General features: G+C 69.6%; 200 protein-coding genes, 19 pseudogenes and 1 riboswitch (2 of these 220 cut by a window edge). Of the genes and pseudogenes, 131 read left to right on the top strand and 88 right to left on the bottom strand.

Going from position 1 to position 225,322, the window contains the following annotated elements; genetic code table 11:
* Positions 1 to 370: the 5' portion of an ATP-binding protein gene (locus NRF20_RS05470; RefSeq protein ID WP_398633674.1), read on the bottom strand. Its footprint begins 1,256 nt before the window's first position; only the first 370 of its 1,626 coding nucleotides appear in the window; the start codon lies at positions 368 to 370; the stop codon falls past the left edge of the window.
* On the bottom strand, positions 367 to 1,596 hold the full coding sequence (locus NRF20_RS05465) for a PP2C family protein-serine/threonine phosphatase (protein ID WP_398633698.1): 1,230 nt from the start codon (positions 1,594 to 1,596) through the stop codon (positions 367 to 369). The genes NRF20_RS05470 and NRF20_RS05465 overlap by 4 nt, the downstream gene beginning before the upstream one ends.
* 297 nt (positions 1,597 to 1,893) lie before the next feature.
* Here NRF20_RS05465 and NRF20_RS05460 point away from each other — a divergent pair, with 297 nt between their 5' ends.
* The 3 genes from NRF20_RS05460 (at position 1,894) to NRF20_RS05450 (ending at position 4,418) form a co-directional block, all read left to right on the top strand.
* Complete coding sequence (locus tag NRF20_RS05460) at positions 1,894 to 3,378, top strand: SDR family NAD(P)-dependent oxidoreductase (RefSeq protein WP_398633673.1); 1,485 nt, start codon at positions 1,894 to 1,896, stop codon at positions 3,376 to 3,378.
* A gap of 348 nt (positions 3,379 to 3,726) precedes the next feature.
* Entirely contained in the window at positions 3,727 to 3,903 is a 177-nt protein-coding gene (locus NRF20_RS05455) for a hypothetical protein (RefSeq protein WP_266355410.1), read from the top strand.
* Positions 3,904 to 4,160: 257 nt separating this feature from the next.
* Positions 4,161 to 4,418: an alpha-L-fucosidase C-terminal domain-containing protein gene (locus NRF20_RS05450; protein ID WP_398633672.1), complete on the top strand. Its 258-nt coding sequence runs from the start codon at positions 4,161 to 4,163 to the stop codon at positions 4,416 to 4,418.
* Here NRF20_RS05450 and NRF20_RS05445 read toward each other — a convergent pair.
* The 9 genes and pseudogenes from NRF20_RS05445 to NRF20_RS05405 all read right to left on the bottom strand — a co-directional run.
* Complete coding sequence (locus NRF20_RS05445) at positions 4,396 to 5,832, bottom strand: lipase maturation factor family protein (RefSeq protein WP_398633671.1); 1,437 nt, start codon at positions 5,830 to 5,832, stop codon at positions 4,396 to 4,398. The genes NRF20_RS05450 and NRF20_RS05445 overlap by 23 nt on opposite strands.
* Positions 5,833 to 5,881: 49 nt before the next feature.
* Positions 5,882 to 6,394: a DUF1990 family protein gene (locus NRF20_RS05440; RefSeq protein ID WP_398633670.1), complete on the bottom strand. Its 513-nt coding sequence runs from the start codon at positions 6,392 to 6,394 to the stop codon at positions 5,882 to 5,884.
* Positions 6,391 to 7,245, bottom strand: coding sequence for a YndJ family protein (locus NRF20_RS05435; protein WP_413752111.1), 855 nt, complete (start codon positions 7,243 to 7,245; stop codon positions 6,391 to 6,393). Before NRF20_RS05435 ends, NRF20_RS05440 begins: the two co-directional genes overlap by 4 nt.
* Positions 7,246 to 7,539: 294 nt before the next feature.
* On the bottom strand, positions 7,540 to 8,604 hold the full coding sequence (locus NRF20_RS05430) for a FecCD family ABC transporter permease (RefSeq protein WP_413752110.1): 1,065 nt from the start codon (positions 8,602 to 8,604) through the stop codon (positions 7,540 to 7,542).
* On the bottom strand, positions 8,601 to 9,638 hold the full coding sequence (locus NRF20_RS05425) for a FecCD family ABC transporter permease (protein ID WP_413752109.1): 1,038 nt from the start codon (positions 9,636 to 9,638) through the stop codon (positions 8,601 to 8,603). Before NRF20_RS05425 ends, NRF20_RS05430 begins: the two co-directional genes overlap by 4 nt.
* Positions 9,639 to 9,655: 17 nt before the next feature.
* A complete protein-coding gene (locus tag NRF20_RS05420) occupies positions 9,656 to 10,705 on the bottom strand; it encodes an iron-siderophore ABC transporter substrate-binding protein (RefSeq protein WP_398633666.1) in 1,050 nt (349 codons plus the stop codon).
* 606 nt (positions 10,706 to 11,311) lie between these two features.
* A complete protein-coding gene (locus NRF20_RS05415) occupies positions 11,312 to 12,679 on the bottom strand; it encodes an FAD-dependent oxidoreductase (RefSeq protein ID WP_398633665.1) in 1,368 nt (455 codons plus the stop codon).
* 288 nt (positions 12,680 to 12,967) lie between these two features.
* Positions 12,968 to 14,434 carry a group II intron reverse transcriptase/maturase gene (gene ltrA / locus NRF20_RS05410; protein ID WP_413752108.1) on the bottom strand — a complete coding sequence of 489 codons (1,467 nt, stop codon included), beginning with the start codon at positions 14,432 to 14,434 and terminating at the stop codon, positions 12,968 to 12,970.
* Positions 14,435 to 15,082: 648 nt separating this feature from the next.
* Positions 15,083 to 15,206: pseudogene (locus NRF20_RS05405) on the bottom strand (transposase); the annotation flags it as partial.
* Between the two features lie 445 nt (positions 15,207 to 15,651).
* Between NRF20_RS05405 and NRF20_RS05400 the strand changes: the two are divergent.
* From NRF20_RS05400 to NRF20_RS05390, 3 genes and pseudogenes are all read left to right on the top strand, one after another.
* Positions 15,652 to 17,973: a helix-turn-helix domain-containing protein gene (locus NRF20_RS05400; RefSeq protein WP_398633664.1), complete on the top strand. Its 2,322-nt coding sequence runs from the start codon at positions 15,652 to 15,654 to the stop codon at positions 17,971 to 17,973.
* Between the two features lie 852 nt (positions 17,974 to 18,825).
* A pseudogene (locus tag NRF20_RS05395) lies at positions 18,826 to 19,020 on the top strand (LysR family transcriptional regulator); the annotation flags it as partial.
* A gap of 456 nt (positions 19,021 to 19,476) precedes the next feature.
* Positions 19,477 to 20,469 carry a helix-turn-helix domain-containing protein gene (locus NRF20_RS05390; RefSeq protein ID WP_413752107.1) on the top strand — a complete coding sequence of 331 codons (993 nt, stop codon included), beginning with the start codon at positions 19,477 to 19,479 and terminating at the stop codon, positions 20,467 to 20,469.
* A 41-nt stretch (positions 20,470 to 20,510) separates the two neighbouring features.
* Here NRF20_RS05390 and NRF20_RS05385 read toward each other — a convergent pair whose 3' ends face one another.
* Positions 20,511 to 21,245 carry an alpha/beta fold hydrolase gene (locus tag NRF20_RS05385; protein WP_398633662.1) on the bottom strand — a complete coding sequence of 245 codons (735 nt, stop codon included), beginning with the start codon at positions 21,243 to 21,245 and terminating at the stop codon, positions 20,511 to 20,513.
* 741 nt (positions 21,246 to 21,986) lie between these two features.
* Positions 21,987 to 22,728 (bottom strand): annotated as a pseudogene (locus NRF20_RS05380) (IS110 family transposase); the annotation flags it as partial.
* 355 nt (positions 22,729 to 23,083) lie between these two features.
* Between NRF20_RS05380 and NRF20_RS05375 the strand changes: the two are divergent.
* From NRF20_RS05375 to NRF20_RS05330, 10 genes are all read left to right on the top strand, one after another.
* On the top strand, positions 23,084 to 25,150 hold the full coding sequence (locus tag NRF20_RS05375) for a SpoIIE family protein phosphatase (protein WP_398633661.1): 2,067 nt from the start codon (positions 23,084 to 23,086) through the stop codon (positions 25,148 to 25,150).
* Between the two features lie 121 nt (positions 25,151 to 25,271).
* Positions 25,272 to 26,663, top strand: coding sequence for a wax ester/triacylglycerol synthase family O-acyltransferase (locus NRF20_RS05370; protein ID WP_413752106.1), 1,392 nt, complete (start codon positions 25,272 to 25,274; stop codon positions 26,661 to 26,663).
* Positions 26,664 to 26,809: 146 nt separating this feature from the next.
* Positions 26,810 to 27,805 (top strand): aldo/keto reductase, encoded by a 996-nt coding sequence (locus NRF20_RS05365; protein ID WP_413752105.1) that lies wholly within the window; start codon positions 26,810 to 26,812, stop codon positions 27,803 to 27,805.
* 1 nt (position 27,806) lies between these two features.
* The gene (locus NRF20_RS05360; protein WP_189279986.1) at positions 27,807 to 28,118 is read left to right on the top strand and encodes an L-rhamnose mutarotase; all 312 of its coding nucleotides are present in this window, start codon (positions 27,807 to 27,809) and stop codon (positions 28,116 to 28,118) included.
* Between the two features lies 1 nt (position 28,119).
* Entirely contained in the window at positions 28,120 to 28,974 is an 855-nt protein-coding gene (locus tag NRF20_RS05355; RefSeq protein WP_413752104.1) for an amidohydrolase family protein, read from the top strand.
* Between the two features lie 36 nt (positions 28,975 to 29,010).
* Positions 29,011 to 29,229: a hypothetical protein gene (locus NRF20_RS05350; protein ID WP_413752103.1), complete on the top strand. Its 219-nt coding sequence runs from the start codon at positions 29,011 to 29,013 to the stop codon at positions 29,227 to 29,229.
* A 44-nt stretch (positions 29,230 to 29,273) separates the two neighbouring features.
* The gene (locus NRF20_RS05345; RefSeq protein ID WP_413752102.1) at positions 29,274 to 30,026 is read left to right on the top strand and encodes a LytR/AlgR family response regulator transcription factor; all 753 of its coding nucleotides are present in this window, start codon (positions 29,274 to 29,276) and stop codon (positions 30,024 to 30,026) included.
* Positions 30,027 to 30,090: 64 nt separating this feature from the next.
* Positions 30,091 to 30,453 carry a hypothetical protein gene (locus NRF20_RS05340; protein WP_266355390.1) on the top strand — a complete coding sequence of 121 codons (363 nt, stop codon included), beginning with the start codon at positions 30,091 to 30,093 and terminating at the stop codon, positions 30,451 to 30,453.
* On the top strand, positions 30,450 to 31,913 hold the full coding sequence (locus NRF20_RS05335) for a cation acetate symporter (protein WP_413752101.1): 1,464 nt from the start codon (positions 30,450 to 30,452) through the stop codon (positions 31,911 to 31,913). Before NRF20_RS05340 ends, NRF20_RS05335 begins: the two co-directional genes overlap by 4 nt.
* Before the next feature lie 217 nt (positions 31,914 to 32,130).
* Entirely contained in the window at positions 32,131 to 33,351 is a 1,221-nt protein-coding gene (locus NRF20_RS05330; RefSeq protein ID WP_398633654.1) for a sensor histidine kinase, read from the top strand.
* Between the two features lie 19 nt (positions 33,352 to 33,370).
* Here NRF20_RS05330 and NRF20_RS05325 read toward each other — a convergent pair whose 3' ends face one another.
* On the bottom strand, positions 33,371 to 33,889 hold the full coding sequence (locus tag NRF20_RS05325) for a hypothetical protein (RefSeq protein ID WP_398633653.1): 519 nt from the start codon (positions 33,887 to 33,889) through the stop codon (positions 33,371 to 33,373).
* Between the two features lie 125 nt (positions 33,890 to 34,014).
* On the opposite strand from NRF20_RS05325, the gene NRF20_RS05320 reads away from it, so the two are divergent.
* The gene (locus tag NRF20_RS05320; protein WP_398633652.1) at positions 34,015 to 34,212 is read left to right on the top strand and encodes a zf-HC2 domain-containing protein; all 198 of its coding nucleotides are present in this window, start codon (positions 34,015 to 34,017) and stop codon (positions 34,210 to 34,212) included.
* On the opposite strand, the gene NRF20_RS05315 is transcribed toward NRF20_RS05320, so the two are convergent.
* The 7 genes from NRF20_RS05315 to NRF20_RS05285 form a co-directional block, all read right to left on the bottom strand.
* On the bottom strand, positions 34,146 to 34,715 hold the full coding sequence (locus NRF20_RS05315; RefSeq protein WP_398633651.1) for a sigma-70 family RNA polymerase sigma factor: 570 nt from the start codon (positions 34,713 to 34,715) through the stop codon (positions 34,146 to 34,148). The genes NRF20_RS05320 and NRF20_RS05315 overlap by 67 nt on opposite strands.
* Before the next feature lie 182 nt (positions 34,716 to 34,897).
* Entirely contained in the window at positions 34,898 to 36,352 is a 1,455-nt protein-coding gene (locus NRF20_RS05310; RefSeq protein WP_398633650.1) for an amino acid permease, read from the bottom strand.
* Positions 36,353 to 36,462: 110 nt separating this feature from the next.
* Positions 36,463 to 36,924, bottom strand: a complete 462-nt coding sequence (locus tag NRF20_RS05305) for a universal stress protein (RefSeq protein WP_266355378.1) — start codon at positions 36,922 to 36,924, stop codon at positions 36,463 to 36,465.
* 10 nt (positions 36,925 to 36,934) lie between these two features.
* Positions 36,935 to 37,174 carry a hypothetical protein gene (locus tag NRF20_RS05300; protein WP_398633649.1) on the bottom strand — a complete coding sequence of 80 codons (240 nt, stop codon included), beginning with the start codon at positions 37,172 to 37,174 and terminating at the stop codon, positions 36,935 to 36,937.
* Between the two features lie 159 nt (positions 37,175 to 37,333).
* Positions 37,334 to 37,867 (bottom strand): hypothetical protein, encoded by a 534-nt coding sequence (locus NRF20_RS05295; protein ID WP_398633648.1) that lies wholly within the window; start codon positions 37,865 to 37,867, stop codon positions 37,334 to 37,336.
* A 175-nt stretch (positions 37,868 to 38,042) separates the two neighbouring features.
* The gene (locus NRF20_RS05290) at positions 38,043 to 38,810 is read right to left on the bottom strand and encodes a hypothetical protein (RefSeq protein ID WP_413752100.1); all 768 of its coding nucleotides are present in this window, start codon (positions 38,808 to 38,810) and stop codon (positions 38,043 to 38,045) included.
* 15 nt (positions 38,811 to 38,825) lie between these two features.
* The gene (locus NRF20_RS05285; protein WP_266355373.1) at positions 38,826 to 39,017 is read right to left on the bottom strand and encodes a hypothetical protein; all 192 of its coding nucleotides are present in this window, start codon (positions 39,015 to 39,017) and stop codon (positions 38,826 to 38,828) included.
* Between the two features lie 498 nt (positions 39,018 to 39,515).
* Here NRF20_RS05285 and NRF20_RS05280 point away from each other — a divergent pair.
* The 3 genes and pseudogenes from NRF20_RS05280 (at position 39,516) to NRF20_RS05270 (ending at position 43,679) form a co-directional block, all read left to right on the top strand.
* A pseudogene (locus NRF20_RS05280) lies at positions 39,516 to 40,491 on the top strand (SCO0930 family lipoprotein).
* Positions 40,492 to 40,693: 202 nt separating this feature from the next.
* Positions 40,694 to 41,512 carry an SAM-dependent methyltransferase gene (locus NRF20_RS05275; protein WP_398633646.1) on the top strand — a complete coding sequence of 273 codons (819 nt, stop codon included), beginning with the start codon at positions 40,694 to 40,696 and terminating at the stop codon, positions 41,510 to 41,512.
* Positions 41,509 to 43,679: pseudogene (locus NRF20_RS05270) on the top strand (putative bifunctional diguanylate cyclase/phosphodiesterase). Before NRF20_RS05275 ends, NRF20_RS05270 begins: the two are co-directional and overlap by 4 nt.
* Before the next feature lie 129 nt (positions 43,680 to 43,808).
* On the opposite strand, the gene NRF20_RS05265 reads toward NRF20_RS05270, so the two are convergent.
* A complete protein-coding gene (locus tag NRF20_RS05265) occupies positions 43,809 to 44,699 on the bottom strand; it encodes a LysR family transcriptional regulator (RefSeq protein ID WP_266355367.1) in 891 nt (296 codons plus the stop codon).
* Between the two features lie 95 nt (positions 44,700 to 44,794).
* Here NRF20_RS05265 and NRF20_RS05260 point away from each other — a divergent pair, with 95 nt between their 5' ends.
* From NRF20_RS05260 to NRF20_RS05250, 3 genes are read left to right on the top strand one after another with little or no spacing between them, the layout of a single operon-like run.
* Positions 44,795 to 45,502 carry a succinate dehydrogenase gene (locus tag NRF20_RS05260; protein WP_114248013.1) on the top strand — a complete coding sequence of 236 codons (708 nt, stop codon included), beginning with the start codon at positions 44,795 to 44,797 and terminating at the stop codon, positions 45,500 to 45,502.
* Between the two features lies 1 nt (position 45,503).
* Positions 45,504 to 47,453: a fumarate reductase/succinate dehydrogenase flavoprotein subunit gene (locus NRF20_RS05255; protein WP_398633644.1), complete on the top strand. Its 1,950-nt coding sequence runs from the start codon at positions 45,504 to 45,506 to the stop codon at positions 47,451 to 47,453.
* Positions 47,450 to 48,196, top strand: coding sequence for a succinate dehydrogenase/fumarate reductase iron-sulfur subunit (locus NRF20_RS05250; RefSeq protein ID WP_398633643.1), 747 nt, complete (start codon positions 47,450 to 47,452; stop codon positions 48,194 to 48,196). The genes NRF20_RS05255 and NRF20_RS05250 overlap by 4 nt, the downstream gene beginning before the upstream one ends.
* A gap of 132 nt (positions 48,197 to 48,328) precedes the next feature.
* On the opposite strand, the gene NRF20_RS05245 is transcribed toward NRF20_RS05250, so the two are convergent.
* From NRF20_RS05245 to NRF20_RS05235, 3 genes are all read right to left on the bottom strand, one after another.
* Positions 48,329 to 48,637, bottom strand: a complete 309-nt coding sequence (locus tag NRF20_RS05245) for a hypothetical protein (protein ID WP_398634277.1) — start codon at positions 48,635 to 48,637, stop codon at positions 48,329 to 48,331.
* Positions 48,638 to 48,702: 65 nt separating this feature from the next.
* On the bottom strand, positions 48,703 to 51,126 hold the full coding sequence (locus tag NRF20_RS05240; protein ID WP_413752099.1) for an ABC transporter: 2,424 nt from the start codon (positions 51,124 to 51,126) through the stop codon (positions 48,703 to 48,705).
* A gap of 202 nt (positions 51,127 to 51,328) precedes the next feature.
* Complete coding sequence (locus tag NRF20_RS05235) at positions 51,329 to 52,699, bottom strand: polysaccharide pyruvyl transferase family protein (protein ID WP_398634279.1); 1,371 nt, start codon at positions 52,697 to 52,699, stop codon at positions 51,329 to 51,331.
* A gap of 315 nt (positions 52,700 to 53,014) precedes the next feature.
* Between NRF20_RS05235 and NRF20_RS05230 the strand changes: the two genes are divergently transcribed.
* From NRF20_RS05230 to NRF20_RS05220, 3 genes are read left to right on the top strand one after another with little or no spacing between them, the layout of a single operon-like run.
* Positions 53,015 to 53,143 carry a hypothetical protein gene (locus NRF20_RS05230; RefSeq protein WP_413752098.1) on the top strand — a complete coding sequence of 43 codons (129 nt, stop codon included), beginning with the start codon at positions 53,015 to 53,017 and terminating at the stop codon, positions 53,141 to 53,143.
* A gap of 12 nt (positions 53,144 to 53,155) precedes the next feature.
* Positions 53,156 to 53,611, top strand: coding sequence for a hypothetical protein (locus NRF20_RS05225; protein ID WP_413752097.1), 456 nt, complete (start codon positions 53,156 to 53,158; stop codon positions 53,609 to 53,611).
* Between the two features lie 12 nt (positions 53,612 to 53,623).
* Positions 53,624 to 54,112 carry a hypothetical protein gene (locus tag NRF20_RS05220; RefSeq protein WP_398634281.1) on the top strand — a complete coding sequence of 163 codons (489 nt, stop codon included), beginning with the start codon at positions 53,624 to 53,626 and terminating at the stop codon, positions 54,110 to 54,112.
* Between the two features lie 51 nt (positions 54,113 to 54,163).
* On the opposite strand, the gene NRF20_RS05215 is transcribed toward NRF20_RS05220, so the two are convergent.
* Positions 54,164 to 54,379: a dodecin gene (locus NRF20_RS05215; protein ID WP_266355349.1), complete on the bottom strand. Its 216-nt coding sequence runs from the start codon at positions 54,377 to 54,379 to the stop codon at positions 54,164 to 54,166.
* A gap of 201 nt (positions 54,380 to 54,580) precedes the next feature.
* Here NRF20_RS05215 and NRF20_RS05210 point away from each other — a divergent pair, with 201 nt between their 5' ends.
* The 3 genes from NRF20_RS05210 (at position 54,581) to NRF20_RS05200 (ending at position 57,659) form a co-directional block, all read left to right on the top strand.
* Entirely contained in the window at positions 54,581 to 55,837 is a 1,257-nt protein-coding gene (locus tag NRF20_RS05210) for an extracellular solute-binding protein (protein WP_398634282.1), read from the top strand.
* 173 nt (positions 55,838 to 56,010) lie between these two features.
* The gene (locus tag NRF20_RS05205; protein WP_398634283.1) at positions 56,011 to 56,826 is read left to right on the top strand and encodes a GNAT family N-acetyltransferase; all 816 of its coding nucleotides are present in this window, start codon (positions 56,011 to 56,013) and stop codon (positions 56,824 to 56,826) included.
* Positions 56,823 to 57,659, top strand: a complete 837-nt coding sequence (locus tag NRF20_RS05200; RefSeq protein WP_398634284.1) for a lysophospholipid acyltransferase family protein — start codon at positions 56,823 to 56,825, stop codon at positions 57,657 to 57,659. Before NRF20_RS05205 ends, NRF20_RS05200 begins: the two co-directional genes overlap by 4 nt.
* Here NRF20_RS05200 and egtD read toward each other — a convergent pair.
* Genes egtD through egtA form a run of 4 tightly spaced genes read right to left on the bottom strand, consistent with a single transcriptional unit; the run spans position 57,602 to position 61,996 of the window.
* Positions 57,602 to 58,564, bottom strand: a complete 963-nt coding sequence (gene egtD / locus NRF20_RS05195) for an L-histidine N(alpha)-methyltransferase (protein ID WP_398634285.1) — start codon at positions 58,562 to 58,564, stop codon at positions 57,602 to 57,604. The two genes, NRF20_RS05200 and egtD, sit on opposite strands and share 58 nt — an antisense overlap.
* Positions 58,561 to 59,316 (bottom strand): ergothioneine biosynthesis protein EgtC, encoded by a 756-nt coding sequence (gene egtC, locus NRF20_RS05190; RefSeq protein WP_413752096.1) that lies wholly within the window; start codon positions 59,314 to 59,316, stop codon positions 58,561 to 58,563. The genes egtD and egtC overlap by 4 nt, the downstream gene beginning before the upstream one ends.
* The gene (egtB, locus tag NRF20_RS05185) at positions 59,316 to 60,680 is read right to left on the bottom strand and encodes an ergothioneine biosynthesis protein EgtB (RefSeq protein ID WP_413752095.1); all 1,365 of its coding nucleotides are present in this window, start codon (positions 60,678 to 60,680) and stop codon (positions 59,316 to 59,318) included. Before egtB ends, egtC begins: the two co-directional genes overlap by 1 nt.
* Positions 60,680 to 61,996 (bottom strand): ergothioneine biosynthesis glutamate--cysteine ligase EgtA, encoded by a 1,317-nt coding sequence (egtA, locus tag NRF20_RS05180; RefSeq protein ID WP_398634288.1) that lies wholly within the window; start codon positions 61,994 to 61,996, stop codon positions 60,680 to 60,682. The genes egtB and egtA overlap by 1 nt, the downstream gene beginning before the upstream one ends.
* A gap of 150 nt (positions 61,997 to 62,146) precedes the next feature.
* Between egtA and NRF20_RS05175 the strand changes: the two genes are divergently transcribed.
* Positions 62,147 to 62,983 carry a TIGR02452 family protein gene (locus NRF20_RS05175; protein WP_398634289.1) on the top strand — a complete coding sequence of 279 codons (837 nt, stop codon included), beginning with the start codon at positions 62,147 to 62,149 and terminating at the stop codon, positions 62,981 to 62,983.
* Here NRF20_RS05175 and NRF20_RS05170 read toward each other — a convergent pair.
* The 3 genes and pseudogenes from NRF20_RS05170 to NRF20_RS05160 form a co-directional block, all read right to left on the bottom strand.
* A pseudogene (locus NRF20_RS05170) lies at positions 62,968 to 63,195 on the bottom strand (type II toxin-antitoxin system PemK/MazF family toxin); the annotation flags it as partial. The gene NRF20_RS05175 and the pseudogene NRF20_RS05170 sit on opposite strands and share 16 nt — an antisense overlap.
* A gap of 108 nt (positions 63,196 to 63,303) precedes the next feature.
* Entirely contained in the window at positions 63,304 to 64,818 is a 1,515-nt protein-coding gene (locus NRF20_RS05165; protein WP_398634290.1) for a flotillin family protein, read from the bottom strand.
* A gap of 138 nt (positions 64,819 to 64,956) precedes the next feature.
* Positions 64,957 to 65,175 (bottom strand): hypothetical protein, encoded by a 219-nt coding sequence (locus NRF20_RS05160; protein ID WP_093897988.1) that lies wholly within the window; start codon positions 65,173 to 65,175, stop codon positions 64,957 to 64,959.
* Between the two features lie 49 nt (positions 65,176 to 65,224).
* Between NRF20_RS05160 and NRF20_RS05155 the strand changes: the two genes are divergently transcribed.
* Together NRF20_RS05155 and NRF20_RS05150 are read left to right on the top strand one after the other, a co-directional pair.
* Positions 65,225 to 66,247 carry a LacI family DNA-binding transcriptional regulator gene (locus NRF20_RS05155; protein WP_413752094.1) on the top strand — a complete coding sequence of 341 codons (1,023 nt, stop codon included), beginning with the start codon at positions 65,225 to 65,227 and terminating at the stop codon, positions 66,245 to 66,247.
* Between the two features lie 71 nt (positions 66,248 to 66,318).
* The gene (locus tag NRF20_RS05150) at positions 66,319 to 66,600 is read left to right on the top strand and encodes a hypothetical protein (protein WP_398634292.1); all 282 of its coding nucleotides are present in this window, start codon (positions 66,319 to 66,321) and stop codon (positions 66,598 to 66,600) included.
* A 103-nt stretch (positions 66,601 to 66,703) separates the two neighbouring features.
* Here NRF20_RS05150 and trxA read toward each other — a convergent pair whose 3' ends face one another.
* Complete coding sequence (gene trxA / locus NRF20_RS05145) at positions 66,704 to 67,075, bottom strand: thioredoxin (protein ID WP_266355331.1); 372 nt, start codon at positions 67,073 to 67,075, stop codon at positions 66,704 to 66,706.
* Positions 67,076 to 67,190: 115 nt separating this feature from the next.
* Here trxA and NRF20_RS05140 point away from each other — a divergent pair, with 115 nt between their 5' ends.
* A complete protein-coding gene (locus NRF20_RS05140) occupies positions 67,191 to 68,633 on the top strand; it encodes a dihydrolipoyl dehydrogenase family protein (RefSeq protein ID WP_398634293.1) in 1,443 nt (480 codons plus the stop codon).
* Here the strand turns inward: NRF20_RS05140 and NRF20_RS05135 are convergent.
* The 5 genes and pseudogenes from NRF20_RS05135 to NRF20_RS05115 form a co-directional block, all read right to left on the bottom strand.
* Positions 68,587 to 68,940 carry a hypothetical protein gene (locus tag NRF20_RS05135; RefSeq protein ID WP_398634304.1) on the bottom strand — a complete coding sequence of 118 codons (354 nt, stop codon included), beginning with the start codon at positions 68,938 to 68,940 and terminating at the stop codon, positions 68,587 to 68,589. The genes NRF20_RS05140 and NRF20_RS05135 overlap by 47 nt on opposite strands.
* Before the next feature lie 68 nt (positions 68,941 to 69,008).
* A pseudogene (locus tag NRF20_RS05130) lies at positions 69,009 to 69,056 on the bottom strand (hypothetical protein); the annotation flags it as partial.
* Positions 69,053 to 69,259 carry a hypothetical protein gene (locus NRF20_RS05125; protein ID WP_413752093.1) on the bottom strand — a complete coding sequence of 69 codons (207 nt, stop codon included), beginning with the start codon at positions 69,257 to 69,259 and terminating at the stop codon, positions 69,053 to 69,055. The pseudogene NRF20_RS05130 and the gene NRF20_RS05125, both read right to left, overlap by 4 nt.
* A 110-nt stretch (positions 69,260 to 69,369) precedes the next feature.
* Positions 69,370 to 70,230 (bottom strand): annotated as a pseudogene (locus NRF20_RS05120) (family 16 glycosylhydrolase); the annotation flags it as partial.
* Positions 70,231 to 70,462: 232 nt separating this feature from the next.
* Positions 70,463 to 71,056 (bottom strand): histidine phosphatase family protein, encoded by a 594-nt coding sequence (locus NRF20_RS05115; protein ID WP_413752092.1) that lies wholly within the window; start codon positions 71,054 to 71,056, stop codon positions 70,463 to 70,465.
* 122 nt (positions 71,057 to 71,178) lie between these two features.
* Positions 71,179 to 71,271: riboswitch (adenosylcobalamin (AdoCbl) riboswitch) on the top strand.
* A 45-nt stretch (positions 71,272 to 71,316) separates the two neighbouring features.
* Here NRF20_RS05115 and NRF20_RS05110 point away from each other — a divergent pair.
* Positions 71,317 to 71,532 (top strand): CbtB domain-containing protein, encoded by a 216-nt coding sequence (locus tag NRF20_RS05110; RefSeq protein ID WP_124720415.1) that lies wholly within the window; start codon positions 71,317 to 71,319, stop codon positions 71,530 to 71,532.
* 28 nt (positions 71,533 to 71,560) lie between these two features.
* Entirely contained in the window at positions 71,561 to 72,334 is a 774-nt protein-coding gene (locus NRF20_RS05105) for a CbtA family protein (protein ID WP_413752091.1), read from the top strand.
* Between the two features lie 128 nt (positions 72,335 to 72,462).
* On the opposite strand, the gene NRF20_RS05100 is transcribed toward NRF20_RS05105, so the two are convergent.
* The gene (locus tag NRF20_RS05100; RefSeq protein ID WP_413752090.1) at positions 72,463 to 72,969 is read right to left on the bottom strand and encodes a GNAT family N-acetyltransferase; all 507 of its coding nucleotides are present in this window, start codon (positions 72,967 to 72,969) and stop codon (positions 72,463 to 72,465) included.
* Between the two features lie 182 nt (positions 72,970 to 73,151).
* Here NRF20_RS05100 and NRF20_RS05095 point away from each other — a divergent pair, with 182 nt between their 5' ends.
* Entirely contained in the window at positions 73,152 to 73,436 is a 285-nt protein-coding gene (locus NRF20_RS05095; RefSeq protein ID WP_413752089.1) for a hypothetical protein, read from the top strand.
* On the opposite strand, the gene NRF20_RS05090 is transcribed toward NRF20_RS05095, so the two are convergent.
* Positions 73,433 to 73,792 carry a tetratricopeptide repeat protein gene (locus NRF20_RS05090; protein ID WP_398634298.1) on the bottom strand — a complete coding sequence of 120 codons (360 nt, stop codon included), beginning with the start codon at positions 73,790 to 73,792 and terminating at the stop codon, positions 73,433 to 73,435. The two genes, NRF20_RS05095 and NRF20_RS05090, sit on opposite strands and share 4 nt — an antisense overlap.
* A 178-nt stretch (positions 73,793 to 73,970) precedes the next feature.
* On the opposite strand from NRF20_RS05090, the gene NRF20_RS05085 reads away from it, so the two are divergent.
* On the top strand, positions 73,971 to 74,936 hold the full coding sequence (locus NRF20_RS05085) for a pirin family protein (protein ID WP_398634299.1): 966 nt from the start codon (positions 73,971 to 73,973) through the stop codon (positions 74,934 to 74,936).
* A gap of 1,166 nt (positions 74,937 to 76,102) precedes the next feature.
* On the opposite strand, the gene NRF20_RS05080 is transcribed toward NRF20_RS05085, so the two are convergent.
* Positions 76,103 to 76,630 carry a MarR family winged helix-turn-helix transcriptional regulator gene (locus tag NRF20_RS05080; RefSeq protein ID WP_413752088.1) on the bottom strand — a complete coding sequence of 176 codons (528 nt, stop codon included), beginning with the start codon at positions 76,628 to 76,630 and terminating at the stop codon, positions 76,103 to 76,105.
* 112 nt (positions 76,631 to 76,742) lie between these two features.
* Between NRF20_RS05080 and NRF20_RS05075 the strand changes: the two genes are divergently transcribed.
* From NRF20_RS05075 to NRF20_RS05060, 4 genes and pseudogenes are all read left to right on the top strand, one after another.
* Positions 76,743 to 77,759: an alpha/beta hydrolase gene (locus tag NRF20_RS05075; protein WP_266355314.1), complete on the top strand. Its 1,017-nt coding sequence runs from the start codon at positions 76,743 to 76,745 to the stop codon at positions 77,757 to 77,759.
* Positions 77,760 to 77,966: 207 nt separating this feature from the next.
* Positions 77,967 to 78,011: pseudogene (locus NRF20_RS05070) on the top strand (hypothetical protein); the annotation flags it as partial.
* Between the two features lie 137 nt (positions 78,012 to 78,148).
* Positions 78,149 to 78,514: a LysR substrate-binding domain-containing protein gene (locus NRF20_RS05065; RefSeq protein WP_398634305.1), complete on the top strand. Its 366-nt coding sequence runs from the start codon at positions 78,149 to 78,151 to the stop codon at positions 78,512 to 78,514.
* Positions 78,483 to 78,677: pseudogene (locus tag NRF20_RS05060) on the top strand (hypothetical protein); the annotation flags it as partial. The gene NRF20_RS05065 and the pseudogene NRF20_RS05060, both read left to right, overlap by 32 nt.
* Positions 78,678 to 78,842: 165 nt before the next feature.
* Here the strand turns inward: NRF20_RS05060 and NRF20_RS05055 are convergent.
* From NRF20_RS05055 to NRF20_RS05045, 3 genes and pseudogenes are all read right to left on the bottom strand, one after another.
* Positions 78,843 to 78,986: pseudogene (locus NRF20_RS05055) on the bottom strand (beta-galactosidase); the annotation flags it as partial.
* Between the two features lie 43 nt (positions 78,987 to 79,029).
* Positions 79,030 to 80,241, bottom strand: a complete 1,212-nt coding sequence (locus NRF20_RS05050; RefSeq protein WP_398634301.1) for an MFS transporter — start codon at positions 80,239 to 80,241, stop codon at positions 79,030 to 79,032.
* A complete protein-coding gene (locus NRF20_RS05045; protein ID WP_398634302.1) occupies positions 80,238 to 80,843 on the bottom strand; it encodes a GMC oxidoreductase in 606 nt (201 codons plus the stop codon). Before NRF20_RS05045 ends, NRF20_RS05050 begins: the two co-directional genes overlap by 4 nt.
* 142 nt (positions 80,844 to 80,985) lie before the next feature.
* Here NRF20_RS05045 and NRF20_RS05040 point away from each other — a divergent pair, with 142 nt between their 5' ends.
* Complete coding sequence (locus NRF20_RS05040; RefSeq protein ID WP_413752087.1) at positions 80,986 to 81,090, top strand: 1-deoxy-D-xylulose-5-phosphate synthase N-terminal domain-containing protein; 105 nt, start codon at positions 80,986 to 80,988, stop codon at positions 81,088 to 81,090.
* 33 nt (positions 81,091 to 81,123) lie between these two features.
* Here the strand turns inward: NRF20_RS05040 and NRF20_RS05035 are convergent, their stop codons facing one another.
* The gene (locus tag NRF20_RS05035) at positions 81,124 to 81,480 is read right to left on the bottom strand and encodes an ArsR/SmtB family transcription factor (protein WP_266355305.1); all 357 of its coding nucleotides are present in this window, start codon (positions 81,478 to 81,480) and stop codon (positions 81,124 to 81,126) included.
* Between the two features lie 363 nt (positions 81,481 to 81,843).
* Between NRF20_RS05035 and ggt the strand changes: the two genes are divergently transcribed.
* From ggt to NRF20_RS05015, 4 genes are all read left to right on the top strand, one after another.
* Entirely contained in the window at positions 81,844 to 83,703 is a 1,860-nt protein-coding gene (gene ggt / locus NRF20_RS05030) for a gamma-glutamyltransferase (RefSeq protein ID WP_413752086.1), read from the top strand.
* Between the two features lie 469 nt (positions 83,704 to 84,172).
* Positions 84,173 to 84,700: a transglycosylase SLT domain-containing protein gene (locus NRF20_RS05025; protein WP_413752085.1), complete on the top strand. Its 528-nt coding sequence runs from the start codon at positions 84,173 to 84,175 to the stop codon at positions 84,698 to 84,700.
* Between the two features lie 244 nt (positions 84,701 to 84,944).
* Positions 84,945 to 85,646: a hypothetical protein gene (locus tag NRF20_RS05020; RefSeq protein WP_413752084.1), complete on the top strand. Its 702-nt coding sequence runs from the start codon at positions 84,945 to 84,947 to the stop codon at positions 85,644 to 85,646.
* Positions 85,647 to 86,078: 432 nt separating this feature from the next.
* Positions 86,079 to 86,483 (top strand): CBS domain-containing protein, encoded by a 405-nt coding sequence (locus NRF20_RS05015; RefSeq protein ID WP_398631519.1) that lies wholly within the window; start codon positions 86,079 to 86,081, stop codon positions 86,481 to 86,483.
* A gap of 159 nt (positions 86,484 to 86,642) precedes the next feature.
* Here the strand turns inward: NRF20_RS05015 and NRF20_RS05010 are convergent, their stop codons facing one another.
* Positions 86,643 to 87,596, bottom strand: a complete 954-nt coding sequence (locus tag NRF20_RS05010) for an NADP-dependent oxidoreductase (protein ID WP_413754527.1) — start codon at positions 87,594 to 87,596, stop codon at positions 86,643 to 86,645.
* A gap of 117 nt (positions 87,597 to 87,713) precedes the next feature.
* Between NRF20_RS05010 and NRF20_RS05005 the strand changes: the two genes are divergently transcribed.
* Positions 87,714 to 88,673, top strand: a complete 960-nt coding sequence (locus NRF20_RS05005) for a GlxA family transcriptional regulator (RefSeq protein ID WP_413752083.1) — start codon at positions 87,714 to 87,716, stop codon at positions 88,671 to 88,673.
* A gap of 170 nt (positions 88,674 to 88,843) precedes the next feature.
* Positions 88,844 to 90,109, top strand: a pseudogene (locus NRF20_RS05000) (MFS transporter); the annotation flags it as partial.
* Positions 90,110 to 90,216: 107 nt separating this feature from the next.
* On the opposite strand, the gene NRF20_RS04995 reads toward NRF20_RS05000, so the two are convergent.
* Complete coding sequence (locus NRF20_RS04995) at positions 90,217 to 90,723, bottom strand: pyridoxamine 5'-phosphate oxidase family protein (RefSeq protein WP_266355292.1); 507 nt, start codon at positions 90,721 to 90,723, stop codon at positions 90,217 to 90,219.
* A 241-nt stretch (positions 90,724 to 90,964) separates the two neighbouring features.
* Between NRF20_RS04995 and NRF20_RS04990 the strand changes: the two genes are divergently transcribed.
* Both NRF20_RS04990 and NRF20_RS04985 read left to right on the top strand, forming a co-directional pair.
* Positions 90,965 to 91,444, top strand: coding sequence for a hypothetical protein (locus NRF20_RS04990; protein WP_266355290.1), 480 nt, complete (start codon positions 90,965 to 90,967; stop codon positions 91,442 to 91,444).
* Between the two features lie 23 nt (positions 91,445 to 91,467).
* A complete protein-coding gene (locus tag NRF20_RS04985) occupies positions 91,468 to 92,145 on the top strand; it encodes a vitamin K epoxide reductase family protein (protein WP_413754526.1) in 678 nt (225 codons plus the stop codon).
* Here the strand turns inward: NRF20_RS04985 and NRF20_RS04980 are convergent.
* A complete protein-coding gene (locus tag NRF20_RS04980; protein WP_398631521.1) occupies positions 92,096 to 93,403 on the bottom strand; it encodes a globin domain-containing protein in 1,308 nt (435 codons plus the stop codon). The genes NRF20_RS04985 and NRF20_RS04980 overlap by 50 nt on opposite strands.
* Before the next feature lie 236 nt (positions 93,404 to 93,639).
* On the opposite strand from NRF20_RS04980, the gene NRF20_RS04975 reads away from it, so the two are divergent.
* Positions 93,640 to 94,386, top strand: coding sequence for a response regulator transcription factor (locus NRF20_RS04975; protein WP_266355285.1), 747 nt, complete (start codon positions 93,640 to 93,642; stop codon positions 94,384 to 94,386).
* Between the two features lie 14 nt (positions 94,387 to 94,400).
* Here the strand turns inward: NRF20_RS04975 and NRF20_RS04970 are convergent, their stop codons facing one another.
* Positions 94,401 to 96,140 (bottom strand): GAF domain-containing protein, encoded by a 1,740-nt coding sequence (locus NRF20_RS04970; RefSeq protein ID WP_398631648.1) that lies wholly within the window; start codon positions 96,138 to 96,140, stop codon positions 94,401 to 94,403.
* Between the two features lie 516 nt (positions 96,141 to 96,656).
* Here NRF20_RS04970 and ctaD point away from each other — a divergent pair.
* The 3 genes and pseudogenes from ctaD to NRF20_RS04955 form a co-directional block, all read left to right on the top strand.
* On the top strand, positions 96,657 to 98,438 hold the full coding sequence (gene ctaD, locus NRF20_RS04965) for a cytochrome c oxidase subunit I (protein ID WP_413752082.1): 1,782 nt from the start codon (positions 96,657 to 96,659) through the stop codon (positions 98,436 to 98,438).
* Positions 98,439 to 98,484: 46 nt separating this feature from the next.
* A complete protein-coding gene (locus NRF20_RS04960; protein WP_398631523.1) occupies positions 98,485 to 98,805 on the top strand; it encodes a hypothetical protein in 321 nt (106 codons plus the stop codon).
* Positions 98,806 to 98,994: 189 nt separating this feature from the next.
* Positions 98,995 to 99,729: pseudogene (locus tag NRF20_RS04955) on the top strand (IS200/IS605 family accessory protein TnpB-related protein); the annotation flags it as partial.
* A gap of 199 nt (positions 99,730 to 99,928) precedes the next feature.
* On the opposite strand, the gene NRF20_RS04950 reads toward NRF20_RS04955, so the two are convergent.
* Positions 99,929 to 101,350 carry an amidase gene (locus tag NRF20_RS04950; RefSeq protein ID WP_413752081.1) on the bottom strand — a complete coding sequence of 474 codons (1,422 nt, stop codon included), beginning with the start codon at positions 101,348 to 101,350 and terminating at the stop codon, positions 99,929 to 99,931.
* A gap of 129 nt (positions 101,351 to 101,479) precedes the next feature.
* Between NRF20_RS04950 and NRF20_RS04945 the strand changes: the two genes are divergently transcribed.
* Both NRF20_RS04945 and NRF20_RS04940 read left to right on the top strand, forming a co-directional pair.
* A complete protein-coding gene (locus tag NRF20_RS04945) occupies positions 101,480 to 102,100 on the top strand; it encodes a TetR/AcrR family transcriptional regulator (protein WP_398631525.1) in 621 nt (206 codons plus the stop codon).
* 279 nt (positions 102,101 to 102,379) lie between these two features.
* On the top strand, positions 102,380 to 103,921 hold the full coding sequence (locus tag NRF20_RS04940; protein ID WP_413752080.1) for a tetratricopeptide repeat protein: 1,542 nt from the start codon (positions 102,380 to 102,382) through the stop codon (positions 103,919 to 103,921).
* Between the two features lie 14 nt (positions 103,922 to 103,935).
* Here NRF20_RS04940 and NRF20_RS04935 read toward each other — a convergent pair whose 3' ends face one another.
* The 5 genes from NRF20_RS04935 to NRF20_RS04915 form a co-directional block, all read right to left on the bottom strand.
* A complete protein-coding gene (locus tag NRF20_RS04935; RefSeq protein WP_266355272.1) occupies positions 103,936 to 104,556 on the bottom strand; it encodes an L-threonylcarbamoyladenylate synthase in 621 nt (206 codons plus the stop codon).
* Positions 104,557 to 104,658: 102 nt separating this feature from the next.
* Positions 104,659 to 105,597 carry a carbohydrate ABC transporter permease gene (locus NRF20_RS04930; RefSeq protein WP_413752079.1) on the bottom strand — a complete coding sequence of 313 codons (939 nt, stop codon included), beginning with the start codon at positions 105,595 to 105,597 and terminating at the stop codon, positions 104,659 to 104,661.
* Positions 105,594 to 106,739 carry a carbohydrate ABC transporter permease gene (locus NRF20_RS04925; RefSeq protein WP_413752077.1) on the bottom strand — a complete coding sequence of 382 codons (1,146 nt, stop codon included), beginning with the start codon at positions 106,737 to 106,739 and terminating at the stop codon, positions 105,594 to 105,596. The genes NRF20_RS04930 and NRF20_RS04925 overlap by 4 nt, the downstream gene beginning before the upstream one ends.
* A 5-nt stretch (positions 106,740 to 106,744) precedes the next feature.
* On the bottom strand, positions 106,745 to 107,989 hold the full coding sequence (locus NRF20_RS04920) for an extracellular solute-binding protein (protein ID WP_413752076.1): 1,245 nt from the start codon (positions 107,987 to 107,989) through the stop codon (positions 106,745 to 106,747).
* Between the two features lie 89 nt (positions 107,990 to 108,078).
* Positions 108,079 to 109,128, bottom strand: a complete 1,050-nt coding sequence (locus NRF20_RS04915; protein WP_413752075.1) for a LacI family DNA-binding transcriptional regulator — start codon at positions 109,126 to 109,128, stop codon at positions 108,079 to 108,081.
* Positions 109,129 to 109,281: 153 nt separating this feature from the next.
* Here NRF20_RS04915 and NRF20_RS04910 point away from each other — a divergent pair, with 153 nt between their 5' ends.
* Positions 109,282 to 111,378: a glycogen debranching N-terminal domain-containing protein gene (locus NRF20_RS04910; protein ID WP_413752074.1), complete on the top strand. Its 2,097-nt coding sequence runs from the start codon at positions 109,282 to 109,284 to the stop codon at positions 111,376 to 111,378.
* Positions 111,379 to 111,584: 206 nt separating this feature from the next.
* Here the strand turns inward: NRF20_RS04910 and NRF20_RS04905 are convergent, their stop codons facing one another.
* From NRF20_RS04905 to NRF20_RS04895, 3 genes and pseudogenes are all read right to left on the bottom strand, one after another.
* Entirely contained in the window at positions 111,585 to 112,805 is a 1,221-nt protein-coding gene (locus tag NRF20_RS04905) for an AI-2E family transporter (RefSeq protein ID WP_413752073.1), read from the bottom strand.
* 204 nt (positions 112,806 to 113,009) lie between these two features.
* Positions 113,010 to 114,096, bottom strand: a pseudogene (locus tag NRF20_RS04900) (glutamate--cysteine ligase).
* Positions 114,077 to 114,232: a hypothetical protein gene (locus NRF20_RS04895; RefSeq protein WP_398631533.1), complete on the bottom strand. Its 156-nt coding sequence runs from the start codon at positions 114,230 to 114,232 to the stop codon at positions 114,077 to 114,079. Before NRF20_RS04895 ends, NRF20_RS04900 begins: the two are co-directional and overlap by 20 nt.
* 240 nt (positions 114,233 to 114,472) lie before the next feature.
* On the opposite strand from NRF20_RS04895, the gene NRF20_RS04890 reads away from it, so the two are divergent.
* Positions 114,473 to 114,628, top strand: coding sequence for a DUF6131 family protein (locus NRF20_RS04890; protein WP_383855881.1), 156 nt, complete (start codon positions 114,473 to 114,475; stop codon positions 114,626 to 114,628).
* A gap of 518 nt (positions 114,629 to 115,146) precedes the next feature.
* Complete coding sequence (locus NRF20_RS04885; protein ID WP_413752072.1) at positions 115,147 to 115,341, top strand: hypothetical protein; 195 nt, start codon at positions 115,147 to 115,149, stop codon at positions 115,339 to 115,341.
* 236 nt (positions 115,342 to 115,577) lie between these two features.
* On the opposite strand, the gene NRF20_RS04880 is transcribed toward NRF20_RS04885, so the two are convergent.
* The 5 genes from NRF20_RS04880 to NRF20_RS04860 all read right to left on the bottom strand — a co-directional run bounded on the left by NRF20_RS04880 (position 115,578) and on the right by NRF20_RS04860 (position 123,593).
* Entirely contained in the window at positions 115,578 to 116,954 is a 1,377-nt protein-coding gene (locus tag NRF20_RS04880) for an ATP-binding protein (protein WP_413752071.1), read from the bottom strand.
* Positions 116,955 to 116,966: 12 nt separating this feature from the next.
* Positions 116,967 to 117,635, bottom strand: coding sequence for a winged helix-turn-helix domain-containing protein (locus tag NRF20_RS04875; protein WP_413752070.1), 669 nt, complete (start codon positions 117,633 to 117,635; stop codon positions 116,967 to 116,969).
* 451 nt (positions 117,636 to 118,086) lie between these two features.
* Positions 118,087 to 118,755, bottom strand: coding sequence for a 4'-phosphopantetheinyl transferase family protein (locus tag NRF20_RS04870; RefSeq protein ID WP_413752069.1), 669 nt, complete (start codon positions 118,753 to 118,755; stop codon positions 118,087 to 118,089).
* Positions 118,752 to 119,432: a BPL-N domain-containing protein gene (locus NRF20_RS04865; RefSeq protein WP_398631537.1), complete on the bottom strand. Its 681-nt coding sequence runs from the start codon at positions 119,430 to 119,432 to the stop codon at positions 118,752 to 118,754. Before NRF20_RS04865 ends, NRF20_RS04870 begins: the two co-directional genes overlap by 4 nt.
* A 27-nt stretch (positions 119,433 to 119,459) precedes the next feature.
* On the bottom strand, positions 119,460 to 123,593 hold the full coding sequence (locus NRF20_RS04860) for a Pls/PosA family non-ribosomal peptide synthetase (protein ID WP_413752068.1): 4,134 nt from the start codon (positions 123,591 to 123,593) through the stop codon (positions 119,460 to 119,462).
* 552 nt (positions 123,594 to 124,145) lie between these two features.
* Between NRF20_RS04860 and NRF20_RS04855 the strand changes: the two genes are divergently transcribed.
* From NRF20_RS04855 to NRF20_RS04840, 4 genes are all read left to right on the top strand, one after another.
* The gene (locus NRF20_RS04855; RefSeq protein WP_413752067.1) at positions 124,146 to 124,925 is read left to right on the top strand and encodes a 2OG-Fe(II) oxygenase; all 780 of its coding nucleotides are present in this window, start codon (positions 124,146 to 124,148) and stop codon (positions 124,923 to 124,925) included.
* A gap of 163 nt (positions 124,926 to 125,088) precedes the next feature.
* Positions 125,089 to 125,820, top strand: coding sequence for a 2OG-Fe(II) oxygenase (locus NRF20_RS04850; protein WP_413752066.1), 732 nt, complete (start codon positions 125,089 to 125,091; stop codon positions 125,818 to 125,820).
* Complete coding sequence (locus tag NRF20_RS04845) at positions 125,817 to 126,164, top strand: Ada metal-binding domain-containing protein (protein WP_413752065.1); 348 nt, start codon at positions 125,817 to 125,819, stop codon at positions 126,162 to 126,164. Before NRF20_RS04850 ends, NRF20_RS04845 begins: the two co-directional genes overlap by 4 nt.
* On the top strand, positions 126,161 to 126,715 hold the full coding sequence (locus NRF20_RS04840) for a hypothetical protein (protein WP_398631542.1): 555 nt from the start codon (positions 126,161 to 126,163) through the stop codon (positions 126,713 to 126,715). Before NRF20_RS04845 ends, NRF20_RS04840 begins: the two co-directional genes overlap by 4 nt.
* Positions 126,716 to 126,899: 184 nt before the next feature.
* Here the strand turns inward: NRF20_RS04840 and NRF20_RS04835 are convergent, their stop codons facing one another.
* A complete protein-coding gene (locus NRF20_RS04835) occupies positions 126,900 to 127,613 on the bottom strand; it encodes a glutamine amidotransferase-related protein (RefSeq protein ID WP_413752064.1) in 714 nt (237 codons plus the stop codon).
* Positions 127,614 to 127,689: 76 nt separating this feature from the next.
* Here NRF20_RS04835 and NRF20_RS04830 point away from each other — a divergent pair, with 76 nt between their 5' ends.
* Together NRF20_RS04830 and NRF20_RS04825 are read left to right on the top strand one after the other, a co-directional pair.
* On the top strand, positions 127,690 to 128,571 hold the full coding sequence (locus NRF20_RS04830) for a LysR family transcriptional regulator (protein WP_398631544.1): 882 nt from the start codon (positions 127,690 to 127,692) through the stop codon (positions 128,569 to 128,571).
* A 110-nt stretch (positions 128,572 to 128,681) separates the two neighbouring features.
* Complete coding sequence (locus NRF20_RS04825; RefSeq protein ID WP_398631545.1) at positions 128,682 to 129,374, top strand: RraA family protein; 693 nt, start codon at positions 128,682 to 128,684, stop codon at positions 129,372 to 129,374.
* 134 nt (positions 129,375 to 129,508) lie between these two features.
* Here NRF20_RS04825 and NRF20_RS04820 read toward each other — a convergent pair whose 3' ends face one another.
* Both NRF20_RS04820 and NRF20_RS04815 read right to left on the bottom strand, forming a co-directional pair.
* Positions 129,509 to 130,561: a polyprenyl synthetase family protein gene (locus NRF20_RS04820; protein WP_398631546.1), complete on the bottom strand. Its 1,053-nt coding sequence runs from the start codon at positions 130,559 to 130,561 to the stop codon at positions 129,509 to 129,511.
* Positions 130,558 to 131,622, bottom strand: a complete 1,065-nt coding sequence (locus NRF20_RS04815; protein WP_413752063.1) for a tetratricopeptide repeat protein — start codon at positions 131,620 to 131,622, stop codon at positions 130,558 to 130,560. The genes NRF20_RS04820 and NRF20_RS04815 overlap by 4 nt, the downstream gene beginning before the upstream one ends.
* 419 nt (positions 131,623 to 132,041) lie before the next feature.
* On the opposite strand from NRF20_RS04815, the gene NRF20_RS04810 reads away from it, so the two are divergent.
* The 4 genes from NRF20_RS04810 (at position 132,042) to NRF20_RS04795 (ending at position 135,907) form a co-directional block, all read left to right on the top strand.
* Positions 132,042 to 132,503, top strand: a complete 462-nt coding sequence (locus NRF20_RS04810) for a hypothetical protein (protein WP_398631548.1) — start codon at positions 132,042 to 132,044, stop codon at positions 132,501 to 132,503.
* 250 nt (positions 132,504 to 132,753) lie between these two features.
* Positions 132,754 to 132,945 carry a DUF6381 family protein gene (locus tag NRF20_RS04805; protein WP_398631549.1) on the top strand — a complete coding sequence of 64 codons (192 nt, stop codon included), beginning with the start codon at positions 132,754 to 132,756 and terminating at the stop codon, positions 132,943 to 132,945.
* Between the two features lie 160 nt (positions 132,946 to 133,105).
* Positions 133,106 to 134,116 carry an MsnO8 family LLM class oxidoreductase gene (locus tag NRF20_RS04800; RefSeq protein ID WP_413752062.1) on the top strand — a complete coding sequence of 337 codons (1,011 nt, stop codon included), beginning with the start codon at positions 133,106 to 133,108 and terminating at the stop codon, positions 134,114 to 134,116.
* 171 nt (positions 134,117 to 134,287) lie between these two features.
* Complete coding sequence (locus NRF20_RS04795; protein WP_398631551.1) at positions 134,288 to 135,907, top strand: APC family permease; 1,620 nt, start codon at positions 134,288 to 134,290, stop codon at positions 135,905 to 135,907.
* 35 nt (positions 135,908 to 135,942) lie between these two features.
* Here NRF20_RS04795 and NRF20_RS04790 read toward each other — a convergent pair whose 3' ends face one another.
* Positions 135,943 to 136,866, bottom strand: coding sequence for an aminoglycoside phosphotransferase family protein (locus NRF20_RS04790; RefSeq protein ID WP_398631552.1), 924 nt, complete (start codon positions 136,864 to 136,866; stop codon positions 135,943 to 135,945).
* Positions 136,867 to 137,077: 211 nt separating this feature from the next.
* Here NRF20_RS04790 and NRF20_RS04785 point away from each other — a divergent pair, with 211 nt between their 5' ends.
* On the top strand, positions 137,078 to 137,587 hold the full coding sequence (locus tag NRF20_RS04785; RefSeq protein WP_398631553.1) for a mycothiol transferase: 510 nt from the start codon (positions 137,078 to 137,080) through the stop codon (positions 137,585 to 137,587).
* Between the two features lie 130 nt (positions 137,588 to 137,717).
* Here NRF20_RS04785 and NRF20_RS04780 read toward each other — a convergent pair whose 3' ends face one another.
* Positions 137,718 to 138,524: an SAM-dependent methyltransferase gene (locus NRF20_RS04780; RefSeq protein ID WP_398631554.1), complete on the bottom strand. Its 807-nt coding sequence runs from the start codon at positions 138,522 to 138,524 to the stop codon at positions 137,718 to 137,720.
* Between the two features lie 213 nt (positions 138,525 to 138,737).
* Between NRF20_RS04780 and NRF20_RS04775 the strand changes: the two genes are divergently transcribed.
* The gene (locus NRF20_RS04775; protein ID WP_398631555.1) at positions 138,738 to 138,980 is read left to right on the top strand and encodes a hypothetical protein; all 243 of its coding nucleotides are present in this window, start codon (positions 138,738 to 138,740) and stop codon (positions 138,978 to 138,980) included.
* Positions 138,981 to 139,028: 48 nt separating this feature from the next.
* Here the strand turns inward: NRF20_RS04775 and NRF20_RS04770 are convergent, their stop codons facing one another.
* A complete protein-coding gene (locus tag NRF20_RS04770; protein ID WP_398631556.1) occupies positions 139,029 to 139,595 on the bottom strand; it encodes a DUF4291 domain-containing protein in 567 nt (188 codons plus the stop codon).
* 212 nt (positions 139,596 to 139,807) lie between these two features.
* Between NRF20_RS04770 and NRF20_RS04765 the strand changes: the two genes are divergently transcribed.
* The 12 genes from NRF20_RS04765 (at position 139,808) to NRF20_RS04710 (ending at position 154,675) form a co-directional block, all read left to right on the top strand.
* Positions 139,808 to 141,418 carry an ABC transporter substrate-binding protein gene (locus NRF20_RS04765; protein WP_413752061.1) on the top strand — a complete coding sequence of 537 codons (1,611 nt, stop codon included), beginning with the start codon at positions 139,808 to 139,810 and terminating at the stop codon, positions 141,416 to 141,418.
* Positions 141,418 to 142,404: an ABC transporter permease gene (locus NRF20_RS04760; protein ID WP_398631558.1), complete on the top strand. Its 987-nt coding sequence runs from the start codon at positions 141,418 to 141,420 to the stop codon at positions 142,402 to 142,404. Before NRF20_RS04765 ends, NRF20_RS04760 begins: the two co-directional genes overlap by 1 nt.
* Positions 142,405 to 142,406: 2 nt before the next feature.
* Positions 142,407 to 144,323 carry a dipeptide/oligopeptide/nickel ABC transporter permease/ATP-binding protein gene (locus NRF20_RS04755; RefSeq protein ID WP_413752060.1) on the top strand — a complete coding sequence of 639 codons (1,917 nt, stop codon included), beginning with the start codon at positions 142,407 to 142,409 and terminating at the stop codon, positions 144,321 to 144,323.
* Positions 144,320 to 145,108: an ABC transporter ATP-binding protein gene (locus tag NRF20_RS04750; RefSeq protein WP_398631560.1), complete on the top strand. Its 789-nt coding sequence runs from the start codon at positions 144,320 to 144,322 to the stop codon at positions 145,106 to 145,108. Before NRF20_RS04755 ends, NRF20_RS04750 begins: the two co-directional genes overlap by 4 nt.
* On the top strand, positions 145,105 to 147,045 hold the full coding sequence (locus tag NRF20_RS04745) for a prolyl oligopeptidase family serine peptidase (protein ID WP_413752059.1): 1,941 nt from the start codon (positions 145,105 to 145,107) through the stop codon (positions 147,043 to 147,045). Before NRF20_RS04750 ends, NRF20_RS04745 begins: the two co-directional genes overlap by 4 nt.
* Positions 147,018 to 148,466: a serine hydrolase domain-containing protein gene (locus tag NRF20_RS04740; RefSeq protein ID WP_398631562.1), complete on the top strand. Its 1,449-nt coding sequence runs from the start codon at positions 147,018 to 147,020 to the stop codon at positions 148,464 to 148,466. The genes NRF20_RS04745 and NRF20_RS04740 overlap by 28 nt, the downstream gene beginning before the upstream one ends.
* A gap of 1 nt (position 148,467) precedes the next feature.
* On the top strand, positions 148,468 to 149,613 hold the full coding sequence (locus tag NRF20_RS04735; protein WP_398631563.1) for a M20 family metallopeptidase: 1,146 nt from the start codon (positions 148,468 to 148,470) through the stop codon (positions 149,611 to 149,613).
* Positions 149,610 to 150,467 carry a GNAT family N-acetyltransferase gene (locus NRF20_RS04730; protein ID WP_398631564.1) on the top strand — a complete coding sequence of 286 codons (858 nt, stop codon included), beginning with the start codon at positions 149,610 to 149,612 and terminating at the stop codon, positions 150,465 to 150,467. The genes NRF20_RS04735 and NRF20_RS04730 overlap by 4 nt, the downstream gene beginning before the upstream one ends.
* Complete coding sequence (menC, locus tag NRF20_RS04725) at positions 150,464 to 151,570, top strand: o-succinylbenzoate synthase (RefSeq protein WP_398631565.1); 1,107 nt, start codon at positions 150,464 to 150,466, stop codon at positions 151,568 to 151,570. The genes NRF20_RS04730 and menC overlap by 4 nt, the downstream gene beginning before the upstream one ends.
* The gene (locus tag NRF20_RS04720; protein WP_398631566.1) at positions 151,567 to 152,481 is read left to right on the top strand and encodes a serine hydrolase; all 915 of its coding nucleotides are present in this window, start codon (positions 151,567 to 151,569) and stop codon (positions 152,479 to 152,481) included. The genes menC and NRF20_RS04720 overlap by 4 nt, the downstream gene beginning before the upstream one ends.
* A 2-nt stretch (positions 152,482 to 152,483) precedes the next feature.
* Entirely contained in the window at positions 152,484 to 154,082 is a 1,599-nt protein-coding gene (locus tag NRF20_RS04715) for a PucR family transcriptional regulator (protein WP_413752058.1), read from the top strand.
* Positions 154,083 to 154,228: 146 nt separating this feature from the next.
* A complete protein-coding gene (locus NRF20_RS04710) occupies positions 154,229 to 154,675 on the top strand; it encodes a nitroreductase family deazaflavin-dependent oxidoreductase (RefSeq protein WP_398631568.1) in 447 nt (148 codons plus the stop codon).
* 75 nt (positions 154,676 to 154,750) lie between these two features.
* On the opposite strand, the gene NRF20_RS04705 is transcribed toward NRF20_RS04710, so the two are convergent.
* Positions 154,751 to 155,482, bottom strand: coding sequence for a flavodoxin family protein (locus NRF20_RS04705; protein ID WP_266355217.1), 732 nt, complete (start codon positions 155,480 to 155,482; stop codon positions 154,751 to 154,753).
* A gap of 123 nt (positions 155,483 to 155,605) precedes the next feature.
* A complete protein-coding gene (locus NRF20_RS04700) occupies positions 155,606 to 156,841 on the bottom strand; it encodes an MFS transporter (protein ID WP_413752057.1) in 1,236 nt (411 codons plus the stop codon).
* Between the two features lie 118 nt (positions 156,842 to 156,959).
* Here NRF20_RS04700 and NRF20_RS04695 point away from each other — a divergent pair, with 118 nt between their 5' ends.
* The 4 genes from NRF20_RS04695 (at position 156,960) to NRF20_RS04680 (ending at position 159,925) form a co-directional block, all read left to right on the top strand.
* On the top strand, positions 156,960 to 157,436 hold the full coding sequence (locus tag NRF20_RS04695; RefSeq protein ID WP_413752056.1) for a winged helix-turn-helix transcriptional regulator: 477 nt from the start codon (positions 156,960 to 156,962) through the stop codon (positions 157,434 to 157,436).
* A 133-nt stretch (positions 157,437 to 157,569) separates the two neighbouring features.
* Positions 157,570 to 158,247 (top strand): ABC transporter permease, encoded by a 678-nt coding sequence (locus NRF20_RS04690; protein ID WP_413752055.1) that lies wholly within the window; start codon positions 157,570 to 157,572, stop codon positions 158,245 to 158,247.
* Complete coding sequence (locus NRF20_RS04685) at positions 158,244 to 158,921, top strand: ABC transporter permease (RefSeq protein WP_266365011.1); 678 nt, start codon at positions 158,244 to 158,246, stop codon at positions 158,919 to 158,921. Before NRF20_RS04690 ends, NRF20_RS04685 begins: the two co-directional genes overlap by 4 nt.
* On the top strand, positions 158,918 to 159,925 hold the full coding sequence (locus NRF20_RS04680; protein WP_413752054.1) for an ABC transporter substrate-binding protein: 1,008 nt from the start codon (positions 158,918 to 158,920) through the stop codon (positions 159,923 to 159,925). The genes NRF20_RS04685 and NRF20_RS04680 overlap by 4 nt, the downstream gene beginning before the upstream one ends.
* Positions 159,926 to 160,230: 305 nt before the next feature.
* On the opposite strand, the pseudogene NRF20_RS04675 reads toward NRF20_RS04680, so the two are convergent.
* Positions 160,231 to 160,698 (bottom strand): annotated as a pseudogene (locus NRF20_RS04675) (TROVE domain-containing protein); the annotation flags it as partial.
* Positions 160,699 to 161,084: 386 nt separating this feature from the next.
* Between NRF20_RS04675 and NRF20_RS04670 the strand changes: the two are divergent.
* Entirely contained in the window at positions 161,085 to 161,237 is a 153-nt protein-coding gene (locus NRF20_RS04670; RefSeq protein ID WP_398631573.1) for a transposase, read from the top strand.
* A 398-nt stretch (positions 161,238 to 161,635) separates the two neighbouring features.
* Here NRF20_RS04670 and NRF20_RS04665 read toward each other — a convergent pair whose 3' ends face one another.
* Positions 161,636 to 162,610, bottom strand: a complete 975-nt coding sequence (locus NRF20_RS04665; protein ID WP_413752053.1) for an acetylxylan esterase — start codon at positions 162,608 to 162,610, stop codon at positions 161,636 to 161,638.
* Positions 162,611 to 162,696: 86 nt separating this feature from the next.
* Here NRF20_RS04665 and NRF20_RS04660 point away from each other — a divergent pair, with 86 nt between their 5' ends.
* The 4 genes and pseudogenes from NRF20_RS04660 (at position 162,697) to NRF20_RS04645 (ending at position 165,696) form a co-directional block, all read left to right on the top strand.
* Positions 162,697 to 163,722, top strand: a complete 1,026-nt coding sequence (locus tag NRF20_RS04660; protein WP_413752052.1) for a LacI family DNA-binding transcriptional regulator — start codon at positions 162,697 to 162,699, stop codon at positions 163,720 to 163,722.
* Positions 163,719 to 164,986: pseudogene (locus NRF20_RS04655) on the top strand (FAD-dependent oxidoreductase). Before NRF20_RS04660 ends, NRF20_RS04655 begins: the two are co-directional and overlap by 4 nt.
* 28 nt (positions 164,987 to 165,014) lie before the next feature.
* Positions 165,015 to 165,194, top strand: a pseudogene (locus tag NRF20_RS04650) (hydantoinase/oxoprolinase family protein); the annotation flags it as partial.
* Positions 165,195 to 165,420: 226 nt separating this feature from the next.
* Positions 165,421 to 165,696 (top strand): DUF2087 domain-containing protein, encoded by a 276-nt coding sequence (locus NRF20_RS04645; protein WP_398631576.1) that lies wholly within the window; start codon positions 165,421 to 165,423, stop codon positions 165,694 to 165,696.
* A gap of 47 nt (positions 165,697 to 165,743) precedes the next feature.
* Here NRF20_RS04645 and NRF20_RS04640 read toward each other — a convergent pair whose 3' ends face one another.
* Complete coding sequence (locus tag NRF20_RS04640) at positions 165,744 to 166,907, bottom strand: ABC transporter ATP-binding protein (protein ID WP_413752051.1); 1,164 nt, start codon at positions 166,905 to 166,907, stop codon at positions 165,744 to 165,746.
* Positions 166,908 to 167,013: 106 nt separating this feature from the next.
* On the opposite strand from NRF20_RS04640, the gene NRF20_RS04635 reads away from it, so the two are divergent.
* Positions 167,014 to 168,309, top strand: coding sequence for an alpha/beta fold hydrolase (locus NRF20_RS04635; RefSeq protein WP_398631578.1), 1,296 nt, complete (start codon positions 167,014 to 167,016; stop codon positions 168,307 to 168,309).
* 98 nt (positions 168,310 to 168,407) lie between these two features.
* On the opposite strand, the gene NRF20_RS04630 is transcribed toward NRF20_RS04635, so the two are convergent.
* The gene (locus NRF20_RS04630) at positions 168,408 to 168,980 is read right to left on the bottom strand and encodes a rhodanese-like domain-containing protein (protein ID WP_266355202.1); all 573 of its coding nucleotides are present in this window, start codon (positions 168,978 to 168,980) and stop codon (positions 168,408 to 168,410) included.
* Between the two features lie 100 nt (positions 168,981 to 169,080).
* Here NRF20_RS04630 and NRF20_RS04625 point away from each other — a divergent pair, with 100 nt between their 5' ends.
* Positions 169,081 to 169,359 (top strand): metal-sensitive transcriptional regulator, encoded by a 279-nt coding sequence (locus NRF20_RS04625; protein WP_093896672.1) that lies wholly within the window; start codon positions 169,081 to 169,083, stop codon positions 169,357 to 169,359.
* A gap of 40 nt (positions 169,360 to 169,399) precedes the next feature.
* Here the strand turns inward: NRF20_RS04625 and NRF20_RS04620 are convergent, their stop codons facing one another.
* Genes NRF20_RS04620 through NRF20_RS04610 form a run of 3 tightly spaced genes read right to left on the bottom strand, consistent with a single transcriptional unit; the run spans position 169,400 to position 171,953 of the window.
* Entirely contained in the window at positions 169,400 to 170,161 is a 762-nt protein-coding gene (locus NRF20_RS04620) for a sulfite exporter TauE/SafE family protein (RefSeq protein WP_398631579.1), read from the bottom strand.
* Complete coding sequence (locus NRF20_RS04615) at positions 170,158 to 170,517, bottom strand: rhodanese-like domain-containing protein (protein ID WP_413754525.1); 360 nt, start codon at positions 170,515 to 170,517, stop codon at positions 170,158 to 170,160. The genes NRF20_RS04620 and NRF20_RS04615 overlap by 4 nt, the downstream gene beginning before the upstream one ends.
* Positions 170,518 to 170,576: 59 nt before the next feature.
* Positions 170,577 to 171,953: an MBL fold metallo-hydrolase gene (locus tag NRF20_RS04610; protein WP_413752050.1), complete on the bottom strand. Its 1,377-nt coding sequence runs from the start codon at positions 171,951 to 171,953 to the stop codon at positions 170,577 to 170,579.
* A gap of 227 nt (positions 171,954 to 172,180) precedes the next feature.
* On the opposite strand from NRF20_RS04610, the gene NRF20_RS04605 reads away from it, so the two are divergent.
* The 10 genes from NRF20_RS04605 to NRF20_RS04560 all read left to right on the top strand — a co-directional run bounded on the left by NRF20_RS04605 (position 172,181) and on the right by NRF20_RS04560 (position 184,263).
* Complete coding sequence (locus NRF20_RS04605; protein WP_413752049.1) at positions 172,181 to 174,865, top strand: beta-N-acetylglucosaminidase domain-containing protein; 2,685 nt, start codon at positions 172,181 to 172,183, stop codon at positions 174,863 to 174,865.
* Positions 174,866 to 175,092: 227 nt separating this feature from the next.
* Positions 175,093 to 176,061, top strand: coding sequence for an NADPH:quinone oxidoreductase family protein (locus NRF20_RS04600; RefSeq protein WP_398631582.1), 969 nt, complete (start codon positions 175,093 to 175,095; stop codon positions 176,059 to 176,061).
* The gene (locus NRF20_RS04595) at positions 176,058 to 177,245 is read left to right on the top strand and encodes an acyl-CoA dehydrogenase family protein (RefSeq protein ID WP_413752048.1); all 1,188 of its coding nucleotides are present in this window, start codon (positions 176,058 to 176,060) and stop codon (positions 177,243 to 177,245) included. The genes NRF20_RS04600 and NRF20_RS04595 overlap by 4 nt, the downstream gene beginning before the upstream one ends.
* Positions 177,242 to 178,372, top strand: a complete 1,131-nt coding sequence (locus NRF20_RS04590; protein ID WP_413752047.1) for an acyl-CoA dehydrogenase family protein — start codon at positions 177,242 to 177,244, stop codon at positions 178,370 to 178,372. The genes NRF20_RS04595 and NRF20_RS04590 overlap by 4 nt, the downstream gene beginning before the upstream one ends.
* A 174-nt stretch (positions 178,373 to 178,546) precedes the next feature.
* On the top strand, positions 178,547 to 180,151 hold the full coding sequence (locus NRF20_RS04585) for an ABC transporter substrate-binding protein (protein ID WP_413752046.1): 1,605 nt from the start codon (positions 178,547 to 178,549) through the stop codon (positions 180,149 to 180,151).
* A 23-nt stretch (positions 180,152 to 180,174) separates the two neighbouring features.
* Complete coding sequence (locus NRF20_RS04580) at positions 180,175 to 181,140, top strand: ABC transporter permease (protein WP_266365007.1); 966 nt, start codon at positions 180,175 to 180,177, stop codon at positions 181,138 to 181,140.
* Complete coding sequence (locus NRF20_RS04575; RefSeq protein ID WP_266355190.1) at positions 181,133 to 181,990, top strand: ABC transporter permease; 858 nt, start codon at positions 181,133 to 181,135, stop codon at positions 181,988 to 181,990. The genes NRF20_RS04580 and NRF20_RS04575 overlap by 8 nt, the downstream gene beginning before the upstream one ends.
* Before the next feature lie 77 nt (positions 181,991 to 182,067).
* Positions 182,068 to 182,985 (top strand): ABC transporter ATP-binding protein, encoded by a 918-nt coding sequence (locus NRF20_RS04570; RefSeq protein ID WP_398631650.1) that lies wholly within the window; start codon positions 182,068 to 182,070, stop codon positions 182,983 to 182,985.
* On the top strand, positions 182,978 to 183,670 hold the full coding sequence (locus tag NRF20_RS04565; RefSeq protein WP_398631586.1) for an ABC transporter ATP-binding protein: 693 nt from the start codon (positions 182,978 to 182,980) through the stop codon (positions 183,668 to 183,670). Before NRF20_RS04570 ends, NRF20_RS04565 begins: the two co-directional genes overlap by 8 nt.
* An 80-nt stretch (positions 183,671 to 183,750) precedes the next feature.
* On the top strand, positions 183,751 to 184,263 hold the full coding sequence (locus NRF20_RS04560) for a GNAT family N-acetyltransferase (protein WP_398631587.1): 513 nt from the start codon (positions 183,751 to 183,753) through the stop codon (positions 184,261 to 184,263).
* Between the two features lie 289 nt (positions 184,264 to 184,552).
* Here NRF20_RS04560 and NRF20_RS04555 read toward each other — a convergent pair.
* From NRF20_RS04555 to NRF20_RS04545, 3 genes and pseudogenes are all read right to left on the bottom strand, one after another.
* Positions 184,553 to 184,708: pseudogene (locus NRF20_RS04555) on the bottom strand (glycosyltransferase); the annotation flags it as partial.
* 6 nt (positions 184,709 to 184,714) lie between these two features.
* The gene (helR, locus tag NRF20_RS04550; RefSeq protein WP_398631588.1) at positions 184,715 to 186,862 is read right to left on the bottom strand and encodes an RNA polymerase recycling motor ATPase HelR; all 2,148 of its coding nucleotides are present in this window, start codon (positions 186,860 to 186,862) and stop codon (positions 184,715 to 184,717) included.
* A 193-nt stretch (positions 186,863 to 187,055) separates the two neighbouring features.
* On the bottom strand, positions 187,056 to 188,285 hold the full coding sequence (locus tag NRF20_RS04545) for a glycosyltransferase (RefSeq protein WP_398631651.1): 1,230 nt from the start codon (positions 188,283 to 188,285) through the stop codon (positions 187,056 to 187,058).
* An 885-nt stretch (positions 188,286 to 189,170) separates the two neighbouring features.
* Between NRF20_RS04545 and NRF20_RS04540 the strand changes: the two genes are divergently transcribed.
* The 3 genes and pseudogenes from NRF20_RS04540 to NRF20_RS04530 all read left to right on the top strand — a co-directional run.
* Positions 189,171 to 190,079, top strand: coding sequence for a phosphatidylinositol-specific phospholipase C/glycerophosphodiester phosphodiesterase family protein (locus NRF20_RS04540; protein WP_413752045.1), 909 nt, complete (start codon positions 189,171 to 189,173; stop codon positions 190,077 to 190,079).
* Between the two features lie 139 nt (positions 190,080 to 190,218).
* The gene (locus NRF20_RS04535) at positions 190,219 to 190,413 is read left to right on the top strand and encodes a hypothetical protein (RefSeq protein ID WP_093897859.1); all 195 of its coding nucleotides are present in this window, start codon (positions 190,219 to 190,221) and stop codon (positions 190,411 to 190,413) included.
* A gap of 10 nt (positions 190,414 to 190,423) precedes the next feature.
* A pseudogene (locus NRF20_RS04530) lies at positions 190,424 to 190,621 on the top strand (hypothetical protein); the annotation flags it as partial.
* Here the strand turns inward: NRF20_RS04530 and NRF20_RS04525 are convergent.
* The 4 genes from NRF20_RS04525 to NRF20_RS04510 form a co-directional block, all read right to left on the bottom strand.
* Positions 190,578 to 191,588 (bottom strand): alpha/beta fold hydrolase, encoded by a 1,011-nt coding sequence (locus tag NRF20_RS04525; protein WP_398631590.1) that lies wholly within the window; start codon positions 191,586 to 191,588, stop codon positions 190,578 to 190,580. The pseudogene NRF20_RS04530 and the gene NRF20_RS04525 sit on opposite strands and share 44 nt — an antisense overlap.
* Before the next feature lie 171 nt (positions 191,589 to 191,759).
* Positions 191,760 to 192,122 carry a DUF779 domain-containing protein gene (locus NRF20_RS04520; protein WP_398631591.1) on the bottom strand — a complete coding sequence of 121 codons (363 nt, stop codon included), beginning with the start codon at positions 192,120 to 192,122 and terminating at the stop codon, positions 191,760 to 191,762.
* Between the two features lie 131 nt (positions 192,123 to 192,253).
* A complete protein-coding gene (locus NRF20_RS04515; protein WP_398631592.1) occupies positions 192,254 to 192,970 on the bottom strand; it encodes a response regulator in 717 nt (238 codons plus the stop codon).
* Entirely contained in the window at positions 192,967 to 194,565 is a 1,599-nt protein-coding gene (locus NRF20_RS04510) for an ATP-binding protein (protein ID WP_413752044.1), read from the bottom strand. Before NRF20_RS04510 ends, NRF20_RS04515 begins: the two co-directional genes overlap by 4 nt.
* A 218-nt stretch (positions 194,566 to 194,783) precedes the next feature.
* On the opposite strand from NRF20_RS04510, the gene NRF20_RS04505 reads away from it, so the two are divergent.
* Genes NRF20_RS04505 through NRF20_RS04495 form a run of 3 tightly spaced genes read left to right on the top strand, consistent with a single transcriptional unit; the run spans position 194,784 to position 197,533 of the window.
* The gene (locus NRF20_RS04505) at positions 194,784 to 195,599 is read left to right on the top strand and encodes an ABC transporter ATP-binding protein (protein WP_266355177.1); all 816 of its coding nucleotides are present in this window, start codon (positions 194,784 to 194,786) and stop codon (positions 195,597 to 195,599) included.
* Positions 195,589 to 196,452, top strand: coding sequence for an ABC transporter permease (locus NRF20_RS04500; protein ID WP_266355175.1), 864 nt, complete (start codon positions 195,589 to 195,591; stop codon positions 196,450 to 196,452). Before NRF20_RS04505 ends, NRF20_RS04500 begins: the two co-directional genes overlap by 11 nt.
* Positions 196,453 to 196,504: 52 nt before the next feature.
* Positions 196,505 to 197,533: an ABC transporter substrate-binding protein gene (locus tag NRF20_RS04495; RefSeq protein ID WP_413752043.1), complete on the top strand. Its 1,029-nt coding sequence runs from the start codon at positions 196,505 to 196,507 to the stop codon at positions 197,531 to 197,533.
* Between the two features lie 111 nt (positions 197,534 to 197,644).
* Here NRF20_RS04495 and NRF20_RS04490 read toward each other — a convergent pair whose 3' ends face one another.
* Both NRF20_RS04490 and NRF20_RS04485 read right to left on the bottom strand, forming a co-directional pair.
* Positions 197,645 to 198,901, bottom strand: a complete 1,257-nt coding sequence (locus NRF20_RS04490; RefSeq protein WP_398631595.1) for a hypothetical protein — start codon at positions 198,899 to 198,901, stop codon at positions 197,645 to 197,647.
* Positions 198,902 to 198,945: 44 nt separating this feature from the next.
* A complete protein-coding gene (locus NRF20_RS04485) occupies positions 198,946 to 200,979 on the bottom strand; it encodes a transglycosylase domain-containing protein (RefSeq protein WP_398631596.1) in 2,034 nt (677 codons plus the stop codon).
* A gap of 593 nt (positions 200,980 to 201,572) precedes the next feature.
* Between NRF20_RS04485 and NRF20_RS04480 the strand changes: the two genes are divergently transcribed.
* From NRF20_RS04480 to NRF20_RS04380, 21 genes are all read left to right on the top strand, one after another.
* Positions 201,573 to 203,387, top strand: a complete 1,815-nt coding sequence (locus NRF20_RS04480) for a hydrogenase maturation protein (RefSeq protein ID WP_413752042.1) — start codon at positions 201,573 to 201,575, stop codon at positions 203,385 to 203,387.
* 48 nt (positions 203,388 to 203,435) lie between these two features.
* Entirely contained in the window at positions 203,436 to 204,515 is a 1,080-nt protein-coding gene (locus NRF20_RS04475; RefSeq protein WP_398631598.1) for a hydrogenase expression protein HypE, read from the top strand.
* Positions 204,516 to 204,598: 83 nt separating this feature from the next.
* Entirely contained in the window at positions 204,599 to 206,383 is a 1,785-nt protein-coding gene (locus tag NRF20_RS04470; RefSeq protein WP_266355169.1) for a nickel-dependent hydrogenase large subunit, read from the top strand.
* A complete protein-coding gene (locus tag NRF20_RS04465) occupies positions 206,380 to 206,970 on the top strand; it encodes a hypothetical protein (protein ID WP_266355168.1) in 591 nt (196 codons plus the stop codon). Before NRF20_RS04470 ends, NRF20_RS04465 begins: the two co-directional genes overlap by 4 nt.
* Positions 206,967 to 207,635 (top strand): DUF5947 family protein, encoded by a 669-nt coding sequence (locus NRF20_RS04460; protein ID WP_413752041.1) that lies wholly within the window; start codon positions 206,967 to 206,969, stop codon positions 207,633 to 207,635. The genes NRF20_RS04465 and NRF20_RS04460 overlap by 4 nt, the downstream gene beginning before the upstream one ends.
* Positions 207,632 to 208,342, top strand: a complete 711-nt coding sequence (locus NRF20_RS04455) for a DUF6084 family protein (RefSeq protein WP_413752040.1) — start codon at positions 207,632 to 207,634, stop codon at positions 208,340 to 208,342. The genes NRF20_RS04460 and NRF20_RS04455 overlap by 4 nt, the downstream gene beginning before the upstream one ends.
* On the top strand, positions 208,339 to 209,787 hold the full coding sequence (locus tag NRF20_RS04450) for a hypothetical protein (protein WP_398631601.1): 1,449 nt from the start codon (positions 208,339 to 208,341) through the stop codon (positions 209,785 to 209,787). Before NRF20_RS04455 ends, NRF20_RS04450 begins: the two co-directional genes overlap by 4 nt.
* A complete protein-coding gene (locus tag NRF20_RS04445; protein ID WP_398631602.1) occupies positions 209,784 to 210,332 on the top strand; it encodes a hydrogenase maturation protease in 549 nt (182 codons plus the stop codon). Before NRF20_RS04450 ends, NRF20_RS04445 begins: the two co-directional genes overlap by 4 nt.
* A gap of 16 nt (positions 210,333 to 210,348) precedes the next feature.
* A complete protein-coding gene (locus NRF20_RS04440) occupies positions 210,349 to 210,453 on the top strand; it encodes a DUF6893 family small protein (RefSeq protein ID WP_382942810.1) in 105 nt (34 codons plus the stop codon).
* A 123-nt stretch (positions 210,454 to 210,576) separates the two neighbouring features.
* Positions 210,577 to 210,969 (top strand): hydrogenase maturation nickel metallochaperone HypA, encoded by a 393-nt coding sequence (gene hypA / locus NRF20_RS04435; protein ID WP_398631603.1) that lies wholly within the window; start codon positions 210,577 to 210,579, stop codon positions 210,967 to 210,969.
* 3 nt (positions 210,970 to 210,972) lie between these two features.
* Complete coding sequence (gene hypB, locus NRF20_RS04430; RefSeq protein WP_398631604.1) at positions 210,973 to 211,794, top strand: hydrogenase nickel incorporation protein HypB; 822 nt, start codon at positions 210,973 to 210,975, stop codon at positions 211,792 to 211,794.
* A 23-nt stretch (positions 211,795 to 211,817) separates the two neighbouring features.
* Entirely contained in the window at positions 211,818 to 214,229 is a 2,412-nt protein-coding gene (gene hypF, locus NRF20_RS04425; RefSeq protein WP_398631652.1) for a carbamoyltransferase HypF, read from the top strand.
* A gap of 53 nt (positions 214,230 to 214,282) precedes the next feature.
* Positions 214,283 to 214,603, top strand: a complete 321-nt coding sequence (locus NRF20_RS04420) for a HypC/HybG/HupF family hydrogenase formation chaperone (protein ID WP_266355156.1) — start codon at positions 214,283 to 214,285, stop codon at positions 214,601 to 214,603.
* Positions 214,600 to 215,727: a hydrogenase formation protein HypD gene (gene hypD / locus NRF20_RS04415; protein WP_398631605.1), complete on the top strand. Its 1,128-nt coding sequence runs from the start codon at positions 214,600 to 214,602 to the stop codon at positions 215,725 to 215,727. Before NRF20_RS04420 ends, hypD begins: the two co-directional genes overlap by 4 nt.
* Before the next feature lie 58 nt (positions 215,728 to 215,785).
* A complete protein-coding gene (gene hypE / locus NRF20_RS04410) occupies positions 215,786 to 216,841 on the top strand; it encodes a hydrogenase expression/formation protein HypE (RefSeq protein ID WP_266365001.1) in 1,056 nt (351 codons plus the stop codon).
* 487 nt (positions 216,842 to 217,328) lie between these two features.
* Entirely contained in the window at positions 217,329 to 218,363 is a 1,035-nt protein-coding gene (locus NRF20_RS04405) for a pyridoxal-phosphate dependent enzyme (protein WP_398631606.1), read from the top strand.
* 2 nt (positions 218,364 to 218,365) lie between these two features.
* A complete protein-coding gene (locus NRF20_RS04400) occupies positions 218,366 to 219,592 on the top strand; it encodes an MFS transporter (protein WP_398631607.1) in 1,227 nt (408 codons plus the stop codon).
* Positions 219,593 to 219,647: 55 nt separating this feature from the next.
* Positions 219,648 to 220,721, top strand: coding sequence for an ornithine cyclodeaminase family protein (locus NRF20_RS04395; RefSeq protein ID WP_398631608.1), 1,074 nt, complete (start codon positions 219,648 to 219,650; stop codon positions 220,719 to 220,721).
* 11 nt (positions 220,722 to 220,732) lie between these two features.
* On the top strand, positions 220,733 to 221,545 hold the full coding sequence (locus tag NRF20_RS04390) for a class I SAM-dependent methyltransferase (protein ID WP_413752039.1): 813 nt from the start codon (positions 220,733 to 220,735) through the stop codon (positions 221,543 to 221,545).
* A complete protein-coding gene (locus tag NRF20_RS04385) occupies positions 221,545 to 224,841 on the top strand; it encodes an amino acid adenylation domain-containing protein (protein ID WP_413752038.1) in 3,297 nt (1,098 codons plus the stop codon). Before NRF20_RS04390 ends, NRF20_RS04385 begins: the two co-directional genes overlap by 1 nt.
* A protein-coding gene (locus NRF20_RS04380; protein WP_398631611.1) for an AMP-binding protein crosses the window boundary here: on the top strand, positions 224,838 to 225,322 show its 5' end (the start). The gene runs 1,270 nt beyond the window's last position; only the first 485 of its 1,755 coding nucleotides appear in the window; the start codon lies at positions 224,838 to 224,840; its stop codon lies beyond the right edge, outside the window. The genes NRF20_RS04385 and NRF20_RS04380 overlap by 4 nt, the downstream gene beginning before the upstream one ends.

The raw sequence follows: 225,322 nt of genomic DNA, 5'->3' as shown, positions 1-225,322 counted from the left end.
GATCGCGGGCGAAGGGCTGCTCGTCCCCGACGAGGGCACGCACCTTGGCCAGCCGCAGCTTCTCGTCCCGCATCCCCGCCTCGTACGGCCGCAGGAAGGTCGAGTCACCGGTGAGCGCGTATCCCCGGACCCCGGTCTCCTGGTCCAGCAGGGCGTTCTGCAACTGGAAGGACGATGAGCGGGCGGGCTGGATGCGGTCCACCAGCTCGGTGGTGCGGTCGGATATCCGGGACAGCACCAGGCCACCGACGGTCAGCCCGGCGCAGACGACCAGTACGAAGACAGCGAGAATCAGATGGACCCAGTTCTGGACCGACAGGCGAGAGGCGAGGCCGCGCCGACGGACCGGCGATGCGTCCCGGCCGCTCATCGCGGCTCCCCCCGTCCCCAGCCCAGATGGAGCACGGCCACGTCGTCGGCGAGACCGCCGTACGGGGACGCGGCCCCGGCGGCCTCGTCGACCAGGGTGTCCACAAAGGCACGGGCCGCCAGCGACCCGTGCCTGCGGGCCATGGCGAGCAGCCCGTCCTCGCCCAGCCGGGAACCAGGCCCCGTGCGCCCCTCGAAGAGGCCGTCCGTGAAGAGGACGATCCGGCCGTCCCCGGGCAGGGACAGCTCCGAGGCGCTCCACCGTCCCGCCCCCGGGAGCAGCCCCAGGGCCATCCCGGGCTCGGGCTCGACCCAGCTCACCAGGGCGCCGCTGCGCAGCAGCAGCCCGGGGTGACCGGCCCGCACCACCCGCACCCGACTGCGGTCCGGCGCGAAGGACAGCGAGGTGAGGGTGGCGAAGACATGCGGGTCGGAGCGTTCGGCGACCAGGATCTCCTCCAGCAACCTGACGCGTTCGAGCTGGCCGGTGGCGCACAACACCGCGGTGCGCCAGGCCACCCGCAGACAGACACCCAGCGCCGCCTCCGCCGCCCCGTGCCCCGACACATCGCCGATCACCGCGTGCACCGTGCCGTCGGACGTCTGCACCACGTCGTAGAAGTCACCGCTGAGCAGGGCGTGGGCCCGGCCCGGTGCGTATCGTGCCACGGCTTCGAAGGAGTCGTCGCGCAGCAGGGGCACGGGCAGCAGCCCGCGTTCGAGGCGGGCGTTCTCCTGCGCCATCAGCCGGTTGGCACGCAGCGCCGCGGCGGCGCGCTCGACCTGCTTGCGCTGGAGGGCGTACCGGACCGAGCGGCCCAGCGCCTCCGGATCCAGCCGCCCCTTGACGAGATAGTCCTGGGCGCCGGTCGCCACGGCCGACAGGCCCGTATCGGCCTCGGCCCTGCCGGTCAGCACCACAATGGCCGCGTCGGGCGCCGACTCGACGATCTGGGTGACGGCGTCCAGGCCGTACACATCGGACAGGTGCAGATCGAGCAGTACGCAGCACGGGGTCCGGCAGCCGGCCAGGAACCGGCGCGCCTCCGAGAGCGTCCTGCACCAGGTCAGTGCGGAGTCCAGCTCGCTGTCTGCGAGCATCTCCTCGACGAGGAGCGCATCACCGGCGTCGTCCTCGACCAGCAGGATCATGGCATCGACGTCCCACACCGAACTGTTGCCGACCGGCACAAGTCTGTTCTGTACAGGGATGGCGGCCGGGCGCACATGCTGCGCCGGAGAGCCGCCCGAAGGGAGTTCAGCCACTCTCCACCCCCCTGTAAGGACGGCACAGCTCAACCCTGGCCGTATCGCAGGGAAGCATATGTGACCGATCCGTGGAGGAGCCGTCGGGGCGGAGGGGCGCAGCCATGCACACGCGCGCCCGCGAACTGCGGCAAAGCCCTGTGAAGTCACGCGAACGGAGCAGCATCCGGTGCATGGCAGACTTGATCGGGGCGTTCGGCCCGGCAGGAGCATGTATGGCGGTCGGCGCCACGAGTGACAAGCGACAGAGGAACGGCAATGACGGTGACAGAGGACAGCCCGGAGCTCGCTCCCGGTACTGAGGAGTTCGGTCCCGGTATTGACCCGGAGAGGCTGGCCGTCTGCCTGAGCGTGCTCGACGAACTCGACAACATCGAGGTCGACCACCCCGACGCCATCACCGTGCGCCGCGCCACGGCCGGGATCTACCGGACCGTGAAGCAGCGCCGTCGTCAGGAGCGCCGCGCCGCCAAGACCGCGCACGACAAGGCCGTCACCGAGGCCACCGCGACCGGCTCGGCCGACCGCATCGACGACGAGACCCAGGGGGTCCTGCCGTCGTCCTCGGCCCGTGCCGAGATCGCGGGAGTGCTCCAGCGGCCCCGGTCCTGCTACATCTGCAAGACCAGGTACGTCGAGGTGGACGCGTTCTACCACCAGCTCTGCCAGCAGTGCGCCAAGGAGAACCGCTCGCGCCGCGACGCACGGACGGACCTCACCGGCCGGCGCGCGCTCCTCACCGGCGGCCGCGCGAAGATCGGCATGTACATCGCGCTGCGGCTGCTGCGCGACGGCGCGCACACCACCATCACCACCCGTTTCCCCAACGACGCGATCCGCCGTTTCAAGGCCATGCCGGACAGCGACGAGTGGATCCACCGGCTGAAGATCGTCGGCATCGATCTGCGCGACCCCGCCCAGGTCGTCGCGCTCGCCGACTCGGTCGCGGCAGAGGGCCCGCTGGACATTCTGATCAACAACGCGGCGCAGACCGTGCGACGGTCCGCGAACGCGTACAGCGAACTGGTCAACGCCGAGTCCGCCCCGCTCCCGGCGGGCGAGCTGCCCGCCGCCGAGGTCATCGGCACCTTCGGCAGCGGCACCGTCGACCGTGTCGCGGCCCTCCCGGCCGCCCGCAAGGAAGGCCTGAGCGCGCAGGACGTCACCGAGCTCGCCCTGGTCACCGGGTCCGCCTCCCTGGAGCGGATCGCCGCCGGAACGGCGATCGACGCGGGCGGTCTCGTACCCGACCTGCATGACACCAACAGCTGGATCCAGACCGTCGAAGAGGTCGAACCGATCGAGCTGTTGGAAGTCCAGCTCTGCAACTCCACCGCGCCGTTCATCCTGATCAGCCGGCTCCGCCCGGCGATGGCGGCGACCGCTGCCAAGCGCGCCTATGTGGTCAACGTCTCCGCGATGGAGGGCGTGTTCAGCCGTGGCTACAAGGGCGCGGGCCACCCGCACACCAACATGGCCAAGGCCGCGCTGAACATGCTCACCCGCACCAGCGCCCAGGAGATGTTCGAGAAGGACGGCATCCTGATGACCGCCGTCGACACCGGCTGGATCACCGACGAGCGCCCGCACCCCGACAAGATCCGCCTTGCCGAAGAGGGCTTCCACGCCCCGCTCGACCTGGTCGACGGCGCCGCCCGCGTCTACGACCCGATCGTGCGCGGCGAGGAGGGCGAGGACCTGTACGGCTGCTTCCTCAAGGACTACGCGCCCGCCAACTGGTAGTCAACCGGTGGCGCTGCGTTCGTGCGGCGCCGTGGACCCGGCCCGGGACTGGTTCCCGGCCGGGTCTTTTCCGTACTCGATGGCCGAAAGTGACCCAGTGCACACATTCCATCGAGCGGGATCGCGCTCATTTGGTTACTCTGATGCGAACGGACGTCATCGAGGAGTCCACAAAACCTCCTCGACCGTCCTGGGACAGACTTGTCAACCAAGTCGCCGTCCCGCCCCGTACCCGGCGCCACCGCGACCGAACCGTTCTTGCCCCTGCCCCTCGCGGGTGGTCGACTCCCGGTATTGAGGCCGGGGCGTCGGCGACGCCCGGGGTTACGCGACACTAAGGAGTGCGCGGTGACGACACCAGAACTGACGAAGCGCGAGAAGCGACCCGCCGAACGGCACGGAGAGCGGGCCCGCGGGCCCGAGAAGCTCCGGAACATCGAGGTCTGGGCCAGGTCCGCACCGATCCGGCTGGCCGGCTACGAGGACGACCTCGCCGAGCCGCACATCCTGCCCAGCGTCGACTGACCGCTTCACACCTTCACAACCCGAGCTCCGGCCGCACCCCGCGAGGGGTGGGCCGGAGCTCGAGTGTTTGGGGGCGTCCACTGTTCGGGGACTGCCCGCCACAGACATCAACTCCATTCAGTCATCCGATGGTTGCGGGAACAGAGTTTCCTTCTGTCGGGAAGATTGCATTGACAGGTTCGCGTCATGCTCCAATCGTCGGACGTCATGACCGAACTTCCTGCTCGACATCGGGCCGAAGGCCGACGGCGGCACGGATGCCGCAGCTCGGCGAGGATCTGCGGTTCACCGCACGGCCGGACAAGGCGTTCTACATCCACTCCCTGGCACAGCCGGGCGCGAGCCTCACCGTGGAGGCCCCCGTGCCGATCCGCAGCGGTGACCGGGTCACCCTGCTCGGCCACGACCGGCCGCTCAGCTGGCGCACCACGGGTGGCTCGCTGGTGATCGACGTACCGGCGGCCCGCAGGATCGGGAAGCACGCCTGGGTGTTCAAGATCGCCTGGTCGGGCTGAGCCAGGAGGGACCGAGCGAGACGGGGGGCATGTAGTCCCGCACGTAAGTGCGGTGCCACCAGCGTCCCGTGGCCCGCAGTTCGCGCCAGGTCGTATACCGGTAGTGGTACAGCCTGGCGCGGACATGCGTGGGCGGGGTCTCGGGGAACGGGTTGTGACGCAGCAGCCGCAGCGTGTCCCGGTCGTTCTCCAGCAGTCGCTCCACGAACTGGCCGAACCAGGGGCCCGCGTACGCGGGGGAGAGCGCCGCGAACCACATCAGCCAGTCGAGCCGCAGATGGTACGGGGCGAACTGGCGGGGCAGCCGGCGCGGATCGCCCGGCTTGCCGCGGAAGCCGTACTCCCGCCAGACCGTGCCGTCGTGGAGCACCTGCTCGTCGGTGCCCTCTACCACCACCTCCAGCCGGACCCGGCTGATGCTGCCGAACGCGCCGTAGGTATTGACCAGATGCAGTGGGTCGAACGAGCGGTTCATCACCTGGCGGCGGGAGACCAGATTGCGCGCCGGGCGGTAGCTGAGGAACGCGACCAGCGCGGTGACCGCGATGACGACGATCTCGTACCAGAGCGGCGGCGCGGACTGCGCGGGCGGCGCGGCGAACAGGGACCAGTCGACGGCGGACAGGGCGAGAGTGATCGTCACCCAGTTCAGCCAGGCGAAGTTCCCCGAGACGACCAGCCACAGCTGGGTGACGATCATCAGTCCCGCGGCCGCGCTCGCCACCGGCTGCGGAGTGAAGAGGAGCACCGGCACCAGGAGTTGAGTGACATGGTTGGCCGCCACCTCGGCCCGGTGGACGGGCCTGGGCAGCCGGTGGAAGAACCAGCTCAGCGGTCCCGGCATCGGCTGGGTCTCGTGGTGGAAGTACAGACACGTCAGCTTGCGCCAGCACTCGTCGCCGCGGATCTTGATCAGCCCGGCGCCGAACTCCACCCGGAACAGCACCCAGCGCAGCAGCCACAGCACCAGCACGGGCGGCGCCGTGTCCGCGTTGCCGAGAAAGACGGCGAGGAAGCCGGTCTCCAGCAGCAGGGACTCCCAGCCGAAGCCGTACCACGTCTGGCCTACCTGGACGATCGACAGATAGAGCGCCCACGGCAGTGCCCAGAGCACCATCGCCGCCCAGAGCGGAACATACGCGTCCACGCCCGCAATCAGTGCGACGGCGAGCGCGCAGCCGGTCCAGCAGACGAGGGCGAAGAAGCGGTCGGAGTAGTGGAGCCGGAAGAGGCCGGGCGCGCTGCGCCAGTCCGTACGCCGCAGGAAATCCGGTACGGGCAGCATGCCGCGTTCGCCGATCAGCGCCCGGAACTGGAGCGCGGCGGTGAGAAACGCGACCAGATAGATACCGGCCAGAGCCCGCTGGAAGATCAGCCGGCTGAGCCAGTACCCGTCTGCGGTGAACCACTCCATCATCTTCAGTATCGGTCCGGTGACGCGGCTCGGCCCTTCAGACCCGCGCTCACCGGCCTTCGGTGACGATCCGGCGCAGCGTGGTGCCGAGCCGGCGGGCGTACCACCGCTGGATCACCGGTACGACGGGCCCCGAGAGCCGGGTGTGCCAGGCGGCCGGGCGGCTGAACGCCATGACGGTGAACCACACCGCCCCGTCGTCCGCGAGCTCCACCACGAATGACTCCTCGCCGCACTCGGGGTGCCGGACCAGCGTCCCGTAGGCGAATCCGATGCGGTCCTTCTCGTACGTGGCCCAGACGACCCGGCAGGGTGCGGTGAACCGGAACGGGCCGATGCCCAGCGACACCCGAACCGAGACCCCGGCCTCGGCGCGGGCCGCCGACGCACGGACCCCGGCTCCGCTGGTGCGATGCATACGCCATTCGGTGACCGCCGCGCCCGCTGTCTCGAAGTCGGCCCGGCCGCGCCCGACCCGGGTCCGGTGGTGGAGGTGGTGGTAGCCGTCGGGGAGCGGGCCGAGGCGAGTGGCTCCGACCTCGGGGTAGGTGAAGGTGCTCATGCGGTCCTGCCTTCGTGATCGGTGTGGTTCCGGAGCCTGCGCCAGGCAAGCATGGAGCAGAGTGCGAAGCCGAGTGCGTTGCCGAGACCGTGGGTGGCGGCCATCCACGTCAGCGTGGGGTGAGGGAGCCCGGTGGCTTCTCCCAGTGCCCAGCTCAGCGCGAGCACCATGGTGACCACGAGCACGGCGGACGAGGCGGCGAGCAGCAGCCGGGTGATCCGGTCCCGTTGCCCGCCGCGGATCGATCGCCAGGTGAGCAGGGCGACGGTCCACATGCCCGCTGTCAGAGCGACGGCCCCGGCCAGCTCGGCCCAGTCCCCGATGAAATAGCCGATCAGGACGAGCAGGGTGCCCAGCGGCACGCTCAGCGCAGCGAACCTTCCTGCGGCGCTGTCGACGACCCGGCAGACGAGTCCCGAGACCAGCGCGGCGGCGAATCCGGCGAAGTGGAAGTGCGGCACGGTCAGTGCCAGGATGCCGAGCCCGAAGCCGAAGAGTGTGTGCCCCGAGCGTTCTGCGACCAGCGCGATGGCAGCGATCGACGGGGTGATCAGGGCGGTGAGCAGGGCGATCTCGGTGGGTGTCACGGCGGAGGTTTCGGACGCTGCGAGGTTACGGAGCAGCCGTGGCGGGGCGTGCAGGGCGAGGAGCACGGCACCGAGCGCGTAGCAGGCCGCCAGGATGGTGGCGGGCCCGCCTCGTGGCAGCCAGAGTGCGACGGCGCCTGGCACGGCGAAGAGCGGCCACAGACGGCGCACCCGGTCCAGCTCGTGCGCACCGGTCAGCCGCAGCCCCATCGGAACCACCACCAGCATGCCCAGCATCACGATCAGACCGACCAGTACTGACATGACCACCCCCCGACTTGAACATGTTCAAGTGTGCTCGGTGACGACTCTACGGCCTCTCTTGAACGCGTTCAAGAGAGGCCGTGGGGTGGGGGCTGGGGAGGCCGGTCCGGTCACGGTGACAGGACGCCCGGTACGGAGATCATCCCTGGACGCGGCGTCGGCCTCGTCACGATCGGCTGTGGGCGGGTGACCTGGACCCGGCGTCCGGAGAGGACGACGAACGGGCCGTCTGCGAGGGCGTGTCCGTGGCGCCGAACACCTGATTCAGCGGCAAGTGGCAGCTCCCGAAGGGCCTCACAGCACTCCCCGGCGCCACTCCCGTACCAGCAGCCAGCCGAGGTACACCCCCCCGATGGCCATCGTGTAGATACCCACGGGCAGGTTCTCGAAAAGCGGCAGTTGCTGGGCACAGAGATCCGCGATCACCAGCAGCAGCGCGCCGGTCAGCGCCGACAGCAACAGGTGCGGGCCGGAGACCCGGGTGATCCGCTTGGCGATCTGCGGAGCCGTCAGCGAGACGAACGCGATGGGCCCGGCGACACTGACGGCGCCCGCCGAGAGCACGATCGCCAGCACGACGGCGATCGTCTTCGTGCTGCGGGGCTCGGATCCGAGTGCGACCGCGATGTCGTCGCCCATCTCCCCGATGTCCAGCCGCCGTGCGATCAGGGCGGTGAGCGGGGCCACGATCAGCAGCACGAGCCAGATCGTGGTGGCGTCGTCCCAGGACCGCGCCGACAGGCTGCCGTTGACGTAGGCGGTGAGGACGGCGGCCCGGTCCCGCTCCATGGCGTAGACGACGTACTGGGTGACCGCCGTGCCGATCGCGGCGACACCGATCCCGGCGATGACGAGCCGTGCGGGGTTACGGAACCCGGTGCCGGTCGACACGTAGACCAGCACCATGGCGAGGATGGCACCGAGCAGTGCGCCGAGGGCCACCGGCACGGTGCCCGGGAACATCAGCGCGGTGATCGCGGCGCCCGCGCCGGCGCCGGACGCCAGCCCGATCACATCCGGGCTGCCGAGCGGATTGCGGGTGACGGACTGGAACAGTGCCCCGGAAAGACCGAGGGCTGCGCCGGTGCCCATGGCGACCACCAGACGCGGGCCGCGCAGGCGTTCCAGGACGAACGCGTGTCTGCCCTCGGCCCCGCCCGTCACCGCCCCGGCGAGATCGGCGAGCGGAATGCCCAGCCGCCCGAGCGACAGCGTGGCGACGGCGGCCACCAAGAGCAGCACGAACAGCACGAGTGCAGTCAGCGCGGACACTCGCCGGAACGGCAAGGCCACCGTCCTGCCGATCGTCAGGAACACCCTGGGCGAGACGGTACGGAATCCGGCCTGATGCGACGTCATGCGTTGCCCCTCATCCTGCGTACGGCAATGAGCAGTGCGGGCGCTCCGATGAACGCCGTCACGACACCGACCATCAGTTCCTGCGGGCGCATGACCACCCGCCCCACGACATCCGCGAGGAGCAGCAGCGCGGGACCGGCCAGCGCCGAGAAAAGGATCTGCATACGGAAGTCGACACCGACCAGGGCCCGCACCACATGCGGAACGGCCAGGCCGACGAAGGCGATCGGGCCGACCGCCGCAGTTGCCGCGGCGCTCAGCAGCGTGGCCGAGAGCAGCCCGCCCGCCCGGACCAGGGCCGGATTCGCCCCGAGGGACGCCGCGGTCGAGTCACCGAGTGCGAGCGTGTTGAGGCCGGGCCCCAGCACCGCGGCTATTACCAGTCCGACCACAGCGAACGGCAGAACCGACAGGAAGACGTCGAAGTCCCTGCCGCCGAGCGCGCCGACGACCCAGTACCGGTAGCTGTCGAACACCTGCGGCCGGCTCAGGGTCACTGCCTGGATGAACGCCATCAGCACGGCGGAGAGCACCGCCCCGGTGAGCACGAGCCGCACCAGTCCGCTGCCCGAACCCGCTGATCCGATCGCATGGACGAGCAGACCGGCGATCAGCGCACCGGGCAGCGCCCACCACATGGTGTCCGTACTGCCCGACGCCCCCAGGAAGGCCGTCGCGGCGACGATGCTCGCCGAGGCGCCCGCGTTGATCCCGAGGAGACCGGGATCGGCCAGCGGATTACGGGTCACGCCCTGCATGAGCGTGCCCGCGACGGCCAGACAGAGACCGGCGAGTACACCGAGCGCGGTCCTCGGATAGCGGCTCTCGACGATGGTGGTGACATTCGGATCGGCGGTGCCGGACAGGACGTGCAGCACATCGCTGAACGAGGTGGTCCGGCTGCCGAACATGACGCTCGCGAACACGGCGAGAACGAGGACGACGACTGCGATGACGAGGGAATACACCCGCCGAGCGGTGCCGGCCCGTGAGGTTCCGGCACCGCTCGGCGGTGCGTGTGTGGTGGTGGCCATGTGTGTGGTGGTCAGCCTCAGTTGTTGTCGGCGGACTTGATGGCCTTGTCGATCAGCGGCAGGTAGCGGTCGATCACCCACGGCACGGTGAGCGGGTTGATGATCGAGGAGGCCGTGACGAAGGAGTTGTCCTTGCTGGAGACCACGGCGCCGCTCTTGACCGCGGGGATCGCCGCGTACAGCGGCTGAGCCTCGATCTCCTTGCGGGACTTGTCATCCATGTAGAAGGTGAAGACCAGGTCGCTGTCCTTCAGCTTCTCGGCGTTCTCCAGACCGATGAGCGCCGAGTCGGTGCCCTTGGTCTCCTTGAAGGTGTTCACCACCGGGTCGACGGTGAGGCCGAGGGAGGACACCATCTTGACGCGCTGCTCGTTGGGCTTGAACACGCCGAGGGTGCCGGGGCCGGTGTTGTAGATGTACGAGAACTTGTAGTTCTTGTAGTTCGGCCGGGTCGCTGCCGCGTCGGACAACTGCTTCTCGATCTTCGAGACGAGGGTCTTCGCCTGGTCCGGCTGTCCCAGTGCCTTGGCGATGATGTCTATCTGCTGGTCCCAGTCCGTGCTCCACGCCAGATCGGGGTAGGCGACGGTGGGGGCGATGTCCTTGAGGATGTCGTAATCCTTCTGCGTGATCCCGGACCACGGCGCCAGGATGACATCCGGCTCCAGCTCGGTGATGGCCTCGAAATCGATGTCCTCACCGCCCGTGAACTGGGTCGGCAGCTTGTCGCCGGACTTCTTCACCGCCTCGTGGATCCAGGGCAGATAGCCCGTCTTGTCGCTGCCCCACTCGTACTTCTCCATGCCCACCGGGGTGTGGCCGAGCGCTATGGCGGTCTCGGCCGAGCCCTGGCCGAGGGTGACGATCCGTTCGGGCTGTTCCTTGATCTCGGCCGTGCCGAGCGCGCTCTTGATCGAGACGGGGAACGCTCCGTCGCTCTTCCCGGATGCGCCGGAGGTCTCCTTGCCGTCGTCGCTCGACGAACAACCACCGAGGACGAGAACGAACGCTGCGGCGGTGGCAGTTGCGGCGAGCGTCCGGCGACGCACGCGGGTGAACCGGGACATGGATGTTCCTCATGGGTTGGTGGACGGAGCAGTTGGATCCCGCGCGGACTGCGAGGATTTAGGTAAGCCTAAGCTAAGTCAACTTCCGTCTACAACCGGCCTCCGGTTATCGGCATCCGCCCTCGACTCGGAGCCATTGATGAAAGGTCTGAACCAACCTGCGTTGGGCGCGTCGTGGTGCGCGGAGCTTCGCAGTGAATGCCTGTCAGGGTTCTTGTCGGGAGCATGACAATCATCCCCGGGTGTGGCGTCAGCAGTCGGAGCCCCCGTATCACCAGCGTGATGGTGCGGGGCCTCCCCGTCGCCTCTGGCCACACCCGCATGGCCAGGTCGTAGGGATTCCGCCCACCCGGGACGGATCGCATACGCGATATGTGTCGCCGACCAGGGCGAGAAAGCGGAGGACCAGCGCGCCCAACACCGTTCGGGGCGCGCCGGTGAGACAGGACTTGCTCCTGCTCACTGCCCAGGAACGGTGGACGTTCGGGGACAATGTCCGGGCGCTGCAGGGCCGTTGAGTGAAATCGCGGGCCGGGCAGCTCCGCCAAGGTGGGCGGAGCTGCCCTTCCGCCCGTACGGACCGTACGGTCAGAAACGTCCGTACCGTCAGCGGCGGGGCTCGGAAGCGTCCAGCATGGCGTCGCGCTCCACGACCTTGATCCTCTCGCGTCCCTGCTCCGCGCCCAGGGCCTGCTCGTGCGCGTCCAGGCGGTACCAGCCCTCGCGGGTGGTGTAGCGGACGCCGCGCTCCTCCAGGAAGGCGGTGACGGCCTCCGGCTCGGGCTGCGCCGGGGCGGCCAGCCGGCCGGTGGCGTGGTCGTCCAGGAGGCAGGCGACCGTCTCGTTGGCATCGCCCTTGGTGTGGCCGATCAGACCGATCGGGCCGCGCTTGATCCACCCCGTGACGTACACCGACGGCATGGGCTCCTCGCCGTCGATGACACGCCCCGCGGCGTGCGGGACGGTGCCGGAGGCCACATCGAACGGGAGCTTCGGGAGCTCCTGCGAGTAGTAGCCGACCGCGCGGTAGACGCTCTGTACGTCCCAGTCGGTGAAGCGTCCGGTGCCCTTGACGTTCCCGGTGCCGTCCAACTCGGTCCGCTCGGTGCGCAGACCGACGACCCGGCCGTCCTCGCCGAGGATCTCGGCCGGGGACTCGAAGAAGTGCAGGAACAGCTTGTGCGGCCGGTCGCCCACGTCGCGGATGGCCCAGTTCTCCAGCGTGGAGGCGACCATGTTGGCCTGCTTGTTGCCGCGCCGGGTCTCGATCGAGCCCGCGTCGTACTCGATGTCCTCGGGGTTGACGATGACTTCGATGTTCGGTGAGTGGTCCAGCTCCCGCAGCTCCATCGGGCTGAACTTGGCCTGCGCGGGACCGCGACGCCCGAAGACATGCACTTCCAGGGCCTTGTTGGCCTTGAGGCCCTCGTAGACGTTCGCGGGTATCTCGGTCGGCAGCAGTTCGTCCGCCGTCTTGGCGAGCATGCGTGCCACGTCCAGCGCCACATTGCCCACCCCGAGCACGGCGACCTTCTCCGCATCCAGGGGCCAGGTGCGAGCCACATCAGGGTGTCCGTCGTACCAGGAGACGAAGTCGGCCGCGCCGTGGGAACCGTCCAGGGAGCCGCCGGGGATGTCGAGCGCGCGGTCCGCGTCGGCGCCGGTGGAGAAGATCACCGCGTCGTAGAAGGACCGCAGATCGTCCAGGTCGATGTCGGCGGGGTAGTCGACGTTGCCGAACAGTCGCAGCTGTGGCTTGTCGAGCACCTGGTGCAGTGCCTGGACGATGCCCTTGATCCGCGGGTGGTCAGGGGCCACTCCGTAGCGGATCAGGCCGAAGGGGGCGGGCATCCGCTCGAACAGGTCGATCGAAACACCCGGGTCCTGAGCGGCCTCGGATTTCAGCAGCGCGTCCGCTGCGTAGATTCCGGCGGGGCCGGCTCCGACTATGGCGACGCGGACGGGGCGGGTCATGGAGTGCAGGTCCTTAGAACGGGCTGACGCGGGCAGTACGGCGCAGGGTAGAAGTAAGGATGGGCTTACCGTGCTCCATGGGACACGGTATCCGCTGCTGACCTGTGGCCTCTGGGCGGGCGGCCCTCCGGACGGTCCAAGGCGCTGAAGCCCGGTGCCGGGTGGGGGGTGCCTGTTGAGTCGGCACGGAGCGCGGTGCCGATGTTGCCGCCAGTCCGTTTCTCCGTGCCGCTCGCCGAACCCGGCGTACCCGTCTCCGAGTACCGGGCTCTCCACGGACTCTGCCGTTCAGGCGTGGTTGAGACGTGTCCAGGGGTTGGGGATCCTGTTGCCTCTGTAGCGGTAGCGGGTGACCGTCACCGCCTGGAGGTCGAACAGTTCGATCCCATCTGCCGAGGGCCTTTGCCACCGCCCGTTGTGGTCGGTGAGGCGTCGGCGAATGTCCTTCCACTTCCAGCGGTGCAGTGCCATCCACCAGCTGATCACCCGGTGCCATGTGAACTTGGCCAGGGAGCTCAGGGTGGCTTTGCAGACTGCGTGCTTGAAGTAGTTGGCCCAGCCGCGCATGATCTGGTTGAGCCTGATCAGCACGTCCCTGGGGTTCTGCTGCGACGTTCTGTTCGTCAGGGCACGGATCTTGTCCTTCAGCTGCCGGATGGGCCGGTCAGCGATGAAGGTGTAGACGTACCACTTGTCCGTTCCTCGCTTGCGGCGCCACTGGATGCGGAACCCCAGGAAGTCGAACCCAGCCGACATGTGCACCACCTGTGTTTTTGCCTCGGAGAGACGAAGACCGAGAGGTTGCAGCACGTCGGAGATGTCCTCGCGCAACGCCTCGACGTCGTAGCGCTCGCCGTCGACCAGAACCACGAAATCGTCCGCGTAGCGGACGATGCGCCAGTTCGGATGTCCGGCAACACGGCGACGCCTGCGCAGGTTGCCGGTGGCCATCTCCCCGCCCGACTCCCACGGCCTGGTCAGGTGCTCGTCGAGCGCCGACAGGGCGATGTTCGCCAGGAGCGGGGAGAGGATGCCGCCTTGCGGGGTGCCGGTGAGCGTGTCCTCGCGGCTGTTGTCCTCAGTAAGGACGCCGGCCTTGAGAAACGCCTTGACCAGCCGCAGCACGCGCTTGTCCTTGACTCGCGCTCGCACCCGGTCCATCAGGGCCGTGTGGTCGATCGAGTCAAAGCACGCCGCGATGTCCGCGTCCAGGACCCAGCGGTAGCCGCGGGTGCCATAGAAGTGGATCTCGGCGATCGCGTCGTGTGCCCGCCGCAGGGGCCGGAAGCCGTAGGAGATCGGCTTGAAGTCGGCCTCGAAGATCGGCTCCAGCACCAGCTTGAGGGCTGCCTGGACCACGCGGTCGGTGATGGTCGGAATGCCTAGGCTTCTGACCTTGCCCGAGCCGCCCTGTTTGGGGATCTTGCGCTCGCGTACCGGCAGCGGGCGGAACTCACCCGTTTTCAGTACGTGGCGAAGGTCCTCCAGGAACCCGTAGGAGCCAATATCGCGCTCGACGTTGACGGCGGTGACGCCGTCAACCCCGGGCGTTTTAGCCCCTTTGTTTCCCGCGACCCGTTCGAACGCCACCAGTAGCGTCGCCGGGTCGCACACGAGGTTGAACAGATCGTCGAACCTGCGGCCGTCGTCGGCCGCCGCCCAACGGTGAAGTTTGGCCTGCATCCCCGATACCCGCTGGTGAGACCCCATCGGGGCCTCTGGTGCACCGCTGTTCAGCGGCGCGTCTTTCGGCATTGCAGCCTCCTTCCCTTCTCGATTCCGCTGCCGCCCTTCCCCATGTGCCGGGCTCTCCCCGGCTCGGAGTACTACGGCGGCTCCGCCCTGTCCCGGCCCGATCGGCCGACGGTGGGCCCAGCCTGCGACCGCACTGGAGGCGTTGCCCCAGGTCAGGACCGGAACAGTTCCCGTGTTCACGTGTCGTTCGATCGACGGAGTAGGAGCCCGGCTATACCCCCGCGGCATCGCCACGACTACCCCGCAGCACTTCGTCGTGGCCTCCCCGGACGACACATAGCAACCACCCGGGAAGTTCCCCGCCCTCAAAGCAAGACAGGGACTCACCGCATCCAGCCCAGATCCACCAGGTTCGAGCTGGTGACGAGTAAGGAGGCGTCAACGCCGGTTCCTCGCGTACTCCTTTCCGTCTCGCTTGCCGGACCCGCACCATCTGGCAGTGCTGATACGTCCCGGCTTTTTCAGGGCCGCTTGCCACCCTTCCCGGCACCTCCCGGGTCGGGCTGCCCTCGGCTTCAACCGCCCTGCTGCGACAGGGCGGCGGTGGCGTCCTTTCACCGCCACTCGAACAACTCGCGCTTCACGGCGCACCTATGTCTTTCGTCAAGCGAGGCGTGGGGTTCGGGGTTCGTAGAAGGTGCCGTCGCGGAGCATCGCGAACAGCACGCACTTCAGGGCGGCCTGCTCGTTCGGGAAATGTCCGCGGGCTTTGACCGCCCGGTGGGTGCGCGGCGTTGACCGACTCGATCGCGTTCGTCGTGCAGAGCCGTCTCGGATCTTCACGTGGCCCTTGCGTGGAATGGGGGCGTGACACAAGGCAGGTGCTGCGTCACCTGGAGGGGACGATAGGGCTGCGGCAGACAGAGTTCCTGGTGGCTGTGGCAAACGGCGGGCGGTCACGTCCGCGACCGCGTTGTAAGAGTCTCGGATGGAGGTGCTGTCCATCCGGCCAGTATGCGAAACGCCCACAAACCCTCGGCCAGCTGGCACTGCAGGGACCCGCAGCAGCTTGTCGCCGATTCCGCGTCGTGGCAGCCCAGTGAGTGAGCCGGATCGAACCATCACAGAGCGTCGCAACTCCATGATCACGGAACCTGTTGCCTGCCCCGTCCGTCAGCCAGCCCCCGCTCACCACCTATCCGCGCGATCTCTACCTCGTGGGGCAGCCCCTTCCCTTCGATAGGGTGATTTCCAGACACGAAGGAGGATGCGCTGTTGTGGGCGATTCACTGCTGGAGACGCTGGGTCCGTTGCTGCGGGGGTTCAGGCATGCTGCGAGGTTGACCCTGGAGGAGCTGGCCGAGGCGTCCGGCGTCAGTGATCGGGCGATCGGTGACATGGAGCGCGGCCGCAGCCGGGGGCCGCAGGCGCGTACGGTTCGCGCTCTCGCTGACGCCCTGGGGCTGTCGTCCGAAGACTCCGACTGCCTGCTGGCGGCGGCGCGGGAGGGCCGGCGGCGGGTGTACCAGGAGAGTGACCGTGGCAAGGCGCTGTATGATCTGCCGCCGTTGATCCGGGACTTTTCCGGCCGGTCAGTTGAGCTTGCGTGGCTGGCGCAGGGCGGGAACGGGGACGCCGGGGCCCAGGCGGGGATTGTGTCCGGTGGTCCGGGGCTGGGCAAGACGAGCCTGGTGGTGCAGGCCGGGCACCAGCAGGCGGAACGTTTCCCCGATGGCCGGTTCTATGTCAATCTGCGCGGTCTGGATCCCAAGCCGCTGGATCCGCAGGATGTGCTGGGGCGCCTGCTGCGGGCCTTGAGGGTCATGGAGCGCGATCTGCCTGCGGACCGGGACGAGCGGACCATGCTGCTGCGGCGGTTGGTGCGCGACCGAAACGTGCTGGTGATCCTGGACAACGCAGCCGACGAGGCGCAGATACGGCCGCTGCTGCCGGGTGAAGGGCGGTCTACGTTCTGGGTGACCAGCCGGCGCGCGCTGACCGGGATCGAGCATGCACGGCGCCTGCCGCTGGCGCCGCTGCCGATGGAAGCCGCCACCACCCTGCTGGCGGCGATCACCGCGGACCGGACCGCCCTCACCCCCACTGCGAGGCAGACCGAGGGGGCTGCGGCGGCGGATGCTGCGGCCTATGCGCGGATTGTTCAGTTGTGCGATGGGCTGCCGCTGGCGTTGCGCATCGCGGGCAACCGCCTGGTCAGCCGTCTCGCCTGGAGCCCGGCGAACCTCGCCGACCGTCTTGCCGCTGAGGACCTGCGTCTGGACCGGCTCACCGCCGGCGACCTGCGGGTGAAATCCGCTTTCACACTGTCCTACGAGCAGCTCACCCGTCCGGCCCGTCTGCTGTTCCGCCGACTGTCCCTGGTCCCCGGCCCCGACTTCGACGTCTCCCTGGGCGCGGTGCTTACCTCACTCGCGCTGGGTGAGGTCGAGCAGATGCTGGACGAACTGATCGAACTCGGCCTGCTCAACCCCGCGACCGACGGTCGCGCCTCCTTCCATGACCTCGTCCGCCTCTACGCCCACCAGCGCCTGACCCAGGACGAGCCCGTCGAGGCGCGAGAGGCGGCCCGTTCGGCGATGAACACTTGGCTGCTGGCCACCGCCCAGGCCGCCGGGCAGTGGTTCGAACCGGGCGTCACTCCGCCTCCCGCTCCCGGCGGTCTGGTCGAGTTCACCGACCAGCACACCGCTCAGGTCTGGCTGGAGACCGAGAGTGCCAACTGGTTCGCTGCCCTGCAGGACGCGGCCGCCACCGGACAGCACCGCACCGTGACCAACGTGGCGCAGTCCATGCACTACTTCTCTGACCGCTGGCGCCACTGGGGCAACTGGCACACCGCCTTCGAACTTTCCCGTAACGCCGCCCACGCTCTCGGCGATCCCGTGCTCGAAGCCACCCACACGAACTACCTCTCCTGGGCGTACGCCGCCTGCCTTCGTCGGCCGGAAGCCGCCTTGAAGCTGGCATTCGAGGCAGGAGAGCTGGCGCAAGCGGCAGGAGATACGGTTCAGGAGGCATGGTCCCTCACATACGCTGCGTGCGCATGGCGGAATCTGGAGATGCACGAGGAGATCATCACCGAGGTCGAGCGAGCAGCTGAGATCTTTGCCGCGGCTGGAGACAGAGAAGGCCATTCACACGCGCTGTACATCGTCGCAGTGGCTTTGCGTGCCCTGGGACGCCTCCAGGAGGCCCTCGACACGTTCAACCGCGTCGTGGACCTGGTCACCGACCCGCGTACCGCTCCGGCCATGCACATCGCGAACTGCACGGCCATGAATGCTTTGAATGGGGGCGCCCGGACCCTGGTGGGCCTCGGACGCTGGCAGGAGGCGAAGGAGGCCGCCGACCGCGCACTCGCCCTGGACTCCCGCGTAGGTGTTCCCGCACTGCACGGTGCGGCAAGCCTGTACAGGGCACGTGCTCTGTGGGGCCTTGGAGAAAAGACGGAAGCCCGCCACGTGGTGCAGGACGCCATTCACTCCTTTACAGCAGCCGGTGACACGCACTGCAGCGAAGAAGCCAAGGCCCAGCAGGAGCAGTGGTCGACTGCCATGGAACAGGGTGTCTCGGGGTGAAGGTCCTCGTCCGCCTGCACCACGGTCACCGTGACCGCGACGTTGGCTGTCCTGCCGTAACGGTCTGGGCCACACGCGCGGTCTGGCCGCCCGTTTCCGATTCCTGAATGGCCGATCATCGGCATCCCGCCCGGATGCGGGACCGTCCGCGTCGTCGGCAACCGGTCCAGATGGCAGGCATCGACCTGCGCGCGCTCCCGCGGTGTGCATGGGAGATGAGCTGTAACCGCTGTACCGCCGGTCGATGAGCTTCCCGCCACTGCCTTTCTGTGCCGCTGCTCAGGGCAATGCATGACCCAGGCGCGACGGAGGTGACGTAGGCGCTGTCACTGAAGGGGCTGCCGTTGGGCACGGGGGAGCCACCGCGTTCAGTCCTCTTGGAGCAGCAGTGGGATCACCGCTGGGTAACTGAGGGCGCCGCGTGTCTGGACGACTCTCGGGGTGGGGGGACATGACATGGCGGATCTCCTTGTGCGGCAGGTCGACCAGATGCCGGCGATCACGGCGAAAGCCGTCGGATCTGCCGCGCAGGCGCGACGGCGGATCCAAGGCGCATGGCGCCTTGGAGAAGGGGTCACACGGATACCAACCGACGATATGGCGGTGACTGGAGTGACGTTGACCCACAGTGCACCCCTTCATGTCCTGGGGTGCACTACCGCACCCGTTCCGGGAGCACGGACAGACGCCTTGATCAGCCTTGCCCGGTACAAAAACCGTGCCTGCCCGGAGAGGAGTCACACCCTGCGCACGGACCCGGTCCAGGACCCGCGCCCGTCCGACGACTCGACTCCGGCTGTGGCCCGGAGCCGGCTTCGGACACGGGCCGATCTCCAGTCCTGACTCCGGACTCGCCTCTTCCATCGTGCGTATCCCGAGACCGATCTTGATGTCGTGACCCTGTCCGAATCCGACACGGCCATCGCCGCCGTCCGGTCCGGGACGATCGACCCGACCTTCCGCGCCGTGACCCGGCCGGGCCGGTAGCTCCCCGACGGCATAGAGGCCACTCCGGCCTTTGACGAACCGCTGCACCTGTTCACCGGGCATTGATTGTCCGCTTGGGCGCCACGAACCGCAGCCCGTCAACCGACGCCAGCAACGCAGCCATCCGCTCCGGCGGCTCGGTGCTGTGGTCCGCCAGAACAGCCAAGTGACAGGTCGTCTGTGATCGCATGTTCCGCCTGCTGACCCCGAGGACGGAAGGGACCGCCGCGCCGTCCCGTCCCCCCGCCCATGGGGACGGCACGGCTGGCGGGCGCGGGACGGGAGCCTGGTGGTACGTGTCGGAAGACCGAAGGAAGAGCAGTTCTTCCTGTTGTCCTTCCTGGTGCGTGATACCGGGAAGCGGTGGGATGAGGGCGGCAGGCCGAGCCATGTGACGCGGCGATCGACGGGTCGGCGGCACGGTGCGTGCACCGTGCGTCCGGATGGCTGTGTGGGATCCAGTGATCCACCCCGTCGGTGCGCCACTTCGTTGCCACGAGTGAATAAGGAGTTGCAGTGCCCTCCGTTCTGTCGACCTCGTCTATCGCCGTATCGGAGCGCGCCGAGTTCTGGCGCAACGCCGTCGTCACAACGTTCGTCCCGCTCGTCGTCGATCTGCACGAGGAGGAGCCCTCCACCGCCACGATCAGCAGCCGCCAGCTCGGGACGCTGCAGGTTTCCCAGGTCACAGCCGGCCCCCAGACGGTCGTACGCAGCCGACGAATGATCGCCAGAGGCAGCGCGGAGTACCTGACCCTGACGATGCAGCACCGGGGTACCGCCCGGCTCGAACAGGACGGACATACCGCGCTCGTGCGTCCCGGAGAGTTCTCGCTGCGCGACTCCAGGCGCCCCTACACCAAGGAGCTGACGGAGGCGTTCGGTTTCACGGCGTTCCAGCTGCCGCGGGCCGCGCTGGACGTGGCGGACAACGACCTGCAGACGCTCACGGCGACGGTGCTGTCCGACGGCTCGCCCAGCGCCGCGCTCATTGCGACCTACCTGCGGGGCCTGGCGCGAAGCGCGGGTGACCTCGCCCCGGTCCTGGGCAGCGGGCTCGCCGCCACGACGTGCGATCTCCTGGCCGTCCTCATCCAGGAAAGGACGGGACAGTCGGCTCCTGAGGCCCCGGAGACGGCCCGAGCCATGCTCGCACGGATTAAGGACTACCTGATCAGGCACCTCTCCGATCCTGACCTCTCGCCGGAGGCCATCGCCGCCGCCCACCACATCTCGGTGCGCTACTTGCATAAACTGTTCGAGCACGAAGAGACGACCATATCCCGCTGGATTCAGCGACGGCGGCTGGACATGTGCCGACGCGAACTCGAACGGACACCGGTCGTATCGAGCGTGTCGGCCGTCGCCCACCGATGGGGATTCGTAAGTCCCGCACACTTCAGCCGGGTGTTCCGTACCGCCTACGGGATGTCCCCTCGGGAGTGGCAGGCTGCCGCGCGTGCCCAAGGAGTGATTCGGCGAACGCTGCAGGTGGAAGCAGCAGCCTGAGGCGTGGTCATCCGGCCCCGCCCGGGACCGGGCCAAATGGGTCACGTTGCCCGTCCCTGCGTCGCCTCGATGGCGTCACGGATCAGCCGGAACACCTTGCCGGGACGGGCGAGCATGACGAGGTGCGAGGAGTCGATCTCATACCGGGTCATGCCTGCCCGCTGGTAGCCGTAGCGTTCCAGGTCGGGGTCGATGGCGCGGTCCTGCGTGGCGACCAGACCCCAGGAAGGCTTGGTCTGCCAGGCCGCGGCCGGGGCGTCTTCGGTGAGGGCCCGGGCGGCCAGCGGGCGTTGGGACACCGCGAGGACCCGGGCCACGGTCGTGTTGATGTCGGCCGCGAGCAGTGCGGGGAAGCGCGCGACGTCCACCGACATTTCCGTCTCCGTTCCGCCCGGCCTGCGGCCGGAGACCTGGGTATGGACAAGGGCTCCGGACAGCGGGGAATCGGGGAACTTGCCCTGTAACTCATTCAGACACTCGCCCTCGTCCGGGGCGTAGCCAGCCAGGTAGACCAGGGCTGTCACGTTGTCCTCCACGCCAGCCAAGGAGATGACCGCGCCGCCGTACGCGTGCCCGACCAGGACGACGGGGCCATGTATCGCGCGGACGACGGAGGCGACGTAGGCGCTGTCGCCGACAAGGCTGCGGTTGGGCACTGCTGGAGCCACTACGTTCAGTCCCTGCTGCAGCAGTAGTGGAATTATCGCTGCGTACCCGGAGGCGTCGGTGAAGGCGCCGTGTACCAGGACGACCGTCGGGTCGGCGGGACATGACATGGGGTCTCCCTCTGCGGCAGGTCGATCACGGTGCCCGGCGGTCATGGCGAATTCCGTCGGATCTGCCGCGCAGAGCGACGGCGGATCCGAAGGCGTATGGAGCCTTGGAGCCTTGGAGAAGGGGACACACGCAGACCAGCCGACCGTATGGCGGTGAGTGGAGCGACGTTGCCCCACAGTGCATCCCTTCATGCCGTCGGGTGCACTATTGCACCGTTCCGGGCAGCGGCAGACAACCCTCCCTGGGATCTGCGGCGGGAGTAGACGGACGTTGTTGACGTTGTTGGGCGCGATCTCGACGTCCATTGCCTCGCACACCGCCCGCGCCCGTAACGGGGCGTCGGCTGTGGCGAGCACCGCCATGATCTGCTGGTAGGCAGGATGATCCGGCAGCTTCGGGGCCGCGGCGTGGGTGGCCGCGGATCGGGCAGCTCCAACAGCGTCTTGCGAGTGATCCGGGTCTCCTCGGCGGCCGTGTCGAACCCGTCCAGCAGCGCGGTCAGCTCCGCGATCTTCTCCCGGGCCGCCTCGGCCTGTGCGACGATCTCCCGCTCTTCCAGCCGCGCCAGCGCCGCCCCCAAGGCCAGCTCTCCACCGGTCATGCGCCGCGCCAGGTGGGAGCGGAGGTCCCGGTCAGCATCCTCGACATGCGGTCGCTTATGGCCCAGTACACCCTCGACTCGGCCGAGGCGGGCCGATGCTCGTAGTCGCGCACCAGCCTGCGGTGCAGCATCACGACCCGGAGCGGGCCAGGGGCGGCACCACGACATCCAGGGTGCCGGTGCCGGGCACCACGACGGTCTGTTCGTCGAGCGCGTCGAAGACCTCGTCGGTCAACCGGGCGGCCATGCGCGGGGCCTTGGGCCGGATCACTTCGACGAGCCTGTGGCGACCGGCTTTCCGCAGTGCGGCCGGAGAGCCGTGTCGCTCGAGGAGCCAGGTGACCGCCTGGTGGTCGAGGCGGGGGCCGAGGACACGTTCGAGGCTGGGGTGGAACTGGGTGAGCAGGCCGCGTATGCGATTGCTGGTGCGGGTGGCCTCGGCCGCGAGGTCCTGGTCGAAGCCGACGAGGACCGTGAGCTCGGCGGTGATCTCGTCGGTCAGCTCCAGCGAGCGCGGGTGTGTGGCATGGTGCGGGCGGCGTCCGCGATCATTGCCGCATCCTTGGCGTCGGTCTTGGCCTCGCCCGGGTAGAGGTCGGCGATGCGCCGCATCGCCAGGCCGGGCAGTTAGGCGACCTTGCAGCCGGTGTCCCGGGCGACCGTCAGGGGCAAGGCTCCGATCGAGGCGGGCTGGTCCACGATCACCAGCACGGTGCCGAACTTTGTGCGAGCTTGTCGAGCACGTCCCGCAGTTTCGGCTCGCTGTTGGGCAGTTGCTTGTCGAAGACCTTCTTGCCGGCCGGGGTCAGCCCGTGGCCGTGGTGGGCGCTTTTACCGACGTCCAGGCCGAGGAAAACGCCCACGTCACCGATGTCGTACAACCCATCCTCCCGAGCGGGGTTCGTGCGGTGCTGGCCAAGGCGTTGGCGCCGTACGCGCGCAGCCACGTTATGCAGACCTGCCGCCCGCGAACGGCCGGGCATTGCACCTGGCCAGGCGGTAGTCGGACCTCTCATCAGCGTCTCCAACGGCGCCTCTCGGCCCGGTGACACCACCCCCAGGTCATCGCTCGACAGGGGGACACAGTCATGCCGGGCCCGGAGGCCAGCGGCCCTCTTGCAGGACCGCGAAGAAGATAACGGGGGGCGGGGAGGTGCTCCGACCGCGCGACACCGGATTCCCCACCGGTGCGGGGTTCGCTCGAAGAATCGGACAAATAATGGCAGAGTGACCCACATGGATGATCGGGTAGCGGGTGCCCCGTCACTCCCGGACGACTGGCCCGCCCACCCGGATCTCAGTCTCGCCCTGAACCGCATGGGCAGCTTCGACTGGGACCTCGACAGTGGCCTCATGCACATGGACCGGCCCGCACTCGATGTGTTCGACCTGCGGGCCGAGGAATACGACGACCGGCCGGAGTCGCTCGCGCCGCGGGTGCCGCCGGACGAGGGCGTCCGGCTCGACGCGATGGTCGCGCAGGCCCTCAAGGGCGGGCAGAGAAATTACGGCGCGTATTTCAGGATCCTGAGGCGTGACGGCACTCTGCGCTGGACCCATACCCAGGGCTTCATCCAGCGCGACGGGGTCGGCCGGCCCCGTCGCATCATCGGCATCGTCCGCGACGCCACCCAGGAGCTGGCCGACTCCACCGCCCGCCGCGAACTGGACATGGAGCGGCAGCGCCGCACCAGCCTGGTGGAGGGCACCACGGCCGCGCTGGCACACGCCCGGACGGTCCGGGACGTCATCGACGTGCTGAAGAACTCGCAGGGCCTGGCGCATCTCGGTGCGACCAGCCTGGTCGTGGGCCTGATCGAGGCGGGACGCATCCATCTGGTGGCGGACGGCCCGGAGGGCTCCTTCGTACCCGGTACCCGTTACACCCGGACGGACGAGCCGTACCCGATGAGCGAAGTGGTGACCACGCTCTCGCCCCGCTTCATCGAGTCCGCCACGGATTTCGCCACCTCGTACCCGATTCTGTGGCCCCACATCAGCCATCTCGGCATCACGTCCGCCGCCTATCTGCCGCTGATCGCCCAGGCCCGGCCCATCGGCGCACTCGGACTGCTCTACAGCGAGAAGGACGGCTTCACCGGCGACGAACGCAACCTGCTCGTCGCGCTCGGCAGCTCCATCGCCCAGAGTCTGCAGCGGGCCATGCTGTACGAGCAGGAGCACGATCTCGCCGAGGGCCTCCAGCAGGCCATGCTGCCGCGCCGGATCCCGGACGTGCCGGGCGCGCAGGTCGCCGTGCGGTACCGGTCGGCCCGGCTGGGCCGGGACATCGGGGGCGACTGGTACGACGTCATCCCGCTGCCCGGCGGCCGGGTCGGGGCCGTCATCGGGGACGTACAGGGCCATGACACGCATGCCGCGGCTGTCATGGGGCAGCTGCGCATCGTGCTGCGCGCCTACGCGGCGGAGGGGCACAGCCCCGCCACGGTGATGGCCCGGGCCTCCGTGTTCCTCCATGAGCTGGACACCGACCGCTTCGCGACCTGCTCCTACGCCGAGGCCGACCTGACGACGGGGGTGGTGCAGCTGGTCCGGGCCGGCCATGTCGATCCGCTGGTGCGCGACACCGACGGCAGCTGCCGCAGGCTGCCCGCGGAGGGCGGGCTGCCGCTGGGCCTGTCGGCCGAGTTCGGGCGGCTCGAATACCCGGTGAGTACGGTCGAGCTGGACCCCGGTCAGACACTGGTGCTGTTCACCGACGGTCTGGTGGAGCTGCCCGGAGCCGATCTCGATGAGGGCATGCAGCTGCTGACGTCCATGGTGCGCAACGGTCCGCAGGACCTCCAGCGGCTGGCCGACCAGCTCTGCGAGGAGGTCGACGAGCGTGGCGGCGAGGACGATGTGGCGGTCCTTCTGCTGCGCCGACAGGCCGCTCACGCACCCCGGCCGGGCGGCCGGCTCCAGCAGCATGTCGCGCAGGGCGACCCGGAGGCGCTGAGCTCCGCGCGGCACATGATCCGTGCGGCGGTGCGGGCCTGGGGCGCCAGGACGCGGGCCGACGAGGTCGAGCTGGCCGCCGACGAGCTGGTCACCAACGCGCTGATGCACACCGACGGCGGGGCGATCGTCACGATCCGGGTGCTCACCGGGCCCGAGCGGCGGCTGCGGGTCGACGTCGAGGACCGTTCCAGCGCGCTGCCCCGGCGCCGGGACGCGGGGCAGGCCGGGGTGTCCGGTCGAGGGTTGATGCTGGTGGACCGGCTGGCGGACCTGTGGGGTGTGGAGTCGCGGGGCTGCGGCAAGTCCGTGTGGTGCGAATTCGTCATTCCGGAACGCGAATGACGGCAATGTTGAGTACTACCCGACAGTAACAGAACGTAATATGTATGTGCTTGACCGTAACCGACTGCGAACGATTGACTGCGACTCCGTCAGTCGTTGTCTCCGATGACATGAGGACCCGTTGGGCACTGAGCTACTGGCACCTCTCGATCTGGCCTTCTGGCATCTCGAATCCGATGCCCACCCCATGCACCTCGGCGCGCTCGCCGTCTTCTCGCCTCCGCCCGACGCGGCGCAGGGCGCCGGGCCGGAGACCGTGCTGGAGCTGCTGGGCATCCGCGCCGCCGCGATTCCCCGGCTGCGGATGCGGGTCAGGGACGTACTGCTGCCGGTCGGCGGTGCGGCCTGGTTCGTGGACAAGGACTTCGATGTGCACCGGCACATCGAGTGGGTGCGGCTGACCGAGGCTGAGTCGCGGGGCGAGGACGGCGGATTCATGGCGGGCGCCACCCGGCTCGCCGGTGAACTGATGGAGCGGCCGCTCGAACGGGGTCTGCCGCCCTGGCAGATGTATGTGATCGGCGGCGCCGAGGGTGGCCCCTTCGCGGTGCTCGTCAAGCTCCACCACGCGCTCGCCGACGGAATGCGCGCGGTCGCCATCGGAGCCGGGATCTTCGACGAGATCGCCTCCGTCGCCGGTCGTGCCCGCAGCGGCATGCCCGCCCGCCGCGCTCGCGCGGTCCCGCCCCGCTCCTGGATGCCGGGTCCGCGCCAGGTCGCCGGTCTCGCGCTGGGCCGGATCGAGGATCTCGGACGGGCGTTCGGGGTCGGTGCCTCCATGGTGCGGGCCAGTCGCCTCGATCTGCGTGGCGCGCCCGCGCTCACCGCGAGCTCCAGCGGCACCCGGCGGCTGGTCACTGCGGATCTGGACCTCGACGCCGTCCAGCGGATCCGGCGGGCCGCCGGAGGCACGACCAACGATGTCCTGCTCGCAGTCGTCGCCGGGGCGTTGCGCCGCTGGATGCTGGAGCGCGGCGAACCGCTGCCCGCCGAGGACCCGCGCGCCCTGGTGCCGGTCTCCCGCCGCAGACCGGGCCAGGCCGCCGCGAGCGGGAACAAGCTGTCCGCCTATCTGCTCGGGCTCCCCGTCTCCGAGCCCGACCCGTGGAAGCGGCTCCGTACCGTCCGCGCGGCCATGGACCGCAACAAGGCTGCGGGACCCTTCCGCGGCGCCGGCGCGGTTGCCGTACTCGCCGATCAACTGCCCTCGCTGGCCCATCGCTTCGGCGCACCGATCGCCGGGAACGCGGCCAGGATGCTCTTCGACGTCCTGGTCACCAGCGTGCCCCTGCCGCGTTCGGCGCTCTCGCTCGGCGGCTGCCCGCTGCGCGCCGTCTACCCCATGGCGCCGCTGGCCCGCGGGCAGTCCCTGGCCATCGCCCTGTCCACATACGGTGGCCGGGTGCAGGTCGGGCTGGTGGCCGACGGCAAGGCGCTGCCCGATCTGGAGCGGCTGGCGGGCTGCGCCGACGACGAGGTGGCGCAGCTGCTCGCCCTGCTGCCCGCTCAGTGAACGGCCTGCGCCCCGATCGGCCATAGATCGGACAGATTTCTGGGAATGTGCCGCGGCTCATGGTGCCTGAGGTGTTGACGTGCCCAAGTGATCCGATGAATATTCGCTGTGTGCAGGAAGCGATCAACGGGGAGGGCGGCGGAAGCATGCGGCGCAACAGGCTGGGAAGCAGCGCGGTCGAGATCACCGAGCTGTCCTTCGGAGCGGCTGCCATCGGCAATCTCTTCACCGCCGTCGACCCCGCGCAGGCGGCGGCCGCCGTCGACGCCGCATGGGACGAGGGCGTCCGCTACTTCGACACCGCGCCGCACTACGGGCTCGGCCTCTCCGAACGACGGCTCGGCGAGGCCCTGCGCGCCAGACCCCGCGACTCGTATGTGCTGTCCACCAAGGTGGGACGGGTGCTCGACCCGCTGCCCGCCGACACCGGTACGGCCTGCGAGAACATGTCCGACGGTCTCTCCGAGGGCTTCGCCGTACGGGCCACGCACCGCCGCCGCTGGGACTTCAGTGCCGAAGGCGTGCGCCGCAGCATCGAGGACAGCCTGGAACGGCTCGGCCTCGACCGCCTCGACATCGCGTATTTGCACGACCCGGACGACCACGCGGAGGCCGCGTTCGACGAGGCATACCCCGAACTGGAGAAGCTGCGCGCACAGGGCGTCATCGGCGCGATCGGCGCGGGCATGAACCAGACCGCGATGCTCACCCGCTTCGTGCGCGACACCGATGTCGACGTCGTGCTCTGCGCGGGCCGATACACCCTCCTCAACCAGTCCGCCCTGACCGAACTGCTGCCCGAGGCGGCCGCCCGCGGCCGCAGCGTCGTCGTCGGCGGGGTCTTCAACTCCGGGCTGCTCGCCGACCCGCGCCCCGGTGCCCCATACGACTACACGGCCGCACCCCTGGCCCTCCTGGACCGGGCGCTGCGCATCAAGGCCGTCACCGAGGGCCACGGCGTCCCGCTGCGGGCCGCGGCCCTCCACTACCCGCTCGCGCACCCGGCCGTCGCCGGAGTGCTCGTCGGCACCCGCTCCCCGGACGAGGTGCGCGACGCCGCCGCCCTGCTCCGCCGCGAGATCCCGGACGCCCTCTGGGACGACCTGCGCGCCGAGGGCCTGCTGACCGAGGACGGACACTGACATGAGAATCGCCCTGCACACCAAGGTCCGCGCCGACCGCATCGAGGAGTACGAGGCCGCGCACCGCGAAGTCCCCGCGGAGCTGACCACCGCGATCCGCGCAGCGGGCGCCACGTCCTGGACGATCTGGCGCAGCGGCACCGATCTCTTCCACGTCATCGACTGCGAGGACTACGCCGCACTCCTCGCCGAACTGGAGAAACTCCCCGTCAATGTCGCCTGGCAGGCGAGGATGGACGAGCTCCTCGACGTCGCGCACGACTACTCGGCGGACGGCGCCGAAGCCGGTCTCCCGGTCGCCTGGGAGCTGTGACATGACCGGTCAGCAACGGATCGTCGACGCCCACCACCATGTGTGGGATCTGTCGGTGCGCGACCAGGAATGGATGACCGGCGACGGACTCGCCCCGCTCCGGCGTACGTTCACCCTCGCCGACCTGGAGCCCGAGGCGCGCGCCGTCGGGGTGTGCGCCACCGTCCTCGTCCAGACCGTCACCGTCCCCGAGGAGACGCCCGAGTTCCTGGCCCTCGCCCACGACAACGCCCTCGTCGCGGGCGTCGTCGGCTGGTGCGACCTCACGGCGCCGGACGTCGCCGACACCCTTGCCGCGCTGCGTGAACTCCCCGGCGGCGACCGGCTCGTCGGTATTCGCCACCAGGTCCAGGGCGAACCCGACCCCGAGTGGCTGCTGCGCCCCGACGTCCGGCGCGGACTGCGTGCCGTCGCCGACGCAGGGCTCGTCTACGACCTCGTCGTCCACGCCCACCAGCTGCCCGCCACGGTCGAGGCCGCAGCCCTGCTGCCCGGGCTGACCTTCGTACTCGATCACGCCGGCAAGCCGCCCGTCGCCACCGGTGAACTGCAACCCTGGGCCGACGACCTCCGGGCCCTCGCCGCCCGCCCCAACACTGTGTGCAAACTCTCCGGCCTGGTCACCGAGGCCGATGTGCACTCCTGGACCGTGAGCGATCTGCGCCCGTACGCCGACACCGTCCTGGACGCCTTCGGCCCCGGCCGGATGATGTTCGGCTCGGACTGGCCGGTGTGCCGGCTCGCCGCGACGTACGAGGAGGTCGTCGAAGCGGCACACACCCTGACCGACGCCCTCACCGAGGACGAGCGGGCTCGCGTCCTCGCCACCACGGCCGAGCGCGTGTACGGCCTCTGACAGGCATCCGGGCGACGGCTTCGGCAGCCTGGAACCATGCCCGAACTGCCGGAAGCCGAAGCCCTGCGCGTCTTCCTCGACCACGGCCGCCACCCCGGCGAACTCCGCCGCCATGAGCCGGGACCGGGCACACTCCGCCAGATGCTTCTCGAACCGGAAGGCATCGGCGGCGCCGAGTACACCCAGTGCATGGGCGCCGACATCACGACGAGGTTCCAGGGTGCGCATGCTGTCCGGTACGGAAAGAAGCGGTGAATGACTCAGCGCGGAACCCCCGTGTACGCCCTAAACTCCGCCCCATGCTGCGCGTACTCGCCGTCGACGACGAAGAACCCGCCCTGGAGGAACTCCTCTACCTCCTGCGCGCCGACCCCCGCATCCGCAGCGCCGAGGGCGCCACCGGGGCAACCGAGGCGCTGCGCCGCATCGGCAGCGCCGTCGAGGCGGGCCCCGACGACCCGTCCGCCATCGACGTCGTCTTCCTCGACATCCACATGGCGGGCCTCACCGGTCTCGACGTCGCCCAGCTGCTGGCCGGATTCGCCGCGCCCCCGCTCATCGTCTTCGTCACCGCACACGAGGGCTTCGCCGTCCATGCCTTTGACCTGAAAGCCGTCGACTACGTCCTCAAGCCGGTACGCCGCGAACGCCTCGCCGAAGCGGTACGGCGCGTGGCCGAACAGGTCGGCGACCGCTCCGCACCCGCACTCGACACCGCGAACGACCAGATACCGGTGGAGCTCGGCGGAGTGATCCGGTTCATCCCGATCGACGACATCGCCTACGCCGAGGCCCAGGGCGACTACGCCAGGCTGCATACCGACAACGGCAGCCACCTCGTCCGCGTCCCCCTCACCACCCTGGAGGAACGCTGGCGCTCGCGCGGCTTCGTACGCATCCACCGCCGCCATCTCGTCGCGCTGGGGCGGATCGACGAACTCCGCCTCGATGCGGGCAGCATGAGCGTGCGCATCGGCGCTGCGGAGCTCGCCGTGAGCCGTCGCCACGCCCGTGCGCTGCGCGATCTCCTGATGCGCCAGACCGGCCGCTGACCAGGCCCTGCCCGGGCTGGAACCCCTTCCCACGACCGTCCGGTGCTGCGTACACTCCGGGCCCATGTCCGCAGATCCAACGCCCCGGCGTGAAGTGGTGACGGGGGAGCCCCGGCGGGTGCGCCCGCTGCCGCGCTACCGCACCCAGTCGGAGATCGACGAGCAGACCGCACTCGGCGGCGCCTACGTCCGTTCGCTGATGCGCAGCCAACTGCGGGCCGGACTCACCGCGTTCACCGTCCTCGCCGTGGTCGTCGGCACGCTGCCGCTGGTCTTCGAAGCGCTGCACAGCGCCGCGCTCGTCTGGGCGGTCCTGGGGTTCGCCGCCTATCCGCCACTGACCCTGGCCGCCTGGTGGTACGTGCGACGGGCCGAGCGCAACGAACGCGACTTCGCCCGGCTCGTGGAAGGCCGCCCCGCACAGTGAGCCGTACGTACGCGGTGGCGGCCGTCGCGGCCGTCGTCGTCGCGACCGTCCTCGTCGGCGGTTTCGGACTGCGCATCTCCCGTACCACCTCCGACTTCTACGTCGCCTCACGCACCGTACGGCCCCGGCTCAACGCCGCAGCGATCAGCGGCGAATACCTCTCCGCCGCCTCCTTCCTCGGGATCGCCGGCCTGGTGCTCGTGCACGGCCCGGACATGCTCTGGTACCCGGTCGGATACACCGCGGGATATCTGGTGCTGCTGGTGTTCGTCGCCGCACCGCTGCGCCGCTCGGGGGCGTACACCCTGCCCGACTTCGCCGAGGGGCGGCTGGAATCGCGGCAGGTGCGCCGGCTGGTGAGCGTCTTCGTCGTCGCGGCGGGCTGGCTCTATCTCGTACCGCAGCTCCAGGGTGCGGGACTGACGCTCAAGATCCTGACCGGGGCGCCCGGCTGGTTCGGCGATGTGCTCGTGGCCTCCGTCGTCGTCATCGCCGTCGCCGCGGGTGGCATGCGGTCCATCACCTTCGTACAGGTCTTCCAGTACTGGCTGAAGCTGACCGCACTCCTCGTTCCCGCGATCTTCCTGGTGCTCGCCTGGCAGGGCGACGGGCAGCCCCGCGTCCACTTCGACGAGCAGCTCTCCGTGTTCCGCGCCGACCATCCGCTGTACGCCACCTACGGGCTGATCGTCGCGACGTTCCTCGGCACCATGGGCCTCCCGCACGTCGTCGTCCGCTTCTACACCAGCCCCAACGGCCGCGACGCCCGGCGCACGACGGTCGCTGTTCTCGCCCTCATCGGCCTGTTCTATCTGCTGCCGCCGGTCTACGGTGCACTGGGCAGGCTGTACGCCCCCGAGCTGATCCACGGCGGGGACGCGGACGCCGCCGTGCTGCTGCTGCCCGAACGCGTCATCGGCGGGCTCGGCGGGGACGTGCTCGGCGCGCTCATTGCGGGCGGCGCCTTCGCCGCGTTCCTGTCGACCGCCTCCGGCCTCACGATGGCCGTCGCCGGCGTCATCACCCAGGACGTGCTCCCGTCGCGCGGGGTACGGCACTTCCGGCTGGCCACCGTCCTCGCCATGTGCGTACCGCTGGCCGGTTCGCTGATGGTGAGCCGGGTGCCGGTGGCCGACTCGGTGGGGATGGCGTTCGCCGTCTCCGCGTCCTCCTTCTGCCCGCTGCTGGTCCTCGGCATCTGGTGGCGGCGGCTCACCCCGCCCGGCGCGATCGCCGGTCTGCTGCTCGGCGGCGGCTCCGCGTTCCTCTCCGTCGCCATCACCGTCAGCGGCGCCGTACGCCCGCCCGGCTGGCCGCACGCCCTGCTCGCCTGGCCCGCCCTCTGGTCGGTGCCGGTCGGCTTCCTCGCCATGGTCCTGGTGTCCCTCGCCACGCCCGGCCGCACACCTCCTGGTACGAATGCCGCCATGACCCGCTTCCACCTGCCGGAAGCGCTGTGAGGGCCGGGCAGCGGGCTTCGCGGCGTCGCGGGGCCGGGGCACACACCTCGCGGCATTGCCGTCAATCACCAACGCTCCTTCCCCAAGCTCTCGGCTGCGTTCGAGCAGGGGAGACCCCATCTGCCCCAATCCTCCGCCTTGCGATGCACCCACCCGAGCCCCGTTCCTTCACCCGCGCTGCCCACTGCCGGGCCCTCCTGACCTCGTGGAGACACCGATGACCGGGGCCGGATACGCCGTACTCGTCCTCCTGCTGCTCGGCGCAGGCTTCCTGCTCGGCCGCCGCACCGCCCGCCCGGTCCGTACCAGCGACGTCGGAACCCCCGTCGAGCACGCCACCTTCGAGACCCTGCACACCGCCTCGCTCGCCGCGCCCCCACTGCGCGCCGGACTCACCGAGGAGAGCGCCCGAAAATCCGCCCGCAGGCTCCGCTCCCTGCTCGGCACCGACGCCCTCTGCCTCACCGACCGCGACCGGGTGCTCGTCTGGGACGGCGAGGGCGAACACCACGGCCTGCACGTGATGGACCAGGTGCGAGACCTCCTCGCCAGCGGCAGGGACACCGCCTTCCACAGCGACTGCGACGACCTCGACTGCCCGTTGCGCTGGGCCGTCGCCGTGCCGCTCACCGTCGACCACCGGGTCCTGGGTACCCTCATCGCCTACGCCCCGCGTGAATCCGCGGTGCTGGCGAGAGCGGCCGGAGAGGTGGCCCGCTGGGTCTGCGTACAGCTGGAACTCGCGGAGCTCGACCGCTCCCGCACCCAGCTCATCGAGGCCGAGATCAGGGCGCTGCGGGCCCAGATCTCCCCGCACTTCATCTTCAACTCACTGGCCGCCATCGCCTCGTTCGTCCGCACCGACCCCGAGCAGGCCCGTGAGCTCCTGCTGGAATTCGCCGACTTCACCCGCTACTCGTTCCGCAGCCACGGCGACTTCACCACCCTCGCCGACGAACTCCACTCCATCGACCAGTACCTGGCACTGGTACGGGCCCGCTTCGGAGAACGGCTCACGGTCACCCTCCAGGTCGCCCCCGAAGTGCTGCCCGTCGCCCTGCCGTTCCTCTGCCTCCAGCCCCTGGTCGAGAACGCCGTCAAGCATGGCCTCGAAGGAGCCGTCACCGTTCCCCGAGTTCCCGACTCCGTTCGAGCGGAGGAGACCCCGACCCGCATCACCATCCGCGCACTCGACGCCGGTTCGGAGGCCGAGGTCGTCATCGAGGACGACGGCACCGGCATGGATCCGGAACGCCTGCGTCACATCCTGCGCGGTGAGGGCGGCAAGTCGACCGGAATCGGGCTGCTCAACGTCGACGAGCGGCTGCGCCAGGTGTACGGGGACGACTACGGGCTCGTCATCGAGACGGGCATCGGCGCCGGGATGAAGGTCACGGTACGGCTGCCGAAGTACCGTGCGGGGGTGCACGGTTCCTGACCACCCGGTGGGGCGGCGATCAGTGCAGATGGATCGCCAGATGCCCCAGCGGCAGCCCCAGCTGCCAGGCCGGCGTCCACACCTGGGCCGCCTCCTCCGCATCCGCCCCGTCGCTCATCGGTTCCCAGGGCGGCGGACCGATCGTATCGAGGTCGGCCGCGAGCAGTTCGGTCTCCTCCAGCCACCGCCAGGCCGCGCGGGCCAGCGCCAGATCTGGATCCGCGTCGCCGGGCGCGAGCCGCGGGGCCGCCTCAAGTGCGTCGAGCCGCTCACAGACCCAGCCGCGCCAGGCCGCCCCGTACGCCGTCAACAGCCGCAGCTCGTCCATCCGGGCCGCGGGCAGGGCATCGGGCACCCCACCGTCGGAGAGGAAGACGGTGAGCGCGAGCGCGTCCCGCCCCGCTCGGTACTCCAGGGTGGACGGCTCCATCAGATCGCCGGTCCGCAGCAGCTCGTCGGCGATGTACTCCGCGTACAACCAGGCCATCGGGACCAGCAGCCCGCCCCCACTGGTTCCATCCTGACGTTCCGGGCGCATCCCGTCTCGCCTCTTTCTCTTCTCGGCACCGGGCTTCACGGAGCATTGAACCGGGGGAGCGCGCCCTACGTGGCCAGAAAGACAGGATCCGTCATGACAGGATCCGTCCACGACACGAGGATGCGATGACCGTCGATCACGGAGAGGGCGCGCATGTGCGGCAGTCGCTCGGCGCCTATGTTCTCGATGCGCTCACGGCCGGGGAGACCCGAACGGTCTCCCGCCATCTGCAGTCCTGCGACCGCTGCGCCGCCGACTACATGGAGGTCGCGGAGGCCGTGTCGCTGCTCGCACTGATCACCACGGAGGACCTGCTGGAGTAGCCCGGCAGGTTACGGGAGAGCTGACGCAGCGCATAGTGGGACCGGGACTTGACCGTGCCCGCCGGAATACCGAGAGTCCGGGCCGTCTCGCCCACGCTCAGCCCGCGGAAATATATCTGGACGAGGACCGCGCGGTGTTCCGGGCTGAGGGTGCGTACCGCATCGCGTACGTCGAGGGCCGAGACCGTGGACTCGGCGGTGTCCTCCGCGCCCGCGGCGGCCTCCAGCACGATGTCGCTGACCTCGGTCGGCCGGGCCTGCCTGGAGCGGCGCGCATCGATCGCGAGGCGCCGGGCCACGGTGAAGAGCCAGGGCCGCATCGAGGCGTACGGAGCGTCGAAGGCCTCCGGGTTCTGCCAGGCCCGCACCAGCGTCTCCTGGAGCAGATCCTCGGCCCGCTGCCGGTCGCCGAAGGTCAGCCCGAGCAGGAAAGTGAGAACGGCGGGGCCGTGGTCCCGCTGGAGATCCGCCAGGGCCCGCTCATCGGTCGTCGTGGTGGTCATCGTGAACGCCCTTCCCCGCAGTGGCCACTTGCCGCTTCGCTGCCGACTGGCGTATACGAACGCATCGGGGCGCCGAGGAACAGGCGACGGGCGGCTCCGTGCGACGAGCGGTCGCACAGTGCGGCGAATGGTGCGGTGAACGGTCGGGCGGCGGTCGGCCGGGTGTTCTCACAGGCGATGGATCAACCCGTACCTGTACTCGCCCCCGTACCCGTCTCCGGTGTCTTCGCCATCTCCGACTTCCGGTACGAGTAACCGAAATAGATCACCAGACCGATCAGGAACCACACCGCGAACCGTACCCACGTCTGCCACTGCAGAAAGGTGATCAGCCAGATCGAGAACACCACACCCAGGGCAGGCACGAACGGCATGCCGGGGGTGCGGAACGTACGCGGCAGATCAGGCTGCTTGTAACGCAGAACGATCACCGCGACGCACACCACCACGAACGCGAGCAGAATGCCGATGTTCGTCAGCTCGGCAGCCTCGCCGATCGGCAGGAACCCGGCGATCACCGCCGAGGCCGCGCCGACGATCCAGGTCACCCGGGTCGGTACGTGCCGGGTCGGGTGGGTCTTGGCGAACCACTTCGGCAGCAGCCCGTCGCGGCTCATCGAGAACCACACCCGGGTCACGCCGAGCATGAAGGTGAACATCACCGTGAGGATGCCGATGATCGCGCCCACCGCGATCACATCGGCGAGTCCGCTGAGCCCCACCGACTTGAAGGCCGTGGAGAATCCGGACTCCGGGTCGATGTCCTTGTAGCTCTGCATCCCGGTCAGCACCAGACAAGCAGCCACATAGAGGACCATGGAGATCCCGAGGGAGTACAGGATCGCCTTCGGCATGTGCTGCTGGGCGTCCTTGGACTCCTCGGCCGCCGTCGACATGGCGTCGTACCCGAACACCGCGAAGAACACCGTGGCCGCACCGGTGAAGGCACCGCTCACCCCGAACGGGAAGAACGGGTTGTAGTTGGCGGTGTTGATGTGGAACACGCCGACGCCGATGACCAGCAGGACGACCAGGACCTTCAGGACCACCACGACCGTTTCGAAGCGGGCCGCGTTCTTGATGCCGAGGGTCAGAAGGTACGCCACGAGCAGGCAGAGCAGCGCGGCGAACAGGTCCACGCGATGGCCCGACCCGGTGCCGGGCGCGCCCAGCATCCACTTCGGCAGTTCGAGCCCCATCTCCCCGAGCAGAAAGCTGAAGTAGCCGGAGATGCCGATCGCGACCACGGCCACGATCGCCGTGTACTCCAGCAACAGGTCCCAGCCGATGAACCAGCCCACCAGCTCGCCGAGTACCGCGTATCCGTAGGTGTAGGCGGAGCCGGCCTTCGGGATCAGGCCGGCGAACTCCGCGTAGCTGAAGGCGGCCGCCGCGCTCGCCACACCCGCGATCAGGAAGGAGATCAGGACCGCGGGCCCGGCGGTGCCGTTCGCCACCGTGCCGGCGAGGGTGAAGATACCCGCGCCGATGATGCCGCCCACGCCGATCGCCGTGAGCTGCCACAACCCGAGCGTTCTGGTGAGCTGAGTGGTGGCGTCCCCCGCCGGCCCCTTCTCGTCGATCTGCTCGATCGGCTTGCGGCGCAGTACACCCTCGCCCACTCGGAGCCTTGCCATGAGTCACCCTCTCCGCTGACGGCTGTCCCTGACGGGCGCTCATGATGGCCCAGGTGGGTCCGGTGCGAAAGACGGCGTGCCGTCCGATCGAGGTGAGGATTCCGCGACGGTTACGGCACCACTGTGACGGGCCAACGGCCCGCCTTCACCAGCCGGATCGCCACCGATCCGATGAACCGGTGCCCGGCCGACTCCGACGCTCCCACCACGACGGCATCGGCCTTCAGTTCGTCCGCCGCGGTGACGAGTCCGTTGTAGGGATCACCGCGGAAGGTGTGGAACTCCCAGCGCACATCCCATATGTCCTTCATCCGCTCCGTCGCCTCCCGGATCTCGTTCACCAGCCCCTCCGCGACCTCTCCGGTCGTATCGGCGACCGGTGCACCGAGCGCGGCCCCCGCGGGCAGCACGGGCTGGACATAGACGAGGGCGAGCATGGCCCCCTGACGACGGGCGAGCCCCGCCGCGTACGCCGCGGCATGCATGGAGGAATCGGACCCGTCCAGGCCTGCGACGATCACTCTCGGGCCGTCTGTGCCACGTTCGAACTGGTGGGGCTGTTGGTCTGTCACGGCAGTGAGGCTATCCGGTCCCGGCACCGACCCCGGCCCGGGCCGTGGCAACGTCCCGGACAGGGCCGTCGCCGGGTACTCCGGGGGCTGCCCGATGGACGTCGACCGAAGTGGCGGCGGCCGGCCGGGGAGGGCCCAGGGAGAAGTCCGCGCCGTTCTGCATCAATGCCAGGCCGGTGAGCAGCACCAGGGCGAGGGCGCCCCACGGCGAGTGCCTGGTCCGTTCGACGCGCCAGTTGTCCCGGCCCATGATTCTCCCTTCGTCGCGACGCTTGGAACGCTAAGCGCGGGACGGCCGGGCGGCGATCAGTGAAGGGCGAACGGGTGGTGCCGGCCCGATACGCCCGTCGCCCCGAGTCCTCTTACAGGACTCGGGGCGACGGGCGTATCGGGCCGCACTGCCCTGCTCTCAGTGCGGGCGGCTCCCCTTGCGCTCACGTACGACATAGATGGTGCCGGTGGCCGTGACCACCGCCAGCGCCGTTCCGGCGGCGATCTCCGCGGCGTTCATCCTGTCGATGCTGCCGCCGAGTCCGCCCTGTACACCGGCCGGCGAGACCGGGGCACTCTTGGCGGGTGCGTCGGAGGCCGCGCGGACCGTGAGTGCGGTCCGCGCCGTGGAGCCGGGCGACGTATTACAGATAAATGTCACTTCGTAGGCGGCGCCAGGTATTGCGTCCCGGTCGACCGTGGCCGCGACGGCCGCGCCCCTGGGAATGGTGACCGTGTCGAAAACTCCGGAGCCGGCTGTGGCGGTTGTGGAGCACCCCCGGGCGGCCAGGACGACCTGGCTCCCCGGCGCGATCACCGACGGAGTGACGGTGTATCCGGTCGCGGAGGACGCGCCTCCCGACGTCGCGGCGTATGCGGTTGCAGCCGGAGCGGTCAGGGCGAGAGCGGCGACGCCGAGCAGGGCGACGGGTGCGGCACCTATTGCACGCATGGGTGAATCCTCCGGGTCCCCGAGGAGCAGTTGCGGAACGGATTTCCACATGGCGTCAGAAATGCACCTCGACGCACCAAACGCTATAAGTTGCGCATTTTGCCCGCGATCGGAGTGCGCCGCCCGGGGCACCCGTTTCCCCCGAGCGGCGCACCGCCGGCATGTCGGCGGACCGCTATCCGCCCGCCGCGCCCGGGAACAGATCGAGGAACGGCGCCGCGGTGGCCGAGATTCCCCGGCCGAAGGGGGAGTCGAAGTCCCAGATCAGGAAGAGGAGAAAGGCGATCAGGACGCTGAAGAGGCCGGCCAGCAGCAGTTCACGGAAGGTTCTGCGGATCTGCAGCGTGAAGATCAGCCCGACGGTCACGAGCGCCCCGGTGATCAGGCCGAACCAGACCACGCCAGGCATGGTCGCACCGGCACTCTGTCCGCGTGCGTTGCGTGCGTCGTCGGCCGCGGCGACCTGATCGACCAGTGGCTGATATGCCTGGCCCTCGTGATCGTTCCTCGGCCGGTAGTCGGTGACATCGGTGCGCACCTTGCCGAGGAGCCGGGCCCCCTCGTCGGTGAGAGAGCCGTGCTCGGTCATCGACCGCCACTCGTCGTGGACGACGTGGCGGACGTAGGCGTCGACATCGGCGCGGATGCGCGTACGCGCCTCGGCCGGGTAGACGGCGGAGCGGACGTTCACCTCGTGCAGTGCCTGGGCCTCCTGGCGTACGTACTCCTGGGCGGCGCCGCGGCCCTCCCAGACGCCCGCGATGGCGAGGCCCAGCACGATCGCGTAGACCACGCCGATCATCATCGTCATGTACTCGATGACGTCAGGGGTCTCGGACGGGTCGTCATCGTCTCCGATCCGGCGGTTGTTGAGTACGGCGATGGTCAGGACGACAGCGCTCGCCGCGACCATGGCGAGGGTGAGAACAAGCCATTCCGACATGGGTTCCTCCGGAGGTCATCGGGAGCGGGGACGCAGCACGGCGACGGCGAACACCGCGGGGGCCGTGATCAGCAGGGTGAGGGTGACCAGGGAGGTGCCGCGCCGCGGGACCTTGCGCGGTGGCTTGCGGTAGGCGGGGAGCGCCACGGGCCGGGGTGCCAGATGCGTGGGGCGTACGGAGGGCGAGGGTGAAGGCGGCGGTGGCACGGGCTCCGGTTCCGGTTCCGGTCGTGGTGGTGCGGGGGGCGGTGGTGCGGGAAGGGGCGGCGGGGGTGGGGGTGGGGGTGGAGGAGGCGGGGGTGGAGGTGCGGGCGGTGGAGTCGGCTTGGGTGCCGGGCCCGCGTGACAGTGACCGTTGCCCGACACGGCGACCGCCGAACTCCCGCCGCCCTCCCCGATGGAGGCGTACGCGCAGTTGTCCGCCACCGCGGGTGCCGGGGCGGTCAGCAGCCAGAGAAGTGCGACGGCTGCCGTGAGCCGCCCTATGAGTGATCCGTACACGACGGGGAGCATGTTCCGGCCGGTCGCAGCGCACGCCGGGTGCGGACCGGATTCCCCTGAAGGTGGGGACATGGGGCGCCGGGTGTTTGCGGCTCAGGGCAATTCTGTGAACGCGTTGAACAAAGAGGGGGCCGCCGCCCGTACCCAAGGCCATGGATGACGCGAAGACGCGTCACAACTCACTTGGCATGAACGGGAGGTGACATGAGCACCTGGCGGAACGCCTCGCTCGCTGTGACGGTGGGCGGCCCTGTAGGCGCTGACGACGGCGTGCGGTCAGGAGAAGGGAACCGAGACCCCCAAGGGGCAGATCGTGGGCAACGCCGACCCGGCCGGACAGGAGACGGGAAGCGGCTACGGATCGGACAACGGTTACGGCCCCGGCAGCGGCTCCGACGGCGCGGAGCAGGGCGGCACGGGCAAGCAGGCCGGCCGGCTCGGGGTGTGGAACAGCAAGAAGCTCGGCAAGGTCCTCACGGACAGTGAGGGTTTCACGCTCTACCGCTTCGACAAGGACACCGCGAGGCCGCCCAAGTCGCATTGCGAAGGCGAGTGCGCGAAGATCTGGCCGGTGGTGCCCGCGGGCAATGTCACGGCGGCGGCCGGTGCCGATCCCGCACTGATCGGCAAGGTCACCCGCTCCGACGGCAGTCGGCAACTCACCATTGCGGGCTGGCCGATGGACCGCTATGTCAAGGACACCGCGCCCGGCGACGCCCATGGGCAGGGCGTGGGCGGCACCTGGTTCGCGTCCGCACCGGACGGCAGGAAGGCCGGGGTGAACGCCGACAGCCCGGCCGGCGCCGAACCGGCCGAACTCGCGGGGCTTTTGGTCCGCAAGGATCCGAAACTCGGGGACATCGTCGTGGACAAGCGCGGCATGACGGCCCATCGGTTCAAGAGGAACGTCGCATGGCCGATGAAGTCGGCCTGCACAGGTGCCTGTCTCTCGAAGTGGCCGGTCGTTGCTCCATTGGCAAAGAAAGCCGCCAAAGGCGTCACGACCAAGGGTTTTGTCACCTTCAATCGGCCTGACGGAATCAAGCAGCAGGCCATCGACTGTTGGCCGGTCCATACCTTCTCCGGCGATGTGAAGCCCGGAGACACCAACGGCCAAGGCGTCGGGGGTACATGGTACGCGGTGTCCCCCGACGCCAAACTGGTGGGCGCCCCCAAGTAGCCCGGTAGTGCCTCTCCGGGGCCGGTCCGTCGTCGAATGTCACACGCAGCGACGGACCGGTTGCACATGCCACTGGTGTGTGACCAATAACGGACGGGTAATTTCCGTTTCCGCTCGCTCTCCTGGCGGTCGATCAGTAGCCTCTGGTCAACACTGACCATGAACATGGCCGGATCGCCGTGGCGACTTGTTGGAGACATCGATGGAGCGTCCCGCCTGGGCACCGCAAGGCATAGACATTTTGGTGCCGAGCGTGTCCCGCATGTACGACTTCTATCTGGGCGGATCGCACAATTTCGAGGTGGACCGGGAAGCGGCTCGCAAGGCCATGGAGTTCATGCCGGGACTCCCCAAGATCATGCAGGCGAATCGCGCCTTTATGCGCAGGGCCGTGCGTTATGCGGTGAGCGAGGGCATCACCCAGTTTCTGGACATCGGTTCCGGAATACCGACTTTCGGGAATGTGCACGAAGTCGCCCAGGCTGCCGACCCCGAGGCCCGGGTGGCGTATGTCGATCACGACCCCGTTGCGGTCGCGCACAGCCGGGCCGTACTCGAAGGAAACGACCGGGCGGTGATCGCCGCCGCGGATCTGCGCCGCCCGCAGGAGATCGTGAAAAGCCCGGCGATCTCCCAACTGCTCGATCTGGACCGACCGGTGGCTCTGCTGCTCGTCGCCGTACTCCACTTCATCGAGGACTCCGACGACCCGCACGCCGCGGTCGCCGAACTGCGCGAGGGACTCGCCCCCGGCAGCCTCATCGTCATCACCCACGCCTCGTACGAGGGGATTCCGCTCACCCGGGAGGAGGCGGGTGGCGCGGTCGGCGTCTACAACAACATCCGCAACCCCCTGGTCATGCGGTCGCGCGAAGAGATCGCCCGCTTCTTCGAGGGACACGAGATGGTCGAGCCCGGACTCGTGTCGATGCCGAACTGGCGCCCCGACACGCCCCATGCGGTGGAGCACGAGGACCCATTTGCCTTCTCGGGCTTCGCAGGGGTGGGACGCAAGGCGTGAGCATTCCCGCCCAGTCGTCCGGGACGCCCGACACGGAGCCCGGCGGGCCCGAGGACCGGCTCCGGAGATTCGCCACGATCTGGAGCCGGGCCGTCTTCCCGTCGACGGCCACCTCCATGACGCGCACGGAGTTCGAACAGCATCTGCTGCCGCTGGCCCGCGGGCTCAGCGACATCCTGCACGCGCGGCCCTTCGAGGCGACGCCCGCGAGCGAGGTGGGCGTCGCCCTCGTGGCCGCGCACTGCACGGATCCGGACGCACTCAGCAGCACGCTCGGCGTCATCGACTCGTACCTCGTCCTCTACTGCGGAAGCAACGGCGCGACGGCGCTGTCGACCGAGGACAGCAGAGCCCGCTGCGCCCGGATACAGCATGCCCTCGCCGGCGGCTTCACCCAGGCGCTGCGCGAGCGGACCCTCGCCGAACAGGAGGCCATCGCCCGCTCGGCGCTCACCGCCCGCTCGGACGCCGAGCAGGCTCTGCACGCCACCGAGGCACGCTTCCGCGCCGTCTTCAAGGACGCGGCCATCGGCATCGGGATCGCCGATCTGGACGGCAATGTGCTGGAGGTCAACGACACGCTCACCCGGATGTTCGGCGGGCTCGAACATCATGTGCGCAGCCACAAGATCAACGAGTGGGTCCACCCCGAGGACTCACCCCAGGTATGGAAGTACTACAACGAGCTGGTACGTGGCGAACGCGAGCACTACCGGGTCGAAAAGCCGTACTACCGCAACGACGGCACCGTGCTGTGGACCAATCTGACGGTGTCGCTGCTGCGCGACTCCGAGGGCAGGCCGGAGTATCAGCTGGCGCTGTTGGAGGACACCACGGAGCGCCGGCTGCTCAACCTGCGCCTGCGGTACGAGGCCACGCATGACGCGCTCACCGGTCTGCCCAACCGGACGCTGTTCTTCGAACGGCTGGAGAAGGCGCTCTCCGCCCACGACGGCAGCCGCTTCGGCCTGTGCTACCTGGACCTCGACGGCTTCAAGGCGATCAACGACAGTCTCGGCCACGCGTCGGGGGACCGGCTGCTGGTCGAGGTGGCCGACCGGCTGCAGAGCTGTGCGACCGCGCCCGGCGAGATGGTGGCTCGGCTCGGCGGCGACGAGTTCGTGGCCCTGACCACCGGCCCCGACACCCGGACGGAGGTCGACGAGCTGGCCTGCCGCATCCTCGGCGTGCTCGGAACCCCGATCCGGCTGGAGGGTCGTGAGCTGACCGTACGCGGATCCATCGGGGTCGTCGAAGGGCCGGCGAACGCACCGCCGCCGAGGTACTGCGCAGCGCCGACATCACGATGTACCGGGCCAAGTCGGCGGGTGGCAACCGCTTCGAGCTCGCCGACGCCGAGGCGGATGCCCGTGCCATCACCCGGCACGGGCTGACCACCGCGCTGCCCGCCGCACTGGAGCGCGGTGAGTTCTTCATCGAGTACCAGCCCCTCGTACACCTCGGCGACGGCACGGTGCACGGTGCGGAGGCACTGGTGCGCTGGTGCCACCCGCAGCACGGGGTGCTCGGTCCCGACCGGTTCATCCCGCTCGCCGAGCACACCGGGCTGATCGTGCCGCTCGGCCGCTGGGTGCTGGAGGAGTCCGTGCGGCAGGCCCACTTCTGGCAGGAGCGGCACAGCGACGGCGGTCCGCTGCGGATAAATGTCAACCTCTCGCCGACCCAGTTGCACCATCCGCGGCTGGTCGCCGAGACGGTGGACGTGCTGGAGCGGTCGGGGCTCGAACCCGGGGCCCTGTGCCTGGAGGTCACCGAGTCCGCGCTCATCGGCGCGGACGACGATCTGCTGAAGCCGCTGCGGCAACTGGCGGAAATGGGCGTCGACATAGCACTCGACGACTTCGGCACCGGGTACTCGAACCTGGCGAACCTGCGCAGGCTTCCGGTGAGCGTCCTCAAGCTGGACCGTTCCTTCACGCAGGGCATGCAGCAGCATCCGGCGGATCCGGTCGATCTGAAGATCGTCGAGGGAATCGTCTCGCTGGCCCACAGCCTGGACCTCGCGGTCACGGTGGAGGGCGTGGAGACCGGGGCCCAGGCGGAGCAGCTGCGGGAGCTGGGGTGCGACACGGCCCAGGGCTGGTACTACGCCCGCCCCGGTGCGCCCGACCGCATCCACTCACTGGTGCTGGCCGACGCGGTGTGAGGGGGCGGGGAGTGAAGGCGCCGAGGCCGTCCGGTCGACGTCTCGTCCTCAATCGCGAAAATCAAGCCCGTCCGGCGATTGAGAACGAAGCGCGGCCGGAGGCCGCGTAACCGGCGGCCCGGCGCCGGCTCAGGCCCGTCCGGCGGCGAGTACCACCTTCTGCAGCTCGCGCGCCGCGCGCGGTGGTGCCACATCGCTGCGGTGCGCGAGCGCGATCGTGCGCCGCAGGCCCGGGCGGGCCAGCGGTGTGGTCCGCAGGTCGTGGCCGGCCCGGACGGCGACCATGCTGGGCACCACAGCGATCCCGAGTCCTGCCCGGACGAAGCCGAGGACTGCGTCCATCTCCCCGCCCTCCACCGTGAACGACGGCTCGAAGCCCTCCGCCCGGCAGGCGGCGACCGTCAGTTCGCGCAGGTCGTAGCCGTGCCGGAACATCACCAGGGATTCCCCCTGCAGGTCGGCGATCCTCACGCTCCCGCCCCGGCCGGGGCGCGGCGCCTGTGCCGATGACACCACGACCAGGTCCTCCTGGAGCAGCTCGACCGTGGTGAGCGCGGGGGACGCCGCGGGCAGCGGCAGCACGATCAGGGCCAGATCGAGGGCTCCGCGCGCCAGCTCCCGTACGAGGTCGAGCGAGCCGCCCTCCTCCAGCAGCAGTTGGATTCCCGGATGCCGGTCGTGGAAGGCGCGCAGTACGTCGGGGAGCAGGCCCGTGCAGAGGCTGGGCGTGGCGCCGAGCCGGACCCGGCCCCGGCGCAGCTGAGCCAGCTCCTGCACCTCGTGGCGTGCGGTGTCGGCATCCGCGAGGATGCGCCGGGCGAGCGGCAGCAGGGCCTCGCCCGCATCGGTCAGGGTGATGTTGCCGCGGGCCCGGCTGAACAGCTCCGCCCCCAGCTCGTTCTCCAGCGCTCTGATCTGCTGGGAGAGCGAGGGCTGTGAAACATGCACCTCCTCAGCGGCACGGGTGAAGTGACGGGTCTCGGCCACGGCCACGAAGTACGTCAGCTGCTGGAATTGCATACACTCAGCATAGCGGCCACGATAGTCCATGCCTATGAAGATGAGCTGCTCCATGTCTTGGACTGATGGGGCCTTTCGGCCCTAGCGTCGTGTCCATGGCATTGGCAACGCGGACGGACCGACGGCCGTCCATGACGCGTACGCTCTGGGACTCGTCCGTCGGCAAGAAGACGATCATGGCCGTGAGTGGCCTGATCATGCTGCTCTACTTGGTTGTTCATATGATCGGCAACCTGAAGATCTTCTTCGGGTCCGGCGAGTTCAACCATTACGCGCACTGGCTGCGGACCATGGGCGAGCCCTTCCTGCACTACGAGTGGGCCCTGTGGATCGTCCGCGTCGTGCTCGTCGCCGCCGTGGTGCTGCACGCCACCTCCGCGTACCAGCTGAGCCGCCGCGACATCAAGGCACGGCCCAGCAAGTACGTCCACAAGAAGCCCCGGGCGAGCTATGCCACGCGGACCATGCGCTGGGGCGGGATCATCCTCGCCCTTTTCATCGTCTGGCACATCCTCGACCTGACGACGGGCACCGTGCACTCCGGCGGATTCCAGTCCGGGCACCCGTACCAGAACGTCATCGACACCTTCTCCACCTGGTACGGCAACACCATCTACATCGTCGCCATGCTCGCCCTCGGACTCCACGTCCAGCACGGCTTCTGGAGCGCCGCCCAGACCCTCGGCGCGGGTAACGCGACCCGTGACCGTGCCCTCAAGACCATCGCCAACGTCCTCGCACTGGTGCTGACGGTGGGCTTCATCTCCGTACCCGTCGCCGTCATGACCGGAGTCGTGAGCTGACATGACCGATTACTCGCACTACGAGACGGGCGCGCCCGTCGTCGACACCAAGGCCCCCGAAGGCCCCGTCGCCGAACGCTGGGACACCCGCCGTTTCCAGGCGAAGCTGGTCAACCCGGCCAACCGCCGCAAGCACACCGTCATCGTCGTCGGCACCGGTCTCGCCGGCGGTTCGGCCGGGGCGACGTTGGCCGAACAGGGCTACCACGTTGTCCAGTTCTGCTTCCAGGACTCGCCCCGCCGCGCCCACTCCGTCGCCGCCCAGGGCGGCATCAACGCCGCGAAGAACTACCGCAACGACGGCGACTCGATCCACCGGCTCTTCTACGACACGGTCAAGGGCGGCGACTTCCGGGCCCGTGAGTCCAATGTCCACCGGCTCGCCCAGATCTCCGTGGAGATCATCGACCAGTGCGTCGCCCAGGGCGTCCCGTTCGCCCGCGAGTACGGCGGCCTTCTCGACAACCGCTCCTTCGGCGGCGTCCAGGTCTCCCGCACCTTCTACGCCCGCGGCCAGACCGGGCAGCAACTCCTCCTCGGCGCCTACCAGGCACTGTCCCGGCAGATCGCCGCCGGCAACGTCGAACTGCACGCCCGCACCGAGATGCTCGACCTGATCGTCGTCGACGGCAAGGCCCGTGGCATCGTCGCCCGCGACCTCGTCACCGGGAAGATCGACACCTATTTCGCCGACGCGGTCGTGCTGGCCAGCGGTGGCTACGGCAACGTCTTCTACCTGTCGACGAACGCCATGAACTCCAACGCCACCGCCATCTGGCGCGCCCACCGCCGCGGCGCGTACTTCGCCAACCCGTGCTTCACCCAGATCCACCCCACCTGCATCCCGCGCACCGGCGACCACCAGTCCAAGCTGACGCTGATGAGCGAGTCGCTGCGCAACGACGGCCGGATCTGGGTGCCGAAGGCCAAGGGCGACAACCGCCCCGCGAACGAGATCCCCGAGGACGAGCGCGACTACTACCTGGAGCGCATCTACCCGGCCTTCGGCAACCTCGTGCCGCGTGACATCGCCTCGCGCGCCGCGAAGAACGTCTGCGACGAGGGCCGCGGCGTCGGCCCCGGCGGACAGGGCGTCTACCTGGACTTCGCCGAAGCCATCCAGCGGATGGGCAGGGCCGAGGTCGAGGAGAAGTACGGCAACCTCTTCGACATGTACGCGCGGATCACCGCGGAGAACCCGTACGAGACCCCGATGCGCATCTACCCGGCCGTGCACTACACGATGGGCGGACTCTGGGTCGACTACGACCTCCAGACCACCATCCCCGGCCTCTTCGCCATCGGCGAGGCCAACTTCTCCGACCACGGGGCCAACCGGCTCGGCGCCTCGGCGCTGATGCAGGGCCTCGCCGACGGCTACTTCGTCCTGCCGTCGACCATCAACGACTACCTGGCCCGCAACCCGCACCACGACGAGGTCGACGCCTCGCACCCGGCCGTCGAAGAGGTCGTCGCGGACACCGAGGACCGGCTGAACCTGCTGCTCTCCATCGACGGCGACCGCACCCCCGACTCCTTCCACCGCGAGATCGGTGAACTCATGTGGGAGTACTGCGGCATGGCCCGCACCGAGGAGGGGCTACGCAAGGCGCTCGACCGGATCCCGCGGATCCGCGACGAGTTCTGGCGCCGCATCAAGGTGCCCGGCACCGGCGAAGAGTTCAACCAGTCGCTGGAGAAGGCCAACCGCATCGTCGACTACCTGGAGCTCGCCGAGCTCATGTGCCTCGACGCCCTGCACCGTGCCGAGTCCTGCGGAGGCCACTTCCGCGAGGAGTCACAGACCCCGGACGGCGAAGCCGCCCGCCGGGACGAGGAGTTCTCCTACGCCGCCGCCTGGGAGTTCTCCGGCACCGGCGAGGCACCCGTCCTGCACAAGGAAGACCTCGTCTTCGAGTATGTCCACCCCACTCAGCGGAGCTACGCATGAAGCTCACTCTGCGCGTCTGGCGCCAGAAGAACGCCGACGCCCCCGGCGCCATGTCCACCTACGAGGTGGACGGCATCTCGCAGGACATGTCGTTCCTGGAAATGCTCGACACTCTCAATGAGGAACTCATCCTCGCCGGCGACGACCCCGTCGCCTTCGACCACGACTGCCGCGAAGGCATCTGCGGCGCCTGCAGCCTCGTCATCAACGGCGATGCCCACGGCCCCGAGCGCACCACCACCTGCCAGCTCCACATGCGGTCCTTCCAGGACGGCGACACGATCGACATCGAACCGTGGCGCGCCTCCGCCTTCCCGGTCGTCAAGGACCTGGTGGTGGACCGATCGGCCTTCGACCGGATCATCCAGGCGGGCGGCTACATCTCCGCCCCGACCGGCACCGCCCCCGAGGCGCACGCCACACCGGTGCCCAAGCCGGACGCCGACTTCGCCTTCGAACACGCCGAGTGCATCGGCTGCGGCGCCTGCGTCGCGGCCTGCCCCAACGGCTCGGCGATGCTCTTCACGTCGGCGAAGATCAACCACCTCAATGTCCTGCCGCAGGGCGCCCCCGAGCGCGAGACCCGGGTGCTCGACATGGTCGGGCAGATGGACAGCGAGGGCTTCGGCGGCTGCACACTCACCGGCGAGTGCGCCACGGCCTGCCCGAAGGGCATCCCGCTGCCGTCGATCTCGGCCATGAACAAGGAGTGGCTGCGGGCGACCCGGAGGGTGCACCGCTGAGACCACGGCCGAGTTCCTGGCCCCGGAGGCCGCCCACCTCAGGGGCCAGGACGTCTCAGATGCTCAGGCAGGTCACGACGTCACCGAGATGTCGTCGCCGTAGACCGTGCCCTGCCCGTACCAGCCGTGCAGCTAGACGGTCACCGTGCCGGTCGAGCCGGTGGTGAACGCCACCGACTGCTTGGCATAGCCGCTCGACGAACCCCAGGTGCTCGCTGAGGCGTCGCCCCGCACACCGAGGTAGCCGTAGTTGCCCTGCACCCAACCGCTCAGTGTGTACTTGGTGTTGGGGGACAGGGTGAGCTGCGTGCACTCGCCCGTCAGGGACGAGCCGGCCGCCGCGGCGAGCGCGTGCGAACCGCCGTGCACAGGAGTGGAGACGACCGCGCCGCCGGTCTCACAGGTCCAGGGGCTCAGCGAACCCGTTCTTTGCCTTTTCATTTCCCATTGCTTGCCTGATGCGGCAACTCGCGGTGGGAGCGGGCGAGTTGAACTCGATCGAATCCTCAGGCCAGACGGAGGGACGCCCTGAGGTACGCCGCCGTACGGCTGCCCTCCGCACACGCGACCTCGGCGGGTGGTCCCGCCGCCACGATCCGGCCGCCCCGGTCGCCGCCGCCGGGACCGAGATCGATCACCCGGTCGGCGCCCGCCACCACCGCCATGTCGTGCTCCACGACCACAATCGTGTTGCCCGCGTCGACCAGACCGTGCAACTGCCGCATCAGCACCTCTACATCGGCAGGGTGCAGCCCGGTCGTCGGCTCGTCGAGCAGATACATGGTGTGGCCCCGGCGGGTGCGCTGGAGCTCGGCGGCGAGCTTGATCCGCTGGGCCTCACCGCCCGACAGCTCCGTGGCGGGCTGACCGAGCCGCAGATAGCCGAGCCCGACGTCGAGCAGTGTCCGCAGACTGCGCTCGGCCGCGGGCGTACCGGCGAAGAAGCCGGCCGCCGACTCCACCGTCAGGTCCAGCACCTGCGCGATGTCGAGACCGCGCAGGGTGACCTCCAGGGTCTGAGGGTTGTACCGCGCACCGTGACAGTCGGGGCAGGGTGCGTACGTACTGGGCAGGAAGAGCAGTTCGACGGAGATGAACCCCTCGCCCTGGCAGGTCTCGCACCGCCCGCCCGCCACGTTGAACGAGAACCGTCCGGCCTTGTAGCCGCGCTCGCGCGCCGTGTCCGTCTCGCTGAACAGCTTCCGTACGACATCGAAGAGCCCGGTGTACGTGGCCAGATTGGACCGAGGGGTACGGCCGATGGGCCTCTGGTCGACCTGCACCAGACGGTCCACCGCCTCCAGTCCCTCCGCCGACGCGCACCCGGGTGTGGGACGCTCGGCGGGAAGGCCGGCGGTGGCGGAGGCCTGTCGGTCGGCGAGGACACCGGCCAGCACCTGACCGACCAGGGTCGACTTCCCCGACCCCGAGACACCGGTGACGGCCGTGAACACCCCGAGCGGAAACTCCGCGTCCACCCCTCGCACATTGTGGCGGTCGACGCCGTTCAGCTTCAGCCACCCCGACGGCGTACGCACCTCCCGCACCGGAGCGGGCCCGTCGTCGAAGAGGAAGCGCCGGGTCGCCGACTCCGTCACCTCCGCAAGTCCGGCCGGGGGACCGCTGTGCAGCACCCGGCCCCCGTGCTCACCGGCCAGCGGCCCCACATCGACCAGCCAGTCCGCCCGGCGCACCACATCCATCTGGTGCTCCACGACGAAGACGGAGTTCCCGGCCTCCTTCAGCCGGCCGAGCACCCCCAGCAGCGACTCGGTGTCCGCCGGGTGCAGACCGGCCGACGGCTCGTCCAGCACATAGACGACACCGAACAGGCCGGAGCGCAACTGGGTGGCGAGCCGCAGCCGTTGCAGCTCGCCGGAGGACAGTGTCGGAGCCGTACGGTCGAGGCTGAGATAGCCGAGTCCGAGCTCGGTGACCGTCTCGATCCGGGCGAGCAGATCTGCCGTCAGCACCCGCGCCGTGTCATCGCCGCCCGCCTCGCGCAGCACCTCGGCGAGCGAGGTGAGCGCAAGCCCGGCGAGTTCGGCGATCGAACGGCCGGCGAAGGTGACGGCCATCGCCTCCGGACGCAGCCGGCTGCCGCCGCAGACCGGGCAGGGGGCACTGGTCAGGAAGCGCTCGGCCTTCGCCCGCAGAGTGCGGCTCTTGGAGTCCGCGAAGGTGTGCATCACATAGCGGCGGGCGCTCATGTACGTACCCTGGTAAGGGCGTTGGATGCGCCCCGCGTCACGCACCGGATGGACCGTCACCACCGGCTGATCATCGGTGAACAGGATCCACTCCCGGTCCCCGGCGTCGAGCTCGCGCCACGGACGGTCGATGTCGTAGCCCAGTGCGTCCAGCACATCGCGCAGGTTCTTGCCCTGCCACGCCCCCGGCCAGGCGGCGATCGCACCGTCCCGGATCGACAGCGAGGGGTCGGGGACGAGCAGTTCCTCGGTGGTGCGGTGGACAAGGCCGAGACCGTGGCATTCGGGACACGCCCCGGCGGCGGTGTTCGGTGAGAAGGAGTCGGAGTCCAGCCGTCCGGCACCCGCCGGGTAGTCCCCGGCGCGCGAGAACAGCATGCGCAGGGAGTTCGAGAGCGTGGTGACCGTCCCGACGGACGATCGGGCACCGGGCGCCGAGCGGCGCTGCTCCAGCGAGACGGCGGGCGGCAGCCCGGTGACCTCGCCGACCGCGGGCGCACCGACCTGATGGATCAGCCTGCGGGCGTACGGGGCGACGGACTCGAAGTAGCGGCGCTGGGCCTCGGCGTAGATCGTCCCGAACGCGAGGGAGGACTTTCCGGAGCCCGAGACGCCGGTGAACACGGTGAGTGTGTCGCGCGGGATGTCGACCGAGACGTCCTGGAGATTGTGTTCACGGGCGCCGCGCACCCGGACGTACGGATCGTGGGGGGTGGACATGTGCGCGGGGACTCCGTACGGATCGGGGCAGGGCGGCGGCCTGGGTACAAACACTCCGATTCTAGGCGTCAGGAGTGGCTCAGGAGCGGCGAGGCCCGTAGGTACGGGATCGGTCGGCGCAGGGTTGTCGGACCATTTCCCGGCCCGGGACGACCGGAGGCCGGTCCTGCCGGACCGGCCTCGGATCAGGTGTGGACGGGTCCTAGCGCGACGGACGCAGGGCGCGCTTTATGGGCCTTCCCACGACACTGCGGGCCCGCTGGTACGTGGAGCGCTGGACGGGCAGCGCGGTGCTCTTCGCGAGCTTCCGCTTGAGCTGGGTGTTCTGGGCGGTGAGATCCGTCAGCTGGGACTGGAGCCAGTTGAGTCGCGCACCCATCGTGGAGGCGTCGGCTCCGACCCAGGGGCGGATGCCCGGAGGGAAGGCCAGCGTGCTCATCCGTGCCTCGAAGGCCGCACCGCCGTCGCCGTGGGTGAAGGTGTTCTCCAGGCCGTTCTTGTCGAGGAAGTTCATGAACCGGTCGAACCGCTCCCGGTGACCGCGCAACAGCGGCCCGAAGTCCGCCTCGGCGCGGAGGTCGGCGGGGTCGAGGTCGAAGGGGACCTCGGTGAGCATCCGGTGCGGGATCTCGAAGTAGCGGCACAGCTCCAGCGTCCGGGAGTCGCCGCAGAGCACGGTGGCCGGCGTTCCGGCCAGCAGCGCCGCGATGTTGCCGTGGATCCGGGAACCGAAGGAGAAGTCGAAGCCCCGCAGGTCGTCCATCCAGGTGACCGGGTCGATGTAGACCCGGACCTTGTCCTCCCCGTACATGGGGTGGTCGGGGTGGGTGGGGATGTCGGTCAGCGAGGCGTTCTGATGTGACAGGTCGCGCCAGTGCAGCTGACGTGCGTCGGAGAGGTTCTGGCCGATGAACCGGAGGTGGGGGTAGCGCGCGTGGGTGCGGTTGATGATCTGCCCGAGCTTGTGCTTCCGCACGGCGTCGTGCGATCCGTTGATGGCGATCCGCGACTCGGGCCCGAGTGCCCGGCCGGTCTCCCGGATGTCGAGCCTGCTGCCGTTGAGGAACATCGAGGGACAGCCGATGACGTCCACGTCACGGAAACCCATGTCCCGCAGATACCGCTCGGTGAACTCCCCGCGCACGCCGATGGAGGCGCTGTGGTCGAGCACGGCCGAGACGAACGCGTGGACCGTCGGCTGCATGGGCTTCAGTCGGTCCGCGGAGTAGTTGACGCCGGTCTGGGCACCCACACCTGGGACCACGACCGGGATCTTCAGTTTCGAGATCAGCTGCGTCAGGCGCTCCAGCTGGCGCTCGAAGGACGGCCGGAAGGCGTTGGCGAGCGGGATGACGAAGACGTCGTACTCGCTGTTGATCCGGTCGGCGTCGGCGACCCTGGTGGCGATGCCGTTCGACACCACCTTTGAACGTGGCGTCTCCAGGATCTTGTGAGCGGCGTCGCTGAAGATCAGGTTGCCTGAGTTGGTGGCGAACACGTCCTCATGGAGAGCTCGCTCGACAGGGACGACGTCGTAGGGGCTCTTCCCTGAACGCAGGAGTATTCGCTTCACATGGTTAACGTTGGATGCCACAAACCTGAATATAGCTTTACAAGCGCTTTTGGTTCCATGCGCATCCTGTACAACCTTTTGCAATCTGCGTGGAACGTAGAGGCATGATCACACATCCGCGTGCGTGCGTGCGTGCGTGCGTGCGTGCGTGCGTGCGTGCGTGCGTGCGTGCGTGCGGGCGCGGGCGTTGTGTAACGGACGTCTCGGGGCGGTCCTCGTGGGGTCCTCGCGACGCACTTTTGAGTGCCGGACGGCCCCGCCCGTACGTTGCGTCCTGCGCACGGGCGCGCCTACCGGGGAGGTGGAAGCGCCGTCATGGCCGACTCGCTGTCCGAGGACGACATCCTCGAAGCGATCGCCCGGCACACCGGCGGGCCCGGACAGGGGCCGCAGCTGCGGCGGACCGGCGCCGACATCGCTCAACTCCCGATGCTCGACCTGTGAATCGTCCGGTGCGTGGAGACCCGTACCACGCGGCCGGAGACCAGGCCCGGCACCTACGACACGTCGGGGCTGCCCACGTACGAAGGTGATCTGCGCGACCATCCGGTCGAGCCGCCGAAGGACCCGGCGGTTTCGCGGACGGTGGAGTTCGTGCTCCGTGGCTCGGTGGGAACGGTGCCCTGCGACTGTGACGAGGGGCGGCAGCCGTGCTCGCGGTGCCGGGCCAAGGGAAAGCTGCGCTGTGACACCGGCCCGATGTGCCCGGCCTGCAAGGGTGTCGCGCCGTGCACCTGGTGCGACGGCACGGGTGAACGCCGCAAGGACCGCATCACGGCCGAGTTGGCGCGGGAGAAGCCCGCTGCCGGGCGGGCCACCTGTGTGAAGTGCCGCAAACCCCGCACTGCTTGTCCGAAATGTGGTGTGGTCGTGCTGGTGCTCCTGGTGCTCCTGGTGGTTGCGCTGGTCTGATTTGCTGGGGGTGTGAGAAGCAACCACCGGCCCCTGGCCGTATTCGACTTGGACGGCACACTCGCGCACACCGGCCACCGGCAGCACTATCTGGAGGGGCGACGGCGCGACTGGAACAGCTTCTTCTCCGCGGCCGTCGACGACCCGCCGCTTCCCGAAGGGGTACGGCTGGTACTGAGCAGCGCCGAGGAATGCGAGGTCAGGTATCTCACCGGGCGGCCCGAGCGCTGCCGCCGGGACACCGTGGCCTGGCTGGCGGAACAGGGACTGCCCGAGGGGCGGTTGTACATGCGTCGCAACGACGACCGCAGGCCGGCCCGGCACACCAAGCTGGAGATCCTGAAGCGGCTGGGCCGGGAACATGAGGTGCGGATGCTGGTCGATGACGACGAACTCGTCTGCGATGCGGCGGAGCAGGCCGGCTTCGCCGTGGTGCGGGCCCGCTGGGCGAAGGTGTCGCCCGCGCTCAAGGACGCGCAGGAGTGTGAGGGCCGTACGTGATTCCGGCGTGGCGGAACCGGCCGGACGCGGCCCTGATCCGGTCGCGCGGGATCAGCTCGTCTCGTCGAGTCGGAAGCCCACTTTCAGGCCCACCTGATAGTGCTCGATCCGGCCGTCCGTGATCTCTCCGCGAACCTGCGTGATCTCGAACCAATCGAGATTGTGCAACGTTTCCGAAGCTCTTGCGATGCCTCTGCGGATGGCGTCGTCGACGCCTTCGTGAGAGGTTCCCACGATTTCCGTGACCCGATAGGTGTGATTCGACATCTTATGTCTCCTCTCGTCCCTACCACGGTGCCCCACCCGGCCCGGGTGCGCGAGAGGTCGGTGTGCAGAATGCGTGATGAACGGGACTTGACCAGAGCAATGGTCCATACCAAAATCCAGCCACGCCCGTGCGAGCGCCGCCCGCAGTCCCCCACACCGGGTTCTGAATTTCGTCGTGCCGTTTCGCAGAGGGTGAACCTGGTGAAGAACCGCATACTCGTCGGAGCCGTTGCGCTCGTTTCCACCTTTGCGCTGGGCGGATGCGGCTTTGTCCCGGGCTCGGAGGCTTCCAGCAGCAAAAAGGTCACGATCTGGCTGATGAAGGACAGCGTCTCCGCCGATTTCCTGAAGCGCTTCACGAAGGCGTACGAGGACGAACACCCCTCCATCGAACTCGAGTTCAAGATCCAGAGCTGGAGCGGCATCGGCCCGAAGGTCACCGGCGCGCTCAAGGGCAAGGACACCCCGGACGTCATCGAGGTCGGAAACACCCAGGTCCCCCAGTACGCGGAGAGCGGCGGGCTGCGCGACCTCACCCTGGAGTCCGTGCGCGACCTCGGCAGCGAGGACTGGCTGCCCGGTCTCGCCGACCCGGGCAGCATCGGCGGCGTCCAGTACGGCATCCCCTGGTACGCGGCCAATCGAGTGGTGATCTACAACAAGGACCTCTTCGAGCAGGCCGGTATCAAGACCCCGCCGAAGACTCGGGACGAGTGGATCGCGGACAGCGAACAGCTGAACCGGAACGGCAATCAGGGCATCTATCTCGCGGGCCAGAACTGGTATGTCCTCGCCGGATTCATCTGGGACGAGGGCGGCGAACTGGCCGAGGAGAGGGGCGGCGACTGGGAAGGCGCCCTGGACAGCCCCGGCGCAATCAGGGGCATGAGCTTCTACAAGGAACTCCAGGCGCTCGGTGACGGCCCCAAGGACGCGGACGAGGAAAGGCCCCCGCAGGCCAAGGTCTTCGCCAAGGGCGATGTCGCGCAGATCATCTCGGTGCCCGGCGCCGCCGCGCAGATCGAGCAGCTGAACCCCGAACTCAAGGGAAAGCTGGGCTACTTCCCGATCCCGGGCAAGACCGCGAAGGCTCCCGGTTCCGTTTTCACCGGTGGGTCCGATCTGATCGTTCCGGAGAAGGCGAGTCAGCGCACGGCGGGGATAGATGTGATCAAGGCGCTGGCGGGCCGGAAGTGGCAGGAGGAACTCGCCAGGACCATGAGCTACGTGCCCAACAAGCCCGGTCTCGCGCGTGTCATCGTGGGACAGGAGGGCACCGCGGCGATGGCCCAGGGCGCCACGAAGGGGCGTGCGACGCCCAACTCGCCGCAGTGGGCGAATGTCGAGGCCGTCAACCCGATCAAGCCGTACATGACGGCCGTTCTCCAGGGCGGCGACCCGCAGGAAGAGGCGAGGGCCGCCTCGGAGAAGATCACCGACCAGCTCTCGGACGGCTGACACACTCAGCACCGATCCTTTTCGTCACACCCGGGATTCAGCCTTCGCACATCCCGGCTCTCCCATGCGGTCATGTCAAATCCAGCCGGTCACGGAAGAAGTAAGGGGCCGGGCCTTCACAGCAGTGCGAAGGCCCGGCGGCCGCCCTTGCCGATCCGTCCCCGGAGACCGTCATGAACGCGCTGCCCGTCACCTCTCTCCCCGCCGCCCCCGTCGTTCCCGCGCAGCCCGCCCCTCCCGCCCCGTCGCGCTACCGGGTGTCCCTCGCCGTCGACCAGGAAGACGTGCGTGCCGCCCAGCGCCTGCGCCATCAGGTTTTCGCCGGTGAGCTCGGTGCCAGGCTGGAGGGAGCCGAACCCGGTCTGGACAGCGACGCGTTCGATGCCTACTGCGACCATCTGCTGGTACGGGAGGAGACCACCGGCGATGTCGTCGCCACCTACCGCCTGCTGCCGCCCGACCGGGCGCGGATGGCCGGGCGCCTCTACGCGGAGAGCGAGTTCGACCTCGGGCGGCTCGGACCGATCCGCGACGACCTGGTCGAGGTCGGCCGGTCCTGTGTCCACCCGGCCCACCGGGACGGCGCCGTCATCGCGCTGATCTGGGCCGGACTTGCCCGCTACATGGAACGCACCGGGCACAACTGGCTGGCCGGCTGCTGCTCGATACCCCTCGCCGACGGCGGCGTCGCCGCGGCCGGGGCCTGGGAAACCGTACGGACGAAGCACCTGGCGCCCGAGGACCACTGGGTCACCCCCCACCGCCTCTGGCAGCCCGCCGCCGGATCCGCAGGCCGCGGAGACGTGCCCACCGGACTCTCCACGCTCCCTCCCCTTCTCCGCGGCTATCTGCGACTGGGCGCCCGGGTCTGCGGGGCGCCCGCGTACGACCCCGACTTCAACGTCGCCGACCTGTACGTACTGCTGTCGCTGCGCCGCACCGACCCGCGCTATCTGCGGCACTTCCTCGCACTCGCCCCACTGCGGTGAACCCCTGGCTGCCCACCTCACCCTGCACCCCGCTCACCTGCGCAGGTCACGACGGACGCACGCGGGGCCGCACGGCGGCCGTGGTCCTGCTGCTCGCCGGGTGCGCGTTCATCCTGGCCGGGGTGCTGGGTGCCCCGTTCGTGCTGCTGCTCGGCGCGGTACGCCGGGAGCGGTTGATCCGGCTCTGGGCGTACGGGGTTGTGCGGGCCTTCGGGGTACGTGTGCGGGTCGTCGGCCCACCCGGGGCAGGCGCACCGGGCACGCTCGTCGTCGCGAACCACATCTCATGGCTGGACATCCCGCTCGTCGCGGCCGTGTTCCCCGGCCGGATGCTGGCCAAGAGCGAGATACGGAACTGGCCGCTGCTCGGCCGGCTCGCCGCCGTCGGCGGCACGCTCTTCGTCGAACGTGAACGGTTTCGCGCACTGCCCACGACCGTGCGCGACATCGCGGCGGCACTGCGCGATGGTTCACGGGTGGTCGCCTTTCCGGAGGGCACCACCTGGTGCGGGCGCGGCGGCGGGCGGTTCGGGCCTGCCGTGTTCCAGGCCGCGATCGACGCGAACTCCGCCATTCAACCGGTACGCATCACCTACCGCGCCGCTCCGGCGGAGCACACGGCCCCGGCCGGTGCGGCCGCGTTCGTCGGAGACGATCCGCTCATCGCGTCACTGTGGCGGGTGGTGACGGCGGCCGGGCTGACCGCGGAGATCCGCGTCCTGCCGCAGATTCCGGCGGGCGACTGCCCGGACCGCCGTGCCCTGGCCCGTCTTGCTCAGACCGCCGTCGCCAACGACAGCGCGAACCGGTCCCCGGAGTCCGTCCACCACTGATCCATGCTCAGACCGGCCGCGGCGAGTTCGGCCCGGATGCCCTCCTTTCGGAATTTGGCCGACACTTCGGTACGCAACTCCTCGCCGGCCCCGAAGGCCACCACTAGATCCAGGTCCGGGACCTTCACCGTGAGTGCCTCGCGGGCCCGCAGCCGCATCTCGATCCACTCCCGCTCCGGGTCCCAGAGCGCCACGTGATCGAAGTCGGCCGGGTCGAAGTCCGCGCCCAGCGCCCGGTTCACGACCCTGAGGACGTTCTTGTTGAACTCCGCCGTCACCCCGGCCGCATCGTCGTAAGCGGCGACCAGCACCTTCTCGTCCTTCACCAGGTCCGTGCCGAGCAGCAGCGCGTCGCCGGGGGAGAGCAGCGACCGAACCGACTTCAGGAACACCGACCGCTCGTCGGGCAGCAGATTGCCGATCGTGCCGCCCAGGAACGCGATCAGCCGCGGCCCCGGGGTGCCGGGCAGCGCGAGACCGCCCGTGAAGTCGGCGATCAGGGCGTGCACGGAGAGGTCGGGCCGCTGCGCGAGCAGGGCCTCGGCGGCGCCGCGCAGCGCGCTCTCGCTCACATCGACCGGCACATAGCTGTGCAGCGCGGGCAGCGCGTCCAGCAGGTGCCGGGTCTTCTCCGACGACCCCGATCCCAGCTCGATCAGGGTCTGCGCCCCGGACGCCGCGGCGATCTCCTCGGCGCGGTCGATCAGGATCTCGCGCTCGGCGCGGGTCGGGTAGTACTCGGGAAGCCGGGTGATCTCCTCGAACAGGTCACTGCCGTGCGCGTCGTAGAACCACTTGGGCGGCAGTGTCTTCGGGTGCCGGGTCAGGCCGTGCAGCACATCGGCGCGCAGCGCCGCGTCCGTCGCGTCCGCCGGCAGGGTGCGGGTCAGCAGAAAGGGACTCACTCAGTGGGCTCCTTGAACGGGGTCAGCAGAACTTCGGCGCGGGTCGCAGTCAGCAACGTCCGGTCGGGGACCGTGCGCCAGTGCGGATCGTCGTCGTACGGCTCCGAGGCCACGACCGTGCGCAGGCCGGGCTCGGCGAGATACCACAGGGTGTCTCCCCAGGCCGTCGCCACGATCGTGGTGCCGTCGGTGAGCAGCAGATTCAGCCTCGATTTTGGCGCCGCAGCCGCCACGTCGAGCACGGTGTCGGCGACGGCTTGTGGCAGTTCGTCGCCGTCGGCGAGGCGGTGCCGTACGAGGGCCCAGACCAGGGCCGAGTCGCAGCGGGCGGCGAGGGTCAGCAGTTCGGCCGGGGGCAGCGCGGTGGCGAGCGGTGCCAGGGACTCGGGCCAGCCCTTCACCGCGCCGTTGTGGCTGAACAGCAGCCGTCCGGCGGCGAACGGTGCGGCCGCAGCCTCGCCGTCGGCGCCCGCCTCGGTGGCGTCACGTACCGCGGCGAGCAGCGCCGGACTGCGCACCACTCTGGCCAGATCGGCGAACGTCTGATCGCCCCAGACCGGTCCCTGGCGCCGGTAGCGGCCGGGCACCGGATCGCCGTCCGCGTACCAGCCGACGCCGAAACCGTCGGCGTTGACGGTCCCATGCCGCTGGTGTCTCGGAGCCCAGGACTGGTGCACAAGGCTGTGGGGCGGTCGTGTCAGCACCTCGCCGAGAGCCACCGGCGGGCCCAGATATGCGATATGACGACACATCAGAAATCCCTCGCGGTACGGAATCCGGAGAAGATCTGGCGCCGCACCGGCAGGTCCCAGTTGCGGAACGTCCCCCGGCACGCCACCGGGTCCACGGCGAAGGAACCGCCGCGCAGCACCTTGTGTGCCGGTCCGAAGAACACCTCGGAGTACTCGCGATACGGGAACGCCGCGAAGCCGGGATAGGGGAGGAAGTCGCTCGACGTCCACTCCCATACGTCACCGATCAGCTGCCGCACGCCGAGCGGCGACCTGCCCGCGGCGTACGCCCCCGCAGGCGCCGGCCGCAGATGGCGCTGACCCAGGTTGGCCCGCTCGGGAGTCGGGTCCTCGTCGCCCCACGGATAGCGCAGTGAACGGCCCGACGCCGGGTCATGGCGTGCCGCCTTCTCCCATTCCGCTTCCGAGGGCAGCCGGCGACCGGCCCAGCGGGCGTATGCGTCCGCCTCGTACCAGCTGACATGGAGCACCGGCTCGGTCGCGGGGACTGTCTCGGTCACTCCGAAGCGGCGGCGCAGCCACTGACCGGCGTCCCGGTGCCAGAACAGCGGAGCGGCCAGTTCGTGCTCGCGGACCATGGCCCAGCCCTCGGGGGCCCACCAGCACCGCTCGGTGTAGCCGCCGTCCTCGATGAACCCCTGGTACGCGCCGCAGGTGACCGGGGTCGTGTCGATGAAGAAGTCCGGCACGTCGCGCACACGGGCGGGGCGTTCGTTGTCCAGGGCCCACGGCTCGGTGGACGTACCCATGGTGAACGGGCCGCCCGGGACCAGTACTTCGGCAGGGAGGCCCGCCGCGTCGGCGGGTGCGGGCGGAGGAACCGGCGCGGTCAGAACGGCAGGTCCCGATCTGAGTTGATGGGTGATCAGCATCGTTTCGTCGTGCTGCTGTTCATGCTGGGCGATCATGCCGAAGGCGAATCCGGCCCGCACCAGCGGGCGGTCACCGTGCAGTGCCGTGCCGTCGAGTACGTCCAGCGCGCGACCACGGACCTCCGCGGCGTAGACACGGGCCTCGGCGGGCGCCAGCAGCGGCAGCGAGGGACGGGTCGCCCGGGGATACTCGAAGGCGTCGTACAGCCCGTCGATCTCCGGGCGCATCGCCTCCCGCCCGGCCACCCCGCGCAGCAGCCACAGCTCCTCCTGATTGCCGATGTGCGCGAGGTCCCAGACCAGGGGGGACATCAACGGCGAGTGCTGGGCGGTCAGTTCATGGTCGTCCACGCTGTCGGTGAGAAGTGTGGTGCGTTCGCGGGCGGTGACCAGCGCGGCGAGGGCGCGCTGCCGGAGCGCCTCGGTGTCCGCCTCGTCCGGTCCGGCCGGACTGTGCGGACCGGATGCGGCGGGCGTGGGGGAGTCGGTCATCAGCGGGGCCCCTCGAAGCGATGGCCCGAATCACCCGCTGAACCCGGCGCGAGCAGTTCGGGAAGATCGTCGGCCGGACATCGGCCCCGGGCGACGAAGCGGTCGTTGAAGTCCGCCACCGCCTCCTGCACGGCCGTGGTCGCTCCCATCCGGGGCAGCGCCTCCAGCGCGAGTTCGAAGCAGGTGACGGCCGCCGACCGCAGTTCGGGATCGGTCAGGCCGTCGCGGGCGGCGCCCACCCAGAGCGGATTGCGCGGCGCGGGCCGTGACCCGGCCGTCTCGGCCAGTGGTTTGACGGTGCGGTACACGGTCTCGGCGGCCTCCGGGTCGTCGAACAGGGCAGTGGTGACGGCGAGTGGCACCAGCCACCCGTCCGCGCCGTGCTGCGCGTCGATCATGCGCAGCTCAAGATGTCCGCGCGGGCGCACGGGCGGAAAGAGGGTGCTGATGTGGTAGTCGAGGTCGGCGCGCACCGGTGGTCTCGGCGTGCCGGTGCGGATCCAGTCGCGGAGGGTCAGACCGTCCGGCACTGCCCATGGCCCCTCGTCGTCCCGGATGCACATCACCGGGGTGTCCAGGACATGGGTGGCCCAGGCGTCGCGCGGCGGCAGACAGCCGGGCGGTGCCAGGGACCGCCATGGATCGAGGTCGGCCCAGAACGACTGCCGGGTGGACCGCCACGGTGTCGGGCGGCCGAACTGGAACGGTGAGTTGGCGAACACCGCCACCAGCACCGCGCCCAGCAGATGGGACAGCTGCCAGCGCCGCCCGTAGCCGAGCGGGCCCGGTTCCTCCTCTCCTGCGTCCAGACATACCTGGACGGAAGCGGTGCTGCACATCATGGCGCGGCCGGCCGGTCCCGACCGGTCGAACGAGATCTCCATGGCGTCGTAGCGGGGCTCGTGCAGCAGACGGCGCGGTGGATGCCACGGATCGACGCCGAGACCCACCGGTTCGAGATCCACCCGGTCCAGGGCGTCACGTACTGCCGTGAGATCGGCGGCGGTGGCATCGATGCACGCCATCAGGGAGCCGGCGGGGCGCGAGCTGAGCTCCAGCTGGCCGCCGGGTTCGAAGGTGAGCGCCGCACTCAGGGGCAGGGCCCGGAGGATGTCGGCGGCCGCGTCGAGACGGTGGTGGGGAACAGGGACGCGGGGCTGATCCCGGTGGTGAATGAGCCATTCGAGTTCAACGCCGACCGTTCGGGGCGGTCCGGTCTTGAAACAGATGCAGCGCAGTAAATCCTCCGCCTCGTCCTCGCCGAGGGGCGGGGCCTGGCCGGGCGGACCGTGGTCTCCGGGTGTGTCGGATGACATGCCGGGGCCTCCTTCTGCTCGGTTCGTCCGTACCAGCCAAACCCCTGTGGGGAGATCGCACAAGGGTGCCCCTGTGCGTTGGAAATACAGTTGCATCCATGCCGCTGGAGCGCAGAGCATGCCCCGTATGCACCACACGGGGGAGTACCGATGAGCGCACGGCTGCGCGGCATCGCGCGAGAGACCGAAGCCATTGTCGAGGCCGGCCGCTACCGCACGCAGGAAGGGCGGGAGGTGAGCATCGAGCGTGCGCTGACCACCGCACTGTCGGGTACCAGGCTGTACGGCCCCGAGCCGGTACCGGTCGCGGCACTCGACTCCGACCGCACCGCGGTCGTCGAGGTCACCGACGAGAGCAGTCTGCAGGCGGCGCGCCGGATGGCCGGCGAAGGGCCCGGCAAGGTCGCTGTCCTGAACTACGCCTCCGCCCGCAATCCCGGAGGCGGCTACCTCAACGGCGCACAGGCCCAGGAGGAAGCCCTGTGCCGCGGCTCCGCCCTGTACGCCACGCTGCTGCGCGCCCCCGACTACTACGCCCACCACCGCACAGAACGCAGCGCCTTCTACACCGATCGGGTGATTCACTCACCGGGCGTACCGGTGTTCCGCGACGACCGGGGGCGGCTGCTCGAAACCCCGTACACCGCGGGCTTCCTCACCTCCCCGGCACCCAACGCCGGAGTCATCCGCAGCCGCACCCCCGAGGACGCGCACCGCATCCCCGCCGCGCTCGCGTCCCGGGCCGAGCGGGTGCTGGAGGTCGCGGCGGTGCGCGGGTACCGAAGGCTGGTGCTGGGCGCCTGGGGCTGCGGTGTGTTCCGCAACGATCCGGCGCAGGTGGCCGGTGCGTTCCGGGCGCTGCTGCTGGACGACGGCAGGTTCGCCGGGCACTTCGAGCAGATCGTCTTCGGCATCCTCGACCGCAGCCCCGAATCCGCCACCAGATCCGCCTTCGCCCGGACGTTCAGCGGTCAGTTCCAGTCGTAGCGCTCCCACAGCCGGCCGACGACAGAATCGAACCGGTCCCGGTCCAGAGCGCACGCCTCACGCCGCATCCCGTCCTCGTGCACCCGCAGTACCCGGTCCAGACCGACCCAGGGCGGGCGGCCCGAGCTGTCCCACGGTCCGGCCCCGAGCGCCACCCACTCGCGGTCCCGGTCGTGCTGCTTGCTGGAGAGCTGCACGGCGAGCAGCGTGCCGCCGGTGAACGGGCAGCAGGCCGCACGCCCGGCTTCGAGGGCCCGGAGCCGTGGCCGGTGCTCGCCCGAGGCTGAGGGGCGTGCACCGGCCACGGCCTACCGGACCTGTCAGGAAGGCGTGCCACCCTCCTGATCACCCGTCACCGGAATGTGCTGCTTACGCGGCGAGGGCGCAGCGGCCGGCGTGACCCCGTTGACCTTGGACGCTGGTTCCGCCGGGCGGTCCTGACTCATCGTCGACAGCAGCTGCCGGGCCAGTCCAAGGCCCGTGCCACCCATCGTCAGCGCCTTCGCGAACATGTCCGACATGCCGTCGGCCCCGTTCAGCAGCACCATGTGGTCCACGCTGCTGAAGGCGCCCGCGCCGGCCTCGACGATCTCCGGCCACTTCTCGGCCAGCTGCTGGGCGACCACCGCCTCCTGGTTCTCCGCCAGGGCCGCGGCCCTGGCCTTGATCGCCTCCGCCTCGGCGAGGCCCTTGGCGCGGGTCGCCTCGGCCAGTGCCAGCCCCTTGGCCTGGGCCGCGGCGGCCTCCGCCTCACCCGTCGCCCTGGTCGCCGTCGCGGCGGCGGCGCCGCGCGCCTTCGTCGCCTCGGCCTCCGCGAGCGCCGCTGTCTTGACCCGGTTGGCCTCCGCGACCGCGGCGAGCTCCGTCTCCCGCGCCTTCGCCTCGGCCGCCGAGATCCGGGCGTCGCGCTCGCCCTCGGCCAGGGTGCGCTTCTCGTACGCCTGGGCGTCCGCGGGCTTGCGCACATCGGCCTGCAGCTGCTGCTCGCGCCGCTGGGCCTCCAGTTCGGCGACCCTGGTCTCCTGGACCACGACCTCCTGCCGCGCTGCCGCGTCGGCCAGCGGACCCGCCTGCCGGGAGCTGGCCGCGGCCTTGTCGCGCTCGGCCTGATACCCGGCCTGCAGGATCTCGCTGTCGCGGGTCGCCTCCGACATCCGGGCGGCGGCCTGCTGCTCCGCCTCGGTGGCCCGCCGGTTGGCCTCGGCCTGCGCTATCCGGGCATCCCGCTGCACCGCCGCCGCATGCGGCATCGCCAGGTTCTTGATGTAGCCCGTCGGGTCCTCGATCTCATGGATCTGCAGCGAGTCGACGATCAGCCCGAGCTTCTCCATCTCGGTCCCGCACGCCGCCCGGGTCTGCCCGGTGAGCTTCTCCCGGTCCCGGATCATGTCCTCGACCGTCAACCCGCCCACGATGGAACGCAGATGACCGGCAAACACGTTGTGCACCCGCTCCGACATCATCTTCTGCTGGTCGAGGAAGCGGCGGGCCGCATTGGCGATCGACACGAAGTCGTCACCCACCTTGAAGATGACAACGCCCCGCACCCGCAGCGGAATCCCCTGATGCGTGACGCAATCGACCGACAGTTCGGTCTCGTTGAGGTCCAGGGACATCTTCCGCACCGCTTGGACCCCGGGCAGGACGAGCGTGCCGTGACCAGTGACGATCCGGAACCCCATGCCCTGCCCGAGGCCCTCGGTCTTGTGCTTGGAACCGGAGATGACGAGTGCTTCGTTCGGCTCGGCCACTCGCCACATCAGCTTGAACAGGCCGATCAACACAATGATGGCGGCGAGTACGAGACCCGCCGTGACGCCGATGACCATCGGCATGCGCCCCCTTATCGCAGTGCCCCGTCGGCACCGCTGAACAGGGGAAGTCTTCTCCTGCTCGTGGCGGTGGAGAAGACGCGTGCGCAAGCTTGCCGAATTCTTGACGACGAAAGGTGTGAAGACCCTCGCGCCGGAGCCTCAACTACCGTATGCGCGAGCCACATACACCGTCCGCGGCGGCAGATACTCGATCACCGTCACCACCGTGCCCGGCTCGATTCGTTCCTTCGCGGAGGCGGGATGCGCGAGGAAGTGCTCGGCGCCGCCCCGGATCCGTACGATCACCTCGCCGACCAGCCCCGGCCCCACCGTCCCGGTCACCCGGCCGATCAGTCCCACCATCGAGGAGTCATCCATGCCCCGGAGCGTACCCATGACGCACGGGTCTGGAAGACTGCCCGACGCCATGAGCCAGTTACCGAACCAGCCCGCCGAAGGCCCCGTCCCGACCAGTGCCGATGTGGCACGGCTCGCCGGAGTCTCCCGGGCCACCGTGTCCTATGTACTGAACAACAACGCGTCCGTGCGGATCAGCGAACCCACCCGCCGCCGGGTCAGGGAAGCGGCCGCCGAACTGGGCTACGTACCGCACGCGGCGGCCCGCAGCCTGCGCGCCGGACACACCCGCATGGTGCTGCTCCCCACCATGAACTTCCCGGCCGGCCCGCTCCACCACCGCTTCTTCCACCAACTGGAATCCGGGCTGCGTCGCCTCGACTACACGGTGGTCCAGTACGGCAGCACCGGTCTGGACGCCGACGACGCGCCCCGCGCCTGGGCCGAACTCCGTCCCGTCGCCGTCATCGCACTCGGCACGATCGCCCTCACCCCGCAGGGTATATCCGTACTCAGGCGATCCGGAGCCAAGGCCGTGATCACCCTCGGGCCCCGGCCGGTGGACGGTGCCCATGCGCTGGTCATGGACCAGCGGGAGGTCGGCAGCTGTGCGACCGGACATCTGCTGGAGCGGGGCCGGCGCCGCATCGGCGTCGTCATGCCCGAGGAAAGCGGCCTCGGCCTGTTCGCCGAACCCCGGCTGGCCGGAGCCCGGCAGGCCGCACTGAGCCACGGGGCCCGCATCGAACCGCTGCCGCTGCGGTACGAGGAGGAATCGGCCGCCCGGCTGGCCGCCCGCTGGCGCACCATGGGCCTCGATGCCGTGTTCGCGTACAACGACGAATACGCGATGCTCCTGATGCGGGCCCTTCAGGACGCGGGCGTCGAGGTGCCCCGCGAGACGGCCGTGGTCGGCGCCGACGACCTGATGCTCGGCAGACTGCTGCGGCCCCGGCTCAGCAGCGTGCGGATGGAGCTGGCCACGCCACAGCCGCTGGCGGACCTCGTCGACCGGCTGGTGCAGCACCCAGGCGGTGCCCCCGAGCACCACGACCTGCTGTGGGCCCGGGCGGTCCACCGCGAGTCCAGCTGAGCCGCCGACTCCGCACGGTGCAGCAGCGCGACAACGTGCGCACCGCGCGCCGCTTGCTTAGCGTCATGACCATGAGTCATCCGCAGAGTTACGAGATCCTGCTGGTCCCCGGATTCGCCGAGGACACCACCGACGCCGCCCAGCCCGGCGGCGCCATCCGTTCGGCGGTCGTGGCGGCGACCGGCGAGACGGGGGCATCGGGCTACCCCCGGTATTCGGGCGAAGGCATCGTGGCGGACATCGACCCGGCGACGCGCACGGTAGAGGCCCTGCTGGTCGACGGCGCCGAGCTGGACTACGGCCTCTCGGTCCGGATCAAGGAGAAGAACGCCGAGGGCAAGGCCGACAGCTGAGGCCGGGCCGCCCGTTTCCGGCCACGGAAGGCCACCGAAGGCCACGGAAAGAGGCCCGACCGGTGTGGTCGGGCCCCTCACCCTGCTCATGCGCGCGCGGAGCCTACTTCTGTTCCTTCTGCGGGTCCTCGATGGACTTGCGGACCTCGTCCATGTCCAGCTTCCTGGCCTGCCCGATGATGTCCTCCAGCGTCGCCTCCGGCAGCGCGCCGGGCTGGGCGAACACCGCCACATTGTCCCGGACGATCATCAGTGTCGGGATGGAACGGATCTCGAAGGCCGCTGCCAGTTCCTGCTGCGCCTCCGTGTCGACCTTGGCGAAGACCAGGTCGCCGTGGCGCTCCGACGCCGCGTCGTAGACCGGCGCGAACTGCCGGCACGGGCCGCACCAGGAAGCCCAGAAGTCGATCAGGACGAAGTCGTTGTCACTGACGACCTGATCGAAGTTTTCCTTGGTGAGCTCAACGGTGCTCATGCTCTGTTACCTCTTCCTGTGCCCGTTCGGACCTGTCCGACACAACCGTGCCTGTACTTGCGCTATTCCGCCTGCCCCTGTGGCCGTCGCGCACACCCACGACCAGACTGTCCCCATGACAGATGCTTCCCTGAACACCGAGTACGACGTCGTGGTGATCGGAGCGGGTCCGGTGGGTGAGAACGTCGCCGACCGGGCCCGTGCAGCCGGGCTGAGCACGGCCGTCGTCGAGGCGGAACTCATCGGCGGCGAATGCTCGTACTGGGCCTGCATGCCCAGCAAGGCCCTGCTGCGCCCGGTCGTCGCCCGTGCCGATGCCCGCCGGGTCCCCGGCCTCAGCGACGCCGTGCAGGGACCGCTGGACACGGCAGCGGTCCTCGCCCACCGTGACGAATACGCCTCGCACTGGAAGGACGACGGACAGGCCGCCTGGCTGGAGGGCATCGGAGCGGACATCTACCGTGGCCAGGGTCGGCTCACCGGTAAGAAGACGGTCTCCGTCACCGCCCCCGACGGCACGGAACACCGGCTCACCGCCCGGCAGGCCGTCGCCGTCTGCACCGGCAGCCGCGCCGTCGTACCCGCCCTGCCCGGCATCGACGGCGCCCGCCCCTGGACCAGCCGGGAGGCGACGAGCGCCAAAAAGGTACCCGGCCGCCTCTTGATCGTCGGCGGAGGCGTGGTCGGGACGGAGATGGCCACCGTCTGGCAGGCCCTCGGCGCCCGGGTGACGATGCTGATCCGCGGCAAGGGACTCCTGCCGAAGATGGAACCCTTCGCGGGCGAGCTGGTCGCCCAGGCACTGACGGAGGCGGGCGCCGACATTCGTACCGGAGTCTCGGCGACCTCCGTACGGCGCGCGGTCCCGGACGGCCCGGTCACCGTGGAGCTGAACAACGGAGAACGCGTCGAGGCCGACGAGATCCTCTTCGCCACCGGCCGCGCCCCGCGCACCGACGACCTCGGCCTGGAAACGGTGGGCCTGAAGCCCGGCTCCTGGCTCGCCGTCGACGACAGCTGCCGCGTCGAAGGCACCACCTGGCTCTACGCGGTCGGCGACGTCAACCACCGGGCGCTCCTCACGCACCAGGGCAAGTACCAGGCACGCATCGCGGGCGCCGCGATCGCCGCCCGCGCCGCGCGTGTGCCGCTGCTGGAGAGCGACCGCTGGGGCGCCCACGCGGCCACCGCCGACCATGCGGCCGTCCCCCAGGTCGTCTTCACCGACCCCGAGGCCGCATCGGTCGGCCTCACCCTCGCCGAGGCCGAGGAGGCCGGCCACCGCGTACGCGCCGTCGACCACGACCTCGCCGCGGTGGCGGGCTCCGGCCTGTACGCGGACGGCTACCGAGGCCGCGCCCGCATGATTGTCGACCTCGACCGGGAGATCCTGCTCGGTGTCACGTTCGTCGGGCCGGGCATCGGCGAACTGCTGCACTCGGCGACGATCGCGGTCGCGGGCGAGGTCCCCATCGACCGGCTGTGGCACGCGGTCCCCGCGTATCCGACGATCAGCGAGGTCTGGCTGCGCCTGCTGGAGGCGTACCGGGACGCGTAGGTCCCGGCCCGCCCGTCTTCAGCAGCTCCCCGGGCGGGGCGGCATCCGTACCGACCGTGACGACGGCCGCGAGCAGCGACTTCGTGTACGGATGCCGCGGCGCGTCGAACACCTCCTCGGCCGTCCCCTCCTCCACCACCTGCGCGTCCTTCATCACCAGTACCCGGTCACTGATCCGCCGGACCACCGACAGATAGTCCGAAACGGACAACAGGGCTGTTCCCAGGCGCTGTTGGACGTCATCCAGCAGATCCAGGATCTGTGCCTGCGCCGATGCGTCGAGCGCCGAGACCGGCTCGTCGCACACCAGGATCCCGGGGGACGGGCGAGGGCGCGGGCGATGGCGACCCGCCGGCGCCGGCCGCCGGAGAGCTGGTCGGGGCGGCGGTGGAGGTGCTCGGGGCCGAGTCCGACCGGACTCAGGAGTTCCCGCGTGCGGGCGGCCTGGTCCTCGTGGCGCGCAATACCCTCGCCGAAGCCTCAAACAGGGCTCGGGTGTACGGGTGTTCAGGTGCCGTGAGCAGATCCGAGGTCGGTCCTGTCTCCACGACCGCACCGTTCCGCAGCGCCGCCGTAGGGTCCGCGATCCGCGCCACCTTTCCGCCACCTCCCGGGTCGGTCGCCATCCTCGGTGGATGCGGGCACCGCAGCCAGTAGTTGCGCATGCTGTGACCAGGAGTCACCGGCAGGGCCGACGACCCCGGAGCGGCGGGGGCGGTCAGGCCGGCGGCTGAAGATTGCTGGTGGCGACCCGCACGTGGTCGACGACGAGTTGCTGCGGGAAGGAGGTGCTGCCGTCCGGGTCGCCCGGCCAGTAGCCGCCGACCGCGAGGTTGAGGATCAGGAAGAAGGGCTTGTTGAACACCCAGGTGCTGCCACCGAGATCGGCGGGCGTGCGGCGCTGGTAGACGTTGCCGTCCACCGACCAGGTCACCGAGTCGGGGGCCCAGTCGACGGCGAAGGTGTGGAAGTCGTCGGCGAACGCCTGCCCGCCAGGCAGGGTGTACGCGGCGCCGATCCCACCGGAGCCGGAGTAGCCTGGACCGTGCAAGGTGCCATGGATCGTGGACGGTTCGAAGCCGACGTTCTCCATGACGTCGATCTCGCCCGAATTGGGCCAGCCGACCTGGCCGATGTCGTCGCCCAGCAACCAGAAGGCGGGCCACATGCCCTGACCGCGCGGCACCTTCATCCGGGCCTCGACGTGTCCGTACGTCTGGGAGAACTTTCCGGAAGTGTTCAGCCGTGCCGAGGTGTACTCGCAACTTCCGTACCAACACTGGTAGTTGTTCGGATTTTCCCTGCGTGCGGTGATGACGAGGTGGCCCTGGCCGTCGAGTGCGGCGTTGCTGTTCCCGGCCGTGTAGTACTGCCGCTCATGGTTGTTGACGTTGTCGCCGGTCTCGATCTGCCACTTGCCGCCGTCGACGGCGGAGCCCGCGGGGCCGTCGAAATCGTCGGTGAATGACGCTGCCGCCGCGGTGGCCCGTGGTTCGGGCAGGGGCACCCCGGTCGCGAGACCGGAGGAGGCCGAGACGAGGGCGAGTGCGCAGAGAGCGGACACCAGGAGGCGTCGGGTGAGATGGGGGGAGGTCATGGGGGTCCTTCCCGTACAGAGAATTGAGGGACTGCCATGCATGGAAATGCCATGCATATGACAAGACCCTCACCGTGGGGGTGCGTGGGGAGAGGCCTTCGTTCTGTATGCGATTTAAGAAGTGAACCCAGACCGTGTCAAGGCTTTGGTACGGACCATACTTCTTGCAGTCATCCGTGGTTGGTGCGGCCCAGGACGGACGTGCGTCCCGTGTCGCGCTGCCGTCAGGGCGTCAGTCCCCCGGAGCGGGGGACAGTGGCTGCCCACAGCGCAGGTTCCACCGTCCGGACCAGCCGCTGAGCCCGGTCAGCGTCAGCGGGGCGACGTCCAGCCGCCAGAACGCCTCCGTCGGGAGAGCGAGCGCCCGCACGATCGCCGCCCGCACCACCGCAGGCTCGACGACCCCCAGCACACGGCCGTCCTCGTCGCCGTACAGGGGTTGCAGGGAATCCAGCCAGCGGCCGACCCTGGCGCAGAACTCCAACAACGGTTCGCCACCGTGCGGGGCCGCCGAAGGATCGGTCATCCAGGCCGACACCGCCTCCGGCTCGCTCCCGCTCACCTCCTCCAGCCGCTGCCCGTTCCACCGGCCCATGTCCCAGCCACGGAGCGCGAGTTCGTGCTCGGCGCGCAACCCCAGCGCGTCGGCGGTCCGGGCGCACCGTTCGGACGGCCCGCAGACGTACAGGTCGGCCGCAGGCACCGCTGCCGAAGCGGCCCTGGTCTGCCGGAGCCCGACCGTGTCGAGCGGCGCATCGCCGTCGAAGCGGGCCTCGCGCAGCGCGGCGTTGAGCGCCGGTGAGATCAACATCACCTTTACCGTCATGACCGGGTCAACTCCCTGAAGTCTGGCTCCTCAATTGCACCCACCATGGCATCCGGGCGTTCCGGCCCCGCCGACGGCACCATGGCCGCGCCTGCTCCCAAGCGGTATCGTCCGATGAGCATGACGAAGTGTGACGGAAGTCCGGTGAGAATCCGGCACGGTCGCGCCACTGTGTACCCGTACCCGTACGGGAAGTCAGACCCAGCACCTTCGTCTCAGGCACCACGAACGGGACGCGTGTTCCCTCAGGAGGTTCTGCCATGGCACAGACTGCTGCCCCCGCCACCGCCGTACCGGCGATCACCCCCATCTCCCTGAAGGCCATTGCCCCTTGGGCGGTCTTCTTCGGCATTCTCATGCTCGTACTGCTGTACTTCGTCGGCGCCGAGCAGGGCGCCACCGCGGTCATCTCCGGCGAAGGTGTCCACGAATGGGTCCACGACGGCCGCCACCTCCTCGGTTTCCCCTGCCACTGACGTACCGTCCGATCCAGGGGAAATCCTCATGAACTCCATATCTGTCAGAGCCCTGCTCGTCCGCGGCATGCTGGCCGGCCTCGCCGCGGGCGCGCTCGCTCTGGTCGTCGCCTACTTCCTCGGCGAGTCCCGGGTGGACGCGGCCATCGCTCTCGAAGAGGCGCACAGCCATGACCACGGCGGCGGCGAGGAACTCGTCAGCCGCACCATGCAGTCCACCGCCGGCCTTGCCACCGGTGTGCTCGTCTTCGGTGTGGCGATCGGCGGCATCGCCGCCCTCGTCTTCTGTTACGCCCTCGGACGGATCGGCAGATTCGGCCCGCGGGCCACGGCCGCCCTGATCGCGGGTGCGGCCCTGCTGACGGTGTACATCGTGCCGTTCCTGAAGTACCCGGCCAACCCGCCGGCCGTCGGCAACCCCGACACGATCGGCCGACGCACCGCCCTGTTCTTCCTGATGGCCGCCCTCGGCGTGCTGCTGGCCGTCGCTGCCGTCATCTTCGGCAAGCGGCTGGCTCCACGCCTGGGCAACTGGAACGCGACGATCACCGCATCCGCCGCCTACGTCGTCGTGATCGGGGTCGCCTACGCGTTCCTGCCCTCGTTCAACGAGGTCGGAAAGGACTTCCCGGCCGGCCTGCTGTGGGAGTTCCGCCTGGCCACGCTCGCCGTGCAGGCCACTGCCTGGATCACCTTCGGCCTCGTCTTCGGCTGGCTGACGGAACGGCTTCTCGTGCCGAGGGCCGACTCCGTCAGGACCGGAAACGGTGCGGCGAACCGGGCTGCCACCGCGGCCGGCTGACCGACGCGCCACTGGCCACCGGAAGGCATCGGAACCCGCCGGGAGCTTCCCGGCGGGTTCCGTCGTCCCGTCCTGTGCAGACGGGCCGGCGGCTGTGCATACCGGCAAGGGGCCGGTCGAGCGGGGACTCACTCCTCGGCCTGCTGTTCCCAGTCGATCCGGTAGTACTTCAGCAGCGCGTCCTCCTTCACGAGGTGCATACCGACGGCTGTCATGACGTGCTGCGACGCGAGGTTGTCCAGATCGGTGTCGCCGTGCACGCTGCTCACACCCTGGTCGCGGGCGAACAGGAGCAGTGCGCGCAGCGCCTCGGAGGCGTAACCCATGCCCTGAGCCGAGGGGACGAGGCCGTAGCCGATCGTGACGTGCCTGTTCTCGTCCGGAGCGCCATGGAATCCCAGCCCGCCGATCACCTCTCCGTTGTCGCGGCGACGTATCTCGTACGAACCGAAGGGGCTGGGATCACCCGTCGTCGCGCAGGTGTCGAGGAAGCGCTCGGCCGCGGCCATCTCGCCGGGGGACGGGTATCCGAGTGCCCAGCGGGCGCCGTTTCCCGGCTTGCCCGCCATCACCTGCAAGGCATCGGAGGCGCTCATCAGGCGGAGGAAGAGGCGGGGAGTCTCAAGGTCGGTCATGACCGAGTGAAGTATCACGCCGGACGGGCGGAAGGCATCCGGATTGTCCGGCGGGAGCGTCCGAAGCGGGGCGGGACTCCGGTGGGTCCTGTTGAGGCCTTGCAGGGCCCGCGGTGGCGCTGGACGTAGCGTTGTTACGCGAAAGAGTATCGCCGCACCTGTGATGTCGGGCCAATGCGGGCGTGGCGCTGATGCTCGTCGCCCGCCCCGCGACCTGCGGCGACGCGAGCGTGTCACGGCGGGTACGCGACGCCGTGCATGCCGCGGTCTTCACCCCGGATGTGTCCGGCGCTTCCGACGACGCGGACGACACGGGGGCCGCCGCATCCGAGGCCCGCGTGCCGCCCACCGCGGCCCGGCTGAGCGCACTGCTGAGGCGGTCGCCGGATCCGGCACTCAGTGCGGCCGAGGGCGCCCTCCTGACGGAATGGCTGAACCGCCTGTCGAGCGCCCCACGCGACCGCTAGAGCCTTGTCCGGTCCGCGTCGAAGTCCCCGGAGAACGCCGCCGCCATCCGCAGATGACCGGCCGCCTCCGCGCTACGCCCCTGGCGCTCGAGCGTGCGGCCGAGCATCAGCCGCGCGTAGTGCTCCACCGGGTCGCGCTCCAGAACCGCCCGCAGCTCCGTCTCGGCCCTGCCGAGCCGAGCCGAGTGGTAGTAGGCCCGGGCCAGCAGCAGACGCGGGGAGACCTGCTCCGGCGCCTCCTCGACCAGGCCCTCCAGAATCCGGGCCGCAGTCATGTACTCCTTCGCTTCGAAGAACATCTGCGCACGGTCCCAGCGGTCGGCGGACGTACCGAACTCGAAATAGGTGTCGCTCACTTGACCTCCTCGTTCACGGACCGTCCCGGGATCGCTCCCGGCCCTGTCCAGCCACTGACCCGGCCATACGCTCAGCCGTGCCCCAGTCACCCGAACATGGCGCACTGGTTGAATATTCCACTAAATCATCGGCGTGGGTACCGGCACCCCGGGCCCGCACGGGAATAGGTTGAGCGCCATGAGCAATCTCGATCGCCAGGCCACACTCTCCGTCTGTGGAGGACGGGGCTTCGTCGTCGCCGAGCCTGTACGTGAACTCCTCACCCCGCGCCATGTCCGGCTGGGTGAGTCCACCGAGGTCCGCAGACTGCTGCCCAATCTGGGGCGCCGGATGGTCGGCGCATGGGCCTTTGTCGATCATTACGGCCCCGACGACATCGCCGGCGAATCAGGGATGCAAGTACCGCCCCACCCTCACATGGGCCTGCAGACGGTCAGCTGGCTGCACGAGGGCGAGGTCCTGCACCGGGACAGCCTCGGCAGTCTCCGCACGATCCGCCCGCGCGAGCTGGGACTGATGACCTCCGGTCGGGCCATCAGTCACTCCGAGGAGAGCCCGAAGTCGCATGCGAGGTTTCTGCACGGCGCCCAGCTCTGGGTCGCTTTGCCGGACGCCCACCGCCATGTCGAGCCGCACTTCCGGCATCACACCGAACTGCCGACCGTCACCGCCCCCGGTCTCACCGCCACCCTGATCCTGGGCGAACTCGACGGCGCCACTTCGCCCGGCACCACGTACACCCCGATCGTCGGCGCCGACCTGGCCCTGTCCGCCGGCGCCGAGGCCCGGCTGCCGCTCGACCCGGACTTCGAGTACGCGGTGCTCTCGATGTCCGGCCAGGCCGAGGTCGACGGTGTACCCGTGCTGCCCGGTTCCATGCTCTACCTCGGCTGCGGCCGCACCGAACTCCCCTTGCGTGCGGACACCGACGCGGGCCTCATGCTCCTCGGCGGCGAACCCTTCGAGGAGGAGATCGTCATGTGGTGGAACTTCGTCGGGCGTTCCCATGAGGAGATCGAGGCGGCCCGCCTGGACTGGATGGAGGGCTCCCGCTTCGGCGAGGTGAAGGGCTACGACGGGTCCAGGCTGCCTGCTCCGGCCTTGCCGCCGGTGGCCCTGAAACCACGGGGTCGGGTGCGCTGACCTGGGGTGATGGGCCCGCCGGTGATTCCCGTCGTGTGCTCTCGCTGCGTCCCCTCGCCGGTGCGGCGGGGGGACGCAGCTGTGCCTGCCGCGGGTTGGCTCCTCGGGCGGTTGGCAGTTGCATGTGTTGGCACCTGCGACCAGGTCTGATCGAACACTTGCTGACCCTTTGCTGACGATACTGATGCGTAATCAGATTGGTGGGGTCACCGAACCGTCGACGCCGACTCCGCTTGGTCAGTCCTCACCACGAGTCGCTCGAGCTGTGCGAATCCGGGTAGTGAGCGAAATGGCTGCATTGCTACATTCGTTTTGCCTTTGATGGCCCTGCTGCGGTGTGACGCACCCTGTGCATTCCGGATTGCTCGCAGAAATCACGGCGTCCGTAACGTCACGTCCCTGCATGAGGGCGGCTCGCTCCCCGGTGCGATCCAGGCCGACGATCTCGGTACGTACGTCATGAAGTCCTCTACCTGATCCTGCTGACCAGGGAGTTTGTACCCTGAAGGCGTCCTGACCTGGGCGTACGCAACTTTCTCGATCTTTCGTGTTCGTGCGGTCTTGTGTAGCCGATTCCCCCCCAGGCGCTCCCCAGGGGGCTAAATTCTCCCCAGATTCTCCCCAGCGGGCTCGCCCTGTAGAGGCTTCCCGGCGCGGTCAAAGTGGTGGCTCGCTTGGTTGCCTTACGTGCCGGGTGGGGCCCGCCGTCTGCGGTGCTCGTTCATTCCCGCACTGACGGCGGGAGCCGCCGGTGTCGTCTCGACGCGTTCTCGATGACGCATCATGTTGAGTGCATCGCGATCCTTGAGCCTGCTGACAAGGATCGCTGACCTGCGGGTTCTTTGAGTGTGCGTTATGTGTGCTGTGGGCGTTACGGGCGATATCTTGACGCACGAGCGACGCACGTGACGCAGGTTTGACGCACATTCTGATGGGGCATCAGGTGGCCGTTCGTGCAGGTGGCATTGGGTCGCATTCCGCACGCAGGGGGTCTGGCTTTGCCTGAACCTGGCTGCATGGGTCCCAGGTGTCCATGTAGCGGTCACTTAGCGGGACGCCATCGCGGGCAGTCCGCGAATCCGCCGGGACGCGGTAACTGCCGATACGCCGCCCTCCTCGCGGACGAACCGCGCCTGCCTGCGCAGAGGTCGGAATCAAGGTGGTGATCAGTCCTCCGGATCCGGCATCAGGGGGGCGCCACCCGCTTCGGCGCCCAGTGTGATCTTCCGTAGCAGTGCGGCCAGTTGGTCGCACTCTATGTCGGACAGTGGAGCGAGCAGCGCGTGCTCGGCCGCCGCCTGGTCGCCGATCGTCGTCGACCAGGCGGCTCTGCCCTTGTCGGTCAGCGTCACCAGCAGGCTGCGGCGGTCGCCGGAGGCGTGTTCGCGAGTGATGTGACCTGCCTCTGCCAGCCGGTCGAGGCGGTTCGTCAGCGTCGCGGGGTGGACGTGCAGGGCGGCTGCAAGGCGCGTCGGTGTCATCCGGTAGGGGGTGCCGGCCGCGCGCAGCTGCCAGAGGATCTCGTACTCCCAGCCCTTCAGCCCGCGCTGGGCCAGGCTCTTTTCCTTGCGCCCTTGTAGATGCCGTACCAGCATCTGCATCCGCGTGGCGACCCCTTCGACCGCCGGGTCGAGCTGCGGAACCTCGGCCCGCCATCGTGTGATGTGCCGGTCGATGGAGTCACTGTCAGCCATGCCGCCAGCCTACGGCATTTCTTTGATGTCAGATATTTTGAAATCGTAGTAACTGGCGTACGGTCGGAACACCGGGGCCGCGTCAGGCCCTCGACCAAGGAGGCCCCGATCCATGCCACTTGAACTCGTCGGACGCATCGACGAGCGCGTCGTCGACAGCGAACTACTTCGCGACAATCCGCTGGGTGACCCCGCTCGCCGTCCACTGTGGGTCTACACGCCGCCCGGCTACGAAGCCGATCCCGGCCGCCGTTACCCGGTCACCTACCTGCTGCTCGGTTACGCCGGCACGCTGCCGGTCTGGCGCAACCGGGCGCCCTACCGGCAGCCCGTGCCCGAGGCCGTCGACGGGATCTTCGCCCGTGGTGAGGCGCCGCCGATGATCCTGGTCTTCGTCGACGCCTGGACGACGTACGGCGGCAGCCAGTACGTGGACTCACCCGGCACCGGCCGTTACCACTCGTACCTCTGTGAGGAGATCGTGCCGTGGGTGGACGACCACTACCGCACACTGGCCGACCGTGATCACCGGGCGCTGGCCGGGAAGTCCAGCGGCGGACTGGGCGCGGCCATCACGGCGATGCAACGGCCCGACCTGTTCGGCGCCTTCGCCACCCACTCCGGAGACTCGCTCTCCGAGGCCCAGTACATCCCCCACTTCCTCATGGCCGCACGCCAGTTGAGGCCCTACGGTGGCGACATCATGCGCTGGTGGGGCGATTTCCGCTCGCGGGTGGCGTTCACCAAGGACGAGGATCTGCGGCTACTGGAACTGCTCGGTGTCTCCGCGTGCTTCTCACCCGGGCCCGACGGCGCTCCGCACCTGCCCTTCGACCCGCGCACCGGAGCCCTGCGCCCCGAGGTCTGGGACCGCTGGCTTCGCTGGGACCCGGTGCGCATGGCCCCGCGGTACGCCGAGGCGCTGCGCTCCCAGCGGGCCGTCTGGATCGATGCGGGTACCCGCGACGAGTGGTACCTGGACCTGGGCGCTCTGGCGTTCCGTGACGCGCTGAGGGAGGCCGGAGTCACGGACGACACGGTGCACTTCGAGCTGTTCGACGGTGGCCATCACGCGGTGGAGTACCGGATGCCGCCGGCCTTGGCGTGGTTGGCGGAGCGTATCGGCTGACCTGCGGTACCAGGTATTCACCAGTCAGGCACGGCCGGGATCTGGTGAAGCCACATATCGTCGGCCGGGTCCATGCCCTGGAATGACGGTGGCATGGCTACGGACATGAACCGCGGACAAGGTGTGGTGGGATCTGAGTGGAGCGGTACGAAATCGAGACGTTCTTGACCTTGGCGAAAGAGTTCCACTTCGCGCACTGCCGATCGGTTGCAGGTCTCTCCCGGCCGGGTCAGCCAGACGATCACAGCACTGGAGCGACGCAATGGCGGCGCTTTGATCGAACGCAGTGGCCGGAGCGTGGCCCTCACCTCGGTCGACCGGGAGTTCTACGACGAGTTGCTCCCCGCGTACCGGCAGATTCAACGAGCCGTCGGCAACGCGTCGGCGGCCTGTGCGGGCCTCAGCGGCGTGCTGCGCGTGGGGTTCGCGCCCCATGGTCCGGTGACCTCGTCGCGCGGGCAGCGGAGGCGTTCCACTTCCGTCATCCGCGCTGCGCCGTCGAGCTCCAGGAAGTGACGTACAAGGCCGCCGTCGCGGCGCTGCGGGACGAGGATGTCGACGTGCTGCTGGCCGAGACTCTGGTGGCGGAGCCCGGCGTCGTCGTGGGCCCCGTCGTGTTCTCCGAGCGCCGTGCCCTCGTGGTGCCCGCCGACCATCACCTGGCCGCGCGGGAAACGGTGTCGCGGGAAGACCTCGCGCTGCTGCCGCTGATCACGGCTGTCGATGTGTCTCCGGTCTGGCACGAGGCCCACTGAGGTGACCCCTGTGGTGTGGACACACCTGACAATGGATCTTGTTGATCCTGGAAGGTGTAGATGTACGTGGCAAAGGCCCTCGAAGTACAGTGCGGAGTTCCGGTCCGACGCGATCGCGTTGTGGCGGGCTTCGGCCGGCAGGCGGACGTTCAAGGACGTCGCGGCTGATCTGAACGTCAACCCCGAGACGCTGCGGACCTGGGTGCGTGATGCCGACGGTCGTCCAGTCGCCGGCGGCGCGTCGCGGACACCGAGGTCGATGACGAGAGATCGTCACGTACGGATCTGTGAGGGCCGAGGGATGAGGATCCCCTCGGCCACTCGGCAGGTTAAGTCCCATGAGTCGGGCCTTGCTCAGTCGGTCGGCCCACTGGTCGGGGTGGATGCGGAAGTAGTGCATCGCGCCGGAGATGCTCCTGAACGGCTCGCCGTTCAGGAGGAAACCGTCGGATGACGTGGTCAGAATGGGCACGTAGAGCTTCCCTTCGGCCGTGGCGGGGTGAGCGGGTCCCACGTCAGTGGGCCGTGGTGGTGCGCGTGGCGCGGATTAGCCAGAGGGTCGCCGCGAGGCAGAGGACCGAGATGCCGCCCAGCAGCAGCGGAACCGTGCGGATGCCGGACCACTCGATGGCCTTGCCGAGCGCGGGCCCGGCCACCACACCACCGACCATCGACGCGGCGATCACCAGGGCTCCGGCTCGCCGGGCCTGCGGTGCGGACTTGTTGAGCCACGGCAGACCGGTGGGGAAGATCGGTGCGATGAACAGGCCGACACCCGCATAGGCGTACGGGGCGAGCCCACGTATCGAGGCGAGCAGAAGGCAGGCCGTCATTCCGGCACACGAGACCGTGATGATCGACTGGGCGGAGAAGCGCAGGGCGATCGGGGCGACCAGGAATCGGCCGACGGTCATCATCAGCCAATAGATGGAGGTGGCGGTCGCGGCGATCCCCGTCCCATATCCGACGGTTTCCAGGTGGGTGGGCTCCCAGCCACCGACACCGGCTTCGATGCCCACATGCAGGACGTAGAGCGTGACGAAAACGGCCAGCACCGAACCCACGCTACGGCGGAGTACCTGCCCGCCGTCGTGCTGCACGTCGGCGGTACCGCCCGGTTGCGAGACCTGGTTCCGTACGCCCTTCAAGCACAGCAGCAGCGGCAGGTTGGCCACCGCGAAGCCGAGGAAGACCGCCGGGTAGTGCGTGGCACCGACCGCGCCGATGAGCACCGGGCCGAGGATCGCACCGACGCCGAAGTGTGCGTTGAGGACGTTGAGCATCGCGGTTGAGCGGCGCCCGAAGCCGGCGGCGAACAGTTGGTTGAGGCCGTAGTCGATGCCGCCGAAGCCGAGCCCGGCGAGCAGGGCCATGGCCAGGCTGACAGGCCAGTTCGGTGCCAGCGCGAAGCCTGCCGCGCCGATGGCCATAAGGAGGTACGAGGAGCCGAGGATCTGCCGATTGCCGATCCGGCCGAAGAGCCGGTCGAACAGCAGCACACCGGCGACACCACCGATGAAATGGGCGCTCAGCCCCAGCCCCGCAACCGACGGCGAGAGACCGAACTCCGCACGGAACGCCGGAATCGTGGGTCCGTACAGCGCCTGGAGCGCACCGATCAGCATGAAGCCGACGCAGGACGCCACCACGGCGGCCGGACTGAACAGCGGAGTCACCGGCGCTTCCTGCGCCGAGGTGACGCGCTGTGCGGTTGGTTGGTCGGTCACGTGCTCTCCAGATGACGGCCCACGATCTCGTGGGCGAAGGACATGATCGTTCCCTGCGGGCTGATGCCCGGAGCACCCGGCAGTACGCTGGCGTCGCACAGGTGCAGGTTGGTGAAACCGTGAGGTCTGCCGAGTTCGTCGCAGACGCCGCCGTGTTCGGGCAGTGCCATAGGGAAGGTCGCCATGCCGTGCACGGATACCAGCTCCCAGTCGCGCGGACGGACCCGAGCGCAATTGTCCTCCGCGTCGGTCTCCGAAAGGAGGGGTTCGGCAGAACTCGTCGGCGGTAGCAACTCCGTGGCGCCTGCCGCGAACAGCAGTTTCGCCGTCCTGCGGAAGGCCAGACGCAGGGCGTGGTGATCGGCGTGGGGCAGGCTGTGGCGCAGCAGTGGTGTGCGGCCCGCCAGAGCGGCGATTCGGGCCACTCCCTGCATATGCACCTGCGTGGCGTTCATGCCCACGTGGGCCCGGGCGGCCAGGTATGTGTCGACCTGGCGGGGCTCGCGGCCGGCCAGCGCGGCACCAAGGCCGCCCGGTGTCAGGTTGGACGGCATGACGAGCATGCCGAGTTCGGAGTGTTCCTGGACCTGTGCGGTAAACATGGTGCCCCGCACTGCGTCCACGACCCGCGGGAAGCGAGCGAGGGTCCGCATGTTGAGGTGCAGCGCCAGGCGGCTTCCGGCCCTGCGCCTATGAATACGGGCCCTCACAAGCTGCTCACCGGGCGTCGGTCGGCCTTCGACGTTGCGTCAGGGAGACGGGACCTCCGGCTACCCGTTGCGACGGGAGTCCGTCCACGACATCATCGAGAACTCCCACGCCTCCACGGCGCTGCGTCCGGCTCGGTGAGGAGCCGGGCCTGCTCGCCGAAGCTCGGCTTGGTCAGGTCCGCGACGCCAGCATCTGGCCCATCGCGGCCAGGACGGAGAGTTCGACCCGGTAGTAGACCCAGGTGCCCCGCCGCTCGGAGGAGAGCAGGCCGGCTTCCTTGAGCTTCTTCAGATGGTGGGACACGGTCGGCTGGGAGACGCCCACATCGGAGATGTCGCACACGCATGCTTCGCCGCCCTCGTGCGAGGCCACCAGCGAGAAGAGGCGCAGCCGGACCGGATCGCCGAGCGCCTTGAACATCGCGGCCGTCCGTACGGCCTCCTCGGCGGTCAGGGCGCGCTCAGTCATCGGCGGGCAGCACGGCGCGACCACGGACTTCAGCGCCGGCAGCGCCTTCACGTTCGACATATGCCTATGTTGACACACGTCGAACCAGGCGCCCAGGTGCTCGGCCGACGGTCAAGGAAGGGCGAGGTGCGTGGCCAAGCGACGGGCGACGCGGTCTGTTTCGCGGCTGACGCCGCGCATGAGCGGGCCCCACACGACGTGGCCGTGACCGGAGATGCACCCCGGACACGGCCACGTGCCGCGCTCGTGGCCATCGTGCGCCGGCAGACCGCCGATTCCTTGTACCGGTGGCTCGTTGAACCGTGCTGGTTACTACTGAGGAACCTCAGATGTTCCGCAAAGATCTCCAAGATCCATTGCTGTTGCGGCCGGCCATTGCCAGAGTGCCAGCAATTACCCTCGCCCGAGGCCCTCGGAGGCTTGATGATCGCCCGCCGTGCCCTGGTGTCTGCCGTGTCAGCGGCAGCCCTCGCTCTTCCCCTGCTCGTCCCCGCCGCGGCCGCCGGCTCATCCCCGGCCGACGGCGTCGCGGTACGCTCCGGCTCCCGGCTCCAGCCGCCGCCCAAACAGGCCGTCGCCACCGGCAGCGGGGGCGCGGTCTCCAGTGTGAACCCGTACGCCTCGCAGGCCGGCATGGAGGTGCTCCGGCACGGCGGCAACGCGGTGGACGCGGCGGTGGCGACCGCGGCCGCGCTCGGCGTGGTCGAGCCGTACTCGGCAGGCGTAGGAGGCGGCGGTTACTTCGTGTACTACGACGCCGCCAAGAAGAAGGTGCACACCATCGACGGCCGCGAGACGGCCCCGGCCCGGATGCGCTCCGACTCCTTCGTCGACCCGTCCACGGGCCAAGCCATCCCGTTCCAGGAAGCGGTCAACTCCGGCCTGTCCGTGGGTGTTCCGGGCACCCCGGCGACCTGGCAGAAGGCCCTGGACGACTGGGGCACGGTCTCGCTCGGGCGCGCACTGCGCCCGGCCACCCGGATCGCCGACGACGGTTTCGTGGTCAACGACGAATTCCGCGCCCAGACGGCGATGAACGAAGCCCGCTTCCGGGACATCACCTCGACCTCCGAGCTGTTCCTGCCGCACGGTGAACTCCCCGTGGTCGGCACCCTCTTCCGCAACCCCGACCTCGCCCGTACATATCGGGAACTGTCCCACGAGGGCATAGACGCGCTCTACCACGGCGACATCGGGCGTGATGTGGTGCGCACCGCGCAGAACCCGCCGGTGGCCGCCGGCTCCGACCGTACGTTCCGGCCCGGACTCATGGAACGGAGCGACCTCGCGAACTACGGGGTGGTGCGCCGGGACCCGACCCGCACCACCTACCACGGGCTGGACGTCTACTCCATGGCGCCGTCCTCCTCCGGCGGCACGACAGTCGGCGAAGCGCTCAACATCCTGGAGAACTTTCCTCTGTCGTCCGCCGACCGGGTCCAGGCGCTGCACCACTACCTGGAGGCCAGCCGGATCGCCTTCGCCGACCGCAACCGCTGGGTGGGTGACCCCGCCTTCTCGGAGGTGCCCACGCGGGCGCTGCTGTCCAAGAAGTTCGCGAAGGACCGGGCCTGCCTGATCCGGCCCGACGCGACCCTGACCAGCCCGCTGGCCCCGGCGGACCCGCGCAGCGCGCCAACAGGCTGTGGCCGGGGGACGGGCAGCCAGGAGCCTTACGAGGGGCCCTCGACGACCCATCTGGTGACCGCCGACCGTTGGGGCAATGTGGTCTCGTACACCCTGACGATCGAGCAGACCGGAGGCTCGGCCATCACCGTGCCCGGACGTGGCTTCCTGCTCAACAATGAGCTCACCGACTTCGACTTCACCCCGCTCACCCCCGGGGTACCCGACCCGAATCTGCCGGCGCCGGGCAAGCGCCCGCGCAGCAGCATGTCGCCGACGATTGTGCTGCGGGACGGCAAGCCGTTGATCGCGGTCGGTTCGCCGGGTGGCGCGACCATCATCACCACGGTGCTCCAGACCCTCGTCAACCGTCTCGACCTGGGCATGTCGCTGCCCGATGCGGTCGCCGCTCCGCGGATCTCGCAGCGGAACCGGACTACGACCGAAGCCGAACCCGCCTTCCTCGACTCACCCGAGCGCACCGTGCTCGAAGGCCTCGGCCAGCACTTCGTCCTGGCGCCACAGACCTTCACCCCCTCCCCTGAGATCGGAGCGGTGGCCGCACTGGAGTTCCAGCGCGACGGGAAGGTCACGGCGGTCGCCGAACCCAAGCGGCGTGGCGGCGGCTCGGCCATGGTGGTGAACGAGAACCGCTGATCCGACGAGGGGATCCGTCGCCCAGACACATCAGGAACAGGTTGGGGCTGCCATGGGACCGGGGCGGCCCCAACCTCTTACAACCGGTGGTGCTGTCAGCCGGTGCGGGCGCAGATCCGGCGGGAACCGCCCTGTCGAGGCCGCCGATTTGGTGTCGTGGATGTGATGCGACCCATAGGAGCTGTGTCACATCCTAAGGCGGGTAGTAGGGCCGGGGGCGCCCGAACAGTGCGCAAGCGCCATGGAACATGTCATTTCGGACATTTGTCCGATGTTGGGTAGTACGTCACATCATTGCGTTCCGTCGTGTACGTCGCTAACCATGGCTGTCGTTGCGGGAAGCCGCGACAGGGCCGGGTGGATTCCTTCGGATCCGTTCGCTCCGGCCCGCAGCGCGGGGCACTGCCCCGCGAGCCACCGCAACCGGTCGGCAACACCGTGACGTCCCCCATTGGAGAGTTCCTTCCGTATGACCACGCACATGCAGACCCGCGCCAGCCGCATCGCCCGCTTCCGCACCATGTCCGTCGCGGGCATCGCCACCCTCGGTGCCGCGGCCGCCGCCCTCACGCTGACGTCGACATCCGCGCAGGCGGCCGAGGCGGCACCGGCGAGCGTCTCCGTGGTCAAGGCCTCCGCGGACGGCGCCCAGGGCGCACCGGCCGGCAGGGGCTACGCCAACAACCTCGACGGCTGGATCAAGGAGTCGCTGGCCATCATGAAGGCCAAGGGCATCCCCGGCACCTACGAGGGCCTGCACCGCAACATCATGCGCGAGTCGAGCGGCAACCCCAACGCCCAGAACAACTGGGACGTCAACGCGCGCAACGGCATACCCTCCAAGGGTCTGCTCCAGGTCATCCAGCCGACCTTCAACGCCTACCACGTCGCCGGCACCGCGCACGACCTCACCAACCCCGTCGCCAACATCACCGCGGCCGCCAACTACGCCGCCCACCGCTACGGGTCGATCGACAACGTCAACTCCGCCTACTGAGCCACAGACTCAGCACCCACCTCGCGAGCCAGGACCGGCACAGGCAGCAACACCGCTGCCCATGCCGGTCCTTCGGCGTGTCAAGCGGTAATGGGCCTTTCCGGGCTATCCGGCTCGGCTGGTATCCCGATCGGTGCTCGGTGTCAGCCGTTCGATATGCCCGAAATGACAGCCCTGTGGAGCGTAAGTACGTTCAGTCACGGGCCGGCTACGCAGCTGGCCTCTCTGAGACAGGAGAAGTGACATGGTTACACGTTCCACCGTCGTGACCGCCGCCCTCGCGGCCGCCATGGCCCTGGTAGCCACCGGCAGCACCTTCACCTCGGCCGCCACCATTGAGTCGGCCCGGCCTGCACGGCTGGCCCATCCGGCCCATCCGGCCCATCCGGCCCCGGCGGCCCCGGCAGCCCCGGTCGTGCGACAGGCCGCAGCGCCGGCTTCGGCCCCCAACGATGGGGGCGACGCCGGAAAGGGGGACCAGGGCGGGGGCAACAACGAAGGCAGGGGTAACGACGAGGGCGGGGGCAACAACGAAGGCAGGGGTAACGACCAGGGCGGGGGCAACAACGAAGGCAGGGGTAACGACGAGGGCGGGGGTAACGACGAAGGCAGGGGTAACGACGAGGGCAGGGGTCGCGGCGGGGGTCGGGGCTACGACGAGGGCAGGATCCACTTCAACGAGCGGACGTACTCCGCCTACCCCGGCGGCTGCATCACCGCGGCCAGCGGCCTCGGCGCCACAAGCTTCAACATCTTCAATGACAGCCGGAGGACCGTCGAGGTCTTCAGCGGGGCGACCTGCGACAACGGCGGCCCCGTCGCCGTCGTCGGACCCTACGGCGCCACCTCGGGCGTGTTCCCGCAGCGCGTCGACGGAGGCGTGTTCGTCAACGACGGTGTGGGAGCGAGCTTCCGAGTGATCGGATACGACTTCGAAGGCGAGTGACGGAGCCGCCTGCGTGACGTGACGAAGAACCCCGGCCCGCCGGAATCGGGCCGCGGTGTCCTTGTCCGGGCACCCCGACCGGGACGCAACGGTTCCAGAGGCCCATGCCCTCATCCGACCCACGCCCGATCGACGCGCACATCTGCCTCGCCGTGCTGAAACCGCACGGCGAGGCGCTGTCGGCCCAGCCGGACCGGCCGCACCGTGCCCGCCATCGATCTCGGCCGGACCCGGCAACCGCGACGGCGGCGCTCCCGCGGACGACTGCACTTGCCGGGTGCCGTGTACCGGCGCCCGGTTCCGAACCCCTGGAGGCGGCGGTCATGAGCACATCCCCGACCCAGCCGCGCCCTCAGCAGGTGCGCCCTCTCGTGCCCGCCGGGCCTGACGCCGCGCACCGCCAAGCCCCTGGAGCCGACGATCACCTCTCGAATGAGTCCCACAGCCGCCGACGCCATGATCGCGCCGGACCTGCAAGTCAGCGACCACATCAGCATCGACGGGGCACTCGATGTCCTGCGCGGATCCCACAGTCAGTACGTACTCATCCGTGACGACACCGGCCGGTGCGCCGGAACCATCACTCTCGACCAGCTCACCGCCCACGCAGCGAAGCCCTGGTACGCCGAGAACACCCGGGTCCGTGACATCCCACACGACTGCGGCCCGTTCGCGCACCCCGGTATGCCGGCCTCGGAGGCCGCGGCCGCCATGCGCGAGCGGTCCCTGACGATCCTGCCCGTCGTCGACGAGGACGGCTTCGCCGTGGGCATCCTCACCACCGCACGGCTGCAGGCACTTCTCGGCACACCTCCAGAGGACACCGACCGGCCCTGACCTGAGTGGCTCTGGGGGGCGAACGTCCGCGAGGTGCTGCGCTTCATCGACCGCCGACAGTGTGGGGCCGAGTCCCTGGCAGCCGAACGCATCGGTCTGCCGGCACCACGACTCCGGCTGTCCGTCCGGGAGTCCGCATCGCAGACCCTGCCACAGGGATCACAACTCCGCTGATGCGGGCTCCGTCACGACCAGCACGATCTTCCCCGAGGTCCGGTCGGTCTCGCCGAGGGCGTGGGCCTTGGGTGCTTCGGCGAGGGGAAACGTGGCCTCGATGTGGGCATGGAGGGAGCCGGCCTCGACGAGACCGGCCACGGCGTTCATGCCGGCGTGGTCGGCCTCGACAAGGAGGGTCTCGACACGGACGCCCAACTCGGCGGCCCGCTGCTCCTCGTCCGGGGAACCGCCGGGCAGGAGCGAGACGAGAACACCGCCAGGACGCAGGACGTTCAGCGAGCGGGCGCGGGTCTCGCCCGCCAGGGGATCGAGGACGACATCGATGTCCTTGACGGCCTCGGCGAAGTCGACGCTGCGGTAGTCGATCATCTCGTCCGCGCCAAGTGCCCGGAGGAAGTCGTGCTTGGGAGCGCTCGCGGTACCGATCACGTGCGCCCCACGGGACTTGGCGATCTGGACTGCGAGGTGGCCGACGCCGCCTGCGGCCGCGTGGACGAGGACCCGCTGCCCGGGGCGCACGTCGGCGGTGTCGACGAGGGCCTGGTACGCGGTGAGGGCGGCAAGCGGGAGGGCCCCGGCCTGGACATGGTCGATGCCGGCCGGCTTGCGGGCGAAGGCGCGTGCCGGGGCGGTCACATACTCCGCGTGGGAGCCGACCCCGTACGGGTAGGGCAGCATGCCGAAGACCTCGTCGCCCGGCTTGAAGAGAGTGACGCCGAAGCCGACGGCCTCGACGACTCCTGAGACGTCCCAGCCCAGGACCAGCGGAAGCCGGTTCAGGAAAAGCCCGTTGGCACGGTGCTTCCAGTCGGTGGGGTTGACCCCGGCCGCGCGGACGGCGACCAGGATCTGGCTCGGTCCCGGGACGGGCTTCGGCAGTCGTACTTCCTTGAGTACGTCCGGGGTTCCGTGGACGTCCTGGCTCATGGCGCGCATGGTGGCGGGGGCGGTGGTAGCCGTGCTTTGCGCTGTGTTCTGACTCATGCGTCCAGCGTCGCGGGCCCCGCCGTTCCGTACCATGGCATGATTGCCATCTTTCGACAGGATCCTGCCATGGGAAGCGTTCACCGTGTAGCCGTTCTGGCCCTGGACGGGGTGTACCCGTTCGAGCTGGGCATTCCGAGCCGGGTCTTCGGGGCCGCGGAGGGCCTGTACGAGGTCGTGACCTGCACCGTCGACGGCCGTCCAGTGCATACCAACTCCGATTTCTCCATCACAGTCGAGCACGGCCCGGACGCTCTGCGCATGGCCGACACCGTGGTCATCCCACCGTTCGCCACCTCGCTCATAGCGCGGGAGGCGCCTGCGGCTGTCACGGAGGCTCTCGCGTGCCTGGCACCGGGCACGCGCATCGTGTCCATCTGCACGGGCGCCTTCGTCCTTGCCGCAGCCGGTCTGCTCGACGGACGTCCTGCCACTACGCACTGGGCGCTCGCCGGCGTCTTCCGGGAGTGGTTTCCGCACATCGCGCTCGATCCGGATGTGCTGTTCATCGACGACGGCGATGTGCTGACATCGGCGGGCGCCGCGTCCGGTGTCGACGTCTGCCTGCACGTCGTACGCAAGGACCACGGCAGCGAGGTGGCCAACCGGGTCGCTCGCATCTGTGTCGTACCGCCCTGGCGGGACGGCGGGCAGGCGCAGTACATCGACCAGCCGGTGCCCGATGCCTCCGCGAACGGCACGGCTGCCACCCGCCAGTGGGCGCTGGAGAACCTTCACGAGCCCCTGAACCTGGCCGAGCTCGCCGACCATGCACGGATGAGCCTGCGTACCTTTGCCCGCCGCTTCAGCGAGGAGGTCGGAACGAGTCCGGGGCGGTGGCTCATACAGCAGCGGGTCGCCCGGGCACGGCATCTGCTCGAATCCACCGACCTGCCGGTGGACGACGTCGCCGCCCGGGTCGGCTTCGCGACGGGCACGTCGCTCCGCCAGCACCTGCACGCAGTCATCGGTGTGTCGCCGCTCGCCTATCGGCGCACGTTCCGAGGGGTTGCCGGAGAAAACCACTGAGCGTCGCCGCAGGTCGTGAACGATATCGGGGCCGGCTGTTCCTGCTCCTTCATCGGGATGCCGGTACCTCTATCCGACTGCGCCCCACCTGGTGACTCCCGTCGGAACGTCCGCGACCACGGCATCGAGCGCAGCCCGACATCCGAGCCCCTGGCCCGCGATCAGGGCTTGGCGGCTTCCGGGCGGTGCAGGGGCTCTTCGGCGGGCTTCTGATGCCCAACACCCTGGGCCTGCTGCGCGCCGTCTTCCCGCCGCGGAAGTTCGGCATCGCCGTGGGTATCTGGGCCATGGTCTCTGCCGTCTCCACAGCGCTCGGCCCCATCGTCGGCGGCCTGCTCATCGAGAACGTCAGCTGGGAGTCCGTCTTCCACCTCAACGCCCCCATCGGCGTGATCGCGCTCCTGGTCAGCGCCGCCGTCCTGCCGCAGAGCAGGAACTCGACCGGCCATCACCGCTTCGACGTCCCCGGCGTCGTGCTGCTGGCTCTCGGCCTGCTGTGCGTGGTCTTCGGCGTCGTCAAGGGCGAGACCTGGGGCTGGGCCTCGGCCGGCACCCTGGGCGCCGTCGCCGCCGGCGTGCTCATCCTGGTGGGCTTCGACCGGTACGAGAACCGCATTGCGCACCCTTCCCCAAGCTCTCGGCTCCGCTCGAACAGGGGATACCCCATCCTGCCGATGCGGCTGTTCCGCATCCGGGCGCTGACCGTCGGCACGATCATCACCGCCCTCAACTTCTTCGTGATGCTCGGCGTGATCTTCTTCGTGATGCTCTACCTCCAGAATGTGCGCGGCTTCTCGCCGGTCGAGGCCGGCGTACGCACACTGCCGCTCAGTCCCGCTTCGCTGGTGGCCTCCCCGCTGGGGGCGGCGCTGACCGGCCGCTTCGGGCCCCGGCTCTCGATGCCGCTGGGCATGCTGCTCCAAGCCGCCGCGACCTTCGGCCTGCTGAGCTGGGACACCGGCTCGTCCTACGCCACGATGTGGTCGCCGTTCATCGCCCTCGGCCCGGGGGCCGGCATGGTGCTGTCGGCCTCCTCCGACGCCATCGTCGGCCAGGCCCCCGTCAAGGGCGGCGGAGTGGCGGGCGGCCTCCAGGGCACCGCCCTCCAGATCGGCGGCGCGCTGGGCACGTCGGTGCTGGTCTCGCTGATCAGCAGCCGGGTCGACGCCACGCTTGTCGACGAGCTGACCGGTGCGGGGGTCCCGGCGTCCGTCGCGGGTGGCCTGGAGGAGGCCGGTGCCGCGGTCGCCATGGGTGTCGCCCTGGCCTCCGGCAAAATGACCGAGCAGCTCCGGGCGGCCGTCGTGGAGGGCAGTGGCCAGGCGTTCATGAACGGTGTGCACACCGCAGTGACCGTGACCGGCGTTCTCTGCCTGCTGGGAGCCGCTCTCGCGGCAGCCGGGCTCCGAGGCACCTCCCGGGCCGGACAGCAATGAGAAACGCGGACGGTGCCCGCCGGGGCGGGCACCGTCCGCGTCCGGCCACGGGGAACGTGATCCGTCGCATCCGTACAAAGTCGCGACTTCCTCACTCAGACGCTGCATCAGACCGTCAGCCGGATACCGGTGACCAGATGCGGGCGGATGCGGACCGCACAGTCCATCACCCGGTCCGACCAGGGCCTGATCAGTCGCTGGTAGCGCATCAGGGCATCCGGATCGGTCACGGGGCGGCAGTAACCCGTCGCGACGACGCTCCAGCCCAGATGGGTCAGCGGATCGATGTCATCCGCCTGGTAGGCGACCACGACTCCCCGGTCGCCATGGTGCCGGGCCTGGGCGAACAGGTCCGAGTCCTGATGGGTCCGGATGACGATCTGACCGAGGTCCAGCAGATGGTTCACCGGCCGGACTGCGGGCAGCGCGCGCTGGGTGAAGACGATCCGCCCGAGCGAAGCCCCGCCGAGCAGACTCAGCGCCTGAGCGCCCGTCAACTCGACCGTGCGGCGTGGTCCGGTGGCCGCCAGGCCGTGAGCCGGGTCCGACGCCGACGACGTGGGCGCGGCCGCGGGCACGGACGACTGGGACGACTGATGACCTGCGTGGCTCATGGGGCGGCCTCGTCTCCTGATCTGCTCACTTGCCGCACGAGTACATCGCGTGCGGCCATCCCCACGCCAGGGCCGAACGGCCCAGGGCCGAACGGCCCTAGCGGCGCCGGACCCCCGATGGGTTCACTGCGGTGGACCGCATGCCACAGGCCGGCCCAACGACGGCTCCGGGCGCCGGCCCGTGGCTTGTGGAGCGTTCGGTCGGAGCGGGCGGTGCGGATGTGTACAGGAGGGGAACGCGGTGATAGCGGTCGTCGGACACAGAGACCTCAGCAACAGGACCATGGCGCTGGTGGAGGCTGAACTGAGAGCGCGGCTGGACTGCCTGGCAGAGGGAGTGGCTGCTCTCGTACGGGTCGGGGCGGGGCTGCCACTCGTGTTCGGGCGCGCCGCCCGGGAAGCCGGACGGAAGCTGACGGTACTGTTGCCGGCCCAGGGCGCGGTGCCCGCAGTGCTGCCCGAGCGGGACCGGCGGGCCGCAGGGGAACTTCTGGTCCTGGCCGAGAGCGTACGGCTGCTGGCTTTTGATCCGGCCGACCGCAACGCTTGTGTCAGCGCCGATGAACGTCTGGTGGAGACGTGCCGGACCCTGCTTGCCGTGTGGGACGGTTCGCCGTCGGACGGCCGGGACGCCACCGCACATCTGGTTGCCTTCGCGCGGGCGCGTGGAATCCGGGTGGAGATCGTCTGGCCGGACGGCTCCGTGCGGGGGTGGGCATGAGCGCGTCGGCGTGTGAGCCGGAGATGGTGGCGGAAGCCCCCGAAGCCGATAACCAGGAGGTTCACTCCTCGGAGGACCTGGCGAACGACGGTGCTTCGGGGACGAGCGACGAACGGGATCGGGTCGGGGCGCGCCAGGGATTCGCATGGCTGCTGGTGATCACCGCCGCCCTCGGGCTGCTGGGCTCCTTCGTGATCACCATCGACAAGTTCGAGCTGCTCGCCGATCCCGGCTTCGTCCCCGCCTGCTCGCTGAGCCCCGTGGTCTCCTGCACGGATGTGATGCGCAGCGAACAGGCGTCGGTGTTCGGATTCCCCAATCCGCTCATCGGACTGATCGCCTTCGGAGTGGTGATGGGGACCGGCGCGGGCCTGCTCGCAGGTGCGCGCTACCGGCGGTGGTACTGGCTGGGGCTGAACCTGGGCACCCTGTTCGGCGTCGGCTTCTGCATGTGGCTGATGACGCAGGCGCTGTACGACATCGGCGCGCTCTGTCTGTGGTGCGTACTCGTGTGGGCGGCCACCATCTTCATGTTCTGGCACACGACCGTGCACAATCTGCGCCATGGCGTCCTGCCCGCCCCACGCGCCCTGGTCGCGGCGGTACTGGAGTTCCCCCTTGTGGTGCCGGTGACCTGGTGCCTGGCCATCGTCATGCTGATAGCAACCCGGTTCTGGTCGTACTGGCAGACGTTTCTGTGACCCGCACAAAGCCGCTGGTGTCGTGATGGATGTGCGTGGCCGGGACTCCGGCGGCGGCCAGCCGGGCGGCGACGATCCGCGCGGAGTCTGTTGTGGATGCCTCGGGCGCCAGGGCCAGATGGACGTGCTGCCGGGCAGCGGCCCCGGGACGCTGCGCCAGTATTCCGTCCAGCGCCCGCATACCGGGATCTGCGGAGGGACCGGCCGTGAGGACGGTCAGCCAGGGGCGTCCGCGCCGGAACGCTTCCAGGTACGCCGCGTCGTACACGCCCTCCCCCACCCCTCCATCCAGCAGCAGACGCACCCGGTGCGCACGGAACCGTTCGGTGTCGATCTGCTGGAGCAGCGCCTTCATCGCGGCCCATCCGGTACCGGAAGCGATCAACACAACGTCGGCGGACGGGGTGTGATCGGGGAGGGCGAGCGCGCCGCGCGGTGCACTGAGGCGGACGGTGCCGCCCTCCCGCGTGCCGTGCACCAGCGCATCACTCACCCCATCGGCACCACGGGCCCGTACATGGAACTCCAACTCGCCGTCCGGATGCGGCGCGCGGGCCAGATAGTAGGGACGCCACGCCTGCTCCAGCAGCGGCGACTCGAGGGACGCGAACTGCCCGGCCCTGAAGGCGTAGGGCTGATGGGGGCGCACTCTCAGCACCGCGAGACGCGGCGTACGGAACTCGTGCGAGGTCACCGTCGCCTCCCAGCTCGGCGGTTCGGCGATCGCCTCGTCCGCGCCCCTGACCATCGCCGAAACGGCCAGCCGCAGCATGCGCAGCCAGGCGTCCTCCAGGACATCGGTCCACCGGGCGCCCGCACGCGTGCGCAGCGCCTCGGTCAGCGCCGCTTCGAACGCCTCGAAGTGCGCGCGGCGCACACCGAGTTTGCGGTGGTCGCGACCCAACTGCGAGAAGGTGCCGATCATCTCGTCCGTACGGTGCAGATTGCCGATCAGATAGCGGAAGATCCCGACGAGATGGGCCTGCTGGAACGCCATCGACTCGGGGAACAGCGACCGCAGATACGGATGCCGCTCGAACAGGACCCTGTACAGTTCGGCGATCAGCTCCTCCAGCGGGCTCACCAGCGGCAGGAATTCGCTGATCAGCTGCTGGTCGGACGTTCCGTCGTAAGGCTGCGGTGCCTCGGCGCACCACGGTTCGGCGCCGGCTTTGTCCGGGGACAGGATGCGTCGTCGCAGCCGCATCGCGTCATGCCGCGCGAGCAGTGCGTGGTAGTCCTCGCTCGGGGTGTTCATGGTCCGGTGACTCCTTGGAGCTGCACGGTGGGGGGACGGAGAGACGTCCGTAGCGCTGGGACGATCTCGGCGGCGTCAGTATGGCACCGCGTCCAGCCCGCCGACCGGCCCTGGTCACAGGGCCTTTCGGCCCTGTTCAGAGCCTGTTCGACATGCTGTGACACCCCCGCGAACCGGCCTGCGGACGGATGTACATACTGGTCCGAGCCCCCTTCCCCGAACCGATCGAGCATGGTGTGAATGACCTCGCGAAGTCCCCGCTGAGTACGACGCCGCCGCAGTCCGCAGCTCCTGTACGCGTCTTCATCCTCGACGACCACGAGGTCGTCCGGCGCGGCGTACGCGATCTGCTGGAGGCCGAAGACGGCATCGAGGTCGTCGGCGAGGCGTCCAACGCCCGGGAGACGCTGGCCCGCGTACCGGCCAGCAGGCCACAGGTCGCCGTACTGGACGTACGGCTCGGAGACGACCCCCGCGGTGACCACGCCGGTATCGAGGTATGCCGGGAACTGCGTGCCCTCATGCCCGAACTGGCATGTCTGATGCTGACGTCGTTCGACGACGACGAGGCACTGTTCGACGCCATCATGGCGGGCGCGGCCGGCTACGTGCTGAAGCAGATCAACGGAGCCGATCTGATCGCCGCCGTACGCACGGTCGCGTCCGGCACCTCGATGCTCGATCCACGGACGACCGCTCGTGTGATGGCACGGCTGCGGGGCCCCCAGCGGACCCCCGCCGAGGAGTCGGAGGCATCGGAACTGGACCAGCTCACGGCCAGGGAGCGCCAGATCCTGGACCTCATCGGCGAGGGCCTCACCAACCGCGAAATCGCGGAACGCCTCTTCCTGGCCGAGAAGACCGTCAAGAACCGTATCTCCTCGATCCTCGCCAAACTGGGCGTCGGCCGCCGGATCCACGCCGCGATGCTCGTCGGCCGGATCAAGGACCGCCAGGGGCAGACCCCGGTCCGGCGAATCTGACAGGCGCTCAGGCGTCAGTCGTGGAGCGGCACGCACCACGTGATCCTGGTGCCGCCTTCCGCCGGCCGTTCGATGGCGAGTGTGCCGCCGCACAGCTCCGCCCGCGTACGCATATTGGCCAGTCCACCGCCGCGCCTTGCCGGCCGACCGCCGTCATTGATCGCTGCCCCCGCTCCGTCATCGACCGCTGTCGGCGTTCCGGGAGCGGTCGTGTCACCGTCCCCGATGCCGATGCCGATGCCGATGCCGTTGTCCGTGACGGTCAGAGTCACCGCGTCGTCGGCCGACAGCACGATGCCGATACGACTCGCACGGGCATGGCGGGACGCGTTGGACACCGCCTCGGCGGCGACCGCCACCACGTGTTCGGCGAGTTCGTCCGGGACGGTGGTGTCCACCGGCCCGTCGATCCGCACGGTGGGCCGGAAGCCGAGGACATGTGCCGCGGTACGAGCGGTCTCCGCTATCCGGTGCCGCAGCCCGCCGCGGCCCGAACCGTCCGCCGTGCGCAGATCGAAGATGGTGGACCGGATGATCCGGATCGTGGTGTCCAGATCATCCACCGCCCGGCTGACCCGCTCGGCCGCTTCCGGGCGGTCCGCGATGGCCCGGGTGGTGCTCTGGAGAGTCATCCCGGTCGCGAACAGCCGCTGGATCGCCAGATCGTGCAGATCGCGGGCGATCCGGTCCCGGTCGTGCATCACGGCGAGTTCCTCGGACTCGGCCCGTCTGCGGGCCAGTTCCAGCGCGATGGCCGCCTGGTCGGCGAAGCCGGAGACGAGTTCGACCTCGGTGTCGTCGAACGGCGGGCGGTCCGCCGGCCGCCCCAGGCGCAGTGCGCCCAGCGCCCCGGTGTCGATCTGCAGCGGCACGGCCACCACCGGGCCCAGACTGTCCTCGGTACCGTCGCCGAACGGATGGGCCCGGGGATCTGTACGGACGTCGGCGCAGTGCACAGGCGTTCCGGTACGGGCGGCGAGCCCGGCCAGCGATCCCGACGCCGGAACGGACAACCCCGTCACACGGTCGGAGTCCCGGCCATGGGCGACGGCAACGGTGAGGCGTTCCTCGGCCGCTGATGCCGCCGGAGCCTCTGAGAGGGGCGCGGAACCGGGCCGCGCCATGGGCAGCAGAATCGCTGCCCGGTCGGCCCCCGCCACTTCCATCGCCCGCTCGGCGATCAGATGCAGCACCTCGTCGGCGTCCGTCCCCGAGAGCAGGGTGCGGGTGATCTCGCCCAGTGCTTCCAGGCGCCGCTCCCGGCGGCGGCTCTCCTCGTACATCCTGGCGTTGTCGATGGCGACGCCGGCGGCGATCGACAGGGTGGTCAGCACCGCCTCGTCGTCGGCGTCGAAGCTCACCCCGCCCCGCTTCTCGGTGAGATAGAGGTTGCCGAACACCTCGTCGCGCACCCGCACCGGTACGCCGAGGAAGGTGCGCATCGGCGGATGATGAGGCGGAAAACCGAAGCTGCGCGGGTGGCTGCTCAGATCGGTGAGCCGCAGCGGTTCCGGGTGGCGGATCAGCTCGCCGAGGATTCCGCGGCCGCACGGTGACTGCCCGATCCTGGCGGCGAGTTGGTCCGACAGGCCCACCGGCAGGAACTCCAGGAGCTTCTGCCCGTCCCCGACAATGCCGAGTGCTCCGTACTCCGCGTCGGTCAGCGTCACCGCCGCCTCCACGATGCCGCGCAGCACCTCCGGGAGTTCCAGGCCCCGTCCCAGACTCATCACGGCATCCAGCAGACTGCGCATCCGGTCCGGTCGGCTGGGCTGCGGCCATGCGCCCGGACCGGGGCAGGAGGGGCCGGGCGAGCCGAGGGCGGGGGAGGAGGTGCCGGGGGACGGTGCTTCGAAGTGGGAGCCGGGCTCGGGGGGTGCTGTCTCTGCCATCGGGGTGCCGTTCTCTGGGGCCGTGTGCCGTATGCCGGGTATCTGCTCACCGGATCACCGCAGGGCTGGGACCGGTCCACGGGCGGTCAGCCTACGACAGCCCAGGTGCCGAGGGCCCGGCGGTGTGTGGTCTCGAAGGCCGGCGCGGGCAGGGTCGGTCGGCTGCCGGATGTACAGGGCAGTAGGGCCGGTCGGCCCCGTGGAAGGTACCCGTCGGTCCCTGGAGAGCGTTGCGGGCGGCGGCCAGCATGGTGCGGCCGGGGAGGTCCGGTCCGTCCCCTCGTGATCCGCCGGACCTTCCCGACCGCTCCCCGGAAACGCCCCCCCGTGCGGCCGGGGAGTTCTCGGAGAACTGCCAGAGCTGGAGGACACGGTCCGGTGGATGCAATGGAATCGCAGGGCAATCAGGCCGCCCCTGCATATGGCCGCAAGCCCCCCGGCCCCGGGGCCGACCCCGCCGACGCGGCGGCCATCTCGGCCGGTCGCCGGCCCACTCGGACGGGCACGACGCAGCCCGGCGCCGATCTGCCGGGCCGTTCCTCGCGCGGCAGGATCGTCGTCTCGTGGCTTACGACGACCGACCACAAGCAGATCGGCACGCTCTATCTCGTCACCGCGTTCGTCTTCTTCCTGGTCGGCGGCGCGATGGCGCTGGTGATGCGCGCCGAACTCGCCTGTCCCGGTACGCAGATCATTTCCAACGAGCAGTTCAATCAGGCATTCACGATGCATGGCTCGGTGATGCTGCTGCTGTTCGCCATGCCACTGTTCACGGGATTCGCCAACTGGCTCATGCCGCTTCAGATAGGCGCACCCGATGTGGCATTTCCGCGGCTGAACATGCTGGCCTACTGGTTGTTCCTCTTCGGCTCATTGATCGCCGCGGCAGGTTTTCTCACCCCTCAAGGTGCTGCCGACTTCGGCTGGTTCGCCTATGCTCCGCTTTCCGACGCCACCCGCTCCCCGGGTATCGGCGCCGATATGTGGATCATGGGCGTGGCGCTGTCCGGATTCGGTTCCATTCTCGGAGCGGTGAACTTCATCACCACCATCATCTGTATGCGTGCCCCCGGGATGACCATGTTCCGGATGTCGATCTTCACCTGGAACGTACTGCTGACCGCCGTACTCATCCTCCTGGTCTTCCCGGTCCTCGCCGCGGCACTCTTCGCGCTGGAGATGGACCGGAAGTTCGGCTCGCACATTTTCGACGCCGCCAACGGGGGTGCGCTTCTGTGGCAGCACCTGTTCTGGTTCTTCGGGCACCCGGAGGTCTATGTGCTGGCTCTGCCGTTCTTCGGCATCGTCTCCGAGATCATTCCGGTCTTCTCCCGGAAGCCGATGTTCGGTTATATCGGTCTTGTTGCCGCGACGATAGCCATTGCCGGGTTGTCCGTAACCGTCTGGGCCCACCACATGTATGTCACCGGTGGTGTACTGCTGCCCTTCTTCGCCTTCATGACCTTTCTGATCGCCGTACCGACCGGGGTGAAGTTCTTCAACTGGATCGGCACTATGTGGAAGGGGTCGCTGTCCTTCGAGACGCCGATGCTGTGGGCCACCGGATTTCTGATCACGTTCGTCTTCGGCGGACTGACCGGAGTCATCCTGGCCTCACCGCCACTGGACTTCCATGTCTCCGACTCGTACTTCGTGGTCGCCCACTTCCACTACACACTCTTCGGTACGGTCGTCTACGCGATGTTCGCCGGATTCCACTTCTGGTGGCCGAAGTTCACCGGCAAGATGCTCGACGAACGCCTGGGAAAGATCACCTTCTGGGTGCTGACGGCCGGCTTCCACCTCACGTTCCTCGTGCAGCACTGGCTCGGTGCGGAGGGAATGCCCCGCCGGTACGCGGACTATCTCGCCGCTGACGGTTTCACCGCCCTCAACACCCTGTCCACCATCGGCTCATTCCTGCTCGGGCTGTCGTTCCTCCCCTTCTTCTACAACGTCTGGAAGACCGCCCAGTACGGCAAGAAGACAACCGTCGACGACCCCTGGGGTTATGGCCGCTCCCTGGAATGGGCCACGTCCTGTCCTCCTCCCCGGCACAACTTCACCGCCCTGCCCCGTATCCGCAGCGAGTCCCCGGCGTTCGACCTGCACCATCCGGAGATCGCCGCGCTCGACCCCGCCGTACCGGACTGCCCCTGACCCCGCCGACCACCGCCAACCCCGCCTCTGAGGAGAGTGCTGTCCGATGTCCCATGGTGTTCTGACGCTCGGTGTCGCCGTGCTCTGCGTGTCGGGCAACGTCTGGTACCTGCCCGCCTGCATCGACCTGCGTGCCGGCCAGGACCGGCCGCGCTCCCGTCGGCTGGCCGCGGCCGCTGTACTGGCCGGGTGGGGATCGGCGGCCCTCACGATGCTCCTGCTGCTCATGCCGGTCCCCCTGCCCGCGGCCGTGCTGGTGGCGGTCGCGGGTGCCACCACCACGGTGTCCCTGGCCGTCCGCGCGCGGCTGTGCCGAGGCCAGGAGCAGTGTGAAGAGGAGGCCCGGTGGGCCGCGCTCTTCCGTTGACACCTTCATGAGGGTTGTGAGCTGCTGTCGGTTTGCTGAGCTGAAGTGCGTTGTGGTGAGCAGGAGTGAGTCCTGTCGGCGGCTTCGCGGGGCGGGAACGGTAGTTCTGGGGCCGAATGGGTGACCTCGGCGGCTGGTGCTCGTTGGACTGGGTAGCGGGTGTCCGGTCTCGTGGGAGGGGGTGTTGTGGTGGGTGGTGTGCGGGAGCTGGCGGCGCCCTTCGTGGCGCCCGGGCCGTGCGGGGTGGCGATCCGGGACCGTCTGAAGCACCTCACGCCCCAGGACGAGATAGTCCTGCGTGCGGTCGGTGAGCATCAGGGCCGTCTGGCTTCCCGTGATCTCAGGGCCCGTTGTGCGGACGGTCTGGAGCACGGCGCGGACACCTGGGCGTCGCGCAAGCGGGACCTGACCGCGCAGTCGTCATCGCGGATCGCCGGTGCGATCACCAAGGCCACCCACGATCAGTGGGCGCTGGCGCGCCGTTGTCAGGCGGCGCACATCCGGAATCTGGAAGCCGGGATCGGGACGCTGCGGCACCGCCTGTCCCTCCCCATCGGCGCGAGGGGAACGAAGCGGGCGGCCGGTGGCTACCGCTCCCAGGGCGAGTGGTTCCACAAGTCCCGCCGCCTCGCGGCGCTGGAAGCCCGACACGATGCCGCGGTCCGTGACCGGCAGGCCGGACGCGTCCGGGTCGTGCGGGGCTGCAAACGCCTTCTCAACACCCGCCACCACCTCACCCGGGCCCGGCTGACCGAAGAGCAGTGGCGAGAACGCTGGGAAGCGGAACGCTGGTTCATCGCCGCCGACGGCGAGTCCGGGAAACGGTTCGGGAACGAGACCATTCGCGTCACCCCGGACGGCGAGGTCAGCATCAAACTGCCCGCCCCGCTCGCACACCTGGCCAACGCCAAGCACGGCCGGCACCCCCACCAGGCACCCGAGGACGTGACGGAACCCGCCCACCCGCAACGGATCACGCCCCTGGAGGCGTGCCGCCGAACGGGACGAGAAAGCGGGAACCCAGCGCATCCAACACCGTTCGGGATGCGCCCAGCACGCACCAGTGGGTCCAGGACTCACTCATGCACACTGGCTAGGAACGGTGCAAGTGCTCCTCAAGGGCTCAATCAGCCCTGACCCCCACGCGCGGGTCGACCGGTGTGAGAACTCCGAGCCGGTCCTCGATCGCCTGCGCCGCGCCCAGACACAGGTCTTCCCGGAACGCGCGCCCGACAACCTGCACCCCGGACGGCAGTCCATCGACCACTCCGGTCGGTACGGCCACGCCGGGCACACCCACGAAACTGGTCACGGTGCACAGGCGCATCGCCGAGCCGACCCGGTCCCGTCCGGCCCTGTCGCGCGACTCCAGTCCCGGCTCGACCGGTGGCTCGGTGAATACCGGGCCGAGCAACAGCGGGTATTCGTCGAGGAATTCGGCCCATGAGCGGCGGATGTTCATCCAGGTGCCCATCAGTTTAATGAACTCGTCGGCGCTTGCCGGTGGCGTCCGCTCCATCGTCATCTCGATATAGCGGTCCCCGCCTGCTCCGAGCAGCTTCCGCACCACCGGCCAGGTCGCAGCGAACTCGGTCACGGTGATCCGGCCGTACGCTTCGAGCGCTTCGTCCAGTCTCGGAACGTCCTGCACCTCCCGCACGTCGTACCCGGCGTCGCGCAGCGCCTCGGCCGCGGTCTCGACGGCCCAGCGAACCGTGGGGTGAACGCCGTGCCCACCCGGGTCCGTCACGACCGCGACCTTCACCGGTCCGGGGAGCGGTTCGCCGTAGGCAGGTACCGGTACGGCCCGCGGGTCGGTCCCGGCCAGCACCTCGAACGCCAACCGGAGGTCGCCCACACTCCGCGCCAGCGGGCCGTCGGTGATCAGCATCTGGGACGCCGGGCCGGGGTCGTCGGGGCCGAGGACGCGGTGGTCCGCGGGGAAGCGCCCGGTTGTCGGCTTCAGACCGGCCACGCCGCAGAACTGGGCCGGGATGCGCACCGATCCACCGGAGTCGTTGCCGAGCCCGAGCGCTGCCATGCCCGTGGCGACGGCCACCCCGTCGCCTCCGCTGGTGCCACCCGGGGTCCGGCCGCGGTCCCATGGGTTGGCCGTGTCGCCGAAGAGCTCGCTTCGCGTGTGCATCCCCGCCAGGATCAGGGTGGGTATGTTGCTGTGCCCGATGGGGATGGCCCCGGCTGCGCGCAGCCGGGCCACAGGGGGCGCGTCGGCCGACGCCACCAGATCGCGGAAGCGCTCCGTGCCGAACGTGGTCGGTACGCCTTCGACGGCGGTGCTCTCCTTCACCGTGAACGGCACGCCCGCCAGCGGCCCCAGCGCTTCACCGGCGGCCCGCCGGCGGTCTGTCTGCGCTGCGGCGGCGCGTGCGCGCTCCGCCAGGAGCTGTGTGACCGCGTTCATCTGCGGGTTGACCTCGGCGATGCGCTCCAGGTGGCTGTCGACCAGTTCGACAGCCGAGACATCTGCGCGGCGCACCGCCTCCGCCTGCGCGGTGGCCGGCATCTTCCACAGGGCATCCTGCATGCGCTCGTGTCCTTTCCCATCCATGTTCCGATGCACTTGCATCGAAACTGTAGCCCCCGAACCGATACGAGCGCATCGGATAAAGTGAGCTGCGGAACGGATCACCGTGGAACCAGGGAGGCGACGGGTATGCCCAAGCAGGTGGATCACGCGGACCGACGTCGCCGGATCGCTGAGGCCGTCTGCCGACTCGCCGACGAACGCGGGCTGGAGGGCGTGACCCTTCGAGACGTCGCCGCGTGTGCGCAGGTGTCGATGGGCGCCGTTCAGCGATGCTTCCGTACCAAGGAAGAAATGCTCGTGTTCGCGCTCGGATACATCGGCGAGCGGATCAGTGAGCGCGTACAGGCCCGCCTCGTGAGGTGCCCGGCCCAGTCGGCCGCCACCACCCTGGGGCATGCGGTGACCGAGATCTCACTGCTGCAGGAAGAGCACCGCGCCGAGGCCAGGGTCTGGCTCGCCTTCGTTGCGCAGGCGGTTGTCAGCGAGGCCCTCGCGAGGACGTTGAAGGCGAACTACGCAGCTCTGCAAGAGGCGTTCACCCGCCTCATCTCGGAAGCCGGCGAGGGCGCCGACTGTGCCGTGCTCATCGATCCGCAACGCGAGGCCCGCACCCTCCTCGCCCTCGCGGACGGCCTCACCGCGCACGTCCTCATCGGCCATCTCACCCCGCGAGAGGCGCAGGACGTCCTCCACGCGCACCTGGGCGGCCTCTGGGAGCGTCCGGTCCGGTCGCCTCGCACCACGTGAACGTCCCGGGCCGACACGGCGCGCTGCGAGCCACTGTCCACCATCTGCTCGATCGGGACTGGGACCACGTGTGGCAGGCGGCCGAGGGGATGTCATGACCCGCGGCGCCCACGCATATGAGTAAATGCCCTGGCCAAGCGGCGGGTTGGGCTCGGAACCGAGTCCGCCGGCCGCCTTCTTCGGGCCCCTGCCACCACTCGTACCCGTCGTTCTCGGTCCACTGGGTTTTGGGGCCGGCCGAAGAGCCACCCGGGTTTGGGCCCGAGGGCTCTGCTGACAGTGCGTGCGGTTCGACGACGGTACCCGCCCCTGGAAGCCCTTCACCAAGTACACGGACGTGAAGCCGGTGGAGAGCTGAAACCCGCCGCCCGCTCCGCCACGCCGGGGTCGTCAGGCAGGCCGAGAAGGGGTTTCCGCCGTACGGCTCACTCCGAGCGGCTACACGGCCTCGGCTCGGAGCAGCAGCGGCTGACCGCGCTGACCGCGGCCCTCCTCACGGGTGCGGCGACCCGGCCGCAGGCCTTCGACACGCTCGCGCTCGCACCCGGCCTCCGTGACACCCCGGAAGACACCCGCCTGCGCCTCGCGACATGGATCCACGACCTCTATCCGCCCGACGCGCCGCAGGTCTACTGGGGAAGCGTGCACCCCGACCGGCTGGCCGAGCATCACCTCGCCCGGGCCCTCACGCACCACCCGGAGCTGCTCGACGCGGTCCTGCCGCACATCACTCACGACCGGGCCCTGCACGCCCTGACCGTTCTCACCCGGGCGCTCGCACTGCCGCTGCCCACGGGGCCCCTGGGGGAAAGGCTGCAGGACCTGATCACCGCGCACCCGGCCACGCTCGCGCTTCCCGCGATCACCATCGCCCCGCAGGCGCAGACCCCGGAGCCCCTGCTGGAAGCACTGCAACCTGTCTGTTCCTCCCCCGGACTCATGGACGACCTGCGCGACCAGCTGTACGCCGCGATTCCTGATCAGACCCGGCGTCTGGCCGATCACGCCCTGACGCCGGCGGACCGCCGGGTCGGCCAGTACGCCGGGGCCCAGGACTCACGCGCGTGGCGGCGGAAGCTGGGACAGCGGGGGGACACCACCCTCAGCCAGAACCTCGCCCGAGCGCTGAACAACCTCTCGAATCGGCTGGCCGAACTGGGGCGCTGGGACGAGGCGTTGGCGGCGAGCATGCGCGCGGTGGAGATCCGTGAGGAGCTGGCGGCGGCGCGTCCTGAGGTGTTTCTGCCGGACTTTGCGGTGTCGCTGAACAATCTGTCGGCGGATCTTGCCGAGTTGGGAAGGCGGGAGGAGGCGTTGGCGGCGAGCATGCGCGCGGTGGAGATCCGTGAGGAGCTGGCGGCCGCGCGCCCCGAGGTGTTTCTGCCAGGCCTCGCCGTGTCGCTGAACAACCAGTCCAACCGGCTGGCGGAACTGGGCCGGAACAAGGAAGCCCTCGTGGCGATCAGCCGCGCGGTGGAGATCCGCGAGTGCCTGGCGACCGTGCACCCGGACGCGTTTCTCCCCGACCTCGCACTGTCGCTGAGCAACTGCGCGGTCAGGCAGGACGAGATGGGGCGGCGGGAAGAGGCACTGACGTCCGTCACACGCGCCATCGCCATGCTCAAGAACCTGGCAGCGGCGCGGCCTGCGGTGTTCAACCGCCTGCTCACCGAGTGCATCGCACACCAGGGCGCTCTGCGGAGCCGGGGCCGTCCGCCGCGCGCGGCGCTGCCGCAACCCCGCCCTCGCGACCGTGCCGCAGGCACCCTGCACATGAGTCACCGGCGTTCCGGCACGGAGGCCGCCCGGCAGGCGCCGTGATGCCCGCGGCGAGGCTACTCGAACCGTGTGGTGTCGCCCGCCCCTCGGCGTACGATCTCGAGTTCGCCGCCGGAGAAGTCGATGACCGTGGTCGGCTCGGTGCCGCAGTCGCCCGAGTCGACCACGGCGTCCACCACATGGTCGAGCCGTTCCTTGATCTCCCAGCCCTGTGTCAGCGGCTCGTCCTCGTCGGGCAGGAGCAAGGTGCTGGACAGCAGCGGCTCACCGAGGTCGGCGAGCAGCGCCTGAGCGACGACATGGTCGGGAATCCGCACTCCGACCGTCTTCTTCTTCGGGTGCAGCAGCTGACGCGGCACCTCCTTCGTCGCAGGGAGGATGAAGGTGTAGCTGCCGGGTGTCGCTGCCTTGATCGCGCGGAACACATCGTTGTCGATGTGCACGAACTGACCCAGCTGCGCGAAATTCTGGCACACAAGGGTGAAATGGTGACGGTCGTCGAGATTCCGGATCGACCGGATCCGGCTGATGCCGTCACGACTGCCCAGCTGGCATCCCAAGGCGTAACAGGAGTCCGTCGGGTACGCGACGAGCGCGCCGGCCCGGATGCTGTCGGCCACGGAGCGGATGGTGCGCGCTTGAGGATTTTCGGGGTGCACGTCGAAATACTTCGCCATCCGCCGAGTCTAGGTGATCAGGACATTACGCTCGGAACAGCGGGGTCCGGTCCGGTCGGTGCGTCGGATTTCGGCGCCGTCGGTCCCCGACGGCGCCGGAGCTCACTCCTTGACCGCTCCCGCGTTGGCGCCGCTCACGAAGTAGCGCTGGAAGCAGAAGAACAGCGCGGCCACCGGGATGGTGGAGAGCAGCGCCGCCGCCAGCTTCAGCGGGTACTGCGTTCCGCCGCCGAGTCCGCCCGAGACGAAGCGGGCCAGGCCCGTGGTGAGCGTCTCGTACTGGCCTGACTGCGTGCTGACGAGGAAGTGCGTGAACTCGTTCCACGACCCCTGGAACGACAGGATCGTCAGGGTGATCAACGCCGGTCTGGCCATCGGCAGGACGACGGACCAGAAGATCCGGAACACACCCGCCCCGTCGATCCGTGCGGCCTCCTCGACCTCGCGCGGTACCGATTCGAAGAACTGCTTCATGATGAAGATGCCCGCCGCGTCCACCAGCAACGGCAGGATCATGCCGGTGTACGTGTCGAAGAGCCCGAAGGTGTTGAGCACCAGGAACTTCGGGATGAGCAGGGCCACTCCGGGCACCGCCATCACCGCGAGTACAAAGCCGAACAGTGCGGAGCGGCCCCAGAAGCGCAGCCGCGCCAGCGCGTATCCCGCCATGGAGTCGAACAGCACCCGGCCCACGGTCACCACCACCGCCACCAGCGCCGAGTTGCCCAGCCAGCGCAGGAAGGGCACCCCGTCCGCCGCCTGGCTCAACCCGAACAGCCGCTGGTACGCCGCCGTGGTCGGAGTGGTGGGCAGCAGACCCAGCGGATGCGCGGCGGCGTCCGGATCCGTCTTGAAACCGGTCACCAGCTGGAGGACGAACGGCAGCAGATACAGCAGACCCAGCCCCAGCACCGCGGCATACCCCGCCAACCGCCACGGCAGGCGGAAGCGGCTCAGGACGGGGCGGCCCCGGTCGTGCGGGGCGCGACGGCGAGGGGAGGGCCGAGCCCGGTCGCGTACGGCCGTACCGGTGACGGTCATCGGTTCCTCCCGGTGCGTGCCCCACGCTCCCGCAGCGCCCAGCGCTGGAACGCGGTCAGGACGAGGATCAGGGCGAGCAGGATGAACGCGATCGCCGAGCCCTGCCCGAAGTCCGCATTGTCGAAGCCCGCGGAGTACGACAGGAAGGCGGGCGTGAGCGTCGTATTGCCCGGAGCGCCCTGGCCCATCACATAGACCTGGTCGAAGACCTGCCAGGTGGAGATCAGCCCCAGGGTCAGGACCAGGAACAGCACGGGACGCAGCGCCGGCAGCGTCACATGCCACAGCATCTGACGGCGGTCGACCCCCTCCATGGCGGCCGACTCCTCCAGCTCCCGCGGGATGTTCTGCAGCGCCGCGAGGAAGATCAGCATGAACGTGCCCGAGGTGGTCCACACGGCGAGCAGAATGAGCGTGCACATCGCGACCGAGGGGCCCGAGAGCCACTCGAACCACGACAGCCCCATGGTGGAGTGGGCGGCCAGGATCCCGGTGGGCCGTTCGGGATCGACGATGCCCAGGCCGCCCAGGATCAGGGAGAGCACCCCGCGCGGGTCCGCGAACCAGTTCGGTCCCTTGATCCCGATCCAGGACAGCATGGAGTTGACGGCTCCACTGCCCTGGAAGAGAAAGAGGAAGACCGTCGAGACGGCGATGGAGCTGGTGACCGACGGGAAGAAGAACGTCGTACGGAGAGCGCCGCGCCCCCGAAGCAGTTTCTGGTTGACGATCAGAGCCAGACCCAGTGCCAGCACGGTCTGCAGGGGGACGGTCAGCAGTACGTAGTAGGCGTTGTTGCGCAGGGACGTCGCGAAGAGCGTGCGGTCGAGCCCGTCCTGCGTGAGCAGCGACCGGTAGTTGTCCAGGCCGACAAAATCGGCCTGACCGGAGAACGGGTTGGACTGTCCGTCCCAGTGCAGCAGGCTCACCCACAGGGCCATCAGGATGGGAAGCACCATGAACAGGCCGAGGACGAGCACCATGGGGCTGACGAACAGCCAGCCCCAGGTGCCCTCCCCGCGACCCGCGCGCCGGGCGCGAGCCTTCGCGGTCGTGCCGGCCTTGCCGGGGGCGCTGTCAGGTGCGCCGGGCGAGCCGGTCGTGCGGGGGATACCGCTCGTGCGCATCGTGCGGATGGGCATGGGGCTCAGTTGCCCTTCGCGATCGCCTGTTCGCCATTGCGCTGAAGGTCGGCGAGGATCTTCTTCGGGTCGGCGGTGCGCAGGGACTGCAGATCGGTGTTGAACTGGCTCAGGACCTTGTCGAAGCCGGCGACCGTCACCGGGCCCTGCGCGTAGGCGCTGCCGTCCACCCAGGCCTTGGCGGCCGGCTGCTTCTCGGCATACGTCCTGAGCGCGCTCGTCCGCGACGGCATGACACCGAACGCGTCCGCGAAGTCGAGCTGCTGCTGCGCGGAGGTCAGGTACTTCACGAGGTCGACTCCCGCGTCGCGGTGCGCGCTGTCGGCGGCGACGCCCCAGCAGTTGCTGAAGGCGAGGGTGCCCTTGCCTGCCGGCCCCTCGGGCAACGGTGCGACGGCGTACTTCACATCGGGGTAGTCGAGCTTCATGCCGCCTTCGAGCCAGTTGCCCTCGATCGTCATGGCGGCCTTGCCCTTGCCGAGAGCCTCACCGCCCCAGCTGGTGTCCACCTGCTTGGCGAACTTCATCGAGCCGGACTTGAGCAGGGACTGGACGAAGTCGAGCCCCTTGGCGTTCTCCGGGGTGTCGGCGGTCATCTTCTTCTGGTCCGGGTCGGTGAGCCAGCCGCCCGCCTGCTTCATGAAGACTCCGAGCCGCTGGTACTCGTCGCTGGTGACGAGACCGGTGACGCCGTTGCCCGTGAGCTTGTCCGCGACGGTCTTCAGCTCCGCCCAGCTCTTCGGATAGTCCTTCTCCGTCAGCCCTGCCTTCTTCCACAGGTCCGTATTGATGGCGAGTGCGAGGGCCGAGGTGTCCTTCGGCAGACAGACCAGCTTCCCGTCGTGCGAGAACGAGGTGCGCAGCTGCTCGGAGAAGTCGTCGGCGTCGGATATCCGGTCCCCGTACGGGTACAGCGAGCCGCCCTTCGCGTAGTTCGCGAACTGGTCGGAGTTGACATAGAAGACGTCCGGCGGCTTGTGCCCGGCGAAGGACTGGGCAAGCTGCTGGTTCATGTCCTTGGCGACCTCGACCGAGACCGAGTTGCCCGACTTCTTCGCGTACGCGGCGGCGGCACTCTTGACCGCCTGGGTCTCGGCGTCCCCCGAGGTGGCGATCAGTACCGTCAGTTTCTGCTTGCCGGCCTTGTCCTGCTCCGGCTCCTTGTCGCTGCCGAAGCTGGATGAGCAGCCGGTGGCGGCCAGGAGCGCCGCGCAGGTGGCGAAGGCGGCGACGGCCGTACGGGTTCCCATGAATTCCTCCAGGGGGTAGGGCTTGTGGCTCAGCTGCCCGGAAAGGGCGTGCTGTGAATCGGTGGCCCGTGGACGGGCACGGGGGTGGTTCAGTCGCCCGACGCGGATGTGCTGTCACGTACGACGAGGGACGGTTCGAGCAGGACGCGCTCGGGCGGAGCGCCGAGTTCCGACATCCGGGCCAGCAGCAGCCGGACACATTCGCGGCCGACGGCCTCCAGCGGCTGGGCGACGGTGGACAGCCCGGGGGACAGGAGCGCCGCCGCGGGGGAGTCGTCGAAGCCGACGACCGCCACATCCTTGCCCGGCACGGCTCGTCGCTCGCGCAGGGCGTGATAGCACCCCAGAGCGAGTACGTCGCTTGCGGCGATCACGGCCGTCGCACCTGCGTCGAGCAGCGGTCCGACGGCGGCCTGTGCGGAGGCGATGTCATCGACGCTCCGTGCCCGCTTGTTGCGTATCGAAAGGTGGTGCCGCCGCATGGCGCGCTGCCAGCCCATGGCGCGGTCGTCGCCGACCCCGGAGCCACGCGGCCAGCCGAGAAAGGCGATCCTGCGATGCCCCAGACCCACCAGATGCTCGACCGCGGCGTCCGTGCCCGAGGCGCCGTCGACATCCACCCAGTCCCCGATCTGTCGGCCGGACCACATCCGGCCGAAGCCCACGAACGGCACACCGCGCTTCTCCAGCCAGGCCTGGCGCCGGTCGCCCCGGTCGGTGCCGCTCAGCACGAAACCGTCCACGCTGTGCAGGTCGAGGAGTTCCTCGTACCCGTCGAGGCCGGCGCTGCCGGGAGGTGAGGCGAAGAGCAGGATCCGGTAACCGGCCTCGTCGGCGGTCTGGGACAGGGCGTGCAGAAACCGGTCCATGACCGGGGCCGAGGTGCCGGGTGCGGTGGGACGAATGCCATAGCCGATGAGTTTGCTGGAGCGGGTGCGCAGGGTCTGAGCTGCGCGGTGCGGGCGATAGCCCAGCTCGTCGATGGTGCGACGGACCCGCTCCAGAGTCTCCGGACGCAGCAGTTCGGGGGAGTTGAGCGCGTTCGACACCGTTTGCGGAGACACTCCGGCCCGCTGTGCGACCGTGGCCAGGGTGACTGAACCGGCCTTGGGCGAGGGTGTGTTGGGGGAGCGGGGCATCAGTGTCTCCGAAACCGGTCGTACGAATTGGGCGAGTTCATTGGAGCGTTCCAAAACCGTTGTCAACGTGCTGAAGTCGTCGTTAGGGTTCTTGGAACGCTCCAATGCCTGAGAGGTTCTGCTCTGTTGGACACAACTGTCAAGACCCACGCCATGACGAACTCCGATACGGGGGTCGGCCCGTCGGCCGAAGGCCTCCAGCCGTTCCTGCATGACGCCTGTGTGACGCTGTACGCCCCGAGCTTCGCGATCTCGCAGGCGGACGGACAGATCGACGGCGCCGCAGACGGCTTCTACCACGGCGACAGCAGAGCACTTGCCCGGTTGACCGTCGCGGCGGACGGAATCGCGATCGCACCGGTGCGGGGAGCCCTTCAGGGAGCGGACCGGGCAGCATTCCGCGGTGTGCTGCGCGGCCTGGGCGAGGAGACACCGGACCCGGCCGTCACCTTGCACCGACGCCGCCGCATCACCCCCGGGCGCCTGGAGGAGACCCTCGAAGTCGCCAATGCCGGCCGGCAGCAGGTCCGTGTCCGGCTGATCGTCACCGCCGGTACCGACCTCGCGCCGATTGAGCGCGTCAAGTCCGGACACGCGCAGAGCCCGGTCTTCGCCAACGCCACGGAGGGCGGACTCGGTTGGTCCAGGCACACCTTCGCGGTACGGCTCACCGGCTACCCGCGGCCCGCCGCCGTCGACCCGGCCGCCGGAACACTGGCGTACGACATCGAACTCGCTCCCGGCTCGTCATGGACCGCTGAACTGCACTGCGACGCGGCGCATGAGGACGGCGACCAGTTCCCCGCACCACCTGCCGACAGCCTGCCGTGGCGTACGCCCGTCCTGCGCAGCGCCGACCGGCGCTTCGATCACTGGCTGAGCCAGTCGGCCGCCGACCTCGACCGGCTGCGGCTGACCGACCCGGAGAATCCCGCCGACCAGTTCCTGGCCGCCGGAGCCCCGTGGTTCCTCACCCTCTTCGGCCGTGACTCCCTGTGGGCGGCCCGCATGCTGCTTCCGCTGGGCACCGATCTCGCCGCAGGTACGCTGCGCACACTTGCCCGCCGGCAGGGCACGAAGTCCGATCAGGACACCGAGGAACAGCCCGGCAAGATCCTGCACGAAGTACGCCGAGCCACCCAGAACTTCAACGAGAACTTCGCCCTGCCGCCCTGCTACTACGGCACGGTCGACGCCACCCCGCTCTGGATCACCCTGCTGCACGACTCCTGGCGCTGGGGCCTCGCGCCCGAGCAGGTCGAACAGCTCCTGCCGCACGCGGAGTCCGCCCTCGCCTGGATGCGCGACCACGGCGACGCGGACGGGGACGGTTTCCTGAAGTACATCGACCACACCGGACGGGGCCTGGCCAACCAGGGCTGGAAGGACTCGGGCGACTCCATCCGGTATCGCGACGGGTGCTTCGCCGCGTCCCCGATCGCGCTCTGCGAGGTCCAGGCGTACGCGTACGAGGCGGCCCGCGGTGGTGCGGACCTGCTGCGCGCCTTCGGCCGCCCCGGCGCCGACCGGTGGGAGGAGTGGGCCGAGCGGCTGCGGGACCGTTTCCGCAGCCACTTCTGGGTGGAGGACGAGCGGGGGCCGTACCCGGCTGTTGCGCTCGACCGGGAGAAGACGCCGGTGGACTCGGTCACCTCGGGCTTCGGTCACCTGCTGGGCACGGGCCTGCTCAACCACGAGGAGAGCGCCCTGCTGGCCGCCAGGCTCAGCGCGCCCGAACTCGACTCGGGCCATGGTCTGCGAACGCTGAGCAGCGAATCCGTTGCCTACAACCCGTACGGCTATCACATCGGTTCCATCTGGCCGCACGACACCGCGATCGCGGTGCACGGCCTGGTCAGGGCCGGCTTCCCGGAAGCGGCCGCGTCCCTGTCCGCGGGGCTGCTGACCGCATCGGCGGCCTTCGACGCGCGGCTCCCCGAACTGTTCGCCGGTCACGGAGCGGCGACCGATGCCCGGCCCTCCCCCTATCCGGCATCCTGCCGCCCGCAGGCCTGGGCGGCGGCCTCGTCCGTCATGGTCCTCCAGTCGGTGCTGGGGCTTTCCGCCGATGTCCCCGGCGGAACGCTCACGGTCGCGCCCGGGTTCGCGGAGGCTTACCGGCCGCTGAAGGTCGAGGGGCTCGATGTCGCGGGCGGGCGGCTCGACATCTCCGTCGACGCCGACGGCACGGCGCACATCGAGGCGCCGAAGGGCCTGGTGGTGAGGAGGCAGCACACGACGCCCCGTTGACGCGCAGCGGCTGTGCCCGATTCGAGGCAGGACCCGGTGGGCCGGGGCGAGCCTGCCTCGGACCGGGCGGCCGAGTTCGCCGGGGGCGGCAGCAACAGCAGTACGACGGAACCCGCACAAGCAGTTCGGCTTCCGGCCTGTGCCTGTGGCAGGCCGCCGCGAACTCCGGTGCCGGGCTTCCGTCTCGCTTCGGCCCCGCGCATCCCTCAATCATTCGCCTGCGCGGATTCGTGTGCCTGGCGCAGAGCCTGATGGGCCGACCAGACGACGGACACGAGCGGTACCGCCACCACCGCGCCCAGCACCCCCGCCGCGATGGCGCCGCCGATCACCGCGAGTGCGACCACCACCGGGTGCAGGCGAACGGCCAAGCTCATCACGATCGGGTGCAGAAGATGGCCCTCGATCTGGCCGATGACCACGATCAGCGCGATGACGACGGCCGCCACGATCGGGCCTTTCGCCGCCAGAGCCACCACGGCGGCGACTGCGAGGGCGACCGGCGAGCCGATCAACGGAATGAAGGCGGCGAAGAACTCCAGCAGCGCCAGGGGAAGGGCCAGCGGCACTCCGAGTGCGAACAGGGCCAGTCCGACGAGTACTGCGTTGGTCGCCGCCACCAGGACGATTCCGTGTGTGTATCCGGTGAACGTCCGCCACGCCGCACGGCCCGCGATCGTGACCCGGGCCCGGGCCGTCTGCGGAAGCTGGTCGCAGAACCAGTCCCACTGCCGGTCGCCCGAGTGAATGAAGAAGACCGAGCAGAACAATGCGAGAACGAACACGGTCACCACCTCCACCAGCCGGCCCACGCCACTGAGGGCCGTGCTGATGAGGGTGGAGCGATGGCTGGACAGGAACTGCCCGATCCGGGACTGCATGTCGTCGAGCGCCTTGGGGTTCAGCCGGAACGGCGGCCCCTCCAGCCAGTGTTCGATCCTGACCAGGCCGTCGCCGAACTCCCGCTCCAGCCCGGCGCGTTCTGCGGCGACTACCTCGCCGATGAGGGTCAGAACGCCGAGGACGAGGACGATACTGCCGACAAGCGCCACAGCGACAGCGAGCGGCCGCGGCATCAGACGATCCAGGAGGTCCGCCACCGGGCGCAACATCGCGGTGCCGACCAGGCCGAGGAAGACGGCTACCGCTACCTCGTGGAACCGTCCCAGCGCTGAGAAGACGGCATACACGACGGCTCCCACGACGAGGATTCGCCAGGCGTAGGCGGCGGCCGTCTGCAGCGTGGGGTTCACGCGTGGCTCGTACCGCGGGCCGGGCGGCGCCTGTTGCGCGCCCGGGATCCGGTTCGCAGGGCGGGTGATGCCGCGCAGCGCCTGACGTGACGCGGTGCGGATCCGGTGCCGTCGTCCCTCGGACGGCACGCCGGGGTCCGTGTGGTCGGGCTGCGGATGCGATGGCCTGGGCATGCCCTGCTGGTACCAGCCTTGGCCGCGTCCGCCCGGGCTCCCGCGGCGACATGCGCGGGAAGTCACCCCTACGGGCGGAGCCACCGGCCATCCACCCGTGGCTGTCGTCGCTGACGGACTGGTCGATCCAGCTGTCACCGGAGTTCCGCATGCAGGTCTCCGGCGACGCATACGAGGTGAGCGTCCTGCACCGGGCCACGCCGGTCACCCGCGAGTGCGGCGGATGCATTCGGTGGCGGCGTCCCGGAGGCTTCCGGTCCGCCGGAGCAGCTCTCGCTGGACGCGGGCACGTTCCCGGTCCTCAGCAACGAGTCCAGTGCTTCCCCGGCTGCGGCCGCGTCGCCGCTGTCCTCCAGCGCCTCGCGCACGTGATCGAACAGCGCGTGCGTCACGTCCACAGCAGAGGCCGGGCACATGGTCAGCGGGTGCACCAGCCGGCCCTCAAGGCCCGACCGGCCGGCTCGCCAGGCGGCCGGACGCAGAGCACCCACCCCGTGCTGAGGCGCCGCACTGCCCGCCTGCCATTGGCGAGCCGCTGTTTCCACCAGACCCCGGGCGAGTGCGGCGAGCAGCACCGTAGTAGTGGCGTCGAGACACACGTCTGCCACTCTGATCTCAACGGTGGGGTAGCGCTTCGAGAGGCGTGCGTCGAAGTAGATCATGCCCTCATCGCGCAGCGCCCCAGTGCTGAGCATGGTCCGTACGTACTCGTGGTAGCGGTCCGCGGAGCCGAAAATCTCCACCGGTCCGGACGACGGCCAGCGGCCCCGGACCCGGCTGCGGTAGCTGCTGTACTGGCTGCCCTTGCCCTGCCAGAAAGGGGAGTTCGCGCTCAGGGCCAGCAGCACCGGAAGCCACACCCGGATCCGGTCCAGCACCGCAACGCCCTCGTTGTCGGATTCCACCGAGACATGGACATGGCAGCCGCATGTGAGCTGCTCCTGTGTGGTGAGCCCGAACTGTTCCTCCAGCCACTGATACCGCTCGCCCCTCCCGATCGTCGGACTGACCGGGAGCGGCGATGTTGCCAGGGCGGCTACGGCGGCCCCGATTCCGCGGCGTGGCCGGCGGCCTCGGCCCGCCAACGCCGGATCTCCGACCCGAGTTCGCTCATCCCGGTCTGCGGCTGAGTCGCGAACTCGAGCTGCTGGCGGTGGAGCTCCGACTCGAAGGGGGAGTCGCCATCCGTGTCGCGGGAAGCCACGGCCAGTACCGCCGCCGACAATGCCTGCGGCTCCCCGCTCTCCGGGGCGACCAGAAGGAGTTCTTCCTCAACGCCCACACTCCGCACGACGGCTACCCCTCTGCCGCCCGCACGCGACCGCGAGCAGGCCGTCGATGTTGCCGCGCAACATCACCTGCTGGTGAACGGCGGCGTACTCGTCGTAGAAGCGCTCCGCGGCACCGCGGTCACGGATTCCGCTCACGGGAGTCGTTTGCAGGCATGCAGTACGTGACCGGTGAGATGACACTGCCGGGCACTCTCCTGCCCCGGCCCACAGTAGGCAGAAAGGAACGTGCCCACGTCCCTATCGTGCTCCACATTTGCGCCTTGGGCCATTCGAGCGGTGCCTCCGCAGCCGGAGGCGATGTTCCTCGCACGACCCGTATCACCCCGCGAAGGCGGCAGGCGCATACTGGGAGGCGATGCGAGATTGGAGGTCGTCATGATCATCCTCGGTGTCATTCTGCTGGCCATCGGCCTGGTGGCAGGTATCTCGATCCTTTGGACGATCGGTGTTGTGCTCGTCGTGATCGGCATCGTCCTCTGGATCCTGGGTGCTGTCGGGCATGCGGTGGGAGGCCGACGGCATTACTGGTAGGACTGCCGTTCCACCATCGGTGTCCTCCTCGGTCACGCCCGCCGCCAAGGTGGAATGTGAGCAGGACGGCATGGCCCGACAACGACACGAAAACGATGACGAGTCCGGTCCCGCAGGACCGCTGCCCCGGGATCGCGATGCCGGGTCATACGTGTGTCAGCAATTGACAGCAGGACCTGGTCGGGGTGCCGCAGGCCGATGCGGTCGATCGCGCAAGTCCCCGGGACTGCGTTGCTCTTGGCGTGCTGTCCGACGTGGGTCGGGCGGAGCGTGTTGCTTCCGGTCCGCAGGGGCACCTGGGCGAATTCCGGCTCGGAGTAGGTCATGACCGGGGTAGGTCATGACCGGGCTGTACAGGTCCACCGGCCCGCCTATCGGTGTGCCGTTGACCGACAGTTGGTAGATGCCTCTGGAATCGTGGCGCTTCACCCGCAACCTCCAGCATCTGTTCAGACCCCACCGTCTTTGGCACGATGATCCGGCGAAACCATCAGGATCCGGTCCATCGCAATCGGGGGATGAAGATGCAGTGGCTGAAGGGTCCCGCTGCCGACCAGGAACGGGCGCGCGAGCGGTACGACTCCGATATCCGGGCGGTGCGCAGGGACTTGCGGGAGGCAGTGCGGGCAGATCTCCCTGCCGCGCACTTCGGTCTGGGGACCGTAGTCGTCGTGAGCACGGTCGTGGGCCTGCTCGCAGGCTTGCCCTTGTAGCCGGCGCCTTTGCCGCACTGTTTCTCATGTCACTGGCGGTCATGCACCTTCGAGGCATCCGCGGATGGGAAGCGAATCGGCGGGCGTATCTGTTCTCCTTCGGCTGGGCGAACTGGATCTAGGCCGTTTCCTTCGCATCACCTTTCGGACCAGATGAAGATGCCACGAGGTGGAATGCCGCCAGGTAGATGGTGGCGGTCTTGTCGTACTCCCAGGCCGCGCCACCTGCTCGGCCGCTACCGATCGCCGACGGGAATCCGCACGACGATCCGAGCGCCCGGGTGGCTGGTCTCGATGTGGACGCTGCCGTGGTGGGCGGTGACGATGTCGCGGACGATGGCCAGCCCCAGGCCGCTGCCGCCTGTGTCGCGTGCGCGCGCGTGGTCGAGTCGAGTGAAGCGCTCGAAGACTCGTTGCCGGTCGGCGGCAGGGATGCCGGGCCCGTCGTCGGTTACGAACAGGTTTGCGGTGCCGTTCAGGACATAAAGGCGGATGTCGATGCGGGTGGCGGCATGGCGAAGGGCGTTGTCCAGCAGGTTCCGTACCACGCGGGCGAGGGCATCTCTGTCACCGTGGATGCGTGCGGCGCTGACGGCGCGCTGGTCGATGATGAGAGAAGTGCGCTGGCGGGCCTCGCCCACCTCGGTGAAGACGATCTCGTCCAGGTCGACCGGGCGTTTGCGCAGGCGTGGACGGGCATCGAGGCGGGCCAGCTGTACAAGATCGTCGACGAGCCGGGAAAGCCGTTCGGTCTCCTCGAGCAGAGCGGGGGCGAGCGTTCGCCAGTCAGCGGCTTCGGGATGGCTGACTGCGACCTCCAGGCGTGTGTGCAAGGTGCTCAGAGGGCTGCGCAGTTCGTGGGCGGCGTCGGCGACGAAACCGCGCTGCCGCCGCGTCGAAGCCTCCAGGCGGGCAAGCAGGTCGTTGAAGGTCTTCGCGAGCCGGCCCAGAGCATCCTCGGCGGGGGGCACGTCGAGTCGGCGCCCCAGGTCCGAGGCGCTGATCTCGGCAGTCTGGGTTCGCAGGGATTCCACGGGACGCAGCGCGCGCCCGGTGAGCAGCCATACGACGCCGGTGAGCAGGGCCACGGTCGATGGCACGGTGGTGGCGAGGCCGAACGTCAGCTTGGCCAGGCCATGGTCGATGCCCTCTGTGGACATGGCGACGTACACGGTCATCGGGTCGTGGCGGGGACCGGCCGGGACGGCCACAGCACGCCAGGCACCGCTTTCGCCCACTGGGATGTCGTGGACGGTGCGGGAGTGTGCGGTACCGGATGCGTTCGGCGGGAAGTCGAACAACCGGGGTTTGCTGCGCAGATTCGCCGAGCTGGCCCGCACTGTTCCCTTCGCGTCGACCACTTGGACAGCGGCTTCGCCGTGGAATGTGTTGTGCAGTACGGCGCCGCGCGGTTCGGCCTCAAGGGTTGCTGCGACGACCTGGGCGTCCTGCAGGGCGGTCTGGTCGAGCTCGCTGATGAGACTTGAATGCAGCCACAGAACGAGCAGCACAGCGGCACCGGCCAGTCCGAACGCGATCATGAGGGCAGCCGCAACGGTCAGCCGCAGCCGCAGCGACCGGCGGGACCACCAAGCCCGGATGTCGACGTACATCCGCTACCTTCCTCAGCTCCGTAGTCGGTACCCCGCTCCGCGGACGGTCTCGATGGTCTGGCGGTCGAATGGGGCGTCGATCTTGCGCCGCAGGTAACCGACGTAGACCTCGACGATGTTGGTGTCGCCGTCGAAGTTCTCGTCCCACACGTGCGTGAGGATCTCTGTCTTGCTGACCACTTGGCCGGCACGCCGGAGCAGGAATTCCAGAAGGGTGAACTCCCGTGCGGTCAGGTCGATCTCATGGCTCCCGCGACGGCACCGCCTACGGGCGGGGTCCAGGGTGAGGTCGTTGACCGCGAGCACCGCGGGCCGGGGCGGTGCGCCTCGGCGCAGAAGCGCCCGCAAATGGGCCACAAGTACCACGTACGAGAACGGCTTGCTCAGGTAGTCGTCGGCGCCGAGGTCCAGGGCGTCCGCCTCGTCGTACTCTCCGTCCTTCGCCGTGAGCATCAGCACAGGGGTCCACACGTTCGCTGCCCGCATCCGCTTGAGGACCTCGTACCCGGACAGGCCGGGCAGCATGATGTCCAGCACGATGACATCGTGCGGCTCGTGGAGGGCCCGCCAGAGCCCGTCCACACCGTCATATGCGGCTTCGGCGACGAAGCCCTCCGAGGCGAGTCCGTCGGCGATCGCCGCGGCAAGTCCACGTTCGTCCTCGATGATCAGCATCCGCATGGCAGCCTCTCCAACCACCCTAGTGCCGCAGCGTACGGACTGTCCCCTGAGAAGCCGCTGAGAGCGTGGCGGGTTCTCAGGGTTCTCTCAGTGCCCGCGGCACACGCTGGAGGCCACAAGCAGGTGAGGTGAGGAACAATGACAGACAGTCGAGACAGGCGCCCGGACCGGGAGGTCCGGCGAGGCGAGCGTGATGCACGCGGGATCGACATGGCGCGAGAGCGGGCGCGGCATGGTGACGAGCAGGAGCGCAGGGGCAGGAGGCCGGATGACGGCAGGCGGTCCGCAGATGACCGGGAGAGGGAGATTGAGGACGCGCGTGAGCGCCTGATCCGCACTTCCCGTGTCGCCGACCACCCGGTCGGCTGGTAAGAGCCGGAGCCACCGGCTCCTCCTTGGTGACAGTCGCACGGCGGCCGGTCGGGTTCCCCGGCTGGCCGCCGTGCGACTGTCAGCGGCGGCGGATGGCGATCGCCGCAACGCGGCTCCTGCCCAGGGCGATGTCGGCGATCAGCCAGCCCGACGAGCATTGGGCGGGGACGGGCCCTGTTCCGACGTCATCGACGGACAACCCGCGTGTCAGACCTGTGCCGAGCCCCTTGAGGTATGCCTCCTTGCGTACCCAGGCGCGAGCGAAGGCCAGGGGCCGGTTCTGTGCGGGCAGAGCCAAGAGCTCCGAGGCCTCCCTCGGGTGAAGGGCCGAACCGAGTCTTGTTGCCTGTTCGGGTGGCGGGATCCGTTCCATGTCAACGCCGACGGGCGTGCTCGCCACTGCGACGAGGCAGAGTTCCCCGCTGTAGGCCAGCGAGAAGTGCACCGCGCCGTTCGCCACCGCCGGGCGGCCGTGCGGGCCGCCGCACATCGGGCACCGTTCGCGGGTGAGGAGCACCTCCCGGGGCGCGACGCCCAAGTGAGCCCCGAGGATTCGGCGCAGGAGTGTGTGCGCGCTTATGTACCTGCTGCGGTCGCACGCTCGGTGAAACGCCAGCGCCCGCCGCCTCTCGTCGGCGTCCAGGACGGACGGTGCCTCCTGGGGTGTGTCCCGACCGCCCGCCGGGACGAGCCACAGCCGCACCGCGATCGTCGAATCGAGACTCGTCGGTGCGGGCACCGCAGTCATCTCTCCATCACCGCATTCACGAGGTCCACAGCGAGGTCCCGGGTGTGGTGGACCGGGAGGCGGTTGTCGGTGTACCAGTCGTCGCCGGCCTCCGGGTGCGGTCCGGTGACCCCCACGCGGCCGGCGCCGAACCGGGTCACGACCGCGGCGGGTGCGCCATTGGCGTAGGTGGCCAGGACAGTCGCGTCCGCGTCTGCATCGAGCGCGAAGTACGGTCCGTCCTGGAAGAAGACAGTGCGGGGCCGTCCGCGCCACATCACCCCGACCAGCGTGTTGCCGGTGTCGTGGACTGTGCACCCCGGTGAGCGGATGTACTGGTCGGTGTCGCCGGGCAGCAGAGCGAATCCCGGGGTGGCCCCTGCCAGGTAGGCGCCCAGACAGAAGCCCAGGTAGCGTCCGCCGCCATGGACGAAGTCACGGATCGCTTCGCGTTGCTGCCTCAGCTTCCGGTAGGCGGGACGGAGCGAGCCGCCACCCGGCTGGGCATAGACAAGGGCCCTGGACAGCGATCCGGCCGACAGCTTCAGGGCCTCGCGCGGACCGGCGAAGCGGACGTCCAGTTCCCACGGGCCGGCAGCGAGCAGGTCCGCGACCGCCTCCGGGCAACCGGGCAGTGATGCCGGTCCCCGGTAGACGAGCGCGAGCGGGCGGAGTCCGGGCGTCTCGGCCTGAACCATGTCCTCCTCCTCACCGGCGCGTTGTGGTCATGCGTCGCGCACGGCAGTCGACGGCGACCGGTCCCCCCGAACCGGTCGGGGACGGCTCGTCACTCCTTCGGCGGGGAGCCCTCGCCAGCTCGTCCCCAGCGGCAGGTGCTCCCCCTTCATGACCAGGGACAACGCCCCAAGCCCGACACGCTCGCCCACCACCGAGTCGTACAGCACGATGGCCCGGGTGCCGATATCCGCACCGGACCGAACAGTCACCGTCGACATCTTCATGACACGATCTTCGAACAAATGTGTCTGTAGTGAGACGTTCCTGTCGACCGCTACGTCGTCGCCCACCTCCACCAGGTCGAACTCGGTGAGAAAGGTGGTGCCGATCCAGGTACGTCGGCCGATGTGGGCACCGAACATTCGGAGTACCACCGGCAGGAACGGAGTCCCCACCAGCACACCCACCCCCGCCGGGACCGCGGCCGCCTCGAAAAGGCCGGTGACGAACTCCGTACGCCGTACGAAAAAACTCCACAGAGGCTCGACTCGCGGCCGGTACCTTCCGATGACGACGAGCTTGGCCACCATGCAGTACGCGATGGCCGCGAACGCCGCGCCGATGGCCAGGAAGGGCGACACCAGCACCGGGACCAGCGGGCCGGCGCCACGGACGAGGCCGGACAGTGCCAGCAGGTACAGGTAGGCACTGGTCGCCAGAACCGAGGCGGGCATGGTGACGCGGAAGAACTCGATACTCAGACGAACGAGCACCGCCCTGCGGGTCGGTCGGTACGTCAGCTCCTCCGGGTACGAACCGCTGCGCTGGCGCACCGGCAGCCGCAACGCGGGGGAGCCGAGCCATGTAGTGCCGTCGGGCACACCGTCGGGCGGCGGGACCGTACCCACGCCGACCAGGGAGCTCGCACCCAGCTCCGTGCCGGCCGCCACCAGCGCCGCATTACCGACGAACGCCCGGCTGCCCACCGTGGTGGGTCCCATGGCCACCTGGCCGGCGGCGAAGACGGCGGCACCGATGCTCGCGTTGTCCGCGACGAAGCTTCTCTCTTTGAGGGTCAGCAGGCCCGGCTCGACGTAGGCGACGGTGGAAACCTCGGCACCCTGGCCCACGTGCGCGCCGAGCAGCCGCAGCCACGGCACGGTGTAGAGGGTGGCGTAGAGGGCGTTGGTGAAAGTGAGGCTGTACTCCATCAGCTTGTCCACGACCCACTTGCGCACGCCGAGCGAGGTGCGCGCCGAGTGGATGCCCACGGGCACCTCAGGCAGGACCACGCGCTTGCCGGCCGCCACCACCAAGCACACCGTACCCACGAAGACCGGGCCGGACAGCGCTGTGGCAGCCAGCCCCGAGCCCGCACCCCAGCGCAGCCATGCGAACCAGAACAACGCGATGCCGGGCAGGACCGTCAACAGAGGAGCCAGCTCCAAGAAAACCAGGCCGACCAGCGCCGCAAACAGATGTCGCGGCCGCCAGTGATCTGCAATGCCGCGGGTGCGCAGCATTGTCTCGACGACCGGGGCGAGGGCCTCGACCCGGCGCGCCGGTGATCCGGTCCAGCGCGCTCCGGCAGCCACCGACTCGTCCTGGCCGATCACGGACTGCTCACCGAGCGCGGACCCCGGCCCCATGCACGCACCTGGTTCAAGCACCGCGTTGGCACCGACGAAGGCCCGCTCGCCAACCGTGATCGGAGCGACGGTGACCCATCCGTCCGCGACCTGCCAGGGTCGAAGCGAAACGCCATAGCCGACCGCCGCGTCGCTGCCGATCCTCAGCAGAGCCGGCAGACCGATCACGCCGGTGGCGATCGTGGTGCGGGCTCCGACGCGTGCACCGAGCAGCCGAAGGTAGGGAGCCATCATGGGAGAGCCGCTGAGTACCCGCAACGGGCTGATCTCCAGCAGCAGGTTCAGTGCCCACAGGCGCAGATAGGCCAGCCCCCACAGTGGGTAGCGGCCAGGTGCGATGCCGTGCTCCAGCAGGCGCGCCAGAGCGAGAGGAACGATCCAGCGCACCGCCAGGTAACCGGCCGCGACGGCGATCATCGGCTGGACGACCTCCCCGCCCGAGACCTGGCCGTGGCGTTCGGCGTACGAGACGGCCACAGGGAGCGTCAACAGAAGGAGCACAAGGTAGAGGGCCCCCGCCTGGGCCAGTCCGGCGAGCGCGATCCGGCCGCGGCTGTGACGGATGAATGGGCGGGGCGGGCTGGTGCCCATGGTGGCCGCCGAGGCGCGTATCCGCTCTGCGAACCCTTGCACGGTCGGGTGCTCGTAGAGGTCACGCAGAGTCGGGCCGGTTCCGCTGTCGTGGCCGCGCAACAGCGACACGACCTGGGCGGCGAGCAACGAGTGGCCGCCGAGGTCGGTGAAGAAGTTCGCCTCGGCCGACACCTCGTCGGGAGCGAGGCCGAGCACCTGTGCCCAGGTGTCCCGCACCCGCGTCTCCAACTCACCACGGGCGGGCGCCACGCGGCCGATCCCCATGAGTCGACGGCCGGTCGGAGCGGGTAGCAGCCGGCGGTCGACCTTGCCGCTCGGCATGGCGGGAAGGCGGTCGAGGATGTCGAGGAACGACGGCACCATGTAGGCGGGCAGAGTACGTTGCAGGTGCTCGTGCAGACGGCCGGCGAGGTCGCTGTCGGAGGCTGCGTCCGGGCCGGAAGGGTCTGTGGCACGGACGACGTAGGCGGCGAGCACCTCGCTGCTCCCGGTCTCGCTGTGCCCGGCCGGGTCCAGGTCGTCACGGGTCTGCGGAGTCCTGCCCGTGTCCGGCGCCGCGACGAGCGCGGTGACCGCTTGAGCTACGCCAGGGTCCTCCAGCAGCACATTGTCGATCTCACCGAGTGCCACCCTGTATCCCCGGATCTTTACCTCTGCGTCGGCCCGGCCCAGGTACTCGATCTCCCCGTCGACGGTCATCCGGCCGAGGTCACCGGTGCGGTACAGCCGGCCGCCCCGGGGAGCCAGCGGGTGTTCGATGAAACGGTCGGCGGTCAGGTCCGGCCGACCCACGTAACCGCGGGCCAGGCCGGGACCGCCCAGGCATATCTCGCCGGCCGAACCGTGGGGAACGGGCCGCCGCTGTTCGTCGAGAAGTGCCACCGAGTACGTCGGCAGAGGCCGTCCGATGGTGACGGGCCGGTTTGCACGCAGTTCCTGCCAGGTTGCCGTGACGGTGGCCTCTGTCGGTCCGTACGTGTTGAGGATGCGGCGTCCCGGCCTGCTCCACCGCTCGACGAGCCTCTGCGGGCATGCCTCGCCGCCCACGACGACGCTGCGAACCTGCGGCAGCTCGCGCGGGATCGTCGCCAGCAGCGTCGGCACGCAGTACAGCACCGTGATGCGATGCGTCTCCAGGAAGTCGGCGAGCTCGTCACCGAGCCGCGCGGGACCGCCCGGCCCGGCGACGAGCGTGGCGCCTGCCGTCCAGGTCGGCCAGATCTCCTCGAGGGAGAAGTCGAACGAGATGGTCATGCCCTGGAACACCCGGTCATCGGGGCGTACGGCGTACACGGGAGTCACGACACCGAGGAAGTTACAAATGCTTGATTGGGCGATCTCCACGCCCTTGGGCCTGCCGCTGGAGCCCGAGGTGTACATGATGTACGCGGTGGGATCGTTTTTGTACCGGCCCGCGGCGGACGTGTCGGCAGGCGGCCGCGTCGTGGGAAGACAAGCGAGTTCACTCGCCCAGGCGTCGGTCCGGATCCCCCGGCACGCTCCCGGCTCCTCCGTCTCCGCATGCCCGGTGGGCGGCATCAGAACGCCCGTGGTCAGCAGGACGCCGGCGCCTGCGTCGCCCAGGATGTACGCGATGCGTTCGGGTGGGGACGCGGGGTCGAGCGGCACGAACGCCGCCCCGGCCTTGCACACGCCCAGGAGTGACAAGTACATGCCAATAGATCGCGGTAGCAGGACGGCCACACGCGTGCCCGTACCCACGCCCACACGGCGCAGGTAGTGGGCCACCTGGTTGGATCGTGCGTCGAGATCGGCGTACGTCAGATGCTGCTCTTCGCATTCCAGGGCGACGGCCCACGGTGTGCGGTCACAGGCGCCTTCAAAGAAGTGGTGCAGTCGACGGGCCGTGTTTGTCGCCTTTGGGTCGGTGAAGTCTCCAGCCGGAACGACATGCGGGTCCACGGTGTGGGAGGCCATAGGGAAACCCCCTCCTCAGCTCGGGGTGAAGGACGCCCGGTGGTCCGGGAGGACTGTTCCAGCCTGTACGGCGCCCGCTGAGAGGAGGCTGAGACCATCACCTGATCGGTCTGTGCGAGTGCCGTGAGAGCGGCTCCCCACCGGTTCACCCCCCTGTCGGCCCGCTGCCTCCAAAAGGCGGCCTGCCAGGGCCTGAGGCCGCCCGGCCGGCACCAGCGGACCAAGCATGCTGGAGTGCCTGCATGCGCTCGCAGGCAAACCACTCGCAAGCCGCGTCCCCAACCTCGTAGGTCACTGGTCCTGGCCCCTGACGCCCCATGCCTACCCGCCTCGCAGGCGAACTCCTCGGGCTTCTCGCAGCACACGACCCGTAGCGCAATGTCCGAATAGCGCCAGATTTGCTGCTCGGGGGCAGCCAGCATTGATCGTCGAGGGCTTTCGGCCGCGTCGCCGCGACAGCACGCAGGCTGTGAAGCCGCACGCACCCGCGCGGTCGAGGCGTCTGCCGGGCGCTGCCCGCTGCGACGACAACACACCACCGAGGAGCACACCATGAACCACTCCGCCGTCGCCCCGACGCTGTTCGGCGATACTCCCCGGACCGGTGACGCACCACACGTGCCGTACGACAAGGACCTGCCCGCGTTGAGCGAGCTGGACTGGCCGGCTCTGTACGGGCAGTTGAACGAGCGCGGCGTTGCGCTCACCCCGCCCCTGCTCAGCCGCGAGCTGTGCGAGGAGCTCATCGGCACGTTCGACGACGACGGAATGTTCCGCAGCACGGTGGTGATGCAGCGCTACAACTTCGGCCGCGGCACCTACAAGTACTACGCGAACCCACTCCCACCACTGGTGCAGGCGCTGCGCGAGAGCCTCTACCCGCCGATGGCGTGGATGGCCAACCAATGGGCGCCGATGCTGGGTGAACGCACCTTTCCTGACACGCTTGCGGAACTCACCGAGGAGTGCGCGGCAAACGGCCAGAACCGCCCGACTCCGCTGATCCTCGCCTACGGGAAGGGTGACTACGCCTGCCTGCATCAGGACATCTACGGCGACATCGTGTTCCCGCTCCAGATCGCGATCATGCTGAACCAGCCCGGCGAGGACTTCACGGGCGGGGAGAACGTCTTCGTCGAACAGCGCCCCCGCTCTCAGTCGAAGGCCGTTGTCGTCAAGCCGGAGCTGGGCCAAGGGATGATCTTCCCGGTCCGCCATCGGCCGGTGCGTGGCAGGAACGGCTATCGCCGGCACCCCGTACGGCACGGCACCGGAGCCGTTGAATCCGGGCGACGCAACACCTTGGGCCTCATCTTTCACAACGCCCGCTGAATCCACGCCGGTTTCCGGCAAGCAGCAGCAGCTGCGCCACGAAGGTGTCGCCCGGGCTGCCGCCTGACCGGCGTCGTCGCGCCCCGCCGTGCCACTCCCGCCGGGGCTACGGCGACGCCCACGATCCTGCCCGTTGCCAACCGCACACTGAGGAACGAGACCCATGATCGACACAACACGCCCGGCCCGAACCGTGAACGACCTGGTCGATGCCTCCGATTGGGCCGTGCTCACCGACGAGATCGACGCATACGGCAGCGCGCTGACCGGGCAGCTTCTCACCCCCGACCGGTGCCGCGAGCTCGCCGGGCTGTACGACGAGACCGAACGCTTCCGCTCCACCATCGACATGGCCCGCCACCGATTCGGCTCCGGCCAGTACCGCTACTTCACCGACGATCTGCCCGAGGTGGTCCGGGAGCTGCGCGAGGCGTTCTACCCGCACCTGCTCCCGATCGCCCGTGCCTGGGCAGACAAATCGGGAAGGCCTGCCCCCTGGCCGGACGAGTTGGAGGAATGGCTCGACATGTGTCACGCGGCCGGGCAGTCCAAGTCCGCCCAGATCCTTTTGCGTTACGGTGCCGGGGACTGGAACGCCCTGCACCGCGACGTCTTCGGCGACATGCTCTTCCCACTCCAGGTCGTCATCGGACTCGACGCGCCGGGCACCGACTACACCGGTGGCGATTTCCTCATGACCGAGCAGCGCCCCCGCGCCCAGTCCCGGGGATCGGCCACCGTCCTGCTCCAGGGGCACGGGTTGGTCTTCACCACCCGCGACCGGCCGGTCGCCTCCAAACGCGGCTGGTCGACCGCGACCATGCGGCACGGTGTCAGCACCGTCCGCTCCGGCCGGCGCCGCACCCTCGGCCTCGTCTTCCACGACGCCAAATGAACGACCGCACCGACGCCCGCCAAGAAGCCGGTCACCGCATCCGCACCCTGCTCGGTCCCGACGGCGAGCCCTGTCGCAGCACCACGCCGGGCACACTCGGCGGACACCGGCGGGGCCGGGTGTACGGGCGGCTGGACTGTCCCTCCGCGCTGAGGGCGATAGCCCGCGGTCGCTACGTGTCCCAGCGCGTGTTCTTCGCCGACGAGACCACTGCCATCGAGGCCGGCTACCGACCGTGTGCGGTGTGCCTGCCGGAGGAGTACGCCCGCTGGACGCAGAGCGGCGAAGAGGGCGAAGAGAACGGGAAAGACAAGCAGGCACAGAGCCCCGGGGACACCTCATGAGCCTGATCAAAGATGCCGCGCGGAGCAGGCCACCCAAGCTCCGCACCCCTGTCGCCGACAGCCCGGCACCGAATGCTCACACGGACGCGGAGCTGGCCGCATTGATCGGCCTGCTGACCGCGCCCCGCTCGCGTATCCGGTCCGTTGCCGTCGGGCACGGGCGCGACGCCGAGTCCCGTACCACCGCCCGGGCGTTCATCCGCGTATGGCAGGCCCTGCACAGCGATGTGCTCGCTGTCGTCGACTGGCCCGAGGACGCGGCCTCGTGGCTGCGTCCCGCCCGGCGGCTGACCGCCCAGGCCCCGGACGCGTGGGTGCTGGCAGGCGCGACGCTCGGAGTGGCGCAGCTCACCCGGCGCCTTCGTCAGTCCACCGACTGGGATCCGGCCCGCACCTTCGGTTTCGCCTCGCTCGGCACGCCGCGGCTCGTCGAGCTCGCCGGCGCAGACATCGTCCACGGTCTACGGGGAGCCTCCGCCGACGGTGGCACCTGGGACATACGCCGCGGCTGGACCACCCACTACGAGCCCCCGGACGTGACGTCCGAATAGTGCGGGGGCACGCCCAGGTGTGCTTCCGACATGTCGGTGCGGATCGCGGTCAGTGCGGCGTCCGGCACCGGCGCGAGCGGGCTGGCCGCGTGGGCATCGGGGACCGTGCACGCACGCACATACGCGCCCACCGCGACCGCCACGCGAGTTTTCCAGCTCCGAGGGGCGTCGTCCCGGACCTGCATCAGAGCGAGCCTTTCGCGTGACGGACGGCGGCTTCTGCCAGTCCTGTGATCAACGGGTGGGGCCGGGTGCCGTCGCCGAACAGTTCGGGCTGGAAGAGGGTGGCCAGAAAGAACGGGTGTGCCGGGAGTTCGGCGATACGGACCTCGCCCGCATCGTCGACTCCCGTGAAGTGCAGCCCGTGCGACCGCAGCAGGTCCAGGTGGCGCGGGTTGGGGCCGTAGGTGCAGTAGTAGCGCTCCACCGTGCGTTCGGCGCCCAGGAGCCGGGCGGCCCACGAGCCGTCGGTGAGCCTGATAGCACCCTCGTGGCCGACCAGCGAGCAGGCCAGCGGGACCACCACCGCGCCCTCGGCGGCGGTCTGCGGCGCGTTCTCGGTGTGACCGGCACCGGTCAGGCCGCACACATTTCGGGCGTACTCGAGCAAGGCGTGCTGGAAGCCCCCACAGGTGCCCAGAAATGGGATGTCTTCCTCGCGGGCGGTACGGATGGCCGCGAGCGCCCCCGACTCACTGCGGTAAGGGCTGCCGGGCAACATCCAGACCGCGTCGAAGCCCTCGATGCCCTCCACGGCTTCCTGCGTGGGGATCCAGTAGGCGTCCAGGTCGAGGCCGTCGCGGTTGCGCAGGGACTCCAGCAGAACGGGGACGCGGGTGTGGGAGCGGACGGCCGGATCCCGGTCGCCGACCAGGGCGATACGTGCGGTGTGGTTCATGGACCCCATCGAAACGCAGCTTCCGTATCGCGTCCAACGATGATCAGTGCATCTTTCATTAGCGATACTGATACTCATGGATCCGCATCTGCTGCGCACCTTCGTCGCCGTCGTCGAAGCCCGCTCCTTCTCCGCCGCCGCCCAGTCCCTTGGCTACACCCAGTCCGCCGTGTCGCAGCACATCGCGGCCCTCGAGAGCGATCTCGGCACTCGGCTGGTGGAGCGCCGGCCGGTCGGGCCGACGGCGGCGGGCGAGCGGCTCATGGAACACGCCCGACCGCTCCTGCTCCGTCTCGACGCGGCCCGTGCCGATGTCGCCCGGGTCGGGCAGACACACAGCGCCGGGCTGACTCTTGCCTGCAGTCCCGCCGCCTTCGCGCCCGCCGTCGCCGAGCAACTGGCCCACCTGCGCAACGACACGCCCGGGCTCGCCGTGGAGATCCGGGTGCTGGGGCGAGAAGCGGTGGCGCAGGCGGTGCTGACGGGCGACGCGGACCTGGGCCTGGCCGACGGTGCCGCGGCGCCCAGCGACCCGCTGCCGCTGCCGGACGCCGGACCCATGACCGGTCTCGCGGTGGCCGAGCAGCCCCTCGCTGTCCTGTTTCCGGCCGATCACCCACTGGCGCGACGGCGCTCGCTGCGGCTCTTCGACCTCGCCGACGCCCACTGGATCGACGCACCCGACACCGCCGTTCCCCTCACGCAACTGCGTGCCGCCGCCAACACCGACGGGTTCCGCCCCCACATCACGTACAGCGGAACCGATGTGCACGGCCTCGGAACGCTTGTCGCTGCCGGGCACGGGCTGACCGCCCTACCCCTTTCCCTCGCCCTCGCGCTACCGGACACGGCCGCTGTCCGTGTCACCGCACCCCGCCTCGTCCACCGCACCGAAGTACTCCACCCGAAGGCCCCGGCAATCATTGCCGGGGCCCTCATTGCCCGGCTCAGCGGCTGACGCGGCCCGTCGACGCGTTGAGACCACGCCAGTAACATCGGGCTCCTGCCACGCTGTTGTATTCGTGTGCCGTTGGCGGGCGACGACCGCACCGTGCCTGGGAGAACGTCATGCTGAAGGTTTTTGATGACCTGTCCACACCACTCGTGGCCGATGCCTGCCTCCGCGTCGACGTGCCGCTGCGTGCCGCACCATCCGGTATCGGAGCGGTGATCTCAGGACACCGGATCGCGGGCCGGGCACTGCCGGTGCGGCACTACGGCAGCGTGGACGTGTTCCTGGAGGCGTTCGGCAAGGCCGAGCAGGGTGACGTGCTGGTCATCGACAACGGCGGCCGGTCGGACGAGGCATGTATCGGAGATCTCGCGGTACTTGAGGCCGAAGCTGCGGGCGTGGCGGCCCTTGTGGTGTGGGGGCTGCACCGCGACACCCCGGAACTGGTGGAGATCGGCCTTCCCGTGTTCAGCTACGGCAACTACCCGCCCGGTCCTGTCCGGTTGGACGAGCGGGAACCGGAGGCCCTGACCACGGCCCGGTTCGGCCCGCACCTGGTGAGCGGGGACGACATCGTCTTCGGCGACGAGGACTGCGTGCTGTTCGTTCCGGCCGAGCACGTGGAAGAAGTGCTGGCGACGGCGCACACGATCCGGCAGACCGAGCGTGAACAGGCCCGCAGGATCAGGGCGGGCGAGACACTGCGCAAGCAGACGTCCTTCGACGACTATCTGGCACAGCGCACAGCCGATCCGTCGTACACCTTCCGGCAGCATCTCCGACGGACCGGTGGGGCCATCGAGGAGTAGAGCAGTTCCGGTGGGCGCGGAGGACCCGTCAGTTCTCCGCCGCAGTTCGGGTTGTGCCGGTGACCGGGTTGCGGCCCCCGGCACCGACAGGGAGAGCCGGGGGAGTGGTGACCCGGTCGGGGTCCCGCGTCGGTTCACATGGTGCGGTCCACGAAGAACGGGAGAAGCGCGAGGATTTCACCGAGCGCAGCCGGGGCCAGCGGAACGCCGTCCAGGCTGCGGCGGGCGCTCTCCAGCTGCTGGTGGGCTTCGGCCAGTGTCGCGGAGCGCCCACCGGCTTCTTCGACGAGGTCGGCTGCCCGCCGCGCGGTGGTGCGGTCGAGCGGGTTGCCGGTGCCGAGAAGCGTGGCGAGACGCCGGGCAGCGGGGTGGTCCGTGGCCAGGGCAGCGAGGACGGGGTACGTCTTCTTCAGCCGGCGCAGATCACTGTGGACGGGCTTGCCCGTGACCTGTGGATCTCCCCAGATCCCCAGAAGATCGTCCACGGCCTGGAATGCCATCCCGAGGTGCCGACCGGCCCTGGCGAGGGCGTCGACGGTCGTGGCAGGGGCTCCGGCCAGCACCCCACCCAGGCCTGCCGCGCAGCCGAGCAGCGCGCCGGTCTTGTGCTCGGCCATCCACCGGTACTCGTGCGGCTGCACCGATTCGGGTCCGGTCCAGGGCCGGGACTCGAAGAGCAGGTCCTCGGCCTGACCGCGCACCAGGTCGGTCAGCGTTCCGGCGAGATGCCGAACCGCCGCTGCACTGTGCGCGCCCGGAGCGTCGGCCAGAGTCTGTACAGCCAGCGCGAAGAGCGCGTCCCCCGCGAGGATCGCGGGGCCGGTCCCGTACACCTTCCAGACGGTGGCGCGCTGCCTGCGCGTCTCGTCGCCGTCCATGATGTCGTCGTGCAGGAGGGAGAAGACATGGATCAGCTCGACGGCGACCGCGCCGACGACGGCGTCCTCCGCAGAGGCACCGGCGGCCTCGGCGCTCAGCAGCGTGAGGGCCTGGCGCACCCCTTTGCCCTGTGAGCCCGTGACGGGTCTGCCGTCCGCCGTGCCCCACCCGAGGGAGAAGGCGGCCATCTCCGTGTGCCACGGGTGCAGACGCTGCACGGCCTGTGCAAGCGCCGGGCGTACGAGGTCGCGGCAGCGGGCGAGGATCTGCGGTGCCGTGGCCCGGTGGGTTACGGGTGGTGGTGTCATCGTCGTCCGCTTTCCTCGTCCGTCTCTCCACCGACCGGTGTCACACCGAGTTCGGCGTACGCCTTGTCCACCATGTCCCGGGCGTTGAGCAGGCCGATCCGGCTCAGGGTGCGGCGCAACTCGTCCAGATCGGCGGCGGTCTCGTTCCGGTCGCGGCCGAGCCGGGCGAGCGACTTGACGAGACCGAGCCGGGCCAGCGCTTCACCGCGGGGTTCGGACATGGCGCGGAACTCGGCGAGCGCTTCCTCGTAGACCTGGCGCGCCTCGTCGTAACGGCGCGCGCGGAAGAGCACGTTGGCGCGCATCTTGTGGTTGTACGCGAGCGCACTGGACAACTTCATCTCGCGGCAGGTGAGTTCGGCCTCCGTGAGCAGGGCGAGGGCACGTTCCGGATCGTCGTCCCGCAGGGAAATGATGTCGGCCATGCCGCGCAGGGCCCACGCGCGGCCACGCCGGTCGTCCGCGTTCCCGGCCAGCTGCGCCGCTTCCTCGAACATGGCCAGGGCGCTGTCGAGCGATCCGGTGTTGCGGTGGATCTGTGCGATGCCCTCCAGTGCCCACACGGTGTGGCGCGCCTCGCCACGTGCGCGCGCCTCGGCGAGCAGTTGTTCGTGCAGGACAGCGACGGTCTGGTAGTCGCCCTGTATCCGCCCGGTCTCCGCAAGGCCGGCGAGGGAGTAGCCACGGGCGACGATATCCCCGCCGCGTTTCCCCATGTCGGCTGCGAGCGCCAACAGCCTGAAAGCGAGCCTGAGTTCACCGCGCTGGCGGGCGAGTGTCCCACCGCTCCACAGAGCCCAGGCCATGGCCCCCAGGTCACCGGCCGAGCGGGCGGCCCGGTAACTGGCCTTCCACGCCTGATCGGCTTCCTTTACGTTGCCGAGCCTGCGGTGCGCCTCGGCGACCGCGAGCCCGCATCGCGCCACTTCCTGTTGTGAGCCGCTGTGCTCGGCCTCCCTCAAGTGACGTACTCCTTCTGCCAGTACATCCGTGAGCGAGGAGTTCACCGACATCTTGGTGAGGGCGCCTTGATACTCGGGCGCCAGTGCCTTGCTGTGCATGGGAGCCTTTCGCGCGCGGCCGGGTCGACAACAGGGAAACTATGCATCTCGTGTATACGTAAAGTGCATAGTTGTCCGGTGGTCGAACCCGGGCACTCGTGGGGGGTCGGACGTGGCTTGTCGCCTGCGGCGAACCGCCTTGCTGTGGATCAAGACGGCAGTGGCGTGTCCGAGGTTGCTCCGCGATCAACAGAAGTCGACATTGCCCGTACCGGGAGGCACTTGAGCACCGCCTCGCAGACGACGAGCCAGGGACAGCAGGTCACGGTGACGGGTAACGCGTCGGCAGCGGCTGTCAGCCCGACCTCATAGTTGAATCGGGCACCGTACCCGGCCGGTCGGGACTCCACGTGAAGCGTCCCCGGCACCTTCTGGCTAAGCTCGACGAAGGGCCGAGTACCGGATCGACGGAGGCTCCCATGATGACCACACTCGAACCGCGCGATGTGCCCCCTCGCCTTGCCACCGGTGCGTTCATCCTGAACTCCGGCCTGGGCAAGCTGAAAGCGGACGCAGAGATGGCCCAGGGCGTGCACGGCATGGCCTGTATCGCCTACCCGTTCCTCAAAAAGATCGAGGCCAAGCGATTCACCCGGCTGCTCGGTCTGTCGGAGATGACCGTCGGCGGAACACTCCTCTGCCCCTTCGTGCCGACCCGACTGGCCGGACTGGTGCTGACAGGGTTCTCCAGCGGCCTGCTCGGCCTGTACCTGCGGGTCCCCGGGATGCGGGAGCCCGGCAGCCTGCGGCCCACCCAGAACGGCACCCCGCTGGCCAAGGACTCCTGGATGCTGGCGATCGGACTCGGCTTCCTGAGCGCGGGCACCCACTGGGCAGGCGCCGGCGCATCCCGCTGTCCTTGGCGCCGGTCCCGCGGCTGACGGGCCGGCCGGGGCCCGGGTGGGCGGCTACGGACGAGCGAGAGCACGGTGAAGGCCCACGTCAGGCGCATCCTGCCTACTCTGGAGGTGGGAAACCGCGTCCGAGCGGCGTCGCCGCCCGGGACGCCGGGCCGGCGGATGACCCTCTGCCGCGTCGGGCGTAACAGTGGGTAACTGCCTGGAGTGTGCTGCCCCGGCAAAGCCTGATCCGTGATGGGGCCCGCGCCGCCCGCAGATCCAAGGAGTGATCATGAGCGAATCAGAAGAATATCGCGGTCGCGTGAGGCAGATGCGCGCCAAGGCGAAGGATCTCAAGGACGCAGCCGAGCGCACCACCGACCCCAAGGAACGCCAACGCCTGAACGAGAAGGCCCGCAGGCTCGAAGCGGAGAGCGATCAGGTCAGCGGCATGGCGAGCGGTGACATCTATCCCATGGAGTAGTCGCCGCCGGGTGGCGGCCGAATGCCAGGGCTGCTCCACCCCGATGCCGTGGGCGCACAACCGTCGCGCAGCCCCTGAGCGCTACTGCTCAGGGGCTGCGCACGTCGACTCCGTGGCAGGCCGGGGGAATCCTGGCGTGGCCCGGACGTTGAACAAGGGTGTGAGCTCTGTGATCGCATCCACCCGGTTCTCCGTGCTCGACCGTTCCCGTACCCGTGAGGGGCACTACGGCCCCGAGGCGCTGCGCGACACCGTGCGCCTCGCCCAGGAGGCCGAGGCGCTCGGCTATCACAGGTTCTGGGTGTCCGAGCATCACAGCGTGCCGGGCGTCGCCGGTTCGGCGCCGACCGTGCTGGCCGCGGCCGTCGCGGCGGCGACAGCCACCATTCGGGTCGGTACGGGCGGCGTGATGCTCCCCAATCATCAACCGCTCGTGGTGGCCGAACAGTTCGGGGTGCTGGAGTCACTCTTCCCCGGCCGGATAGACATGGGGATCGGGCGCTCGGTGGGCTTCACCGACGGCATCCGCAGGGCACTCGGCCGGGACAAGTCGCACGCGCAGGACTTCGCAGGGCAGCTCACCGAACTGCTCGGCTGGCTGGACGGCACGCAGCGAGCCCACCCGCAGGTTCATGCCCGACCCGCCGAGGGCCTGCGCATACCCCCGTTCGTGCTGGCCACCGGCGAGGGTGCCGGTATCGCTGCGGCGGCAGGGCTGCCGCTGGTCGTCGGAGATCTCCGCGGCCGGGAGAAGCTGCTACGGGCCGTCGAGCGCTACCGCCAGGAATTCCGCCCCTCGTCCTGGGCCGCGGAGCCGTACGTGGTCGTGTCGGGCACGATCGCGCTCGCCGGAACCACGGACGAGGCCCGGCGCCTCCTGATACCGGAAGCGTGGTCCATGGCGTACTCCCGGACCCATGGCGTGTTCCCGCCGCTCGCCCCCGCCGAGCGGGTCGAGGCACTGACCATGACGGAGAAGGAGCGCGGCTTCTACGAGAGCGGACTGCGCGGCCACGTCCAGGGCACGGAGGACCAAGTGGTCACGGCGCTCGAAACGGCCATCAAGGAGACCCGTGCGGACGAGGTGCTGGTCACCACCAGTACCTACGACCGTGCGGCTCTGACGGACTCCTTGCGCCGACTGGCCCGTATCGCGGAGCTGACCACCTGACGGCCTCACTACCGGCAGGCGTGTGCCCGGCACTCTGTCATGACGGTCCGACTGCTGACGCAGCGTTCACCCGTATCGGCCCCTCGAACGGCAATCCTTCGGCAGTTCCTGCCATCACGCGTGGCACGCTGGGCTCTCGTATGTCCCCGACCGTGCGAGGAGACGTGCCACGTGCCTCAGAACGAGCCGACGGAGTCGCTCGCCGCCCCTGCGGTGCTGGTCGAGGAGCGCCGACTCCGCAAGGATCTCGGATTCTGGGGCCTGACCGCGATCGGGTTCTCCAACATCCTGGGATCCGGGTGGCTGTTCGCGGCCATGTACGCCGCCCAGACCGCCGGGCCCGCCGCCCTGCTGTCCTGGATCGCGGCCGGTGCGCTCTGCGGCTTGGTCGCTCTGGTCATGGTGGAACTCGGGGCCACCCGTCCGGAGGGCGGAGGCACCGTGCGCTGGCCGCTGTACGCGAGCGGGCGACTGGTCGGTACGGTGATCGGCTGGTCCGTCCTGCTCTCCGTCGGCGGTACGGCGGCGGAGATCAGCGCCATCATGCAGTACGCCGCGCACTATCTGCCGGGCTTGTACGACGGCGGCAACCTCAGCGCCACGGGCCTCGGTGTGGCTGTCGCGCTGAGCGTCGTGCTGACCGTGCTCAACTGGTTCGCCGTGCGAATGTTCGCCCGGCTGAACAACCTGGTGTCGGTGTTCAAGGTCGTCGTCCCCGTCGTCACGGTCATTGCGCTGTTCCTCTCGGGCACGCACTCCGGGCGCCTCACCGACCACGGTGGCTTCGCACCGTACGGCTACGCGGCATGCCTCACTGCTCTCGCCGGTGGCGGCATCGTCTACTCCGTCAACGGGTTCCAGGCTCCGCTCGACTTCTCGGGAGAGGCCCGCAATCCACGCCGTAACGTGCCGGCCGCTGTGCTCACCGGTATCGGCCTTGCCGTGCTGGTCTACCTGGGGCTCCAACTGGCGTTCCTGTTCACGGTGCCCGAGTCCCTGCTGGGCAACGGCTGGCAGGGAGTCGACTTCGAGTCGCCGTTCGGGCAGCTCGCCCTGGTGCTCAACCTGCACTGGCTCGCCACCCTGCTCTACGCCGACGCGGTGATCTCTCCCGGCGGTTCGGCCTACGTGGGGGTGGCGATCGATGCCCGGCACACGTACGCGCTCGCCAAGAACGGCCTGCTGCCCCGCTTCTTCATGCGGATCGATGCCCGGTCCGGCATGGCGCACCGGGCGCTGGTGCTCAACCTTGCCGTCATCATCGTCTTCATGCTGCCGTTCGGCGGCTGGCAGGACATCGTGAGCGTGATGGGCGACATGTATCTGCTCATCTACGCGGCCTCGGCGGTCGCCGTCGCGGCGTTCCGGGCACACGAGCGGGAGAGCGGAGTGCCGCGGACGGAGGGCGAGGTGCCGGGGGTGCGCTGGATCGCGCCGGTCAGTTTCATCGTGGCCGGCGAGTTCGTCTTCTGGTCGGGGTGGCACGATCTGCGGCTCGCACTGCCACTCGTCCTGCTCGGCGTCCCGCTGTTCCTGTTGCAGCAGCGTGGTACCGAGGGGCCTTCGCCGCGCGTCGAGTTGCTCCACGGCGCCTGGCTGGTCTGTCATCTGGCCGCGCTGACGCTGCTGTCATGGCTCGGCACCTTCGGCGGTTCCGGCCACCTGCCGGCACCGTACGATTCCGTGGTGGTCGCGATCGTGTCCCTTGGCGTCTTCGTGTGGGCGGTGCACTCGGGCGCCGACCACCTCAGAACGGCTCCGGCCGCAGCGCCTGCGGACCCGCCGGTCTGAACCCGCATCTGGCCTTCTGGGCAGCACTCCTGCGCCTATCGGCCCAGCAGGGCAGTGGCGATGGCGACCTGGGCCGGCTCCAGTGCGGTCCTGCCGTCGTCGATGTCCCACAACGCGTTCTGCAGGACGCGACCGAGTGTCCAGCCCGTCGCCCGCTGCCGGTCCAGGCCGAGTACCTCGGTCAGCAGGTCGAAGCGGCGGAGCACCGCGCGTGACACGTCGCCGGTCGCCATTACCTCCGCCCACCGGTTGTCCATCGCCGGCAGCAGCTCGAAACCGGGGTCGCCGGCCAGGGGTTCGGGATCGATGGCCAGCCAGGGTTCCCGCTGCCCGGCGAGGATGTTGTCGTAGTGCAGGTCCCAGTGCAGCAGGCGGTCGCCGGGTTCGCCGGTCAGTTCGGCCACCGCTGCCGCGCAGGTGCGTACCAGCTGTTGCTCGGCAGGGTCACGTAGCCTCGGCACGGCGCGTGGCGCCTCATCGAGCATGGCCGTGGCGATGTCGGCCAGGTGTCGAAGACCCCGCGGCGCGGGCACCGCGACCAGGCGGGCCATCAGCTCGGCGAGGATCTGCACGGCTGCGGTGTCGTCGGCCACCGACGACAGCGGCCGGGCCGCGTCCAGTCGTTCCAGCAGCATGGTGCCGGTGTCCGGGTCGTGGTCGAGCAGGCGCACGACTCCATTGCCGTTCCACGCCCGCAGGCCGGGCGCCGCCCCGATGTTGTCCTCGGTGACCTGCTGGAGCTTCAGCACCGCGGGTGTACCGTCCGCGCGGGTCACGGGCAGTACGAGTGAGGCCATGCCATGTGCTGCAAGGCCGTCCGGCCGCAGTGTCCAACGGCCCAGGAACTCCGCGGCCAGTCCCGGCAGCGCGGTGATCCAGGCACGGCCGGACGCGCCGCCGTTCCGGCCGTACGACGCGGCGAACGCGTCGGGGACGTCGATGGGGTTCGGCGTGGTCATGTTGGTTCTTCTCCTTCGTCGGAATCGGGTTCGCCCAGGTACGAAGGAGGCCACGGGGGTGCCCGGATTCCGGGCAGGTGTCAAAGCATGTCTCCACCCTACGCGGAATGCTGAATTGCCCCTGTGCGTCAGGGGCGGTGACCGGCGGCCGAGTCGTGTGCGGCGCGTGTCGGTGGCAGGGGACGAGCGCGAGAGCGGAGAGGGTGATGGCATGAACAGTGCTGACCTTTTGACGGACGCGTTCACCCGCGTCCAGGAGACGGTGCACTCGGTGGTCGAGGGCCTTTCACGCGCCGACCTCCACGCTCGCCTCGACGACGGAGCGAACACGATCGCGTGGCTCGTGTGGCACCTCACCCGGATCCAGGACGACCACATCTCGGATGCGGCAGGTATCGAGCAGGTCTGGTTCACCCGGGACTGGGCCTCCCGTTTCGATCTGCCCTTCGCGAAGGACGCCACCGGGTACGGACACAGCAGCGCAGACGTCGCGGCTGTGCAGGTGGGCTCGCCCGAACTGCTGCTCGGCTACTACGACGACGTCCATGAACAGACTCTCGGATTCATCAGTGGGCTCGACGGCAGGGCTCTGAACCGCATCGTCGACGAGGCATGGTCGCCGCCGGTCACCCTCGGGGTCCGTCTGATCAGCGTCATCTCGGACGACCTGCAGCACGCAGGCCAGGCGGCCTTCGTACGGGGCGCGCTCGAGCGCCGGTAGAACTCGACGCGAGCGGGGGCCTGTTGTGCCGTCGGACGGCGTCGGCGCACTCCGATCCCTGTTCCATCCCCTGGTCCTCCGAGCCGAGGTCGCGGACCGTGCGGCCTCGGCTCGGGGGGACCCCGGTGTCTCAGGCCTTGAGCCCGACGCCGCTCACCGCATGACCTTGCAGGGTTTCCGCCGGGCTCTGGTCGGGATCGGGGCGCCAGGCCGATGTCCGCACGACGCCCGGTTCCACCAGGTCCAGGCCGTGGAAGAAGTCGGCGATCCGTTCAGGGCTGCGCAGATGGTAAGAGCTTGCCGAGTTCGCGTTGTAGGAGGCGACGGCCTGGTTCAGCGAGTCACTCGTGTTCGTGCCGTCGCTGAGGGCCAGATAGCTTCCTGAGGGGAGCGCGGCCACCAGCCGGTCGACCAGCGCCCACGGGTCGTCCTCATCGGGGAGCTGCCCCATGATCCCCAGCATGGTCAGCCCGACGGGCCGGCTGAAGTCCAGCGTCTTCGCGGCCTCGGCGAGAATCGCGTCGGCGTCCCTGACGTCGGCGTCGATGTATGCGCACGCGCCCTCGGGGGTGCTGGTGAGCAGGGCGCGGGCATGGGTCAGGACGAGTGGGTCGTTGTCGACGTACACAATGCGGGAATCCGGGGCCACCCGCTGGGCCACCTCGTGCGTGTTGTCGGCTGTCGGTAGGCCCGTGCCTATGTCGAGGAATTGACGGATGCCCGCCTCTGCGGTCAGGAAGCGCACGGCGCGGGCGAGGAAGGCCCGCTGGAGGCGGGCGATGGCGGCGAAGTCCGGGAACGCTTTGAGGATCATGTCGCCCATTTGGTGGTCGACGGAGTAGTTGTCCTTGCCGCCCAGGAGATAGTTCCACACGCGTGCCGAATGCGGCCGGTCCGTCTGAAGCCTGTCGGCCGGAGACTGCGAAGATGTACTCATGGCCAGATCCTCACATATGCCACCCGCGCCTGCCTGACGTATTGATCACCGGCGACGCCCCGGGCGGGGATGGACCTCCTGCCGGAGGTGCATCCGAGGGGATCGCAGTCACGGACCGTCGGTCAACAGGAACCCGCTGTGGTGCACTTGGCGGCCCCGGGCCCGTCGCGCTGCCTGTGCCCACTGTTCTTCGCGCCGCCACCGGAAGACACCGTGGCTGCCCTCGCGGTCGACGGAACGGACGGTCCATGGAGGCCCGCGAAGGCAGACGATGTCGTGGCGGCATACTGCCGAGATGTACTCCGATGCCGATGCCGCCGTGCTCTACTGGCGGAGTGGAGCCGCTTCGACGGCTCCACCACCGAGTACGTCTACCGCCTGCTCACCGACCCGACAGTCCCGCATTCGGCAGCCCGCTACTTCGACACCCACTGGTTCCAGAGCTGTGCCGACTGAACAACTCAGCGGCCGGGCGCATGAGCCGAGGCCGGTACGGGGCGGCGCTCACGCGTCGATGAGGACATTCCTCGCGATGGCCGGAGGCATCGGGTAGATCCGCTCGGGCGGAAGCAGCCGCTGGGCCTGCGCGGTCCGGCCGCTCTGCTTGAGTGCCGCGATCTTGCGGGCCTGTGGAGTGACGTCGGTCAGGTCGACGACCCAGTCCTCCGCGAAGGCGCGGATCAGTCCGCGTCCGACCCCGACCTGGATGCTGTAGTGATTGAGCGCGGCTCCCCGCAGCGAGCGTTCGGGATCCCACTGGACGTGTACGGGGGCCCGGGCGACGGCCGCCGGGTCGGCCGTCGTCAGCACGGCCCGGGAGAGGGCCTCCTCCCATCCGGCACGGGTGATCCGTACCGCGAGGATGCGTTCCTGTCCCGACTTCTGTGCCCAGTTACTACGGTGCATGAGCCACAGGAAAGACGGTTTGATCCAGGTCATCCGGTTGAACGAGAACGGTGGCACAAACCGTTTCGCCCGCAGGGACGGATCAGCGACTGCCGGTGAGTACGCCTGGTAGACCACGATCGTCCGGGCATCGTAGTGGGCTCGTACCTGGTGCTGGGGGGCCATGTGCCAGAGGCTGCCAGGGATCCGATTCCGGCGCGATCGGATTTCTCCCCGCCCGACCGGACTGTTCAGGCCCTCGCGCTCTCGCGTTCGTCTTCGTCGTGGCGCACCGTCGGCGAGTCGGTTTTTCGTGCTTCGCGACCACTCGGGGCCGGTGTGCGGCTGCCTAATGTTCCCTCACTCGGCGGCGGCGTGCCGCTCCCTCGGAGGTGACCATGGCCAGCACCGCAGGCACGGAGACGAGAAGCAGAACCACGCGCGGGACCCGGTCGGTGGCCGCGGTGGCCACGGTGCTCGGCCTGGTCGCCGCCGCGGCCGCCTGCGGCGGCGGCTCGTCCGCCGACGGCGGTGATGGGTCGACGGTGGTGCTTGCCGTCGCCGCCGACCCGGGCACACTCAGCCCCACCACAGCGCTGGCCAGCACGGCAATTTCGATGAACTCCTTCGCGTACGACACGCTCGTGCATTTCGCAGCCGACGGTTCGCTGGTTCCAGGGGTGGCCGAGAAATGGTCCGCCACGTCCACCACCGCGCAGTTCACCATCCGCTCCTGGGTGACCTGCGAGGACGGATCGCCGCTCACCGCGGACGACGTGGCCGCCGAGTACAACCACATCGCCGATCCGAAGAACCAGTCTCCGATGCTCGGGCTGTCCGTCCCCGTCACCGCTGTCGCGAAGGCCGACAGGGCGAGCCGGACCGTCACCGTGACCACGACGAAACCGGCGCCGTTCATCGTACAGATGGCCCGGCTGCTGCCGCTGCTCTGCAAGAAGAGCCTGGCGGCGCCCGATGCGCTGGCCAAGGCCACCAACGCGAGCGGACCGTACCGGTTGACCGAAGCGGTTCCGGGCGACCACTACACGTATGTCAAGCGGGACGGATACGTCTGGGGGCCCCGCGGATCCACCGGCGCGGGCCTCCCCGGCAAGCTGGTGTTCAAGGTGGTCGCCAACGAGTCGACCGCGGCCAATCTCCTGATGGCCGGACAGATAAGCGGGGCCTTGATCAGCGGTGCCGACCAGGAACGGCTGGACGCGGCCGGGGTGAAGAACGAGAGCATCGAGGCGCTGTTCGGGCAGTTCCTGTTCAACCAGGCCGTCGGCCGTCCGGGCGCCGACCCGGCGGTGCGCAAGGCCTTGGTCTCCGTACTGGATCTGAAGCAGCTCGGAAACGTGGCCACCGGCGGCAAGGGCAGACCCGCCACCGCGATCGGCGAGACCGCCCCCACTCCCTGTACCGGCGACACGGTGACCGGGAACCTCCCCGGCCATGACCCCGCACAGGCCGCCGCCGCGCTCACCGCCGCCGGCTGGGCGAAGACCGGCGGCACCTGGACCAAGGACGGCAAGCCCCTCACCGTCGGGCTCAGTTATCCGACCAATCAGGGCGCACAGGTCGCCTCGGCGGTCGAACTGGCCGTCCAGCAGTGGACGTCCTTCGGCGTGAAGGCGTCGGCGAAGCCCACGGGTTCCTCCAGCATCCTCAGTACCCTCAGCGGCGGCGACTGGGACGTCGCCTGGGCACCCATCGGAGTCACGCTCCCGGACCAGCTGACCCAGTTCTACGACGGACCGCCACCGCCCAAGGGCAACAACTTCGGCTCCATCACCAACGCCGACTACCACCGCCTCGCCGCGCAGGCCTCGGCCAGAATCGGCGCCTCGGGCTGTGCCCTGTGGGAAGCGGCCGATGCCGCCCTGGTCAAGGACGTCGACATCGCGCCCATCGTCAGCAGGCCGCTGCGGTACTACGGAAAGGGCATCACCTTCAAGGTGGACGGCGCCGGCATCATCCCCAGCACTCTGCGGCGGAGCGCCGGCTGATGGCGACGATCACCCTGAACTCCCCGGGTACGACGGCTCGCAGCCCCTGGGTCGGCTTCGCCCTGCGCCGCACCTGGCGGCTGGTGGTGTCGCTGGCCGCGCTGGTCACGGCCGCCTTCGCGATGATCCATCTGATCCCCGGCGACCCGGTGCGGACGGCCCTCGGCAGCACCGCCGACCCGGCGCTGATCGCCGCCCGCAGACACTCGCTCGGCCTGGACCAGTCGCTGCTGAAGCAGTACGGCGACTTCGTGGGCCATCTCTTCCAGGGCCGGCTCGGTGACTCGATCGGCGCACAGATGCCCGTCTCCGAGATCATCTCCAGCAGGCTCCCGGCGACCCTGCAGATCGCCGTCCCCGCGTTCGTACTGATCCTGCTGCTCGCCATCCCGGTCGGGATGACCGCCGCCGTACTGACCAAGGACGGCCGCAGACGGCGCGGCGAGCTCGCCTTCACCGGCCTCACCGGCTTCCTGGGCGCGGTGCCCGAATTCCTGCTGGCGGTCGGCCTGATCGCGGCGTTGGCCGTAGCCTGGCCGGTCTTCCCGGTGGCTTCGCGGGGCGGCATGGACTCCTACGTACTGCCGGTGCTGGCACTGACCGTCGTCCCGGCGGCCACGCTGTCGCGCATCGTCAGGGTGGAGACCCTGCGGGTGCTCGGCGAGGACTACATGCGTACGGCGCGGGCGAAGCGGCTCCCGGCCCGGCTGCGCTATCTGCGGCACGCGCTGCCCAATCTGCTGACCTCCTCGCTCACCCTGGGCGGCCTGCTGTTCAGTTCGCTGCTCGCCGGCACCGTACTGGTCGAGAACGTCTTCGCCTGGCCCGGCCTCGGCACCACGATCGTCCAGGCGATCACCGAGAAGGACTATCCGCTGGTCCAGGGCGTCGTGCTGGTCTACGGGGCGGCCGCACTGCTGATCACCTTCGCCGTCGACGTGGCCGTGGCCGTCGCCGACCCCCAGTCCACCGTCCGCGGGAGTTGACGATGCCTCATCAGGACCAAGACACGTCGCTGCGGCACCGGCTGGGGCGCACGCTCAGGACGCCGATCGGTGTCACCGCTCTCACCGCCTGTCTGCTGGTGGCGCTGGTCGCCGTGTTCGGGCCCGTCCTGCTCGGTGATCAGGCCGCGCGGATCGACACGGACGCGATCAACCAGGGCAGCAGTGCCGCCCATCTCCTGGGCACCGACCAGCTCGGCCGCGACATCGCCGCCCGCGTGGTGGTGGCGACCCGGCTGACCCTGCGACTCACCCTGCTGGCAGCCGTGATCGGGGTCGGTGGCGGGCTGCTGCTCGGTGTGGCACCGGCGGTCGTGGGCCGACGCCTCGGCCGGCTGATCACCGCCACCGTGGGTGTACTGGTCGCCTTTCCCGGGCTGCTGTTCCTGCTCTTCCTCGCCACGATCTTCGGGGTGGGCAGCACCGGCGCGGTGTTCGCCGTGGGGCTGGCCATGGTCCCGCCCATGGCACGGCTGGTGCAGAACCTGACGGCTTCGATCGCGGGCTCGGACCATGTCGCTGCGGCACGGATCCTCGGCGTGGGCCGGTTCAAGCTGGTGGTACGTCATCTGCTCCCCAACATCGCCGAGCCGTCGGTGCTGTTCGCCACCCAGGCGGCAGGGGGCATCCTGGTCGCCTTCTCCGGCCTCTCGTTCCTCGGACTGGGCGTACAGCCGCCGGAGTACGACTGGGGGCGGCTGCTCAACGAGCAGTTGAACCGGATCTATGTGAACCCGGCGGCGGCACTCGCGCCCGGCGCGGCCGTGGTCCTCACGGGGCTGATGTTCGGGCTGGTCGGTGAAGTACTCGCACAGGCCGGCGGCCGACGTGCGCCGCAGGCCCGGGAGGCGACGCCGCAGCAGCAGGTGAAGCCGCAGGATGAAACGGCCCCTGACGGTGACGGCGGGGCATTGGTCCGGGCGCGGGATCTTCGGGTGACGTTCCCGGGCGGGCGCCAGGCCGTACGCGGGATCTCGTTGAGCATGGGCGTGGGCGAGGCCGTCGGCCTGGTCGGCGAATCGGGTTCCGGAAAGAGCCTCACCGCGCTGGCACTGGCGGACCTCGTCCCGCATCCCGGACGGGTCTGCGCCGGCACCCTCCGCTTCGACGGGCACGATCTGCGGGCGGACCCGCGCCTGGGCACCGAACTGGCCATGGTCTTCCAGGACCCGATGGCCTCGCTCAATCCGGCTCTGCGCGTGGGCCGCCAGCTCACCGAGGTGGCCGAGGTGCACCTCGGCGCGACCCGCGCACAGGCCACGGCACGCGCCGTGGACCGGCTCGGTGCAGTCCGTATCCCCTCACCGGAGCGGCGCGCCCGGCAGCGGCCGCACGAGTACTCCGGCGGGATGCGACAGCGGGCCGTCATCGCGATGGGCCTGATGGGGGAGTCGAAACTGATCATCGCCGATGAGCCGACCACGGCGCTCGACGTGGCCGTCCAGCAACAGGTGCTCGACCTGCTCGCCGAGGTACGCGAGGACTCCGGCGCCGCGCTGCTCCTGATCTCGCACGACCTCGCCGTCGTCGCCCAGGTCTGCGAACGGGTCCTGGTGATGTACGGAGGCCTGATCGTCGAGGACCTCCCGGTTGCCCAGCTGGCCGGCGGCGCGGCCCACCCGTACACCCGGGCACTGGTGGGGGCGGTCCCGACGATGGCCACGGATCCCGGCACCGAGCTGGCGACCATCCCCGGCCGCCCGCCGGAACCGGGGGAGGCCGGCGCGGGATGCCCCTTCGCACCGCGCTGCGAACGTGCCCGGGAACGCTGCCACGACGACGCCCCCGGGCTGGCCGGCTTCGGGCCGGGCCGACAGGTCGCCTGCTGGTACCCCGTGGACGCGGTAACGACCGGCGCCCCCGACCGGGCCACCTCACACGGAGCGGAGGCGACGTCATGAGCTCACTCGAACTGCGCGGTATCACCGTGCGCTACGGCCGCTTCACCGCGGTGGAGAACGTCGACCTGCTGGTGCCCGAGGGCACGGTCACCGGACTGGTGGGCGGATCGGGGTCGGGTAAATCGACCCTTGGAAAGGCCGTCGTCGGGCTGGCCCCGATGCGGTCCGGGCGCGTACTGGTCGCCGGGAGCGATGCCGGGCGCCGGCGCGGGCGCAGCCCGGTGCAGCTGGTGTTCCAGAATCCGTACGCCTCGCTCGACCCGCGCATGACCATCGGCGCAACGGTCGCCGAAGCGCTGCCCCGCGAAGCAGTCTCACGCGAAGCACCCACCCGCAAGGCACCGGCACGCGAACGCCGGGCCGCACGCGACGCGGAGGTGGCCCGCTACCTGGAGCTCGTCGGCATCGACCCCGCACGGGCGGTACTCACCCCGGACGCGCTCTCGGGCGGCCAGCGTCAACGGGTGGCCCTGGCAAGGGCCTTGGCAGCCAGGCCCGCCGTGCTGATCGCGGACGAGATCACCTCGGCCCTGGACGTGTCCGTACAGGGCGCGGTGCTCAATCTGCTCCGCCGGCTCCAGCGCGAACTGGGTTTCGCGATGCTCTTCATCTCCCACAACCTCGCGGTCGTCCGCTACTTGTCCGACCAGGTCGCCGTGATGGACGGCGGGCACCTCGTCGAGTGCGGCCCCACCGAACGGGTGCTGGAGCGACCGGAGCACCCGACGACCCGGAACCTGATCTCCTGCGTACCCACCCTTGCCCTCGCCGAGGAGGCGTCATGACCCGACCACTGACGATCGACGACTTGTACCGGTTCGAGATCCCCGGCGATCCCGCACTGTCCCCCGACGGCGAACGCGTCGCCTACACACTGACCACCCAGGACGCCGAGAACGACCGCGTGGTGCGCTCCATCTGGGAGGTACGCAGCGCAGGCGGCCCGGCCCGGCGGCTCACCCACGGTCCCGCGGACACCGCGCCGCGCTGGTCCCCGGACGGGACGCAACTGGCGTTCCTGCGCGGGGGACAGCTCCATCTGCTGCCCGTCGACGGAGGGGAGGCCGTAGCGCTCACCACGCCCGCCCGGTGCCCGGCGGGGGCGGGCACACCGGTCTGGAGCCCGGACGGATCACGGATCGCGTTCTCGGCCCCCGCGACCCGGCGCGACGACAGCGCACCCGTGGTCATCGACGCCCTCGGCTGGAAGGCGGACGGCGTGGGCCTGATCGGGTCGGTCCGGACGCAACTGTTCGTGGTCGGGACGGAATCGGGCGAGGTCAGGCAGCTCACCGAGGCCGACCGGCACGTCGGCTCGCCCACCTGGTCGCCCGACGGCACACAGCTCGCCTACCCGGCGCAGAGCGGCCCCGACGCGGCTGTCCTCGGGACCTCGGCCGCCCATGTCGTAGGGGTCGGGGAAGACGCGCCCGAGCCCCGCCGGGTCGGCCCGGCCGGCGGTCTCGCCGGGCCGGTGAGCTGGTTCCCCGACGGGTCCGCGCTGCTCGTCGTCGGCCGGAACACGTTCGGTGTCGGCCACCTGGAACTGCTGCGCCAGCCCCTGGACGGATCGGCGCCGGTGTCCATCAGCGCAGCCCTGGACCGCAACGTCATGGGCGGCGGCCCGGGCTACCCGGGCGCGCTGCCTCAGTTCCACGGCGACGACATCGTGTTCTGCGCCCGCGACCGGGGCGCCACCCGCCTGTACCGGGTGGACGCGGCCGGGATCAGCGCCTCCCCGCTGCCCGCCGGCACCGGGGTCAGCGGCTGTTCGGTCGCGACGAAGGCCGGGCGAGCGGCGGTGGTGGTCTCCGACGCGTCGAGCTTCGCCGAGATCGCTCTGCTCGACCTGGACGCCTGGACGTCCGGGGAACCGGGCGAGCCCTCGGCCGGGCGACAGCCCGCGCGACTCACCGACCACATGGCCCGGTCACTGCCCGAGATCGCCCTCCACCCGGTCACCGAACGCGAGTTCACCATCTCGGACGGGACAGTGGTGCACGGCCTGATCACCCGTGCCGCTCAGACACCCCCGGGTGGGCCGCTGCTGGTCGACGTGCACGGCGGCCCGCACAACGCCTGGGCGCCGCACTCCGACCCGGTCCACCTCTACCACCAGGAGCTGGCCTCGCAGGGCTGGACGATCCTGACGCTGAACGTCCGCGGCAGCGACGGCTACGGCGAGGCGTTCTACACGGCCGCCGTGGGTGCCTGGGGCGAGACCGACGAACAGGACGTCCTGCAACCGGTCGCCACCCTCGTCGCCGAGGGGCTCGTCGATCCGGAACGGATCGCGCTCACCGGCTACAGCTACGGCGGCTATCTGACCTGCTGGCTCTCCGCCCGCAGCGACCTCTTCGCCGCCGTCGTACCGGGCGGCATCCTGGTCGATCTGAAGAGCATGGCCGGCACCTCCGAAGAAGGACACCTGATCGCCGCCCACGAGATCGGCGACCCAAAACGGCTGACGGCGCTCTCGCCGATCAGCCATGCCGACGCGGTGCGCGCGCCCACCCTGATCCTGCACGGTGGCACGGACGACACCTGCCCGGTCGGCCAGGCCGAGCAGTGGTTCCACGCCCTGCGCAGCCGGGACGTGCCGGTCCGGCTGGTCGTGTACCCCGGTGGTTCGCACCTGTTCCTCCTGGACGGCCGGCCCTCGCACCGGGAGGACTACTCCCGCAGGCTGATCGAATGGGTCACGACGCACACCGACCGCTGAACCCGCTGAACACCCTGGAACCGCTGAACGAAACGGAATTGGAGCCGAACATGACCGACACCACCGACCTGTCCGCCCGCTGGACCGCCCGCCTCACCGAACTGGCCGCCCGTCACTCCGTCCCCGGTGCCAGTCTCGGCATCCTGCACCGCGGCGAACTGATCGCCGAGGCGGCCGTAGGCCTGGCCAACACCGACGCCGGGATCGAGACGACCACCGACACCCTGTTCCAGATCGGCTCGATCTCCAAGGTGTGGACCACCACGGTGGCCATGGCCCTGGTCGACGAGGGCCTGCTCGAACTGGATGCGCCCATCGTCTCCGTACTTCCCGAACTGCGGCTCGCGAACGAGGAGCTGACCCGTGGCGTGACGCTCCGACACCTCCTGGACCACACCAGTGGCATCGACGGCGACCTCTTCACCGACACCGGCCGGGGTGACGACTGCCTGGAGAAGTTCGCCGCGCTGCTGGGCGACGGCACTCCCAACCACCCGCTCGGCGCCACGATGTCGTACTGCAACGCGGGCTTCACGCTGCTCGGCAGGGTGCTGGAAGTCGTCACCGGCGTCCAGTGGGACGAGCTGATGCGGGACCGTCTGTTCCGTCCGCTCGGTCTGACGCACACCGTGACCCTGCCGGAGGAGGCGCTGCGCTTCCGCGCCGCCATCGGACATCTGGGGGATCCGCCGGTGCAGGCCCCGCTGTGGGGGCTGATGCGTTCGGCCGGACCGGCCGGACTGATCTGCTCGACGCCGCGCGAGGTACTGCAGTTCGCCCGGCTGCACCTCGACAACGGCGTCACCGAGGAAGGCACCAAGGTCCTCTCGGCCGAGGGTGTCACCGCCATGCAGACCCCGCAGGTCGAGCTACCTGACCCGTACATCCTGGGAAACGCCTGGGGGCTGGGCTGGTTCCTCGACACCTGGGACGGACAGCGGGTGTACGGACACGACGGCGGCACGATCGGGCAGAGCGCGTTCCTGCGGGTGCTGCCCGAGGCCGACCTGGCGATCTGCCTGCTCACCAATGGCGGCGACACCATGAGCCTCTACCGGGACGTGTTCTCGGAGATCGTCCAGGAGCTGGCCGGTATGACGATGCGCACCGGCATCCAGCCGGCCACGGAGCCGGTTGCGGTGGACCCCGCCGACTACGTCGGTGTGTACGAGCGGCTCTCCAGCCGGGTCGAGATCGTGGAGCGGGACGGCGGCCTGGTGATGCTCAACCGGATCACCGGACCGCTGGCCGAAGTGACCCCCGACACGGAGCAGGAGTACGAGCTGCACCCGGTCGAGCCGGGGCTCTTCGTGGTGCAGCGGTCGGGGATGAAGCTCTGGGTCCCCGTCGTGTTCTACACACTCGCCGACGGCACGCCCTACATTCACCACGGTGGCCGCGCCACCCCCAAGGTGGGCTGACGTGACCGCAATCGCCACCGCCCTGGAGGCGGGGCTGCCGGGCCTGCTGGCCGACATCGAGGAGCTGGTCCGCACCGAGTCACCCAGCGAGGACCTGGCAGCCGTCGCCGACTGCGCCCGGGTCGTCGCCGGGCTCGGCACCCGGCTGACCGGCGCGGCGCCCGAGTGGCTCGACGGCTCGGGACGGCCCGCTCTGCGCTGGCGCTTCGGCTCCGGCGACCGGGTGCTGCTGCTCGGCCACTTCGACACGGTGTGGCCGGTGGGCTCGTTGGCCGGGCACCCCTTCGAGGTGGCCGGGGGACGGCTGACAGGACCCGGCTGCTTCGACATGAAGGCCGGCGTGGTGCAGCTGTTCCACGCTCTGTCGGTGCTCGACGACCTGGACGGGGTGTCGGTCCTGCTCACGGGCGACGAGGAGATCGGCTCCCCGACCTCGCGCACCCTGATCGAGGCCGAGGCTTGCCGAACCGGGGCCGTACTCGTCCTGGAGGCGAGCGAGGCCGGCGCCCTGAAAACCGCGCGCAAGGGTGTGTCCGGGTACGAACTGAACATCACCGGACGCGCGGCGCACGCCGGACTCGAACCGCAGCGCGGGGTCAATACGACCACCGAACTGGCCCACCAGGTGCTCGCGTTGTCCGCACTCGCCGATCCGGTGGCCGGCACCACGGTGACGCCGACCGTGGCCTCCTCCGGCACCACCCGCAACACGGTGCCCGATGCGGCCCGGCTGCTGGTCGACGTACGGGTGGAGACGGTCGCCGAGCAGGCCCGGGTGGACCGTGCCATGCAGGGTCTCGCGCCGGTGCTCGCGGGCGCCTCGATCGAGCTCGCCGGAGGCCCGGACCGGCCGCCGCTGCAGGCGAGCGCGTCGGCGGAGCTGTTCGAACTCGCCCGAAGCCGCTACGCGGAGCTGGGCTTCGGCCCGCTGCGCGGCGTCGCGGTCGGCGGCGGATCCGACGGCAACCTCACCGCCGGAGCGGGCACGCCCACTCTGGACGGGCTCGGGGCCGTGGGCGGCGGGGCGCACGCGGACGACGAGCATGTGGTCGTCGTCGAACTGCCCCGCCGCGCGGCACTGGTGGCCTCGCTGGTGGCCTCGCTCGTACGCGAGCCGCTGTCCGTACCCGGCCGGGTGACACCGTGAACGGTACGGAGGCGGCTGCCGCGGCAGCCGCCGCGGATCTGGCCGCGCTCCGTGCCGGCGTGACCGTCACGGAGTTGCACGGGCTGGACGAGATGCTGGCGGCCTGCAAGGTGCTGGACCGGGTCTGGCGGCCCGTTCCCGGCAACCCGCTGATCACCCCGGAGCTGTTGCGGGTCTTCGCCCACTCGGGCAGCTACGTCGTCGGTGTCCACCAGGACGGCCGGATGGTCGGATTCTGCCTGGGCTTCCTGGCCACCGCCGGACTGCACTCGCACATCGCCGGGGTCGACGACAGCGTCCGGGGCCGCAATGTCGGCTTCGTAGTCAAACTCCATCAGCGGGCCTGGGCCCTGGCCCGTGGCATCACCGCGGTCACCTGGACCTTCGACCCGCTGATCAGCCGCAACGCCTACTTCAACCTGGCCAAACTGGGGGCGGCGCCGAGCGAGTACCTGGCCGACTTCTACGGCGCGATGCAGGACGAGGTCAATGCCGGGACCGAGACGGACCGGCTGATGGTCCGCTGGGAGCTGACCGGCCGTCATGCCGTCGGATCCGCCGCGGGCACACCTCACATCGTCACGGTCGACGAAGCGGGTGCACACGCCGTGGTCGGTCTGGACGCCAAGCCCGACGGGGGCCCCGCCGTCGGGCGCCGGGACGGCGACACCGTCCTCGTCCGGATCCCCACGGAGATCGAGACACTGCGCCGCACCGACCCGCCCCTGGCCCGCGAATGGCGGTACGCGCTGCGCGAGGTGCTCGGCGGCCTGATGGCCGAGGGACACACCGTCACCGGATTCACCCGGGACGGCTGGTATGTGATCGACAAACGTCAGGAGAAGCAGGCATGAAGCTCGTCGGTGTGGAACTGCGCCGGATCGCGATGCCGCTGGTCGCACCCTTCCGAACCTCGTTCGCCACCCTGACCACCCGGGAGATCCTGCTGGTCAGGGTCGAGACCGAGCACCATGAGGGCTATGGCGAATGCGTCACCATGGCCGATCCGCTGTACTCCTCGGAGTACACCGCGGCCGCGGCGGACGTGCTGCGCAGCCATCTCGTGCCCGCGCTCGCCGCCCTCCCGGCGCTCGACCCCTGGGCGGTCGCCCCGGCAGTGGCCGCGTTCAAGGGGCACCGGATGGCCAAGGCCGCACTGGAGACCGCGGTGCTGGACGCCTGGCTGCGCGCCCATGAACTGTCGATGGGGCAGTGGCTGGGGGCGACGGCCGAGCGGGTGCCGGCCGGGGTGTCGGTCGGCATCATGGACTCGATCCCCGCACTGCTCGACGCCGTCGACGGCTATCTCGCCGAGGGCTATCTGCGGATCAAGCTGAAGATCGAACCCGGCTGGGACGTGGAACCGGTGCGTGCGGTCCGGGAGCGCTTCGGCGACGGCGTACTGCTCCAGGTGGACGCCAACACCGCGTACACCCTCGCCGACGCCGCACAGTTGGCCCGGCTCGACCCGTACGGGCTGCTGCTGATCGAACAGCCCCTGGACGAGGAGGACATCCGGGGCCACGCGGCACTGGCCGAGCGGGTGCGCACCCCCATCTGTCTGGACGAATCCATCGTCTCCGCCCGCTCGGCGGCCGACGCGATCGCCATGGGTGCCTGTTCGGTCGTCAACATCAAGCCGGGGCGGGTCGGCGGCTATCTGGAGGCCCGGCGCATCCACGACGTGTGCGCCGCGCACAGCGTCCCGGTCTGGTGCGGCGGAATGCTGGAGACAGGCCTCGGCCGGGCCGCCAATGTCGCCCTCGCCGCCCTGCCGGGCTTCACCCTGCCCGGCGACACCTCCGCATCCGACCGGTACTACCGGACCGACATCACCGAACCGTTCGTGCTGAAGGACGGCCATCTCGACGTGCCCCGCGCACCGGGGCTCGGACTCTCCCCGATCCCCGAGCAGCTGGCCGAAGTGACCGAATCGACCGAATGGATCAGCCGATGACCGCAACTGTGTCAGGCACCGTCGAGAGCAGGATCCGGACGGCGTTCGACGACGCCGAGGTCCAGGGGTACTTCTTCGCCCGAGAGGTCGACGGCGACCACACGATCGGCGTCGCGGCGGACGAACCGGTCTGCCTCGCCTCCGTGTTCAAGATCCCGATCGCACTCGCCTACGCACGCGAGGCCGCCGCAGGACGGCTGGAGCGGACCGAGCGCCACTCGGTGGACCCGCACTACCGCGACGGCGGCATCGGCACCTCCGGCTGCGCCGACCCGGTCGAGATGAGCCTGCGCGACCTGGTCCACATGATGCTGACGATGAGCGACAACGCAGCCACCGATGTGGTGCTGGCCCGGGTCGGTCTCGACACCGTCAATGGACTGCTTGCCGAACTGGGCCTGCGTCGGACCCACTTGATCGGCGGCTGTCTGGAGCTGACCGGCTCGCTCTTCGCCGACCTCGGCGTGACCACTGAGGTCGAGGCGCACGCGAGGATGGCGGCACTCGCCGCGCAGGGGCCAAAGAAGCTTCTGGAGCTGTCGGTGTGCGTCCCCGAACGCACCACCCGGGGAACGGCCCGCGACATCGCGGAACTGCTGGTCCGGATCTGGCGCGACGAGGCCGGTCCCGCCGAAGCCTGCGCCGAGGTACGGGCCGTGATGTCCCAGCAGATCTGGCCGCACCGACTGTGGTCCGGCTTCGACGACAGCTACCGAGTCGCCGGCAAGACCGGGACGCTGCCGGGCTGGCGCAACGAGGCCGGGGTGATCGAGGACCGCGACGGCGGGCGCTGGGCGGTGGCAGTCTTCACCCGGTCCGACCGGCCGGACCTGCACAACTCCCGGGCGGACCGGGTGATCGGGCAGGTGGCAGCACTCGCCGTCGACGAACTCCGATCAACTACCTTGTGATGATGACGGAGCAGCCGCGGGCCGTGCTCGGCCGGATCCTCAACGATCTGGGATCGACGTTGATCGAGGTGGTGGCCGGGCAGGCCGACCCGGCCCGCACCGTCAGCGGAGTGCTCATCCAGGACCCGCTGGACGAACCGGCCAGGCTGCCCGGCGCGGTGGTGCTCGGCGTCGGCGTGTACGGCGCCGAGCCGGTCGCCGCTCTGGTCGACCGGGCCGCCGGGCTCGGCGCGGCGGCCGTGATCGTCCGGTCCCCGGTTCCGGTGGACGGGCCGGTGGCCGAGGCGGCCGCGCGCACCGGCCTGACCGTGCTCGGCCTGACCCCCGGCGCGTCCTGGGCCCAGGTGGCCGCGCTGCTGCGGTCGCTGCTCGCGGTCGACGAACTGGGGACGGTGGGCGGCCCCGACGAGGCCGACGGCGCCGAGCCGCTCGCCGGCGACCTGTTCGCGCTGGCCAACGCGACGGCCGGCCTGCTGGACGGCCCGGTCACCGTCGAGGACCGCGGCGGTCGGGTGCTCGCCTTCTCCAGCCGGCAGGACGAGGGCGACGACGCCAGGATCGCGACCATCCTCGACCGCCAGGTTCCCGCCGAGAAGCTGCGCGCCCTGGAGCAACTCGGCGCCTTCCAGGCCCTCTACCGCAAGGAAGAACCCGTTTATGTGGCCGGCATCTCCGACAAGCCCCGCGTCGCGATCGCCGTCCGCGCAGGCGGCGAGATCCTCGGGTCGATCTGGGTCGTGGTCGACGGGCCGCTGAGCGAGGACCGTACGCAGGCCCTGCAGGAGGCGGCGAAGGTGGCCGCCCTGCATCTGCTGCGCCACCGTACGGGCGAGGACGTCGAACGCCGACTGCGCGCGGATCTGCTCGCCACGGTCCTGCAGGGCGGCACGCACGCACCGCAGGCCGCCGTACGACTGGGCCTGTCCGCGCAGCCCGCCTGCGTACTGGCGCTCGCGGTGACCGGCGAGCCGTCGGCGCCCGACCGGGTGGCCGCGGGCCACCGCATCGCCGAGGCCCTCGCCCTGCACCTGGCCGCGATCCACCCCCGTACGGCCGCGGCCTCACTCGGGGGCATCACCTACGCGGTGCTGCCCACGAGTTCGGACGAGCACGCGCTACGGGTGGCCGAGGCGTTCCTCGGCCGCATAAGCAACCGTGTCCCCGCCGTCATCGGCATCGGCCGGCTCGCCGCCCGCCCGGCCGAACTGCGCCGCTCCCGCGCCGACGCGGACCGGGCGCTGCGCGTTCTCGGCTCCGGCCGCTCGCAGCGACGGGCCGCAAGGCTGTCGGACGTCTACGCCGCCTCGCTGCTGGAGGAGCTGACGGACCGGATCGCCGCCGAGGACGATCTCCCCGACGGACCGGTCATCCGGCTGCGCGCCTACGACGCCCAGCACAACACCGCCCTCACGGACACTCTGGGGGCCTGGCTGAGTACCTTCGGCGATGTGGCCGCCGCAGCTGCCGCTGTACACATCCACCCCAACACCTTCCGCTACCGGCTCAAGCGGCTGGCCGTGGTGGCGGGCATCGATCTCAACGACCCGGAGGCGAGATTCGAAGCGATGCTGCAACTGCGGCTGAACCTGCCGCACCCCTGACACCGGCCCGACTGCCGCCATGACACGCGGATCCGCCCGGCCCGGGGTGGGCGGAATGATGAAAGAGTTCCCGGAGCAGCGGGACGCACCCGTGCCCGCATGTCCGTGTGTCTGCGTAACCGAATGTCGACGATGGGACAGATGCCATGCCTCTCAAGGGTGAGTACGAGCCGAGCCCCGCGCAGTGGGTCCGCGATCAGGTCGAGCTGTTCGAGAGCTCCGGGGGGACGGAGGGAACCACGATGCGGGGCCTGCCGGTCATCATCGTGACCACCCGCGGGGCCAAGAGCGGCAGGATCCGCAAGACCCCGCTCATGCGGGTCGAGCACAACGGCACGTACGCCGTGGTCGCCTCGCAGGGTGGCGCGCCCAAGCATCCCGTCTGGTACCACAACATCGTGGCCGACCCCCGCGTGGAGCTGCAGGACGGCCCGGTCCGACAGGACATGAACGCCCGTGAGGTCACCGGCGAGGAGAAGGCGGTGTGGTGGCGGCGCGCGGTCGAGGCGTTCCCCGACTACGCCGACTACCAGCTCAAGACCGACCGGCAGATTCCGGTCTTCGTCCTGGAGCCGGCAGCCGAACAGCACTGACCTGCCCGGGGGAGGCGCGGGCCGTACGCCCGCCGCTCCTCCGCCGGACGCGGCCTCGTCAACCGGGGGGCGCGGTCAGCGGTGCTCCGGGTTGGGATAGTCCGAGCGGCAGCCCGCATCCCACTCGGAGCGCTGGTTGCCGTGGGCCGGGATGCCGTTCGCACGCCTCAGCATCGTGGCGAGATGCATCAGGTTCCAGGCCATGAAAGAGGTGTTGCGGTTGGTGAAGTCGTTCTCCGGACCGCCCGACCCCGGGTCCAGATACGACGGGCCGGGCCCCGCCTCCCCGATCCAGCCCGCATCGGCCTGCGGAGGGATCGTGTAGCCGAGGTGCTGGAGGCTGTAGAGCAGGTTCATTGCGCAGTGCTTGACCCCGTCCTCGTTCCCGGTGATCAAGCAGCCGCCCACCCGGCCGTAATACGCGTACTGGTCCTTGTCGTTGAGGATGCTGGAACAGGCGTAGAGGCGCTCGACGACCCGTTTCATGACCGAGCTGTTGTCCCCCAGCCAGATCGGCCCGCACAGCACCAGGATGTCGGCGGCCATCACCTTCTCGTACAGCTCCGGCCAGGCGTCCGTCTGCCAGCCGTGCTCCCTCATGTCCGGCCAGACGCCGGTCGCGATGTCGTGGTCGACGGCCCGGACCACCTCGGTGGTGACGCCGTGCTCCTCCATGATCGCGCGGCTGTGGTCGATCAGCCCCTGCGTATTGCTGGTCTCCGGGGAGCGTTTGAGCGTGCAGTTGAGGTAGAGCGCGCGCAGATCGTCGAAGCGGTAGGTGTCATCGGTGCGGCCGGGCGACGACATGCGGGGGCTCCTCGGTATGTATACGGGGAAGGGGTGTGAATCCCGGTCTACCGTCATGTGCGGCCGTACCGGGCGGTAGGCGCGCGGATGCCCCCCATACGCAGCAAGTCCGGCCCCCGGTCATCAGGCGGATGCGCTCGGCGCTCCGGTCGTGCCTGCCGCAGGCGTGTCATCGCGGGTCGCCGCCCACACGACGAGCGCGAGTGTGCTGATCGCGGCGCCGAGAACGCACACCGCACCCCATCCGGCCATCGCGTAGACGGTCGTCGAGGCGAGGGCGCCCGCAGCGCTGCCGACCGAGTAGAAGACCATGTAACCGCCGATCAGACGGCTGCCCGCGTCGGGACGGACCGCATAGATCAGGCTCTGGCTGGTGACATGGACGGCCTGCACGGCGAGGTCGAGGACGATCGCGCCGATCGCCAGTGCCAAGAGCGACTGCCGGGTGAGGGAGAGGGGGAGCCACGACACGGTGAGCAGGGCCAGTGCCACGCCGGTTGTCCACCCGGCGAGGCCGCGGTCGTGCAGGCGCCCGGCCGGAGCGGCCGCGAGCGCTCCCGCCGCCCCCGCGAGCCCGAATGCTCCGATCGCGGTGTGCGACAGCGACAGCGGGGGTTCGCTCAGCGGCAGCGCGACGCAGCTCCACAGGGTGCTGAACGCGGCGAAGATCAGCAGGGCGAGCAGAGCCCGGACACGGAGTACGCGTTCCTCGGCGAACAGGACGAGTGTTGAACGCAGCAGCTGCATGTATCGCATGGGGGCGGGTGGTGCGGCGCGTCGTGGCAGCACGCGATGCAGGGACAGGGTGAGCGCAAGGGTCAGTGCCGCCGATGTGAGGTAGACCGATCGCCAGCCCGCCAGGTCGGCCAGTGCACCGGAGACCGTGCGGGCCAGCAGGATTCCGATGACGATTCCGCTCGTGACCAGGCCGACCGCGCGGCCGCGTCGGTCCGGGGCGGACAGCGACGCGGCGAACGCCACGAGGGTCTGCGTCACCACGGCGAGAAAGCCCACCGCGGCCAGGGCGGTCAGCAGGATCGGTGCGGTGGCCGCGGTCCCGGTTGCGATGAGTGCCGTTGCCAGCAGTACCAGCTGGGTCACGACGAGGCGCCGCCGGTCGACCAGATCGCCGAGGGGCACGAGCAGGAACAGCCCGAGGCCGTACCCGATCTGGGTGAGGGTGACGACGATACCGACGGTCGCCGCACTGATCCGGAAGTCCTGGCTCAGGGTGACGAGCAGGGGTTGCGCGAAGTAGACATTGGCCACCGCCACGCCGGACGCGACCGCGAACAGCAGTGTCGTGCGTCCGGACAGGGCGCGAGCCGGTGTCGCCGCGTTCGCGTTCTCGGATCTCATCGTTCTCTCGCTGCCGGTCACGTGGCATCCCTCGATCGCATTGGTTGCATGTTGCTACCAGGTTGACCGTAGCCGCACCTGGTAGCATGTTGCAACCGATGGTGTGAGGGAGGACGGGATGGTCAAGCGGACACGCTTCAACGAGAGCGACTGCCCGGTGGCTCGTTCGGTCGACGCGATCGGCGACTGGTGGTCGCTCCTGATCGTCCGCGACGCGTTCGACGGCAGTCGCCGCTTCGGGGAGTTCCAGCGCAGCCTGGGCGTGGCGAAGAACATCCTCGCGTCGCGCCTGCGCGCTCTCGTCGCGGGCGGCATCCTCGACCTGGTTCCGGCGGCCGACGGCAGCGCGTACCACGAATACGTGCTGACACCCAAGGGCAGGGATCTCTTCCCGGTCATCGTGGCGCTGCGGCAGTGGGGCGAGGGCCACTTCTTCGGTCCCGGCGAACCGCACTCGGAGATGGTCGACCTGCGGCACGGCCGTCCGCCCCGGGCGCTGGAGGTCCACTCGGCCGACGGACGGCAGCTCGGACCGGACGACATCACGGTGAAGAAGGTCGAACGTCCCGCGGACGTGGCAACGGCGTCCGAATAGGCCGACGCGCCGCACGGCCCGGCGGCGCCGCCACCTCCCCGACCGTCCGCGTCACACGGGTACGCCCCCACATGGCCCCCGGACAGTCGATCAGGACGCGCGTCCGCCCGCCTTCCCGCGCTCCAATGGACGGGTGACCGCGCCTCCCGACGACTGCCTCGCGCGCAATGAGTGGCTCTGCGGTGCCTACCTGACCAGCCGTCGCGAGATTCTCTGGGACGCCGTCGTCCAGCACCTGCAGCTCACCACGGCCTCTGTACTCCTCGGACTGGTCCTCGCCGTTCCGCTCGCCCTCGCGGCGCGGCGCCGGCGCTGGGCGGCCGGTCCGGTCCTCGGTGTGACGACCATCCTCTACACCGTGCCGTCGCTCGCCATGTTCTCTCTGCTGCTGCCGGTGTACGGACTCTCCGCCTCGCTCGTCGTCGCCGGACTCGTCCTGTACTCGCTCACCCTCCTCGTAAGGAACATCCTCGCCGGACTGCGCGCCGTGCCCGCGGAGACCAGGCAGGCCGCACGTGGCATGGGTTACGGCCCCGTGCGTCTGCTCGTCGCCGTGGAGCTTCCCCTGGCCCTGCCCGCCGCCATGGCCGGACTGCGTATCGCGACCGTCTCCGCGGTCTCCCTGGTCACGGTCGGTGCGATCGTCGGCTACGGCGGACTCGGCAACCTCATCTACTCCGGGATGAACACGTACTTCAAGGCCCAGGTGCTCACCGCCTCCGTCCTCTGCGTCGTCATCGCCGTCGCCGCCGACGTGCTGCTTCTTCTCGCGCAACGAATCCTGACCCCGTGGACCCGGAGGCGGTCGTGAACACCCTCGCCGCCGCCTGGTCCTGGCTCACGACCCCGGCGCACTGGTCCGGCGACGGCGGCATCTGGAACCGTCTCGGCCAGCATCTGTTCCTCACCGTCGTCTGCCTGCTGATCAGCTGTCTGATCGCGCTGCCCATCGCCCTGGTCCTCGGTCATCTCGGCAAGGGCGGCGCGCTCGCCGTCAACATCTCCAACATCGGCCGGGCCGTCCCCACCTTCGCCGTGCTGGTGCTGCTGCTCCTCACCCCGATCGGCGGGCACGGCGAGTGGCCGACCATCATCGCCCTGGTCCTCTTTGCCGTACCGCCGCTGCTCACCAACGCCTACGTCGGCATGCGCGAGGTCGACCGCGACGTCGTACGGGCGGCCACCGGAATGGGTATGACGGGCAGACAGCTGATGCTGGGCGTGGAGGTGCCGCTCGCCCTGCCCCTGATTCTCACCGGGGTACGGATCGCCGCCGTCCAGCTCGTCGCCACCGCCACCCTCGCGGCGCTGGCGGGCGGCGGGGGACTCGGCCGCATCATCACCGCGGGCTTCAACCTCGCCTCCACCGCGCAGGTGGTCGCCGGGGCGGTGCTCGTAGCCGTCTTCGCCCTGATCGTCGAAGGGCTCTTCGAGGTGGCACAACGGCTCGCCCCCGACCGGTTCCGGGGCGAGGAATCCGGATGAGGCGGCGAAGTGCCCTCCCCGTGCTCCTCGCGCTCCTGCTGTCGACGAGCGCCTGCACCACCGGGCCCTCTCTGGAGAACCAGGGCGAGATCACCGCACCGCCGGGCGACAGCAAACACCTCACCATCGGCTCCGCCGGCTTCACCGAGAGCGACCTGCTCGCCCAGATGTACGCGCTGCTGCTCGACCGGGCCGGCTACTCCACGAAGATCATCTCCGTCACCAACCGTGAGATCTACGAACCGGCGCTGGAGAGCGGCCAGATCGACGTCGTACCGGAGTACGCGGCCACCTTCGCGGACTGGCTGAACGCCAAGAAGAACGGTGCCGACGCAGCCCCCGTCGGCTCGCCCGACCTCGCCGCCACGATGAAGGCCCTGCGCGCCCTCGCCGCACCCCGTGGCCTCACCGTCCTCGACCCCGGGCGTGCCGTCGACCAGAACGCCTTTGCGGTCGCCGCCCCGTTCGCGGCGAAACACCACCTGAAGACCCTCAGTGACCTCGGCGGATCAGGACTGCCAGTGCGTCTGGCCGCCGGCGACGAATGCGTACAACGCCCCTACTGCGCACCCGGGCTGAAGAAGACGTACGGCATTCGCATCACGGCCGTGGACCCCAAGGGTGTCGGCACCACCCAGGCCAAACAGGCCGTCCAGAACGGTCAGGACCAGATGGTCCTGACCACCACCACCGACGCCACCCTCGACGACTTCGGCCTCGTCCTGCTCGCCGACGACAAGCACCTGCAGAACGCCGACTACCTCGTCCCCGTCGTCAACCGGTCCCGGGCGGGCAGCGAAGGCGTACGCAAGGCGCTGGGCAAGCTCAACACCGTTCTGACGACCGCCGACCTGGCCCAGCTCGACGAGCAGGTCGACAGCTGGCGACGGCTGCCCGAGGGCGTGGCACGCACTTACTTGGAGTCCAAGAACCTCATCCCGCGCGGCTGGAAGACTCCTGAAGATCTTGCTCGGGCCGCCCGACTCATGCCGGATTGCCATTAATTGCAAATCGGGTTAAACCATCGCAAGTCGGGCGCGATTTCGAGAGCTTCAGTGGTCTCCAAGGCCGTGTCTTTCGGATCAGGCCAGCTCAGCGGTCCATGGCCAAGCGGCCTCGCGGCCGGCCTCGATGAGGCCGACCATCCGGAACGCGGCGTCCGTGAGGCCGCCGAAGGTGTGCCGGTGGGGGCCCGTGGGGCCGTGGGCGGGCCGGTACCCCGCAAGGTTCCACGTGTAGACGGGAATGTCGGCCGGGACCGGTTCGGTCGGCCCGCCGGGGCCGTAGGGGGCGGCCTGCTCGTCGGTGACGGCTGCGGCACGTTCCGCCCGTACACCGAGATCCAGTGGGCGAGCAGCTCGCCGGGCTCGTCGGCGCGCTGGAGCACCGAGTCGATCACGGACCGGTTGGACGGGCCTCCGGACGCCCCGGCCTCGAGTCGGGCCCGCACGTACGCGGCGGCGCCCACCAGGGACGCCTTGCGCATGTTGCCCTCGCTGCGAAGCCAGCGCAGCAGGCCGGCCGTCCACACGGGGTCCTGGACAGCGAGTTCACCGACGAGACGGGCGTACCGGTCGTCCCGCTCCTCACCGCTCTCGTAAAAGGTCCGCTGGGAGACGAAGTTGCCGACCGCGAGGAGGAAGAGCTCCTCGCGGGGCTCCCGGACGAAGGCCGGGCCGCCCTCATAGGTGCGGAAGTCCGGCCTGGCGGGCCCGTGATGGAGCCGTGGTGGGGGCAGGGAGCGGGCGGCCGCCGAGACGTGCGGGGCCACGAGCATCTCGGGCCATATCTTGGAGACGCGCAGGGTGTGACGAGGCAGCGAATCCCCCCGGATTCAAAGGATTGGACGGGCCCCGGCCAAAAGGTCCGACGGGGCGAAGACGCCCGCGCCTGCTGAGATCAAAGGGGGCGGCGGCGTCACTTGGTTGTCAGAAGGAAGTAGCCGCAGCCGAGCGCATCGGAGGCGCGGTCGCGATGCCAACCTACAAGGGCCACCGGGCCGCACACCAGCGATTAACGCAGGCCCGTTCCCGGACTCCGACATGGGCGCCGTTGGCCCCGGGGAGGGAGGGCCGTGCGGGGGACACGAAAGCGTGCCGGCGCGATGGCGGTGGCCCGGACGCCTAGGCAGTTTCGTTTGATCAGCCGGTCGTTGGTCCGGGTGTGCCGTTGACTGACGCGCAGTGGGCGCGGATCGAGCCGTTACTCCCGGACCGCACGCCGAAGCGGGTCGGGCGATGGCGGGATCACCGGCAGGTGATCGACGCGATCGCGTGGAAGTTCCAGACCGGCTCGCAGAGGTGCACTCGGTCATGACTTTGGTGACGGTCGGCTGATCGGGGGTTGGCCTGCGAGCGCGGTATGTCGGCGTCGAGCCCGGGCAGCCCGAGGGGCGCGAAGCGGCCACGCCATGTGCGCACCGTGTTCACGCTGGTGGCGCAGGCAACAGTGACCGGGCCGTTCGCCGGTCCGTCCGCCGCGCCCAGCACGATCCTGGCCCGTAGTACCTGCCGGACCTCCCCGGTTGCGGAGGCAACGCGGTCTGCGTGCCGAAGCGGTCTGCGTGCCGAAGCGTCCTGCGGAGCCGACGCGGCGCCATCTGCGTGTGCGCCGAGCGGCTACGGCCACAACAGACCCCCTGGCACCGCAACTCGCCTGGCTCACCGACCCCTCGACGAATCAACGCGGCGCTGCACCGGGGCGGCTCTTCGGAATCACGCCGTCAGCTTCCCGGGCAGCCAGCCCAGCTGCGCGGCCTCCTGGAACGGCCCACCGCCCTCGTGATCGTTGAAGTCGTACACCTCGATGGCCTTGTCCTGGTGGGCGTACGCGTTGAAGGCGGCGAAGACGGTCGAGGGCGGGCAGGTCATGTCCTCCAGAGCCGTCGAGAACAGCGCCGGTGCACGCCCGCGTGCGGCGAAGTGCACCCCGTCGAAGTAGGACAGGGTGGCCCTCGCCTGTTCGGCCCGGCCCCGGTGCGTCTTGAGGTAGCTGCCCACCTCGCGGTACGGGTTGCGGTCGGTGACGGTGAGCGCGCGGGGGAAGTCGCACAGGAACGGGACGTCCGGCGCGATCGCCGTGAGGTCGGATATCAGCCCGCCGACGGCGAGCGTGATGCCGCCGCCCTGACTCTCACCGACGGCCGCGGTGCGCGCCGCATCGGTCAGCGGATGCGAGCGCGCCGCCTCCACCGCACGTACCGCGTCGGTGAACACGCGCCGGTAGTAGAACGCGTGCGGGTCCTCGATGCCCCGGGTCATGAAACCGGGGTACGAGGGCGCGCTGCCCACCGGGTCGGGGGTGTCGCCGACGAGCCAGCCGCTGCCCTGGCCCCGGGTGTCCATCACGAAGTGGGCGAAACCGGCCGACGCCCAGAGCAGATGGGTGTGGGCCAGGCCCCGCCCGCCGCCGTAGCCGATGAACTCCACGACCACCGGCAGCGGTTCGGTGCTGCCCGCCGGGAGAACGAACCAGCCCTTGACCGGGTGACCGCCGAAGCCCGCGAACGTCACGTCGTACACGTCGACGGTCGTCAGCCCCGTGCCCGTACGCAGCTCGAACCGGGCGCCGAGGTCGTGGGACCTGGCCTCGTCGAGTGTCTCGGACCAGAACGCGTCGAAGTCCTCCGGCTCCACCGATCGGCTGCGATAGCCGCGCAGTTCGGCGAGGGGCAGATCGAACAGGGACATGCGGAACCGCCTTCTTCGCAGGGGTGAGTGATCACCGTGGGGATGGTCGATCACACCGTACGGGTGCGAGCGGCGCGCGGACGAGCGTGCCCTTGCGTCGGGAAGAAGTTGTGTCCGACTCGGAGGAGACCCGGCAGAAGGTTCTGGAGGCGGCCCGCAGCCTCGGATATGTCCCCGATCCGGCGGCCCGCAGACTCGCGGCGGCGCGCAGCAACCTGCTGGGCGTCTTCAGCTTCACCGCGACGTTCCCGACCGATGTGCAGCACTCGTACTACCCGTTCCTGGTGGGCGTGGAGCGCGAGGCCGCGGAATGCGGTTACGACCTGGTGCTGTTCACCGGTTCGAGCACCGGCGGCGCGGGGGCCACCGGGCCCGACGCGCTGAGCCGGGTCCGCCTCGCCGACGGCTGTCTGTTCCTGGGCCGGCACGCGCCTGCCCAGGAGCTGCGGCGGCTGGTCGCCGACGGCTTCCCGGTGGTCCATCTCGGCCGCCGGGACGAACTGGAGGGCCTGGCCTGGGTCGGCGCCGATTACGTGAGCGCCGGCCGCGAGGTCGTCGCCCGCCTTGCCGCGCTGGGGCACCGGCGGATGCTGCTGATCTGCGAGGACGACGAGGCACACGCCTCCACCGACCGTGAACACGGCTTCCTCAAGGGGCTGGAGGCGGCCGGGCTCCCCGGCGGCCCCGAGACGGTCTTCCGTTCCGCCGACCCGGAACGAGACCTCACCCCCGAACGGCTGCGGGGCTGGCTCGCCGAGGGCGTCACCGCGCTTGTCGCCGAGGAGACCGACACCGGAGCTGCCTGGCGCGCCCTGCGCCGCGCCGTCACCGAAGCAGGGATCGACTGCCCGCGCGACGCCTCGCTGGCGCTCCTCGGCAGCCCGCCCGCCGACCTCGCGGACGGCCCCGAACCCACCGGCTTCGACATCCCCCATACCCAACTCGGCGCGGCGGCCGTACGGATGCTCGCCGCGCTGGTCGCGGGGGAGGACGCCACCGAACCCCTGGTGGCCTGCGCGTTCCGGCCCGGCGCAACCGCCGGACCACCGCCCTCGGCCCACCAAATCCGACGGACCGCACCACCTGTACGTACAGCACAAGGAGACCTGTGATACCCGAACCGGACATCCTCGTCGTGGGCGCCGGACTCGGCGGCGTCGCCGCCGCGCTCGCCGGACGCACCGTCGTCCTCACCGAGGAGACCGACTGGATCGGCGGCCAGCTCACTTCCCAGGCCGTCCCGCCGGACGAGCACCCGTGGGTGGAGCAGTTCGGCACCACCGCCTCGTACCGCCGACTGCGCGAAGGCATCCGGGCGTACTACCGCCAGTGGTACCCGATGCGATCCGAAGCGCTCGCCCTCACCGACCTCAACCCGGGCGCCGGCCGGGTCAGCAAGCTCTGCCATGAACCACGCGTCGCGCTCACTGTGCTGGAGGCGATGCTCGCGCCGCACCGGGCGGCGGGCCGGCTCACGCTGCTCACCGAGCACCGGGCCGTGACGGCGGAGGCAGACAACGATGCCCCCGCTCCCTGGAATCGGTACCGCGCACCTTCGTCCCCAACCCGGACATCGACCCGCTCGCCGTCGGCGCCGACCAGAGCGCGGACGCGGGTGACAAGGAACTGTGGGGTTTCCGCCGCATCCTCGCCCGCGGGATGCACCGCCCCGGCGCCTTCGACTCCGACGTCACGCTCGTCAACTGGCCGCTCAACGACTACTGGCTCAAGCCACTCGCCGGCGCCGGTGAAGAGGTATCCATCCAAGCGGTCGCCGAGGCGCGGCAGTTGTCGCTCTCGCTCCTGTACTGGCTGCAGACCGAGGCTCCGCGTCGGGACGGCGGCACCGGCTTCCCCGGACTGCGGATCCGCCCCGACATCACCGGTACCGACGACGGCCTCGCCAAGGCTCCGTACGTACGCGAGTCCCGCCGGATCAAGGCCGTCACCTCCGTCACCGAGCACGATGTGGCGATCGACCTCGTCGGTCCGCACGGCGGGACACGCCACCGGGACGCGGTCGGAGTCGGTAGCTACCGCATCGACCTGCCCCCCTCCACCGGAGGCGACAACTGCATCGACGTCGGCTCGGTGCCGTTCGAGATCCCGCTCGGCGCCCTCGTGCCGCGCCGCGTCCGCAATCTGCTGCCGGCCGGCAAGAACATCGGCACCACCCACATCACGAACGGCTGCTACCGGCTCCACCCGGTGGAGTGGAACATCGGCGAGGTCACCGGTGCCTTGGCCGCCCACTGTCTCGCCGAGGGCGTCGAACCGGAGCAGGTCCAGTCCGAGGACAAGCGGTACGAGGAGTTCGCGCGGCTGCTCGACCGCGACGGGGTCCAGCGCCACTGGCCCGACGTACGCGGCTACTGACTGCCGGCCCCGCCGGACCCGAACCAGTGTGGTGATGCGCTGCGACGGCGGTGTGATGTCGCTCGACGAGATGCGCAGACGCCCGATGCTGACCGTACTCTCCGGACCTGCCGCGGGGGTGGCGGGTGCGCTGGTGCAGGAACGGATCAGCGAGGGCCTGTTCCTGGAGATCGGGGGCACCCCCACCGACATCGGCGTCGTCCGCCGCGTGTTCCGTCACCGGTGTGACGTGGTGCCGTCCCTGCGGATGACGCGCATCCGGAAGCGCAGGCCGTCAGGCGTGTCGTGGTCGTCGAAGTCGAGGAACGCAACCGGTCCACCCGACGGGGGTCTCCCCGGCGGATCGGGGACGGGCGGGCCCCATCCGTCATCCGGCGCGCGGGCGCGGCGAAAACACGTTGCCCGCAGGCCGGAGGCCTGCGACGCTCCCCCTCATGCCTGACAACGATTCAAGCGGTTCGCACCAGGTCGCGGCGCTCTTCTCGCACGGCCGTCTGACGGCGATCCCCCGCAAGACGGCACGCCGCGAGCAGTTGCTGGTCCACCTCACCGAGACACTCTTCGAGCGGGACCGGACCTACACCGAACGTGAGGTCAACGAGGCACTGCTCACGGTGCACGAGGACTGCTCGGCGCTGCGCCGCTACCTGGTCGTCGCCGGTCTGCTGGTCCGTCCCAAGGACGGCAGCAGCTACCGGCGCGGGCGGTAGGGCGAGCCCTGACCGGCGCGTGGCCTGTGCGACGCACAGCGCGCGCCCTACGCGTCCGCCACCGAGTCGAACCGCACCTCGTCCCGGCCCACGCCCCGCGCATCGGCGTCCACCGAGCGGCGCAGCGCCTCGTGGAGTCCGGCCGGAGTCAGCACGCCGAGGAACCGTGACCCGTCCAGCACCGCGATCCACCCGGCGTCGTGCTGGAGCATCTCGCTGAACGCCTGCTTCAGTGGCGCACCGACCGGCACCCAGGCGTCCATCCGGCGGGCCTGCTCGCCGACCGTGCCGTGTTCCCCGGCGATCCGCAGCGCGTCCGCCGACACCCAGCCGTGCAGGTCGCCGTCGCCGTTCAGCACCACCGCCCAGCGGGCACCCGCACTGCTCAGCCGTGCCCCCGCCGACCTCACCGGCTCGTTCAGCCGGGCGACCGGCGGCTGCTCCAGATCGTCCGGCTCGATCGTGGTGACCGAAAGGCGCTTCAGACCCCGGTCGGCGCCCACGAACTGTGCCACATACGAGGTCGCGGGAGACCCGAGCACCGCCCCCGGGCTGTCGAACTGCTCGATGCGTCCCGCCCCGTAGACCGCGATCCGGTCACCCATCCGGACCGCTTCCTCGATGTCATGGGTGACCATCAGGACCGTCTTCCTGACTCTCGCCTGAAGACTCAGGAATTCGTCCTGCAGCCGCTCACGCACCACCGGGTCGACCGCGCCGAACGGCTCGTCCATCAGCAGCACCGGCGGGTCGGCGGCCAACGCCCTTGCCACGCCCACCCGTTGACGCTGCCCCCCGGAGAGCTGGGCGGGGTAGCGGGAGCCGTACGTCTTCGGGTCGAGACCCACCAGATCCAGCAGCTCGGCTGCCCGCTCGCGGGCCCTCGCCCGCTTCCAACCCACCAGCGAGGGGACCGTCGCGGTGTTGTCGAGGATCGTGCGGTGCGGGAAGAGACCGACCTGCTGGATGACATAGCCGATCCGGCGGCGCAGTTTCACCGGATCGACGTCGGCGATGTCCTCGCCGTCGACCAGGATCCGGCCCGACGACGGCTCGATCAGCCGGTTCACCATCATCATCGTGGTGGTCTTGCCGCAGCCGGACGGTCCGACCAGAGTGACCAGCTCCCCCTGGGCGACCTCGAAGGAAAGACCGTCGACCGCTCTCGTACCGTCCGGATAGACCTTGCTGACCTGCTCGAACCGGATCATGCCTGCACGGTAGGAGACCCCCGGGCGTGCCGCACACGGGCCGCGACTGTCCGTGTCACGGCCATGTGCTGAACTATCCGTGGAACATCTGATTCAGGAGCACCTTGTGAGCAGCTACCGGCACCCCGGCATCGTCTTCACCGACCGCTATTTCACGGTCCCGCTCGACCACACCGATCCGGGCGGTGAGCAGATCGAGGTCTTCGGCAGGGAGGCCGTGGCGAGCGGCAAGGACGGCGAGGAGCTGCCCTGGCTGGTCTATCTGGAGGGCGGCCCCGGCTTCGGCGCCAGGCGCTTCATCGGCACGGAGGCATGGCTGGGGCGAGCCGTGCAGGAGTTCCGTGTGCTGCTCCTCGACCAGCGCGGCACCGGCCTCTCCACCCCGGCCAACCGGCAGACCCTGCCGCTGCGCGGCGGCCCGCGCGAGCAGGCCGACTACCTCGCCCACTTCCGCTCCGACAACATCGTGCGCGACTGCGAGCTGATCCGCCCGCAGCTGACCGGCGGCGAACCGTGGACGGTACTCGGCCAGTCCTTCGGCGGCTTCTGCGCCGTCCGCTATCTTTCGGCCGCTCCCGAAGGGCTCAAGGCCGTCCTCATCACCGGTGGACTGCCCTCGCTCGACGCACACGCCGACGACGTCTACCGGGCCGCCTACCCGCGGATCGAGCGCAAGGTCGCCGCCCACTACGCCCGCTACCCGCAGGATGTCGAGCGCGCCCGGGAGATCACCGCTCACCTCGCCGAGCACCGCCCGGAAAGCGCGGGACACCGTCTGACACCCGAGGGGTTCCAGTCCCTCGGCATCATGCTGGGCGGCGGCAACGGCAGCCACCAGCTGCACTATCTGCTGGAGAACGCCTTCGTCCGTACGCCGCTCGGCACCGAACTCTCCGACACCTTCCAGGAAGCGGTGCGCACGGCCAACTCGTTCGCCGGGCATCCGCTGTACGCGCTGATGCACGAGGCGATCTACGGTCAGGGCGCACAGCCCACCGGCTGGGCCGCCGAGCGGGTCCGTGCCGAATTCCCCCAGTTCGACGCGGCCACGGCGCTCAAGGGCGACGGACCGGTGCTCTTCACCGGTGAGAGCATCCACCCCTGGCACTTCGAAGTGGACCCGGCGCTGCGCCCGCTGCGCGAGACGGCCGAGCTGCTGGCCTCCCGTACCGACTGGGCGCCGCTGTACGACACCGAGCGGCTGGCCGCCAACGAGGTGCCGGTCGCCGCAGCCGTCTACCACGACGACATGTATGTCGACACCGGGCACGCGCTGCGCACGGCGGAGTCGATCCGCGGTCTGCGTACCTGGGTGACCAACGAGTTCGAGCACGACGGGCTGCGTGCGGGAGGACCGCGCGTACTGGACCGCCTGCTTGCCCTGGTCCGGGAAGACGTCTGATCCGTTCCCGTAGCGGGAGGAGCCGGTCGCGCGGGTGCGTGACCGGCTCCTCCCGCTACGGAGGGCTCCAACCGTGCGGCCTCCCGTTACGTGGCGGCTCAGCTCTGGAGGGCGTCCAGTGTCGTGTCCAGGTTCGCGGCCGAGTGCGGGGCCCGGTTGTACGGCAGCTTCGACAGGGCCGCCGCCATGCCGCACGTGTTGGTGACGGCGGAGAAGACGAGCCCGGAGCCGACGCCGGCGGAGATCCAGCGCGCGGCCGGGAAGCGCACACCGGCGAGCAGGCCGGCCACCACGAGCGAACCGGCGGCGAGCCGGACCTGACGCTCCATCGGCCAGGTTGCCCTGGCCCCGGCGGGACGGTCGAGATCGCGGCCCTCGCCCTCCCAGGCCGAGGTGCCGCCGGACAGGGTCACGGCGTCGATGTCGGCGGCTGCGAGAATGTCGCAGGCCCGGGTGGAGCGGACGCCGGAGGCGCACACCATGAGAAGCGATCCGCGGGCCGCGGCGGACTTCAGAGCGGCCACGGCCTCGTGGAGGCGGTCCAGCGGGATGTTCAGAGCACCGGGAACGTGCCCGGAGGCGTACTCGCCGGGGGCCCGCACATCGATGACGGTGAACTCCGCGAGGCGGGCCGCGGCCTGGGCGGGGGAGAGGGAGACGGGGCTGGTCACGAGCAGTGTTTCCTTTCGTTCACCGGGGCTGAGGAGAGACTCGGTCTCTCCTTCCCCATTCAGGTTAGAATACCCCTTGGGGTATCAGGAGGAGGATGTTGTGGAACTCGACATGGCGGCCGACGAACTGAAATCGGTCCTCAACCGACTTCGCCGCGCACAGGGCCAGCTCGCCGGGATCATCAGGATGATCGAGGAGGGCCGGGACTGCGAGGACGTCATCACACAGATGGCGGCCGTTTCCCGGGCGCTCGACCGGGCCGGTTTCGCGATCATCGCGACGGGCCTGCAGCACTGCATGGCCGACGGCGGCAGTGAGCCCGCGGACCGCGACCAGATGCGGGCGCGACTGGAGAAACTCTTTCTCTCGCTGGCCTGAGCAGAAGGCGGGGGCCGGTGGCCGGGGGTGACGCCGTGGCTCACACCACGGCGTCGACGAGCATGAACACGGCCACGGCCAGCAGTACCGCACCGAAGACCCGTTGCAACGCGGCCGTGGACACCCTCGCGGCCAGGCGCTGCCCGTCCCAGGCCCCTAGCACCGCCGCTGCCGTGAACGGGGCGATCACTGCCCAGTCCAGCGCGGTGGGCGTGGCGAGGCGGGCGACCAGGGCGGCCGTGGAGTTCATCGTGATGACCAGCAGGCTGGTACCGACCGCCGCGGTCATCGGGAGGGCCAGCACGGTGACCAGGGCGGGCACCGCGAGAAACCCGCCGCCCACGCCGAGGAACCCGGTCACGGCACCGAGCCCGGCGCCCGCCCGCGCGGCCCGCCCGGCGGGCACGGAGTCCGTACCGTCCCCGTCCTGTGCCGCGGGCTCCGCCCGGGGGCGGAGCATCCGTACCGCGGCGACCACCGCGAGCACCGCGAACGCCGCGGTCAGCACCCCGGACGGAATCCGCGCCGACAGCGCCCCGGCGACCGCCGCCGGAACAATTCCTGCTGCTGCGAAGAGTCCGCCCGTACGCCAGCGGACCCTGCCCTCCCTGGCATGGGCGACCAGCCCGGTGAGGGACGTGATGATGACGATGAGCAGGCCGGCGGTGGTGGCGGCGGCCGGGGTGAAGCCGAGCAGATAGATCAGCGCGGGGACGGCGAGAACGCTTCCGCCGCCGCCCAGCCCGCCGAGCGCCAGACCCACCACCGCCCCGGCGGCCAGCGCCAGGATCAGCGTGGTCATGCGACGATGCCCGCCGTCCCGTGCCGGCCGTGCACGGGCAGGCCCGCGGCGGCCCAGGCGATCATGCCGCCCACGACGTCGACGGCCTGTGAGCCGCGGTCGGCGAATATCCGGGCCGCCTGCCGGGACCGGTTGCCGGAGCGACAGATCACCACCATCGGACGGCCCGTCGCCGAATCCGGCAGCGATGCGCCCTCGGCGAGCCGGGACAGCGGCAGATGGATCGCACCCGGCGCGTGCCCGGCGTGCCACTCTGACGATTCACGTACGTCCACCAGAACCGCCGCACCGCCGGCGGTCCGCCGGGCGGCCTCGGCCGGGGTGACGCGGCCGAGGCCGCGACGGAAGAAGGACATCAGGGAAGACAAGGAAAACACTCCTCGGGAGCGGCGTTCGGGGTACGGACGTCGGGCGGTCAGGCCGGGGAAGCAGGGACGGTCAGGCTCAGACCGGCCTGTACCGCCGCACCGAAACCGTCGTCGACGGCCACCACCTCCCGTCCTGCCGCATCCAGCAGTGACGCCGCGATCGCCGCCCGCATCCCGCCCGCGCAGTGCACCCACACGACGCCCGGCGGCACTTCGTCCAGCCGCCGGGGCAATTCGTGGACGGGAATGTGCACCGCCCCCGTGACGGCACCGCCGCTGTGCTCGGCGTCCCTGCGCACATCGAGAACCACCAGGTCCTCGCCGCACGCCCGGGCAGCCGCCAGACCTGCGAAGTCGGACCTGCGGAACGACCGCAGCTCTGCCGGCTCGCGTACCCAGTCCTCGGGATCGCCGATGGCCGCGGCCACCGGCCGGCCCATACCGACGCGGGACAGCTCCCGCTGCGCATGCGCGACATCGGCGGCCGTGCCCGCCAGCAGGGTGACCGGCTTCCCCCGAGGGATCAGCCAGGCCAGATACGTCGCGAGCTGTCCCTCGCCCTCGAAGTTGAACGATCCGGCGACATGCCCCTCGGCGAACGCCACCCGGCTGCGCAGATCCACCACCCACTCGCCCGCGGCCAGCCGCCGGGAGATGTCCTCGGCATCGGCCGTGCCGGGCGGGGTCAGATCGATCGGATCGGGGCCCGCCGCATTGACCGGTCCCATGTGGGCGTAGTAGGCGGGTACGTCGTCCAGACCGGCGAGCAGTTCGGCGACGAACGTGTCCACGTCCTTGACCAGCGCGTCGTTCCGCTTCCGCTCGTCGCCGACGGTCGACGTTGTTTCCTCGGTCTGCGAGGAGGAACAGAAGCTGCCGAAACCGTGCGTCGGCAGAACAGGAACGGCGTCTTCGAGCTCGTCGGCGAGCCGGTTCGCGGAGGCGTGCTGGGCGCGGGCCAGTTCGGCGGTGAGCCGCGGCTCCACCAGATCGGGCCGGCCCACACTGCCGATCAGCAGTGAGCCGCCGGTGAAGGCGGCGACGGCATGACCGTCCTCCTCCAGCACATAGGACGTGTGGTGCGGGGTGTGCCCGGGAGTGGCGAGCGCGCGGAGGGTGAGCCCGTCGTCGACCGGTGCCGTGTCACCGTCGGCCACCGGCACCCGGCTGAAGGAGACCTCCGCGGCGGCGGGCACCAGGTACCGCGCCCCGGTGACGCGCGCCAGCTCCAGGCCACCGGTCACATAGTCGTTGTGCAGATGCGTCTCCACCACCAGGGCGATCCGCACGCCGCGCCGGGCGGCCGCGGTGATGACCCGGTCGATGTCGCGCGGCGGATCCACGACCACGGCGGCCCGCTGCCCGCCCGCCAGATAACTGCGGTTGCCGAGGCCCGCTGTCTCCATGGTGTCGACGAAGAACACGACACGGCTCCTTCCGTTCGTTTTACCCCAGGGGGTATCTGTTGTTCAGAGTAACATTGATACCCCAGGGGGTATTTTGACAGGAAGCGAGACATGGGCAACGTCGATAAAAGCCCAGGTCCACGTATTGATGTTGTCCAGACCATTGACATGCAAGCGACACGATGTTGAATTCGGTCTTGTTGTGTTGTGCGACTCCGGTGACTTGAGTGATCAATGGAGGACCAGTGACGCCTCGCCCACCCCGTCTCACCGCGCTAGGCGCGGCGGCGACCCTGCTCGCCGGCGGTCTGCTGACCGCCGTGCCGCCCGCCCAGGCAGCCGACAGCACCCGCACCACCACCCCGGCGAAGGCCGCGGCGGGTCAGCGGACCCCCGCCATCACACCTACCCCGCGGTCCGTCAAGAGCCGATCCGACCGGATCACCATCAGCCCCACCGTCACCCTGGTGGCGGGCGCAACTTCCGACGAGCCATCCCTCGAGGTGGTGGAGACCGCGCTGCGCCGGGCCGGTGCGCAGCACGTCGTACGCAGTGACAGACCCGGCAGGAGCGGTCTCACCGTCCATGTCGGTGACTCCGCCGCGCTCGCCGCCCAGCACCTCGACGGCCCGTCCGCGCTGCCCGCCGACGGCTATGTCCTCGGCATCGGCGCCGGTCGCATCGTCCTCGCCGGCAAGGACACCACCGGCACGTACTACGCCGCGCAGACCCTGCGTCAGGTCCTGCCGCAGGCGCAGCATCCGGGTGCCGAGGTCGCCGGACTCGCGGTACGCGACTGGCCCGGCACCGCACTGCGCGGTGTCATCGAGGGCTTCTACGGCACCCCGTGGTCGCACGAGGCCAGGCTCGACCAGCTCGACTACTACGGCGAGCACAAGATGAACATCTATGTGTACTCGCCGAAGGACGACCCGTATCTTCGCGCGAAGTGGCGCGACGCCTACCCCGCCGACCGGCTGGCCCAGATCAAGGAGCTCACCGACCGGGCCGTCCGGCGGCATGTGGAGTTCACGTACGCGCTCTCGCCCGGCCTCTCCGTCTGTTACAGCTCGGATGCCGACGCCAAGGCGCTGGTCGACAAGTTCCAGACGATCTGGGACATCGGAGTACGGACCTTCGCCGTGCCCCTCGACGACATCAGCTACACCGACTGGAACTGCGCCGAGGACAAGGCGAAGTGGGGGACCGGCGGCGCTGCGGCAGGCGCGGCGCAGGCCTATCTGCTCAACCGGGTCAACAAGGAGTTCATCTCCACCCACCCGGGCGCCCAGCCGCTCCAGATGGTCCCCACCGAGTACTACGACGTCTCCGCGTCGCCGTACAAGAAGGCGCTGTCCGAGCAGCTCGACCCCGATGTCCTTGTCGAATGGACCGGTGTCGGTGTCGTCGCACCGACCATGACCGTCGTGCAGGCCGACGCCGCCCGCACGGTCTTCAACCACCCGATCCTGACGTGGGACAACTACCCGGTCAACGACTATGCGACCAACCGACTGCTGCTCGGCCCGTTCAACGGACGGGAGAAGGGTCTGCCCGGCAAGCTGGCCGGGATCACCGCCAACCCGATGATCCAGCCGTACGCCTCGAAGATCGCGCTCCATACCGTTGCCGACTACGCCTGGAACGACGCCGCGTACGACCCCCGCGCCTCATGGGGTGAGGGACTGAAGGAGTACGCGGGCGGCGACCCCCGCACCGAGAAGGCGCTGCGGGCCTTCGCCGACGTCAACTACAGCTCGGCACTCAACAAGGACCAGGCCCCCGAACTGGCGGCGGAGTTCGCCGGTTACTGGAAGTCCGGTGACGCCGCCCGGCTTTCCTCGGTGCTCGGTGCGCTCGGCTCCGCGCCCGGCCGGTTGCGCAGCAGCCTCCCGGACCGCGGCTTCATCGCCGACTCCGGCCCCTGGCTGGATGCGACCGCGTCCTGGGCGACCGCCGCCCGCACTGCCCTGCGCATGGTCGAGGCGGCCCGAGCCGGAAAGGGGGCGCAGGCCTGGGAGCTCCGGCAGCAGCTGCCGGCGCAGGTCACCGCGGCGAAGTCCTTCACGTACACCGGCCTCGACGGCCGCAAGGTGCCGGTCGCCGTCGGCGACGGGGTACTGGACCGGTTCATCGACGCGGCGAACGCCGAGCACGACCGGATCCTCGGGGTGAGCGGGCGGCCCTCGGCATCGACCAGCCTGGGCACGTACCAGAGCAACACGCTCGCGCGGATGCTGGACGGCGACGACTCCACCTACTTCTGGAGCGATGGCGCGCCCGCCGCAGGTGACCAGATCACCGTGGATCTGGGCCGGGCGCGGGACATCGGCGACATCACCCTCGCCATGGCCAAGCCGGGCAGTACCGACGACTACCTCCACGAAGGGGTGCTCGAGTACTCGGCCGACGGGCAGAGCTGGCAGCAGCTCACCGCCTTCTCCGGAAAGCCGGACGTCACCGCGACCGTGGACGCCGGAACGAAGGCCCGCTATGTGCGGGCACGGGCGACCGCGGCCCAGGACAACTGGCTCGTCGTACGGGAGTTCAGCGTCGTGACCGAGGACGGTGAGGTGACCGGCGGACCGCCCGCCGCGACCGGATCCTCGCTGCGGGCGGCGTCCGACGGAGACCCGGGCACCGTCTACCGGGCGGCTCGCGCTCCGGAGGCCGGGGAGGCGCTGGAGGTGGGGCTCGTCGCCGCGCGTCCCGTGCGGTCCGTCACCGTCCTGCAGCCGGCCGGGTCGGCGGGCCGAGCCGACATCCAGCTGCGGGGCACCGACGGAACGTGGCAGACCGTCGGCGCGCTTGTCGGCCCGTACACCGAGGTATCCACCGCGGGCCGTACGGCCGACGCGGTACGCCTGGTCTGGAGCGCGGGGTCGGCGGCGCCGCAGATCGCCGAAGTGGTGGTGGCCGGCCAGGACTGAGGTCTGACCGGCGGATCGCGGGCGGGACTACGCCGTCCACCTCCCCGGTCGGTCCCGTGGACCCGTCCCACGCCCGGTACGGCACGAAGTCTCTTCGAGCCGGACCGGGCGCATCCATGTCCGCCTCAGGCCGAAACCGGCAGCGGCAGGTTGTTCCCAGAGGGGCAAGCGACCGCTTAGTATGCGCCGGAGCAGTGGTAATGCCGACAGTGTTGTGGAGGCCCCTCATGCAGGCATGGCGAGTGCACCGGAACGGCGAGCCGAGTGAGGTGATGCGGCTCGAAGAGACCGACCGGCCCACAAGCGGCGACGGGCAGGTGCTCATCGAGGTGCTCGCGGCGAACATCAACTTCCCCGACGCGCTGCTCTGCCGCGGCCAGTACCAGGTGCGGCCGCCGCTGCCGTTCACACCCGGCGTGGAGATCTGCGGCAGGACGGCGGACGGACGCAGGGTGCTCGCCACCCCCGCCCTGCCGAACGGCGGATTCGCCGAGTACGTCGTCGCGGACGAGGCGGCCCTCCTGCCCGCCCCGGACGCCCTCGACGACGCCGAGGCCGCTGCCCTGCACATCGGTTACCAGACCGGCTGGTTCGGCCTGCACCGCAGGGCGCACCTCCAGGCGGGCGAGACCCTCCTGGTCCACGCCGCGGCCGGCGGTGTCGGCAGCGCGGCCGTCCAGCTCGGCAAGGCGGCCGGAGCCACCGTCATCGGTGTCGTCGGCGGCTCGGAGAAGGCGAAGATCGCCACAGAACTCGGCTGCGACCTGGTCATCGACCGCCGCAGCGAGGACTTCGTCGCCGCGGTCAAGGAAGCCACCGGCGGACGTGGCGCCGACGTGGTGTACGACCCGGTCGGTGGCGACGCGTACGCCAAGTCCGTGAAGTGCATCGCCTTCGAGGGCCGGGTCGTCGTCGTGGGCTTCGCGAGCGGCGTCATCCCCACCCCGGCGCTGAACCACGCCCTCGTCAAGAACTACTCGGTCCTCGGACTCCACTGGGGCCTGTACAACACCAAGGACCCGGCCGCGGTCCGCGCCTGCCACGACGAACTCACCCGGCTCGCGGCTCAGGGCGTCATCAAGCCGCTGATCAGCGAGCGGGTCGGGCTGGCCGGGGCCGCGGTTGCCGTCCAGCGGGTCGCCGACGGCACCAGCACCGGCCGGATCGTCGTCCTCCCGTCAGGAGCCGCCCGATGACCGCACCCGACGCGGCCGGACTGCGCCGCCGCACCCAGGACCTGCTCGCCGCGCACCCTCCGGCCACCACCGGCCGCACCGAATTCCTCAAGGCCCGCTTCGACGCCGGACTCGCCTGGGTGCACTACCCGGCCGGCCTCGGCGGCCTCGACGCTCCGCGCTCCCTGCAGCCCGTCGTCGACGCCGAACTCGCCGCCGCGGGCGCACCCGACAACGATCCGCGCCGGATCGGCATCGGCCTCGGCATGGCCGCCCCCACCATCCTCGGCTACGGCACGGACGAGCAGAAGCAGCGCTTCCTGCGGCCGCTGTGGGTCGGCGAGGAGGTCTGGTGCCAGCTCTTCAGCGAACCGGGCGCCGGCTCCGACCTCGCCGCACTCGGCACCCGCGCCGTCCGCGACGGCGAGGACTGGGTGGTCGACGGACAGAAGGTCTGGACGTCCAGCGCCCATCTGGCCCGCTGGGCGATCCTCATCGCCCGCACCGACCCGGACCAGCCCAAGCACCGCGGCATCAGCTACTTCATCTGCGACATGACCGACCCCGGCGTCGAGGTCAGGCCGCTGCGCCAGATCACCGGCGAGGCCGAGTTCAACGAGGTCTTCCTGACCGGCGTACGCATCCCGGACAGCAGGCGCCTCGGTCCGGTCGGCGAAGGCTGGAAGGTCGCCCGGACCACCCTGATGAACGAGCGGGTCTCCATCGGCGGAGCACGTATCCCGCGCGAGGGCGGCATGATCGGCCCGGTCGCCCGCACCTGGCGCGCGCGTCCCGAACTGCGCACCCACGACCTCCATCAGCGCCTGTTGACCCTCTGGGTCGAGGCCGAGGTGGCCAGGCTCACCGGCACCCGGCTGAGCCAGCAGCTCGTCGCCGGACAGCCCGGTCCCGAAGGCTCCGGGATGAAGCTCGCCTTCGCCCGCCTCAACCAGGAGATCAGCAGCCTGGAAGTCGAACTCCTCGGCCAGGAAGGTCTGTTGTACAGCGAATGGACCATGCGCCGCCCGGAGCTCGTCGACTTCACCGGACGTGACGCCGGCTACCGCTACCTCCGCTCCAAGGGCAACTCCATCGAGGGCGGTACCAGCGAGGTGCTGCTCAACATCGTTGCCGAGCGCGTCCTCGGCCTGCCCGTCGAGCCGCGCAACGACAAGGACGTCGCCTGGAAGGACCTGGCCCGATGACCGCACCGACCGAAGAGACCCAGGCACCCGATCTGCTGTACTCGGAGGCCGAGGACGAGCTGCGGGCAGTGGTGCGTTCGTTGCTCGCCGACCGGTGCGACGCGCCGGCGGTGCTCGCCCGCGTCGAGTCCGACACGCCGTACGACCCGCAGCTCTGGAAGGCCCTCGCCGCCGACATCGGGACCGCCGGGCTGCTGGTGCCGGAGAAGCTGGGCGGGCAGGGTGCAGGACACCGGGAGGCCGCGGTGGTGCTGGAGGAGCTGGGCCGCAGCGTCGCCCCCGCGCCGTATCTGACGAGTGCGGTCGTCGCCACCGAGATCCTCCTCGCGCTTGCGGCGCAGGACGGACCGGTCGCCGAACTCCTCGGCGACCTCGCCACCGGACGCAGGACCGCGGTCCTCGCCGTGCCGTTCTCCGCCCCGGCGCCCGACGCCGCGCAGCCGGCCGGTGTCGTGGCCGGCGCGGTGGAGGGGATGGTGACCGGCGTCGCCGACGCGGCCACGGCCGATGTGCTGCTGGTGCCGACGACCGATGGTCTGTACGCGGTGGAGACCGGCACCACCGGTGTCACCGTCGAGCCGCTCGTTTCGCTCGATCTGACCCGCCCGCTCGCCACCGTCCACCTCGCCAAAGCCGCCGGAACCCGCCTGGCCGACGGTGCGTCCGCAGTCTCCGCCGTGCGCCGAGGACTGCTGGCGGGCGCTGGGCTGCTCGCCTCCGAACAGCTCGGACTGGCCGAGTGGTGCCTGACCGAGACGGTCCGCTACACCCGCGAACGGCACCAGTTCAACCGGCCCGTCGGCTCGTTCCAGTCCCTCAAGCACCGCATGGCGCAGCTCTGGCTGGAGGTCGTGTCGGCCCGCGCCGCCGCACGAAACGCCGCGGACGCCCTCGCGACCGGCAGCCCCGACACGCCGTTGGCGGTGGCCGTCGCGCAGGCGTACTGCTCGAAGGTCGCGGTGCACGCGGCGGAGGAGTGCATCCAGCTGCACGGCGGCATCGGCATGACCTGGGAGCACCCGGCGCACCTGTACCTCAAGCGCGCCAAGGCCGACTCGATCGCATACGGCACGGCCGGACACCATCGCGAGGCCATTGCCGAACTCGTGGAACTGCCCGCGCCGTAACCGGACGCAGGGAACGGCCCTCGACACAACGGGACTTGGGAGCGGAGGTGCGTGTTCACGCATCTCCGCTCCACCGTTTCCCCGTCCGGCGGGGTACCGGGCATCCCTTTACCTGTTGTTTAATTGCGACTGATTCGCAACAGCGGTCGACCCTCAATAAGGGATGTGCAGAGTATGACGGCCCGATCGATACGGGGAGCGGTCGCCGCGACACTGGCGACCGTGCTGTCGTTGACCGCGGCAGCCTGTTCACAACCGGGTGGCCCGGACGGCAGCAACTCCGGTTCGGGTGCCGAGGACTCGGCGGTGGTCGGTATCGCCTACGAGCCCGACAGCCTCAGCCCGCTCCTCGGCTACGGCAAGGACGGCAACTCCAAGATCTTCGACGGGCTGCTCGCCCTCGACGGGAACATGAAGCTGCGGCCCGCGCTCTCCACCGCCCTGCCCGAGGTGAGCGACGACGGACTGACGTACACGTACAAGCTCCGCCGAGGTGTGAAGTTCAGCGACGGGAAGCCGTTCGGCGCCAAGGACGTCGTCTTCACCTACCGCACCATCCTGGACGAGAAGACCAACAACGCGTCCCGGACCGAACTCGACGCGGTGAAGAGCGTCGAAGCCACCGGCGACGACACCGTCGTCTTCACGCTCAAGTACCCCTACGCGCCCTTCGCCCAGCGCACCGTCCTGCCCATCGCCCCCGAACATGTCGCGGGCGGGCAGGACGTCAACACCGGCGCCTTCACCACCCACCCCATCGGCACCGGACCGTACGTTCTCACCAAGTGGTCCAAGGGCGAGAAGCTGAGCTTCAAGGCCAACCCCGACTACTGGGGCGGCGCACCGAAGGTGAAGAAGTTCACCATGGCGATCATCAAGGACGACGACGTACGCGCCACCCGGCTGCGCTCGGGCGAGCTCGACGGCGCGATCCTGCCGCCCAACCTGGCCAAGGGTTTCGCCCGCGACAGCGGCACGCGCACGTACGCCGCCACGACGTACGACTACCGCACCGTGACCCTGCCCACCCACAACGAGGTCGCGGGCGACACCGCGATCCGGCGCGCCCTCGATGTCGCAGTCGACCGGCAGGCCATGGTCGACTCCATACTCAACGGCGAGGGCAGGGCCGCCTACGGTCCCGTCCCCACCGACAGCGAGTGGTTCGCCAAGGGCACCGAACGCACCCACGACCTCGACGCCGCGAAGAAAATCCTCGACGACGCCGGGTGGAAGCCCGGCAAGGACGGCATCCGCGCCAAGGACGGCGTACGCGCCGCGTTCCCGCTCTGGTACCTCACCGGCGACAAGCTCCGCCAGGACCACGCACTCGCCTACGCCTCCGACGCCAAGAAGGCCGGCATCGACATCACCACCGAGGCCGGGACCTGGGAGGTCATCGAGCCCCGGATGAAGCAGGACGCGGTCCTCGCGGGCGGCGGATCGCCCGCCGACCCCGACTTCGACCAGTACACCCTGCTGAAGTCCTCGCTCGCGGGCGACGGCTTCAACAACATGGCGTGGTACGACAACAAGGCCGTGGACCAGGCCCTCGAAGCGGGCCGCAGGAGCGGTGACACGGCCGAGCGCAAGGCCGCCTACGACACCGTCCAGCGTGAACTGGTGAAGAACCCCGGCTACACCTTCCTCACCCACATCGACCATCTCTACGTCGTGAAGGACCGTTTCGGCGCGCTCACCACCCAGGTGGAACCGCACGACCACGGTCTGGCATCCGGCCCGTGGTGGAACGTCGAGGACTGGACGCCGAAGAAGTGAACCACCGCCTCCCCTGGGGGCCGATGGGCAGGATGGCGGGGCGGCGGGCGCTGCTCGCCGTCCCCGTCCTGGCCGCCGTGACGTTCGGTGTCTTCGCCGTCGCCGCTGCCTCCCCCTTCGACCCGGTCAAGGCGTACGCGGGCACCGCCGGCCTCACCGCCTCGCAGGAGAACCTCGATCAGCTGCGGGACAACCTCGGTGTCGACCAGCCCCTGGTGACCCGCTGGTGGAACTGGCTGACCTCCGCGCTGAGCGGCGACCTCGGCGACTCCAGCGTGATGCGCCAGCCGGTCGCCGATGTCATCGGCGAACGCCTGGGCTGGTCCGTGCTGCTCGCCGCGAGCGCCTTCGTCGTCGCCGTCGTCCTGGGTACGGGCCTCGGCGTGCTGGCCGCACGCAGGCAAGGCGGCCTGCTCGACCGGTGCGTCAGCTCCGCCGCGTACACGCTCGAAGCCGCACCGGCCTTCTGGCTCGGCCTGCTCGCCATCTGGTTCTTCGCCCTGAAACTCGATGTGCTCCCGGCCGGTGGCCTCACCGACGCGGACAGCGACACGGTCACCCTCGGCCAGGTCGCCACCCATCTGGTGCTCCCGGCGGCCGTGCTCGGGATCTCCCAGCTGCCGTGGTTCTTCCTCTACGTACGCCAGGGCGTCGCCGACGCACTGGACGAAGACCCGGTGCGCGGCGCACGCGCCCGTGGACTGCGCGAACGCACCGTGCTGCTCGGCCACGCACTGCGCTCCGGGATGCTGCCGATGCTCACCCTCATCGGCTCCCGCGTCCCCGAACTCATCACCGGCGCCCTGCTCGTCGAGACGGTCTTCAGCTGGCCCGGCATCGCCGCCGCCACCGTGCAGGCCGCCACCTCCGTCGACTTCCCGCTGCTCGCGGCGCTCACGGTGCTCGCCACCGTGGCGGTCGTCCTCGGTAACCTCCTCTCCGATCTGCTGTACGCGATCGCCGACCCGAGGGTGGGCTTCGATGGCTGAACTCGTCCTCGGACCCGCCCGCCGCACGACCCGCCGTATCCGCGTGGTCAGCTCCGCCGGGATCGTCGCCGCGGTGCTGCTCGCGGTACTCCTCGTACCGCCGCTGGTCCAGCTCGACCAGCAGGCCGTCGACCTCGCGGCCAAACTCCAACCACCCTCCTGGGAGCACCCGTTCGGCACCGACGATGTCGGCCGTGACCTGCTGCTGCGCTGCGTCTACGGGCTCCGCGTCTCGCTGCTCGTCGGCATCGTCGCCGGGCTCACCGCCACCGTCATCGGGACCGCCGTCGGTGCGCTCGCCGCCGCGTTCGGGGGCTGGACCGACCGGATCGTCATGCGGCTCGTGGACACCTTCTCGTCCGTACCGCATCTGCTGCTCGGCATCTTCATCGTCGCCATGTTCCGGCCCGGCGTCGGCCCCGTGATCGTGTCCGTCGCCCTCACCCACTGGCTCTCGACGGCACGGATCGTCCGCTCCGAAGTCCTGTCGCTGCGCTCGCGCCCGTTCATCGACGCGGCGATCTCCGGTGGCGCCTCGCGCGGGCGGGTCATCATCCGGCATCTGCTGCCCGCAGTGCTTCCGCAGGCGGGACTCGCCGCGGTGCTCATGGTGCCGCACGCCATGTGGCACGAGTCAGCGCTCTCCTTCCTGGGGCTCGGACTCCCCACCCACCAGGCGAGCCTCGGCAACCTCGTGCAGACGGCGCGCGGTTCGCTGCTTGCCGGGGACTGGTGGCCGACGCTCTTCCCCGGCCTGTTCCTGATCATCCCGACACTCGCTCTGGCGGGCCTCGCCGGCGCCTGGCGGGAACGGATCAACCCGCGCCGCCGATCGGAGCTGATGCTGTGAAGCCCACCCCGGACCCGCAGACCTCGGACCCGCAACCCCCGGTCCTCTCCGTCCGTGGGCTCTCCGTCCGCTTCCGGATGCGCGGCGGGCGGCACATCGCGGCCGTCAGCGACGCACGCTTCGACCTCGCGGCGGGGGAGTGCCTGGCCCTGGTAGGCGAGAGCGGCTGCGGCAAATCCGTACTCGCCTCAGCGCTGCTGGGGCTGCTGCCCGGCAATGCACAGACCGAGGGTTCGGCGGTGCTCGGTGACGGGACCGATCTCCTCGCCGCCGATGAACGGACCCTCGCGCGGACGGTACGAGGCCGCCGCATCGGACTCGTACCGCAGAGCCCCGCAGCCCACCTCACCCCGGTCCGAACGGTGCGCGCCCAACTGGAGGAGACCCTCCGTGAACTGACCGGCATCCGAAAGCCCGCGCTGCGCGCCGCGGCGGAGCAAGCCGCCGCACGCGCCGCTTTCCCGGCCGGCCACCTGGACCGGTATCCGCACGAGCTCTCCGGCGGTCTCGCCCAGCGCGCCGCAACCGCGCTCGCCCTGATCGGCGACGCGCCCCTCCTCCTGGCCGACGAGCCGACCACCGGACTCGACCGAGACCTGGTCGAGCGAACCGTCGACGAACTGCGCCGCCACACCGACGGGGGCAGGGCGCTGCTGATCATCACCCACGATCTGGCCGCGGCCGAGCGGATCGCCGACCGGGTCGCCGTGATGTACGCGGGCCGCATTGTCGAACTCGCCGACGCCGACCGGTTCTTCGGAGAGCCCGGACCACGCCATCCGTACGCGCGCGGCCTCCTCGACGCCCTGCCCGAGCGTGCCTTCGCCCCCATACCAGGAATGCCGCCGGAGCTCGGAGCCCTCCCCGACGGGTGCGCTTTCGCGGCCCGCTGCAGCCGCGCCGACGACCGGTGCTCCGTACCACCCCCGTTCGACGGCCGTCTCGCCTGCCACCACGGTGTGCGGGCAGGCACGGAGGAGTCCGCCCATGCTTGAACTCACCCGTATCACCGCCGGATACGACCCCCGCGACCCCGTCGTCCGCGGTGCATCCCTGACGATCGCGCCGGGGGAGTCCGTCGGACTGCTCGGCCCGAGCGGCTGCGGCAAATCCACCCTGGCCAAGGTCGCCGCTCTGCTGCATCGACCGGACGCGGGCACGGTCGTACTCGACGGAAGGCCGGTACGGGGCTGGCGGCACCGCGCCCCGCGGGCGCAGCGCACCGCGGTCGGCGTCGTCTTCCAACAGCCCCGGCTCTCGGCCGACCCCCGGCTCAGCCTGCGCGAACTCATCGCCCAGCCGCTGCGGGCGACAGGCCGGCGCGCGGAGGTGACGGACCGGGTGGCCGAGCTGGCACCGGTCGTCGGTCTCACGGCCGAACTGCTGAACCGGCGTCCCCACGAGGTGAGCGACGGCCAGTTGCAGCGCGCCTGTCTGGCCAGGGCGCTGGTCCTGCGGCCGCGCTGGCTGATCTGTGACGAGATGACCGCGATGCTCGACGCGTCGACGACCGCCGCTCTGGTCGCGGTGGTCGAGGCCTACCGACGCGAGTCCGGGGCCGGGCTGCTGGCCGTCGGCCATGACCGGGTGCTGCTGGAACGCTGGTGCGACCGTACAGTCGGCTGGCAGGGAATCTCCGGGCGCGTCGCGGCGCAGGAGTCCATGAACCCGGCCGGATGAGGCCGATGCCCTTCGCGCACTCGACCATGGGGGTCCTGGGACAAGCCCCGCATCCGGCGGATCCAGGCGGAGGGAAAAACATGGCTGGTCAGTGGGTAAAGCTGGAACTCGATGTCAGCGCGTTCGACGCGGACCGATTTGAGGAGTACGTGACGAGGTGTCACGCCGATGGCATCCGGCTGACCACTCTTGCCGAATTGGGAGACACACCGGAACACCGCCGCGCCTTGTACGAGTTGAACAAGGAGTGTGCCGCCGACATACCTGAGCGGGGCGAGTTCTACTCGTTCGACGAATACACCGAGCGTCGGCTGGAAGTCCCTTCGTATGATCCGCGCGGTGTTGTGATCGCACTGGACGGCGAAGCCTGGATCGGCATGGCGGCGACTTCCGACCATGGGGACTTCGTCTTCAACGAGATGACCGGAGTGAAGGCCGAGTACCGAGGGCGCGGCGTGTCCATCGCCATGAAGACGTTCGGGATGGGCTTTGCCGGAATGTGTGAAGCGCGCACGGTCCGCACCTTCCACCATCCGGCGAACACAAGCGCTATCGCCATGAACCGGACGATGGGCTTCGTCGACGCCGACTGACCTGACGGGGGAACGGCGAAGACCCACCGCGTGGTCGGGATCGCGTGCTCCACGCGCTCGACCCGCAGCACGCACGGTCCGCGAACTTCTTCAGTTGATCCGAGGGCAGCGACACCCGACTGCGTGACTCGCTCGCCGTCACGTCCGTACTCATGCTCGCTGGGCGTCTCCTTCTCCGCCTCGTCAGAGCGGTACGCAGGCGGAGCCGGTCACCGACGCCGAGGGGTGGGATCTCGGGATCGAGGCGTACAGGCCGGGCGCGGACGGTGATGGTGTCGTGCACGCCGGCGAGCGCGCGGCGGCCCTGCGCGCGGATCGCCTCGATGACCGCCCGGGCGACGTCCTTCGAGGCGCTCCTGGCCATGCTGCCGAAGCCCACATACACCGGTGGTGCGTCGGCGTCCAGGAACGCCACCGACTCGGCCGGGAGCGGGCGTGCGTCCGGCCGACGTCAGGAGCTTGTGAGGATGACGAGTTGCCGGGTCGCCCGGGTCATCGCGACATAGCGGTCGACCGCTCCTTCGATTCCCTTGCCGAACGTCTCCGGGTCGATGAGGACGACCAGGTCGAACTCGAGCCCCTTCGACAGCTCCGGGGTCAGCGACCGGACGCGGGACGTCGCCCGGAATGTGGGATCGCCGATGACGCAGGCGGTCCCGTCAGCATGTGCGGCGAGCCAGGTGTCGAGGATCGAGCTCAGATCCGAAGCAGATCCGTGTACGACGGGGACGTCGCTGCTGCGGATGGAGGTCGGCACGTTGGCGTCCGGGAGCACGGCCCGGATGACCGGCTCGGCTTCCGCCATGATTTCCTCCGGCGTCCGGTAGTTGATGCTCAGGGAGGCCAGGTTGATCCGGTCGAGCCCGATCCGCTCGAGCCGTTCCTGCCACGACTCCGTGAACCCGTGCCTGGCCTGGGCACGATCCCCGACGATCGTGAAGCTCCGGGACGGGCACCGGAGCAGCAACATCTGCCACTGCGCGTCGGTCAGTTCCTGAGCCTCGTCCACGACGATGTGCGCGAACGGGCCGGCGAGCAGGTCCGGTTCGTTGCTGGGCAGTGCGGTCTCGTCGACCAGGGTGTCCTTCATATCCTGTCCGCGCAGCATCGTCACCACACCTTCACCGTCGTCATCGGCCTCGAGCAGGGCGTCGACGACCTGGGCCATGTGCTCGCGTTCGGCGGCGACAGAGGCGTTGTGCCGACGCTTGCGTCGCGACGCCTCCGGGTCGCCGATCCGCTGCCGTGCCGCGTCCAGGAGCGGCAGGTCCGACACCGTCCAGGCCTGGGCGTCCCCGCGCTGCAGCTGCGACACGTCATCGGGGCTGAGCCAGGGAGCGCACTTCCGCAGGTAGGCGGGTACCGACCACAGATCTCCGACGAGGTCGGCCGCTTCGAGCAGCGGCCACGCGCGGTCGAAGGTCGTGAGCAGCTCCCTGTCCTGCAGCAGCGACTTGCGGAGGAGGTCGGCCGAGGCGTCGCCGTCGTGCTTGTCCACCAGGATCGTGAGCAGCTCCTCCCAGATCTGGTCGCGCGCCTCGTTGTGCGGAGTACCGGGTCCTGCTGCTTCGAACGCCACGGCCCAATCGTCGGCGCTCAGCCAGATGTCGGACCAGTGGGTCGTGATCGTCATCCCCTTGGTGGGTGGCTCCTCGTAGAACCTGACGGCCGTCTCGATCGCCTTCACCAGGTTCGCGGACGACTTCAGGAGTGCCACGTGCGGGTCGGCCTCGAGCGCTGCTGCGGCTCCCTCGGCGACGAGGTCTGGCAGGGTGCAGGTCTGCACGCCCTCCTCTCCGAGGCTGGGGAGGACATCGGCGACGTAGCCCAGGTAGGGCTGGTGCGGACCGACGAACAGTACGCCGCCCCGGCGGTGACCGAGGTGAGGGTCGGAGTAGAGGAGGTAGGCGGAGCGGTGCAGAGCGACGACGGTCTTCCCCGTACCCGGACCGCCGTCGACGACGAGAGCGCCGCGGGATCCCGCGCGGATGATGGCGTCCTGGTCGGCCTGGATGGTACCGAGCACGTCTCGCATCCGTGGTGACCGGTTGCTGCCCAGGCTGGCGATGAAGGCGGACTGGTCGTCGAGCGCGGCGTGCCCGGCAAACCCGTCCGAGGTGAACACCTCGTCCCAGTAGTCGCTGATCCGGCCGCGGGTCCAGCGATACCTGCGGCGGCTTGCCAGCCCCATCGGGTTGGCGTGGGTGGCTCCGAAGAACGGCTCAGCCGCGGGGGAGCGCCAGTCGAGCAGCAGCCGACGACCCGCGCTGTCCTTGAGGCCGAGTCGTCCGACGTACACGGGCTCGGAGTTGTCTGCGCCGACCATGTGTCCGAGGCACAGGTCCAGACCGAAGCGACGCAGTGCGCGCAGGCGCACGGTCAGCCGGTGGATCTCCATGTCCCGGTCCATCGCCTGCCGGCCCAGGCCGCCGGGCGCCTTGCGCTCGGCAGCGAGGCGTTCGGACAGGTCGGCGATCGACTGGTCGAGGCACTCCGCGATGGCCGCGAAGTGCTGCTCATCGCCGACGATCAACGTCGGGTCGGCCTTGGGGGAGAGGTGGCCGGGAAGGTCAAACGCGCTGGTGGTCGGGGGTTTCACGTCAGCAGCTCCGATCTGAGGTCGCTTGCAACCATGGGGCGCGCAAGCAAGGCGCCCAAACCGGCGTGACGAACCTGGTGGCCATGACGAGCAACGCTCCGCCTGACGTGGACCCCATGGCCGTTGTCGGTTCAGGTCGCCAGGGTTTGTGGGAACTCGTGTTCTGGGTCCTGGCTCGATGACTCCGTGTGTTTCACACGGACATGGGCGACTCTTCTCGGCTGGTCGCGTCGAGCAGCAGCTTCGCGGCCACCGTTGCTCCGTCGGTGCGGATCGTGCCGGCCACGGCGGTCGCTCGTGCGCGGGTCTCGGGGGTCAGGGCCGTCCTGAGCGCGGCCGACAGGGACTCGGTGGTCGGAGTCGGGCCGTCGTGTGCCGCGCCGATGCCCAGGTCGGCCACCCGGCCGGCCCAGTACGGCTGGTCTGCCGCCTGGGGTACCACCACCTGAGGCGTGCCGGCCCGGGTGGCCGTCGTCGTGGTGCCCGCGCCGCCGTGGTGCACGACGGCGGCCACCCGGCCGAACAGGGCCTGCTGGTTGACCTCGCCGACGACGAAGCAGTCGTCCCGGTCGTCGACCAGGGCCAGGTCGGCCCAGCCGCGGGAGACGACCGCGCGGCGGCCCTGCGCTCGGATCGCCTCGATGGCAACCCGGGCGACGTCCGTCGATGTGCGCATGGGCATGCTGCCGAAGCCCACGTACACCGGTGGTGTGCCGGCATCCAGGAACGCCACCAACTCGGCCGGGAGTGGGTGAACATCGGGCAGGATCCAGGCGCCGGTCTGGACGACGTCGAGGTCAGGCGTCTCCTGCCACGGGTCCAGGATCGGGTCCGTCGCCAGCCACGGCTGGTCGCCGATGACGTAGTCGCGGACGTTGTCCACCGGTGGCAGGCCGATCGACGCCCGGTTCGTGTTGAGCGCCGCACCGAACAGCGCGTTGATGCTCTGGGCGTCCAGGTCCCACAGCACCCGGTTGTCGGTCACCTCCGGCGGGAACGGCCGGCCCGGATACGCCAGCGGCGGGCGGTGCGGCGACGGCAGGGTGAGCTGCTGGAAGGTCAAGGACACGCAGCGGATGCCCAGTTTCTCGGCCACCGACCGCGCGCCGGCTGCGGCCGGCATCATGCCGGTCGCCACCAACGCATCGCATCCCTCGGCCGCCGCGGTGACCGCGTCGAACTGGCTGGCGATCAACTCGGCCGCGCGCCGGGGCAGGGATGACGGCCGTGACGCCCCGGTCGTCAACGCGCGCGCCGACTGGCCGACCGGAACCAGCTCCACGCCGACACCGGCCAACCGCTGCGCGAAGTCCTCGTCGGGCGGCGCGCACACCCGCACCTCCGCGCCGAGTGCTCGCAACTGCACCGCGAGTCCCACCAGCGGTTCGACGTCCCCGCGCGACCCATACGTAGACAACAACACACGCACTTCGTGACTCTCCTATTTCCGCAGGTTCTTGGCCTCGGCCGACGATTCTGCGGCATGAACCGGGCCTTGCCGCAAGGCCCCCCATGCGCTATATGTTGAGAGTGGAAAGGAGTGGGTACTCCCCTTTCCCCTTTGTCGTCCGCTCTGGACGGACGAGGCTTCGGGACCCGGCCGGGGCCGGGTCGGCTCTGCCTTCAGGGCATCCTGTACGTTCCGCACAGCGACATCGCCCGACAACTGCTGGCCCCCGAGCTGGGGTTCGGCTCCGGACAGACCTGCCGCGGCGCCGCCTGGGGCGGTGGCAGCGGGCGGGGGTCTTCGACCGGCTGCACTGCATCCTGCTCGCCGAAACGAACGCCGCCGGCGCGATTGACTGGCCCCGCGCGTGCGTGGACGGGGCTCACGTCCGCGCGAAGGATGGGGTGCCGACACCGGCCCGCCGCGGGTCGACCGCCGGAAGACAGGCAGCAAGCACCACCTGATCCGCGACGGACGCGGCACACCGCTCGAGGTCATCACCACTGCGGCCGACGTCAACGACGTCTCCCCGACTCTCGCCCTGGTCGACAGCATCCCGCCGATCGGCGATCGCCGATCGCCGCGGCCGTCCGCGCAGGCGCCCCGACACCCTGCTCGGCGACAAGGGCTGCCCGTACCACCTGCGCCCCGTTGCGCCGACGAAGCCCGCTCGGCACCAACGCCGGCAGCGGCGGCTTTCACCGCCGCTGGACGATGCAGGCCCGGCAAGGGGGAACGGCAGTCGACGAGCGGACGACGACCCGATCAACTCTTGTGAACTGCCTGCCCGTTGCAGCAATCGGGGTCGCATACTCGGTCGCGTCCGACCGTCCGATCCGCCCCTCGCTCCCGGGAGAATCCATGGCGTTCCCGACCCGCCGAAGCGTCGTCACCACCACGCTCGCCACCGTCGCCGCAGGCGCAGTGCTGTCCCTGCAGACGGCCGTCGCGTCCGCCGCGCCCGCGGCCGCAGGCAGCCACCGTCCGCGCCCGCTGCGCCGGGCCCACGCGCACAACGACTACCTGCACACGCACCCCCTCCACGACGCGCTCGCTCACGGCTTCACCAGCGTCGAGGCGGACGTATTCCTTGTGGACGGGGAGCTGCTGGTCGCACACGAGGCCACCGACCTCGACCCCACCCGAACCCTTGCTTCGCTCTACCTCGACCCACTGCTGGCCAGGGTCCGGGCCAACCACGGCACGGTCCACCCGGGCTACCGCGAACCCGTCCAGCTACTGATCGACATCAAGACCGACGGGGCCGCCGCCTACCTCGAACTCGACCGGCAGCTCGGGCGATACCGGCAGATGCTGACGGCGTACCACCACGGCCGGGTGCGGTCCGGCGCGATCACACCCGTCATCTCCGGCGACCGCGCCGCTCGCGTCCCGATGGAGGCGCAGCGCACGCGGTACGCGTTTTACGACGGTCGGCCGGAGGACCTCGGGACCGCGGCCACCGCCTCGTTCATCCCGCTCATCAGCAGCAGCTGGAGCGACAACTTCAGCTGGCTGGGCGCGGGCCCCTTCCCCGTGGCCGAACGGGACAAACTGCGCTCGCTCGTCGCCACGGCCCACCGAAGCGGCCAACGCGTCCGTTTCTGGGCCACGCCCGACGTCGCGGGACCGGAGCGGGACGCCGTATGGACCGAACTGCTGGCCGCCGGGGTCGACCACCTCAACACCGACGACCTGGCAGGGCTCGAACACTTCCTGCGCACACATGACAGGGACGCCAGGACCGAGGCCGCGCGTCTCGACGGCTGACCGGACGCGGGCGCACCTTCCGGACCGTGACAGCCAGTCAACACCCGTATGGCGGACATGCCAGTCCGCCGGATGGCCTCTGCGCTACGCCACACTGGCGGCCGAATGCCGCAATCCGGCGCGGCGGAGGAGGTTGGCCATGGCCATTTCGATCTCACTGGTGCTGCTTCTGCTGATCCTTGCGGTGATCTACCTCCGCAACGGGGGGCTGAAGATCTCGCATGCGCTGGTCTGCGCCATGCTCGGATTCTTCCTCGCGGGTACGAGCATGGCGCCGACCATTCAGAACGGTCTGACGGCCACGGCCGACGTCGTCAGCAGCCTCAAGCCCTGACCTCCGCGGCCGCACCGGCGAACGCCGTTGGAAGAAGCTCACCGGTACCGACCCCTCGTACGACAACAGCTGGGCGCCGATCACGATCGGCCCCGACGGGACGGCGTACGTGGGTGTGTTCAACGGCATCGTGGCGGTCCGGAGTGACCGCGGCCGGATGCGGCTCACCGGGTGGCGCGCACCTTCGGGGAGCGCAGCCATTCAGTGAGCAGGCGATTGACGTCGGCGGCGCGCTCCTGCTGGATCCAGTGCCCGCACCCCGGCAGGACGTGGGAGGAGACCAGACCGGGAAGGTTCTGGGGGAAGCTCTCGATGGCGTCGGCCATCCACGTGGTCGACGCGTCGAGCTCTCCGCCGATGAACAGCGAGGGCTGGGTGATCGGCGCACCGTCCCAGGCGGCGAGGTCTTCCCAGTCCCGGTCGACATTGCGGTACCTGTTGAGCGCCCCCGTCAGGCCGGTCCGCTCGAACTCCGCCGCGTAGAAATCGAGATCGGCCTCGCTCAGCCAGGAAGGGAGGGCGCCGGCGGCGAACCGGTCGCGGAGCCGTGCCCCCGGCGGGACGAAGAAGAGACTGCCCTCACCGTCCGAAGGCATCGTGTCGGCGGAGAGCCCGGCGTAGAACCCGGCAAGCCAGCCGCGCACATCGGGCTCGATCTCCGCCTCGGCCCGTCCCGGGGACTGGAAGTAACTGACGTAGAACTCCTCGGCACCTCCGATACGGCTGAAGACGTCGGTCGGCCGGTGACTGTTCCGCGGCGTGTACGGGACGCTGAGCAGTGCCACGGAGGTGAAGACATCGGGCATGAGCAGCGCGCTGCCCGCGGCGATGGTCGAACCCCAGTCGTGGCCCACGATCGTCGCAGTCCGTTCACCGAGCGCTTGCACGACACCGACGTTGTCCGCGACATGGGCCGGCATCCGGTACGCCTCCACATCGCCGGGCTTCGACGAGCGCCCGTAGCCGCGTACATCGATGGCGACCGCACGAAACCCTGCTGCGGCAAGGGCCGGAAGCTGGTGGCGCCACGAGTACCACGACTCGGGGAAGCCGTGGACCAGCAGGACCAGTGGGCCGGTGCCCTGTTCCACCAGGTGGATACGGCCTTCGGGTACCTCGACCAGACGGTGGACGGCGTCCGGCAGTGGAGCGGCGGAGTGGTCGGTGGGCGGCATGCGTCTCTCCTTGCGGACGTGACCGGCTGCGGCACGGTGGCCGTCGACGCGGTCACCCCGTCGGGAGCGCCCCGCCCGTCGGCACCACCTGTGCCACGATCATTCGGCCATGGCCACCCCGCCCACAAGAATTCTTGCCGTTACGGCAAACCAGCGGTGCGGGGCACCGTCTCAGGGGCCGACGAGCCGGGAGCGGATCAGGAACCGCACGCCCTCCGGGGCCTCCAGCGAGAATCCACTGCCCCGCCCCTCCACCACATCGACGATCAGCCGGGTGTGCGCCCACAGTTCGAACTGACTCCTCGACATCCAGAACGGGACACTCTCCGCGACCCCGTCGACGTCGAGCGAGGCCAGCAGCACGTCGGAGCCGCCGGTGCGGAATTCTCCGTCCCTGTAACACATGGGCGCACTGCCGTCGCAGCAGCCGCCCGACTGGTGGAACATCAACGGCCCATGGGCCTCACGCAGTCGGCGCACCAGATCGGCGGCTGCGGGAGTGAGCGATACAGCCGCCGCTTCGGAGGGGCTCATCGCAGCGGCCCGCAGTCGCGGTTCTTCGTCGCGCGGCGGATCGGCGGCGGGGCCTTCGTACCGAGTCGCTTCATGGAGCCGTCCCTTCGACCTCGTGCAGGGGATGGTGCGCCGTCGGTGCAACCGGACGTCTAGGCACCGTACGCTTCTGAGCCCGCCCTCGCCCATGCGTATCGGTGCTCGGGCCGGCCGGTGTCGCCGTACTTGAGGCTGAGGCTGATGCGGCCCGCGCCCTCCAGATATTTGAGGTATCGCTGGGCGGTGGAGCGGCTCAGGCCGGCCCGGGCGGCGACCTCATGGGCGGACAGTGGCTCGTCGGCGGCCGACAGGACATGGCGGATGGCGTCGGCCGTGGGTGCCGAGTGGCCCTTGGGCAGGGCCGCCGCGGGACCGGAATCCGCGGTGCGAAGGGCGCCGAAGATCTGGTCGACCTGCTCCTGTCCCGCCTCGCCGCGGCCGTTTCCCACGCCTTCGAGGGTGCGGCGCAGGGCCGCGTAACTCTCCAGTTTGGACCGCAGACCGGCGAAGCTGAACGGCTTGACCAGGTACTGCAGGGCGCCGTACCGCATGGCGGTCTGGACGGTCGACACATCACGGGCCGCGGTCACCATGATCACATCGGCAGGGTGGCCCAGCTGGCGCAGCCGCCGTACAAGTGCCAGCCCCGTCTCGTCCGGAAGATAGTGATCGAGAAGCACGAGGTCGACATGGTCACGCTCCAGGAAGGCGAGCGCCTGCGCGGCGGTGTGTGCGCGTGAGATGACACGGAAGCCGGGGACCTTGGCGACATATGCGGCATTGATCTCGGCAACACGGAAGTCGTCGTCGACCACCAGGACATTGATCATCGCAACTCTCCCACTTCGGACAGCGGCCGGACGCCGAGTGCCTCTGGCAGGACGACGGTGAAGACCGCGCCACCGCCGGCCCGGGCCGTGACACGAGCCGCGCCACCGTAGCGCTCGGCCAGCCGGCGCACCAGCGCCAGGCCCAGGCCGCGTCCGCGATGCCTGGGTGACTCCTTGGTGGACCAGCCCTCGGTGAAGATCTGCTCGCGCATGCCGGGCGGTACCCCGGGACCGTTGTCGCTGACCCGCAGGACCGCGGTGGTGCCCTCGGCGAGAAGCTCGACCTCGATGAGCGAGGCGACGTCCAGCGCGTTGTCGATGAGATTGCCGAGGACGGTCACCAGATCGCGCGGGTCCACCACCACGTCCGGGAGCCGGGTGGCCGGTGAGATGCGCAAGGAGGCGCCCCGCTCCGCCGCGATGGCCGACTTGCCCACCAACAGCGCCGACAGCAGAGGATCGTTGACGCGTTCCGCGACTTGTTCCGCCGAGGCCCGGTGACCACGGGCCACCTCCGCGACGAACTCCACCGCGGCATCGTGCCTCCCGAGTTCCAACAGCCCGAGCAGGGTGTGCAGCCGGTTGGCGTGCTCGTGGTCCTGGGCGCGCATCGCATCCAGCAGGCCGTGAGTGGAGTCCAGTTCACGGCCGAGCAGCTCCAGCTCGGTACGGTCGCGCAGGGTGACGACGGCTCCGCCGTCACCGGTGGGCATACGGTTGGCGATCAGCACGCGTCCATTGCAGACGGTGAGCAGGTTGTCGCCGTCGACCCGTCCCACCAGCACCTCTGTCGTACGGCCCGGCGGCAGCACCTCGCCCAGCGCCCGTCCGACGGCGTCCTGGTCCAGCTCCAGCAGACGCTGCGCCTCGTCGTTGAGCAACCGGATCCGGCCCTGGGCGTCGAGGGCGAGAACGGCCTCGCGAATGCTGTGCAGCATGGCCTCGCGCTCGTCCAGCAGCGCGGAGATGTCGGCGAAGGCGAGTCCATGGGTGCTGCGCTGCAGCCGCCGCGAGATGGCCAAGGCGGCCAGCACGCCCGCGGCGAGCGCCGCTCCGGAGTAGAGCAGCAGACCGGGAATGGCGCCGAGCAGTCGCTCATGGACGCTGTCGTAGGCGATACCCACCGAGACGGCACCCACGATGGCACCGTCCCTGTCGCGCAGAGGAACCTTCGCGCGTGCCGAGCGGCCCAGGGTGCCGTTGTCGATCTGCATGATCTCGCGGCCGCCCAGAGCCGTGCTGGGATCGGTCGAGACGTGTCTGCTGATCTGCGCGGTGTCGGTGTGCGACCAGCGCACCCCGCGAGTGTCCATGACCACGATGTAGAGCGCTCCGGTGGCCCGCCGGATCCGTTCCGCCTCGGCCTGCACCGGTCCGGTGGGGCTGGGGTCGGTACTGGTCAGGTTGTGCACCAGACCGGGTTCGGCGGCGGCGGTCTGGGCGATGGACAGCGCCTGGTGCATCGCCTGGTCGTCGAGCTGGTGGCTGAGGGGGGCGAGGAACAGACCTGTCACGAGCATGATCACTCCGGTGGTGATGGCCACCTGGGTGAGGAGCACCTGGGCGAAGACACGACGGGGCCAGTGAATCCGCATGTGCTCGCTCTCTGCCTTCCGCCGGCCAGGAACCTGATGCTCCGTTTCGTCCTTGTGTGAACGCAACGTAAACGTCGCCGTCGCCGATGACCAGTCCTCGTGGCGCATTCGTTGCCGCAGCGCGAGCAGAACGAGCAGAACCGCGGGTTATGGGCAGAAGCAGAAGTTGTGGGCGCAAGGGTGCCCACGTCCCCGGGGCGCACTTAGCGTCCCGCTCCATGAACAGCGAAACGAGCCCCGCCATCGAGCTGCGGGGGGCGAGCAAAGCGTTCCGGACTCCGTCGGGGGCGCTCCACACCGCCGTACGGGATCTGGACCTCACGATCGGGCGCGGTGAGTTCGTCGCCGTGGTGGGCCCCACCGGATGCGGCAAGTCGACCACTCTGACTCTGGTCAGCGGTCTGGAGGAGCCCACCGAGGGGGAGGTGCTGGTGGGCGGCGAGCCGGTGCGCGGCATCGGCGACAAGGTCGGCTTTGTCTTCCAGCAGGACGCGGTCTTCCCCTGGCGGACCGTGCTGTCCAATGTGATGGCAGGTCCCCGCTTCCGCGGTGTGCCGAAGCCGGAGGCGAAGGAGCGGGCCAGGGAGTGGCTCGCCCGGGTCGGGCTGTCCTCCTTCGAGGACCGCTATCCCCACCAGTTGTCCGGCGGTCAGCGCAAGCGCGTCGCCCTCGCGGCCACCTTCGTCAACGACCCCGAGATCCTGCTCATGGACGAACCCTTCTCCGCACTCGATGTGCAGACAAGGGCCCTGATGTCGGACGAACTGCTGGAGCTGTGGGCCGGCACCGGAGCCTCCGTCGTCTTCGTCACCCATGACCTGGAGGAGTCCATCGCGCTGGCCGACAAGGTCGTGGTCATGACCGCGGGACCGGCCACGGTCAAGGAGGTCTTCGAGATCGATCTGCCCCGCCCCCGCAAGGTGGAACAGGTGCGCCTGGAGCCCCGGTTCATCGAGATCTACCGGGAGATCTGGTCCTCGCTCGGCGAAGAGGTCCGCATCACCCGCGAGAGGGGTGCCCTCGATGTCGCCTGAAACCATCACCGCGAACGCCGCCGTCACCAAGACCGAGCGGACCCGGGCCAGGGCGCGCGCCGCCCGCAACCGCAAGTACCTGGTGCTCGGGAGCCGGGTCGCGGTTCTCTTCGCGGTCATCGGGCTGTGGGAGTGGCTGGCCCGAACGTCGGTCATCGACCCGTTCAACTTCTCCATGCCGTCGAAGATCTGGGACCAGATCCGTACCTGGGTCGTCGACGGCACTGCCCAGGGCTCCCTGTGGGAGCAGATCTGGTACACGCTCTACGAAGCGCTGCTCGGCTGGGTCATCGGTGTGATCGCCGGTGTGCTGCTCGGAATCGCGCTGGGCCGCGTCCGCTTCGCCGCCGATGTCCTCGGCCCGTACATCAAGGTGCTCAACGCCCTGCCGCGCATCGTGCTCGCCCCGATCTTCCTCATCTGGTTCGGCCTCGGCCCGGCTTCGAAGGTCGCCTCCGCGGTCGTCCTCGTGTTCTTCCCCGTCTTCTTCAACGCCTTCCAGGGGGCAAGGGAGGTCGACCGCAATCTCGTGGCCAACTCCCGCATCCTGGGCGCCGGCAACCGCCAGGTCACGCTTCAGGTGGTCATCCCCTCGGCCACGTCCTGGATCTTCACCAGCCTGCATGTGAGCTTCGGCTTTGCCCTCATCGGCGCCATCGTCGGTGAGTACATCGGGGCCACCAAGGGACTCGGGCTGCTGGTCGCCGCCTCTCAGGGCACGTTCAACGCCGCCGGTGTCTACGCCGCGATGGTCATCCTCGCGATCGTCGCGCTGCTGGCCGAAGGCCTGCTGACCTTCCTCGAAAAGCGGCTCTTCCGCTGGAAGCCGGCCGAGGCCGGCACCGCCCGCTGACACCGACCGTCATCCGCACACCCGACTGTTTCTTCACAAGGACGTGAATCAGATGCGTACATCCACCCGGATCTCGGCCGTCGCCGTCGCCGGTGCACTCGCCCTGACCGCCTGTGGCGGCGGCTCCACCTCGGCCTCCGGCGGCAAGAACGACAAGGTCAAGATCATGGTCGGGGGCCTGGACAAGGTCATCTACCTGCCCGCGATGCTGACCGAGCGGCTCGGCTACTTCAAGGAGGAGGGAGTGTCGGTCCAGCTCCTGACCGAGCCCGCGGGCGTCCAGGCCGAGACGGCACTGGTCTCCGGCGATGTCCAGGGCACGGTGGGCTTCTACGACCACACCCTCGACCTTCAGGTGAAGGGCAAGCAGGTCGAGTCGGTCGTCCAGTTCTCCCAGGCTCCCGGCGAGGTCGAGATCGTCTCCAACAAGGCGGCGGGGGACGTCAGGTCGGCGAAGGACTTCAAGGGCAAGAAGCTCGGTGTGACGGGCATCGGCTCCTCGACGGACTTCCTCACGAAGTACCTCGCCGTGAGCAACGATGTGAAGACCAGCGAATTCACGCCCGTGGCGGTCGGAGCGGGGCAGACGTTCATCTCCGCCCTTCAGCAGGGTTCCATCCAGGGCGGTATGACCACCGATCCGACGGTCGCCACCATCCTGGAAAAGAAGCTCGGCAAGATCCTCATCGACATGCGGACCCCCGAGGGCTCCAAGCAGGCACTCGGCGGGCTCTACCCGTCCTCCAGCCTCTACATGCAGACCGAGTGGGTCAACAGCCACAAGGACACCGTCCAGAAGCTGGCCAACGCCTTCGTCAAGACCCTGAAGTGGATGTCCACGCACAGCGCCGACGAGATCGCAGCGAAGATGCCCGCCGACTACGCCCAGGGCGGCGGCAAGGCGCTGTACGCACAGGCGATCAAGAGCACGCTGCCCATGTTCACCACGGACGGCGTCATGCCCGCGGACGGCCCCGCCACCGTCGAGCGGGTCCTGAAGGCCTTCAACCCGAACCTGAAGAACGCGAAGGTGGACCTCGCCAAGACATACACCACGGAGTTCGTCAAGAAGGCAGGCTGACCGAGGGCGTCGACGACGCCTGCGCACACCGGACCGCGGAGCCCCGGCCTGAACGATTCGTCACATCACGCGAGTTGTTCAGCCGGAGCTCCGCTTTCCGCGTACGTACGCCTACTGCTTCCAGTTCGGCGGCTGGGCGGGATCGAGTGTCCGCCAATGGGCGAGGACCTTGGGGTCCTGCGCATCGAGCCAGTCGGTCAGTTCGCGGAAGGACACACAGCGCACCTCCTTGCGCGGGCAGACCTCTCGCATCGTTTCCTCGACGGCATCCATATAGATCCCGCCGTTCCAGTCCTCGAAGTGATTTCCGATGAACAGCGGTGCGCGGCTGCCATTGAAAACCCGATCGAATCCGGCGACGTAGGAGTCCCGCGCCTCCTTGCGCCACGTCTGGTACTTCCCGGGGTCGCCCTCGGTGCTGCCTTCCGACTGGTTGTAGAGGAAGTTGAAGTCCATGGACAGCACTTGGAAGTCCTTGCCGGGGAACGGCAGCATCTGCAGCGGGAGGTCCCAGACGCCGTTCTTCTTGGACGGCCAGATCTGGAAGTCCCCCGGGGAGCTCGCGTCGTACCGCCAGCCGAAGGGCTTGGTCGCCGGCAGTAGGGTCTTCTGGCCTTCGAGGCAGGGGGCCCGTCCGCCGACGACCTCGCGGGTGGGGTCGAAGGGCAGCGGATCGAGGTCCTTGAAGCCTGTGTTCGTCTTCCAGTTCTGTACGAAGGAGTAGAACTGGTTGATCTCGCTGATCCACTCGTCCGTACTCCAGTCCCCACCGCCCTTCTTTTCGCAGAAGTGGCCGTTGAAGTGGGACCCGATCTCGTTGCCCTCCCGCCAGGCGCCGCCGAGCTGTTCCAGCGTCATGCGGATGTGCTCGCGCGTCGGGTACGAGATCGCGGCCGTCCCGGGCTTGTGCTGGGGCGGCTCGTAGAGGTTCCTCTTCTCCTTCGGGAGCAGGTAGATACCGGTGAGGAAGAACGTCATGTGCGCATTGCTCTCCTTCGCCGCACGGCGGAAGCGCGAAAACATGCGATCGTCGCCCTCCAGTGCACCGTCCCACGAGAACACCACGAACTGGGGAGGCTTCTCACCCGGCTTGAGTCTCCGGGCCTTCAACTGGCCCGGCTGCGGCCCGGTGTAGGACGTGGAACCGTCTCCCAGAATCTTGACCTTCCCGTCCCACTTCTCCTCTTCCGTCTTCTTTCCGTCACCCCCGCGATGCTCCCGGGCGGTGGGCGTCGGCGCCGCGACGGTGCGCGTGCCCTGCTGAGGGGTCCGGTTGTCGGAGGATTCGTCGGACGCCAGCGGGATGAGCGCCGCGGAACCCGACGCGACTATGCATGCCGTGAGTCCCAGGATGATACGGGGCGTCAAGCGGGCCCGTATTCGGCGAACGGCAGATTTTTCTCGGGTATCTGTCACTTCGTCATGGCTTCCGTGTATGTGTTCCAGATCTGGGACGAGAGCTTCTTGCCGGCCGCCGATTCGCCGCCGAGCCCCTTCAGTGGCAGTGGCGCCAGACTCTTCGTCAGGTCCATGCGGTACACGACGACGGCCGTGGACGCGGTCTGGTTGTAACCGACGTACCAGCGCGCGGTGTCGTCCTCGGTGGTTCCGGCCTTGGCGGCGACCGGTGAGGCGTAGGCGGTGCTGCTCTCCCCGCCGGGCCGTGCGAGCGATGCGGTGACCTCGTCGGCGACGTCGGACCGCACGGCGCGCTTCGCCTGCGGCAGATCCAGCCGGATCGGCCCCCCGTTGCGCGTGACCTTTCGTACCGAGTACGGATCGGTGTGCACGCCGTGGGCCGCGAACATGCCGTACGCGTCGGCCATGCGGATGGCGCTCGGTGTGGAGTTGCCCATCGAGAACGCGGGAACGGGTGGACCGAAGCTGGACGGGAGCAGCCCGGATGCCTCGGCCGTACTGCGGACCTGCTTCAGTCCCGCATCCATACCGAGTTGGAGGAACGGGGAGTTCACGGCCTTCGCCATGGCGTCGTGCAGACTGATGCGGCCGTAGGAGCGGTCGCCGTCGTTCTGGCCCTTGACCATCTTGCCGCTGCGGTCCCAGTAGGGACCTTCGGACGTCATGACCGGAATGTCGTCGTCACCGTCGTACACGGTCGAGGGCGTCACGCTGGTACGGGGGCCATTGCGCTTGCGTGAGATGCCGTGCTCCAGGCCGGCGGCGTAGACGAACGGGGTGAACGCCGAACCGGCGGGGACGGTGCTCGCGTTGGATTCGTTGAAGGCCTGCCGCTCGAAGTCCGGTCCGCCGTACACGGCGAGGATCCGGCCGTCCGGGGCGACGGACGAGGCCCCGAACCGGACATGGCGGTCCGCCTTGCGCTGCTCGGGATCGAGCGTGTCGCGCGCTTCCTTCACGGCCCGGGTGAGGGCAGTCATCCGCGGCTTCTCGAACGTCGTGTAGATCTGATAGCCGCCGAGGTCGAAGAGTGCGTCGGAGATGTGTCCGGCACGCTTGGCGTACGACTCGGCGAGCTGAACGAGGTAACCGTCCTGCCCGGAAGTGCTGTTCGGCCTGTGAGGGGGCTTGGGCTCGGGAAAGGTGGTGTACCGGGCACGCTCGGCCGGGCTCAGCTTGCCGATCTCCACCATGCGGTCCAGCGTCCACTTCCACCGTTTGACGGCCCGGTCGTGGTTGCGGGGGTTGATGGCGGGATCGTAGAGCGAGGCCCCCTTGAGCAGGGACGCGAGGAACGCGCCCTCGCTGGCGTTGAGTTGGGTGACCTCCTTGCCGTAGTAGGCCTGGGCCGCGCGCTGGAGGCCGTAGGTGCCACGGCCGAACCAGCTGGTGTTCAGATACTCCTCGAGGATCTCGTCCTTGCTCACATGACGGTCGAGTTTGACCGCGAGCAGCATCTCGGTGAACTTGCGGGAGAAGGACTGGTCCTGCGAGAGGTAGACGTTCTTGACGTACTGCTGGGTGATGGTCGATCCACCTTGGGTGTCTCCCTCGCCGACCGTGCGCCACAGCGCGCGGGTGATTCCCTGCGCCGATATGCCGTGGTCCGAGTAGAAGTCGGCGTTCTCGGCCGCCAGTACGGCCCACCGGACATCGTCGGGAATCTTCGACAGAGGCATCTCCTGGCGGCTCACCCAGCCCGTGCGGGCCATGGGGGTCCCGTCGGCCCAGTAGTAGACGGTGTCCTGCTGGGTGGCGAACGCGTTGAGGTCCTTGGGGATGTCCGTGCGCGCGTAGGCGATGCCCACCACGGTCGTGAGCGTTGCGATGAACATCAGGAACGAACCCACGACCAGCCGCCACGAGGGCACCCATCTTCGCCAGCCGCGGCGGCCCGTGCGCGGATAGTCCGGTTTGCGCGGCAGGCACAGGCGCGGTCGCTTCGCCTGTTTCCGGCGTCCCGTCCCGGGGCGCAGCGCAGACCGGGCGGCGTGCGCCGTTCTGCTGAGTAAGTTGTGCTGTGTCATTCCGTCCAGCCATGACAGGCCGGGCCGGCCGCAGACTACGACCGTGCCCGTACACGTGTAGTGGTCATTGCTCGTCCGCCGCCACACTCCATTTCGGCCGGCCCTCCAGGGGCCCTGCGGACGTCTGCCCGCGTCAGGCGGGCGGCGGAGTCATTCGTCTCGGCCGGTGTATGGCATGTCCATCCCCAGGTTCAGTTCAGGCCGTGCGGCTGCTGATCGGACCGAAACGCCCAGACGGCGGCCACACGCTTTCCCCCTCGCCGACTCCACCACAGCAAAGGCCAAAGCGTGACCGAGAGTTGCGGCGCGAAGTCACGTAAAGATAACAGGCCGCCGGAGCGGATCACGCCGACCGGCCCCGACCGCCCTCAGTGGGGTGCGTAGGCGGGCTCGTATCGAACGCCCGGCTCTGCGTCATGTCGCTGCTCGGTTCATTCCGATCCCCTGGGCGCGGGGCTTGCTGTACGGGTTCCACTGAGTGGTCGCCGATGTGTTCGCTTTCGGGTGACTTCGCGGCCGGTTGCCGCTGGAGCTCCGCCCGCAGCGCCCCACCATCGCAATCAGCCGGATCTGGCCGGCGTTGGGAGATCGTTGTGCACATCCTGCTCGTGGCGAGCGCGTTCAACAGCCTTACTCAGCGTGTTCATGCCGAACTGAGGGACCGGGGCCACACCGTGGCGGTGGAACTCGCAGCTCAGGAGCCGTCCGTGCGCGACGAGTCGCTGCGGCGCGCTGTGCGCGAGTTCGCGCCCGACCTCATTCTGGCCCCGTTGCTGAAGACCGCCATCCCCCGGGATGTCTGGGCGGCGCACACCTGCCTCGTCGTCCACCCCGGCCCCCCGGGCGACCGCGGGCCCTCCTCCCTCGACTGGGCCATCCACGAGGGTGCGGACACATGGGGCGTGACGGTTCTGCAGGCCGACGAGGAGATGGATGCCGGGCACATCTGGGCATCGGCCACCTTCCCGGTGCCCCAGGTGGGCAAGAGCGACCTGTACCGCAACGAAGTCTCCGACGCCGCGTTGCAGACCGTGCACCTCGCCGTCGAGCGCTTCTCGTCCGGTACGTACGTTCCTCGACCGCAGACCGGCGGGGATGAGGAGTCGCGCATCCGTACGCGGCCGTACCTGCGCCAGGAGCACCGTCGCATCGACTGGGAGTCGGACTCCACGGAAGCGGTCCTGCGCAAGCTGCGGGCCGCCGACTCGTACCCCGGCGTGCGCGACGAACTGCTAGGGGGCGAATGGTTTCTGCACGGGGGGCACCCGGAGCACGAACTGCGCGGCGGACCGGGCGAGCTGGTGGCCGTACGGGCAGGGGCGGTCTGCCGGGCGACGACCGACGGCGCGGTGTGGATCCCCGAGCTTCGGCCCCGCCGCAGGCCGGGAGGGCCCGCCACGTTCAAACTGCCCGCTGTGACGGCGCTCGCCGGGCGTCTGTCCGCACTGCCGGAGCACCCTGTGCCGCTGCACGAGGAAGGGCGGCGGCATGGCTGGAGCGACATCGGCTACCGGGAGGTGGGACAGGCCGGTTTCCTCTCGTTCTCCTTCCCCGGCGGTGCGATGAGCACGGCGCAGTGCCGACGCCTGCACGACGCCTACCGGCTGGCCTGCCGACGGCCCACCTCGGTGCTGGTACTGGGAGGCGGCCGTGACTTCTTCTCCAACGGCATCCACCTCAATGTCATCGAGGCCGCCGCCGACCCCGGCGAGGAGTCCTGGGCCAATATCAACGCCATGGACGACCTCGTGGAGGCCGTGCTGACCACCACCGACCGGCTGGTGGTCTCCGCCGTGGGCGGCAACGCGGCCGCGGGCGGGGTGATGCTCGCCCTGGCTGCGGACGAGGTCTGGTGCAGGACGGGGGCGGTGCTGAACCCGCACTACCGCCTGATGGGGCTGTACGGCTCCGAGTACTGGACGTACACGCTGCCGCGCAGGGTGGGCGCCGCCGCTGCGGAGCGCCTCACCGGCAAGGCGCTGCCGGTGAGTGCGGAGGCCGCTGTGCGGCTCGGCCTGGCCGATCGGACGGTCGACTGCGACGCGCAGTCGTTCGCGAGCGAGGTCGTCCGGCTGGCGGCCCGCCTCGCCGCGTCGCCCGCGGCACCGTCGCGGATCGCGGCGAAGAAGGCCGAACGGGACCGGGACGAGGCCGACAGGCCTCTGGCCGACTACCGGGACGAGGAGTTGACCGTGATGCGGCGGACCTTCTTCGACCCTCGGTCGTCCTATCACGCACAGCGGCGTGCGTTCGTGCTCAAGGATCCTCCGTCGGGCCGGCCGTCGCACCTCGTCCCGGCCTCGACCGGCAGATCTGCGGAGGACCGGCCCGCCCGGGAGCCCGATGTCACCGGACTGGCGGCACACCATGGCGTACTCGCACCGAGCGCTTGGTACCAAGAACAGTGAAGGTCGATATGTCGGCCTTCGTATGTCTCTTTCCAGGGAGGCATCCTCATGGATGCAGCAACGTCGAACACCGTGGACGCACCTGCTGCGGCCACCGGAGAAGAGTCCCCGATCCATATCCTCTGGATCAACGCGGGGCTGAGCTGTGACGGCGACTCGGTGGCCCTGACTGCCGCGATGCAGCCGAGCATCGAAGAGATCGTCGTCGGTGCGCTGCCCGGTCTGCCCAAGATCGAGGTCCACTGGCCGCTGATCGACTTCGAATGCGGCCCCGTGGGCGGTGCGGACACGTTCATCGAATGGTTCTTCAAGGGCGAGCGCGGCGAGATCGATCCCTTCGTCCTGGTCGTCGAGGGTTCCATCCCGAACGAGACGATCAAGCCCGAGGGGTACTGGTGCGGTTTCGGTGACAACCCGGAGACCGGCCAGCCGATGACCACCAGCGAATGGATCGACCGGCTGGCGCCCAAAGCCCTTGCGGTCGTCGCCATCGGCACCTGCGCCACGTACGGCGGCATTCACGCGATGGCCGGCAACCCGACCGGGGCCATGGGCCTGCCCGACTATCTCGGCTGGGACTGGAAGTCGAAGGCCGGTATCCCGATCGTGTGCGTGCCGGGGTGCCCGATCCAGCCGGACAACTTCTCGGAGACCCTGACGTACCTGCTGTACCAGGCGGCGGGATCCGCTCCGATGATCCCGCTGGACGACAAGCTCCGTCCGACCTGGCTGTTCGGCGCCACCGTGCACGAGGGATGCGACCGGGCCGGCTACTACGAGCAGGGCGAGTTCGCCCAGACCTACGACTCGCCCAAGTGCCTGGTCAAGCTCGGCTGCTGGGGCCCGGTCGTCAAGTGCAACGTACCCAAACGCGGCTGGATGAACGGCATCGGAGGCTGCCCGAACGTCGGCGGCATCTGTATCGCCTGCACCATGCCGGGCTTTCCCGACAAGTTCATGCCGTTCATGGACGAACCGCCGGGCGCCAAGGTCTCCGCCACCGCCAGCGGCGCGTACGGGGCGGTCGTCCGCAGGCTCCGGGCGATCACGGCGAAGACCCTGGACACGGAGCCGAAGTGGCGGCACAAGAGGGGTCGGCTGACCACCGGCTACCGGCCCCCGTGGTGAACACGCCGAGGACTCCGACCGCACTCCACACCTTCCGGTGACGACCCCACCTCACGCTTCTCAGAAGGGCTACGGCACACACGATGGCACCGAAAACGAAGGCGGCCGGCGACGGCAGCGGCCTGGTGGAGATGGCCTGGGATCCGATTACCCGGATCGTGGGCAGTCTCGGTATCCACACGAAGATCGACTTCAAGCAGAAGCGGGTCGCGGAGTGCTACAGCACCTCGTCGGTCTTCCGCGGCTACAGCGTCTTCATGCGGGGCAAGGACCCCCGGGACGCGCACTTCATCACCAGCCGCATCTGCGGGATCTGTGGCGACAACCACGCCACGTGTTCCGTGTACACGCAGAACATGGCGTACGGAGTGAAGCCGCCGCACCTCGGTGAGTGGATCATCAACCTCGGCGAGTCCGCGGAGTACATGTTCGACCACAACATCTTCCAGGAGAACCTGGTCGGGGTCGACTACTGCGAAAAGATGGTCCGCGAGACCAATCCCGGCGTCCTGGAACTGGCCGAGCGCACCGAAGCGCCGCACGCCGGGGAGCACGGCTACCGCACGATCGCCGACATCATGCGGTCGCTCAACCCCATCGAGGGCGAGTTCTACCGCGAGGCCCTCCAGGTGAGCCGCTACACCCGGGAGATGTTCTGCCTGATGGAGGGGCGTCATGTGCACCCGTCCACGCTCTACCCCGGGGGCGTGGGCACCATCGCCTCCGTCCAGCTCTTCACGGACTACCTCAGCCGCCTCATGCGCTATGTGGAGTTCATGAAGCGGGTCGTGCCCCTGCACGACGACCTGTTCGACTTCTTCTACGAGGCCCTGCCCGGGTACGAAGAGGTCGGTCGCCGACGGGTGCTGCTCGGCTGCTGGGGAGCGCTCAACGACCCTGAGCACTGCGACTTCACCTACGCCAACATGAGTGACTGGGGACGGAGGATGTTCGTCACCCCCGGTGTGATCGTGGACGGCAAGCTGGTCACCAATGACCTGACCGAGATCAACCTCGGCATCCGGATCCTGCTGGGCAGTTCGTACTACGACGACTGGGAGGGCAAGGAGCAGTTCGTCACCCATGACCCTCTCGGCAACCCGGTCGACCCCCGCCACCCGTGGAACCAGCACACGATCCCGGCGCCGCAGAAGCGGAACTTCGAGGACAAGTACAGCTGGGTGATGTCGCCGCGCTGGTTCGACGGCAAGGACCACCTGGCCCTCGACACCGGCGGCGGCCCCATCGCCCGGCTGTGGTCCACCGCGCTCTCCGGGCTCGTCGACGTCGGCTACGTCAAGGCCACCGGTCACAGTGTCGTCATCAACCTGCCGCGCACGATGACCAAGCCCGAGACCACCTTCGAGTGGAAGATCCCGAAGTGGAGCAACGCGCTGGAGCGCAACCGTGCCCGCACCTACTTCCAGGCGTACGCGGCCGCGATCGCGCTGCACTGTGCCGAGAAGGGGCTTGAGGAGGTGCGCGCCGGACGTACGCAGACCTGGGAGAAGTTCGACGTCCCGGACGAGAGCATCGGCGTCGGATTCACCGAGGCCGTACGCGGCGTGCTGTCGCACCACATGGTGATCAGGGACGGCAAGATCGCCAACTATCACCCCTACCCTCCGACGCCGTGGAACGCCAGCACCAGGGACACCTACGGAACTCCCGGTCCCTACGAGGACGCCGTGCAGAACACGCCGATCTTCGAAGAGAACCCACCGGAGAACTTCAAGGGCATCGACATCATGCGCACCGTGCGCAGCTTCGACCCCTGCCTCCCGTGCGGCGTCCACATGTACGTCGGTGGGGGCAAGACGGTGCAGAAGATGCACGTGCCCACCGGGCTGAGCGGACTGGGCGGATGAGCGCGACAACACATACCGCGGCAGCGAAGTCGCTCGACGCGGAGCAGGCCGGGCGTCGCATCGAAGAGGTGCTCGAGCAACTGACGGCGGCCGGTGACCGGAAGGCATCCGCGGCGGCCGAGGAACTGGTGCGGGTCCTGATGGACTTCTACGGCGCCGGGCTGGCCCGGATCCTCGACGGGCTCCGGGCCGCACCGGGCCGCGAAACCGGCGCCACGCTGGACGAACTCCTGGACGACGACCTCGTGTCGAGCCTGCTGGTCCTGCACGACCTGCACCCCGAGGACATGGACACGCGCATCGGGCGGGCCCTCGCGGCCGTCCGCGATCCCGTCGAGGTGGTGACCTTCGACGAGAGCACAGGCACTCTGCGCCTGCGGAGCGCCGGCACGGGCGGATGCGGCTGCACCGGCGCGTCGTCGGCGCAGCAGTCCGTCGAGAACGCCCTGGCCTGCTTCGCACCGGAGGTGACCACGGTCGAGATGGAGCCCGCCTCTGCCACTCGGGAGCCGGCACTCCTTCAGATCGGAACCCGCCCGCCGCAGGGCGTGGCAACCGCCCGGCCGGCCCCGGCCGGAACGCCATGAGCGCGCCCATGACATGGGCCGGGCGGCCCGCGTCCGCCTCGGGCGTGCACACGCTGCGGCGGTTCGCGGCACCGCCTGAACCCCGGCAGGAGCGTTGCGAACTGTGCGGAGTGCCGGTGGCCGAGGGAAACCACCGGCATCTGGTGGACACCGAGGAGCGTTCCCTGGCGTGCGCCTGCACCCCGTGCGCCCTGCTCTTCGAGCGGCCCGGCGCCGCCCACGGCCGGTTCCTGAGTGTCCCGGACCGCTATCTGGCCGACCACGACCACCGTCTCGACGACAACGCGTGGGAACTCCTGCAGATCCCGGTCAGCGTCGCCTTCTTCTTCCGCAACTCCGCACTGGGCCGACTGGTGGCGCTCTACCCGAGCCCCGCCGGAGCCACCGAGAGCGAACTCGATCCGTCGACCTGGCAGTCGGTCCTCGGCGGCAGCCGTCTCTCCCAGCTGCTCGAACCCGACGTGGAAGCACTGCTGTTGCGCCGCACCGAGGGCCGGGCCAAGTGCTATCTGGTACCGATCGACATCTGCTATGAGCTGGTGGGACGCATGCGCCTGCTGTGGCAGGGATTCGACGGCGGAGCCGAGGCTCGTGCCGATCTGCAGGCCTTCTTCGAACACGTCGAACGCCGGGCCGAGGCAACGGTGGGGGAGCGACGACCATGACGGACTTCACCTTCGCCTGCACCGGCGTACGCGCCGACCCGTACGCTGCCGGCCCCACCCTCGTCTTCCGGCTGCGCATCACCGCATCCGAAGAGGCGCGGGTGCACGCACTCGCGCTGCGCTGCCAGATCCGCATCGAGCCGGCCCGGCGCGGCTACGAAACGACTGAGGCCGAGGGCCTGACGGACCTGTTCGGAGAGCGCTCACGCTGGGGCAGCACACTCCAGCCCGTGCAGTTCGCCCAGGTCCCGGTCATGGTTCCCGCGTTCACCGGGGCGACCGAGACGGACGTCGTCGTGCCCTGCACTTATGACCTGGAGATCGCCGCAACACGGTACTTGAACGCGCTGACGGATGGTGAGGTACCGCTCCTCATGCTCTTCTCCGGCACCGCTTTCACCGGTTCGGGAGGATTCCGGGTCGAGCCGGTGCCCTGGGATCTGGAGGCGCCCTTCCGGATGCCGGTGGCGGTGTGGCAGGAGATGGTCGACCAGCACTTCCCCGGGTGCGGCTGGATCCGGCTTCCCCGCGACACCATGAGTGACCTGATCGCATTCCGCTCCCGGCACGCACTGCCCTCCTGGGAGGCGACCGTCCGGGCGCTTCTCGACGCGGCCGGGACCACGGCCCTCCCGCCTGCGGACCGGGCATTCGCCGACGCCGGGCTCGCCGGGCTCGCCGGGCTCGCCGAGAGGACGGCGCAATGACCTCATCCGCGCTCACTCCCGCGCTGGAATCCCGTTTCGCCGCCGCCCGTGGCGTGGCCGACGCCGTCCTCTTCGAGGGCTACGTCCTGTACCCGTACCGAGCGTCGGCGGCCAAGAACCGGCTCCGCTGGCAGTTCGGGGTGCTCGTACCACCGGCCTGGACGGCAGCCGCCGAAGAGCACGACTTCCAGCACACCGAGTGCCTGATGGAACCGAAGACCGACGCGACTCTGGCAGCCGAGGCGCGGTTCCTGCACGCCCAACGGCGCACCGTGCAGCGGCTCCGCGACGACGGCACCTTCGAGACCGTCCCCGAACTCCACCTCACCGACCGGGTCCTGGTTCCGTGGGACGAGGGTGCGGAGGAACGGGTCGAAGTGCTCGCCACCGTGGCCGAGCTCACCGGCGACGGAGTCGTCGTCCCCTTCACACGCCCGGCACGCGAGGAGCACGAAACCGTCCGTGACGAGGACGGCCGGATCGTGGGCCGCCTGGTGCGCCGTTGCGAGGAGATCAGCGGCGCGGTGCGGCTGTCCGCTGCCGAACTCGACGGCCCGTACCGGGCGATGCGGCTCACCGCCGTCGTGGAGAACACCAGCACGTGGACGCCAGGCGCCGGTGACGCCGACCGCGAGGCCGCTCTGCCCAGGTCACTGGTGGCCGCCCATCTTCTCCTGGGCCTGAGCGCAGGCTCGTTCCTGTCGATGACGGACCCTCCCGAGTGGGCCAGGGGAGCAGTCACGGGCTGCCGGAATCTGCACACCTGGCCCGTACTGGCCGGGGAGCCCAGCCGCGCAGACCTGGTGCTCTCGTCCCCGATCATCCTTGACGACCACCCGGCCATCGCCCCGGAGAGCCCCGGAGCGCTGTACGACTCCACGGAGATCGACGAGATCCTCGCGCTGCGCACGGCCGCCCTGACGGACCAGGAGAAGCGCGAGGCCCGGGGGACGGACGACCGGGCGGCCGCCGTGATCGACCTGGCCGACTCGATGCCCCCCGAGGTCCTGGAGCGGCTGCACGGCGCGGTGCGGGCCCTGCGGGAGGTCACCGAGCCGGGTGCGCCCGCGGCCGTTCCGTCCGACGGATTTCCGCAAATGCAGGAAGGTTCCGACGAGTACGACCTGATCCGGCCGGACCAGCCGTGGTGGGACCCGGCCGCCGACGCCGGCGCCGACCCGGCCCGCGACCGGATCCTGGTGGACGGCCGGTCGGTGGGCGCGGGCAGCCGCGTACTCCTGCGGCCGGGCCTGCGCCGCACCGACGCCCAGGACCTCTTTCTGCGAGGTCGCAGCGCACTGGTCGAAGCAGTACTCCACGACGTGGACGGCGGAGTGCACCTCGCGGTCACCGTGGAGGGCGATCCGGGTGCGGACATCCGGCGCGAGCAGGGCCGGTTCCTGTACTTCCAGCCCGACGAGGTCGCACCACTGGAGGACGCATGACAGCGCCCTCGGAGCAGAGAACGACGACTCTGGTGGCGGGCGTCGGCAACATCTTCCTCGGCGACGACGGCTTCGGTGTCGAGACCGTACGACGACTGGCGTCAGGACCACTGCCCGGCCACGTCGAAGCGGTGGACATCGGGGTGCGCGGAGTCCACCTCGCGTACCAGCTCCTCGACGGATACGACACGCTGGTCCTGATCGATGCCACCGAACGCGGCGGCGATCCCGGAACGCTGTATCTGATCGAGGCCGACCGGCCCGGCCGTATCGCGCCGCAGGAAGCTCTGCTCGACGGCCACCGCATGTCCCCCGACGCGGTCCTGGCCCTGCTGGAGACCCTGTGTGCAGGGACGGGCTGCATCCCCCCGCGACGCACGTTGGTCGTCGGATGCGAACCCGCCTGCGTCGAAGAGGGCATCGGCCTCAGTGGTCCCGTGGCCGCTGCCGTACCGGAGGCCGTGAACATGGTCCTGCGCCTTGTGCGGGACGACGAATGGACCGCGCCCACCGCACAGTCGGCGGTCGGCCAGGCCAACAACTGAGGAGACGAACACCGTCATGAAGAAGATCATCATCGGCGGCGCGGTCGCCGTCGCCGTTGCCGCACTCGTGGCCCAGGTACTGCCCGACCTCAAGCGCTACGTGCGCATGCGGTGCATGTGACGGCACCCCGATCCGTCAGGTTCCGGGCTGCACCGAATGACGGACGTAGCGTCCGGCGTCGGCGAGCCAGCCCGGCTGCGGCCGCAATCCCCCGGTGTAATGACGTGGGCAGGACGGAGACCCATGCACGAGATGTCCATCGCCATGGCCGTCGTCGGCCAGGTGGAAGAAGCAGCCCGAGCCGGCGGCGCCGTCGCCGTCACATCCGTCCGGCTCCAGGTCGGCGAGCTGGCCGGAGTGGTCCCCGACGCGCTGTCCTTCTGTTTCGAACTGGCCTGCGCCGGGACCGTTCTGGAAGGCGCGGAGCTGGTGGTCGACTCCGTACGGGCGAGAGCACGCTGCGCGCCCTGTGCGGACGAATGGGCGGTCGGAATGCCTCCGCAGCTGTGCTGCCCCTTGTGCGGCGAGGCAACCGCGGAGCTGCTCTCGGGCCGCGAACTGCAGATCGCCGACGTCCACTGGGACGAAGGACCTGCGCAGAGACGTACCCGTGAACCGATTTCCGAGGAGCGCTGAACCATGTGCCGTGTGGTCGATCTGCAGCAGGCGGTACTCGCGAAGAACGACACGACAGCGTACCGGCTGCGCACCGAACTGGCCGCCCGCGGCACCGCGGTCGTCAATCTGCTCTCCAGCCCGGGCAGCGGGAAGACGGCACTGCTCGAACGCGAACTGGTCCTGGCCCGTGAGACGGGCGTCCCCGTCGCGGCGCTGACCGCCGACCTGGCCACCGAGAACGACGCCATGCGCCTGGCCCGCTCCGGAGCCCCGGTCAAGCAGGTGCTCACCGACGGCCTCTGTCACCTGGAGGCCCGGATGCTGGGCGGACACCTCGACGGGTGGCTGCCCGAGGACACCCGGCTCCTCTTCGTGGAGAACGTCGGCAACCTGGTCTGCCCGGCCTCGTACGATCTCGGCGAAACCCTGAGGGTCGTCCTCGCCTCGGTCACCGAAGGCGAGGACAAGCCGCTGAAATACCCCACCGCCTTCGGGCTGGCGCACCTGGTGCTCGTCACCAAGACGGACATCGCCGAGGCTGTGGCCTTCGACGAGGACGCGTTCCGCGCCCACGTCGAGCAGGTCAATCCCGGTGTGGAGGTGCTCCTCACCTCTGCCCGGCGCGGTGACGGCGTCGGGGCGCTCCTCGAACGGGCGCTGGACGCCGCGAACGGAGCCCCGGTCCACCGGCCTGTCATGGCCCAGCAGCACCACTCCACGCACACCCATACACACGAGGAGCCCGGCGAGACTTCTCACGGCCGCCCCCACACGCATGCCGGTCGGGGCGAGCCCGGCGCTGCGACGGATGCGTCCGGCGCCATGGCGCAGACCCGCGCGTGACGACCCAACGGTCCGGCCCGGCCATGGGTGAGCCGGCGCAACGTCGCCGGGTCACCGTCCGGGGCGTCGTGCAAGGCGTCGGGTTCCGGCCCTACTTGTACACGCGCGCCCTCGCGATGGGCCTGGCCGGACACGTCACCAACACCCCCGAGGGTGTCGTCGCGGAAGTCGAGGGCTCACCTGCTGCCGTGGCCCTGTTCTGCGAAGGAATCGTCGCGAACGCACCGCCCATGGCCGTCCTCGATTCCGTCGAGCACAGGGAAGTCCCCGCCGAGGGCGGTGCCGGATTCACCATCGTCGCCTCCCGGACCGGCGGACCTTCCCGCACGCTGGTCCCCCCGGACGTGGCCACCTGCGCCGACTGTCTCGCCGAGCTGGCCGACCCCGCGGACCGGCGTCACCGGCATCCCTTCATCACCTGCACCAACTGCGGGCCGCGGTTCACCATCGTCACGGATCTGCCGTACGACCGCGCACACACCACCATGGCCCCTTTCCCCATGTGCCCCGACTGCGCCCGCGAGTACGCAGACCCCGCAGACCGCCGATTCCATGCCCAGCCGGTCGCCTGCCACCGATGCGGGCCGCGCCTCGATCTGCTGATGGCGTACCCGGACCCGGACAAGGCTCCGCGACGTATCACCGCAACGGACCCGGTCGCCGAGGCCCGCAGACTCCTGGCCGGCGGAGCGATCCTCGCCGTCAAGGGGCTCGGCGGATACCACCTCGCGTGCGATGCGGCCAACGCCCGGGCCGTGGCCGCACTCCGCCGCCGCAAGGGCCGTGGAGACAAGCCGTTCGCCCTGATGGCCCGCGACATCGGCGACATCGAACACCTCGTCCATGTCGGCGCGGAGGAGCGGGCGCTGCTCACGGGTGTCGTCCGGCCGATCGTCCTGCTGAGGCGCCGCCGCTGCGCCGTCCCCGGGCCGGACGCCCCGGCACCGTCGGACAACGTCGCCCCGGGCAGCCCCGATCTCGGCGTCATGCTTGCCTACACCCCCCTGCACCACTTGCTCCTGGGCCTGCCCGGCGACCCGGCCGGGCCGCGCCTGCTCGTCATGACGAGCGGCAACGTCGCCGGGGAGCCGATCGTCACCGACGACGCCGAGGCGCTGGACCGGCTCGCCCGTCTGGCCGACGCCTGGCTGACCCACGACCGCCCGATCCAGGTACCGTGCGACGACTCCGTCGTCCGCGTCTGTGACGGGGAACTGCTGACCGTACGCCGCTCACGCGGCTACGCCCCCCGGCCCGTCGAACTGCCTCTTCCGGTACCGGCGATCCTCGCTGCGGGCGGCGACCTCAAGAACACCCTGTGTCTGGCGGAGGGGCGCAGAGCCTGGCTGTCCGCCCACATCGGAGACATGGACGACCTCGCCACACAACATGCCTTCGAGGACGCCGGACAGCAGTTGGAGACCATCACCGGGGTGCGGCCCGCAGTCCTGGCCGTCGACAGACATCCCGGATACCGCTCGGGACAGCTGACCCGCCGTCTGGCCGGTGAACGGCAGGTCGTACGCGTACAGCACCATCACGCACACATCGCCTCCGCAATGGCCGAACACGGCCTGGACGGCAGCCGGCGGGTGATCGGCGTCGCGTTCGACGGCACCGGCTACGGCGACGACGGAGCCGTGTGGGGCGGCGAGATCCTGCTGGCGGACTACGACGGTTACCACCGGTTCGGGCATCTCGTGTATGTCCCTCTGCCGGGCGGCGACGCCGCCGTACGGCGTCCCTACCGCATGGCCCTGGCACATCTGCACGCGGCGGGAATCGGCTGGGCACAGGACCTGCCGTGCACCGCGGCCTGCCCGCCCGAAGAACTGGACGTACTGTCAAGCCAGTTGGAGCGGAATCTCAACTGTGTCCCCACCTCCAGCATGGGCCGGCTGTTCGACGCCGTCTCCTCCCTCAGCGGCATCTGTCACCGGGCCGGATACGAGGCCCAGGCCGCCGTCGAACTCGAAACCGCCGCGCTCCAGGCGGCCGAGGGCGACTGCGCGGGATACGGCTTTGCGCTGCGCTCTCCCGCACCGGGCGACGGGAGCGCGCTGATCGCCGACCCCGCGCCCGTACTGTCGGCGGTGGTGGAGGACGTGCGCGCGGGTACTGCGCCGGGCGTCATCGCGGCACGCTTCCACGAGTCGGTCGCCGCCCTCGTACGCAGCACCTGCGTCCTGGCGCGTGAGCGGTACGGCCTGGACACCGTTGCCCTGACCGGCGGAGTGTTCGCCAACACCCGGCTCTCCTCGGCCTGCGCCCGGACGCTTCGCGGACACGACTTCACCGTCCTGCTGCACCACCAGGTACCCCCGAACGACGGAGGACTGGCACTGGGACAGGTGATGGTGGCCGCGCGAACCCGAGCCGCCCGAACACTTGATGGCCGCATCGGCGCGGTGCAGGGGAGTGCGGCCATCCACTGACGGCGTGTCCCGGCAGGACCGGGCAGGCGGATCAACCACAGCAAGGAGAAGTCATGTGCCTGGCGGTGCCCGGCAGAGTACTGGAAATCGAGGAACGGGACGGCACCCGCATGGCCACCGTCGATTTCGGCGGAGTGGTCAAGGAAGCATGTCTGGAATATCTGCCGGACCTTCAGGTCGGCGAGTACGCCATTGTCCACGTGGGGTTCGCCCTGCAGAAACTGGACGAGGAATCGGCCCGGCAGACGCTGGAGCTGTTCGCCCAACTCGGAATGCTTCAGGAAGAGTTCGGCGACCCGTGGGAAATGGCGGCAGAGGCGGGCGGGCTGCCGCTGCCCGGTGCCGGTGAAGCAGCCCAGGAGGCGCAGCGGTGAAGTACATCGACGAATTCCAGGACCCCGCACTGGCCCGGCGGCTGCTCGACGAGATCCGCGCCACCGTGACCAGGCCGTGGGCGCTGATGGAGGTCTGCGGCGGGCAGACCCACACCATCATCCGGCACGGCATCGATCAACTGCTGCCGGACCAGGTCGAACTGATCCATGGACCGGGCTGCCCGGTGTGCGTCACCCCTCTGGAGGTCATCGACAAGGCACTGGAGATCGCCTCCCGCCCGGAAGTGATCTTCTGTTCCTTCGGCGACATGCTCCGCGTCCCCGGCACCGGCCGGGACCTGTTCCGGGTCCGCAGCGAGGGCGGCGACGTACGGGTCGTCTACTCCCCGCTCGACGCGCTGAAGATCGCCCAGCAGAACCCGGACCGGGAGGTAGTGTTCTTCGGAATCGGCTTCGAAACCACCGCGCCTCCCAATGCGATGACGGTTTATCAGGCACGCAGGCTCGGAATCCGCAACTTCAGTCTGCTGGTGTCCCATGTCCGGGTGCCACCGGCGATCGAGGCGATCATGCAATCGCCGAGCTGCCGGGTGCAGGCATTCCTCGCCGCAGGACATGTGTGCAGCGTCATGGGCGTGGGCGAGTATCCCCAGCTGGCCGAACGGTTCGGCGTCCCGATCGTGGTGACAGGATTCGAACCGCTGGACATCCTGGAAGGCGTGCGCCGTACAGTGGCCCAGCTGGAACGCGGCGAACACATGGTGGACAACGCCTACCCGCGCGCAGTGCGCCCAGAGGGAAACCCCGCCGCTCTGGCCATGCTGGAGGACGTCTTCGAGGTGACCGACCGGTCCTGGCGCGGCATCGGCGTCATCCCCGGCAGCGGCTGGCGGCTCTCCCCGCGCTATCGGGACTACGACGCCGAATACCGCTTCTCGGTGACCGGTATCGATACCCGTGAACCCGCTCAGTGCCGCAGCGGAGAGGTTCTGCAGGGCCTGCTGAAGCCCCATGAATGCGAGGCATTCGACACCATCTGCACTCCTCGCACCCCACTCGGAGCGACCATGGTCTCCAGCGAGGGCGCCTGTGCCGCGTACTACCTATACCGGCGGCTGGACATGAAGAAGACCGCACCTGTGGAGGCGAGCTCCGTTGGCTGAGACCGTCGAGACCCCCACGCGCGGTGACGTAACCGCTTCGGCAACGCCTCCCTCCGGTATCCCGCCGCTCGATCCCACGGCATGGACGTGCCCGGCCCCGCTGCGGGATCACCCGCGCATCGTGATGGGCCACGGCGGTGGCGGCGCGCTCTCCGCCGAGCTGGTCCAGCACATCTTCGCCCCCGCCTTCGGAGGCGAGGTGCTCGCGCAGATGGGCGATTCGGCAACGGTGTCGCTGGGCGGTGCCCGCCTGGCCTTCTCCACCGACTCGTTCGTGGTGCGGCCGCTGTTCTTCCCCGGTGGCAGCATCGGCGACCTCGCGGTCAACGGCACCCTCAACGATCTGGCCATGAGCGGTGCGCGTGCCGCCTATCTGTCCTGCGGATTCATCCTGGAGGAGGGCGTCGAGCTCTCCGTCGTCGCGCGCGTGGCCGACGCCTTCGGTGCCGCCGCGCGCAACGCGGGCGTCGAGGTGGCGACGGGGGACACCAAGGTGGTCGAAGCCGGTCACGGCGACGGCATCTTCATCAACACCGCCGGCATCGGCCTCATTCCGGCCGGCGTCGACCTGCGTCCGCAGCGTGTCGTCCCGGGTGACGTCGTGATCGTCAGCGGGGCGATCGGTGTCCACGGCGTGGCGATCATGAGTGTGCGCGAGGGACTGGAGTTCGGCGTCGAGATCGAAAGCGACTGCGCGGCCCTGGGAGGACTCGTGGAGGCCATGCTCGCGGTCACCCCGGATCTGCACGTACTGCGCGACCCCACTCGTGGGGGGCTCGCCGCATCCCTCAACGAGATCGCGGCGGCGTCGGGCACCGGCGTCGTGATCCAGGAGCGACACGTCCCTGTCCCTCCGCCGGTGGCCAATGCCTGCGCCATCCTGGGCCTCGACCCGATGTACGTCGCCAACGAGGGGAAGCTGGTGGCGTTCGTACCGCGTGAACACGCCGATGCGGTCCTGGACGCGATGCGTGCACACCCGCTGGGCCGGGACGCGGCAGTGATCGGTGAGGTGGTGGACACCCACCCGGGCATGGTGGTGGCCCGCACCGGGCTCGGCGGTACACGGGTGGTCGACCTGCCGGTCGGGGAGCAACTGCCGCGGATCTGCTGACGACCCGCCGCCCTGCGCCGGATCCCACGGCATGCCCGCTGAGCACACGCCGGATCCGGTTGCAGGACACGGGAGTTCACTGACCATGCCGGCGGCCCGGTCGGCCTCTGTCCGGCAGTCCGGGCCACCATGTGGGGCTCCGGCCGCACAACGACGGAACCGTTCCGGCACAGGGCCGGGACGGTTCTCGTCGTGCGGGTCCGGCAGGGCCGACAGGTGTTGTACCGAACCGGCCATTTCGAATTGCCGACCGTACCCTGCGCGCGGCGGACCATTGAGCCGTCCCCCCGGCCGGCGCTGGGATCCTCAGCAGGGATGCGGAGGGGCGCGAAGAGGCGTCAAGCGCTGTTCTGGCCAAGAGCGACACGCGCGCCGGGCAGTGGCGTGGTGATACCGGGGGGTGCATGCCTAAGGTCTGAGTGCGCGCAGCGGGGCAGACCGGTCGAACGATGGAAAAGGTCAACGACGCATCGCACAGGGGGAAGCAGTGCCGCGTGTCAAACCCGTCCTGGCACGGGCCCTCCGCAAGACCCCCTTACTTCACCTGGACGTCGCCCACCGGGGCCGGGTGCGGCGTCTGGGGCTGAAACTCGAGGAACACGGCCCCACCGGATCGGTGAAGGACCGCAGCGCCATTGGGCTGTTACAGGCGCTGCACGACGAACGACCGCTCACCCCGGGCACGGTGGTGGTGGAATCCACCTCCGGCAATCTCGGCCTGGCCCTGGCCCGGCTGCTGCCCTCCATCGACTGCGTCTTCCTCGCGGTGGTCGATCTCAAGACCCCGCACGCCACCCGCACCATGCTGACCGAACGCGGCGCCCGGTTGATCGTCGTCGACGAACCGGACGGACAGGGCGGCTACCTGCTGAGCCGGCTGCGCAGGGTGCGCGAGCTGTGCGACCGGAACCCCGGGTACCGCTGGCCCAACCAGTACGAGAACTGGGCCTCGCCCGACATCCACCGCCGCACCACCGGACCCGAGATCACCGAGCAGGCGGGACCGGAACTCGGCGCGGTGTACGTGCCGGTCTCCACCGGTGGCACCCTCGCCGGCATCAGCGCACATCTGCGCCGGCACCGGCCCGACGTCGCCGCGGTAGCCGTGGACGTACGCGGTTCGCTGGCCGTCGCAGGCAGCGCCGGACGCCGGCTGCTGCCGGGCATCGGAGCCAGTCGGCCGTCCGCCTTCCTGAAAGGGCCGCACGGCTACGACCGTTCCGTGCACGTCGACGACATCGAGGCGATCGCCGTCTGCCGGATCCTCGCCGAGGACGTGGGACTTGTACTCGGGGGATCCAGCGGCTGCGCCGTACGCGCGCTGCTGACCGACCTGGAGAACGGCCGCATGGACGACCGGCTCGCGGTCTGCCTGGCCGCCGACGGCGGCGGCAAATACCGCGACACCCTCTACTGCGACGACTGGGCGACCGAGCAGGGCGTCGTCAAGGAGATCACGGCCGCCGTGGAACAACTGCGCCGCGAAGGCCTCTTCTTCGACCGAAAGCACCAGGAGCACTGACCATGGGCACGAGCACCACCCTTGACCGGCGGCGGACGGGCCCCGACTACCGGCAGTTCCTGCCGCTGGTCCAGGGCGCCACGCTGATCGAGTGGACCGGTACGGGACTGTTCCTCGCCGTCTCGACCATCTACTTCGTCAAGGTCGCTCATCTCAGCACGTCGTCCGTCGGCACCGGCCTGACGATCGGCGGAGCCGTCGCCATCGCCGCCGCCGTGCCCATCGCCCGGCTGGCCGGGCGATTCGGGCCGAAGCCGGTGCTGATCGGTGTGATGCTGCTGCGCGCCCTGGCCACCGTCGGCTATCTGTGGGTGGACGGCTGGTGGAGCTTTCTCCTCGTGGTCGCCGTCATCGCCGTCACCGAGCAGTCCTCGCCCCCACTGGTGCAGTCGTACGTCGGTGCGCGAGCCCCCGAGAGCCTGCGCGCGAAGGTGATGGCCGTGCAGCGCACCGTCGTCAACCTCGGCATCAGTCTGGGCGGGCTGATCGCCGGAGTCGCCCTGGGTTCCGGAGCGCCCGGAGCCTTCCGGCCGCTGCTGATCGGTGGCGCACTCGCCTATGTGGTGGTGGCCGTGGTGTACGCCACCGCCCAGGGAGAGGAAGCCGCAACCGCTGTCGAGAGCACCCGTGTCGCGGATCTGCTCAAGGACCGAAGGCTACTGGGCTTCATCGCGTACAACGCACTGGTGTCGCTCTGGATGCCGGTGCTCAACGTGGCCTTCCCGCTGTGGCTCGTCACCGGGACCGACGTACCGGAGCGTTATGTCGGAATCCTGTACGCCGTCAACACCGTGCTGTGCATCGCCCTTCAGTACCCGCTCAACCGCTGCTACAGCACAACGCGGCGGGCGTGGTACTCATACGCGACCGCGGCACTGCTGCTCAGCTGCGGCACCCTGGCCTTCGCCGCCGCACCCGGCTTCGGAGCGGGGCAAGCACTGCTGGTGCTCGGTGCCGCCGTCGTCCTCCTGACGTTCGCCGAACTGCTCCAGGTCGGCGCATCGTGGACCCTCTCCTTCGACCTGGCACCCGAGCGGGCGCGCAGCGCCTACCTGGTGCTGTTCAACACCAGCCGCACCGTCGCCAACCGAGTTGCGGGCCCGGTGCTGATGACCGGCGTCGTCCTCGCCCTCGGCACGGCCGGCTGGGTCGCGCTCGCCTGCGTGCTGCTGCTCGGAGCGCTCGTCCCCTTCGCGATGCTGCGCGGGCCGCGCAGCGCCGGCGACTGAACCACCCCCGGACTCTCCCCACCACCGACCCTCTTGCCAAGGAGCTTCGCCCGCAATGGATTTCGAGCAATACCCCGACAGCCACTTCCGTTATCTGACCCGTGCGGACGTCATCGAGGCGGCCCGCGACGTGGACATCGTGGCGGCGGTGGCCGAGGCGCTCATGCTGCACTCCGCCGGACAGTCGGTCCTGCCCGAGGAGGCCTACCTCGGCTGGACCACGCCGCAGGGCGACTCGGCCCGGCTGCTGGCCATGCCCGGCGCGCTGGTCCAGGCCGGCCGGCCACCGGTCATCGGCATGAAGACCATCAACGCCTCGATCGGCAACCCGGGGCGCGGCATACCGCGCTCCCAGGGCTTCACCCTGCTCCTCGACCCGGAGACCGCCCGCCCCCTCGCACTGATGGAGGCCGCGTACATCAGCGCGATGCGCACCGCGGCGGTGACCGCGCTCGCCGTTCGCCATCTGGCGGTGGAGGAGCCTCGACAACTGGCGCTCCTCGGCTGCGGCGCGCTCGCACAGGCGCATGTGGCGCTGCTGCTGCGCACCGTGCCCACCCTGCGCCGAATATCGCTGTACGACGTGGCGCCCGACCGTGCCAAGTCCGTCGCCCGCTACATCGCTTCGCTCCCCGGGACCACGGACGTCGAGACAGTGCTCGCCGACGGTCCGCGACAGGCTGTGCGGGACGCCGAACTCGTCGTGCCCGTCACGACGGTGACCCGGGGATACATCGAGCCCGACTGGCTGCGGCCGGGCGCGCTCGTCTGTCATGTCTCGCTGGACGACCTCACCGAGGCGGCGGTGCTCTCGGCCGGAACGGTGATCGTCGACGACTGGAGCCTGGTCCGTGACGACCCGCGCCGGCTGCTGGGCCGGATGCACCGGGCGGGCACCTTGCTCGGCCCCGACGGCACCCTGCGAGAAGGAGTCACCGCACGGCCCGGTGCCCGCCGCGTCGACGGCACGCTCGGCGATGTGCTCGCCGGTCGGCACCCAGGCCGCCGAGACCGGGACGAGATCGTCATCAGCAACCCGTTCGGTATGTCGATCCTCGACGTCGCCGTCGCCGACCGCATCCACGCCCGCGCCGAAGCCGCCGGTCTGGGCGTCCGGCTCACACTCTGAGGGGGATCCGCATGACGATCGATCAGAACATCCAGGAGATCAACCGCACCATGTGGTCGTACGGTGAGTACCGGCACGTCGCCGATCTGCTGCGGCCCGGCGCCGTCGAGCTGGTCGACCGGCTCGCCCCGGAGCCGGACACCCGCCATCTCGACGTCGCCACAGGCAACGGGAACGTCGCGCTGCTGTCCGCCCTGCGCGGCTGTGACGTCACCGGGCTGGATCTGACCGACGAGTTCTTTCCCGACGCGCGCGCACGATTCTCAAGTGCCGGTGTCGAGGTGGAGTTGCACCGCGGCGACGCGCAGGAACTCCCCTTTGCCGACGCCTCGTTCGACCTCGTGACCTCCACCTATGGGATCCAGTTCGCGCCCGACCATGCCGCCTCATCCGGCGAGATGGTCCGGGTGCTGCGGCCCGGCGGCCGGATCGGCATGTGCAACTGGACGGCACGCAGCTGGACCGCCCACTTCCAGGAGATCCTCTCCGCCTACTTCCCCTCGCCCAACGGCCATCAGGGGCAGCCCATGCTGTGGGGCTCCCCGGACTATCTCGCCGAACTCTTCGGCCCCGGATTCACCGTCATGTCCGAACGCCGGGAACTTTTCTACCCGTTCGGCACGGCCGAGGATCTGGTCGCCTTCTTCGAGAACTGCTTCGGTCCCTGCATCGCAGCGAAGAACACCATCTCGCCGCCCTCGCGCTGGAAGGAACTGCGAGCGGAGATGGTCGAGATGACCGAGGGCTTCCACACCACCGATGAGCGGGGCACAGGCGTGCCCGTCGAGTATCTGCTCGTCGTCGCAGAGAAGAAGGGGGCGTAGTGACCGGCATACCCGAGCGCTATCCGACGCTCCCGCTGGCCGAAGGGGCACGGGAGCGGGCCGTCGCCCTCGCGCTGACCCGCAGCGAGCCGTACGAGCTGGGCGAGGGAGTCCACGCGTACGTCGAGCGGTACGCGGCCACGCACCCTGACCGCGCGGCGATCGACGACGGCGAAATATCCATCGGATACGCTCAGTTGGCAGACCGGATGCGTCGCACAGCCGCACGGCTGGCGGCTGCCGGAATCTCGCGGGGGCAGATCGTCGCGGTCGGCGGCCGTCGCGGCGGCGACGTCATCACGGCCTTTCTCGCACTGGAGCTGCTGGGCGCCGTCTATCTGCCGGTCGACGCAGGCTGGCCCGCCGCCCGCGTCGAGTCCCTCCTCACCGACAGCGGCGCCGTGCTCATGCTGACCACCGGCGGAGCGGCGGACAGCGGCGAGCTGATCAAGGGAGCCCGGGCGGCCGGGGTCCCCACCACGGCACCGGAACCGGCGGACCCCCCGTACACCCGGACCGCACCGCCCGCCCCCGACGAGGTGCGCTACGTCCTCTACACATCCGGATCGACCGGCCGCCCCAAGGCCGCGATCGTCGAGCACCAGGGGATGCTCAACCATCTGTGGGCCAAGGTCGACGACCTCGGACTGACCGCGGACGACCGGCTGGCGCAGACCGCACCGCTGGGCTTCGACATCTCCGTCTGGCAGATGCTCGCTCCACTGCTCGTCGGCGGCCGCGTACAGATCTTCGGCGACGAGCAGGCGCAGGACGGCGCACTGCTGCTGGAGGAGCTGCGCAGCCACGGAACCACGGTGCTGGAAACCGTACCCACACTCATCCGCTTCCTGCTCGACGCCCACGAGAGCACAGGGACCGGGCCCGGCGCGCTGCGCTGGATGATCGCCACCGGCGAGGAGCTGCCACCCGCCCTGGCCCAGCGGTGGCACAAGACCATGCCGGGCATCGGACTGCTCAACGCCTATGGCCCCACCGAGTGTTCGGACGATGTCACCCATGCCGTACTCGGCCCACCGGCCGCCGGAGTACGCCATCTGCCGATCGGTTCTCCCATCGGAAACGCAGCGCTGTATGTGCTTCGTTCCGAGGAGGGGGAGTGGCACGCCTGTGCGCACGGAGAGACCGGCGAGCTGTTCGTCGGAGGACTCGCCGTGGGCCGCGGCTACCTCGGAGAACCGGACAGCACCGCTCGCGCCTTCTTCACCGACCCCTTCGGCGACGGCGGCGGGCGCCTCTACCGCACCGGGGACGCCGTACGCGTACTGCCGGACGGCCAGCTGGAGTATCTGGGCCGGGTCGACCGGCAGGTGAAGCTCGGCGGCGTACGCATGGAGCTCGCCGAGATCGAAGCGGTCCTCGGCGGCCACCCCGCGGTCGCCGCCTGCGCCGTCACCGTCCACACCCCCGACGACACCGGCGCCCTGGTGGCCCGCGAGAGCGCCCACATCCCCGTGGCCGCCCAGCCGCCACGGCTCGTCGCCCATGTCACCGCCTCCGGCGACGAGGTGGCGGAGGAATCACTCCGCGCCCATCTGGTCGAACGGCTCCCCGCGCCGATGGTGCCGCACACCTTCGTCGTCCTGCCCCGCCTTCCGCTCACCCGGAACGGCAAGACGGACTACAAGGCGCTCCCCGCACCACCGCGCCGAAGCCGCCCCGACCGCCGCCCGTACACACCACCGCGCGGCGAAGCGGAGACCTCGATCGCAGCCCTCGTCGCCCAAATCCTCGGCACCGGGCGGGTCGGCCGGGACGACTCGTTCCTGGAGCTGGGCGGCGACTCGCTGCTGGCCATGCGGCTGGTCGCGGCACTGCGGGAGGAGGGATCGGCCGCGGGCCTGCGCGACGTCCTGCGTGACGGCAGTCCCGCCGCACTCGCCGCGCTCGGCCGCCACCGGCAGCAGACGGCCGGCACCCGTACGGAACGTGCCTGGGACGCCCCGCGGACCCGGCCGCTCACCCCGCAGCAGGCCGGTGTCTATTTCCACTGGCGACTCGACCCGCTCAGCCCCTACTACAGCTACCAGGGCTCCCTGGAACTGGACGGGCCACTGGACGTGGCACGGCTGGCGCGGGCCTGGCAGCTGCTGCTCTTTGAGAACCCGCTGCTCCTCGCCCGGTTCGCCGAGACCGACGAGCCGGGCGGGCAGGTAGTGGTGCACCACTATCCGCACTGGGAAGCGGTGCCGCCCGGACGGGCGCGGGACATCACCGCGGACGAGTTCCGCACAGTGGCCGCCGAGGAGGCCGCCAAGCCCTTCGACCTCCTCGCCGAACCCGCCATGCGGACCGAGCTGTTCCGACTGCCCGGCGGACAGCACCGGCTGCTGGTCACCATGCACGAGCTGCTCCTCGACGGCTGGGGCGCCACCGTGCTGTTCCAGCGGCTCGCCGAACTGTACGAACAGCAGCCGGCCGGGCCCGACCCCGAGCGCGCCACGCGGTACGACCGCTATCTGGACCACTTGGAGGCGCGACTTGCCACCGAGGAGGTCGCCGAGGCCGGGAAGTACTGGCTGCACCGGCTCGCGGGCGATCTCCCGGCACTGCAGATCGCGCAGAAGCAGCGGCCCGCCACGCCCACCTACCGGGGCGAGACCACCGAGGCGGTCCTCGACGAGCGCCTGTCCCAGCGGCTGCGCGACACCGCACTGTCCGCCTCCGCCACCGCATTCGTGCCGCTGCTGGCCGCCTACGCGCTGGCCCTGAGCTACTACGGCGACGCCGACGAGGTGATCGTCGGCGCCCCGATGGCGGGCCGGGAGCGGCCGGAGGCCGCCGAGGTCCCGGCGTTCATGCTCGCCATGCTGCCGCTGCGTCTGCACATCGACCCGGCCGCGACCCTCGCGGAGTTCACCACACAGGTGCGGGAGACGGTGTACGACGCGTACGCCGCAGCCGATCACCCCTTCGGCTGGACACTTCGGCGGCTTCCGGCCGCCTCACGCAGCTCCGCGACGACACCGGTCTTCCAGACCATGCTCAACATGCTGCCGTACCCGGCGCGCGCCACCACCGCCTCGGACGTCGGGTTCCGCTTCGTCGAGCTGGACACCGGCTACACCAAGTACGACTGCGCGCTGTACGTCCAGCCGCACGGCCCCGACCGGCTGCTGTTGCAGTACGCCTACCAGCAGGAGCTGCTCGACGCCCCGGCCGCCCGCAACGTACTGGAATCCACGCTGATCGCGCTGCGGGCCCTGACCGACCCGGAGCGTGCGGAGCACACCACCATCCGTTCCCTCGATCTGCTGCCCGGAGACGATTACCGATGACCACGCCGACCCTGCTGGAACGCTTCGCCGAGCAGGTGGCGGCCCACCCCCGGGCCGTCGCCCTGCGCCACACCGGCACCAGCCTCACCTACCGCGAACTCGACGAGTGGAGCGGCCGGCTGGCCGCCCGGCTCGCCGCCAAAGGGACGGGCCCCGGCTCGCTGGTGGCACTTGCCGCCCAGCGCGGCCCCGCCGCCGTCGCCGGAGTCCTCGCCGTACTGAAAACGGGTGCCGCCTACCTCGGGCTCGACCCCGCGATACCTGTGCGACGACAGCGCCGGATGGTGGAGGAGACAGGACCGCACTGCGTGCTGGCCGAGCCCGGACTCGATCAGTTCCCCACACTGGACGCCCCCCGCGTCACGCTCGCGCCCCTCACCGACGGCCCGCTGCACCAGGCCCCCGGGCAGGAGCCCGACGACGACGCCCTGTTCCACATCGTCTACACCTCGGGGACGACCGGAAACCCCAAGGGCGTACG

The sequence above is a fragment of the Streptomyces sp. R-74717 genome (genome assembly GCF_047305335.1).
Taxonomy (GTDB): Bacteria; Actinomycetota; Actinomycetes; order Streptomycetales; family Streptomycetaceae; genus Streptomyces; species Streptomyces atratus.
This window is presented reverse-complemented; position numbering and strand designations above follow the sequence as displayed.

What these genes read in the sequence shown, in the direction of transcription:
- NRF20_RS04580 (WP_266365007.1), top strand. Translation starts at nt 180,175, where the DNA reads ATGGGCAGGATGGCGGGGCGGCGGGCGCTGCTCGCCGTCCCCGTCCTG.
- NRF20_RS04560 (WP_398631587.1), top strand. Translation starts at nt 183,751, where the DNA reads ATGGCTGGTCAGTGGGTAAAGCTGGAACTCGATGTCAGCGCGTTCGAC.
- NRF20_RS04535 (WP_093897859.1), top strand. Translation starts at nt 190,219, where the DNA reads ATGGCCATTTCGATCTCACTGGTGCTGCTTCTGCTGATCCTTGCGGTG.
- NRF20_RS05350 (WP_413752103.1), top strand. Translation starts at nt 29,011, where the DNA reads ATGCCCGAACTGCCGGAAGCCGAAGCCCTGCGCGTCTTCCTCGACCAC.
- NRF20_RS04885 (WP_413752072.1), top strand. Translation starts at nt 115,147, where the DNA reads ATGAAGATGCAGTGGCTGAAGGGTCCCGCTGCCGACCAGGAACGGGCG.
- egtB (WP_413752095.1), bottom strand. Translation starts at nt 60,680, where the DNA reads ATGACCGACTCCCCCACGCCCGCCGCATCCGGTCCGCACAGTCCGGCC.
- NRF20_RS05415 (WP_398633665.1), bottom strand. Translation starts at nt 12,679, where the DNA reads ATGACCCGCCCCGTCCGCGTCGCCATAGTCGGAGCCGGCCCCGCCGGA.
- NRF20_RS04780 (WP_398631554.1), bottom strand. Translation starts at nt 138,524, where the DNA reads ATGAGTACATCTTCGCAGTCTCCGGCCGACAGGCTTCAGACGGACCGG.
- NRF20_RS04390 (WP_413752039.1), top strand. Translation starts at nt 220,733, where the DNA reads ATGACGATCGATCAGAACATCCAGGAGATCAACCGCACCATGTGGTCG.
- NRF20_RS04640 (WP_413752051.1), bottom strand. Translation starts at nt 166,907, where the DNA reads ATGATCCGGTTCGAGCAGGTCAGCAAGGTCTATCCGGACGGTACGAGA.
- NRF20_RS05100 (WP_413752090.1), bottom strand. Translation starts at nt 72,969, where the DNA reads ATGACCGACCTTGAGACTCCCCGCCTCTTCCTCCGCCTGATGAGCGCC.
- NRF20_RS04565 (WP_398631586.1), top strand. Translation starts at nt 182,978, where the DNA reads ATGCTTGAACTCACCCGTATCACCGCCGGATACGACCCCCGCGACCCC.
- NRF20_RS05420 (WP_398633666.1), bottom strand. Translation starts at nt 10,705, where the DNA reads ATGTCCCGGTTCACCCGCGTGCGTCGCCGGACGCTCGCCGCAACTGCC.
- NRF20_RS04745 (WP_413752059.1), top strand. Translation starts at nt 145,105, where the DNA reads ATGACCCGACCACTGACGATCGACGACTTGTACCGGTTCGAGATCCCC.
- NRF20_RS05300 (WP_398633649.1), bottom strand. Translation starts at nt 37,174, where the DNA reads ATGGGCCGGGACAACTGGCGCGTCGAACGGACCAGGCACTCGCCGTGG.
- NRF20_RS04525 (WP_398631590.1), bottom strand. Translation starts at nt 191,588, where the DNA reads ATGCCGCCCACCGACCACTCCGCCGCTCCACTGCCGGACGCCGTCCAC.
- NRF20_RS04805 (WP_398631549.1), top strand. Translation starts at nt 132,754, where the DNA reads ATGAGCGAATCAGAAGAATATCGCGGTCGCGTGAGGCAGATGCGCGCC.
- NRF20_RS05340 (WP_266355390.1), top strand. Translation starts at nt 30,091, where the DNA reads ATGTCCGCAGATCCAACGCCCCGGCGTGAAGTGGTGACGGGGGAGCCC.
- NRF20_RS04420 (WP_266355156.1), top strand. Translation starts at nt 214,283, where the DNA reads ATGTGCCTGGCGGTGCCCGGCAGAGTACTGGAAATCGAGGAACGGGAC.
- ltrA (WP_413752108.1), bottom strand. Translation starts at nt 14,434, where the DNA reads ATGCCGAAAGACGCGCCGCTGAACAGCGGTGCACCAGAGGCCCCGATG.
- NRF20_RS05255 (WP_398633644.1), top strand. Translation starts at nt 45,504, where the DNA reads ATGACCGATTACTCGCACTACGAGACGGGCGCGCCCGTCGTCGACACC.
- NRF20_RS04500 (WP_266355175.1), top strand. Translation starts at nt 195,589, where the DNA reads ATGTCGCCTGAAACCATCACCGCGAACGCCGCCGTCACCAAGACCGAG.
- NRF20_RS04710 (WP_398631568.1), top strand. Translation starts at nt 154,229, where the DNA reads ATGCCTCTCAAGGGTGAGTACGAGCCGAGCCCCGCGCAGTGGGTCCGC.
- NRF20_RS05315 (WP_398633651.1), bottom strand. Translation starts at nt 34,715, where the DNA reads ATGACCACCACGACGACCGATGAGCGGGCCCTGGCGGATCTCCAGCGG.
- NRF20_RS05430 (WP_413752110.1), bottom strand. Translation starts at nt 8,604, where the DNA reads ATGACGTCGCATCAGGCCGGATTCCGTACCGTCTCGCCCAGGGTGTTC.
- NRF20_RS04870 (WP_413752069.1), bottom strand. Translation starts at nt 118,755, where the DNA reads ATGACTGCGGTGCCCGCACCGACGAGTCTCGATTCGACGATCGCGGTG.
- NRF20_RS04880 (WP_413752071.1), bottom strand. Translation starts at nt 116,954, where the DNA reads ATGTACGTCGACATCCGGGCTTGGTGGTCCCGCCGGTCGCTGCGGCTG.
- NRF20_RS04595 (WP_413752048.1), top strand. Translation starts at nt 176,058, where the DNA reads ATGACCGCACCCGACGCGGCCGGACTGCGCCGCCGCACCCAGGACCTG.
- NRF20_RS05125 (WP_413752093.1), bottom strand. Translation starts at nt 69,259, where the DNA reads ATGGCGACCGACCCGGGAGGTGGCGGAAAGGTGGCGCGGATCGCGGAC.
- NRF20_RS04950 (WP_413752081.1), bottom strand. Translation starts at nt 101,350, where the DNA reads ATGCAGGATGCCCTGTGGAAGATGCCGGCCACCGCGCAGGCGGAGGCG.
- NRF20_RS04450 (WP_398631601.1), top strand. Translation starts at nt 208,339, where the DNA reads ATGACCTCATCCGCGCTCACTCCCGCGCTGGAATCCCGTTTCGCCGCC.
- NRF20_RS04740 (WP_398631562.1), top strand. Translation starts at nt 147,018, where the DNA reads ATGGGTCACGACGCACACCGACCGCTGAACCCGCTGAACACCCTGGAA.
- NRF20_RS04970 (WP_398631648.1), bottom strand. Translation starts at nt 96,140, where the DNA reads ATGCGCAGTCTGCTGGATGCCGTGATGAGTCTGGGACGGGGCCTGGAA.
- NRF20_RS05440 (WP_398633670.1), bottom strand. Translation starts at nt 6,394, where the DNA reads ATGAGCACCTTCACCTACCCCGAGGTCGGAGCCACTCGCCTCGGCCCG.
- NRF20_RS04510 (WP_413752044.1), bottom strand. Translation starts at nt 194,565, where the DNA reads ATGCGGATTCACTGGCCCCGTCGTGTCTTCGCCCAGGTGCTCCTCACC.
- NRF20_RS04505 (WP_266355177.1), top strand. Translation starts at nt 194,784, where the DNA reads ATGAACAGCGAAACGAGCCCCGCCATCGAGCTGCGGGGGGCGAGCAAA.
- NRF20_RS04910 (WP_413752074.1), top strand. Translation starts at nt 109,282, where the DNA reads ATGACGAACTCCGATACGGGGGTCGGCCCGTCGGCCGAAGGCCTCCAG.
- NRF20_RS05010 (WP_413754527.1), bottom strand. Translation starts at nt 87,596, where the DNA reads ATGCGCGCCATGAGCCAGGACGTCCACGGAACCCCGGACGTACTCAAG.
- NRF20_RS04995 (WP_266355292.1), bottom strand. Translation starts at nt 90,723, where the DNA reads ATGAGCCACGCAGGTCATCAGTCGTCCCAGTCGTCCGTGCCCGCGGCC.
- NRF20_RS05035 (WP_266355305.1), bottom strand. Translation starts at nt 81,480, where the DNA reads ATGTCGAACGTGAAGGCGCTGCCGGCGCTGAAGTCCGTGGTCGCGCCG.
- NRF20_RS04680 (WP_413752054.1), top strand. Translation starts at nt 158,918, where the DNA reads ATGAGGCGGCGAAGTGCCCTCCCCGTGCTCCTCGCGCTCCTGCTGTCG.
- NRF20_RS04445 (WP_398631602.1), top strand. Translation starts at nt 209,784, where the DNA reads ATGACAGCGCCCTCGGAGCAGAGAACGACGACTCTGGTGGCGGGCGTC.
- NRF20_RS05215 (WP_266355349.1), bottom strand. Translation starts at nt 54,379, where the DNA reads ATGTCGAATCACACCTATCGGGTCACGGAAATCGTGGGAACCTCTCAC.
- NRF20_RS04860 (WP_413752068.1), bottom strand. Translation starts at nt 123,593, where the DNA reads ATGGCCTCCCACACCGTGGACCCGCATGTCGTTCCGGCTGGAGACTTC.
- NRF20_RS05330 (WP_398633654.1), top strand. Translation starts at nt 32,131, where the DNA reads ATGACCGGGGCCGGATACGCCGTACTCGTCCTCCTGCTGCTCGGCGCA.
- NRF20_RS04620 (WP_398631579.1), bottom strand. Translation starts at nt 170,161, where the DNA reads ATGACCACGCTGATCCTGGCGCTGGCCGCCGGGGCGGTGGTGGGTCTG.
- NRF20_RS05320 (WP_398633652.1), top strand. Translation starts at nt 34,015, where the DNA reads ATGACCGTCGATCACGGAGAGGGCGCGCATGTGCGGCAGTCGCTCGGC.
- NRF20_RS04960 (WP_398631523.1), top strand. Translation starts at nt 98,485, where the DNA reads ATGTCCCATGGTGTTCTGACGCTCGGTGTCGCCGTGCTCTGCGTGTCG.
- NRF20_RS05005 (WP_413752083.1), top strand. Translation starts at nt 87,714, where the DNA reads ATGGGAAGCGTTCACCGTGTAGCCGTTCTGGCCCTGGACGGGGTGTAC.
- NRF20_RS04665 (WP_413752053.1), bottom strand. Translation starts at nt 162,610, where the DNA reads ATGTCCCTGTTCGATCTGCCCCTCGCCGAACTGCGCGGCTATCGCAGC.
- NRF20_RS04905 (WP_413752073.1), bottom strand. Translation starts at nt 112,805, where the DNA reads ATGCCCAGGCCATCGCATCCGCAGCCCGACCACACGGACCCCGGCGTG.
- NRF20_RS05230 (WP_413752098.1), top strand. Translation starts at nt 53,015, where the DNA reads ATGGCCGACTCGCTGTCCGAGGACGACATCCTCGAAGCGATCGCCCGG.
- NRF20_RS04840 (WP_398631542.1), top strand. Translation starts at nt 126,161, where the DNA reads ATGAGCCTGATCAAAGATGCCGCGCGGAGCAGGCCACCCAAGCTCCGC.
- NRF20_RS04830 (WP_398631544.1), top strand. Translation starts at nt 127,690, where the DNA reads ATGGATCCGCATCTGCTGCGCACCTTCGTCGCCGTCGTCGAAGCCCGC.
- NRF20_RS04925 (WP_413752077.1), bottom strand. Translation starts at nt 106,739, where the DNA reads ATGCCCATCCGCACGATGCGCACGAGCGGTATCCCCCGCACGACCGGC.
- hypB (WP_398631604.1), top strand. Translation starts at nt 210,973, where the DNA reads ATGTGCCGTGTGGTCGATCTGCAGCAGGCGGTACTCGCGAAGAACGAC.
- NRF20_RS05310 (WP_398633650.1), bottom strand. Translation starts at nt 36,352, where the DNA reads ATGGCAAGGCTCCGAGTGGGCGAGGGTGTACTGCGCCGCAAGCCGATC.
- NRF20_RS05365 (WP_413752105.1), top strand. Translation starts at nt 26,810, where the DNA reads ATGCGGCGCAACAGGCTGGGAAGCAGCGCGGTCGAGATCACCGAGCTG.
- NRF20_RS05290 (WP_413752100.1), bottom strand. Translation starts at nt 38,810, where the DNA reads ATGTCGGAATGGCTTGTTCTCACCCTCGCCATGGTCGCGGCGAGCGCT.
- NRF20_RS05045 (WP_398634302.1), bottom strand. Translation starts at nt 80,843, where the DNA reads ATGTTTACCGCACAGGTCCAGGAACACTCCGAACTCGGCATGCTCGTC.
- NRF20_RS04825 (WP_398631545.1), top strand. Translation starts at nt 128,682, where the DNA reads ATGCTGAAGGTTTTTGATGACCTGTCCACACCACTCGTGGCCGATGCC.
- NRF20_RS04850 (WP_413752066.1), top strand. Translation starts at nt 125,089, where the DNA reads ATGATCGACACAACACGCCCGGCCCGAACCGTGAACGACCTGGTCGAT.
- NRF20_RS04980 (WP_398631521.1), bottom strand. Translation starts at nt 93,403, where the DNA reads ATGAACACCCCGAGCGAGGACTACCACGCACTGCTCGCGCGGCATGAC.
- NRF20_RS04540 (WP_413752045.1), top strand. Translation starts at nt 189,171, where the DNA reads ATGGCGTTCCCGACCCGCCGAAGCGTCGTCACCACCACGCTCGCCACC.
- NRF20_RS05015 (WP_398631519.1), top strand. Translation starts at nt 86,079, where the DNA reads ATGAGTCCCACAGCCGCCGACGCCATGATCGCGCCGGACCTGCAAGTC.
- menC (WP_398631565.1), top strand. Translation starts at nt 150,464, where the DNA reads ATGAAGCTCGTCGGTGTGGAACTGCGCCGGATCGCGATGCCGCTGGTC.
- NRF20_RS04865 (WP_398631537.1), bottom strand. Translation starts at nt 119,432, where the DNA reads ATGGTTCAGGCCGAGACGCCCGGACTCCGCCCGCTCGCGCTCGTCTAC.
- NRF20_RS05205 (WP_398634283.1), top strand. Translation starts at nt 56,011, where the DNA reads ATGAACGCGCTGCCCGTCACCTCTCTCCCCGCCGCCCCCGTCGTTCCC.
- NRF20_RS04720 (WP_398631566.1), top strand. Translation starts at nt 151,567, where the DNA reads ATGACCGCAACTGTGTCAGGCACCGTCGAGAGCAGGATCCGGACGGCG.
- NRF20_RS04715 (WP_413752058.1), top strand. Translation starts at nt 152,484, where the DNA reads ATGACGGAGCAGCCGCGGGCCGTGCTCGGCCGGATCCTCAACGATCTG.
- NRF20_RS05325 (WP_398633653.1), bottom strand. Translation starts at nt 33,889, where the DNA reads ATGCGCCCGGAACGTCAGGATGGAACCAGTGGGGGCGGGCTGCTGGTC.
- egtA (WP_398634288.1), bottom strand. Translation starts at nt 61,996, where the DNA reads ATGTCATCCGACACACCCGGAGACCACGGTCCGCCCGGCCAGGCCCCG.
- NRF20_RS04945 (WP_398631525.1), top strand. Translation starts at nt 101,480, where the DNA reads ATGCCCAAGCAGGTGGATCACGCGGACCGACGTCGCCGGATCGCTGAG.
- NRF20_RS05450 (WP_398633672.1), top strand. Translation starts at nt 4,161, where the DNA reads ATGCCGCAGCTCGGCGAGGATCTGCGGTTCACCGCACGGCCGGACAAG.
- ggt (WP_413752086.1), top strand. Translation starts at nt 81,844, where the DNA reads ATGATCGCCCGCCGTGCCCTGGTGTCTGCCGTGTCAGCGGCAGCCCTC.
- NRF20_RS04600 (WP_398631582.1), top strand. Translation starts at nt 175,093, where the DNA reads ATGCAGGCATGGCGAGTGCACCGGAACGGCGAGCCGAGTGAGGTGATG.
- NRF20_RS05115 (WP_413752092.1), bottom strand. Translation starts at nt 71,056, where the DNA reads ATGACGGTAAAGGTGATGTTGATCTCACCGGCGCTCAACGCCGCGCTG.
- NRF20_RS04520 (WP_398631591.1), bottom strand. Translation starts at nt 192,122, where the DNA reads ATGAGCCCCTCCGAAGCGGCGGCTGTATCGCTCACTCCCGCAGCCGCC.
- NRF20_RS05355 (WP_413752104.1), top strand. Translation starts at nt 28,120, where the DNA reads ATGACCGGTCAGCAACGGATCGTCGACGCCCACCACCATGTGTGGGAT.
- NRF20_RS04400 (WP_398631607.1), top strand. Translation starts at nt 218,366, where the DNA reads ATGGGCACGAGCACCACCCTTGACCGGCGGCGGACGGGCCCCGACTAC.
- NRF20_RS05140 (WP_398634293.1), top strand. Translation starts at nt 67,191, where the DNA reads ATGACAGATGCTTCCCTGAACACCGAGTACGACGTCGTGGTGATCGGA.
- hypF (WP_398631652.1), top strand. Translation starts at nt 211,818, where the DNA reads ATGGGTGAGCCGGCGCAACGTCGCCGGGTCACCGTCCGGGGCGTCGTG.
- NRF20_RS05360 (WP_189279986.1), top strand. Translation starts at nt 27,807, where the DNA reads ATGAGAATCGCCCTGCACACCAAGGTCCGCGCCGACCGCATCGAGGAG.
- NRF20_RS04395 (WP_398631608.1), top strand. Translation starts at nt 219,648, where the DNA reads ATGGATTTCGAGCAATACCCCGACAGCCACTTCCGTTATCTGACCCGT.
- NRF20_RS04760 (WP_398631558.1), top strand. Translation starts at nt 141,418, where the DNA reads ATGGCGACGATCACCCTGAACTCCCCGGGTACGACGGCTCGCAGCCCC.
- NRF20_RS04845 (WP_413752065.1), top strand. Translation starts at nt 125,817, where the DNA reads ATGAACGACCGCACCGACGCCCGCCAAGAAGCCGGTCACCGCATCCGC.
- NRF20_RS05150 (WP_398634292.1), top strand. Translation starts at nt 66,319, where the DNA reads ATGAGTCATCCGCAGAGTTACGAGATCCTGCTGGTCCCCGGATTCGCC.
- NRF20_RS05445 (WP_398633671.1), bottom strand. Translation starts at nt 5,832, where the DNA reads ATGGAGTGGTTCACCGCAGACGGGTACTGGCTCAGCCGGCTGATCTTC.
- NRF20_RS05105 (WP_413752091.1), top strand. Translation starts at nt 71,561, where the DNA reads ATGAACTCCATATCTGTCAGAGCCCTGCTCGTCCGCGGCATGCTGGCC.
- NRF20_RS04615 (WP_413754525.1), bottom strand. Translation starts at nt 170,517, where the DNA reads ATGTCCTTCTTCCGTCGCGGCCTCGGCCGCGTCACCCCGGCCGAGGCC.
- NRF20_RS04920 (WP_413752076.1), bottom strand. Translation starts at nt 107,989, where the DNA reads ATGGGAACCCGTACGGCCGTCGCCGCCTTCGCCACCTGCGCGGCGCTC.
- NRF20_RS05165 (WP_398634290.1), bottom strand. Translation starts at nt 64,818, where the DNA reads ATGCCGATGGTCATCGGCGTCACGGCGGGTCTCGTACTCGCCGCCATC.
- NRF20_RS05250 (WP_398633643.1), top strand. Translation starts at nt 47,450, where the DNA reads ATGAAGCTCACTCTGCGCGTCTGGCGCCAGAAGAACGCCGACGCCCCC.
- NRF20_RS05085 (WP_398634299.1), top strand. Translation starts at nt 73,971, where the DNA reads ATGAGCAATCTCGATCGCCAGGCCACACTCTCCGTCTGTGGAGGACGG.
- NRF20_RS04590 (WP_413752047.1), top strand. Translation starts at nt 177,242, where the DNA reads ATGACCGCACCGACCGAAGAGACCCAGGCACCCGATCTGCTGTACTCG.
- NRF20_RS04570 (WP_398631650.1), top strand. Translation starts at nt 182,068, where the DNA reads ATGCGCGGCGGGCGGCACATCGCGGCCGTCAGCGACGCACGCTTCGAC.
- NRF20_RS04455 (WP_413752040.1), top strand. Translation starts at nt 207,632, where the DNA reads ATGACGGACTTCACCTTCGCCTGCACCGGCGTACGCGCCGACCCGTAC.
- NRF20_RS05345 (WP_413752102.1), top strand. Translation starts at nt 29,274, where the DNA reads ATGCTGCGCGTACTCGCCGTCGACGACGAAGAACCCGCCCTGGAGGAA.
- NRF20_RS04875 (WP_413752070.1), bottom strand. Translation starts at nt 117,635, where the DNA reads ATGCGGATGCTGATCATCGAGGACGAACGTGGACTTGCCGCGGCGATC.
- NRF20_RS04475 (WP_398631598.1), top strand. Translation starts at nt 203,436, where the DNA reads ATGGATGCAGCAACGTCGAACACCGTGGACGCACCTGCTGCGGCCACC.
- NRF20_RS05385 (WP_398633662.1), bottom strand. Translation starts at nt 21,245, where the DNA reads ATGTCATGTCCCGCCGACCCGACGGTCGTCCTGGTACACGGCGCCTTC.
- NRF20_RS04575 (WP_266355190.1), top strand. Translation starts at nt 181,133, where the DNA reads ATGGCTGAACTCGTCCTCGGACCCGCCCGCCGCACGACCCGCCGTATC.
- NRF20_RS04835 (WP_413752064.1), bottom strand. Translation starts at nt 127,613, where the DNA reads ATGAACCACACCGCACGTATCGCCCTGGTCGGCGACCGGGATCCGGCC.
- NRF20_RS04820 (WP_398631546.1), bottom strand. Translation starts at nt 130,561, where the DNA reads ATGACACCACCACCCGTAACCCACCGGGCCACGGCACCGCAGATCCTC.
- NRF20_RS05020 (WP_413752084.1), top strand. Translation starts at nt 84,945, where the DNA reads ATGGTTACACGTTCCACCGTCGTGACCGCCGCCCTCGCGGCCGCCATG.
- NRF20_RS05275 (WP_398633646.1), top strand. Translation starts at nt 40,694, where the DNA reads ATGGAGCGTCCCGCCTGGGCACCGCAAGGCATAGACATTTTGGTGCCG.
- NRF20_RS05260 (WP_114248013.1), top strand. Translation starts at nt 44,795, where the DNA reads ATGGCATTGGCAACGCGGACGGACCGACGGCCGTCCATGACGCGTACG.
- egtC (WP_413752096.1), bottom strand. Translation starts at nt 59,316, where the DNA reads ATGTGTCGTCATATCGCATATCTGGGCCCGCCGGTGGCTCTCGGCGAG.
- NRF20_RS05075 (WP_266355314.1), top strand. Translation starts at nt 76,743, where the DNA reads ATGCCACTTGAACTCGTCGGACGCATCGACGAGCGCGTCGTCGACAGC.
- hypA (WP_398631603.1), top strand. Translation starts at nt 210,577, where the DNA reads ATGCACGAGATGTCCATCGCCATGGCCGTCGTCGGCCAGGTGGAAGAA.
- NRF20_RS04765 (WP_413752061.1), top strand. Translation starts at nt 139,808, where the DNA reads ATGGCCAGCACCGCAGGCACGGAGACGAGAAGCAGAACCACGCGCGGG.
- NRF20_RS05025 (WP_413752085.1), top strand. Translation starts at nt 84,173, where the DNA reads ATGACCACGCACATGCAGACCCGCGCCAGCCGCATCGCCCGCTTCCGC.
- NRF20_RS04645 (WP_398631576.1), top strand. Translation starts at nt 165,421, where the DNA reads ATGCCTGACAACGATTCAAGCGGTTCGCACCAGGTCGCGGCGCTCTTC.
- NRF20_RS04755 (WP_413752060.1), top strand. Translation starts at nt 142,407, where the DNA reads ATGCCTCATCAGGACCAAGACACGTCGCTGCGGCACCGGCTGGGGCGC.
- NRF20_RS05375 (WP_398633661.1), top strand. Translation starts at nt 23,084, where the DNA reads ATGGATGATCGGGTAGCGGGTGCCCCGTCACTCCCGGACGACTGGCCC.
- NRF20_RS04705 (WP_266355217.1), bottom strand. Translation starts at nt 155,482, where the DNA reads ATGTCGTCGCCCGGCCGCACCGATGACACCTACCGCTTCGACGATCTG.
- NRF20_RS04985 (WP_413754526.1), top strand. Translation starts at nt 91,468, where the DNA reads ATGGTGGCGGAAGCCCCCGAAGCCGATAACCAGGAGGTTCACTCCTCG.
- NRF20_RS04890 (WP_383855881.1), top strand. Translation starts at nt 114,473, where the DNA reads ATGATCATCCTCGGTGTCATTCTGCTGGCCATCGGCCTGGTGGCAGGT.
- NRF20_RS05110 (WP_124720415.1), top strand. Translation starts at nt 71,317, where the DNA reads ATGGCACAGACTGCTGCCCCCGCCACCGCCGTACCGGCGATCACCCCC.
- NRF20_RS05425 (WP_413752109.1), bottom strand. Translation starts at nt 9,638, where the DNA reads ATGGCCACCACCACACACGCACCGCCGAGCGGTGCCGGAACCTCACGG.
- NRF20_RS04695 (WP_413752056.1), top strand. Translation starts at nt 156,960, where the DNA reads ATGGTCAAGCGGACACGCTTCAACGAGAGCGACTGCCCGGTGGCTCGT.
- NRF20_RS04465 (WP_266355168.1), top strand. Translation starts at nt 206,380, where the DNA reads ATGAGCGCGACAACACATACCGCGGCAGCGAAGTCGCTCGACGCGGAG.
- NRF20_RS04460 (WP_413752041.1), top strand. Translation starts at nt 206,967, where the DNA reads ATGAGCGCGCCCATGACATGGGCCGGGCGGCCCGCGTCCGCCTCGGGC.
- NRF20_RS05155 (WP_413752094.1), top strand. Translation starts at nt 65,225, where the DNA reads ATGAGCCAGTTACCGAACCAGCCCGCCGAAGGCCCCGTCCCGACCAGT.
- NRF20_RS04700 (WP_413752057.1), bottom strand. Translation starts at nt 156,841, where the DNA reads ATGAGATCCGAGAACGCGAACGCGGCGACACCGGCTCGCGCCCTGTCC.
- NRF20_RS04485 (WP_398631596.1), bottom strand. Translation starts at nt 200,979, where the DNA reads ATGACACAGCACAACTTACTCAGCAGAACGGCGCACGCCGCCCGGTCT.
- NRF20_RS04815 (WP_413752063.1), bottom strand. Translation starts at nt 131,622, where the DNA reads ATGCACAGCAAGGCACTGGCGCCCGAGTATCAAGGCGCCCTCACCAAG.
- NRF20_RS05265 (WP_266355367.1), bottom strand. Translation starts at nt 44,699, where the DNA reads ATGCAATTCCAGCAGCTGACGTACTTCGTGGCCGTGGCCGAGACCCGT.
- NRF20_RS05240 (WP_413752099.1), bottom strand. Translation starts at nt 51,126, where the DNA reads ATGTCCACCCCCCACGATCCGTACGTCCGGGTGCGCGGCGCCCGTGAA.
- NRF20_RS04750 (WP_398631560.1), top strand. Translation starts at nt 144,320, where the DNA reads ATGAGCTCACTCGAACTGCGCGGTATCACCGTGCGCTACGGCCGCTTC.
- NRF20_RS04855 (WP_413752067.1), top strand. Translation starts at nt 124,146, where the DNA reads ATGAACCACTCCGCCGTCGCCCCGACGCTGTTCGGCGATACTCCCCGG.
- trxA (WP_266355331.1), bottom strand. Translation starts at nt 67,075, where the DNA reads ATGAGCACCGTTGAGCTCACCAAGGAAAACTTCGATCAGGTCGTCAGT.
- NRF20_RS05160 (WP_093897988.1), bottom strand. Translation starts at nt 65,175, where the DNA reads ATGGATGACTCCTCGATGGTGGGACTGATCGGCCGGGTGACCGGGACG.
- NRF20_RS04585 (WP_413752046.1), top strand. Translation starts at nt 178,547, where the DNA reads ATGACGGCCCGATCGATACGGGGAGCGGTCGCCGCGACACTGGCGACC.
- NRF20_RS05245 (WP_398634277.1), bottom strand. Translation starts at nt 48,637, where the DNA reads ATGAAAAGGCAAAGAACGGGTTCGCTGAGCCCCTGGACCTGTGAGACC.
- NRF20_RS04810 (WP_398631548.1), top strand. Translation starts at nt 132,042, where the DNA reads ATGATGACCACACTCGAACCGCGCGATGTGCCCCCTCGCCTTGCCACC.
- NRF20_RS04770 (WP_398631556.1), bottom strand. Translation starts at nt 139,595, where the DNA reads ATGGCCCCCCAGCACCAGGTACGAGCCCACTACGATGCCCGGACGATC.
- NRF20_RS04470 (WP_266355169.1), top strand. Translation starts at nt 204,599, where the DNA reads ATGGCACCGAAAACGAAGGCGGCCGGCGACGGCAGCGGCCTGGTGGAG.
- NRF20_RS05175 (WP_398634289.1), top strand. Translation starts at nt 62,147, where the DNA reads ATGAGCGCACGGCTGCGCGGCATCGCGCGAGAGACCGAAGCCATTGTC.
- NRF20_RS04935 (WP_266355272.1), bottom strand. Translation starts at nt 104,556, where the DNA reads ATGGCGAAGTATTTCGACGTGCACCCCGAAAATCCTCAAGCGCGCACC.
- NRF20_RS04790 (WP_398631552.1), bottom strand. Translation starts at nt 136,866, where the DNA reads ATGACCACGCCGAACCCCATCGACGTCCCCGACGCGTTCGCCGCGTCG.
- NRF20_RS05295 (WP_398633648.1), bottom strand. Translation starts at nt 37,867, where the DNA reads ATGCGTGCAATAGGTGCCGCACCCGTCGCCCTGCTCGGCGTCGCCGCT.
- NRF20_RS05460 (WP_398633673.1), top strand. Translation starts at nt 1,894, where the DNA reads ATGACGGTGACAGAGGACAGCCCGGAGCTCGCTCCCGGTACTGAGGAG.
- NRF20_RS04495 (WP_413752043.1), top strand. Translation starts at nt 196,505, where the DNA reads ATGCGTACATCCACCCGGATCTCGGCCGTCGCCGTCGCCGGTGCACTC.
- NRF20_RS05435 (WP_413752111.1), bottom strand. Translation starts at nt 7,245, where the DNA reads ATGTCAGTACTGGTCGGTCTGATCGTGATGCTGGGCATGCTGGTGGTG.
- NRF20_RS05080 (WP_413752088.1), bottom strand. Translation starts at nt 76,630, where the DNA reads ATGGCTGACAGTGACTCCATCGACCGGCACATCACACGATGGCGGGCC.
- NRF20_RS04440 (WP_382942810.1), top strand. Translation starts at nt 210,349, where the DNA reads ATGAAGAAGATCATCATCGGCGGCGCGGTCGCCGTCGCCGTTGCCGCA.
- NRF20_RS04930 (WP_413752079.1), bottom strand. Translation starts at nt 105,597, where the DNA reads ATGACCGTCACCGGTACGGCCGTACGCGACCGGGCTCGGCCCTCCCCT.
- NRF20_RS04515 (WP_398631592.1), bottom strand. Translation starts at nt 192,970, where the DNA reads ATGATCAATGTCCTGGTGGTCGACGACGACTTCCGTGTTGCCGAGATC.
- NRF20_RS04915 (WP_413752075.1), bottom strand. Translation starts at nt 109,128, where the DNA reads ATGCCCCGCTCCCCCAACACACCCTCGCCCAAGGCCGGTTCAGTCACC.
- NRF20_RS04785 (WP_398631553.1), top strand. Translation starts at nt 137,078, where the DNA reads ATGAACAGTGCTGACCTTTTGACGGACGCGTTCACCCGCGTCCAGGAG.